General features: G+C 36.4%; 197 protein-coding genes, 4 tRNA genes and 1 riboswitch (2 of these 202 only partly in view). Of the genes, 104 read left to right on the top strand and 97 right to left on the bottom strand.

Annotated features, from left to right (window positions below):
* The 6 genes from proB to DHU68_RS05020 form a co-directional block, all read left to right on the top strand.
* Positions 1-765, top strand: partial view of a glutamate 5-kinase gene (gene proB / locus DHU68_RS05050; RefSeq protein WP_108821893.1) — the 3' portion only. 327 nt of this gene lie to the left of the window's left edge; the window shows 765 of its 1,092 coding nt (coding positions 328-1,092); its start codon lies beyond the left edge, outside the window; the stop codon is at positions 763-765.
* A complete protein-coding gene (locus DHU68_RS05045; RefSeq protein ID WP_108821892.1) occupies positions 755-2,008 on the top strand; it encodes a glutamate-5-semialdehyde dehydrogenase in 1,254 nt (417 codons plus the stop codon). Before proB ends, DHU68_RS05045 begins: the two co-directional genes overlap by 11 nt.
* Before the next feature lie 14 nt (positions 2,009-2,022).
* Positions 2,023-2,208 (top strand): hypothetical protein, encoded by a 186-nt coding sequence (locus DHU68_RS05040; protein ID WP_108821891.1) that lies wholly within the window; start codon positions 2,023-2,025, stop codon positions 2,206-2,208.
* On the top strand, positions 2,208-3,110 hold the full coding sequence (locus DHU68_RS05035; protein ID WP_108821890.1) for an acyltransferase family protein: 903 nt from the start codon (positions 2,208-2,210) through the stop codon (positions 3,108-3,110). Before DHU68_RS05040 ends, DHU68_RS05035 begins: the two co-directional genes overlap by 1 nt.
* Before the next feature lie 6 nt (positions 3,111-3,116).
* Positions 3,117-3,506: an acyltransferase family protein gene (locus DHU68_RS05030; RefSeq protein WP_108821889.1), complete on the top strand. Its 390-nt coding sequence runs from the start codon at positions 3,117-3,119 to the stop codon at positions 3,504-3,506.
* Positions 3,507-4,056: 550 nt separating this feature from the next.
* On the top strand, positions 4,057-5,010 hold the full coding sequence (locus tag DHU68_RS05020; protein ID WP_108821887.1) for an N-acetylornithine carbamoyltransferase: 954 nt from the start codon (positions 4,057-4,059) through the stop codon (positions 5,008-5,010).
* 70 nt (positions 5,011-5,080) lie between these two features.
* On the opposite strand, the gene DHU68_RS05015 is transcribed toward DHU68_RS05020, so the two are convergent.
* Positions 5,081-6,625, bottom strand: a complete 1,545-nt coding sequence (locus DHU68_RS05015; protein ID WP_108821886.1) for an OmpP1/FadL family transporter — start codon at positions 6,623-6,625, stop codon at positions 5,081-5,083.
* A 101-nt stretch (positions 6,626-6,726) separates the two neighbouring features.
* On the bottom strand, positions 6,727-8,151 hold the full coding sequence (locus tag DHU68_RS05010; protein WP_108821885.1) for a hypothetical protein: 1,425 nt from the start codon (positions 8,149-8,151) through the stop codon (positions 6,727-6,729).
* Positions 8,152-8,504: 353 nt separating this feature from the next.
* On the opposite strand from DHU68_RS05010, the gene DHU68_RS05005 reads away from it, so the two are divergent.
* From DHU68_RS05005 to rimI, 4 genes are all read left to right on the top strand, one after another.
* Entirely contained in the window at positions 8,505-10,364 is a 1,860-nt protein-coding gene (locus tag DHU68_RS05005) for an endonuclease/exonuclease/phosphatase family protein (protein WP_108821884.1), read from the top strand.
* 82 nt (positions 10,365-10,446) lie between these two features.
* Positions 10,447-13,668: a carbamoyl-phosphate synthase (glutamine-hydrolyzing) large subunit gene (gene carB, locus DHU68_RS05000; protein WP_108821883.1), complete on the top strand. Its 3,222-nt coding sequence runs from the start codon at positions 10,447-10,449 to the stop codon at positions 13,666-13,668.
* Positions 13,669-13,852: 184 nt separating this feature from the next.
* A complete protein-coding gene (locus tag DHU68_RS04995; RefSeq protein ID WP_108821882.1) occupies positions 13,853-15,313 on the top strand; it encodes a RimK family protein in 1,461 nt (486 codons plus the stop codon).
* 5 nt (positions 15,314-15,318) lie between these two features.
* A complete protein-coding gene (gene rimI / locus DHU68_RS04990; protein ID WP_108821881.1) occupies positions 15,319-15,771 on the top strand; it encodes a ribosomal protein S18-alanine N-acetyltransferase in 453 nt (150 codons plus the stop codon).
* Between the two features lie 72 nt (positions 15,772-15,843).
* Here the strand turns inward: rimI and aspS are convergent, their stop codons facing one another.
* Together aspS and DHU68_RS04980 are read right to left on the bottom strand one after the other, a co-directional pair.
* Positions 15,844-17,601 carry an aspartate--tRNA ligase gene (gene aspS / locus DHU68_RS04985; protein WP_108821880.1) on the bottom strand — a complete coding sequence of 586 codons (1,758 nt, stop codon included), beginning with the start codon at positions 17,599-17,601 and terminating at the stop codon, positions 15,844-15,846.
* Positions 17,602-17,694: 93 nt separating this feature from the next.
* Entirely contained in the window at positions 17,695-17,985 is a 291-nt protein-coding gene (locus tag DHU68_RS04980; protein WP_108821879.1) for a putative quinol monooxygenase, read from the bottom strand.
* Positions 17,986-18,262: 277 nt separating this feature from the next.
* On the opposite strand from DHU68_RS04980, the gene DHU68_RS04975 reads away from it, so the two are divergent.
* Positions 18,263-18,964, top strand: coding sequence for an MIP family channel protein (locus tag DHU68_RS04975; protein ID WP_108821878.1), 702 nt, complete (start codon positions 18,263-18,265; stop codon positions 18,962-18,964).
* A 192-nt stretch (positions 18,965-19,156) separates the two neighbouring features.
* Entirely contained in the window at positions 19,157-19,747 is a 591-nt protein-coding gene (locus DHU68_RS04970) for a sigma-70 family RNA polymerase sigma factor (RefSeq protein WP_108821877.1), read from the top strand.
* A 46-nt stretch (positions 19,748-19,793) separates the two neighbouring features.
* Here DHU68_RS04970 and DHU68_RS04965 read toward each other — a convergent pair whose 3' ends face one another.
* On the bottom strand, positions 19,794-20,747 hold the full coding sequence (locus DHU68_RS04965) for an aldo/keto reductase (protein ID WP_108821876.1): 954 nt from the start codon (positions 20,745-20,747) through the stop codon (positions 19,794-19,796).
* Between the two features lie 174 nt (positions 20,748-20,921).
* Here DHU68_RS04965 and DHU68_RS04960 point away from each other — a divergent pair, with 174 nt between their 5' ends.
* Positions 20,922-23,240, top strand: coding sequence for an ATP-dependent helicase (locus DHU68_RS04960; protein ID WP_108821875.1), 2,319 nt, complete (start codon positions 20,922-20,924; stop codon positions 23,238-23,240).
* 73 nt (positions 23,241-23,313) lie between these two features.
* Here DHU68_RS04960 and DHU68_RS04955 read toward each other — a convergent pair whose 3' ends face one another.
* The 4 genes from DHU68_RS04955 to crcB all read right to left on the bottom strand — a co-directional run bounded on the left by DHU68_RS04955 (position 23,314) and on the right by crcB (position 30,905).
* Positions 23,314-23,712: a DUF1573 domain-containing protein gene (locus DHU68_RS04955; RefSeq protein WP_108821874.1), complete on the bottom strand. Its 399-nt coding sequence runs from the start codon at positions 23,710-23,712 to the stop codon at positions 23,314-23,316.
* A 156-nt stretch (positions 23,713-23,868) separates the two neighbouring features.
* The gene (locus DHU68_RS04950; protein WP_255412451.1) at positions 23,869-24,510 is read right to left on the bottom strand and encodes a murein L,D-transpeptidase catalytic domain-containing protein; all 642 of its coding nucleotides are present in this window, start codon (positions 24,508-24,510) and stop codon (positions 23,869-23,871) included.
* Positions 24,510-30,410 carry an alpha-2-macroglobulin gene (locus DHU68_RS04945; RefSeq protein ID WP_255412450.1) on the bottom strand — a complete coding sequence of 1,967 codons (5,901 nt, stop codon included), beginning with the start codon at positions 30,408-30,410 and terminating at the stop codon, positions 24,510-24,512. The genes DHU68_RS04950 and DHU68_RS04945 overlap by 1 nt, the downstream gene beginning before the upstream one ends.
* A 141-nt stretch (positions 30,411-30,551) precedes the next feature.
* Complete coding sequence (gene crcB / locus DHU68_RS04940) at positions 30,552-30,905, bottom strand: fluoride efflux transporter CrcB (protein WP_255412449.1); 354 nt, start codon at positions 30,903-30,905, stop codon at positions 30,552-30,554.
* Positions 30,906-31,065: 160 nt separating this feature from the next.
* Here crcB and DHU68_RS04935 point away from each other — a divergent pair, with 160 nt between their 5' ends.
* On the top strand, positions 31,066-32,544 hold the full coding sequence (locus tag DHU68_RS04935; RefSeq protein ID WP_108821871.1) for a DUF3943 domain-containing protein: 1,479 nt from the start codon (positions 31,066-31,068) through the stop codon (positions 32,542-32,544).
* Between the two features lie 6 nt (positions 32,545-32,550).
* Entirely contained in the window at positions 32,551-32,958 is a 408-nt protein-coding gene (locus DHU68_RS04930) for a GNAT family N-acetyltransferase (RefSeq protein ID WP_108821870.1), read from the top strand.
* A gap of 47 nt (positions 32,959-33,005) precedes the next feature.
* Here DHU68_RS04930 and DHU68_RS04925 read toward each other — a convergent pair whose 3' ends face one another.
* The 3 genes from DHU68_RS04925 to DHU68_RS04915 form a co-directional block, all read right to left on the bottom strand.
* Entirely contained in the window at positions 33,006-33,608 is a 603-nt protein-coding gene (locus DHU68_RS04925) for a peptidylprolyl isomerase (RefSeq protein ID WP_108821869.1), read from the bottom strand.
* Positions 33,609-33,710: 102 nt separating this feature from the next.
* Positions 33,711-34,886 carry a MalY/PatB family protein gene (locus DHU68_RS04920; protein ID WP_108821868.1) on the bottom strand — a complete coding sequence of 392 codons (1,176 nt, stop codon included), beginning with the start codon at positions 34,884-34,886 and terminating at the stop codon, positions 33,711-33,713.
* Positions 34,887-35,049: 163 nt separating this feature from the next.
* Entirely contained in the window at positions 35,050-36,489 is a 1,440-nt protein-coding gene (locus tag DHU68_RS04915) for a PDZ domain-containing protein (protein WP_108821867.1), read from the bottom strand.
* 283 nt (positions 36,490-36,772) lie between these two features.
* On the opposite strand from DHU68_RS04915, the gene DHU68_RS04910 reads away from it, so the two are divergent.
* From DHU68_RS04910 to DHU68_RS04870, 9 genes are all read left to right on the top strand, one after another.
* Positions 36,773-37,372, top strand: a complete 600-nt coding sequence (locus DHU68_RS04910; protein WP_108821866.1) for a riboflavin synthase — start codon at positions 36,773-36,775, stop codon at positions 37,370-37,372.
* Between the two features lies 1 nt (position 37,373).
* The gene (locus DHU68_RS04905) at positions 37,374-37,928 is read left to right on the top strand and encodes a nitroreductase family protein (protein WP_108821865.1); all 555 of its coding nucleotides are present in this window, start codon (positions 37,374-37,376) and stop codon (positions 37,926-37,928) included.
* Between the two features lie 19 nt (positions 37,929-37,947).
* A complete protein-coding gene (locus DHU68_RS04900) occupies positions 37,948-38,559 on the top strand; it encodes a DUF2238 domain-containing protein (protein WP_108821864.1) in 612 nt (203 codons plus the stop codon).
* Positions 38,560-38,588: 29 nt separating this feature from the next.
* Positions 38,589-39,527, top strand: a complete 939-nt coding sequence (locus DHU68_RS04895) for a DMT family transporter (RefSeq protein WP_108821863.1) — start codon at positions 38,589-38,591, stop codon at positions 39,525-39,527.
* Between the two features lie 30 nt (positions 39,528-39,557).
* Entirely contained in the window at positions 39,558-40,070 is a 513-nt protein-coding gene (locus tag DHU68_RS04890; protein ID WP_255412448.1) for a hypothetical protein, read from the top strand.
* A 66-nt stretch (positions 40,071-40,136) separates the two neighbouring features.
* Positions 40,137-41,210, top strand: coding sequence for a tRNA 2-thiouridine(34) synthase MnmA (gene mnmA / locus DHU68_RS04885; RefSeq protein WP_108821862.1), 1,074 nt, complete (start codon positions 40,137-40,139; stop codon positions 41,208-41,210).
* A 28-nt stretch (positions 41,211-41,238) separates the two neighbouring features.
* Entirely contained in the window at positions 41,239-41,874 is a 636-nt protein-coding gene (locus DHU68_RS04880) for a trimeric intracellular cation channel family protein (protein ID WP_108821861.1), read from the top strand.
* Between the two features lie 75 nt (positions 41,875-41,949).
* Positions 41,950-43,935: an OmpA family protein gene (locus DHU68_RS04875; RefSeq protein ID WP_108821860.1), complete on the top strand. Its 1,986-nt coding sequence runs from the start codon at positions 41,950-41,952 to the stop codon at positions 43,933-43,935.
* Between the two features lie 2 nt (positions 43,936-43,937).
* Positions 43,938-44,831 (top strand): DUF4835 family protein, encoded by an 894-nt coding sequence (locus DHU68_RS04870; protein WP_108821859.1) that lies wholly within the window; start codon positions 43,938-43,940, stop codon positions 44,829-44,831.
* Positions 44,832-44,839: 8 nt separating this feature from the next.
* On the opposite strand, the gene DHU68_RS04865 is transcribed toward DHU68_RS04870, so the two are convergent.
* Complete coding sequence (locus tag DHU68_RS04865) at positions 44,840-45,667, bottom strand: tetratricopeptide repeat protein (protein ID WP_108821858.1); 828 nt, start codon at positions 45,665-45,667, stop codon at positions 44,840-44,842.
* A gap of 101 nt (positions 45,668-45,768) precedes the next feature.
* Positions 45,769-48,135, bottom strand: a complete 2,367-nt coding sequence (locus DHU68_RS04860) for a BamA/TamA family outer membrane protein (RefSeq protein WP_255412447.1) — start codon at positions 48,133-48,135, stop codon at positions 45,769-45,771.
* A gap of 180 nt (positions 48,136-48,315) precedes the next feature.
* On the opposite strand from DHU68_RS04860, the gene DHU68_RS04855 reads away from it, so the two are divergent.
* Positions 48,316-48,708 carry a VOC family protein gene (locus DHU68_RS04855; protein ID WP_108821856.1) on the top strand — a complete coding sequence of 131 codons (393 nt, stop codon included), beginning with the start codon at positions 48,316-48,318 and terminating at the stop codon, positions 48,706-48,708.
* A gap of 6 nt (positions 48,709-48,714) precedes the next feature.
* Positions 48,715-49,467: an RNA methyltransferase gene (locus DHU68_RS04850; protein ID WP_108821855.1), complete on the top strand. Its 753-nt coding sequence runs from the start codon at positions 48,715-48,717 to the stop codon at positions 49,465-49,467.
* On the opposite strand, the gene DHU68_RS04845 is transcribed toward DHU68_RS04850, so the two are convergent.
* On the bottom strand, positions 49,464-50,648 hold the full coding sequence (locus tag DHU68_RS04845; protein ID WP_108821854.1) for a hypothetical protein: 1,185 nt from the start codon (positions 50,646-50,648) through the stop codon (positions 49,464-49,466). The two genes, DHU68_RS04850 and DHU68_RS04845, sit on opposite strands and share 4 nt — an antisense overlap.
* A 201-nt stretch (positions 50,649-50,849) precedes the next feature.
* Here DHU68_RS04845 and DHU68_RS04840 point away from each other — a divergent pair, with 201 nt between their 5' ends.
* Positions 50,850-51,482 carry a peroxiredoxin gene (locus tag DHU68_RS04840; protein WP_108821853.1) on the top strand — a complete coding sequence of 211 codons (633 nt, stop codon included), beginning with the start codon at positions 50,850-50,852 and terminating at the stop codon, positions 51,480-51,482.
* Positions 51,483-51,685: 203 nt separating this feature from the next.
* Positions 51,686-53,299, top strand: a complete 1,614-nt coding sequence (locus DHU68_RS04835) for an ABC-F family ATP-binding cassette domain-containing protein (RefSeq protein ID WP_108821852.1) — start codon at positions 51,686-51,688, stop codon at positions 53,297-53,299.
* A gap of 69 nt (positions 53,300-53,368) precedes the next feature.
* Here DHU68_RS04835 and DHU68_RS04830 read toward each other — a convergent pair whose 3' ends face one another.
* The 9 genes from DHU68_RS04830 to feoB all read right to left on the bottom strand — a co-directional run bounded on the left by DHU68_RS04830 (position 53,369) and on the right by feoB (position 66,892).
* The gene (locus tag DHU68_RS04830; protein WP_108821851.1) at positions 53,369-53,830 is read right to left on the bottom strand and encodes a Dps family protein; all 462 of its coding nucleotides are present in this window, start codon (positions 53,828-53,830) and stop codon (positions 53,369-53,371) included.
* A 220-nt stretch (positions 53,831-54,050) separates the two neighbouring features.
* The gene (gene serB / locus DHU68_RS04825) at positions 54,051-55,271 is read right to left on the bottom strand and encodes a phosphoserine phosphatase SerB (RefSeq protein WP_108821850.1); all 1,221 of its coding nucleotides are present in this window, start codon (positions 55,269-55,271) and stop codon (positions 54,051-54,053) included.
* A 34-nt stretch (positions 55,272-55,305) separates the two neighbouring features.
* On the bottom strand, positions 55,306-56,646 hold the full coding sequence (gene argH / locus DHU68_RS04820; protein ID WP_108821849.1) for an argininosuccinate lyase: 1,341 nt from the start codon (positions 56,644-56,646) through the stop codon (positions 55,306-55,308).
* A gap of 6 nt (positions 56,647-56,652) precedes the next feature.
* On the bottom strand, positions 56,653-57,090 hold the full coding sequence (locus DHU68_RS04815) for an SRPBCC domain-containing protein (protein ID WP_108821848.1): 438 nt from the start codon (positions 57,088-57,090) through the stop codon (positions 56,653-56,655).
* Between the two features lie 15 nt (positions 57,091-57,105).
* Entirely contained in the window at positions 57,106-57,735 is a 630-nt protein-coding gene (gene pyrE, locus DHU68_RS04810) for an orotate phosphoribosyltransferase (RefSeq protein ID WP_108821847.1), read from the bottom strand.
* A gap of 680 nt (positions 57,736-58,415) precedes the next feature.
* Positions 58,416-59,249, bottom strand: coding sequence for a hypothetical protein (locus DHU68_RS04805; protein WP_108821846.1), 834 nt, complete (start codon positions 59,247-59,249; stop codon positions 58,416-58,418).
* A gap of 21 nt (positions 59,250-59,270) precedes the next feature.
* Positions 59,271-60,833, bottom strand: a complete 1,563-nt coding sequence (locus DHU68_RS04800; protein ID WP_108821845.1) for a RagB/SusD family nutrient uptake outer membrane protein — start codon at positions 60,831-60,833, stop codon at positions 59,271-59,273.
* Between the two features lie 21 nt (positions 60,834-60,854).
* Positions 60,855-63,998: a TonB-dependent receptor gene (locus DHU68_RS04795; RefSeq protein WP_108821844.1), complete on the bottom strand. Its 3,144-nt coding sequence runs from the start codon at positions 63,996-63,998 to the stop codon at positions 60,855-60,857.
* A 410-nt stretch (positions 63,999-64,408) separates the two neighbouring features.
* Positions 64,409-66,892, bottom strand: coding sequence for a ferrous iron transport protein B (feoB, locus tag DHU68_RS04790; protein ID WP_108821843.1), 2,484 nt, complete (start codon positions 66,890-66,892; stop codon positions 64,409-64,411).
* 572 nt (positions 66,893-67,464) lie between these two features.
* Between feoB and DHU68_RS04785 the strand changes: the two genes are divergently transcribed.
* Both DHU68_RS04785 and DHU68_RS04780 read left to right on the top strand, forming a co-directional pair.
* Positions 67,465-69,924 (top strand): endonuclease MutS2, encoded by a 2,460-nt coding sequence (locus tag DHU68_RS04785; protein WP_108821842.1) that lies wholly within the window; start codon positions 67,465-67,467, stop codon positions 69,922-69,924.
* A gap of 66 nt (positions 69,925-69,990) precedes the next feature.
* A complete protein-coding gene (locus tag DHU68_RS04780; RefSeq protein WP_108821841.1) occupies positions 69,991-70,653 on the top strand; it encodes an oxidoreductase in 663 nt (220 codons plus the stop codon).
* A gap of 76 nt (positions 70,654-70,729) precedes the next feature.
* On the opposite strand, the gene DHU68_RS04775 is transcribed toward DHU68_RS04780, so the two are convergent.
* Together DHU68_RS04775 and DHU68_RS04770 are read right to left on the bottom strand one after the other, a co-directional pair.
* Complete coding sequence (locus DHU68_RS04775; protein WP_108821840.1) at positions 70,730-72,232, bottom strand: catalase; 1,503 nt, start codon at positions 72,230-72,232, stop codon at positions 70,730-70,732.
* 161 nt (positions 72,233-72,393) lie between these two features.
* A complete protein-coding gene (locus DHU68_RS04770) occupies positions 72,394-72,933 on the bottom strand; it encodes a hypothetical protein (protein WP_108821839.1) in 540 nt (179 codons plus the stop codon).
* A gap of 294 nt (positions 72,934-73,227) precedes the next feature.
* On the opposite strand from DHU68_RS04770, the gene DHU68_RS04765 reads away from it, so the two are divergent.
* The 3 genes from DHU68_RS04765 (at position 73,228) to DHU68_RS04755 (ending at position 75,781) form a co-directional block, all read left to right on the top strand.
* Complete coding sequence (locus DHU68_RS04765; protein WP_108821838.1) at positions 73,228-74,034, top strand: hypothetical protein; 807 nt, start codon at positions 73,228-73,230, stop codon at positions 74,032-74,034.
* A 147-nt stretch (positions 74,035-74,181) separates the two neighbouring features.
* Positions 74,182-74,604 (top strand): hypothetical protein, encoded by a 423-nt coding sequence (locus tag DHU68_RS04760; RefSeq protein WP_108821837.1) that lies wholly within the window; start codon positions 74,182-74,184, stop codon positions 74,602-74,604.
* 163 nt (positions 74,605-74,767) lie between these two features.
* Entirely contained in the window at positions 74,768-75,781 is a 1,014-nt protein-coding gene (locus tag DHU68_RS04755) for a hypothetical protein (RefSeq protein ID WP_160111076.1), read from the top strand.
* Positions 75,782-75,863: 82 nt separating this feature from the next.
* Here the strand turns inward: DHU68_RS04755 and DHU68_RS04750 are convergent.
* A tRNA-Ser gene (locus DHU68_RS04750) sits at positions 75,864-75,951 on the bottom strand.
* 138 nt (positions 75,952-76,089) lie between these two features.
* Here DHU68_RS04750 and DHU68_RS04745 point away from each other — a divergent pair.
* From DHU68_RS04745 to DHU68_RS04710, 8 genes are all read left to right on the top strand, one after another.
* A complete protein-coding gene (locus tag DHU68_RS04745) occupies positions 76,090-77,307 on the top strand; it encodes a site-specific integrase (RefSeq protein WP_108821835.1) in 1,218 nt (405 codons plus the stop codon).
* Positions 77,308-77,428: 121 nt separating this feature from the next.
* Positions 77,429-79,129, top strand: a complete 1,701-nt coding sequence (locus DHU68_RS04740; protein ID WP_108821834.1) for a hypothetical protein — start codon at positions 77,429-77,431, stop codon at positions 79,127-79,129.
* 824 nt (positions 79,130-79,953) lie between these two features.
* A complete protein-coding gene (locus DHU68_RS04735; RefSeq protein ID WP_160111075.1) occupies positions 79,954-80,361 on the top strand; it encodes a hypothetical protein in 408 nt (135 codons plus the stop codon).
* Between the two features lie 140 nt (positions 80,362-80,501).
* The gene (locus tag DHU68_RS04730) at positions 80,502-81,602 is read left to right on the top strand and encodes a PsbP-related protein (protein WP_108821832.1); all 1,101 of its coding nucleotides are present in this window, start codon (positions 80,502-80,504) and stop codon (positions 81,600-81,602) included.
* Between the two features lie 400 nt (positions 81,603-82,002).
* A complete protein-coding gene (locus DHU68_RS04725) occupies positions 82,003-82,881 on the top strand; it encodes a hypothetical protein (protein WP_108821831.1) in 879 nt (292 codons plus the stop codon).
* A gap of 26 nt (positions 82,882-82,907) precedes the next feature.
* Entirely contained in the window at positions 82,908-83,834 is a 927-nt protein-coding gene (locus DHU68_RS04720; RefSeq protein WP_108821830.1) for a substrate import-associated zinc metallohydrolase lipoprotein, read from the top strand.
* Positions 83,835-83,840: 6 nt separating this feature from the next.
* On the top strand, positions 83,841-84,605 hold the full coding sequence (locus DHU68_RS04715) for a DUF4302 domain-containing protein (RefSeq protein ID WP_108821829.1): 765 nt from the start codon (positions 83,841-83,843) through the stop codon (positions 84,603-84,605).
* 577 nt (positions 84,606-85,182) lie between these two features.
* Positions 85,183-86,328, top strand: coding sequence for a BACON domain-containing protein (locus DHU68_RS04710; RefSeq protein WP_108821828.1), 1,146 nt, complete (start codon positions 85,183-85,185; stop codon positions 86,326-86,328).
* Positions 86,329-86,504: 176 nt separating this feature from the next.
* Here the strand turns inward: DHU68_RS04710 and DHU68_RS04705 are convergent, their stop codons facing one another.
* From DHU68_RS04705 to DHU68_RS04655, 12 genes are all read right to left on the bottom strand, one after another.
* Positions 86,505-87,233, bottom strand: a complete 729-nt coding sequence (locus tag DHU68_RS04705) for a DUF1080 domain-containing protein (protein ID WP_108821827.1) — start codon at positions 87,231-87,233, stop codon at positions 86,505-86,507.
* 156 nt (positions 87,234-87,389) lie between these two features.
* Positions 87,390-88,583 (bottom strand): esterase, encoded by a 1,194-nt coding sequence (locus DHU68_RS04700; protein ID WP_108821826.1) that lies wholly within the window; start codon positions 88,581-88,583, stop codon positions 87,390-87,392.
* Between the two features lie 167 nt (positions 88,584-88,750).
* Entirely contained in the window at positions 88,751-89,227 is a 477-nt protein-coding gene (locus DHU68_RS04695; RefSeq protein ID WP_108821825.1) for a DUF4252 domain-containing protein, read from the bottom strand.
* 11 nt (positions 89,228-89,238) lie between these two features.
* Positions 89,239-89,754 (bottom strand): hypothetical protein, encoded by a 516-nt coding sequence (locus tag DHU68_RS04690; protein WP_108821824.1) that lies wholly within the window; start codon positions 89,752-89,754, stop codon positions 89,239-89,241.
* Positions 89,736-90,248, bottom strand: a complete 513-nt coding sequence (locus DHU68_RS04685) for an RNA polymerase sigma factor (protein WP_108822137.1) — start codon at positions 90,246-90,248, stop codon at positions 89,736-89,738. The genes DHU68_RS04690 and DHU68_RS04685 overlap by 19 nt, the downstream gene beginning before the upstream one ends.
* A gap of 1 nt (position 90,249) precedes the next feature.
* Positions 90,250-90,753: a DUF4252 domain-containing protein gene (locus DHU68_RS04680; protein WP_108821823.1), complete on the bottom strand. Its 504-nt coding sequence runs from the start codon at positions 90,751-90,753 to the stop codon at positions 90,250-90,252.
* Positions 90,754-90,768: 15 nt separating this feature from the next.
* Positions 90,769-91,242, bottom strand: coding sequence for a DUF4252 domain-containing protein (locus DHU68_RS04675; protein ID WP_108821822.1), 474 nt, complete (start codon positions 91,240-91,242; stop codon positions 90,769-90,771).
* 181 nt (positions 91,243-91,423) lie between these two features.
* Positions 91,424-91,741 (bottom strand): META domain-containing protein, encoded by a 318-nt coding sequence (locus tag DHU68_RS14355; RefSeq protein WP_255412446.1) that lies wholly within the window; start codon positions 91,739-91,741, stop codon positions 91,424-91,426.
* Positions 91,742-92,218 carry an META domain-containing protein gene (locus DHU68_RS14350; protein WP_255412445.1) on the bottom strand — a complete coding sequence of 159 codons (477 nt, stop codon included), beginning with the start codon at positions 92,216-92,218 and terminating at the stop codon, positions 91,742-91,744. It abuts the gene before it with no gap.
* A gap of 19 nt (positions 92,219-92,237) precedes the next feature.
* Complete coding sequence (locus DHU68_RS04665) at positions 92,238-93,026, bottom strand: nitrilase family protein (RefSeq protein WP_108821821.1); 789 nt, start codon at positions 93,024-93,026, stop codon at positions 92,238-92,240.
* Between the two features lie 19 nt (positions 93,027-93,045).
* The gene (locus DHU68_RS04660) at positions 93,046-93,585 is read right to left on the bottom strand and encodes a 1-acyl-sn-glycerol-3-phosphate acyltransferase (protein ID WP_108821820.1); all 540 of its coding nucleotides are present in this window, start codon (positions 93,583-93,585) and stop codon (positions 93,046-93,048) included.
* Positions 93,582-93,866, bottom strand: coding sequence for a hypothetical protein (locus tag DHU68_RS04655; protein WP_108821819.1), 285 nt, complete (start codon positions 93,864-93,866; stop codon positions 93,582-93,584). Before DHU68_RS04655 ends, DHU68_RS04660 begins: the two co-directional genes overlap by 4 nt.
* A gap of 163 nt (positions 93,867-94,029) precedes the next feature.
* Between DHU68_RS04655 and DHU68_RS04650 the strand changes: the two genes are divergently transcribed.
* Both DHU68_RS04650 and glgP read left to right on the top strand, forming a co-directional pair.
* On the top strand, positions 94,030-95,679 hold the full coding sequence (locus tag DHU68_RS04650; protein ID WP_108821818.1) for a glycogen/starch synthase: 1,650 nt from the start codon (positions 94,030-94,032) through the stop codon (positions 95,677-95,679).
* 157 nt (positions 95,680-95,836) lie between these two features.
* Positions 95,837-98,422 carry an alpha-glucan family phosphorylase gene (glgP, locus tag DHU68_RS04645; RefSeq protein WP_108821817.1) on the top strand — a complete coding sequence of 862 codons (2,586 nt, stop codon included), beginning with the start codon at positions 95,837-95,839 and terminating at the stop codon, positions 98,420-98,422.
* Positions 98,423-98,455: 33 nt separating this feature from the next.
* Here glgP and DHU68_RS04640 read toward each other — a convergent pair whose 3' ends face one another.
* On the bottom strand, positions 98,456-98,845 hold the full coding sequence (locus tag DHU68_RS04640; RefSeq protein WP_108821816.1) for a hypothetical protein: 390 nt from the start codon (positions 98,843-98,845) through the stop codon (positions 98,456-98,458).
* Positions 98,846-98,997: 152 nt separating this feature from the next.
* Here DHU68_RS04640 and DHU68_RS04635 point away from each other — a divergent pair, with 152 nt between their 5' ends.
* Positions 98,998-99,366, top strand: coding sequence for a YccF domain-containing protein (locus DHU68_RS04635; protein WP_108821815.1), 369 nt, complete (start codon positions 98,998-99,000; stop codon positions 99,364-99,366).
* Positions 99,367-99,378: 12 nt separating this feature from the next.
* Here the strand turns inward: DHU68_RS04635 and DHU68_RS14345 are convergent, their stop codons facing one another.
* Both DHU68_RS14345 and DHU68_RS04625 read right to left on the bottom strand, forming a co-directional pair.
* Positions 99,379-101,139: a hypothetical protein gene (locus DHU68_RS14345; RefSeq protein WP_255412444.1), complete on the bottom strand. Its 1,761-nt coding sequence runs from the start codon at positions 101,137-101,139 to the stop codon at positions 99,379-99,381.
* A 52-nt stretch (positions 101,140-101,191) separates the two neighbouring features.
* Entirely contained in the window at positions 101,192-101,674 is a 483-nt protein-coding gene (locus DHU68_RS04625) for a surface-adhesin E family protein (RefSeq protein ID WP_108821814.1), read from the bottom strand.
* Between the two features lie 129 nt (positions 101,675-101,803).
* Between DHU68_RS04625 and DHU68_RS04620 the strand changes: the two genes are divergently transcribed.
* The 4 genes from DHU68_RS04620 (at position 101,804) to DHU68_RS04605 (ending at position 104,614) form a co-directional block, all read left to right on the top strand.
* Positions 101,804-102,385, top strand: coding sequence for a TIGR00730 family Rossman fold protein (locus DHU68_RS04620; protein WP_108821813.1), 582 nt, complete (start codon positions 101,804-101,806; stop codon positions 102,383-102,385).
* A gap of 85 nt (positions 102,386-102,470) precedes the next feature.
* Complete coding sequence (gene bcp / locus DHU68_RS04615) at positions 102,471-102,929, top strand: thioredoxin-dependent thiol peroxidase (RefSeq protein WP_108821812.1); 459 nt, start codon at positions 102,471-102,473, stop codon at positions 102,927-102,929.
* Positions 102,930-102,960: 31 nt separating this feature from the next.
* The gene (recA, locus tag DHU68_RS04610; protein WP_108821811.1) at positions 102,961-103,986 is read left to right on the top strand and encodes a recombinase RecA; all 1,026 of its coding nucleotides are present in this window, start codon (positions 102,961-102,963) and stop codon (positions 103,984-103,986) included.
* Between the two features lie 160 nt (positions 103,987-104,146).
* Positions 104,147-104,614: a hypothetical protein gene (locus DHU68_RS04605; RefSeq protein ID WP_108821810.1), complete on the top strand. Its 468-nt coding sequence runs from the start codon at positions 104,147-104,149 to the stop codon at positions 104,612-104,614.
* 50 nt (positions 104,615-104,664) lie between these two features.
* On the opposite strand, the gene DHU68_RS04600 is transcribed toward DHU68_RS04605, so the two are convergent.
* From DHU68_RS04600 to DHU68_RS04590, 3 genes are read right to left on the bottom strand one after another with little or no spacing between them, the layout of a single operon-like run.
* Entirely contained in the window at positions 104,665-105,192 is a 528-nt protein-coding gene (locus DHU68_RS04600; protein WP_108821809.1) for a TonB family protein, read from the bottom strand.
* Between the two features lie 13 nt (positions 105,193-105,205).
* Positions 105,206-106,156: an NAD(P)-dependent oxidoreductase gene (locus DHU68_RS04595; protein WP_108821808.1), complete on the bottom strand. Its 951-nt coding sequence runs from the start codon at positions 106,154-106,156 to the stop codon at positions 105,206-105,208.
* A 56-nt stretch (positions 106,157-106,212) separates the two neighbouring features.
* Positions 106,213-107,484, bottom strand: a complete 1,272-nt coding sequence (locus DHU68_RS04590) for a uracil-xanthine permease family protein (RefSeq protein WP_108821807.1) — start codon at positions 107,482-107,484, stop codon at positions 106,213-106,215.
* Positions 107,485-107,635: 151 nt separating this feature from the next.
* On the opposite strand from DHU68_RS04590, the gene DHU68_RS04585 reads away from it, so the two are divergent.
* The 4 genes from DHU68_RS04585 (at position 107,636) to DHU68_RS04570 (ending at position 111,283) form a co-directional block, all read left to right on the top strand.
* The gene (locus DHU68_RS04585; RefSeq protein WP_108821806.1) at positions 107,636-108,550 is read left to right on the top strand and encodes a dimethylarginine dimethylaminohydrolase family protein; all 915 of its coding nucleotides are present in this window, start codon (positions 107,636-107,638) and stop codon (positions 108,548-108,550) included.
* Positions 108,551-108,668: 118 nt separating this feature from the next.
* Positions 108,669-109,217, top strand: coding sequence for an RNA polymerase sigma factor (locus DHU68_RS04580; protein ID WP_108821805.1), 549 nt, complete (start codon positions 108,669-108,671; stop codon positions 109,215-109,217).
* Entirely contained in the window at positions 109,207-110,550 is a 1,344-nt protein-coding gene (locus DHU68_RS04575; RefSeq protein WP_108821804.1) for a porin family protein, read from the top strand. Before DHU68_RS04580 ends, DHU68_RS04575 begins: the two co-directional genes overlap by 11 nt.
* 154 nt (positions 110,551-110,704) lie before the next feature.
* A complete protein-coding gene (locus tag DHU68_RS04570; protein WP_108821803.1) occupies positions 110,705-111,283 on the top strand; it encodes an ACP phosphodiesterase in 579 nt (192 codons plus the stop codon).
* 10 nt (positions 111,284-111,293) lie between these two features.
* Here DHU68_RS04570 and DHU68_RS04565 read toward each other — a convergent pair whose 3' ends face one another.
* Complete coding sequence (locus tag DHU68_RS04565) at positions 111,294-112,034, bottom strand: helix-turn-helix domain-containing protein (protein ID WP_221405551.1); 741 nt, start codon at positions 112,032-112,034, stop codon at positions 111,294-111,296.
* Between the two features lie 175 nt (positions 112,035-112,209).
* Here DHU68_RS04565 and DHU68_RS04560 point away from each other — a divergent pair, with 175 nt between their 5' ends.
* The gene (locus DHU68_RS04560) at positions 112,210-112,389 is read left to right on the top strand and encodes a hypothetical protein (RefSeq protein ID WP_108821802.1); all 180 of its coding nucleotides are present in this window, start codon (positions 112,210-112,212) and stop codon (positions 112,387-112,389) included.
* A gap of 152 nt (positions 112,390-112,541) precedes the next feature.
* Positions 112,542-112,844 carry a hypothetical protein gene (locus DHU68_RS04555; RefSeq protein WP_108821801.1) on the top strand — a complete coding sequence of 101 codons (303 nt, stop codon included), beginning with the start codon at positions 112,542-112,544 and terminating at the stop codon, positions 112,842-112,844.
* Positions 112,845-113,115: 271 nt separating this feature from the next.
* Here the strand turns inward: DHU68_RS04555 and DHU68_RS04550 are convergent, their stop codons facing one another.
* Positions 113,116-114,129, bottom strand: coding sequence for a glycerophosphodiester phosphodiesterase family protein (locus tag DHU68_RS04550; RefSeq protein WP_108821800.1), 1,014 nt, complete (start codon positions 114,127-114,129; stop codon positions 113,116-113,118).
* Positions 114,130-114,307: 178 nt separating this feature from the next.
* Here DHU68_RS04550 and kbl point away from each other — a divergent pair, with 178 nt between their 5' ends.
* Both kbl and DHU68_RS04540 read left to right on the top strand, forming a co-directional pair.
* Positions 114,308-115,504 (top strand): glycine C-acetyltransferase, encoded by a 1,197-nt coding sequence (kbl, locus tag DHU68_RS04545; protein ID WP_108821799.1) that lies wholly within the window; start codon positions 114,308-114,310, stop codon positions 115,502-115,504.
* A gap of 16 nt (positions 115,505-115,520) precedes the next feature.
* Positions 115,521-116,471 carry an NAD-dependent epimerase/dehydratase family protein gene (locus DHU68_RS04540; RefSeq protein ID WP_108821798.1) on the top strand — a complete coding sequence of 317 codons (951 nt, stop codon included), beginning with the start codon at positions 115,521-115,523 and terminating at the stop codon, positions 116,469-116,471.
* Between the two features lie 81 nt (positions 116,472-116,552).
* Here the strand turns inward: DHU68_RS04540 and DHU68_RS04535 are convergent, their stop codons facing one another.
* Positions 116,553-117,077, bottom strand: coding sequence for a Hint domain-containing protein (locus DHU68_RS04535; protein WP_108821797.1), 525 nt, complete (start codon positions 117,075-117,077; stop codon positions 116,553-116,555).
* 286 nt (positions 117,078-117,363) lie between these two features.
* Between DHU68_RS04535 and DHU68_RS04530 the strand changes: the two genes are divergently transcribed.
* The 3 genes from DHU68_RS04530 (at position 117,364) to DHU68_RS04520 (ending at position 119,870) form a co-directional block, all read left to right on the top strand.
* Positions 117,364-118,230, top strand: coding sequence for an energy transducer TonB (locus DHU68_RS04530; protein ID WP_108821796.1), 867 nt, complete (start codon positions 117,364-117,366; stop codon positions 118,228-118,230).
* Between the two features lie 79 nt (positions 118,231-118,309).
* Positions 118,310-118,720, top strand: coding sequence for a DoxX family protein (locus DHU68_RS04525; RefSeq protein ID WP_108821795.1), 411 nt, complete (start codon positions 118,310-118,312; stop codon positions 118,718-118,720).
* Between the two features lie 142 nt (positions 118,721-118,862).
* A complete protein-coding gene (locus DHU68_RS04520) occupies positions 118,863-119,870 on the top strand; it encodes an AI-2E family transporter (protein ID WP_108821794.1) in 1,008 nt (335 codons plus the stop codon).
* A gap of 68 nt (positions 119,871-119,938) precedes the next feature.
* Here the strand turns inward: DHU68_RS04520 and DHU68_RS04515 are convergent, their stop codons facing one another.
* Positions 119,939-122,482 carry a prolyl oligopeptidase family serine peptidase gene (locus DHU68_RS04515; protein WP_108821793.1) on the bottom strand — a complete coding sequence of 848 codons (2,544 nt, stop codon included), beginning with the start codon at positions 122,480-122,482 and terminating at the stop codon, positions 119,939-119,941.
* A gap of 163 nt (positions 122,483-122,645) precedes the next feature.
* Here DHU68_RS04515 and DHU68_RS04510 point away from each other — a divergent pair, with 163 nt between their 5' ends.
* Positions 122,646-123,560: a hypothetical protein gene (locus tag DHU68_RS04510; RefSeq protein WP_108821792.1), complete on the top strand. Its 915-nt coding sequence runs from the start codon at positions 122,646-122,648 to the stop codon at positions 123,558-123,560.
* A gap of 97 nt (positions 123,561-123,657) precedes the next feature.
* Here DHU68_RS04510 and DHU68_RS04505 read toward each other — a convergent pair whose 3' ends face one another.
* From DHU68_RS04505 to DHU68_RS04480, 6 genes are all read right to left on the bottom strand, one after another.
* Entirely contained in the window at positions 123,658-125,259 is a 1,602-nt protein-coding gene (locus DHU68_RS04505; protein WP_108821791.1) for a RagB/SusD family nutrient uptake outer membrane protein, read from the bottom strand.
* Between the two features lie 18 nt (positions 125,260-125,277).
* On the bottom strand, positions 125,278-128,604 hold the full coding sequence (locus tag DHU68_RS04500) for a SusC/RagA family TonB-linked outer membrane protein (RefSeq protein WP_108821790.1): 3,327 nt from the start codon (positions 128,602-128,604) through the stop codon (positions 125,278-125,280).
* A gap of 464 nt (positions 128,605-129,068) precedes the next feature.
* Positions 129,069-129,926, bottom strand: a complete 858-nt coding sequence (locus DHU68_RS04495) for an endonuclease/exonuclease/phosphatase family protein (protein WP_108821789.1) — start codon at positions 129,924-129,926, stop codon at positions 129,069-129,071.
* Positions 129,927-129,939: 13 nt separating this feature from the next.
* Positions 129,940-131,700: a RagB/SusD family nutrient uptake outer membrane protein gene (locus tag DHU68_RS04490; protein ID WP_108822134.1), complete on the bottom strand. Its 1,761-nt coding sequence runs from the start codon at positions 131,698-131,700 to the stop codon at positions 129,940-129,942.
* A 10-nt stretch (positions 131,701-131,710) separates the two neighbouring features.
* Positions 131,711-134,929, bottom strand: coding sequence for a TonB-dependent receptor (locus DHU68_RS04485; protein ID WP_108821788.1), 3,219 nt, complete (start codon positions 134,927-134,929; stop codon positions 131,711-131,713).
* A gap of 584 nt (positions 134,930-135,513) precedes the next feature.
* Positions 135,514-135,855, bottom strand: a complete 342-nt coding sequence (locus tag DHU68_RS04480; RefSeq protein WP_108821787.1) for a hypothetical protein — start codon at positions 135,853-135,855, stop codon at positions 135,514-135,516.
* 148 nt (positions 135,856-136,003) lie between these two features.
* On the opposite strand from DHU68_RS04480, the gene DHU68_RS04475 reads away from it, so the two are divergent.
* Both DHU68_RS04475 and DHU68_RS04470 read left to right on the top strand, forming a co-directional pair.
* Positions 136,004-136,672, top strand: coding sequence for a hypothetical protein (locus DHU68_RS04475; RefSeq protein WP_108821786.1), 669 nt, complete (start codon positions 136,004-136,006; stop codon positions 136,670-136,672).
* Between the two features lie 22 nt (positions 136,673-136,694).
* Entirely contained in the window at positions 136,695-137,561 is an 867-nt protein-coding gene (locus tag DHU68_RS04470) for a TolB family protein (protein ID WP_108821785.1), read from the top strand.
* A gap of 148 nt (positions 137,562-137,709) precedes the next feature.
* Here the strand turns inward: DHU68_RS04470 and DHU68_RS04465 are convergent, their stop codons facing one another.
* The 3 genes from DHU68_RS04465 to DHU68_RS04455 are packed head-to-tail and all read right to left on the bottom strand — an operon-like array spanning position 137,710 to position 139,705.
* Positions 137,710-138,069, bottom strand: a complete 360-nt coding sequence (locus DHU68_RS04465; protein WP_108821784.1) for a GntR family transcriptional regulator — start codon at positions 138,067-138,069, stop codon at positions 137,710-137,712.
* Between the two features lie 6 nt (positions 138,070-138,075).
* The gene (locus DHU68_RS04460) at positions 138,076-138,864 is read right to left on the bottom strand and encodes a hypothetical protein (protein ID WP_108821783.1); all 789 of its coding nucleotides are present in this window, start codon (positions 138,862-138,864) and stop codon (positions 138,076-138,078) included.
* Between the two features lie 13 nt (positions 138,865-138,877).
* A complete protein-coding gene (locus tag DHU68_RS04455) occupies positions 138,878-139,705 on the bottom strand; it encodes an ATP-binding cassette domain-containing protein (protein ID WP_108821782.1) in 828 nt (275 codons plus the stop codon).
* Positions 139,706-140,333: 628 nt separating this feature from the next.
* Here DHU68_RS04455 and DHU68_RS04450 point away from each other — a divergent pair.
* A complete protein-coding gene (locus DHU68_RS04450; protein ID WP_108821781.1) occupies positions 140,334-141,209 on the top strand; it encodes an AraC family transcriptional regulator in 876 nt (291 codons plus the stop codon).
* 209 nt (positions 141,210-141,418) lie between these two features.
* Here DHU68_RS04450 and DHU68_RS04445 read toward each other — a convergent pair whose 3' ends face one another.
* On the bottom strand, positions 141,419-142,009 hold the full coding sequence (locus DHU68_RS04445) for a nitroreductase family protein (RefSeq protein ID WP_108822133.1): 591 nt from the start codon (positions 142,007-142,009) through the stop codon (positions 141,419-141,421).
* Between the two features lie 152 nt (positions 142,010-142,161).
* Here DHU68_RS04445 and DHU68_RS04440 point away from each other — a divergent pair, with 152 nt between their 5' ends.
* From DHU68_RS04440 to DHU68_RS04380, 13 genes are all read left to right on the top strand, one after another.
* Positions 142,162-142,821 (top strand): HAD family phosphatase, encoded by a 660-nt coding sequence (locus tag DHU68_RS04440; RefSeq protein ID WP_108821780.1) that lies wholly within the window; start codon positions 142,162-142,164, stop codon positions 142,819-142,821.
* Positions 142,822-142,826: 5 nt separating this feature from the next.
* Positions 142,827-143,735 carry a class I SAM-dependent methyltransferase gene (locus tag DHU68_RS04435; RefSeq protein ID WP_108821779.1) on the top strand — a complete coding sequence of 303 codons (909 nt, stop codon included), beginning with the start codon at positions 142,827-142,829 and terminating at the stop codon, positions 143,733-143,735.
* Positions 143,736-143,748: 13 nt separating this feature from the next.
* Positions 143,749-146,349: a hypothetical protein gene (locus tag DHU68_RS04430; protein WP_108821778.1), complete on the top strand. Its 2,601-nt coding sequence runs from the start codon at positions 143,749-143,751 to the stop codon at positions 146,347-146,349.
* 11 nt (positions 146,350-146,360) lie between these two features.
* Positions 146,361-147,269 (top strand): glycosyltransferase family 2 protein, encoded by a 909-nt coding sequence (locus DHU68_RS04425; RefSeq protein ID WP_108821777.1) that lies wholly within the window; start codon positions 146,361-146,363, stop codon positions 147,267-147,269.
* A 45-nt stretch (positions 147,270-147,314) separates the two neighbouring features.
* Positions 147,315-147,911 (top strand): hypothetical protein, encoded by a 597-nt coding sequence (locus DHU68_RS04420; RefSeq protein ID WP_108821776.1) that lies wholly within the window; start codon positions 147,315-147,317, stop codon positions 147,909-147,911.
* 9 nt (positions 147,912-147,920) lie between these two features.
* A complete protein-coding gene (queG, locus tag DHU68_RS04415; RefSeq protein ID WP_108821775.1) occupies positions 147,921-148,844 on the top strand; it encodes a tRNA epoxyqueuosine(34) reductase QueG in 924 nt (307 codons plus the stop codon).
* Positions 148,845-148,875: 31 nt separating this feature from the next.
* On the top strand, positions 148,876-149,361 hold the full coding sequence (locus tag DHU68_RS04410) for a hypothetical protein (RefSeq protein ID WP_108821774.1): 486 nt from the start codon (positions 148,876-148,878) through the stop codon (positions 149,359-149,361).
* A gap of 103 nt (positions 149,362-149,464) precedes the next feature.
* Positions 149,465-149,537, top strand: a tRNA-Gly gene (locus DHU68_RS04405).
* 8 nt (positions 149,538-149,545) lie between these two features.
* Positions 149,546-149,630: transfer RNA gene (locus tag DHU68_RS04400), tRNA-Leu, on the top strand.
* 152 nt (positions 149,631-149,782) lie between these two features.
* A complete protein-coding gene (locus tag DHU68_RS04395; protein WP_108821773.1) occupies positions 149,783-150,355 on the top strand; it encodes an RNA polymerase sigma-70 factor in 573 nt (190 codons plus the stop codon).
* A 64-nt stretch (positions 150,356-150,419) separates the two neighbouring features.
* Positions 150,420-151,379 (top strand): FecR family protein, encoded by a 960-nt coding sequence (locus DHU68_RS04390; RefSeq protein WP_108821772.1) that lies wholly within the window; start codon positions 150,420-150,422, stop codon positions 151,377-151,379.
* Between the two features lie 7 nt (positions 151,380-151,386).
* Positions 151,387-154,050, top strand: a complete 2,664-nt coding sequence (locus tag DHU68_RS04385) for a TonB-dependent receptor (RefSeq protein ID WP_108821771.1) — start codon at positions 151,387-151,389, stop codon at positions 154,048-154,050.
* Positions 154,051-154,054: 4 nt separating this feature from the next.
* Positions 154,055-155,056 (top strand): DUF4249 domain-containing protein, encoded by a 1,002-nt coding sequence (locus DHU68_RS04380; RefSeq protein WP_108821770.1) that lies wholly within the window; start codon positions 154,055-154,057, stop codon positions 155,054-155,056.
* Positions 155,057-155,239: 183 nt separating this feature from the next.
* Here the strand turns inward: DHU68_RS04380 and DHU68_RS04375 are convergent, their stop codons facing one another.
* Genes DHU68_RS04375 through DHU68_RS04365 form a run of 3 tightly spaced genes read right to left on the bottom strand, consistent with a single transcriptional unit; the run spans position 155,240 to position 161,194 of the window.
* Positions 155,240-156,226, bottom strand: a complete 987-nt coding sequence (locus DHU68_RS04375) for an Ig-like domain-containing protein (RefSeq protein WP_108821769.1) — start codon at positions 156,224-156,226, stop codon at positions 155,240-155,242.
* A 34-nt stretch (positions 156,227-156,260) separates the two neighbouring features.
* Positions 156,261-157,925 (bottom strand): RagB/SusD family nutrient uptake outer membrane protein, encoded by a 1,665-nt coding sequence (locus DHU68_RS04370; protein ID WP_255412443.1) that lies wholly within the window; start codon positions 157,923-157,925, stop codon positions 156,261-156,263.
* 20 nt (positions 157,926-157,945) lie between these two features.
* Positions 157,946-161,194 carry a TonB-dependent receptor gene (locus DHU68_RS04365; protein ID WP_108821768.1) on the bottom strand — a complete coding sequence of 1,083 codons (3,249 nt, stop codon included), beginning with the start codon at positions 161,192-161,194 and terminating at the stop codon, positions 157,946-157,948.
* 530 nt (positions 161,195-161,724) lie between these two features.
* On the opposite strand from DHU68_RS04365, the gene DHU68_RS04360 reads away from it, so the two are divergent.
* Together DHU68_RS04360 and DHU68_RS04355 are read left to right on the top strand one after the other, a co-directional pair.
* Positions 161,725-164,952 (top strand): GH92 family glycosyl hydrolase, encoded by a 3,228-nt coding sequence (locus tag DHU68_RS04360; protein WP_108821767.1) that lies wholly within the window; start codon positions 161,725-161,727, stop codon positions 164,950-164,952.
* Between the two features lie 311 nt (positions 164,953-165,263).
* Positions 165,264-165,581 carry a DUF493 family protein gene (locus DHU68_RS04355; RefSeq protein WP_108821766.1) on the top strand — a complete coding sequence of 106 codons (318 nt, stop codon included), beginning with the start codon at positions 165,264-165,266 and terminating at the stop codon, positions 165,579-165,581.
* An 83-nt stretch (positions 165,582-165,664) separates the two neighbouring features.
* On the opposite strand, the gene DHU68_RS04350 is transcribed toward DHU68_RS04355, so the two are convergent.
* Positions 165,665-167,053, bottom strand: coding sequence for a DUF1080 domain-containing protein (locus tag DHU68_RS04350; RefSeq protein ID WP_108821765.1), 1,389 nt, complete (start codon positions 167,051-167,053; stop codon positions 165,665-165,667).
* Between the two features lie 124 nt (positions 167,054-167,177).
* Positions 167,178-168,320 (bottom strand): acyltransferase, encoded by a 1,143-nt coding sequence (locus DHU68_RS04345; protein ID WP_108821764.1) that lies wholly within the window; start codon positions 168,318-168,320, stop codon positions 167,178-167,180.
* Between the two features lie 124 nt (positions 168,321-168,444).
* Here DHU68_RS04345 and DHU68_RS04340 point away from each other — a divergent pair, with 124 nt between their 5' ends.
* On the top strand, positions 168,445-169,317 hold the full coding sequence (locus DHU68_RS04340) for an AraC family transcriptional regulator (protein WP_108821763.1): 873 nt from the start codon (positions 168,445-168,447) through the stop codon (positions 169,315-169,317).
* A gap of 109 nt (positions 169,318-169,426) precedes the next feature.
* On the opposite strand, the gene DHU68_RS04335 is transcribed toward DHU68_RS04340, so the two are convergent.
* The 10 genes from DHU68_RS04335 to DHU68_RS04290 all read right to left on the bottom strand — a co-directional run bounded on the left by DHU68_RS04335 (position 169,427) and on the right by DHU68_RS04290 (position 183,495).
* The gene (locus tag DHU68_RS04335) at positions 169,427-170,251 is read right to left on the bottom strand and encodes an ROK family protein (RefSeq protein WP_108821762.1); all 825 of its coding nucleotides are present in this window, start codon (positions 170,249-170,251) and stop codon (positions 169,427-169,429) included.
* A gap of 72 nt (positions 170,252-170,323) precedes the next feature.
* Complete coding sequence (locus DHU68_RS04330; protein ID WP_185117493.1) at positions 170,324-171,898, bottom strand: trehalase family glycosidase; 1,575 nt, start codon at positions 171,896-171,898, stop codon at positions 170,324-170,326.
* A gap of 58 nt (positions 171,899-171,956) precedes the next feature.
* Positions 171,957-173,453: a metallophosphoesterase gene (locus DHU68_RS04325; protein ID WP_108821760.1), complete on the bottom strand. Its 1,497-nt coding sequence runs from the start codon at positions 173,451-173,453 to the stop codon at positions 171,957-171,959.
* A gap of 3 nt (positions 173,454-173,456) precedes the next feature.
* A complete protein-coding gene (locus DHU68_RS04320; RefSeq protein WP_108821759.1) occupies positions 173,457-175,433 on the bottom strand; it encodes an alkaline phosphatase in 1,977 nt (658 codons plus the stop codon).
* A gap of 9 nt (positions 175,434-175,442) precedes the next feature.
* Entirely contained in the window at positions 175,443-176,306 is an 864-nt protein-coding gene (locus DHU68_RS04315; RefSeq protein ID WP_108821758.1) for an endonuclease/exonuclease/phosphatase family protein, read from the bottom strand.
* A 15-nt stretch (positions 176,307-176,321) separates the two neighbouring features.
* The gene (locus tag DHU68_RS04310) at positions 176,322-179,255 is read right to left on the bottom strand and encodes a GH92 family glycosyl hydrolase (protein ID WP_108821757.1); all 2,934 of its coding nucleotides are present in this window, start codon (positions 179,253-179,255) and stop codon (positions 176,322-176,324) included.
* A gap of 332 nt (positions 179,256-179,587) precedes the next feature.
* A complete protein-coding gene (locus DHU68_RS04305) occupies positions 179,588-180,757 on the bottom strand; it encodes a DNA-binding transcriptional regulator (RefSeq protein WP_108821756.1) in 1,170 nt (389 codons plus the stop codon).
* A gap of 126 nt (positions 180,758-180,883) precedes the next feature.
* Entirely contained in the window at positions 180,884-181,702 is an 819-nt protein-coding gene (locus tag DHU68_RS04300; RefSeq protein ID WP_108821755.1) for an MBL fold metallo-hydrolase, read from the bottom strand.
* Between the two features lie 89 nt (positions 181,703-181,791).
* On the bottom strand, positions 181,792-183,018 hold the full coding sequence (locus DHU68_RS04295) for a M56 family metallopeptidase (protein ID WP_160111074.1): 1,227 nt from the start codon (positions 183,016-183,018) through the stop codon (positions 181,792-181,794).
* Between the two features lie 114 nt (positions 183,019-183,132).
* Entirely contained in the window at positions 183,133-183,495 is a 363-nt protein-coding gene (locus DHU68_RS04290) for a BlaI/MecI/CopY family transcriptional regulator (RefSeq protein ID WP_108821753.1), read from the bottom strand.
* Between the two features lie 443 nt (positions 183,496-183,938).
* Here DHU68_RS04290 and DHU68_RS04285 point away from each other — a divergent pair, with 443 nt between their 5' ends.
* Complete coding sequence (locus tag DHU68_RS04285; RefSeq protein ID WP_108821752.1) at positions 183,939-184,481, top strand: DUF4924 family protein; 543 nt, start codon at positions 183,939-183,941, stop codon at positions 184,479-184,481.
* Between the two features lie 5 nt (positions 184,482-184,486).
* Here DHU68_RS04285 and DHU68_RS04280 read toward each other — a convergent pair whose 3' ends face one another.
* Entirely contained in the window at positions 184,487-184,858 is a 372-nt protein-coding gene (locus DHU68_RS04280; protein WP_108821751.1) for a hypothetical protein, read from the bottom strand.
* Positions 184,855-185,409 (bottom strand): RNA polymerase sigma factor, encoded by a 555-nt coding sequence (locus tag DHU68_RS04275; protein ID WP_108821750.1) that lies wholly within the window; start codon positions 185,407-185,409, stop codon positions 184,855-184,857. Before DHU68_RS04275 ends, DHU68_RS04280 begins: the two co-directional genes overlap by 4 nt.
* A gap of 156 nt (positions 185,410-185,565) precedes the next feature.
* Here DHU68_RS04275 and DHU68_RS04270 point away from each other — a divergent pair, with 156 nt between their 5' ends.
* Positions 185,566-185,994, top strand: coding sequence for a DUF6249 domain-containing protein (locus DHU68_RS04270; RefSeq protein ID WP_108821749.1), 429 nt, complete (start codon positions 185,566-185,568; stop codon positions 185,992-185,994).
* A gap of 59 nt (positions 185,995-186,053) precedes the next feature.
* On the opposite strand, the gene dprA is transcribed toward DHU68_RS04270, so the two are convergent.
* Together dprA and DHU68_RS04260 are read right to left on the bottom strand one after the other, a co-directional pair.
* The gene (gene dprA, locus DHU68_RS04265) at positions 186,054-187,172 is read right to left on the bottom strand and encodes a DNA-processing protein DprA (protein WP_108821748.1); all 1,119 of its coding nucleotides are present in this window, start codon (positions 187,170-187,172) and stop codon (positions 186,054-186,056) included.
* Positions 187,173-187,175: 3 nt separating this feature from the next.
* On the bottom strand, positions 187,176-187,847 hold the full coding sequence (locus DHU68_RS04260) for an ABC transporter ATP-binding protein (protein ID WP_108821747.1): 672 nt from the start codon (positions 187,845-187,847) through the stop codon (positions 187,176-187,178).
* A 232-nt stretch (positions 187,848-188,079) separates the two neighbouring features.
* Between DHU68_RS04260 and DHU68_RS04255 the strand changes: the two genes are divergently transcribed.
* Positions 188,080-188,340, top strand: a complete 261-nt coding sequence (locus DHU68_RS04255; RefSeq protein WP_108821746.1) for a hypothetical protein — start codon at positions 188,080-188,082, stop codon at positions 188,338-188,340.
* Positions 188,341-188,388: 48 nt separating this feature from the next.
* Here DHU68_RS04255 and DHU68_RS04250 read toward each other — a convergent pair.
* The 3 genes from DHU68_RS04250 to DHU68_RS04240 form a co-directional block, all read right to left on the bottom strand.
* Positions 188,389-188,462, bottom strand: a tRNA-Ala gene (locus DHU68_RS04250).
* 39 nt (positions 188,463-188,501) lie between these two features.
* Complete coding sequence (locus DHU68_RS04245) at positions 188,502-189,821, bottom strand: UDP-glucose/GDP-mannose dehydrogenase family protein (RefSeq protein WP_108821745.1); 1,320 nt, start codon at positions 189,819-189,821, stop codon at positions 188,502-188,504.
* Positions 189,822-189,972: 151 nt separating this feature from the next.
* Positions 189,973-192,720, bottom strand: a complete 2,748-nt coding sequence (locus DHU68_RS04240; protein WP_108821744.1) for a family 78 glycoside hydrolase catalytic domain — start codon at positions 192,718-192,720, stop codon at positions 189,973-189,975.
* A gap of 331 nt (positions 192,721-193,051) precedes the next feature.
* Between DHU68_RS04240 and purL the strand changes: the two genes are divergently transcribed.
* From purL to DHU68_RS04210, 7 genes are all read left to right on the top strand, one after another.
* Complete coding sequence (gene purL, locus DHU68_RS04235) at positions 193,052-196,741, top strand: phosphoribosylformylglycinamidine synthase (RefSeq protein ID WP_108821743.1); 3,690 nt, start codon at positions 193,052-193,054, stop codon at positions 196,739-196,741.
* A 63-nt stretch (positions 196,742-196,804) separates the two neighbouring features.
* Positions 196,805-197,221, top strand: coding sequence for a thioesterase family protein (locus DHU68_RS04230; protein ID WP_108822131.1), 417 nt, complete (start codon positions 196,805-196,807; stop codon positions 197,219-197,221).
* A gap of 8 nt (positions 197,222-197,229) precedes the next feature.
* Positions 197,230-197,475 (top strand): hypothetical protein, encoded by a 246-nt coding sequence (locus DHU68_RS14150; protein ID WP_160111073.1) that lies wholly within the window; start codon positions 197,230-197,232, stop codon positions 197,473-197,475.
* Between the two features lie 23 nt (positions 197,476-197,498).
* Complete coding sequence (locus DHU68_RS04225; protein ID WP_108821742.1) at positions 197,499-197,906, top strand: thioesterase family protein; 408 nt, start codon at positions 197,499-197,501, stop codon at positions 197,904-197,906.
* A 31-nt stretch (positions 197,907-197,937) separates the two neighbouring features.
* Entirely contained in the window at positions 197,938-198,543 is a 606-nt protein-coding gene (locus tag DHU68_RS04220; RefSeq protein ID WP_108821741.1) for an outer membrane beta-barrel protein, read from the top strand.
* Positions 198,544-198,572: 29 nt separating this feature from the next.
* Positions 198,573-199,283: a histidine phosphatase family protein gene (locus tag DHU68_RS04215; RefSeq protein WP_108821740.1), complete on the top strand. Its 711-nt coding sequence runs from the start codon at positions 198,573-198,575 to the stop codon at positions 199,281-199,283.
* A gap of 5 nt (positions 199,284-199,288) precedes the next feature.
* Positions 199,289-199,762 (top strand): thermonuclease family protein, encoded by a 474-nt coding sequence (locus DHU68_RS04210; protein WP_108821739.1) that lies wholly within the window; start codon positions 199,289-199,291, stop codon positions 199,760-199,762.
* 9 nt (positions 199,763-199,771) lie between these two features.
* Here DHU68_RS04210 and DHU68_RS04205 read toward each other — a convergent pair whose 3' ends face one another.
* Positions 199,772-200,227 carry a hypothetical protein gene (locus DHU68_RS04205; protein WP_108821738.1) on the bottom strand — a complete coding sequence of 152 codons (456 nt, stop codon included), beginning with the start codon at positions 200,225-200,227 and terminating at the stop codon, positions 199,772-199,774.
* Between the two features lie 67 nt (positions 200,228-200,294).
* Positions 200,295-201,113, bottom strand: a complete 819-nt coding sequence (epsC, locus tag DHU68_RS04200; RefSeq protein ID WP_108821737.1) for a serine O-acetyltransferase EpsC — start codon at positions 201,111-201,113, stop codon at positions 200,295-200,297.
* A gap of 223 nt (positions 201,114-201,336) precedes the next feature.
* Here epsC and DHU68_RS04195 point away from each other — a divergent pair, with 223 nt between their 5' ends.
* Positions 201,337-201,870: a hypothetical protein gene (locus DHU68_RS04195; RefSeq protein WP_108821736.1), complete on the top strand. Its 534-nt coding sequence runs from the start codon at positions 201,337-201,339 to the stop codon at positions 201,868-201,870.
* 84 nt (positions 201,871-201,954) lie between these two features.
* On the opposite strand, the gene DHU68_RS04190 is transcribed toward DHU68_RS04195, so the two are convergent.
* Positions 201,955-203,097 carry an aldose epimerase family protein gene (locus DHU68_RS04190; protein ID WP_108821735.1) on the bottom strand — a complete coding sequence of 381 codons (1,143 nt, stop codon included), beginning with the start codon at positions 203,095-203,097 and terminating at the stop codon, positions 201,955-201,957.
* Positions 203,098-203,112: 15 nt separating this feature from the next.
* Positions 203,113-204,105: a glycoside hydrolase family 43 protein gene (locus DHU68_RS04185; protein ID WP_108821734.1), complete on the bottom strand. Its 993-nt coding sequence runs from the start codon at positions 204,103-204,105 to the stop codon at positions 203,113-203,115.
* A 186-nt stretch (positions 204,106-204,291) separates the two neighbouring features.
* Here DHU68_RS04185 and DHU68_RS04180 point away from each other — a divergent pair, with 186 nt between their 5' ends.
* The 3 genes from DHU68_RS04180 to DHU68_RS04170 are packed head-to-tail and all read left to right on the top strand — an operon-like array spanning position 204,292 to position 206,750.
* A complete protein-coding gene (locus tag DHU68_RS04180; protein WP_108821733.1) occupies positions 204,292-205,269 on the top strand; it encodes a polyprenyl synthetase family protein in 978 nt (325 codons plus the stop codon).
* 10 nt (positions 205,270-205,279) lie between these two features.
* On the top strand, positions 205,280-205,987 hold the full coding sequence (locus DHU68_RS04175; RefSeq protein WP_108821732.1) for a hypothetical protein: 708 nt from the start codon (positions 205,280-205,282) through the stop codon (positions 205,985-205,987).
* Positions 205,974-206,750 carry a TatD family hydrolase gene (locus tag DHU68_RS04170; RefSeq protein WP_108821731.1) on the top strand — a complete coding sequence of 259 codons (777 nt, stop codon included), beginning with the start codon at positions 205,974-205,976 and terminating at the stop codon, positions 206,748-206,750. The genes DHU68_RS04175 and DHU68_RS04170 overlap by 14 nt, the downstream gene beginning before the upstream one ends.
* Positions 206,751-206,831: 81 nt before the next feature.
* Here the strand turns inward: DHU68_RS04170 and DHU68_RS04165 are convergent, their stop codons facing one another.
* Positions 206,832-207,554 carry a pirin family protein gene (locus tag DHU68_RS04165; protein WP_108821730.1) on the bottom strand — a complete coding sequence of 241 codons (723 nt, stop codon included), beginning with the start codon at positions 207,552-207,554 and terminating at the stop codon, positions 206,832-206,834.
* A 219-nt stretch (positions 207,555-207,773) separates the two neighbouring features.
* On the opposite strand from DHU68_RS04165, the gene DHU68_RS04160 reads away from it, so the two are divergent.
* The gene (locus DHU68_RS04160; protein WP_108821729.1) at positions 207,774-208,568 is read left to right on the top strand and encodes a hypothetical protein; all 795 of its coding nucleotides are present in this window, start codon (positions 207,774-207,776) and stop codon (positions 208,566-208,568) included.
* Positions 208,569-208,616: 48 nt separating this feature from the next.
* Positions 208,617-209,207, top strand: a complete 591-nt coding sequence (locus DHU68_RS04155; protein ID WP_108821728.1) for a DUF1287 domain-containing protein — start codon at positions 208,617-208,619, stop codon at positions 209,205-209,207.
* Here DHU68_RS04155 and DHU68_RS04150 read toward each other — a convergent pair.
* From DHU68_RS04150 to DHU68_RS04125, 6 genes are all read right to left on the bottom strand, one after another.
* Positions 209,204-210,157, bottom strand: a complete 954-nt coding sequence (locus DHU68_RS04150) for a tetratricopeptide repeat protein (RefSeq protein ID WP_108821727.1) — start codon at positions 210,155-210,157, stop codon at positions 209,204-209,206. The two genes, DHU68_RS04155 and DHU68_RS04150, sit on opposite strands and share 4 nt — an antisense overlap.
* Positions 210,158-210,335: 178 nt before the next feature.
* On the bottom strand, positions 210,336-210,812 hold the full coding sequence (locus tag DHU68_RS04145; protein ID WP_108821726.1) for a hypothetical protein: 477 nt from the start codon (positions 210,810-210,812) through the stop codon (positions 210,336-210,338).
* A gap of 244 nt (positions 210,813-211,056) precedes the next feature.
* Entirely contained in the window at positions 211,057-211,512 is a 456-nt protein-coding gene (locus DHU68_RS04140) for a DUF4870 domain-containing protein (RefSeq protein ID WP_108821725.1), read from the bottom strand.
* Between the two features lie 47 nt (positions 211,513-211,559).
* Positions 211,560-212,975, bottom strand: a complete 1,416-nt coding sequence (locus tag DHU68_RS04135; RefSeq protein ID WP_108821724.1) for a PspC domain-containing protein — start codon at positions 212,973-212,975, stop codon at positions 211,560-211,562.
* A gap of 12 nt (positions 212,976-212,987) precedes the next feature.
* Positions 212,988-213,323: a PadR family transcriptional regulator gene (locus DHU68_RS04130; RefSeq protein WP_108821723.1), complete on the bottom strand. Its 336-nt coding sequence runs from the start codon at positions 213,321-213,323 to the stop codon at positions 212,988-212,990.
* Positions 213,324-213,326: 3 nt separating this feature from the next.
* Complete coding sequence (locus DHU68_RS04125) at positions 213,327-213,917, bottom strand: PspC domain-containing protein (RefSeq protein ID WP_108821722.1); 591 nt, start codon at positions 213,915-213,917, stop codon at positions 213,327-213,329.
* 271 nt (positions 213,918-214,188) lie between these two features.
* Here DHU68_RS04125 and DHU68_RS04120 point away from each other — a divergent pair, with 271 nt between their 5' ends.
* Positions 214,189-215,457, top strand: coding sequence for a glycoside hydrolase family 88 protein (locus DHU68_RS04120; RefSeq protein ID WP_108821721.1), 1,269 nt, complete (start codon positions 214,189-214,191; stop codon positions 215,455-215,457).
* A gap of 94 nt (positions 215,458-215,551) precedes the next feature.
* Entirely contained in the window at positions 215,552-216,862 is a 1,311-nt protein-coding gene (locus tag DHU68_RS04115) for a Na+/H+ antiporter NhaC family protein (protein ID WP_108821720.1), read from the top strand.
* A gap of 10 nt (positions 216,863-216,872) precedes the next feature.
* Here the strand turns inward: DHU68_RS04115 and DHU68_RS04110 are convergent, their stop codons facing one another.
* On the bottom strand, positions 216,873-217,172 hold the full coding sequence (locus tag DHU68_RS04110) for a transcriptional regulator (RefSeq protein WP_108821719.1): 300 nt from the start codon (positions 217,170-217,172) through the stop codon (positions 216,873-216,875).
* A 1-nt stretch (position 217,173) separates the two neighbouring features.
* Positions 217,174-217,779, bottom strand: a complete 606-nt coding sequence (locus DHU68_RS04105; protein ID WP_108821718.1) for a hypothetical protein — start codon at positions 217,777-217,779, stop codon at positions 217,174-217,176.
* Between the two features lie 276 nt (positions 217,780-218,055).
* Between DHU68_RS04105 and DHU68_RS04100 the strand changes: the two genes are divergently transcribed.
* Entirely contained in the window at positions 218,056-218,982 is a 927-nt protein-coding gene (locus tag DHU68_RS04100; protein ID WP_108821717.1) for a hypothetical protein, read from the top strand.
* A gap of 82 nt (positions 218,983-219,064) precedes the next feature.
* On the opposite strand, the gene DHU68_RS04095 is transcribed toward DHU68_RS04100, so the two are convergent.
* Complete coding sequence (locus DHU68_RS04095; RefSeq protein ID WP_108821716.1) at positions 219,065-219,724, bottom strand: YceI family protein; 660 nt, start codon at positions 219,722-219,724, stop codon at positions 219,065-219,067.
* Positions 219,725-219,873: 149 nt separating this feature from the next.
* On the opposite strand from DHU68_RS04095, the gene DHU68_RS04090 reads away from it, so the two are divergent.
* Together DHU68_RS04090 and DHU68_RS04085 are read left to right on the top strand one after the other, a co-directional pair.
* Positions 219,874-220,785 (top strand): LysR family transcriptional regulator, encoded by a 912-nt coding sequence (locus DHU68_RS04090; protein ID WP_108821715.1) that lies wholly within the window; start codon positions 219,874-219,876, stop codon positions 220,783-220,785.
* 42 nt (positions 220,786-220,827) lie between these two features.
* The gene (locus DHU68_RS04085) at positions 220,828-221,628 is read left to right on the top strand and encodes a tetratricopeptide repeat protein (protein WP_108821714.1); all 801 of its coding nucleotides are present in this window, start codon (positions 220,828-220,830) and stop codon (positions 221,626-221,628) included.
* A 20-nt stretch (positions 221,629-221,648) separates the two neighbouring features.
* Here the strand turns inward: DHU68_RS04085 and DHU68_RS04080 are convergent, their stop codons facing one another.
* Both DHU68_RS04080 and DHU68_RS04075 read right to left on the bottom strand, forming a co-directional pair.
* Complete coding sequence (locus DHU68_RS04080; RefSeq protein WP_108821713.1) at positions 221,649-225,017, bottom strand: ATP-binding protein; 3,369 nt, start codon at positions 225,015-225,017, stop codon at positions 221,649-221,651.
* A 2-nt stretch (positions 225,018-225,019) separates the two neighbouring features.
* Positions 225,020-225,583, bottom strand: a complete 564-nt coding sequence (locus DHU68_RS04075) for a hypothetical protein (protein WP_108821712.1) — start codon at positions 225,581-225,583, stop codon at positions 225,020-225,022.
* Positions 225,584-225,737: 154 nt separating this feature from the next.
* Positions 225,738-225,835, top strand: a riboswitch (TPP riboswitch).
* Between the two features lie 113 nt (positions 225,836-225,948).
* On the opposite strand from DHU68_RS04075, the gene DHU68_RS04070 reads away from it, so the two are divergent.
* From DHU68_RS04070 to DHU68_RS04055, 4 genes are all read left to right on the top strand, one after another.
* The gene (locus tag DHU68_RS04070; RefSeq protein WP_108821711.1) at positions 225,949-228,177 is read left to right on the top strand and encodes a TonB-dependent receptor; all 2,229 of its coding nucleotides are present in this window, start codon (positions 225,949-225,951) and stop codon (positions 228,175-228,177) included.
* A 72-nt stretch (positions 228,178-228,249) separates the two neighbouring features.
* Positions 228,250-228,858 carry a nicotinamide riboside transporter PnuC gene (gene pnuC, locus DHU68_RS04065; protein WP_108821710.1) on the top strand — a complete coding sequence of 203 codons (609 nt, stop codon included), beginning with the start codon at positions 228,250-228,252 and terminating at the stop codon, positions 228,856-228,858.
* A gap of 114 nt (positions 228,859-228,972) precedes the next feature.
* A complete protein-coding gene (locus tag DHU68_RS04060) occupies positions 228,973-230,040 on the top strand; it encodes a glycosyltransferase (RefSeq protein WP_108821709.1) in 1,068 nt (355 codons plus the stop codon).
* Positions 230,037-230,686 carry the 5' portion of a glycosyltransferase family 2 protein gene (locus tag DHU68_RS04055; protein ID WP_108821708.1) on the top strand. 415 nt of this gene lie beyond the right edge of the window, so 650 of the gene's 1,065 nt are visible here — the first part of the coding sequence; the start codon lies at positions 230,037-230,039; its stop codon lies beyond the right edge, outside the window. Before DHU68_RS04060 ends, DHU68_RS04055 begins: the two co-directional genes overlap by 4 nt.

The raw sequence follows: 230,686 nt of genomic DNA, 5'->3' as shown, positions 1-230,686 counted from the left end.
CGTCATTATCTAAATCAAAGAAATTGTATTTCTACAATGTTGGAAAACAATGTCATCCCCATTATCAACGAAAATGATGCAATTTCTGTCAATGAATTAATGTTTACTGATAACGATGAACTATCCGGATTAGTTGCAACCATGATGTCTTGCAAAAAACTAATTATATTAAGTAATATTGATGGTATATACAGTGGTAATCCGTCAGCGCCAGACTCTACTTTATTTACAAAAATTGATACACGAAAAGATAATATTGAGGATTGCATACAGACATCTAAGTCTTCAACTGGTAGAGGGGGCATGATAACAAAGTACAATATTGCCAGAAAAGTATCAGAAGAAGGGATAGAAGTTATCATTGCAAATGGAACCAGGAAAAATATCCTTATAGATTTAGTAAAAGGAAAAGATGTTCCTGCCACTCACTTTATACCATCTGATAAAGCTGTAAAAAGCATAAAAAAATGGATTGCTCATTCCGAAAGCTTTACTAAAGGAGAAGTTATCGTTAATGATGGCGCTAGAGAGGCTCTGCTTGGCAACAAAGCCGTTAGTCTACTGCCTGTGGGCGTAACTGAGATAGCAGGCAGTTTTGAAGCCGATGACATAGTCCTTATAAAGGATGAAAGCAGAGAACTTTTAGGAGTTGGAAGAATAGCTTATAACAGTGAGAAAGCAAAAGATATTATAGGGAAAAGCAACAAGAAAGCGTTGATTCATTACGACTATTTATATATTGAAAAAATAAAAAATGGACGATAATTATTTACATATATTTCAATTAGCCTCTGAAGCTAGCCGAAATCTAAACTTAATAGCACCTCAAGAGATAAATGCAATACTAAATCTTATTGCAGATGAAGCTGAGTCAAAAGCATATTATATTCTAGCAGAGAATCAGAAGGATCTTCACAGAATGGATCCCAACAATCCAAAATATGACAGGCTCTTATTAGATGAGCAACGCATCACTGCTATTGCAAACGATATTAGAAATGTAGCAAGACTCCCCTCTCCTCTAGGTAGAACCATAATGCAAAAGACTTTGGAGAACGGGCTTGAGTTATCTAAAATTCCGGTTCCTTTTGGCTTGATTGGTATTATTTATGAGGCTCGTCCTAATGTCAGTTTTGATGTGTTTTCTCTGTGTTTTAAATCCGGAAATGCTTGCATCCTGAAAGGGGGATCAGATGCACGGTATTCAAACGAAGCTATCATTAGCATTATAAGAAACATATTGGATGAGAACGGGATTAATCCTAATATTTGCACCCTTCTACCAAATGAAAGAGAAGCTACTGAGGCTCTATTGAATGCGCGTGACTATGTCGATCTAATTATTCCCAGAGGAGGCAAAGACCTTATTAATTTTGTACGAGATAATTCTAAAATACCTGTTATAGAAACAGGAGCCGGAGTATGCCATACATACTTTCATAAATCGGGAGATGTCAACATAGGAAAAGACATTATAACCAATGCTAAAACAAGAAAAGTTAGTGTATGCAACTCTCTGGATTGTCTTATTATCGACAAAGACAGACTCGACAATCTGACATTCCTTTGTTCTGACTTGGCTGCCAAAGATGTCATTATATATGCCGATAAACATTCATATGAAGCCCTCTCCTCTAACTATCCAACTCAGCTTCTAAAAAAAGCAACAGAAGATAGTTTCGGAACAGAGTTTCTTGACTATAAAATGGCTATTAAAACATCCAATAATCTTGATGAAGCCATAAAACATATTTCAACATATAGTTCAAAGCATAGCGAAGCAATAATCAGTGAAGACAGCGAAGCTATATCTACATTTGAGAAACTAATAGATGCAGCATGTATATATGTGAACACTTCAACAGCATTCACCGATGGAGCTCAATTTGGATTAGGTGCTGAGATAGGTATCAGCACTCAAAAAATGCATGCTCGTGGGCCAATGGCTTTAGATGAATTATGCACTTACAAATGGCTCATCAAGGGACATGGACAAATAAGAAAATAGCTACACTTAACCACATGAGAAAAAAGAAAAAGAAGAAAACAGGTAAAATTACCTTAGAGGACTATATAATAGCTGTAAAAAAAGCAAACAGAGAAGCTGAGCTTTCAGAATTTAGTGGTTGGAGACGAACAACCTCCATACATAAAAATAAAAAAGCTTACGATAGAAAAGAAGAAAAGAAGAATATTCCGGATGAATAATGGAGCGTAATTTAAAGCTTGACTATTTTAAAATGATACTGAGCCTATTGGTTATTACAGTACATAGTCAGCCTTTATTCGATGAAGGCTCTTTAACTGGATGGCTAATATCTAATGGAATAGCAAGGATTGCAGTTCCGTGCTTCTTTATAATAAGTGGCTATTATATACACCGCAAATTGGAGGGTATCAAGCATCTTAAGAGATATCTTTTACACCTTTTAGTAGTCTACATCACTTGGTCGTTAATATACTTCCCTGTATATTATTCATCTATTGAGCCACGATCTCTTATCACGTTTGCTTTAATGGGTTATTATCATTTATGGTTTTTGCCTGCATTAATTTTAGCAATAATACTTCTTGCATTAGGTCGAAAGTTCTTAAAAGAGGACAAGCTGATTCTATATAGCGGAATCATTTTATTTCTGATCGGATATTTAATGGAAAATAGTAATTTCCCATACAGAACCTTCTGTAACGGACTATTTTTTGGATATCCTCTTGTTTCTCTTGGTTACTTCATCTACAGAAAAAATATAACTTTTAAGATCAAAAATCAATTATTATACCCCATCTTAGTAATTAGCACTTTATTTTTACTATTAGAATCCTTCCTAGGATATAAGGAAGATGTGTATCACAATCTATTTATATCTTTTTATTTTATATCTCCGGCTTTGGTGATATGGGCTTTAAATTCAAATAAAAGAAGTAAAGCAAATACATACGTGAGTCAACTGGCTGCGGGAATCTATTATGTTCATATATTTGTATTAACTCTAATTATCCCTTTAACAGAAACGTTTAATATTAACAAATTCCCATTTATAGCCTTTGTTTCAATATTATTAGCTATTTTCATAACCTTTATAAACAAACGAATCAAAATATTTCTATAGAATCTGATGGAGAGAAATGTCACACTAGATTATTTTAAAATACTCTTTAGTATATTAATCATAACAATTCACTTGTATTACCCATATGAAGCTGGGCAATTAAACCTTAGATGGTATATCCCTGAAGGAATAGCCCGAATCGGAGTTCCTTTCTTCTTCTTGGTAAATGGTTATTATTTTGCTAGAAAAATAAATGATACAAAAGCTATAAAAAAATATCTGATACATATACTTATCATTTATACAACTTGGTATATCATTTACCTCAGGCCGCAGATACTCAGAGTAGAGCAAGTCGATATTATTAATGATCTTAGAATTGATATTCTCTTAGAAAAATATTTCTGGGGAATTTTTCATCTATGGTACTTACCTGCTCTATTTTTGGTATACTGATCTTAGTCTCCTTAAAGAAAATCATTAAAAGAAATTCTATCATCTTGACACTTTCTTTAATCCTATTTTTGGTAGGATATATCTTACAGTCGATGGATACTGATTATATCGTTTTCCGAAATGGTCTCTTCTTTGGATTTCCATTCATTGCCATAGGATTTTGTATAAAGAATTTTGACATAAAAAAAATAAAAAATCTGCATTTGATAATTTTATTCATCTTACTCTTGTCTATTTTAGTTATAGAATCAACATATGCCAAAGAAATGTTTTGCAGAAAAGATTTATACTTATCTTTAATCTTTCTTGCCCCTGTTCTCTTTATTTTGATACTAAAGCATTCAAGCTATAAGTCACCCAATAGGTATAACGAATACCTCGGTAGTCTATCTTCGGCAATCTATTTTTCTCATATGTATGTCATATTTAAGTCAGACACTATTTTCAGAGGAATATCCATTGTCGAAAAATTTTTAATTGTTACATTCATATCCATTTTAGTATCAATACTCATAATATTCATAAATAAACGAATCAAAATATTTCTATAATGAAAACATATACAAACGTAAAAGATCTTGGTAATATAGAAGAAGCTATTAAGGAAGCTCTTGAAGTAAAAAAAAATAAATTCGGCTATAAACATCTAGGTGAAAATAAAACCTTGTTGATGGTATTCTTCAACTCAAGTTTACGAACTCGTTTGAGTACGCAAAAAGCAGGCATAAATTTAGGAATGAACACAATGGTACTTGATATCAATCAAGGTGCGTGGAAACTTGAGACAGAGCGTGGTGTGGTTATGGATGGAGACAAATCCGAACATCTTTTAGAAGCAATACCTGTAATGGGTAATTATTGCGACATTATAGGTGTTCGTGCTTTCGCACAATTTGAAAATAAAGAAGACGATTATCAAGAAAAAATACTAAACCAATTCATTCAATATTCAGGAAAGCCTGTATTCAGTATGGAAGCTGCTACAGGGCATCCTCTACAGGCGTTTGCCGACTTGATAACAATAGAGGAGTATAAGAAAACAGATCATCCTAAAGTTGTAATGACATGGGCTCCTCACCCAAAAGCATTGCCCCAAGCTGTTCCTAATTCTTTTGCTGATTTCATGAATGAGGCCAATGTAGATTTCGTTATTACACACCCCGAAGGATATGAGCTTGATCCTAAATTTGTACGCGGAGCAAGAATAGAATATGATCAAGATAAAGCTTTGGAAGGTGCAGACTTTGTATATGCTAAAAACTGGGCAGCTTATCAGGATCCTAACTATGGAAAGATATTAAGCAAAGATATGTCTTGGACAGTTACTAAAGAGAAGATGGCACTTACCAACAATGCTTATTTCATGCACTGTCTGCCTGTACGTCGCAATATGATAGTTAGTGATGATGTGATAGAAAGTCCTCAATCGATAGTTATACAAGAAGCAGCTAATCGTGAAATTTCGGCACAAACCGTGATAAAAAGAATGCTTGAAAATCTGTAGTGTAAACAAGAATAAAAAAGGAGAAGCTAACTATTTAGCTCCTCCTTTTTACTTTTAATATATTCAGTTATTAGAATTTATAACCTAAAGTCAATAATCCTTGGAAAGTATTTACTTTCAAAGCTGATGCTTGCCCTTTATTTTCTATATCAAAAGGGAGTAAATCGCTCTTTTGGCTTCCCATCACAAAAGCTATATCGGTATAGAAATGACGAGAGAATCTATATCCAAGACCATAGGTAAAGTAATTTCTATCACCATCTAAGGTATATTGATTAATAGATCCAACAGTCATTGCTTCATGCTTTCCATCTCTAAATTCTTTTTTCAATGGACTCTGCATCCAAGCATATCCTACACGACCTGAAAACTGAGGTGTGAAACGCACTTCAGCACCAACTCTTAGTGTAGATGCTCCTTTATAATGATTTTTTATCGATTCGTTAGCTAAAGCAATATCTTTTCCATTATCTTCAAATAATCTCATATTATTCGAATAATTGGTATACTCATAGTCTGCACTAATTATAGCTATCTGCCCTAATACTCCGGCCATACTAACCGTCCATTTATCAGGAGTACGCATTCTATAATCATATCTCATTGCCGGCGTAGTTATTCTCCCTTCATACCCACTTAAACTAGATATATTATAATCAAATCCAGCATAATAATAATCTGTCATATTATACCATGTAGGAGAATGATAAGCAACTCCAATCCGGAATTCGTTAATTGGTTTAAGAATAACTCCTGCTGTCACCTGAAATCCGGCTCCTTCCGATTTAAGTTCATTAGACAATGTAAACCCAGTTTTATTATATCCAGCATAGTCCTCATTATAGTCAGAGAATAGATGATACTTTATATCAGTTACCGATAAGGTTAATCCTATACTTAAAAGATCAGAAAAAGTTGTTCCCATATTAAAATCATAGGAACTCACCGATCCTTTTTCTCTAGAATATAAGCTATTATAAATTGCTCCCTGAGGCATTCCTTTTATAACACCATATCCGCCTTCATCATTTATCCCGATCAACCCTGAATTATAGCCAAAAACAGCCATCCAGTCATGATCATAAAGAGGATCATCTCCATTTTCCAGATCCAAATCATTTGGATTTTTTATACTGGTACTGGTATTAGCCCTATGAGCCATATAATGAGCCATAGATAAATTTAAGTCTTTGCCTTCTGTCCTATATTGTCTGTCAAAGTTCTTCAATCTATTATAAGAAAACCCAAAGTTTAATAATGGGGCAACATCACTATTTAGAGGTATAGCTGTGACAAAAGCCAAATTGTCAAAGTTGAATTTAAATTTATCTTTACCTATTTTCCCTACATTTGACGAAGCCTCAGCTTTTGTGTTTTGAAAGTTAAGTGTCGTCACTATTTCTGAACTTCTATAAACTCCGATACCTGCTGGATTTATTGCTATTCCTCCTATATCTCCGCCAAGTGCACCAAAAGCACCTCCCATAGATACTGAACGAGCACTTCCAGTCAAGTCTTCTTGAGATAGTTTAAAAGCATCCATTTCTCCTTGAGCATAGACCGCTCCTAAAGAAAAAAAGAAACAAACAGATAGTAATAAAATTTTTCTCTTCATAATTTCTTAATTTTTATATCTTTAAAAAAGCTGCTTCAATAGCATTCTTTTTGAAACAGCTTTCTTTATATTTATTTACTTTTATAGTAATACTCTATATTTTATCGACCTCTTCCACCTCCAGACGAACGGCTTGAAGAACCTCCCGAACTACGGCTACTAGAACCACTAGAATAACTAGAACTACGACTACTAGAACTACTTGAGCCACTAGAATAGCTAGAGCTAGAACGTGTTGAACTTGATGAGCTACCACTATAACTAGGACGAGAAGAGCTGCTAGAAGATCCGCTGTAACTAGGACGGGAAGAAGAACTACTAGATGAGCCACTATAACTAGGTCTACTTGAAGAGCTACTGTTGTAACTAGGGCGAGAAGAACTACTAGAAGAACTTCCACTATTATAGCTTGGACGACTAGACGGGCGTGTAGTGCTTACATTTCCAGAAGGACGTGTAGTAGAACTATTATAACTAGGACGTGTAGATGGACGAGTAGTGCTTACATTGCCTGACGGACGTATTGAACTGCTTGAATTATTATAACTAGGTCGAGTAGACGGGCGCGTCGAGCTACTTGAATTATTATAGCTAGGACGTGTAGACGGACGTGTCGAACTACTTGAATTATTGTAGCTAGGGCGAGTAGACGGACGTGTCGAACTACTTGAGTTATTGTAGCTAGGACGAGTAGACGGACGTGTCGAGCTACTTGAACCACTATAGCTAGGTCGGTTTACACTAGTATTACTATAAGAAGGACGAGTATTACCGGATGTATATCTTCCGTTACCATATCGATAGTTATAATCTCCTCCTCTGGAGCGTCCGGCTCCACTATAATATACTGGTCTTGAATAATAGTGATTATGGTGATGGTGATATCCTCCATACCATCCTCCTCCAATACCCCATCCCCATGAGTAAGATGGATAGTACCAAGAACTATATCCCCAACCCCATGAATAAGATGGGTAATACCATGGGCTATGCCAGCCCCATCCCCACGAGTAAGATGGATAATACCATGGGTCATACCAACTTGAGTACCAAGGATAATAGCTATTCCATCCCCATCCGCGATAACTGTTATAGCTACCATACAAATCATCTACAACGTATACGTTTATCTCATCATCGCTAGAAATTTTGACACTATTTTGAGGGTCATGAAATTTCACGATCCGATCTGTATACTCGTAGTCTTCATATTCATCCTCATAAATTGAATCTTGAGGCATCTGCTCTTTATCATATATAGATACATTTCCTCTACGGTTATATGCATCAACATCGATATTTACATTACCTTCAGTTTCCATTGTTACTTCACCATTATCTCTAACAACAAGAACTTTTTGATTCGTCCCTTTATTTGTAGATTTATATTGGTTCTTCACTTCTTTTTTAGGCTCTACTTTCTTTGTGTTAGAAGTAGCATAGATGTCATCCCATTCTTCTTGCGCAAAAGCGAAAAATGGAAGAAGCGACACCAGAAACATTAACAGTAAATTTTTACTTTTCATAATCTGCTCTCCTATTATTTAGTTTAAAATCATTATTAATTTGTATTAAAAGATACTGGTATCCATAATCAGTATACCTCTTAGACTAAATTAAACCCAAAAGGTTTAATAATATTACACCCAATAAACAAATATACATTATTATTTTGATTCAATAGTCATATTTATAAATAGAAGATGCTAAAAAAAGCCTATATGTTGCGTTTCGTTATGTTAAAAATTCTAACCACTATCAAAGAATCCCTCCCAGGCTTTTTAATCTATTATTTCATTCAATATAGAATAAATTAAATTTGCCTAGTTTTCTTTTACATTCTATCTTTATAGAAATTTTATCTTTACTTTATAACAATATGAAAACACTTCTAGTTTATGCCCTTTTATTTTTTTCTAGTTCATTTCTTCTAGCCCAGAAACAGCACTACAAGCAAGAAGAAAACACACACAGGATTATTACATATAACATCCGCAATGCCAAAGGATTAGATAACAAAACTGACTACAAGCGAATAGCCGATATCATAGAAAGCACGGATCCGGACATTGTTTCCCTTCAAGAATTAGATAGTGTTACTACAAGAAGTAATGCTGTAGATGTTTTAAAAGAAATAGCAGACATTACCCGCATGCATTATACTTATGCCCCATCTATTTCTTTTCAGGGAGGAAAATACGGGATTGGATTATTATCCAAAAAACGTCCTATATCTTCACGTCACATTCCGTTACCAGGCAAGGAGGAAGCCAGAATTCTTTCAATTGTAGAATTTGAAAACTATTTTATATTCAATACTCATCTATCATTAAAAGAAGATGACAGATTAAAATCAATAGAAATAATCAGCAAACAAGCTGAATTATGCAACAAGCCAATTATATTAACAGGAGACCTAAATTGCGAACCGAACTCTGAGGAGATTAAAATTCTATCTCAAAAGTGGAAAATCATTAATAACCAAAAAGTTCCGACTTTTCCGGCAGATAAGCCCAATATAACAATTGATTATATTGCCGGATATATGGCAAAAGGTGAAGTTTATTCTGTACACCAGAATCATGTACTAAATGAACCTGTAGCATCTGACCACAGACCTATTTTAGCCGACATCAGACTAAAAGCACCTGCTGAAAAAGTAATGAAAACAATGCCTTATCTTCAGAACCCATCAACAGATGAAATGACAGTTATGTGGTCAACAAATGTTCCATGTCGAAGTTGGGTTGAATACGGGACGGATACTTTAAATATGAAGCGAGCACGTTCTTTTGTTGAAGGTGAAATGATGGCAAATAATACAATAAACCGAATAAAATTAGAAAATCTTCAACCAGACACCCAATACTATTACCGTGTAGTTTCTCAGGAGATAACACTATTCCAACCATATCATAAAGAATTTGGGGATACTATAAAGTCTCCAACATATTCTTTCAAAACATGGGGTAATCAACAAAAAGATTTTACAGCAGTTATCTTCAACGACATTCATGACAACTACAAGTTATTCGACAAGCTATGTGATCAAATAAAAAATATCGATTATGACATCGTATTCTTCAACGGTGATTGTATCGCGGATGTACAAAGCGAAGAAAATGCAGTAAGAAGCATCTCTCATTACACTCAAAAGATGAATGGGAGTAACATTCCTACAATATTTATAAGAGGGAATCACGAAACCCGAGGAGCATATTCCATGTATCTGTGGAACTTGCTAGGAAAAGTTGGAGCAGAACATTCATATGGCGGGTTCAACATTGGTGATACCCGATTTACTTTACTTGACTGTGGAGAAGATAAGCCGGACAATCACAGAGAATATTCGGATATGAATGATTTTACCCAATATAGATTAGATCAAGTAGAATTCCTAAAAAAAGAGATTAACTCCAGAGAGTTCAAAAAAGCAAACAAAAGAGTTTTAATCCATCATATTCCAATTTATTGCAAAGATCTTGAAGATTATCATCCATGTAAAGATCTGTGGGAACCAATTTTGAGTAAGACAAAATTCAACATTTCTCTAAATGCTCACCATCACCGTTTCGAATATATCCCTGTCGGTAAATTAGGAAACAACTATCCAGTTGTGATAGGAGGAGGTAGTAATGAAAAAAGTGGAACAGTATCTATCATCGAAAAGAAAGGGGATAAAATGACTTTTAACATCTTAAATGTAAATGGAGAAAGTTTATTAAAACTTGATTTATAATTGCTTTTTGTTGACACTAATAAATGTTATCTTTACGCAATTTTAGAAAAGCTCTTTCAAAACCTAACAATAAATTTATAATATGTCGGCTAATCCAAAGATTAAAAAAGTAATTGTACTTGGTTCAGGTGCATTAAAAATTGGACAGGCTGGAGAATTTGACTACTCCGGCTCACAAGCTTTAAAAGCGCTTAAAGAAGAAGGTATCTATACGATTCTTATCAACCCTAACATCGCTACCATCCAAACTTCGGAAGGTATAGCAGACAGGGTCTATTTTCTACCTGTAACTCCTTATTTTGTTGAGGAAATTATAAAAAAAGAAAATGTTGATGGAATCTTACTAGCCTTTGGAGGACAAACAGCCCTTAACTGCGGAACAGAATTATACCTCAACGGGACACTACAAAAATACGGCGTTCAAGTATTAGGTACATCTGTTGATGCAATTATGGCTACAGAAGACAGACATTTGTTTGTTGAAAAGCTAAATGAAATAGATGTAAAAACACCGATAAGCCAAGCTGTAGAAACGATGGAAGATGCCATTGCAGCTGCCAATCGTATTGGCTTCCCTGTAATGGTTCGCTCAGCTTATTCTCTTGGAGGGCTAGGTAGCGGTATCAGTAAGAATTTAGAGGAGTTTAAAGTGTTATGCGAAAGTGCTTTTGCTTACTCAAAACAAATCTTAGTCGAAGAATCTCTAAAAGGATGGAAAGAAATTGAATTCGAAGTAATCAGAGATAAAAACGACCATTGCTTCACCGTTGCAGGTATGGAAAACTTCGACCCACTAGGTATTCATACTGGTGAGAGTATTGTTGTTGCTCCTACATGTACACTTGACGAAGGTGAGTTGACAATGCTTCAAGAGCTTTCTAAAAAAATCATACGCCACATTGGTATTGTTGGAGAATGTAACGTTCAATACGCATTCAATTCTGTAACAGACGACTATCGCGTTATTGAAGTTAATGCCCGCCTGAGCCGTTCCTCTGCACTTGCATCAAAAGCGACAGGCTATCCATTAGCTTTTGTTGCTGCAAAATTAGCATTAGGATACACTCTAGATCAAATAGGAGAAATGGGAACTCCTAATTCTGCATATGTAGCCCCTACCCTAGATTATTTCATATGCAAGATTCCTCGTTGGGACTTGACTAAATTCTCCGGAGTTTCTCGTCTTATCGGATCAAGCATGAAATCGGTAGGAGAAATTATGTCCATCGGAAAAACATTTGAAGAAATCATACAAAAAGGTCTTCGAATGATAGGTCAAGGAATGCACGGATTTGTAGGAAACAGAGAACTTGAATTCGACGACTTGGATAGTGAACTATCGAACCCTACTGACTTACGTATTTTTGCTATAGCAAAGGCTTTCGAAGAAGGTTATACTATAGAACAAATCAATAACCTGACAAAGATAGACCCTTGGTTTTTAGGCAAACTACAAAATATACATGAATATTCTCTTGTGTTGAAGAAATACAACAAAATAGAGGATATACCTGCTGATGTACTTCAAAAAGCCAAGCATCTAGGATTCTCTGACTTCCAAATTGCTCGTTTTGTAGAAGATCCTACGGGAAATGTAGAGAAAGAATCTTTAAAAGTACGTTCAATCCGTAAGAAACATAATATATTACCGTCTGTTAAACGTATTAGTACAATAGCTTCAGAGAACCCTGAGCTTACTAATTACTTATACATGACTTATGATAGTTCTGAGCATGATGTACCATACTTCAAGAACAACAAATCAGTCGTGGTTCTTGGTTCTGGCGCATACAGAATTGGTAGTTCTGTTGAGTTTGACTGGTGTTCTGTAAATGCAGTACAAACGGCTCGTAAGCTGGGATACAAGTCTATTATGATTAATTATAATCCGGAGACTGTTTCTACCGATTACGACATGTGCGACCGTCTATACTTTGATGAATTATCGTTCGAACGTGTTCTTGATGTACTAGACCTGGAAATGCCTAAGGGAGTGATTGTATCGGTTGGGGGACAGATTCCAAACAATCTTGCTATCAGGCTTCACAGACAAGATATTCCTATATTAGGTACATCTCCACTATCGATCGACAGAGCAGAGAATCGTCACAAGTTCTCGAGTATGCTTGATCAGCTAGACATAGACCAACCTGCATGGAAAGAATTATCCAGTATGGAAGACATACATACTTTTGTTGAACATGTAGGATATCCGGTATTGGTTCGTCCTTCATATGTTTTATCGGGTGCAGCAATGAATGTTTGCTACGGCGCTGAAGATTTGGATAATTTCTTAACTCTTGCAGCAAATGTATCGAAAGAATATCCGGTTGTTGTTTCACAATTCTTACAAAATGCAAAAGAGATTGAATTTGATGCTGTTGCTCGCAATGGAGAAGTTATAGAATATGCAATCTCTGAACATGTAGAATTTGCCGGCGTTCACTCCGGAGATGCAACACTCGTATTCCCTGCTCAAAAAATTTACTTTGAGACAGCTCGCCGCATTAAGAGAATCAGTCGAAAAATAGCAAAAGAATTAAATATTAGTGGACCATTCAACATACAATTCTTAGCCAAGAATAACGAAGTAAAAGTTATAGAATGTAATCTTCGTGCATCTAGAAGCTTCCCGTTTGTATCTAAAGTATTGAAACGTAATTTCATCGAAACAGCTACACGTATTATGCTCGATGCTGAATTTGAAAAACCAGACACATCAGCTTTCGATATTGATTGGATTGGAGTAAAAGCTTCTCAGTTCTCATTCTCGCGTCTACACAATGCAGATCCAGTCTTGAGTGTCGACATGGCTTCTACCGGAGAGGTTGGTTGTATAGGCGATGACTTCAACGAAGCCCTATTGGTTTCTATGATTTCGGTAGGATACAACATACCGAAGAAGAATGTTATGGTATCATCAGGAGACAGTAAATCAAAAGTTGATATGCTAGATGCTTGTAAAACACTTCAAGCAAATAATTATAACATCTATGCTACCGAAGGAACTACTAAATTTCTTGCAGACAATGGTGTAAAAGCAACTGCAGTTAGCTGGCCTGACGAAGAGAAAGATAATAATGTAATGGATCTGATTAGCCAGCATAAGTTTGAATTACTTGTAAACATTCCTAAGAATAATACACGTAGAGAACTTACAAATGGATACAGAATTCGTCGTGGTGCTATAGATCACAACATTCCATTAATAACAAATGCCCGTTTGGCAAGTGCCTTCATTCAAGCATTCTGCGAGATGAAAGAAAGTGATATTGCAATCAAGAGCTGGCAAGAATATAAATAACTTTTTTATACTTAAATAGGAAATAGGCTGTTCTTTTTAGAACAGCCTATTCATTTATATATCAAGACTATAATCTAATTTTAAATTTATAAAACTAAAATATATTTTCTGATAAAAAATATTCTTTTTCTGAGATTAAAGCTTAAATAAATAATTACATTTGCTGCATTTTATAAAATAAAACATGGCGAATACAATTATATTATTAGACTCTCTAGGTGACTGGAAACCGTACTATGAGACTAGCAGCACACATACAGTATCAGATTATCTAAAAGATAAATATTTAGCCAGCGAACCTAACTTAGTTATTAACCTAAGTAATGACTACAGTTACAATTCGGAAGGTTATTATTGTTCTTTACTTGCACAAGCAAGAGGTCATCGAGTAATCCCCGGAGTGGAGATTATAAACAAGTTGGAGACAGGAACAGGTATTCGCTTGGATATGAACTTACATAAACTTTGTTTTCAATGGATACAAAAAAATGCCATCTCTGAAAACTGGTATCTAACAATCTACTTTGGTAAATGTAAAGAAAAGGGTTTAGAGAAGATTGCACAATATATCTTCGACAACTACCCAGCACCTTTGCTACGTGTCTGCCTCAACAACCGACATAAGAATCAGATTGAAAACATACAAGCGCTCCCTATTAATCAATTAACTGAAGAAGAACAAGATTATTTTGCAGACGCTCTTGATAATTTCAATAGAAAAGTTTGGCGTTTGCGTTCACAAAAAAACTATCGTTTCAGTTTAGCTATACTCTACGACCCTGAAGAGAAATTTCCTCCCAGCAATAAAAAAGCATTACAAAAGATTTTGGAAATAGCTCGTAAGATGAACGTATATGCAGAACTTATTACCGAGGATGATCGAATTCGACTAATGGAATTCGACGCTCTTTTTATACGAACAACGACCTCTTTAAATCATTACACTTTCCATCTTTCTCAAAAGGCTACTCAAAATGAGATGGTTGTCATTGATGATCCTCAATCTATCATTCGTTGTACAAACAAAGTCTATTTAAACGAATTACTCAAAAAAGAGAAAATTCCGACACCTCTTGCTATGCTGATATTTAGGTCTAATAACAATTCGTTTGAAGAGATAAGTAGTAAATTAGGAATTCCCTTTATTCTTAAAATCCCGGATGGATCATTCTCTCATGGAATAAAAAAAATATCGAATGAAGAAGATTTAAAAGCAGCATTTTCCATCCTTTTCGAAAGATCTGCTATTTTGTTAGCACAAGAATTTATACCTACCGAATTTGATTGGCGCATAGGAGTACTTAACGGAGAACCTTTGTTTGCCTGCAAATACTATATGGCCAAAGGACACTGGCAAATCTATTTCCATGACAATAATGGTAAAAGCGAAGAGGGCTTAGTCGATACGATCCCTATTTACAAAGTTCCACCTCAAGTGCTTAAAACAGCAATTAAAGCTACATCGTTAATAGGAAAAGGTTTGTATGGTGTAGATCTTAAAGTAGTAAACAACAAAGTGGTTGTAATTGAAGTTAATGATAATCCTAGTATTGATCATGGATTAGAAGATGCTATTCTAGGGGATGAGCTTTACTACCGTATCATCAATCATTTCAGCCAATTGATTGATAAATCATATCAATAAGCAGCATGGATAAATTTATCAATACAAGGCAAGCAACTCTAGCTGATCTGAATCAAATTCTCAAAATTGAAACTCTGTCTTTTGAAAAAGAGAAGTTTTCCAGAGAACAATTTATCTATCTTATTTCTAGAGCTAAAGGTATTTTCTTTGTAGCTGAATTCGATAATTCTATTGTGGGCTATATCTCTTTATTACAACGATCCAATTCTAAAAACCTTAGAATATATTCTATAGCTGTCCATCCTAAAGCCAGAGGACAACGGATAGGCCAAAGGCTTATTGATATAAGCAAAGAGTTTATGAAAACAAAAGAACTAATGTCTATATATCTTGAAGTAAGAACTGATAATACTGAAGCAATAAAACTTTACAATAAGAATGATTTCATTGTCATAGATATTATCCATGGATATTACGGCAAGGGAAAAGATGCCTTTAAGATGAGATTTTTTATATAATCTTATTATAAAAAGCAGCAACTAACTCTTAGAAAAATTAGTCGCTGCTATATTTATAGAACCTTTTAATTATTAATCTTCTTTTATATCAACTATAAGGTGTAGCTCATCTAGTTGCTCTTTATCAATAACAGATGGTGCATCTACCATTACATCACGTCCTGAGTTGTTTTTAGGGAATGCAATACAGTCGCGAATACTATCCAACCCTGCAAATAGAGATACTAAACGATCTAATCCAAATGCCAAACCTGCATGTGGAGGCGCTCCATATTTAAATGCATTCATCAAGAAACCAAATTGCTCTTGTGCTCGTTCTTCTGTAAACCCAAGTGTCTTAAACATCTTGTTTTGCAACTGACTGTTGTAAATACGAAGAGATCCTCCTCCTACTTCCACACCATTGATAACCATATCATAAGCATTCGCTCTCACAGCTCCCGGATCTGTATCAAGTAAAGAAATATCCTCCTCTTTAGGGCTTGTAAATGGATGGTGCTTAGCAAAGTATCTTCCAAGCTCCTCATCTTTCTCCAAAAGAGGAAAATCGACAATCCATAAGCAGCTAAATACATTTTTATCTCTTAATCCTAATTGACCTCCTACTTCCAGACGCAATTCACACAATTGGATTTGAGTCTTTTCTGTTTCACCACAAAGGACTAGAATAAGGTCACCTGGTTCAGCTTGGCAACGATCAGCCCATTTCTTCAAATCTTCTTGATCATAAAATTTATCTACAGAAGATTTCAATGTTCCATCTTCTTCGTAACGAACATATACTAAACCTTTAGCTCCAATCTGCGGTCTCTTTACAAAGTTAGTCAGAGCATCCAGTTGTTTGCGAGTATAACTAGCTGCACCTTTAGCACAAATAGCTCCAACATATTCAGCTGAATCGAATACAACGAAGTCTTTCCCTGTTGTCAAGTCTTTTATTTCAACAAACTCCATTCCGAAACGAGTATCCGGTTTATCCGAACCATAATACTTCATGGCATGTGCATAAGTCATTCTCGGAAAATCGGGAATATCTATCCCTTTTACGACCTTAAAAAGATGTTTTGTCAATCCTTCGAACATATCCAAAACATCTTCCTGATTAACGAAAGACATCTCACAGTCTATTTGAGTAAACTCAGGTTGACGGTCGGCACGTAAGTCTTCATCTCTAAAACATTTTACGATTTGAAAATAACGATCAAAGCCTGACACCATCAATAATTGTTTGAATAGCTGCGGAGATTGAGGTAAAGCATAAAACTCACCCGGATTCATACGAGATGGCACCACAAAGTCACGAGCTCCTTCCGGAGTTGATGCTACTAAAACAGGAGTTTCAACTTCTAAAAACTGGCGATCATCCAAATAGCGACGAGTCTCGAATGCTATTTTATGACGCAATTCCAAGTTTCTACGCACAGGAGTACGACGTAAGTCCAGATAGCGATACTTCATTCTCAGATCGTCTCCTCCATCTGTCTCATCTTCAATTGTAAATGGTGGCACATCCGATGAATTCAAAATTACAAGTTTATCAACTATAATTTCAATTTCTCCAGTTGAGATATTCATGTTTTTACTCGAACGTTCCTGAACTTTACCTGTAACTTGCAATACATACTCGCGTCCAAGTTTATTCGATTGTTCGTATAAGTCAGCATTAATATCTTTGCTGAACGCAAGTTGAGTAATTCCATAGCGATCTCTTAAATCTACAAATGTCATTCCTCCACCTAACTTACGCACTTTTTGCACCCAACCCGAAAGGGTTACCACTTCATTTACATTCGCAAGAGTCAGTTCTCCGCACGTATGACTTCTATACATCTTTTTCTTTTTAATATTCGGTATCTACACACTCCACCTTTCCGTATTCCAAATATGGCTACAAGGCAGAGTAAGTTAGTATATAATAATTTTTCAGTAAATCTTTTTCATTACATCCACAGTCAGGCTATCTATTTTACCTTCAATAGCTGAAACGAATGCTTTAAAATGAGCACTTTCATTGTGCGAATCAATAGCTGCTTGAGATTTCCAAACCTCTATGAAAGTATATTTCAAAGGGTTCTTTATATCTTGATGCAATTCATAAGAAATATTACCTTCTTCGGTATGTGTTCCATCAACCACATTGTGAAAAACTTTTTCTAATTCTTCCTGATATTCAGCTTTTACTACTACAGCTGCTACAATTTTCAATTCCATCATAATACTCATCTTATTTAAAGGTTACAAAATTACTTATTTTATTCTAAGACGACTTAAGTAAACGTCTAAATTTTGAGAATAAAGAAAGCATAAACATACATAATAAAGCTTGTCTTATAAAAATTTGAGACTATTTTTCTTTTTAATTTATATTTGAGAAAGAAAAATTGATATATTTGCCTTTAACAAAACTTTTACAAAACAATATGGGTAAACAAATCGTTTACTTTTTAGATTATAAAACTTTTCAAAATTTCATCAAATAAAAACAAATTAAATGAAAAAGTATTTAGCAGAAATGATCGGAACAATGGTTCTGGTTCTTATGGGGTGCGGTAGCGCTATCTTCAATTTCGGAGTCGGTTCTACGGCTCAAGTCCTCACTGTTGCATTCGGATTCGGACTATCCGTTGTTGCTATGGCATATACAGTAGGTAAAATTTCAGGTTGTCATATCAATCCGGCTATCACACTAGGAGTTCTTCTTTCTAAGAGAATGTCAGGAAAGGATGCCGGTATGTACATCCTATTTCAAGTTATAGGTGCAATCATAGGATCAGCAATTCTATTTGGAATTGTTTCTTCTATCGATGCTGGATCAGCTTCTTATATAGCTCAGGGAGGAGCTTTTGCTACTACGACAGGAGCAAATGGACTTCAACCCGGAGTTAGCCTTGCAGGAGGCTTAATTGCTGAGATTGTATTTACATTTGTTTTTGTATTAGTTGTCCTTGGTACTACATCTAAAGGTGGAGCAGGAAACTTTGCAGGATTGGCAATCGGTCTTACACTAGTACTTGTGCACATTGTATGTATTCCTCTTACAGGAACATCTGTAAACCCTGCACGTAGTATAGGTCCTGCAATCTTCCAAGGAGGTGAGGCTCTTTCTCAACTTTGGATCTTTATAGTAGGTCCGTTTGTAGGAGCAATTCTAGCTTCTTTAGTATGGAATGTGGTAGATACAGATAAAGAATAATTCACATAATTCGTACAAAATAAAAGAGTTCTATCTTCTCTGATAGAACTCTTTTATTGTTAAATAACCTTTCTAACATTGTCTATTACATAAATTTATCCTTTATTTGCATAAGTATAAAATAATAACCACAAAACATTAAAGCCTATAGAATAGACATTACTCTTTGAACCTTTAAACATATAAGAGATAATGGAAGCATTAACATCCATGACCGACGAGCAGTTGGTCAAAGATTATTCTAATGGCAACAACCTTGCTTTTGACATCTTATTAACAAGACACAAACAAAGCTTGTTCAACTACATTTACTTCACTGTACGGGATAGAGAGTTGGCTGAAGACATATTTCAGGAAACTTTTATCAAGACCATTGTAACAATTAAACAGGGACGCTATACCGAAAACGGGAAATTTCATGCATGGGTAGCACGTATAGCACACAATCTCATTATCGATCATTTTCGTCAGGCTAAAAGCGAAAATACGGTATCGAATGATGAAACGACAATTGATTTACTCAACAATCCTTCTTTATGTGATGGAACGATAGAAGATGATATAATAAAGATGCAGATTACCTCTGACATCCGCAAACTAATATCTTATCTGCCCGATTCGCAAAAAGAAGTCCTAGAGATGCGTTATTACCAAAATTTAAGTTTTAAAGAGATAGCTGATCAAACAGGTGTCAGTATCAATACTGCTTTGGGACGTATGCGCTACGCCATACTCAATATACGTCGTATGGCTGAAGAAAATAATATCATCTTAACTGTTTGACACAGCAAAAACAAAAGGCTTCGGATCAACACCGAAGCCTTATTTATTATTTCAATATATTTTCAATCAGAGCTAATTCATCTGAAGCAAAATGAGTATTATCCGTAGCTTTTAAATTATCTTTCAATTGATTGAGAGAACTCGTTCCGACAATAACTGATGTAACATGCTTGTTTTGAAATTGCCAAGCTAGAGCCATTTCAGCGAGTGTTTGCCCACGTTGTGCTGCCAGGTCATTTAATGCTGAAACTTTTTTAATTACTTCTGTCGTCACTTCACTTTCTTGTAAAAATCCATGCGCTTTATGAGCTCGAGAATTTTCAGGAATACCATTCAGATATTTAGTCGTCAATAATCCCTGAGCCAGTGGAGAGAAAGAAATAAATCCTACACCATATTTTTCATTCAGAGACATATGTTCTTTCTCTGGAGTTCGTTCCAGCATGCTATATTTATCTTGATAAATAAGACAAGGTACATGCTGACTCTTCAAGATTTCATATGCCTCGGTTAATTTATCAATTGGATATTTTGATATTCCTACATACAATGCCTTACCTTGGCGAACAATATCAATCAAAGCCTGCATAGTTTCTTCTACAGGCGTTTCCGGATCATAACGATGAGAATAGAAAATATCAAAATACTCCAAGCCTGTTCTTTTCAGACTTTGATCGATACTGGCCATTATATATTTACGAGACCCTCCATCTCCATATGGTCCATCCCACATCAAATGTCCGGCCTTGGATGAAATTATCAATTCATCTCGATGTCCTTTCAACTCTTTAGCTAATATTTTTCCAAAGTTAATTTCAGCACTACCCGGAGGCGGCCCATAGTTGTTGGCCAGATCAAAATGAGTTACACCATTATCAAAAGCATATTGAATCATAGAAGTAGCAACATTAAAATCGTCTACATCTCCAAAATTATGCCATAAGCCTAGTGAAATTTCGGGAAGACGAAGTCCACTATTACCGCAAAGATTATATTTCATGATAGATTTAATTAATAAATAGATACAATAAAATTAGTCTTTATTTTTATTTTAAGGAGCATTTAAGCAAAAGAATTATCGATAGTGAATAGATATAATAAAACTAAATCCATTACTCATAAATTTAAATTACTCGCTACTAAAAGCTATCTTTGTTTTCCGATTTTTACTTTTATGAACGAATTACTAAATCTACTTAATAACCAACAACGTGCAGCCGTAGAATACAATGATGGTCCATCTTTAATCATTGCAGGAGCCGGCTCGGGTAAGACACGTGTACTAACATACAAGATAGCCTATCTGATGCAGCAAGGCTATCATCCTCAGAGCATTTTGGCGCTAACGTTTACCAATAAGGCTGCTCGAGAAATGAAAGAACGTATTGCCCAAATCATAGGATGGCAATATGCTCGCTATCTGTGGATGGGAACTTTCCACTCTATTTTCTCGAGGATATTAAGAACCGAAGCTGAAAGAATTGGTTTCACTTCCAATTTTACAATTTTTGATTCAGCAGATTCTCGTAACCTTATTAAAACAATTATCAAACAATATCAACTCGACGATAAGGTGTACAAACCTGCAAAAGTGCAATCAGTTATCTCAAACGCGAAGAATGCTCTTATATCGCCGCAAATGTATGCACAGAACAAAGAGTTGGTAGAGTATGATCAACGTGCTAAAACTCCGGTTATCAAAGATATATATAGGGAATACAACAATAGATTGAAAGCCTCGAACACGATGGATTTCGATGACCTTTTATTTTATACAAACTGTTTATTCAGAGATCATCCCGATGTTTTAAAATCTTATCAAGAGCGCTTCCAATTTATTCTAGTAGATGAGTATCAGGATACAAATTTTGCTCAATATCTGGTAGTAAAACAACTTGCCGATGCACATCACAAAGTTTGTGTTGTAGGAGACGATGCTCAAAGTATATATTCTTTCCGAGGAGCAAATATTGATAATATATTAAAATTCAAAGAGGTCTATCCTGAGGCTAAGCTATTTAAGCTAGAGCAAAATTATCGTTCAACACAAAACATAGTAAATGCAGCTAATAGTCTCATTAAACAAAACAGCGGACAGATAAAGAAAACAATTTATTCCGAAAACGATGAAGGGGAACGCATCGAGATAGCAAGCGCATTTTCAGACTTCGAAGAAGGAGTAATAGTTTCGAATAAAATATGGGATATCCGACGAGAAACTAAATCGTCGTACAGCGACTTTGTTATTCTTTACAGAACCAATGCTCAATCGCGTATATTTGAAGAGGCCTTGCGTAAAAAGAACATTCCATACAGAATATATGGAGGACTATCGTTTTATCAACGCAAAGAGATTAAAGATGTGATCGCTTATTTCCGTATGGTTGTCAATCCTTATGATGAAGAAGCTTTCAAACGTGTTATAAATTTCCCGACAAGGGGGTTAGGTGCCACGACATTAAATAAAATAGCTGATGCAGCTCGATTGCATAATGTCAGTCTGTGGGAAGTTGCAAGATCTCCTCTAGATTATAATCTCAATATTAATGCAGGGACAGCAAAGAAATTAAGAGACTTCTGCGAGCTTATAGAAAGTTTCATTCTTGACCTTAGAAACCTTTCTGCATACGAATTAGCCACCAAAATTGTAAAGCAAAGCGGGATAGCTAGTGATGCTTATCAAGATCAGACTCCTGAAGGTATGAGCCGCCAGGAAAACTTACAAGAGTTATTGGGTGGGATTCATGAGTTTTGTGAGAGTAGACAAGAAGAAGGTATAGAAGGAATCGGACTTATCGACTTTTTATCTGAAGTATCTCTTCTTAGCGATCAGGACACAGACAAAGAAGCTAGTGAAGAGAAAGTCACGATGATGACTATACATGCGGCAAAAGGACTAGAGTTTAAGAATGTCTTTATCGTTGGTTTAGAAGAGGACCTCTTCCCTTCTGCAATGGCTAAAGATGAATATAAGGGTCTGGAAGAAGAGAGACGTCTTTTTTATGTAGCTATAACAAGAGCCAAACAATTCTGTATGATCACTTATGCAAAAAGCCGTTTTAGAAATGGACAGATTAATGCATGTAATCCAAGTCGATTTCTAAGAGATATAGACACTTCTTATCTCAATGTTAATGCAGGTGTTATCTCAGGTTTGTTAGGAACATTCAGCAGGCAGGATATACAAACAAAAGACACAAGTAAATATTCAGGTAGTGCCACTCAGCGAGTTAATACTCCGCAAAGAGAAGAGCCTGTTATACAAAGAAGATCTAACTTTGTTAATGCAAAGAATGCTACACCAAAAGCTTCAGCAGGAACAAATAGTAATGAGGTTAAGATTGGTGCAATAATTAAGCATGAACGCTTTGGGGTTGGAAAAGTAACTGCTGTTACAGGAGATATTGATAGCAGAAAGGCAACTGTTGAATTTGAAAACTCTGGAATTAAACAGTTATTACTTAAGTTTGCAAGATTCGAAATTATAGGATAAAACAATAGTGCCCTAAAATTAAAAAGGATATATCAAAGTTGATATATCCTTTTTCTTTTATTTGTGCGGCTTATTACTTTCTGTCTCTCAAGACTTCACCTTTTATCGTCAAACGGTATACAGTATCTGCAACATTTGAGAAAACGTGAATATCTTTACTAAATGTACCCGGACGTCCTGTAGTAGAATAAGAAACTTTGATTTTTCCTTCTTTACCCGGCAATACTGGTTCGTTTGTATATTCAGGAGTTGTACATCCACAACTAGCTTGTACACGTTGGATCAAAAATGGAGCTGAGCCTATATTTTTAAATGTGAATTCGCAAGTCACAGTTTTAGAACTTTCTGCAACCTTACCAAAATCGTGAGAACTTTTCTTAAATTCTACTTTTGGTTCTTTTTTTGCACTTTGAGCAACTACTAAACTAGTTGATAGCACCAAAGCAAATAATATAAAAACAATCTTTTTCATCTTAGCAATTCTAAATATTTACACTAAAAAATGTAGTTCTGACTATAGTTTTGTTATTAATCTGTTCTACAAAAATAGTAATAAAAAATAATTTATTCGTCTTTTTATAACATTTTACATATTTTGATCATATGGTCTCCGCTATAGATACCCACTCTAAATATATATCCAAAGCAACATCGGCTTCGTTTCTCCCTTAAACAAGGCATCCAGTTTCCTCATCAAATCATCATTTATCACCGGGCATCCCTGACTCCAACCTAGAGGTAAATGATGTGGATAAATTTCTTTACTTGGCATAGGCGTATGAGAATGAAGGACAATCCACCTTTTGAAAGCATTGTTGTTTGTCTTTTCCAGACCATGCATCTTGTAGTGAACATTTATTCCCCATTTGCTGTAAGCCCTCGCTCCTACTCTATATTTGCCTAATGAAGAACAATAGCTTCCTTCGACATTACTAAAAACCGGCGTCTTTTGGGTGCTTTGTTGACCATATCCATGACAACACAAGCCTTCATATTTTACAGTATCTTTCTTAAAGTCCCATACAAAGAAACGATTCTTTCCGGAATGAATACTAAAATCGATTAAAATACAATAATTCGTATTCATACCTTTCTTTTCACTATATGTTTTAGCCGTATCAGCTTTCGCTCTGAGACGTGAGAGAAGAGCCTGCCTCTCGATCAACTCTTTATCGACCCGTTCTCCTTCTCTCTTATTTTCAGCAGCATTTCCACACATCGTGAGTAAAGGAATAATAAATAGAAATACTAAAAAAACAGACCTTCTCATTACTTATCTTTTACTATAATATTTATTCCTTTTGTATGCGAAATATACTCTGGTGCGTAAAGACATTGTATAGTCGTTATTCCATTAGAGTATTCTCCACTACGATTTACATAGACCGGATATTCCAAGACATAAGTTCCTTTTGGTAGATGGTCGAAATAATAATTAGTCGAAGCATCTCTCGGTGTTTGGTAATAAATCAAACTATTACTCCACTTAATGCCTGAGATTGTTTGCTCTGGTTCGAAACAAGAAGCACGCATATCTTTGATATGAACAAACTTCATATTCTGATCTACTCGTATTGTCAGTCTGATCATTACTTTATCCCCGACTTCCAAGGTACTACCATCTTTTAGGAGCACCAATTCTTTGCCTGTATTCGATTTTTCTTCTTTAAAGAGTTGCTTCTCAATATTCAGATCTCCTTTTTGCTGTTCTATTTTATCTAGATCTTCATAATATTGCCAGTATAAAGCTCCGTAAGAAGGTGTAGGTTTGGAAGTTTCAATCTCAACCTTGCCCATTTGGTTATTGATTTCTGATTTATTCCAAACTTGCTTGAAGTAACCTGTACCCGTTTCTTTATTTCCCGGATCAACTACAATATTTCCAATCTTAATAGAACTATTGTTCTCACCTGAGAACCAATCAGAACCTGTACTCAACAACATGCTTATAGCATCTATTGTAGCATGAGTTGATTCCCATATCTGAGTCTTTTTCTGAGCCAACAACCAACGTTTCATCGCATCCATTTCAGATTCAGATGCTCCATTTTCTTGTAAAGCCTCCATCAGAAATAAATGAGTTGACACTGCCGACATCGACATAAATACATTACCTCGATTGTTTGGCCAATACATACCCAATTTATCATTTTGAACAGCATGTTCTCTTATCGATTTAACAATCTTATTGGCTAACTCTTTTTCTCCGTTTCGGTTTAAAACAATTGACAAGATAGCTCTTTCGTACAAACCAAATTTTGTCCAATTCTTACTAGCTACTGTTGTATAAAAACGTTCGGCTTCTCTTGTCTCCTGAGAGATTGGAATATCTCTATAGTAAGATCTTACGTATGCAAATTCTAATTGGTTCGTTGAGACAGAAGTTATTTTCTCCCAATCTTTATTGTATTTCTTCAATTGATTGAAATCTTCCAAAATCTTACTGTCTATATATTTCAATCCATCCATTTGCATCCGTTTAATAGATTCGGGATATTCTACCTTCCCTACTAATTGCAACTTTGCGTATCCATAAAGAATATACTGTGTTATACTGCGGCTAGGATACATATCTTTATACCAGCTCCAACCACCAGTATTGTTTTGCAGTTCTTTTAATTTAGCAGTAGCTACATCAGTCAATTGTTTTGAGTTGTTCAAATCGAATAACAAAGAAAGTCGATGCATTTGATCTTCTTCTGTCTGAGCATCTAAAACCCAAGGAGTTTCTTCGAGTAAGACAGTCTTTAGCTCTTCATTTTTATTTAACTTTGAGAGCAATGTTTGTTCATTACCACCTCTGTTTGTCCAATTTTTAATCATTGCAGCCACTTTAGGATATTGCTTCACAATTGATGCACCTAAGGTATTTACATAATAGCTGGCAAACCAATTCACAGCATTCTCATTAGTAGGATTACTTATCACCGGTAGAGCCTGCACAGCATACCAAGCAGGATTAGCAGCATACTCTAAGGTTAGTTTATAGTTTTCTAACGAAGCTGATTTTTTGTTATATAATTTATCAAGAACAAAAGTCTTAGATCCTGCTTTTGGCATATCAATTGGCAGACTCTCTGTTACCAGCATTCTATTAGATAACACAGCCAGGACATGCTGTTCTCCATCGCTGAATTCATTATTTCCGGCAACAATACGACAACCAATCATCTCTACATTTTCAGGCACATCAAAAGCCCAATCTACCGAAGTTGATGCTTCTTTTTCAAGAGAGAATGTTTGTTTTTGATTACTAATATTTAAACTGATTAGCTCTTCTGTCATTGGGTCAAAGAACTCTATTGAGACTTCTCCAGATAGTTGTTTTTCGGACAGATTGGATATTTTCGTTGAAATGCTCGTTTTATCTCCCTGACGAACAAACCGAGGCATATTCGGAGTCACCATCAATTCCTTCTGACTCAGAACCAATTTTTCTAATGTACCCACTTTACCTTCTTTGTTATGAGCTAAAGCTCTGAATCGCCAAGTGGTATTACTTTCGGGAACGGTGAATGCGATTAAAGTCTCGCCTTTTTCATTCGTGCGTAAGGATGGATAGAAAAATGCTGTCTCTGCAAAATTCTGACGTATTTGAGGTGCTTGTCCGGCACTAGTCTCCGGCATAACAGGAGCTTCGTCAAAAGCTACACTTTCGTCTGCAACTAAAACTTCATCTAATGCGAAACGCCCTGCACTTTCAGCAGAATTTACTCCTCTAAGCATAATATTTGCACTTGATTTTGTCATAGCTCCATTTTCTTGAGCAACAACAGCAGTTGAGCCTACCATAGCTCTTGCTAAACGTCCACCAAAATATCTATTTCCTCCAACAGAACCTGAATTATCAGAAAATAATCCTCCTGACAGCTTTGCATCTCTATAATAATTCAGATATCCATACCAGAATATTGCATCTATAGATCTATCTATCGTTTGTAATCCATTCTTTTTTGTATCCAGTCTGAAGTATTTAAACACGTTTTTATCATACCTAGCAAACTGAAAGAATACAGGATAAACATATTCTTTATATATCTGAGGATAGTGTAGATTCCACGCTGTATATGGATAGAGTTTATCCAACGATGTATCGTACATAGAAGCTAATATTTCAGCAGATACCGCATTCGAAGTAGTATCTTTTACCGAAATAGTCCAAGTCTCTTCTTCTCCGGGACGCAACTTATCACGAAAGACTTCCAGTTTGACATTCAATTTACTATCCTTTTGTTGCTCTTCTTTACTTAGAGAAATACTTTGATTATATAACTCTCCTTCCCGTACAGAAGTCAAAGACATTTTTATACCATCACCATATTCTTCTTTGTACGGAATAGTAAATATATGGTTCGAATCATCCAACTTAATAAATCTACTCTCGAATGTTTTTTCATTATTCGTCAGTTGATATAGGACATATGCAGGTTTATCTGTCGTTCCGTAAATAATTTCTACAGGCTTGTTTCCAAATTTAGTATTCTTCTCTATTAGCCATTCGTGAGTCTTAATGGGTGGCTTCTTATCTTTATAAGAATAAAGAACAAAGTTTTTATCTTCTACAATCTCATTTTTCTTATCATCATAAGCCTTAACTTCCAATCTATATTTTCCGGAAGGTAATACCTTCATTCGCTCCGCAATATCTTTTTGAAATCCGGTTGTAAATGTACCATTCAATGCTTTACCTTGGATAGAATCCTCATCATTCAGCTTGTATAAGGTATAGGTTCCTGACGACTCTATCTCTTTAGATTGCAAGTTTTGTGCTGTAATCTCGAATTTATATTCGCTTGTTTTCTCAATCTGCTCTGGAATATCGATATTAATTACCATTGACACATCACCTACAGTAAGCGAAAAAGTATTGGACTGAGTTTCTCCATTAACATCCGTAACGTTTGCTGAAATACTAAACACATACAAATTTTTACTCTTACGTCTGAAAAGAGGACTATTCCCATCTCCCGACTCAGGAGTGAAACTTATCTCGAAAGATCCGTCCTCTTTCGTTTTCACTACATCATTCTTTATATGTGTTTTACTTCCCGAGCGCCAAGGCCAAAGACTGAATTGTTCTCTGTAGATTGAATATTCTACATTTGCATCTTGCAGACTTATTCCTGAAAAGTTCTTAGCAAAGCCCTTTATCGTTACTTCTTCTCCGAAAGTATATGTTTTTTCTACTTTATCAAAAGTAATTTCAAATGTAGGACGTTTATATTCTTCTACCTTTAAATATGCCACACCTTGTTCAACTTCCAAACTATAGCTTCCAAGCAAGCCTGTTTTAGGCAGGACAAAATTATCTGATACAGAACCAAACTCGTTCGTACGTAACATCTTTTCAGAGACAACTTCTCTGTTTGCATTGTATAACTTAGCTGTCACTTGTTTATTCGCCACCACAGATGAGTCTTTTCCTAGTACAATAGCTTTGAAATAGACTGTCTGCCCCGGACGATATATATTTCTGTCTATCAAAACAGTAGATGTCAATAGATTCTCTTGCGTTGTATTTTGCACATTCCATTTATATTTTTGAGCAAACAACCTTTCACTTTTAAGGTTTGAGTCATTGCCAAGAGCTACTTCATAGACTATATTATCTTTATTATCAGCGTCTTTTTTATAGATAACTTGCCCTATACTATTTGTTTTAAGCGTAGATAGTAGCTTAGCTTCTTCGTTGTAGTTATCTGTGTATATCTTTACAGTAGCACCTTCTACAGGCTTTCCGGTTAAGTAATCTACTACAAATATTTCAAATTCATCCTTACTGCTATTCCTTGAAAAGGAAGATAATCTGGAAACTATAAAATCCAATCTATTTTGTTTAGATTGGTTATATTCATTTTTTACATCTTTTAGTTCATCCTCTACCAACGAACTAAAGACATAACGACCTATAGGTAATTTATCTAAGTTAACCTTTAGAGTATCCGGATTATATGTTTTTTCAGATACAAGATCCAATGCATAATTCTTGATTAAACTAAATGTACTGTTATCTATCTTATATAAATTAAAATTAGGCTGAATCGCTGCATTTTGAATATTCTGATGAATAATGCTTAATTCCATTTTCTTATCGGGGTAATACAAATCAGCACCAACAATATTCAATTGAGGTCTCTCTAAAGAATTCAATCTTTCTTTAAGAATATTAATTGCATAATAGCCAGGATATTCGTTAATCCCTTTCGTCAACCAATTATATATGCGTTCATTTCTAACGCTTTCTCCTTCATCTGTATAATTAAAAGAATCTACTATTTTTGCGATTATTTCTACAGAAGTTTCATCCTTCTTATATTCTTCATATAATTTGATATACGAATTTGTCACCTCTTCGTCGGAGAAAGAATTTGATAGGTCGGCTAAAATGCTTACTCTATCAATATCTGTCAGAATAATAGTAGGAAGCAGGCTACGATCTCTTAAATCTTTCAAATAGTCACTATAAAACTGAAATATAATAAACCGATTATCATCTCCAGACTTGATATCCAACTTGAGATATTCATCGGCTGGCACAGCTATATTCTCTGCTTTAAGATTGACTTGCGGCAAATCAAATTCTTGATTTTGCATACGCACTAAGCCTTTACTAATCTCTATTGCACGCATCATCAAAAAGTCATACAATGTAGGATAATATTTATCAGATACTGTTCCTAATTTTATAATATCATAATAATCTTTTGATTTGTACCTTTTCAGTTCTTCCCCATTATCCACCGAAAGTTTTAGATGAGATATAACCTTTTCTTTAAAGATATTTGGAGTCCATTCTTTTATGTCTTCAGGAACAAAATCTGATAAATTTGTCCGTTGATTTATATTCCAACTATCAGCCTGATAGTAACTCATGTATAATTCGGCAAGCATTGAGTGCAAAAGAGCTTTCTCCTGCTCTTGATCTGTTGCATTCAATAATTTTTTAAAATCCTGGAATATTGTTCCCCGGTTTTCAATATCAATCGCAGCTGCATATTTATGAATATATAAATATGCCTTTATGGCTTGTGTTATATTTTTATCGGCTATTGCTCTGTCAAGTATTATATTTACTTTTTCGGTTGCAGACTGAGGCAGGCTTTCTTCTTCCAGTTTGGTCACCTCCTCCCATTCTTTATCGTATCTGTTATTTGAAGTTTGTGCTGACATAGTTAAAATGCTTAAAAGAAATACTAGACTAGTAAAGAAATATTTTTTCATATCTTGAAAATTTATTGTGCTATTATTATATAGATGCAATAGAGGAGAGAATTCTCTACGAACAAAAGTTAAATTATCGAAATTACGTTTTTATTTAGCCAGGTACATACCCAACCAAACAGCTCCGAGTCCGACTACACAACTCAGTACTACATAAACAATTGCCAAGGGTATTTGGTTGTTATTTATCAGAGTTAAGGTTTCATTTGCAAAGGTTGAGAAAGTGGTAAATCCGCCACAAAACCCTGCAATAAGCAAGAATCGAAGATTATTTTCGGGGAAGAGGGTTGTAAATATTCCAATACAAAAACAACCTAATATATTGACAATAAAAGTAGCTACGGGGAAAGTAAAGGTCTCAATCCTTACAACAAAGTAGGATGTAAGGAAACGGACAACGCTTCCAACAGCACCACCTGTAGCCACTAACAAAATCTGCTTCATCAACATATCGTCAAAATTAGAAAATTATACTTAAATACAACTTTTATTCTTCAGTTATTGTTTAGTGAGAATATGATTAACCGATCTTAATACAGTTCGTTTGTTCATTTATAAAATTATCTTTGTTTCTAATTTACATTTACTCTTTGGTTTATTATTCATGCAAAACAGAATACAATTAATCTTCATTATACTTTTCATATCATTATCAGTTCAAGCTCAGTTTGCTATTCGCAAACAAGTCGCAATGCCTAAACCTCCCGATTCTACTGATATAGCTCACTATTCGCAGAAAAAAGGATGGCTGGCTACATCTAAAATTGTTGGCATGAATATGGGATTATGGGCTTTTGACAGGTATGTTCTGGAAGCTGAATTTGCCTATATAAATATACATACAATAAAAAAGAACCTCAAAAAAGGCTTTGTCTGGGATAATGATCAGATGGGAACAAATATGTTCTTACACCCTTACCATGGTAGTTTGTACTTTAACTCGGCAAGGTCGAACGGATACAACTTCTGGGAATCAGGAGCTTTCGCCTTTGGAGGAAGTGCCATGTGGGAGCTGTTTCTTGAGAATGAGTATCCTTCTATTAATGATATCGTTGCTACTCCAATAGGAGGTCTTGCTTTGGGTGAAGTCCTGTACAGAGCTTCTGATTTAGTGTTGGATGACAGATTAACGGGAGCTGATCGATTTGGAAGAGAATTTTCAGGCTTTCTGATAGCCCCTACACGAGGATTAAGCCGCATAATTAGTGGTGACGCATGGAGAAAAAGACCTACAAGCGGAAAACAATTCGGCGTGCCTGACGTCAGTGTAGAAATAGCGGCCGGAGTTAGAGCACTTGAGTTTAAAGAGCCTATTTTAGACAAGGGTGTAGGAGCTGCTATTGATATTAATATTGAATACGGAGATCGCTTCTCGTCTGAGAACGAGAAGCCTTATGATTATTTTACTTTCAAAAGCAATCTGAACATTCACAGTTCTCAACCAATTCTCAGTCAACTCAATATAGTGGGTAGACTATTTGTCACGGATCTTGTAGAAACAGAAAAAGACTTCCTTAGTTTAGGATTCTATCAGCATTTCGACTATTACGACTCTGATACTATATCTAAAACATCGGGCAAAATCCCTTACAAATTTTGTACTCCGGCCTCTATGGGACTTGGCTTTATATACAAAAGCAATAGAACCAAACGATTTAGTTTTGATGCTTTTTTACATACAAATTTAGTTCTGCTGGGAGGATCGTTAAGCGACCATTATGTTGTAGATATGCGAAACTATAATCTTGCCAGTGGCTTTAGTTCTAAAATAGGATTCAACACTGCATACAAAGACAAATTTAGCATTTCGGGCAATTACGAAGTATATAGAATGTTTACATGGAAGGGATATCCTCAAGATATAGATTGGAGTACAATAGATGTGCATGAGTTCAATTATCAAGGAGACCGTTCGCAGGCTATACTTCATGCAATAAGCCTTAGAGCTGACCTCAAGTTAAGGAAGCAACTCTATTTGAGTAGTATATTTTACAACTATACCCGCGACACGAACTATCGTTATTTTGATAATGTGTTTTCCCAAACTTACGAAAGCAGGCTCATGCTCACTTACAAATTATAGTACAATATGATTATTGCAGAAGTTCCATACACCGAAGTTTTAGAATTAAGGCAGCAAGTAATGTATCCCGATAAGGATATAGAATTTGTAAAGCTTCCTGATGACACGGAAGGATTACATATCGGAGTATATGAGCAAGGGGTACTCATTTCTGTCATGTCTTTATTTATGAATAAAAGAGAAATACAATTCAGAAAACTAGCAACCCTAACAGATATGCAGAAAAAGGGCTATGCTTCAGCTTTGATGAGATGGCTGATTAATTATGCCAATGATATAAAAGCTGAAAGGATTTGGTGTAATGCTCGTGTTAATGCATCTGACTTTTATAAAAGATTTGGTTATCAAGATACAGATGTATGTTTCTCTAAAAACGGCTATGATTATATTATAATGGAAAGAAAAATATCATAAAAAAAGCGGAATCATAAAATGACCCCGCCTTCTAAATATTTTATCTATTAGCAACTACAGCCAGAACCGCAGCCACCTGCTTCTCCATTACTTCCACAGCCACAGCCTGAATCTTCTGAATCACCGCAACCACAGCCGCCTGATCCACAACCACAACCTCCCTGAGGAGCAAACAATGCAGCTATTTCTTCTGGAGTAGATTCTCTAACTACAAGTACTTTTCCTGTGAAGTTTAGAGTTTCACCAGCTAAAGGATGATTGAAATCCATTCTTACAACATCTTCTTTCACTTCTACTACCGAACCATTCAAACGGTTTCCGTTAGTATCCATCATAGGAACAGTATTGCCTTCGAAAATAACTTCTTCGTTCAACTTTCCATCTTGTTCAAATATGTTGCGAGGTAGATCAACCACTGCTTCATCATCATATTCGCCATACGCTTCCTCTGGAGTTAGTACGAAGTCGAAAGAGTCACCCTCAGCTTTTCCATCTAAGTTTCTTTCAAAAGCCTCTAGCATAGAGTTCGTTCCAAAGATAAATTCTAGTGGAGTTTCAGCTGTAGCTCTTTCCATCAATTCACGCTCTTCGCCTTCTCCGACATTAAGATCGTATGACAGAGCAACAAATTTATTTGTTGAAATTTTCATTTTGTATTTATTTTAATTTATTAATCAAGTCTATTAAGACTACTTTATTTTATTATTACTATACAACAATAACTATGCCTAATTTGGCCAACACTACCAATATCAAATTTTATCAATAGCTGCTTTTAGATTATGCATTGCTTTTTCTACGTTTGCACGAGGTGTTCCAATATTCAAACGCATATATCCTTCACCTCCTGCTCCAAATATAGAGCCATCATTCAATGCCAATTTAGCATCTTTAATAAATAACGATACCAAATTAGGCTGAGACAAGTTCAATTCTCGGCAGTCTAACCATACAAGGAAAGACGCTTCGGGAATCATTGCTTTTATTTGTGGAATATTTTCTTTCAAATAATTATCTACGTATTTTATATTTTCCCACAAATATTCCTTGACCTCGCTTAACCATTCTTTACCTTCGTTATAAGCTGTTTGAGCTGCCAAATAAGCAAAGATATGCCCTGATTCTAATTCGCTGCTTGACAGATATGCATGAAATTGTTCTCTCAATTTATCATTCGGAACAATCGAATAAGAACTTACAATACCTGCAATATTGAATGTCTTGCTCGGCGCCATAAATGTTATGCTATTTTGTTCTGCCTTATATGAAACACTTGCGAAAGGAATATGTTTACTTGGTGCGAATGCTAAATCAGAATGTATCTCATCCGATATAACCAAAACGTTCTGTTCATAACAGATATCAGCTATATCAATTAATTCCTGTTTAGTCCAAACTCTACCTCCCGGATTATGGGGATTACATAAAATCAAGAGTTTACTAGCAGATGTTATCAACTTTTTGAGTCCTTCAATATCCATCTTATATTGACCAGCCTCTAAAATCAAGGGATTGTCAACTACTGTTCTATGATGCAAGGTAGGAACAATACGAAATGGATGATATACTGGCGGTTGAATAATTACTTCGTCATCCTTTTCGGTAAAACAGTCCACAGCAAAAGCAATTCCTTTTACTATTCCCGGTATAAAAGATATCCATTCTTGTTTTATCTTCCAATCGTGATAGTTACCAACCCAGTTGATTATAGAATTATAATATTCTTGAGAAGTTTTAGTATAGCCAAAAACGCCATGCTTAGCCCTTTCTATAATAGCTTCTGCAATTGCCTGAGGAGATTTGAAATCCATATCTGCTACCCACATAGGTATAAGATCTGTACTCCCGTAGCGTTCTTCCAGAGCATCAACCTTTATAGCTCCGGTACCTCTACGCTCAATTATTTCATCAAAGTTATATTTAGACATAGCTCACAATTTGGGCATAAAGATACTCAAATCGGTTTATTTTGCAGTTTATTATTAGAGTTAAGTTTGTATAAGATAGAGATTATTTATAGTGGTCACACAATATCTATCTTAGATCTTAGCATAAAAAAAGGATACTATCCGTATCCTCTTTTTTGTATCATTATAATGTCTTTACAAGTATTGATCGTCGTATTTCAGGCTTCACTTGAAATACTCGTTTCTGCATTCCATCCCAAGCTTCTATTACTAAAGTATCCTCACCTTTATCATTGACATATTTCTCAAAATTATATAAGTATGCAAATTGAGCCATATATTTAGATTTATTCAATTCTTTAGCTATATCCTTATAATAGGCCACGTTCCAGAACATACAATCCGGATAACCTTCTGCATTTGTAAAACGCGTCTTTTGATCTCTGTAAACCATTGTCTCTGCTACAAAATTAAGGTACCCCTCAGACAATGCATCTCTGGTATGTTCAAATTTTCTATTATTAATTTTAGTTATTACATATCCCGGACGAATTCCAGCATTGTAGGCAGGAGAACCCATATCCACATCCGTTATCGTTTTTAAGTCATCAGCATCAAAGTACAAACCTGTATAATTGTATTTATTGAAGTCTACAGAATATGTAGCCTCTGAGCGAGGTGTTGTATACGGTAATTGTTTAAGCATCAAAGGAGTATGAACTCTTACATATTCTTCCAACGAATACTTTGAAGATAAGTGATCTTTCATATTACAATCCCAAATTTGCACCAAGTTCGGAGCATCGATGTATTTTCTATCATAAAAGCTAAAACCATATTCTACAATGTACTGACTTACATTGTCCTTATTAGGGTTAGTATAATCAACAATTGGTAATGCCACCATTTTTTCCAAATCTGCATCATAACGCAACGAAGCTGCTCTCGCATTAGGATTCTCAAGTCCTGTGAATTTAGGATTCGGACCATAGTTATAATATGCTTGAACTATAATATCCGGATCTTTAGTATCTCTCACTAGTCCTTTAGCTTGAAGTTCTTTATCTAGAAGAGCCGTTATCTGAGCATCTATTGCCGGAACGGGTTTTCCGTCTTTATAAAAATCATATGTATGATAATCTGCAAAATCAGCGTCCTTACGCGGAGTAATAGTCAGAGGAAGAGAAAAGACTTGCTCGTTTGTATTTTCCAGACTATAAAAAGAATATATTTTAGAAAGCTCTTTTTCATTCACTGAATTTGTAGCTACACATTCACGATAAAGCGTATATTCTTTAAAATATGTGTTCATATTTCTTATCGTAAAAGTAACTGTCGGAGCATACATATCTCCGAAAAGCCAGTCTGCTATAGTTTGATTATCGCGCAAATAAGTAGCTTTGCCATTTATTTCCATTATAATATCATTAACTTTTATTCCAGCCTTTTCTGCAGGTGAGTTTGGTTCAACGCCTGTAATTATAAGCTCACCATATCCCCAGTTCGCATTGTCACTCACTTCGAATGTAAATCCAAAGTAGCAATTCTTGTTATAACCTTGTGAATGAATATTATTAGCTATAGAAAAAAGTAATGTAAAGCAAATAAGCAATAGTTTCTTCATATTATGAGTAATTTGAAAAATGAGGGAGCAAAGATATAGTTTTTTTATTAATCTTATACTTTGTAATGAGCTGTTTAGAAATCTATTTTTATTGTATTATGTCATTTTAAGGTTTAGAACTAAATATTTTTTGAACAAGAGCCCTTACTACGAGTCTGCGCAAAAGGGCATAAGGAAGTCTTTTCGGATAACATCTAATCAGATTTTTTATTAATATTCTTTTCATATAAATGTGTATCTTTGTAGTAGTTTTTAAGAACAAATAAAATTAATATATAAGATTATGTTTTCAGGTATTGTAGAAGAAGCTGCAACAGTTGTATCATTAGTTAAAGATGCCGAAAATCTTCACTTGACAATGAGTTGCTCGTTTACGAACGAACTAAAAATAGACCAAAGCGTAGCTCACAACGGGGTTTGCCTTACAGTTGTAAACATCGAAGGAGACACGTACACCGTTACTGCTATAAAAGAAACTCTAGACCGTTCAAATCTTGGCTTGTTAAAAGTTGGAGATAAAGTCAATCTTGAACGCAGTATGCTAATGAATGGCCGACTAGACGGACACATCGTACAAGGTCATGTAGACCAAACTGCTAAATGTGTAGAAATAAGAGAGGCTGATGGTAGCTGGTACTTCAAGTTCGAGTATGAATTTGACAGAGAAATGGCTAAAAAAGGCTACTTGACTGTTGACAAGGGTTCTGTTACTGTAAACGGTGTTAGCCTGACAGTTGTATCTCCAACTAATAACACATTTGAAGTTGCCATTATTCCTTATACATACGAACATACCAATTTCCATCAACTAAAAGTTGGAAGTGTGGTCAATCTCGAATTTGATATAATTGGCAAATACATAAGTCGCATTACGCAACTATAAAATGACAAAAGACGAATTTTACAGTTTGGTCAAAAGACGTCAGAGTACACGTAAATTTGACACCGAACGGACTATAGACAGAGAGATAATCAATCGTATTCTAGAAGCGGGAAGATTATCTCCTTCTGCATGTAATGCACAACCTTGGCATTTTATTGTTGTAGACGAACCCGAACTAAAGAATAAGGTTGCCGATGCAGCATCTGCCCGACTATTGGGGATGAACCATTTTACAAAACAAGCTCCAGTACATATCATTGTTGTGGAAGAAAAAGTAAACTTATCGTCAGGTATAGGAGGAATAGTAAAAGACAAACATTTTGCTTTTCTTGACATAGGAATTGCTGCCGCTCATATTTGCCTTGCTGCCGAAGCGGAAGGATTAGGCAGCTGTATTTTAGGATGGTTTGCCGAGTCTAAAATAAAAAAGCTACTTAACATTCCTGATAATAAACGTGTTGTTTTAGATATTGTTATTGGTTATCCCGCACAAGACTTACGTGAGAAAAAAAGGAAGCCTTCTGACGAAGTTATTTCTTACAATTCTTACAAATAACTCTCAACATTCATCCGATATGAGGTATTGGATCTTTCTATCCATATTTTTGCTTGTCACCATTTGGTCCGGAATAGGAGCTTATGAAGTCGGTCTATGGTTTCTCGAAGCAGGTATGTGTCTTGTAGGAGTGGCTATATTAGTCTTTACCTTCAAAAAGTTTCAGTTCACCGACATGACCTATATTTTTATCCTTATCCACCTCATTATCCTTCTTGTTGGTGCTCACTATTCATATGCCAGAGTTCCGCTATTCGATTGGATACAGGAGGTATTTAATCAGAGCAGAAACAATTACGATAAAGTAGGACATTTTGCACAAGGGTTTATTCCCGCTATGATAGCAAGAGAACTATTAATAAGACTTGATGTTATAAAAAAGAAATCATGGATACCTTTTCTTGTAGTCTGCATATGTCTGGCCATTAGTGCTGTTTATGAACTTATAGAATGGTGGGTCGCACTCCTTTCCAAAGATGGAGCTGATGACTTTCTAGGAATGCAGGGATATGAATGGGATACGCAGTCTGATATGTTTTGTGCTATGATTGGAGCTATATGTATGCTCCTATTTTTCTCTAAACTCCAAGACAAGCAGATTCACAAACTAGAGAATACAAAAAAGGATTGAACAAGAAAACGTTGTTTCGTTTATAAAATATGACTCTCTCTCAAAAACAACAAGGGCATCTTATCATGCTCTTCGTTATGACGATATTCGGATTGAATATTCCAATCAATAAGTACCTTTACACCGAGGGCTTTCTTTCTCCTATGGCAATGACCCTGCTACGCATGGGCTTTGCAGCTACTGCTTTTTGGTTCGTTTCTCTGTTTACAAAGAAAGAGAAAGTTGAAAGAAAAGACTTACTGATACTTTGCATTGGAGGTCTTAGCGGCATGTTAATTAATCAGAGTCTGTTTGCTATTGGCTTAGGACAGACCTCATCGGTAGACGCTTCTATTATCACAACAAGTGGCCCTTTGTTTGCTATGATTTTAGCAGCCATTATATTGAAAGAACCAATAACCTTCAAAAAAGCAGGAGGAGTTGTCGTTGGAGGAGCAGGAGCTATATTTTTAGTCTATACGAGTAACAATGTAGCTAGTGCTGGCGAAGGGTCTGCTCTATTTGGAGACCTTTCTGTACTTGGGGCTCAACTTTTTTATTCCTTCTATTTGGTAATCACCCGCCCATTATCGACAAAATACTCTCCTATAACGATGATGAAATGGATGTTCTTATTTGCTGCAATAATCGATTTACCTATCGGGTACAAGTATGTAATGGAAGCCCCATTGTTTCAACAAACCGATATCACTCCATTCCTTTGTCTAGGATTTGCATTGATAGGGGCAACATTTATCACTTACCTGTGTATTCCTTTAGCCCAACGAAGAATAAGACCAACAACTATTTCTATGTACAACAATCTTCAGCCTTTAATAGCATCAGGTGTTGCAATATCAATGGGGATGGATCGGTTCACAATGGAAAAATTAATTGCGGCACTACTTATTTTTGGTGGCGTATATCTAGTGACTGTTAGTAAGTCTAAAGCAGACTTGGATATAGAAAAAGTAAAAATTGAAAAATAAAGTGTAATTTTGTAGCTTAATTATATTGACATGATGAAAGTTATAAAAATCATCTTCTTACTGCTAATTATACCAATGACTTCTTCGGCTCAGTTGATCGGAGTAGGTGCCCAATATGCGGATGCAAAAGGAGCTGGCAATGCAATCCAATTTGCAGCAAATGCATCTTTTCCAGTTTGGCACAAGAAGAACTCATTAAATATGTTTATAGCCAGCGGAATAGATTATACAGGGGGTAGTTCTCCGGTTGCAGGACTTAATATTAAACCCCTACAATTCACTTCTTATATAAGTGAATCGCTGTTCAATAATTTTCCGGTTACAATATTGGTTGGATGCGATGCCGGTTATCTGTTTAACTTCAAGCATGGTAAAGATGGAATCATTATATCGCCGAATGTTTATGTTGATTACAAAAGTTTCTTTGTAAAAACTGGATACGACTTTAATGTAACAGGTAATAGAGAACAATTTTTCGTCCGATTTGGTTTAAACTTCGGACTAGGTACATTTAAGATGTTTGCGAAAACACGAATAAGATAACAAACTCTCTTTTTATGAAGAAAAGAGGTCTTTTAAATTTATAACATACAAGTTCTATTATAATAAATGAAAATTGCTGCATTAGTTTCAGGAGGTGTTGACAGTTCTGTTGTTGTACACCAACTAAAAGAACAAGGCTATGACCCTACAATATTCTACATCCGCATAGGGATGGAAGACGAACAAGGATACATAGATTGTCCTGCTGAAGAAGATATCGAGATAACTACATATATAGCCAAGAAATATGGTTGTAAGATGGAAGTTGTTTCATTGCATGAAGAATATTGGGAAAATGTAGTTAGCTATACTATCGAAGCTGTGAAAAGAGGCTTAACTCCCAATCCTGATATGATGTGTAACAAGATGATCAAATTTGGCTGTTTCGAACAAAAATGGGGACACGAATTTGATAAAATTGCTACCGGTCATTATGCAACTACAACCGAATTGAACGGAAAGACATGGCTTTCTACAGCAAAAGATCATGTAAAAGACCAGACTTATTTTCTGGGACAAATAGACTATTTACAAGTATCTAAATTAATGTTTCCTATCGGCGACCTACTAAAAAGCGAAGTACGAGCAATTGCGGCTCTGCAAAACCTTCCTTCGGCTCAACGAAAAGATAGTCAGGGAATCTGCTTCTTAGGCAAGATCAACTACAACGATTTTATTCGTCGCTACTTAGGTGAGAAAAAAGGTAAAATTGTAGAATTGGAAACAGGCAAAGTTCTTGGTAGTCACGATGGCTATTGGTTCCATACCATAGGACAACGAAAAGGTCTAGGACTAAGTGGTGGACCTTGGTTTGTAATCCAAAAAGATACAGAAGAGAACATTATCTATGTTTCTAATGGTTATGATCCGGAAACACAATACGGCAAGGTAGTAAACTTAGCTGGCTTCTCTTTTATCACCGAAGATATATGGGGAAACTTTGAGGGTACAAAAGATATAACTTTCAAAATACGTCATACACCAGAGTTCACCCAAGGTCGTATTGAGAAAATAGGCGATCTTTTCAGAATCCATTCTGACGAAAAAATACAAGGCATTGCTGCCGGACAGTTTGGTGTGGTATACGATTCTGCATCTAAACTATGCATTGGTAGCGGAATGATAGCAAATGAAGGTTAATTAAAAAACAATAATCTATACCACTATTATGTTCCTTTTCAATGATCTTGCACAAATAGAATTTGTTGATATTATCGAATTTTTAGGGACTATCGCTTTTGCTATCAGCGGAATCCGCTTAGCATCGGCAAAACGATTCGACTGGTTTGGAGCTATCGTCGTAGGCTTTGTCACTGCTGTTGGAGGAGGAACATTACGCGACCTATTACTCGATGTACCCATATTCTGGATGCAGACAAGCCGCTATATATGGTGTACTTTATTTGCGTTTATCTTTGTTCTTCTTTTCCGAAAATATCTGGTCCATCTCAACAATACAATATTTTGGTTCGACTGTATAGGACTCGGACTCTTTGTTGTAGTAGGATACGAAAAAGCTCACGCTCTTTATTATCCGGTATGGGTATGTGTATCCATGGCTACAATTACAGGGATTGTAGGAGGAATTATTCGTGACATTCTTATCAACGAAATTCCTATTATCTTCACTCAAGAACTCTATGCTATTGCCTGTATATTAGGAGGTATTCTTTTTAGTATTTTACTTTATTTCGGAGTAGAAGACATCGTCATAGAAGTATCTACTGCAGTCTTTGTTGTTGTAGTCAGAGTAATCGCAACCAAATATAAGCTTAGTTTACCAACCCTGAAAGGAGAAGATTAAACAGATACTCGGGCTCAGTAAACAATATTATAAGTATAAATAAGTTATATTTGTATCTATATCAACAAACTTGATTTGAAGAACTGTTTATATTATATATTGACTTCCATTATCCTTCTGCCTCTATCCTACTCTTGTAAACAAGTAAAACTGGAAGATGCTGATGAGAAATTTGCGCAAGGTGAATACTTTGTTGCAGCCGACATGTATCGTACAATATATAGAAAAACATCCCCTAAAAAGAGGGAACTAAGAGGTGAGGTTGCACTTAGAATGGCCGAAAGTTACCGTTTAATCAATTATCCGGTTCGTGCAAATGCAGCCTATGCCAATGCCATAAGATATAAGGCAGAAGATAGCACCATGACTCTTCAATATGCCCGTTCGTTACACAAGGCCGGAGATTATAAATCGGCAGCAAAGTATTATGAAGAATTCTTAGAAATACAACCTGATAATCAGTTTGCACTAAATGGATTAGAAGGGACGAGGGTTGCTCCTGACTGGAGAATAAACCCTACCAAATATACGGTAAAAAAAATGGGATTATTCAACTCTAACAGAGCTGAATTTAGTCCTATGCTATTACCCCCAGATTACGATCAGGTTTATTTCGCATCCAACAGAAAAGAAGCAATAGGTGATACCATTAGCGGTATAACCGGAGCAAAACTGAATGATATATTCATGTCCAGAAAAGATGAAAATGGAGAATGGATGAAACCCGAACATGTAGACTCTCCCGTAAATACAGAATCGGATGAAGGTACTGTATTCTTTTCTTCCGAAGGAGGATCTATGTATTATACTCATACACCGTTAGCCGACTCGATTACCAGCACATATCCGCGCATCTATATATCCCGTCGATCAGGAGGGGCTTGGAATGCTGGAACTTTATTAACTATAAATAAACAGGACTCAACCAGCGTATATGCACATCCTACAATAAATTCTAGCGGACAGTATCTCTATTTTGTTTCTGATATGCCCGGAGGATACGGAGGTAAAGATATATGGCGGGCAAAAATGGTTGGAGACCTTGTAGAGTCAATAGAGAATCTTGGACCCGATATTAATACCGCTGGTGATGAGATGTTCCCTTATCTTAGAAATGATTCTACTCTCTATTTCTCTTCGGATGGTCATATTGGTATGGGAGGATTAGATATATACAAAGCACAATTCCATAGCAGTCTGAACAGATGGACTATCGACAATCTTAAATATCCGATAAATTCTCAGTCTGATGACTTTGGTATCACTTTCGAAGGAGCAAATGAGCGAGGTTTTTTCAGTTCTAACAGAGGTGATGTTAAAGGCTTTGACCATATTTATTCATTCGAATATCCAATCATAAAAACAAATATAGAAGGATATATTGTAGATACTGATGACGAATTTGTTATAAACCCGACTATCAGAGTAGTGGGCAAAGACGGTACAAATAAGAGATTTCCTGGAAAGATTGATGGCACTTATACATTAGATGTAAATCAAGGGGTAGATTATGTATTCTTGGCAAGTGCAAAAGATCATTTGAATACGAAGATGTCTTTGAGTACATTAGAAATGGATAAAGATTCCACTTACTTTGTTGATTTTGTATTGACGCCTATCAATAAACCCGTTGTACTGGAGAATATATTTTACGATTTCGACAAAGCAACATTGCGTCCAGAATCTAAAGAAGGTTTGGATGAACTGATTGACCTGTTAACCCTAAACCCAAATGTAACAATTGAACTTTCGGCACATACCGACCGAAAGGGAAGCGATGAATACAATCAGTCTTTGTCACAAAGAAGAGCAGAATCTGTCGTAAACTATCTGATAGAAGGTGGAATAGCCAAAGATAGACTAACAGCAGTAGGCAAAGGCAAAAAAGAGCCAAAGAGAGTAACAAAAGCTGTTGTAAAGAAATTTGATTTTCTTGAAGAGGGAGCAGTTCTTACCCCTGAGTTTGTAGAACAACTAACTCCGGAACAACAAGAAATGGCTGATCAGGTGAATCGTCGTACAGAATTTAAGGTTCTTAGTGTAACGTATAATTTAGAATAACTATGAGATTAATATTTACATTACTATTTGTAGTTATATTTTCGGCTCAGGCATTTAGCCAAGAGTTGAACGCCAGACTTACAATAAACACTCAAAAAATTCAATCTGCCGACAAAGAACTTTTTTCTTCATTAGAAAAAATACTGAGCCAGATACTTAACGAACAAAAATGGACTAATCTGACATACTCCAAAAATGAACGAATCGACTGTACTTTTGCTATTACAATAAACAAAGTATCGGAGGGCAATAATTTTGAGGCCGAGATGCTAATATCCTCGCGCCGCCCGGTCTATAATTCATCCTATGTTACAACCCTTTTCAACTTCAAAGATACTCAATTCGAATTCAATTATATGCTAGGACAACCCCTAGATTACAACAGTTCATCGATTGAAAATAATTTGATTGCCGTTATTGCCTATTATGCAAATATAATTATCGGACTTGATGCTGATTCTTTCTCTTCGAATGGGGGGAAACCTTACTATGCAAAAGCTATGGAGATAGCCAATATGGCTCAATCTTTAGGCTCTAAGGGATGGGAACCTTTTTCGGGAAGGAATTCGAACAGATACGATCTTGCTATGGCTCTGACTGAAGAAAGTTCGAGCAACTTCCATACTATGTTTTACAAATACCATCGTTTGGGACTAGACGAAATGGCAGCTAATTCATCGCGTGGTAGAATAAGAATTATTGAGTCTGTCGACGAAATACAGGAATTAAAAAAGAACAGACCTAATTCGCCTCTACTTACAATAATCTCTGAATCAAAAATAGATGAAATAGCCAGAGTAGCTTCACAAGCTACAGCGGAAGAAAAACAAGGACTAAAAAAATTACTTACTCAGCTATTTCCAGCAAAAGGAAATATTATCAACACTATTCAATAAGCAGAATTCTATTTGCAATAAGATAAAAGTTCCTCTATATATTCAGCATTTGCACCTAGCTCTTTCGCTTTCAAAAAATCTTCTTTCGCAAACTGCTTGTCGTATTGAGCCAAGCGAATTTTTCCTTTCAAGATATATACCTCTGCTGTATTGTAACCTAACTCAATAGTCTTTTTCACATCATCTAAGGCTTTCCCTAACTTATCAAGCTCCATATAACATTCAGCTCTGTTTAGATAAAGTTCTGCTACATTTGCATCTTTATAAATAAGATAGCTATACACTTCTTCAGCTTCTTTCCATTCGCTTCTGCGCTTCATTATAGCAGCAAGACCAGCCTTAGCTATTAAGTTGTCAGCATCTAGTTCTAACATCTTTTCAAAGTCTTCTTCTGCCGCCAGTAGATTCTTCTGGCTTAGATATATTAATCCTCTGCGATGCAATGCTTCTACATCTACAGAGTTGGCTAATAACATTGTATTATAGTCAGTCAGAGCATCTTCAAATCTGTTCATTTCACAATACAAAGCAGCTCTATTGTGACGGATAAATGCACTATTCGGATATTTCTCTATTGCTACATTATAAGAGATAAGAGCTTCTTCTAGTTTTCCTAAATTCCGCTGTATTGTACCCAAGTTTACCATCAAAAGTATATTATTGGGATTTCCCGGCTCTTTTCTCAGAGCGACTTTTATTGTTTGCTCTGCAGCTTCAAAGTCTTTATTTTCGGTAAGTTCGAGAGCTTTATCAACTATTTCTTCATATGTTTGGCCCGAAAGTGGAGACAATATCATTATAGACAACAAAAGAAGAAGTATATTTTTTTTAATCATAAGTATGTTTTTATTCAGGGAGCAAAGTTACACCTAATATAACCGGTTTAAATAAAACATATTATCTAAAAAGGATTAAAAGATGTGAGAATATATTTTATTTAGAACGGATAGCCTACAGCAATATGCCATGCTACATTCTTACTGAATTTATGTGGCTGAAGAATTGGCCACCTTTTCGTATTTGGATCATTTGATGGATCATATGCTTTCCATCCACAGTCGAGACGAAGAAGCACATAGTTGAAGTCGAGACGAAGACCTAAGCCCCAAGCAAAAGCAATCTCTTTGTAGAAACTATCTAGCTTAAAGACTCCACCTTCTTGCTTGTCATACTCTCTGATTGTCCATATATTACCGGCATCAATAAAAGCTGCCAATTCAATAATCCAGAATAGCTTACTACGATATTCGATACTAGCGTCAAGTCTAATATCCCCCGAATGATAATAAAAATTATCACTATCACCAGGAATATCACTTGGTTTAAAATAATAAGACCCTGGTCCTAATTCTCTCACAGGCCATCCTCTTACACCATTTGCCCCACCCGAAAAGAATCGTTTTTGAATTGGAATCTGCTTACTGTTTCCATAAGGAAAAGCGATACCTCCTCCTAACCTCCAGGCAATAGAGTTTTTCTCATCCACCTGATAAGTCCTGCTATAGTCGACTGTTCCTCTTAAGTATTGTGCATAATTTGTTCCGAACACTTGTTTCGACCCTAATGAGTCTGATTCAACCCCTCTCAAAGCTGTAGCTAAAGAAAGAAGATTCCCTGCAGTTTCTACCGATGCTCGTAAAGAATAGATTGGTCTATTGCCTCTAGTTGGGCTAGTCGCATTTGTTCTAGAAAAAGTATAACCCGAGCTTAAAATAAAGTGGTCGTTAAAACTGTACTGTCTTGCCGACTCAGATAGATTTGCATAAAACGTACTATCAAGGCTTCCTTTAGGTAAATGAACATAACTTACATTTATAAAATCGAATATATGTCTATTCAGAGACATTCTTCTATCCTGCCATATATATCTTAACCCTGCGGAAGAAACCGTACGGGTAAACATCCCCGGGCGTCTTTGGTATGTATAGTTAAGATTCAATTGAGTAGAAGCATGAATATTCCGTCTGAAGTCTTTCTTCAAGAAAGGGAACATAAAACGAGGAAAGGTAAGGGAGGCCTCTCCCCCCATCTCAAAGTAGTTATCTTCAAAATTTGCGAAATTAGAAGATTTCCCTGATTTATAAGCTCCAGCCTCATAAGCCCCTCTAAGTTTTATATTAAATTGTTCAGAGCCTCTGAATGCATTTCTATGTAAATAGCCAACTCCGGCACCAACGCCAAACGCTCCTCCGGAATTTGTTCCTTCTACATCCCAGGATGCCCCTTGTCTTTTGTCTGGCACACAAGTAATAACACAACGCAATTCGGCAGGAGATTCATATTCCCACGAAATATTCACATTTTTCAGAATACGTAATTGAGATAAGGCACTATACGTAAGAGAAGTCATGTTCTCGTCATACATAGTCCCGGGGACAATGTAACAGCTACTTAGTATTATATGGGGTTTTATATATTCACCTCGTTGTCCATAACGGATTACATAGCCATTTTTCTCATAAGTAGAAGACTCTTTATACAAGCTTAAATCTCCATCTTCAATAGGATTATAATCCACATAAAGTTCTACACTTTTTACTCTATATTGTTTATGAGGAGTATTGATAACTTTGCCATCAGGAGCACTAGCCATAAAAGGATATAGCGACAGGTCTAGTCCTACATTATGTTTTCCTAATGTTGTATCAGCCTCAAATCCTATATATTCTTTATTAAAACCATAGTACCCCAATCGTCTGAATTCAGATGTAATACGATCTCTCTCCTGATCCAACATATCTAAGTCAAACAATGTACCTTTTTTCACTAAGGAGTTACGATATAGCAATGTATCTAAAATACGGATAGATGCCAGACTATCGGTTTCTAATACATTGGGTTTCTTCAACAAAGACAGCATCCGAGTAGGCAACATCGGATCGCCCATAATACTATCGTCTACAGCTATTTTGTAATCATCTATACGATATGGTTCTCCTACTGCTATATTATATGTAACATCTGCTTTCTTATTATGCAACTTTACCTCAGGAGTTACTTCGGCATCCAAATAGCCCTTGTTTGTCATCAATCGTTTCAGGTCAACAACTGTCTGATGCAACATCGTGCTATCATATATTACGGGAGGATCTCCTGCATTACGCAGTGTTCTGTTCACCCACTTAGTAGTATCTTTCCCTGATAGACTATATATAAAAAGGGGCAGTTTAAATATGGCAAATGTTTTATAATTAGGCTTTTGTTTTATATGCGGTTCCATCTCATAAGATGGCAGTACTTTCTTATCACTCTTTATAGCGGTACTCGATAATAAGTACTCACCTTCGGGAACAAACTTAGTCATGCTACACGATTGCCATATTGCAGCACAAATAAGAACAATAATAAAGATTAATATTTTACACCTCATTGAAAACGAAATAAGCCCTTTTTACGAAATGAATGACAAATTTAGGGTTTTAATTGTTTCTTTTCGTAGTTTTGTTGTAAAAAGAGCTATTAATTTATTCAATTTTCACTTATAATGAAGATACATCACATTGCTATATGGGTGAACGATATAGAAAAAGTAAGAAATTACTACATAAAGCATTTTGACGCTTCATCAAATGAGCTCTATATTAATCAGGCTACAGGATTTAGTAGTTACTTTCTTCGCTTCGATTCAGGATGCCAGATTGAGATCATGCACCGAATTGATATTCCCAAAAACCTGAACGATACTCTCAAGCAACATCTGGGGTATATACATTTAGCAATAGAAGTAACCTCAGAAGAAAAGGTGGACGAAAAAGCTAAAGAATTATCACAGGCCGGCTACCCTATCTTAAGAGGACCTAGAGTTACAGGAGATGGATACTATGAGTTTGAGACACTAGACCCGGAAGGCAACAGATTAGAAATCATCTATAAATAGAAGTACATGAGTTTAAGTAAAAGTAAACTAAAATATATTCGTTCGTTAAAGGATAAGAAACACCGTACCGAGCATGGTACTTTTGTGGCAGAAGGGAATAAGTTAATAGCAGACTTACTTCCTCACATAAAGTGTCAACTACTTGTAGCTACGCCTAATTATCTACAAGGCATAGATACATCCCTAGCGGAAGAAGTTATTGAAGTTAAGCAAGATCAGTTGGATCAAGCAAGTTTTCTTCAAAATCCTCAACAAGCTATAGCTGTCTTTTATCAGCAAAAGTCAGAAACGGAGATAAACCTGAAAGAAGACCTTATTCTTGCCTTAGATGGAGTACAAGATCCCGGTAATTTAGGTACGATTGTACGTGTTGCCGATTGGTATGGAATCAAACATATAATTTGTTCGAATGATACTGCCGACATCTACAACCCCAAAGTAGTACAAGCTACAATGGGAGCCATTGCCCGTGTCAATCTACAATATACCGACTTAGAATATTTTCTAAAGGAGAGTAACGAATATCCTATCTATGGCACTCTTTTGGATGGAGAGAATATGTATGAGCAGCATATAACCTCCAATGGCATTATAGTGATGGGAAATGAAGGGAATGGCATTCGTCCCGAAATAGCCAAACTCATTACAAAGAAACTTTTTATCCCAAACTATCCCCTAGGGGAATTAACCTCCGAGTCGCTTAATGTATCCATAGCTACAGCTATAGTTTGTGCCGAGTTTAGAAGGAGAGTTTTTTAATTCTCAATAAGGATATATGCCCAATAATGGGAATCCTCTGTTACAGGGCATAAAGGGAGATAGCCCTTTTGTATTCTACCCCCTTCGAGAGAAAGAGGATGATTATTTATATTCTCTTGATGGCGAGTAAATATATCACCACTCTTTGCACTAAAGTCTATTTTAAACATGCCTTTAGATGTTGGATCAACATACCTCTCGTATAGCTTAGTAGCCAAGTACCCCATATTGTAACGCATGTTGATTTCAAGACAAGGATGGAGCTTATATTCCCCATTTTCTTTATACAGCATCATATCTACACCAATGCAACCCTTATAAACAGGGGCATATTTTTCTTTCAGAATCAGTGTTAATTTTTCTTGTACTTGCAAGAGTACACCTGAAGATATTTTACAGGTCAATTGAGCTATTATCTCTTTTTGGCTCATCAGATAATTACCTAAGTATGAACCTTTTGCGTTTGTAAAAAATAAAGAATACCCCTCAAAAGATATATCTCCCTGATTATCAACAATAAACTCCATTGCAAAATCCATATCCTTTTCCAGTACCTGTTCAACTGATACTGCCCCCTGCTTCTTGAGAATACCATGTAGAATCTGTTTTTCGGTGCGAGTTATCCCCGTCTGATGCAACCAAAGCAAGCCCCTGCCTGAAGATGAATAAGGAGCTTTAGCCAATAACTGAGAGGAAGATATATTTACAGTTTCTTCAATCGTCTCTAATTGAGTATGAAACTGAGGTATTATACTTTTAGATATTCCTTCAACAGTATCAATAAGCTTTATTAAGCACTCTTTAGCAGTTTCTCTACTATGCAATAACAAGCATTCTCTTTCCCAATCGGGTATAATACAACTTGTATCGCAAATGCTTCTCATATAATGAATAGCCTGAGGTGATATTCCCCACAACACAACTTCTTCATTCTTATAATCCCTTATACTTGTTGCATCTATAGGTTTCGGCAAGAGTGGAAATTGTTTAGATATGGCTGGATAAAAGTCTTCATATTCAGTCAATGATTCCACCAATACCACATCATTCGAACTTCCATACCAAGCCGGAAGAAACGACAATTCCCTCTGCATAGCAACCACATTAGCCGGTGCCGTGTAGTATTTAGACGCATTCAGTACAGCAGTCTCATGACCTGGATTAAAGTATAGAATTGACATATTTTTCAGACAGCAAAATTAACTATTTAGTTTGTATTTTCGCTAATAAAAGAAAGCATTTAGAGTGTCAACGAGATAGACCTACAAAATAGACCATATAGATATATCAATAACAAATATCTATTTGATTTATCACCAAAAGGAGATTATATTTGTATAAAAATAAGAATCATATAATATAACATTAAACAAAAAAAATCTATGTCAGTATTAGTAGGTAAACAAGCACCGGTTTTCAGCACAAGCGCTGTAATCAACGGAAATGAAATCGTAGAAGGTTTCTCATTAGAGCAATTCAAAGGTAAAAAATATGTAGTATTCTTTTTCTATCCTGCAGACTTTACTTTTGTATGTCCAACAGAAATTATCGCTTTCCAAGAAAAAATGGCTGAATTCGAATCTCGCAACGTAGCAGTTGTTGGAGCTTCAACAGACTCAGCTTTTTCGCACTGGAAATGGTTACAAACAGAACAAAATGATGGTGGTATCAAAGGAGTTAAATATCCACTTGTAGCAGACCAATCTCTTATGATCTCTTCTGCTTACGATGTACTAGCCGGATCATTTGACTATAACGACGAAGGTCAGGATATTTTTGTAGGAACACCTCAAGCTTATCGTGGTCTTTTCCTTATCGACAAAGAGGGTGTTGTACGTCACCAGGTAGTGAACGATATGCCTCTTGGTCGTAGCGTAGACGAAATCTTACGTCTGATCGACGCTCTGCAATTTACAGAAGAGTATGGCGAAGTATGCCCTGCTAACTGGAAAAAAGGAGATAAAGCACTTAAAGCTACTCAAGAAGGAATCTCTGATTACCTTTCAAACAAATAAGAGCAATTTCATAATAAGGGAAAATTTTTAAAGATTAATTAAACTTTAAAGCTCGCAAAAGCTGCAACTAATCATGTTGCAGCTTTTTTATTTTCGAAACTTTAAGTATACTTATCCCACAATCTTCTATCCCCCTTTGAGTTTCAGCTAATAAATTCGTACCTTTGCAGCCGATTTTAAAACCACTTCGTAAACAACAAAGAATGATAACAGTTTCTAATTTAGGTATTCAGTTCGGTAAACGTGTATTATTTCAAGATGTGAATCTTAAGTTTACCAGCGGCAACTGCTATGGTATAATAGGTGCTAATGGTGCAGGAAAATCTACTTTCCTAAAAATCCTTAGCGGCGAAAAAGACGCAACAACAGGAACATTCTCTCTCGGTTCGGGCGAAAGACTTTCTGTATTATCTCAGGACCACTTTGCATTCGATTCTCAAACAGTAATGGACACAGTTCTGCAAGGACATACTGTACTTTGGGACATCATGAAAGAGAAAGATGCTCTGTATGCAAAAGAAGATTTCAGTGACGAAGATGGTATAAAAGCATCGGAACTGGAAGAAAAATTTGCTGAACTTGAAGGTTGGAACGCCGAAAACGATGCGGCAATGCTTCTGAGTGGACTAGGTGTAAGCGAAGACCTGCATTATCAGATGATGGGTGACATGAGTGGTAAACAAAAAGTACGTATCCTCTTAGCTCGTGCCCTATTTGGAAACCCTGACAATCTGCTTCTGGATGAGCCTACCAACGACCTTGATATAGAAACAGTAATGTGGTTGGAAAACTATCTGGCTAACTCAGAAAATACGGTTTTGGTTGTTTCCCACGACCGTCACTTCCTCGATTCTGTTTGTACTCACACAGTAGATATCGATTTCGGTAAAGTATCCATGTTTGCCGGTAACTATAGTTTCTGGTACGAATCGAGCCAGTTGGCACTACGTCAACAACAACAACAAAATAAGAAAGCTGAAGAGAAGAAAAAAGAGCTTGAAGAGTTTATTCGTCGCTTTAGCGCCAATGTGGCAAAATCGAAACAAACGACTAGCCGTAAGAAGATGTTGGAAAAACTCAACATTGAAGAGATCAGACCTTCTTCGCGTCGTTATCCGGGAATTATCTTCTCTCCCGATCGCGAGCCGGGCAACAAGATTCTTGAAGTTAATGGTTTAAGTAAAAGCATCGAAGGAAAAGTTCTGTTCGACAATGTGAACTTCAATATCGAGAAAGACGACAAGGTAGTATTTCTATCGAAAGATCCTCGTGCAATGACTGCGTTCTTTGAAATTATCAATGATTATGCAAAACCTGATAAGGGAACATTTAGCTGGGGACAGACAATTACTTCTGCATATCTGCCTTTGGATAACAGCGATTATTTCAAAGATAATATAAATCTTGTAGATTGGTTGTCACAATTTTCGGACGATACAAGTGAAATCTATATTAAAGGGTATCTTGGACGTATGCTATTCTCTGGGGAAGAGGTATTAAAAATGGTACCTGTGCTTTCGGGAGGGGAAAAGATGCGTTGTATGATTTCTAAAATGATGCTTAAGAGTGCCAACTGCTTGATACTTGACTCTCCTACCAACCATCTTGACCTGGAGTCGATTCAAGCATTCAATAATACGCTAATCAATTTCAAAGGAAATATCCTGATGGCTTCTCATGACCACGAGTTTATAAATACTGTTTGTAACCGTATTATCGAGCTGACACCGAATGGTATTATCGACAAGATGATGGAATACGATGAATATATCACATCGGAAGATATAAAAGCACTTAAAAATAAAATGTATAGCTAAAAAATAGCTACTAAATAAAAAAGCCAGTCTCTTAAGAGACTGGCTTTTTTTATTACAAAATGGTTATTTTTATTTCATAAATGCCACAAGCATCCACACTTTTTTCTGATAGCCTCCAAGATAACCACCAACCATATCGGCAGTACCTTGATCTGCAACTTCAATTACTTTCTTGATTTGATCCATTATAGCTTTTATACCATCAAGTGTTCCGGTAAGAGTACCTTTAGTATCTTTAACCAGACCAGCCTCTTGAACTTTAGCAATTTTCAGATAGTTACTAAATTTGCTTTCAGGGTTTTCTCCTAGCATAAGGATTCTTTCAGCTACTTCGTCAATTTGTTCTTCTACGGCATCGTAAAGTTCTTCAAACTGCTCGTGTAACAAGAAAAACTGATTTCCTTCAATATTCCAGTGGAATCCACGCAAATTCATGTAAAACACATGCAAGTCTGCTAATAATTGTTGCAATTCCGATACTGTACCTTTTGCTTCAGCGGCATCTAAGCCTAAATAATCTAATGTTTTCATATTCTTAACTTTATTTGATTGTTATTCTGTATCAGTAAAGATAGTCAATATCTCTCAAATAAAATAGATTTAATCTATAATTCTAGATGAGTATTTTCTATCAACAGATAGAAGAACTTAATAAGAGAAAAGCTTATGCATAAAGGATTTTAAGAAATAAAAAAACGTTGAACCTCACTTAAATGAGACTCAACGCTTTCCTTCTTATAACAATTTTAAACTACTCTTCCCCTACCAACATAGAGTCCCGATAGCCCAAGAAATAAAGGATACCATCAAGACCAACTGTAGACAAAGATTGTTTTGCATTTTCTTTTACTTTTGGTTTAGCATGGAAGGCAATGCCTAGCCCTGCAATAGCCAGCATTGGCAGGTCATTAGCACCATCACCAACAGCCACCGTCTGGCGCATATCTACTTTCTCTACTTGTGCCAATAAGCGCAGCAATTCTGCTTTGCGTTTACCGTCTACAATATCGCCCACATAATTCCCCGTCAATTTACCATCCACGATTTCCAGTTCATTGGCATATACATAGTCGAACCCGTATTTATCTTTCAAATAGTTACCAAAATATGTAAACCCTCCAGACAAGATCGCCAATTTGTAACCTCCTTTTTTAAGGATACGGATCAAGCGTCCCATACCTTCGGTGATAGGTAAATTTTCGGCTATTTCTTTCATTACAGATTCATCCAGACCTTTAAGCAGGCTCACACGCTTTTTGAAACTTTCACTAAAGTCTATTTCTCCACGCATAGCCGATTCTGTAATTGCTTTTACTTCCTCTCCTACTCCGGCACGTTCAGCCAATTCATCAATAACCTCTGTCTGAATCAGCGTAGAATCCATGTCGAAGCACACAAGACGACGCATACGGCGGTACATACTCTCCACCTGAAAAGCAATATCTATACCCTGCTCGTCAGCCAACTTCATAAAGTCGTGCTTCAACAAGTCTGTATCTTCTACTGTCCCTCTGATAGCCAGTTCGAGACACGAACGATTTTGAGCTCCTAACTCCTCGAGAGGAACACGCCCTGTCAGACGGATAATCTTTTCTATATTAAGCTTATGTTTCTGGCTGATATTTGCTACAGCAGATATTTGTTCGGGCTTCAATGTACGTCCAAGCATGGTTACAATATAACGGTTCTTTGTCCCCTGCAAACATACCCAACTATTGTATTCATCTTTGCTGATAGGCGAGAAACGAATCATCACCCCTATTTCGGATGCCTTAAACAATAAATCTTTGATTACCTCTCCAGCATTTTGAGCTTCAAACATTATCGCCAACGAGAGTGAGTGGTGAACATTAGCTTGCCCTATATCCAATATATTTGCATTGTGATTTGCTAATACTGCTGTAAGCGAAGCTGTCACTCCAGGCTTGTCTTCTCCCGAAAGACTCGCCATTATTATCTCTGAACCTTCCATCTATTTAATAGGAAAATCTTTTTTATATTATGAATTAATCAATAGAGTCTAACATTTGCTTTTCGGCCAAAATAACTCTATCGAAATTGAATTGATCTATTATTTGTTCTTTCAGCGAAGCAATATGATCGTTATATAAATTGCCAATACTGCCTTCGTGTGTATGTTGCACTTCTTTGGAATGCGAGAAGTTGCCTTTTTCGATCTCTAGTCCTACTTGTTTATAGGCATCTCTGAATGGCACACCTTCCAACACTAAACGATTTACTTCTTCGACACTAAATATCAGCAAATACTTAGGATCGTCAAGAATATGCTCATTTACTTTAATCTCCTTCATCATGCGATTTACCATCTGCAAGCAATCTCCCATTTCTTCAAAAGATGGAATGAAAACTTCTTTTGTAATTTGTAAGTCTCTGAAATATCCTGAAGGAAGATTATTTATGAGAAGTGTAATATCGTTAGGCAAGGCTTGAAGCTTATTGCATTTTGCACGCGTAAGTTCAAACACATCAGGGTTTTTCTTATGAGGCATAATGCTAGAACCGGTAGTATACTCGTCCGGCAACTTTATAAAGCCAAAGTTCTGACTATTGTAAAGACATGCATCGTATGATAATTTAGAAATAGTGCCGGCAATAGAAGCAATAGCATAAGCTACAGTCCGTTCCATCTTACCCCTACCCATCTGGGCATACACAACGTTATAATTCATCGAGTCGAAACCCAACAAATCCGTTGTCATCTGCCTATTCAAAGGGAAGGACGATCCGTATCCTGCTGCTGATCCTAATGGGTTTCTATTACAAATGCGATATGCAGCTAACAGCATTTGCAAATCATCGACCAAACTTTCGGCATAGGCTCCAAACCAAAGACCGAAAGATGAAGGCATTGCTATTTGCAAATGGGTATAGCCCGGCATCAATACGCTTTTATATTTCTCGCTTTGGGCTATAAGTGTATCAACAAGACCGGATACAGACTCTACGAGCATATGAATATGATCGCGAGTAAATAGCTTCAAGTCTATCAGAACCTGATCGTTTCGAGAGCGTCCGCTGTGTATCTTTTTACCTACGTCGCCTAGTTTACGGGTAAGCATCAATTCTACCTGAGAATGCACATCTTCTATACCTTCTTCTATTACGAATTTTCCCGAAATGGCTATCTGATAGATTTCTTTCAGTTCTTTTAAAAGAATCTGTAATTCATCGGCTGTTAAAAGACCTATCGACTGCAACATCTTGATGTGTGCCATAGATCCCAACACATCGTATGGAGCGAGGTAAAGATCAAGCTCTCTGTCGCGACCTACTGTATAAGACTCAACGTCTTTATTTACCTGAACACTTTTTTCCCAAAGTTTCATTCTTGCTTATAATGTTCCTTTATTTAAAATTTCATTGTATGGCAGTTTAGCCAACAAATCGGCAACTTTATCGATCCCTGCTTGTAATGGTTTAGATACCATAGGGGCAACAAAAGCATTCAACTCTGCTTTTATTGTCATCTTAAGCTTTGTTTCTGTTTCGCCAGTCGAAACCAATTGTATCCACATATTCACGCCAAAGGGTAATTGCTCTGCCTGAAATTTAATTGTTTTGTTAGGCTCTCTTTCTATAATTACAAATTTAATCTTCCCTACCGGATCTACCGATACGGTACATGAGTCTGTATCGAAAGAGAAATCTTTTACTCTATCTTGTGGTATTTTATCTTTTGCTAATTCCAGATTATTCAAATCGGAAAGCACAGCATAAACATCCGCATCTGAATACGGAATTGTTTTAATTTCGCTTACAAATTCTGCCATTAGAGGTTTATTAGATTATTTCCAATCAGCCGGAGCTTTTCTCCATTCTTGAAGTGTCTCCAAATCCGACTCTGCTATATAGTCTATACGCAATGCTTCGTTTAATACTGCATCGTAATTAGTTAAAGTAATCAGTTCTACATTTGCTTCTTCGAATTTCTCTCTTGCAATAGGAAATCCGTAGGTGAAGTTTGCTACCATCCCTATCACCTCTGAACCGTCTTTACGTATTGCATCTACTGCCTTAAGACTACTTGAACCCGTAGATACTAAATCTTCTACTACTACAACTTTACTGCCCGGTTTTAATTCACCTTCGATAAGGTTCTCAAGACCGTGTCCTTTAGGTGTTGCACGGATATATACAAAAGGTAAACCTAAAGCATCTGCAACTAATGCACCAGGAGCGATAGCTCCTGTAGCTACACCGGCAATAGCATCTACTTCCGGGAAGTTTTCAATAATAAGACGCGAAAGCTCTATTTTAATAAATGTACGAATCTTAGGATATGATATTAATTTTCTATTGTCACAATAAATAGGAGACTTCCAACCCGAAGCCCAAGTAAAGGGGTTTGATGGTTGCAATTTGATTGCTCTGATACTAAGTAGCTTTTCTGCGGTTAATTTTTCTAACGTGTTCATTTCTATTAATAATAAGTAACAATATTCTTTTTATCGGATTACAAATATACAATTATAGATATTAATAAAAGAATTTATGACGTGAAGAAAAGTGAAGGTAGAGGTTAAAAACAAAAGAGGATTACTTCGTAAAAAGTAACCCTCTTTTTTATATAAAAGTCGTATTGGTGGATATAGCCGAAACTCCTTAAAACAGGATTTGAGTGCTCCGATCCCTTTGTAATCCACTGCGCTAAGCAACCCGAAGGTGTGGCCCGCCATTAGAATCAAAAGCTTGTCTCGGTATTTTTTTAATTGATGAGCTTCCCAATCGACCAACACGACTATTTATCAAGCTTTATCTCTAATTCAAAGGTATGTAGTATTATTTAAGAATCCAAACATTTACTCAATATTTAACATGCTTTTTAGCAGTATTACATCCGCAGCCTGAGCATCCACAGCTTGCATTTTGCTTGTTATTCGAAAAGAAAAACCTGTAAATCTTATAGATAACTAACAAAAGGACAACAACTCCAATTACTCCTACTATTATTTCTTGCCACATACTATTTATATTGATTCTACATAACAAAGATATGTAATGTTTAAGTATTTTTTCAATTACTACAAGTTAAAATAAACGAAAAAAGGAGAGCAATTGTTGCTCTCCTTTTCTATATTTATTAATGCACCAACGATTATCTCTTTCCAAAAAAAGCATCAGGTAACACTAATGAGGCTGATTCATTATATAAAGTAGCCATACCTCCTTGATATTCTACTAAGAATTTCGCATTCATAGATAACACGTTATCTTTCAATTCATAGCCTGATAGGTTAAAATAACACATTCCATATGTACTATGAACATGTCCCATTGGCTGTAAACTGAATTTCACAATTTCAGTCAAATCATTATTCATTTGAAATACGAGAGAATATCCTTCGTAGTAAAGATCTTCTAATTTAAACAACTGAACTCCTTCTACTTTAGCCTTATAAATAGGTTGCTTCCATGATTGGCCAAATAGAGCCGAAGTAAAAGTACCCTCTCCTACTAATTCATAATCTAACTTACGAGCAACTGTTATATTTGTAGCAGAATAAGCCTTATCACTTGCTGTTGCATAAATAGGTCCTTGCTCTTCGGGATTAGTCAAAGCCAAAGTCATATCATATGAATCGGTCAAGCCTAATTTATTAAAATCGTATTCGATCAATACTGCAGCTTGACTCTGTCCATCCTCAAACTTTATTACATTAGAAACAAGCTTAAATTTAGGAGAATCTTCAGGCTTTTCTGATTCATCCTCCCAAGTCAATGTAACATCTACTTCAGCTGCACCAACTGTGTTCCCTCTAAAAAGAGTTACAGCAAATACACCTTCCTCTTCTTCTACAACAGAATAAGAATATGTTTTAGAAAAGAATAAAGCTTGAACTTCTTCTCCTTGATAAATCGTACCCTCATGTTCTGAACAAGAACTAAAGAACACAATACTAGATAATAGTATGAATATATATTTTTTCATCTGATCAATATTATTTTATTATTACATAGGATTTTGATCTGTTGCAATATCCATGTTTATATTACCATCAAATTCAACACGAGGGATAGCATAAACGAAACTAACATCTGCTGGATCTAAGGATACTTTTGCAGAATGATTTGATCCATTATATGACCTATTATATCCTAGCTGGAGGCGTTTCAAATCAAATGCACGTGGAAACTCACCCCAAAGCTCAATTCTACGTTGAAGTAAAATCTCCTCCATCAATGTTTGCGGAGCCAGTAGTGTATTATCTCCGTATGTTGCTTCATTTTTCATTTTTGCTAATCTTTCAGCATAAGCTGCATCTCTCTTTTCTCCTAACTGAGTTAAGTATTGACGAGCAGCAGCGTATTGATTCAATCGACATTCTGCTTCTGCTGCCATAAGCAACATCTCCTCTCCTCTCATGATCAAATAATCACCAGTACGAGTACTTATACTAGAAAAACGGAATTTTAATTGTGCATAGCTTACATTTGAATTTCCAGATTCTTCCTTATCTAATTCACCTCTCCACCATTGTTTTTTACGATCATCTGTGTCTGGAATCAAGTTATATAACCCAGAAGCGATCTGACGTCTAGCTTTTGAAGCATACATACCCGGAGCATCAGCATCCATATGAGAGAAGAAACCATTGAAATGCTCACTTTGTGAAGCGATTACCTCTAAAGCCCACAATACATTCTTGCTACTTCTTTTATTCCATCCTAAGAAGTCAGAAACAGAAGAAACTGAAAAACCCGGTTTTTTAAGAGCCTCTAAAGCACCTTCTCTTACTCTCTTATAATCAATACCTTGAGCCAAAGCTATTCTTGCTTTAATACCATTTGCCACATAATAATCAACATATGATTCATGTTCTCTTGCCCATGGAGTTTCTTTATCATCAGTAGGGAATTGAGCACTTTTCAAATAATCTATAGCCGTATCAATATCGCTATTCATCAGATTATAAACATCTTCCACTTTTCCACGAGGTGCTCCCTCCGTATCCTTAGTTGTTGGTTTTGTGTAAATTGGCACACCCGGATTATCCGCTCCTTCAACATAAGCTTGTTGGAAGAATTGAACAAGATAGTAATAAGCAAAAGCACGCATAGCATATGCTTGCCCAATAACAGCTCTGGATAGAGGTGTACTAGCCCATACATCTTCTTTATTTATTACAACATTAGCATTACTTATAATTGTATAGAAAAAATTCCAAGTTTGAGCTTGTCTACCCGAAGCTGATGTCCAGTCACTACCTATACCAAAATTATAATCATAGTAAAACCATCCTTGACCGGCTTCACGCATTACATGATCTTCACCCATTAAATCTCCTGCCTGAACAAAAGCCATAATACCTGAGTTTTCTTGTTGCCAAGATGGGCCCCAGTTCCCCACATACATAGCACGATAGATACCATTTATCACGGCTTGCCCCCCATCTGCTGTTGCCAACATCATTTCTTCCGAAACCTCATTTGTTGGATTTGTATCTAACTCATCACTACATGAAGCAAACAATGTTGCACATATAAGAGTTGTTATATATAATATTTTTTTCATATCTACTTTTTAATATTAGGATTAGAATTTAATATCAACTCCAAAAGAAATTGTTCTAGATGGCACATATACTCCAATAGAGTTTGTTCCTGCTAAGCTAGATTGGTTATTCATACCTTTCATATGATTAAATAACACTACGTTATCTGCTGTAGCAGTGAAACGAATAGCACCTAAACCTGTTTTACTAATCAAAGTCTTAGGTATATTATAACCTAAAGAGATATTTTTAATTGCAAAATATGAAGCATCAATTAGATCATCTGTTGTTGTTACATATGTTTTATTTACAACCAAACGAGGAATATCTGTAATATCTCCAGGTTTTACCCATGCATCAGCTCTATTTACGTGAGCAGCTTGACCAACATAAGTAGGTCTCAACAAGCCCAAATAAGCTCCATCTAAAATTTCACCACCTAATGAATAAGTACATAGTACAGACAGGTCAAAATCCTTGTATCTAAACTCATTATTTATTGATCCTTCGAAATCAGGGAAACGGCTACCGTGAACATCTCTACTTGCAGAAGCTTTCGAAGTACTAGAACTCACATAACGCTCACCTTTCTTTCCGTCCACTGTATCATATACCCAAAACAGTTGATTTCCTGTTGCTGGATCAACCCCTGCAGACTCTGCAACATAAAATGAGTTAATAGCTTCACCCACTCTTACAATTGTATTAGTTCCTGTAATATCAGGTCTAGTAGATAGTGATGTTACTTCATTTTTCAGATATGTACCCATTAGGGTTAAGTTCCAGTTGAAGTCGTTTGTTCTTACGATATCAGCACCAACCATGATATCCCAACCATAGTTTTTCATTTCACCTACATTTCTGTAATAACCATCAAATCCTGTAGAAGGAGCCATTGGATAATGCAAAAGCAAATCTGTTGTTTTACGACTAAAATACTCAATACTAGCATTTAATCGGTTTAAAAATCTAGCTTCTACACCTACATTTAGGTTAGCATTCTTTTCCCATTTAAGTTCTTTATTTTCAAGAGAAGAAGCTAAAGCTCCACTCTGAGTTGCATTAGACCAAGTCAGATCATAGAATGCTTGCCATGCATAATAGCTACCGACAGCATCATTTCCCTGAAGTCCATAACTAGCTTTAATAGTCATATTATCTAACCACTCTTTATCTTTCAAGAAGTCTTCTTGGCTAATACGCCAACTTGCTCCAGCCGACCAGAAAGTACCCCAGCGATCGTCTTTATGGAAACGTGAAGATGCATCAGAACGTAAACTTGCTGATAAATAATATTTATCTTTATAATCATAGTTCACACTTGACAGTACAGACTCTATTGTATGCTTATCTTTGTATGAGCTTGCTGAAGATATATTTGTTGCCGCATCTAGTTCATGAATACCTCCAAAAGGGAATCCTGTTTTAGTTGCTCCCAAGTAAGAGTAATCTCTTCTATAGAATTCATGGCCAACCATTGCTGATATATGATGATCTTCATTTATATCTTTGTCATAATACAATAATTGATTGAATGTATAACTAAATAGGCGTGCGTTTGATTTAGCTAAAGTTCCTTTTACAGCTTCAGAGTTACCAAAATAAGGATTATAGTAAGTCATTGAAGCTCCACCTTGATAATCGACACTTAAATTGGTTGTCAATTTTAATCCATCAAGAGCTGTACCTTTGAAGTTGCCTAGTTCTACATAAGTTCTTCCACTAAAGTTATCACTTTCCGAACCATATTTATCATCATATAATGTAGCTACAGAATTAAAACCTTGAGATGCTCCTGATGCTCTATTATCACCATAATCAAAAACACGGTCACCAGTAAGATCATCTATAACGAAGCTTCCATCTGCATTTCTTTCCCATATAGGGTAAACAGGAGCGATCAACTGAGCAGAATAAAACACATTAGAACTTGCAGATCCTGATGTATTTGACATATTAGAAGTATTCTTCGCAAAGTTAACATTCAGGCCTGCTCTCACCCACTTATGAAGTTCTGAGTCAACACCTAAACGTCCAGAGAAACGTTCAAATTTAGTTGTTTCCAAAAGTCCATTCTCGCTTAGATATCCTAAAGAGAACATATATTTATTTTTCTCATTCCCCCCTGAGGCTGTCAAATTATATTCTTGACGCAAAGGGTTACTAGCAGTTACATGTCCTAACCAATCGTCACTATATCTTAATTGAGCAGAAGGATCAACTAGTCCTGTCAAAGGATCAATCATACCTTGCGCCGAACTTCCTTCAGGAACTTTAAAAGGGAAATATTGTCCATTTTCTCCAAACACTCGATTAGCAGCATCACTGAACATAGCATTAATAGCCTTTCTTCCTGCTGCCTCAGACACATCTCCTCCTCTTAACGAATAGAATATAGATTGAATATATTCGCGTTCATCCATAGTCTCATAACGAGGGATAAAACGAGAAGAAACACCCCAGTTAGCTTTTAAGTTAACCTGAAGTTTACCAGCTTCTCCTTTTCTTGTTGTAATCATAATCACACCATTAGCACCACGAGCACCGTACAGAGCTCCAGCTGCAGCATCTTTCAATACTGTAATAGTAGCAATATCATTTGGGTTAATTGCACTGATAGAACCATCATAAGGTGCACCATCAACTACATATAGAGGATCACTTGAAGCGTTGATAGATCCTACTCCACGAATACGGATAGTAGCTCCTTCTCCTGGTTGCCCTGTGCCAGATGTAGTTCTAATACCAGTAACCTGCCCTTCTATAGCTTTTGTTACATTCGCCACCGGACGTTTAGTAATCTTCGTATTACTAATCACCTCTGCCGAACCCGTAAAAGATTCTTTCTTTGCTACACCATAAGGGACTTCAAGTACAACTTCTGTTAATGCATGAGTATCTTCTTCCATTACGATCTTCATGTTTTCAGAAGCTCGTGCTTCCACGGATTTCATACCAATCAGTGTAAACACTAATGTATTTTTTCCATCAGGAACATTAACAGAGAAATTTCCATCAATGTCAGTAACTGTACCTACAGTTGTTCCTTTCACTACGACCGACGCACTAATAACAGGCTCTCCGTTACTGTCAACGACAGTACCAGTTGCTCTTGTTGTTTGCGCCATAATAAATCCTATGCTTAGGAATAAGCAGGATAAAATCAACAACACTTTTTTCTTCATACAACACTACTTTATTTAGAATTTTCAAAATTTCATTCTAACACATTATTACCAATCATGGCTTTTTCGCGTCAGTTTATTCATCGACCTGCAAATTTATACATTTTTCACGAAACAACAAATTTTAGCTTATTTAATATAAAAAATAGCAAATTGATATACAAAGTCTTACTTTTTGTATAAAAACACACACACCAAAAGTAAATTTTAGTTAACAGAAGCATTTAGATAAATAAAATAGCCCTAAAATAGATTACATTTATCAGCAATAGAGAACCAAGTGATAAAAAAAAAGGCTCTTTTTAACACTTTTTTATCACAATTCTCTAAAAACAGCTATGAGATAGCTATAAAACCATCCCATAGCACTATATTGATATGTATAAATATCTAAATTAACAGATTTTTTATTAGAACAAACTTCCAATTTGATAGACAAGAAATGCCACCACCCAAGCAAGCAATGTCGTGTAAACGACACTAAACAACCCCCATCTCCACGATCCGGACTCTTCTTTAATTGCGGCAATAGTAGCCACACAAGGGAAATATATCAAAACAAACAACAGCAAGCTAATAACAACCAAAGGTGTAAAGATTGAAGTTCCATCAGCATTCTTTTCACTCAACAATCGTTCTTCCAAGGATTCCTGATTCTCCGAATCACCTGTATACAAAACGCCCAATGTACTTACTACAACTTCCTTAGCTGCCATACCCGAAAGAAGACTTACACTTATTTTCCAATCAAAGCCTAAAGGTCGCATCACTGGCTCTATTGTTTTTCCTATCCGACCTATATAAGAGTCTTCCTGATGGATTATATTTCGCTGAACCTCAATTTCTCCTTTCAGTCCTTCACCATCTTCCACATTTATTTCACCCGACTCGACCTGAGTTTCAATCTGAGCTATCTGCTTTTCAAAAGCAGCATCCCTTTCTTTGTTAAGAGGGAAGTATCCCAAGAACCAAATAATGATTGAAGCAATAAGAATAACACCTCCCATTTTTTGCAGATACTGTCTCGACTTATCCCACATATGTATAATCACAGCCTTGAATGTAGGCATACGATAAGGGGGTAGTTCCATAACAAAAGGTGTATCTTCTTTAGGAAACAAGAAACGCTTAAATAGTCGTGCAGAAATAACCGCTATCAAAATACCCACAATATACAGTCCAAACAAGACCAGACTAGCATATTCCTTAAAGAATATTCCTACAAACAGCAAATATACTGGCAGTCGGGCACTACACGACATGAATGGATTTATCAGCATAGTAATCATTCTACTATTACGGCTTTCGATCGTCCGGGTTGCTAATATAGCAGGCACATTACATCCAAAACCCATAACCAAGGGTATGAAAGATTTTCCATGCACTCCCATCTTATGCATAACCTTATCCATTATAAAGGCGGCTCGAGCCATATAACCCGAATCTTCCATGAACGAGATGAATGCATACAATATTAATATATTAGGTAAAAAGACGATTACTCCTCCAACCCCACCAATAATACCATCCACAATAAGATCCTTGAGCATACCATCAGACATGATGTCGCGGACATAATTGCCAAGAATCTCTACTCCTTTCTCGATCCACTCCATCGGATAGCCCCCCAAGCGGAAGGTACACTCAAACATCAACCACATAAAGAAGAAGAAGAGTGGAAAGCCTAAGTATTTATTGGTTACAATAGAATCTATTATACGAGTAGAATCTGATTCATTTATTTTTTCTTTCAGCGTTTCTTTCAGTCCTCCTGCAATGAACCCATAACGGGCATTAGTAAGAGCAGACTCAGTATCCTCTCCTATTCTATCCTCTATAGCCTTTATTTCAGCATCTTTTAGTTCTAAGATTTCTTTACTATGAGGTAATGTTCTTACATAAGAATCAATATCTTTATCTTTTTCTAAAAGTTTTATTGAAATATAGCGACGAGGGAACAAAAGCTGTACATCTTTTTCCTTCTCCAGCTTTATATTCAATTTACTGATAGAGTTCTCTATTGTATTACCATACGAAATATGTACCCGGCGAACTGTCGGCTCCTGATTTTCGTATGTACGAATAACAGCATCAAACAAATCGTTTATTCCGGTTCCGGTCTTTGCTACTGTAGGAATCATTGGTATACCAATCATCTTCGACAACATCTCGTAATCGAATTTACCTCCACTAGCCAATAACTCGTCATACATATTAAGGGCGATAACGACAGGAACCTCCATATCTATCAACTCTGTTGTCAGATAAAGATTCCGCTCTAAGTTTGAAGCCGCAACAATATTTATAACAATATCAGGTTTTTCTTCTACAATATGCTTCCGGACAAAAAGTTCTTCGGGTGTATAGGCAGAAAGAGAATAAGTTCCGGGAAGATCTACAATTTGAAATAGGTAACCACCATGTTTAAAATGCCCCTCTTTAGAGTCTACAGTCACACCACCATAATTACCTACATGCTCGTGCGCACCCGAAGCTATATTAAACAAGGAAGTTTTACCTGCATTGGGATTCCCAACCAAAGCTACCTTTATTATCTTTTTATTTTCAGCATTATTTTTATGTACGAACAAGTCTTCCGACTTCACATATTCCTCTATAATACCATTGCTATCATTTACTACAGATGTAGAATCAGATACAATAGTAGGATCAGAATATACTACCTCTATAAGACTAGCTTCACTTCTGCGAAGCGAAACCTCATAGTCCATTATTTTATATTTGATTGGATCTTTTAAAGGGGCATTCAATACGACCTTGATCGATTTCCCTTTAATAAAGCCCATTTCTAAGATTCGCTTACGAAAGGCTCCGCTACCATTCACTTTCACAATGATACCCTTTTCGCCTGTTTTCAGATCTGATAGAAGCATAAAATATAATCATCTATTATTTTGGTTCACAAAGATCGTATTTTTTTATCACAAACAAACAGGAATTCATCCTATTATTTAGAATCAATATAAAATAAATAGCATCTATCAAAAGGCTTTTGAAACCTTGTGAAAAGTATCTTAAAAATAAGTAGGGAAGTACAGAACAATAGAAAAAAACAAACCAGTGCTATAGAATTTTATCTTTCAATGACTAAATTCCACAATCTACTTTCTCAAGCCGAAATATGAAACTCTTTATTTGAATAAAAAGCCATTGTCGGAGTAATAAATGCCCAATATATCCGAAATAAACTCTATCGCACTGGCATTGTCTTATATTTTAATCTTTTAAAGACTTATCAGCAATATCAAAAAACGACCATAAGAAAAAGACACAACTTCTTCTAACCAAGAATTTAATTAATAAATTTTAAATTTTCCTGTGTAATATAAGCCTTGTTTGTTATTATTTGCACATTAAATCTACTACAATATTTTTTAAATAACAAACTTTAGAAGCTCTATTATTGATAATAATTATCTTTGCATGCAAAATAAAGAAGAAAATAGTGATTTACCCTAATAATTTTGAAGTAAAAATCGGTTTTAACAAAATAAGGCAGCTTTTAAGTGCAAAATGCCTTAGTCCATTAGGAGAAGAGAAAGTTTCTAACTTAGCCTTTTCTTCCGATTTTTCTTTTATACAAAGTGAATTATCTCAAACGGAGGAATTTATACGCATCATACAGGAAGAGGACAATTTTCCTACCAACTATTTTATAGATGTTCGTCATTCGCTAAAGAGTATACGCATAGAAGGCACATGGATAGACGAAAGTGCGCTTTTCGACTTACGACGCTCGCTGCAAACAATACGAGACATTGTTAGCTTTCTAAAAAAAGAAGAGGAAGAAAACACTCCCTATCCTCACCTATATGCTTTAGCTGGAGAGATAGCGGTCTTTCCTCAACTTCTAAGCCAGATAGACCACATTTTAGATAAATTTGGTAAGATAAAAGACAATGCTTCTCCCGAACTCAGTCGGATCAGAAGAGAAATAACACATGTATCCAGTGGCATTTCGAAAAGCCTTAACAGTATTCTACGCTCTGCTCAAAGCGAAGGTCTTGTAGAAAAGGATGTAACGCCAACCATGCGCGATGGCAGATTGGTTATTCCTGTAGCTCCTGCGTTTAAGCGGAGGATAAAAGGGATAGTACACGACGAATCGGCATCGGGAAAAACCGTATTTATAGAACCTGCCGAAGTAGTAGAAGCAAACAACCGCATACGAGAGCTGGAAAGTGAAGAACGTCGCGAAATAATCAAGATATTGATCAGTTTCACAGACACCCTTCGCCCATTGGTTCCGGATATACTTCAGTCTTACGAATTTCTTGCAACTATAGATTTCATAAGAGCCAAGGCCTCTTTATCGATCGATTTAGGAGCTATAAGACCCATCATAGAAGACAAACAGATTATACGGTGGTACAGGGCAAAACACCCTTTACTTTTCATCTCGCACCGCAAACAAAACAAAGAAATCGTTCCTTTGGATATAGAACTCGAAGGCGAAAACCGACTTCTTATCATCTCCGGACCAAATGCGGGAGGAAAATCAGTTTGCCTTAAGACTGTAGGATTGCTTCAGTATATGGTGCAGTGCGGAATTCCTATTCCGATAGACGAACGATCGGTTGTTGGTATTTTTGACAATATCTTTATAGATATAGGTGATGAGCAGTCTATAGAAAACGACCTCAGCACCTATAGTTCTCACCTGACGAATATGAAATTCTTTGTTCGCAATTGTGACAAAAAGACAATTCTTTTGATTGACGAATTCGGAGGTGGTACAGAACCGCAGATAGGTGGAGCAATAGCTGAGTCTCTTCTCAAACGATTTAATGAGAAAGAAGCTTTTGGCGTTATCACAACTCACTACCAAAATCTAAAGCATTTTGCAAATGAGAACAAAGGGGTTATAAATGGAGCCATGCTCTACGATCGCCATCTGATGCAGCCATTATTCACCCTATCGATTGGCAATCCGGGAAGTTCCTTTGCTATTGAAATTGCCCGCAAGATAGGTTTGCCCGAAGATGTTATAGCTGATGCTTCTGACATTGTAGGAAGTGACTATATCAATATGGATAAATACCTTCAGGATATAGTAAGAGACAAACGCTACTGGGAAACTAAAAGACAAAATATCCGTCAGAAAGAAAAACGACTGGAAGAGATTACAGAAAACTACGAAACAGATCTGATCAGCATAGAAAAGCAACGTAAAGAAATACTCAGACAAGCTAAAAGCGAAGCTGAAAGAATTCTGTCCGAAGCAAATGCTAAGATAGAAAATACGATACGTACAATCAGAGAAGCTCAAGCGGAAAAGGAGAAAACGAAGCTGGCAAGACAGAATCTTTCCGAGTTTAAAGAAGGTCTTAACACTGAAACTGAAATAGATGATAAAATAGCTCGTAAGATTCAAAAGCTGAAGGATAAAGAGAAAAATAAAAAACAGAAAAACAAAGCAACCGAAAAACGTCAAGAAGTCAAAATCACCATCGGTGACAATGTTCGTATGAAAGGACAGAATTCGATAGGTGAAGTTTTGGATATACAAAAAGGGAATGCAATCGTTGCTTTCGGCATGATAAAATCGACCGTAAAATTGGAATCGCTGGAATATGTCAGTCGCAATCAGGTGAAAAAAGAAACAAAAGTGACAACCGTCAATGCTATTTCCAGCGACAATATACGCGATAAAAAACTAAACTTCAAGCAAGACATAGATGTGCGCGGAATGCGTGGCGATGAAGCCTTGCAAGCTGTTATGTATTTCATCGACGATGCTATATTAGTAGGAATGTCTCGTGTTCGTATTCTACATGGTACCGGAACGGGTGCACTCCGACAAATCATTCGAGACTACCTGCGAACAGTACCCGGAGTCAGCAATTATCAAGACGAACATGTACAGTTTGGAGGTGCAGGAATCACAGTTATAGATCTGGAATAAGCACATTTATTTCTTTATCAAGCAGTTTATACTTATATTTACATCTAATCAAAGGAAAGAGAACGAATGACTAAGACAGCGATAATCATAGGGGGAACGGGGCTAACAGGAACTCGATTGTTGAAAATTTTATTAACAAGCGACATATACGACAGAGTAATAAGCTTAGTCAGAAGCGATATAAAAATATCTCACCCAAAACTAGAACAGTATGTTGTCGATTTTGACAACCCTGAATCTTACGAAAGTCTGATAGAAGGGAATGATATGTTCTGCTGCTTGGGTACAACTATAAAAAAAGCGGGCAGTCAATCTGCATTTCAAAAAGTAGATTTAGAATACCCCGTACAGTTAGCTAAAGTAGCAGCAACAAATGGAGTGAAGCAGTTTTCAATGATATCATCTTTAGGAGCAAACCCTAATTCCGGCAATTTCTATTTAAGAACTAAGGGGAAATGCGAAGAAGAACTTAGAAAATTAGGGTTTCAGTCCACTTCTATTTTTCGTCCCTCATTGTTAGTCGGAAACAGAAAAGAATTCAGACTGAGAGAAAAAATAGGAGAAATCTTAATGAGGTTATTATCCATATTTATGATTGGGGGACTAAGAAAGTACAGGGCAATCAAAGTTCAGACAGTAGCTTATGTTATGTATCAGATTGCACAAAAAAACACCGTAGGTTACCATATCTACGAATCGGATGAAATAGAAAAGATTGCATCCGTTTAGACCTTATAAAAGAGAAATCCTTAAATAAAAAAAGAGACCTGCTTTGAGGTCTCTTTTTCTATCATTCCATACTATTTTATTTAGCAGTAGCTTTCACACGATCTTCGTGCGACATGGCTGCTAACTTTTTCACTTCTTCTATATCGAGCCCGATTCCTTTAGCAACCTGAGTTCCATAATCTTCATTTGCCTTGTAGAATATTGCTGTTTGACGTAGCTGAATACGTTTTTGAGCATTACCTAAGTGAGCCACAATATTCCCTACCAGATTTTTCCGATCGTAGTCTGAAAGCACTTGTCCGTACAAAACTCCTGCCTGAACATAATCTGCGTCAGACAATACATATTCGTGACGAGCTGCTATTCCTGCCGTATCAACTGGAGGCGCAGCATATTTTTTATCCGGAGTTGCTCCATCAAAACTATTCGGATAATAGTTAGGACCAGTATAACTATGCATATTCATAGCACCATCTCTCTGATATGTATTCACTTGCGCTTTCGGTGCGTTTATTGGCAGCATATCAAAGTTGGTTCCTAAACGGTGACGATGCGTATCAGGGTAACTGAACACACGTCCTTGAAGCATTTTATCTGGAGAAATAGCTACTCCGGGCACAAGGTTACCAGGAGAGAATGCTGCTTGCTCCACTTCTGAGAAATAGTTTGCAGGGTTCTTATCCAACACCATTTTACCTACTGGGATCAGAGGATAATCTTTTTGAGACCACGTTTTTGTCACATCGAAAGCATCGAAACCATATCTCTCAGCCTCTTCCGGCTTCATCACTTGCACATACACACTCCATGATGGATAATCTTTCTTTTCAATAGCTTCAAACAAGTCGCGTGTTGCATGATCCGGATCTGTACCTGCCAATGCAGTAGCTTCTTCTCTTGTCAGATTCTTAATTCCCTGATCTGTTTTAAAATGGAGCTTAATCCAAAAATGCTCTCCTTTTTCGTTGTACCACATATATGCATGACTCGTGAACCCGTGCATATTTCTATAGGATGCAGGAGTACCTCTGTCTGAGAATAATATTGTTGCCTGATGTACACTTTCGGGCGTTAGCGACATAAAGTCCCAGAATGCATCTGCATCATCCAAATTTGATTGAGGGTTTTTCTTTTGAGTATGGATAAAATCAGGGAATTTTATTGCATCGCGAATAAAAAATACCGGTGTATTGTTCCCTACCATATCGTAGTTCCCATCTTCAGTATAAAACTTAACAGCAAAACCGCGAGGGTCACGTGCGCTATCGGCAGAACCTCTCCCCCCTCCTACTGTAGAGAAACGGGCAAAGACTTCTGTTTTTTTTCCAACCTTTGACAAAAAAGCTGCACGAGTGTACTGAGTCACATCATTAGTTACCTCAAAGTAACCATGAGCCCCAGCTCCTTTGGCATGAACTACACGCTCAGGAATCCGTTCTCTATCAAAATGTGCAAGTTTTTCCACCAGATGTGTATCTGACAGAAGTGTCATATGTTGCTTATCCGTTGTGATAGAAGCTTGATCGTTGTCAACCGGAATACCTTGATTGGTAGTCATTCTTTTCTTGTTTTCTTCCATGGTTATTAACATTTTAGTTATTAAGGATTAATTTGTCTATTAATCATAACAACGATCTAAGCTAAAAAGTTCCCCGTTTGAGGTTATTAAAAAAGACGAAAGCTGAATGGTTATACCATCCAGCTTTCTATTTAGTTCTATGTAATTATCGTATCTGAGGCTTACTTAACCTCAACCTCGTATGTACATGTTCCGGCAAGTTTAATTTCTAATTTAACATTCTTACCAATAGTAGACTGAGTTGGGGTAAATGTTACAGTAGTCTCAATATGTTTTTTATGAGCAATATCAGCAAGAACTTCTTGAAAGTATTTGTACACTTCATTGCCTTGACTATCCAGACTTACATTTTTAGTTGTTATAGTCTCCTTGAAAAGCCATGGTTTATCATTTATTGTCAATTTAAAATTTTCTAATGAAGTACCTTCAGGTAAACCGACTATATTCATTTCACATTCGCGAAGGTTATAATTCCATCCTACAATTGGAGCTCCATAGTCTGCACTCCCTTTAAACAATTCATCCAATTTAATCTTATTCGCTGGAGGAGTTGTTGTGCTACCTGCCGCTGACTCTAACACAATAGTCTGAGTTCCTACTCCTTTAAATGTTTTTTGTATTTTTTCCGGATCGTCACTTCCACATGAAGATAAGACAAACATCGCGCTTATTGTAAATAAAGCTAAAATCATTTTTTTCATAATAGTTCTTTTTTGTGTTTAAAAATACATAATACAGTTTGTATTGAACAACTAATTTGAGTTGCAAATATAGTTTTTTTATTACAACGCCAATACAATCTTAAAAACAAATACTTTTTTATAAATCATTTTCACATTTCTTTAAAGGTAACGAGAGTTGGTAAAATTCAGATCTTTTCACCAGTATCGTTAATTAAGGTTAAAGATCTTAGGGTTGATTAATCTTTCTCTTTAAAAACAAATCAAAGAAACAAAGAGATAAAAATAGTATTCACCATTTTAATCTTTACGATTATGAAAAAGTTTATATTAGCACTTGTACTATTGACTGGAATAGCTTCTTTCTACAATTCAGCTGAAGCTCAAAATATAAATATCAGTATAAATATTGGTCGCCAACCAGCATGGGGCCCTGTAGGATACGATTATGCAGGATATTATTATTTTCCTGATATAGATTGTTACTACGATGTGAATATGCAACTGTTCTATTACATGAACAGAGGCAGATGGATATCGGCGCGTTACTTACCTTACGCATATCGTCACTACGATTTGTATAATCTATACAAAGTTGTATTGAATGGTCGCGATCCTTGGAGACAACATCACGTTCACTACAGAAATTATGCGAAATACAGAGGTCATAAAAATCAGTATGTAATCCGCGACAGTAGAGATATGCGCTACCGCGATAGCAGAAACAACCGCGTAACATGGTATTCTAACGACAATAAGCATTATAATAACAAAAAAGATAATGGGTATAACAATAACAGATATACCAACAATAGATATTCTTCAAGCAATAACAATAAAGAATATAAGAATAACAACAATAGAAATTCGAACAACAATAATCAAAAATATAATTCCAACAACTCGAATAAAAAGAAAGACTACAAACCTGCGGAATCCAGATCTGATAAAAATACTGTAAGAAATAATAATAGAACATATAATTCTTCAAGCTCTAACAGATCAAATTCAAGCAGCAGATCAACAAGCAATGTTAGAAAAGCTAACTCTAGCAGATCGACTAATCAATCGAAAGAATACAGATTGGTATCAGGAAGCGAAAGATCGAGCAGAGGAAGATAAAAAAGAAAGGTTTAGATAATACGATAATACATTTAAGTTTTAGGTAATTTAGGTTTGAATACAGGGTACACTATTTATTTAATATGTACCCTGTTATTTTTTTAGAATAGAAATTATACATTTACAACAAAAACACCAACTTACAAAATGAAAAGATTTATCCTTTACTCTCTATTACTCATACTCTCCACTCTGGCAATTAATTCTCAGAATATAATTTTCACCGAAAAAGATATTGTCGGACGGTGGATTGAAATTGAAAGAACCGAAGGCGATCAGACATCAGAAATAACGGCTAATAACGACACCTATATCTTTAGAGATAATCATATTTACCATAAAGGCGAAGCCTCAGAAGGTCTGATTCTTTTCAATATTGCGGGGAAGTATTCTGTTGAAGAAAATACAATCGTTATTACTTACAAAGATTATATGGACAAAACAGCAAAAGACCAAAAACCAAAAAGCATAAAATTTGAAGTATTGTCTATTGATAAAAACAAGAATGAAATGCTTGTCAGCATCCAAGATTATGACTATAAATATCAGATGAAACTAAAAAGACAATAAAGTATAACATAATATTCTAAGCAGTTATCCGTTTATTAAGCACTGACAGCTGTTTGGGTAACTATAACACCCAAACAATAAAGCTATAAGACTCTATTTATATTAAAATTATTGTATCTTTGCAGCAACGATACACAACGAATATAGCTTGTTTTACAAAACAATGAAAAAAAATCTTACTTTACTCTTTATATTAGGGCTAACACTCTTAACGGCCTGCTCAAACGATGAACCCGACGGGCCAATAAAACCAGAACCACCGGTAGTCGTTCCTACCGAAGATGCTCTTTTAGGAACTTGGGAGACATATTATTACGAGAAACAAATTACAGTCAATCCCGGAGGTGCAGGTGGACAAGAACGACCTTATCAAGGATTACGTTATATCGATTACGATGGTTTCAGAAGTTCTTTTGTCAAAGAAAATGGAAAGTATATAGCCAAAGACTATAACTTAGCAGGAAACTTAGCGTTTCAAGCAGATTTCCATATAAAAGATGATACTATAAAATATGCCAGAGCGGACAAAACCGAAGATGGCAGGGATACAATTATTCGTAGCTGGCAAAGAGTACGAGAGTTTAATCCGGAGAAAGGCATTCTTATGATTGACCAGTCTTATTACGGCACAACTAAAAACGACGACACATGGTATAAAATAACTGATGTTAAAACTGCCCGCAACATAAAAACAGCTCCTACTACTACAGAAGGAGTTACTCCCAAGAAGCATATGATTGACTTCGACGACCTATGCAAAGGCAAATGGCAGATTTACTTATTCAGAGAATATGAAAATGGTAAAATAAAAGAGGCATATTCTATAGAAATGACGACAAAACTCCAAAGTACATCTTTTAAGTTTTATGTAAACGACAAAGGGAATAAAAGGTGTATAATGACCGAATGGAATGACAACACAGAAAAACTTGTATCTATAGATTACCCTGTTTTATTGATCGACGATGTGGTACATTTATTATACAAAGAAGAAGTTAAAGATGAAGAAGGAAATGTTGAATTAGAAGATGCCAGTATCTTTCTATGGGTTACAAGCTGGGGGGAGGATAAGACTATAGGCAGTGATAATTTTATTGATTATAAAAAATCGCGATATGCTGAAAATATAAGTATCACTGTCGAAACTAAAATTTACATAAAGCGAATTTTAGAATGAAGACATAATGCCCTTTCATCTAAGGACAACTACATACAAAAAAAGGATCAGTAATAATTACTGATCCTTTTTTATTTATAAGCGGAGAGGAAGAGATTCGAACTCTCGATACCCTTTAGGGGTATACACGCTTTCCAGGCGTGCCTCTTCAACCACTCGAGCACCTCTCCTTAGTGTGGTTAAATTCTTTGTGGATGCAAAGATAAGGATTGTTTTTGAATAGACAAGGAAGGAGTAGTATAAGCTGATATTTCAACGTGTTTAGACACTTTCAAGCAAGCTATGTGTACAAAAGTGTGCACATAAAAATGAAAACAATTATTACTGTAACTTGCGATGCAAGAAGGCCTTTAGCAGATGGAACAATTCCTTTAGTAGTGAAATTAACGAAGAATAATAAAAGAAAATACCTTAGAACAGGAATTACACTAAAACCCAATCACTGGGATTTTGTTAAAAACAAACCAAAGCCGAATTGCCCTAACAGAGAATATATAGAAGCGATTATAACTGAAAAGTTAAAAGAGTACCAACAACAAGTTTTAGAATTTCAATCAATAGCGAGAGATTATTCTTTGACAACTTTAGTCGAAAAGGTTGAAAATCCAATAAAGAGAATAACAGTTGAAGACTATTTAAAAACGATAATATCAAATCTCATCAATGAAAAGAAAATAGGAAATGCTGAACACTACAAAGCCTTATTTAATTCTTTACTCCAGTTCTCAAAGTTAAATATAATATTCTCAGATATTGACGTAGCCTACTTGAACAGATACGAAACATATCTAAGGAGTCGAGGTAATAAAGATAATACAATAAGTATTAAGATGCGTACCTTACGAGCTACATACAACAAGGCTATTAAAGAAAAAGCAGTAAAGAAGGATTATTACCCATTTGATGATTATAATGTCTCTAAACTCAAAGAATCAACCCCTAAAAGGTCAATTACAAAAGAAGATATTCAGAAAATCATATCTCTGGATGTAAAGACTATTAGCAAAAGACCTCAATCTTTATTACAATTCAGCAAAGATTTATTCTTATTCAGCTATTTAGGATGTGGCATCAATATGATTGATATAGCATATTTGAAGAAGAGTAATATTGTATCAAATAGAGTAGTCTACAAAAGGCATAAGACAGGTAAACAAATTAGTTTCTTATTACAGCCCTATGCTCTAGAAATAATACAAAGATACCAAGATCCTGACAGAGACTATATTTTCCCTATTTTAGATGATTCTATACACCCTACACCAGAACAGCAATTTAGAAGAGTTAAAAAGATTACCTTTGTGGCAAATAAAAATCTAAAGAAGATTGGAGAAAGTATCAATCTCTCAATACCTCTGACTACATACGTTGCAAGACATTCATATGCAACAGTTTTAAAACGGTCTGGAGTTAATATAGCCATAATAAGTGAAACGCTTGGTCATTCAGATTTAAAGACAACACAAATATATCTAGATAGCTTTGAAAATAGCCAAATTGATGAAGCTATGAAGAATTTGTTGTAAATTTGAAGGGGAAGATGTATTTTCATCTTCTTTCGAATCACTAATTACTCACATATGATAATAACCTATCCTACATATTCAAGCTACAGTAAAAAAATAATTTCATATTTTTCCCAACATAATGGATATAATAAATAAGATAAGAGAGTGGTTCTCTAGAGGTGAGAAGAATAAATTAGATGATGTGATATTAGATGATGTTTCTGATATTGATCCAGATATTTTAGATTTTAAGGAAAATTCAGATTTAAATATTCCTAGTTATATATTAGTAATGCTTAGCCGCTCTGGCTATTACGCATTACTTCCAGAGAATTTAGATGTAGATGCTCATATAGGTGAATATCCTCCTTTAGAAAATGGGTTTGATGAAGCAAAATATGGTTTACGTTTTGATAAAGAAAAGATTATTTATATACTCGGCTTATTAAGCTCCATCCCTGCTAGGAACAAAGATTTAATAGGTGATGATGATTTTGTGCCAATAAACGCAGAATACTTAAATCGTTTTATGCGTGACTATAGGCTATATTTTGACTACTTAGAGAATACAGGAGTAATCGAATGCAATAAATCCTATAAATCATCAACTCCTAATGAAAGAGGATATTCTAGATCTTATAAATGGTCTGATAAATATATTGATGCCGAACTTGAGCCTTATTATTATGCTAGAGCTTTTGACAAGAAAGGGAATTTAAAAGCAATTGATTCTATCATAAAAAATAATAGAGATGGTAACAATGAAAATCAATTGCGACATTGCCCTTATCTATCATATTGGTATGAACAGAAAAAGCTAAAAATAGATATAAACAGGGCAAAACTATATGCTAAAAATCTAAAGGAGAAGAAAGTTAAGCAGAATATAGATCAATGGGATTTGAATAAAAATACAGGGAAAAGAAAAAATCCCTCACTGCAATATAATTCATTCAGATATAATCTTGAAGCATTGAAAATACATGACTACAAAGCTATGATTGACACAAATGTGCATCGGCTACATTCTGTATTAACGAATATGCAAAAAGACTATAGGAACTTCATTACATATGATGGAGAACCCCTTGTTGCCGTAGATATTAAAAATTCTCAACCTTATCTTGCCTGTTTATTATTCAACCCTGAATTTTGGAGAGAAAATTCTAACCTACCCATAAATCTATTCAACCTACCAGATAATATAAAACAATCCTTCCTACACAAATACCCTACAAGAGAATCCCTCCCCATTATGTTGGGAAATTTGTTAAATAATCTGCCTGATGGAACTTTTGACGAATATAAAAAAGTCGTTGCATCAGGAGAAATATATGAAACGATAAAAGAATGGGTTAAAAATGAAAAAGATATTGAAATATCTCGAGGAACTGCTAAAACAACAATGTTTCAGATATTATTTTCAAGCAATGCAAATAATCCTGAAGATGAGAACTATTGGCTAAAACAGTATTATGAAGAGAAGTTTCCATCTGTGATGAAAGTATTCAAGACTATAAAAAGGATATACTCTGACTTAAAAATAGAAAGACAATATGCACGTTTAGCTTGCTTATTACAAGCAATAGAAAGTGAAATTATACTCCATAGGTGCTGCAAAAGAATATGGGATGAAGCTCCTCAACAAGTACCAATTTTCACAATACATGATTCTATTGTCACAACTATAGGACAAGAAGGTTATGTCTATGCGATAATGAAGGAAGAATTAGAAGAATGTATCGGAGTATCCCCTGAAATGAAATTTGAGTATTGGAACATAAACAATGGAGATCTAGATGCAGAAATTATAGAAAAGACATTACTCTCTACAGAATAAGTAGCAGTCATATTACAAAAAGACTAATAGTCCAGTAGTAAACTTATAATCAGAACTACTGGATTTTTCTTTTGAGCAAGAGATAGTGTGTTTAATGCATTTTAAAGCTATTTAAAGAATTTGCATTCATTCATAAGATAACATAAGGTTTAACAAAATATACTGTATATATAAGAGCTGCATAGTCTTAAAAACACTCCCCCTTATGCTTGGTAATGGGGTTAAGCCCCCTGCAAATATTAATTTAAAATCAAAATCTTATGAAAGATGCTTTGAATACTTTGATTTGGCTATTTATTAGCTTCATTTTGTATATATACTGGATTTGGAAGAAAGATGGAAAGAAGTGAATTTGCACATTTTATCTTCTACAAAAGTTGATCCTGAAATTGTATTTTCCTATAATAAGTTACTTCTGATTTTAAAAATGTAGAATCTAAATAATTCATAACACACATAATAACATTCATTTAAGCCACACCTAGATATGAATTAGAAAAAATTTAATTCAAAAAAGCAGTTTCAAACTTGGTATATATCTGTTTAAATCTCGTATTTTTGCAATAAACCAAAAATCAAATAATTGCGAATGAATATATAAGTTTAACTAAGACATATTAATAAAAAGAAGTATTTGCTTTTTACTAGTGAAGTCCTAAAATTACCACTTTAAAGACAAACCACAACAGTAACAAAGTGAATGCTACATCTTTTATAGGTGTGGCTTCATTGTTATGTGGTTTAGGTGTGTGGTAATACCTTGGACTCTAATAGTGGATGCCACATCTTCTTTTTGTGAGTATGGCTATAAAAAAGAAAAAATTATGGAAGCTTTATTTATTGGTGCTTTAATTGGCATTGTAATGTATGTTGTTGTATCATTAGACTCAAAAGCTAGTGAGAAGAGAAGAAATAAAGAGATTAAGTATCTAATAGAAAATGTTCAGAATAAAGGAGGGCTACCTGTGCTACTTAACAGACTATTTGATTATTTACACAATACTTTAGGTAAACTTGAGGTTGCAGATGGAAGAAGCGTACTTTCTGCTATTAATGAGAAGTATGAAGTAACATTTATGTTATATGGAAAACATTATAATACCATGAGTATATCTATTAGAAATAAAAGGAAGGACAAGGTGAAGGAATGGGAGTTTGAATTATCATATCCTCAAGAGAAAATGATTGAAGATATTGATTTGGGTGTGAGAACAAAGAATCTACTAGATTGATGAGTGATGGGAAAATAGTAAAGTTCGTGTTACAAGGCATGAACTTTACCTTATTCTGGCAGTGAGTGTTTGGCGATACCTTGAATCACGTGAGGAAGCACCATGCCTTATTTTTTTAACAATATTAAATTGCACATCTAATGAACGAAAATGAGAAAAACATTGTAGCCATAGTTGCAGCTAGTATGATAGCGTTAATAGTAGTAGCAATACTTTGTAACTCTTCAAACAAAGATTTTAGCACACCGAGTAAAAGAGATCATTCTATAATTACAGGAGAAGTTGAATCTTCTGAAAGAAAGGATGAAGCTTATTATAGACAGAAAGGTTATCAAATTTTCTCTCAATATAATTTAGCCATAAAAACACCTATAACGCTCAAAGATATTTCATTTCAAAGCTCTAACGATTTTGATTTAGAATATGGTGCTATTGAGAATGAAAATAATCCTACCAAAATGGCTGTTTATCAATTAATGGTCATAGAATTACCAATATCTTATCGAGCATCAAGCCATCAAGAAAAAGAACAAGTTAGAAAATCTATTTTAGATAAATTAACTCAAGACGTTTCTTCCGAATATGTAAGGTTTAGTCATGAAGAACTAGATGCCTATGTGGCTTATACTACATTTAATGGTTATGGCTCAAAATGTATATATTTTTTCAGAGAAGATTATGTTTTTTGTCTAGTTGTCATTTCTAATAATAATCTAAATGAGAGATTTAACAAATTAACAAATAGTATTCATTTCTATGATGACAATACTATTCAATATTCCTCAAATGATACTGGCTATAAAATATTCGAGAATAATGCCTACAAAGAATTTTCGATAAAGTACCCTAAGAATTATGAAGTAGTATCTCAACCAAATCAAGGGGTTATTGCTGCTTTTATAAGTCCAGAGGATAATTATAATTTCAGAAGTAATTTTAATATTATAATGTCTAACACTTCTAAAAACATTGCAGATGCAGCATTACTATCAATACAACAAATGCAATCATATTTTGATGATTTTGAAATCATTTCACAAGGATATTTGGCAATGAATAATCTCAATTATTATCAAATTATAGCAGACTATACACTAAGCAACTATCCTGTGAGGGCTGTTCAATATGCAACAACTAAAGACGGTATTTTATACATAATAACATTTACTGTTGCACAAGATGAATATGCTAGTGAAGAACAAATAATAAAAACTGTTATTGAGTCATTTAAAATAAATTAAAATTATGGAAAATCAGAATGAACAAAAAGAAAAAGAATCTTGGTGGTCAAAGAATGCATGGTGGGTTGCTATAGGTGTAATCGTATTTATAATGAAAATGTGTTCAGACATACAAGGTTAAGCATTAAATCGTACATCTAGCTTTTATCTATTAGAGGTTAGATGTAACTAAATAAATAAAATTAGTATTAATCACGCATAGCGTGCACAAAAGTGTGTACAATATTACGATTGAGGAAAATCTAAGTGAAAATATTATCGGTAAGTTATTGATTTAATATTATTTACAGAGTAGTTTTTTTATATAGAAGCTTACTTTCCAGGCGTGCCTCTTCAACCACTCGAGCACCTCTCCTTAGTGTGGTTAAATTCTTTGTGGATGCAAAGATAAGGATTGTTTTTGAATAGACAAGAATATAGTATAAATAGGTTTTTTGATACAAAAAGGGCATTTGGTGAAAGTGTAAGTAAGTTAGATATAGCTTTCAATAGATATATTGAGCCAGAACAAACAGCAAACTTCTTATTGGTAGCTGCAGAGTCTATTTGGGGAAGAGTTTCAGGTCCCTACCCTAGTATCGGGAAGAAATTTGCAATGCAAAACATAACTTATAATGAAATAACACCTGATGCAAGCCTTCCTATCGGAGGATGGGTTAGATACAGATGTTTAGTTACCTCTCAGGGTGCGATTGCTGTAATGCCTAAAGTTGGAGAGTTTTTTGAGTACCTTGACAAGGTTGCAGGTATTGGTTGGACACACATTGTACAAGCCGTATTCACTGCTGACGAAACTTTACTCACAAGAGCTGAAGCATATGCTCTTTCCGGAGATTTGGTTTCTGCTACAAAGGATTTAGATACATTCCTACGAGCTTTCACATACTATAATGCATCTTACAGACATACAGAAAGTCCTGAGAAGCTTATAGCATTTATGAGACTAGAAGACACAGACGATCCTAGCAAAAAAACAAAACACGAGTATGATCCCAAAGGTGTAGATCCCGGAAAATTCAAGAAAGAAATTAATTTGGAAGGACTTACCGAAGATCAAAAAGACGTCCTACAAGGAATATTGTTGGCAAAGAGAGCCTTAACCCTACATGAAGGAACTAGATGGTTTGATATCAACAGATACAAAATAGAAATCTACAGACGTAAGATTTATGATGGAACACCTGTTCCTACCGACAAGCTTACAGTAGATGACCCTAGAAGAGTATTCCAAATACCTCAGCAGATGGTAGTAGCCGGAATGCAAGCAAATCCAAGATAAGAACAGATATAATACTTCAGACAATTATGAAAAAAAATATAATATATTGTTTAGTCATTCTATTTGCAGCATTCGTAGTAGGCTGCGACAATGACGATGTAGACAGAAACAATAGCGTCTTTGACAGTGAAAGCCTTCCTAAGAAGAACGAATTCGACTTATGGCTAGAAGACAACTTCAGAGTTCCGTACAACATTCAGATCGCTTATCAATTCGATTATATGGATACGGATTTCAGCTACAATCTGACTCCTGCAACCTTTGATATATCGACCAAGTTTACACAGATTATTAAATATTGTTGGTTCGAGTGTTACGACGAGGTTGCGGGTATGCATTTCACCAGAGAGACTGCACCTAAGCAAATATACCTTATAGGTAGTGAAGGCCTAGACCCTGCAACAAACACTAAGGTTTTAGCGACAGCAAGTGGTGGGTTACGTGTTGTTTTATATGAATTAAACCTAGTAAAAGAGATCAATTACGAATCGATTATCCAATATATGCACCGTATGCATCATGAGTTTTCTCATATTTTGGATCAAAAGAGAGAAAAAGATCTTTCTTTTGGAGCTATTAGCGAGAAAGATTACGTAGGCGACAACTGGCCTGATGCTTATAACAAAATAGAAGAATACTACAAATTGGGCTTTGTTTCTGAATATGCAAGCTCTGAAGCTGATGAAGATTTTGCCGAAGTGTACTCGATATACCTAACTACTACTGACGAAGAGTGGGAAAATATACTAACTAATGCTACAGAGTTTGACTCGAAAGGAAACGTAGTTAGTGCATATGGTAGAGAAAAAATAGAACAGAAGCTCAAGATGGTATCTGACTATATGGAAGAAGCTTGGAATACCAATCTTAGAAAGCTAAAGGAAAGTGCTCAGATAAGAGCTGTAAAAGCAGAAGATATAGAGTTTATATCATTTAAGGAATTTACTAATTAATGTATTATGAAGAATATAATTAGCAGCATAATAATACTACTAGTTGGCTTGTTGTCTTTACAATCTTGCTTAAAAGAAGAAGAAAATATATTTGACAAATCGTCAGCCGAGCGACTAATGGAAGCTCAGGCTGAGTACGATAAGCTTCTTAGTTCTGCCGAAAACGGTTGGGCTATGGATTACTATGCTGGATTTGGAGAAGACAGAATTGGAGGTTACCAAATAATATGCAAATTTGAGGAAGGTAAAGCAATCATGGCTGGCGCCTTCACCATGGGTGATTATAAAAATCTGGGCGAAAAAATAGAATCCTCATATTCTATAAACCGTATGCAAGGTCCATGTTTAAGCTTTGGAACATACAATAAAGTTTTGCACCCATTTGCCGATCCAGGAAGCATAAGCGACCCTTACGGATATGGAGGAGATTTTGAGTTTATGATACTGAAAGCCTCCAAGGAAGAATTCATTTTAAAAGGGATTAAGCAAAAACAGATCATTGTTATGCGCCCGATGAAAGCAGAAAAAGACTGGGATCAATATTGTGCCGAGGTTGTAGAATTAGAGGAGATCTTATCAAATTACACTCGTTTCTCTATCAATAAGTCGGGTCAACATGTTGGCTATACTACTATGTGGACTGGAGACTATGAGATTCACGATACAGATAGGCCTGATATCAAAATCAGTAAGTATACCGTAACCAATGAAAGTATTAATCTATACGATTCTTTAAACATAAGCAACAATGTACTTAAGCGACTGGTGTAGGATAAAGAAAACTCTAAGTTTGTAGACCTTGATAAAGGAACCGATGTAGAACTAATTCCAACATTTATTCAATTCCAACAGCTACTGGGTAAATACCTTGTAACTACAGATAACATAGAAGAACCCGTTGAGGTTGAATTCAGAGACAAAGGTGATGGTAAAACGATTCGAGTTTCGAGCGATTTCCTCCGTGCATTTGATGAAAATCTTGATTACGAATTTGACATCGAGGTAGGAGAAAACAATCAGTTAGGAATAAAAACTCAAACTTTAGAGGTAGACCCCAAAACAGGCTATGCTACAAAATTAACTGTTGCTACAAGATTAAATTTCATTATAGGTAATTCTAGCGGCTACCACGCTACTTATCCATACAGCGGTAGCTGGTACAGATATTCACCAGAGAAACCTGAATTACGTTTCTTGCCAACAACATACGTCACACTTATTTTCCCTACTCATGTAGTAGGTATACGTGTAGTTGAGTTCAAGAACCAGACAACAGTAAGCAGTGGTGATGTCATTAAAAACAAGACAGTAACTATCAGTAATCCAATTTTTGTAAAACAATAAGATTATGAAAACCTATAAATACGCTATATATTTATTATTCATCCCCCTATTGCTGCTCTTCATATCAGCCTGTGAGGATGAAAAAGATGCTCCTAACTTTAAGATAGTAAAGACTACTATAGATGGTGACCCTGCTAAACTGGAAGGTCAGATAGAGGTATCTACTTCCGACTTCGAATTTACAGTCAGTAACGATTGGTGCAACGTCACAAAAGAAGGAAACATCCTTAAGTTGGAAGCCGGAGCAAATTACGATTTCCACAACAGAACTGTTGAAGTTATTATAACATCAGGTGACACTCAATATCGTGTTCCTGTAACTCAGACCGGTATTCTTTTTGAGTTTGCAGGCGATAAGATTGTTCAGTACAATTTCGGGTTAAAGGGAGGAGATAGAACTACTCAACTATTGACCAATATTAATTATGAAGTTGTTATTCCGGAGGAGTGCAAAGACTGGATCGAAGTAGAGAAGTTAGAAAATAGTTCTCAAAAAATACTAGTAAAAGAGTCGAAAGAAAGACGTGAAGGAAAAGTCATCTTCAAGTATCTGGAGAAAACAATCGAGATCAAGATTAGCCAGTTTGACTATCTGGGGTATAAAGAATTGTTAGGACCTGCAAAGATGACTTATACCAACTCTAAAGAAGAACGAGTGACAACAGATATAGAGATTGTAGAAAGAGAGGAGAATAAAACATTCACAATAAAAGGTACTTTCGAGAGTGGAATACCTAGGGAAATACCACTACAGTTTCTTGATGATGACAATCACAAAGGAGAACTCCGCTTTATACCTGCGATTCTAGATCCAAACTTTGAAGATCCTGAAAATGATCCAAAAATTAAAAGCTTGGTGTGCTTAATTTATGCTTTTCAATATACATCAAGTGGTGTTCTATCTGATAATAGAGCGCATGGAGCTGTAAGTAAGACAACTTCATATTTCTATCCTGCAAGATATACAACAGTAGGAGATGGAAATTTATTCACTTTCTACCACTCTAGTGAAGGCTTTGCTGATTCCTATTTTTTAAAGCGAGTGACTCAGGGAATCAAGATTGCAGGAAACAGAAAAGACGGAGGTTTCGGTGGTGTTTATGGAAAAGAGTATGATGTCATATCACATATTGAAATTTTCAAAGAATAGATCAATCTTTTAGAAGTATTTCTTAAATACTTTATTATTCTTCATACCACTTTGGGGAACTACAGGTAGTGATTATCTGTAGTTCTCTATTTATATGAATAACTAAAAAATTTGATTTAATACAAGAAAGGCCGCTATCTTTTGTTAGCAGCCTTTTTTTATTTTAAAGATTTCTTTTACAGATTTCTGATCCAAATATTACGGAAAGCAACTCCCGTTCCATGATCTTGCAGTTTCAAAGGGAGTCTTCCATGAGGAGTATATTTGGGGAAGCCAATATAAGGCGTATCCCCTTTCAGTATAAAATTGTTTTGAACCAGAATACCATTCAATACAACGGTTATCATAGCCGGAGACTCTAACTCTCCATCTGTACCAAACACCGGTGCTTTCCAATAAATATCATAAACTTGCCACTCTCCGTTTTTGGTATAAGCATTTACACTCGGTGCTTTTTGCTTGTAGATACTACCTACCATACCGTTTACATAAGTTTCGTTGTTATCCGCATCCAACACTTGTACTTCATAGGTACTTTGTAAGAAGACCCCGCTATTTCCTCTATTTTGCCCTGAATGGTTTTCCGGAGCTGGTGATTTAAACTCTATATGCAATTGACAGTCGCCGAAGAATTCTCTTGTGCAAATATCACCTGTACCGGGAACAACTGTCATTTCTCCATTTACTACTTTCCATGGTGCATCTCCACCTTTAGCAGAAGCCCACTTTGATAAATCTTTCCCATCGAATAAAATGATAGCGTCCGACGGAGCATTCCCGTTTACTGTAGCCGGAGTCACTTTCTCAGGTTTTGGATAATGCCATTCTGTACTTTCAGGCTTCATTTGGGCATAAATACTACTCGTAAACAACAGAGTAGCAATAAAGAATGTGATTTTTTTCATTGTTTCTTGTTTTATGATTTTAGATTTCTGACTTTAAAAGTAATAATAATAAGGGAAAATACCTTTTCTCTTTTTAACAAATAAGATTATTGTTACAAAAAAACGGGTATTTATTCGATAAATACCCGTTTGTATATCTATTAAGAGAAATATATGTTATTCGGTGAACAGCATTGGCGCGAACATAGATAGATAAATTCGCCAGTTTTTCCAAATATGTCCTCCCTCCGATTCGTAGTAAGTGTATTTATAGCCATTATCATCCAGCAACTTTCTATAATCTACATTTGCCTGATACAAGAAATCTGTTTTTCCTATAGCAATCCAATAGAGCTTAGGATTCTTGCTAAATTGAATTTTTAGTTTTTCTTCCATATTCTGATAAATCGGAGACTGAGCTTCCTTATTTGGAAAAATAGCTGCTGAAAAAAGACCTACATAATCGAATGTATCCGGATACTCTTTCGAGATATGCAAAGAGTGAAACCCTCCCATCGAAAGCCCCGAAATAGCACGTCCTGACTTTTCTTTTATTGTTCTGTAATTACTGTCAATAAAACTGATTACATCAGGAAAGCTTGTTTCCATACTTCCTTCCATAGTCTTTGGCTGTTGCATCGATGGTTTTTGAAAACCTAGAGAAGATTCACCGGGAGCAGCTTCTTGAGCTGCATTGCCGTTTGTCATCACTACTATCATTGGCTTTGCTTTCCCTTCGGCTATCAGATTATCCATTATTTGTGCTGTTCTTCCCAAAGCAATCCAAGCCTCTTCATCTCCTCCCATCCCATGAAGCAAGTATAAGACCGGATAGTTTTCGGTTGAACTTTCATAGCCCGGAGGTGTATAAATAGTTATTCGTCTATCCATATTCAGTGTCGGACTGTGATACCATCGACGCGAAACTGTACCATGAGGCACTTTATTTACGTTGAATAAACTGGCATAATCTCCGTCAATAATAAATACATTTGTCAACGAAGCCACGTCTCTGATCAGATAAACATTGCTTGGATCTGTTGTCTTAAAGTCGTCGATAAGAAATGAGTAACTATACAATTCGGGAGAAAGGACTTCCGAGGTATATTCCCAGACTCCCTTATCGTTACGTATCAAATCAGCTTTTCCAGGACCATCAAACTCTCCGAATGGAGTATTAACTTTCTCTGTTGGTAAAAAGTCTCCTGTAACTTGCACTTTTTCGGCATTAGGTGCAAACAATCGGAATGTTACTGTTTTATTCTCATGAATTTCGGGAGAGATAATATCTCCTGCTTGCCACAAGGCTTGTTGTGCAAAAGCACAGTAACTAATAACGGAAAATAGTATAAACAATGCTACTTTTTTCATATCGCGTTTTTTAGTGATTAGAATTATGTTTGTATACTTACAAAACTAGCAAAAAATTGTTGATGGTCACACAATATTAGACAAATATAAAAAGCAATAACCCGATTTTTTTTAATCCGATTATTGCTTTAAGATTTATATATTAATTTTCTTTTCTGACTTACAGCCTATTTCTTTTTTCCTGAGCCATCAACGACTTTCTGAATATCTTCTGTCGTGAAGTTTCCTTGTATGCGAATGATTGTACAATTATCTGTATCGTCTACAAACATTACAAGGTCTTTGATGCGTTCATTTTCTTTATGCGAATAGAAAGTCACATTATTGCTTTTTTCCTTCACCTTCATTAATATCTCATATTGTTTTGTTTTCACAAGGGAAGCAACCTCCTGCTTCATCATTTTCATAGCGTCTTTATTTTTATCACAACTATAGATCTCCATCTGATCTAACTTTCCGGCCAAGCCTTTTATATCTGTACCTCCGGCATCGATATCGGGCATCAATTTTAGCAGAGATTTAGAGATATAAACAGTCGTGATATCATCATGATTAGACAATCTGTCAAACATATTTTCCTGAGCTTTAAGCCCCAGCATGCTACACAAAGACAAAATTGTCATTAGTAATATTCTTGTTTTCATATTGTTATATTTTACTGATCCAATGTTCTACTTAATACTTCATTCGTTTTATCAATACTTGTGGAGACCACTGATAATTGGCTTACTCCCTTATTAAAATTTGATGATAATAGCAACAATGCTTTCTGTGCTTCTTCTATTTTAAGTTGCTCTTCGGTTGAAACATTAGCCATCGTCGGCTGCACAGATGGTTGTTGATTATTAAAATGTATCCCGGCAAATATAAGTATAGCTATTCCGGCTGCAATACTTGTTGCCCATACAAATAAGTTACGTTTCTTACTTGTCTTTTTCTTTTCTTCTTTAGAGGCAAGATCATCTATAAGATTTGTTAGTTTCATTTCCAAATCCTTAGGCACCTCTACTTCTTCGGAGTTATACATTTCTAAAAAGATTTGTTGTTCGTCAAGCAATTCATTAGCAATGTTGTCTCCCTTAAAGTAGTCATACAATAAGCGTTCTTCTTCCAATGTTGTTTCTCCATTATAGAAGTCCTCAATTAGTTTTTTTACTTCGCTAGTGTCCATTGTCGTTCTATTTTTAAGAATTGCTCTCTGATTGTTTTTCTTGCCCTTGACAAAATAACCCGTATATTTCCAGAACTAAGTCCTGTCATCTCTTCTATTTCCTCATCCGAGTATCCATCCCAATGTTTCATCATCATCACTTGCCGCTGTTGATCGGGCAATTTGTTTATCAAACCTTTAATATTCTGTACTTGGTCCCGCTGCTCTATTTCTTTCGAAAGAGATACCTCTTCGGGTATTTCCTTATCGTACTCTATGTTATATTCGTCTTTTGTTTTTCTAAGATAATCCAGACATGTATTTCGTAAGATGATAATAGCAAACGCTTCTGTATTTTCTATCTTGCTCATTTCGTCTCGTTTATTCCATAGTTTAACAAATGCATCTTGAACCATATCTTCTGCACTGTCAGCGTCGTGTACAATCCGGAAGGCTATTCTATACAATTTTTGATGATAGGGGAGAAACTCTTTCTTGAAAGTTTCTGCATCCATCTTAGTTAAAGTTTTTTTGTTGTTCTTTGACAATATTGGTAATATCTTCCTCTGTAAAGTCTCCGTGCATTTTTACGGCAACAATATCATCTTCGTCTGTTACAAGTACATATATAGTCGATTTTTCCTCCTCTTTTTTCAGAAGAATTTGAACGACCGTATCCACCTCTTTTACTTTCAATAATGTTTCGAAGTCTTCACCAACTTTAAGATCTGATAATTTAGATGCAAATTCACTCTTAATATCGGCAGAAGAATCTTCTGAAACAACTACTTCTATTAAATCGATTTTCTCCAAGAAAGGGGGAAGTTGAGATTTTAGCTTCCCGCTCGGATCTGCTTCTGTAGCCGCCTTTAGCTGCCCATCAAGCATTTCTCGATCTACCCGTTGATGTTGAACTCCTTCTAACTTAGACAAATCTGAGATAAATTGGTCTATATCTTGAGCAAAAGTGGATGACACAACCGCCATAATTAGGACTAAGGATACTAGTAGCTTTTTCATAAGTTTATTTACGTGTTATTTATTATTGTATTGGTTTACTAACTTATCTATGTCTTGTTCTTTTATTTTTCCTGTAAATCTTATTATTACGGGTTCTTTTTCATCCTTGCATAATAAGACCAGATCTTTTATGATATCTTTTTCTTTTTTCATCAAGATACGGATTCCATCTTCTTTATCTTTGACAAAGATAAGAGTTTCGTAGCCTTTTTCGTTTTTTGTATTGTTGAATAAGTTAAAGAAATCACTTTTCAGTTTAGCATCACCATCCGACAATTCAAATACTTCCACCGATTTAATTCCTTTCATTACAGGCTTATCACTCATACCACCGAGCATTTTACCAAGGAACATCATAAAACCGTCTACTTTTACTTTCTCTACATTTCTGTCAGAGGATGCTTTTTTAAGCAGATTATCCACACCCTGACTATATCCCGACAAACTAACAAATGAGATTAAAACCAAGCAAATCAAAAACTTCTTCATAATAGAGACTTTATTTGTATTATTAATTTATTCTATAATTGATGCATCTTTCTGTTCTCATTTATTAAGACGAACTACCTCAAAATTTTGTTACACGAAAAAGTAAAAAAATTACACAAATAAAAGAAAGAGGCTGTATCCATTTAGAATACAGCCTCTTTCTCTTATTTTATTATTTCAATTATTCGATAGTTTCTTTACCAAATTCTAGAACCAGGACTTTATCTTTGAACAAGCTTAGCTTACCATCCTTAGCCTCTATCTGTAAAGGTGTAGAAAGGAGAGAAGTAAACATCCCTTCACCCTCAAGGCTAGGACAAGCCATCTTTGTAGACATAATAGCATTAAACTTGATTGTATTCCCTTCTAAGCTATAGCTCGTACGAATAGAATTACAACCTCCTTGTCCAACTACATTCCCATCCTCTGTAAGATTTAGCGTTGGCTTCTTCGTTTCAAAAAGCTTGTTTACATCCCCATTTGCTATATAGGTCAACACCTATTGACCTAGAATATCTTTTTGAGATATTAACTCTTCTGATTTCACAAATTCGAGAATAACATCACTTCCTTTGCTAAACAAAAGTGTATTGCCTTCATTCTCCAAAGACAACTTCATATTAGGAGTTGACAATGCTGCAAAAAATTGAGGTTCTTTATTTGCATCCATACAAGCTCTCATGGTTGCCACCGGATTTTTAGCAGAAAATTCATTCTTATCTGTTAACGAAAATACACCTGTATATCTATTACAACCTCCTGTACCATAGATATTATTTTCAGCAAAATTAAATTTCAAGTCCGGAACTGGTGTCTTAAATGCCTCATTAGCACTTTCACCCTTCAATGTCTTCAGTTGCCAGTAGCCTTCCAACTTACTTTGATCTATTGTTTTCACCGAACTACAACTCTGGAAGCCAAATGACAAAATCAGAGTTCCTATAAGTAACATCTTTGTTATTAGAGATTGTTTCATACTGTAATTTTTAATATTATTAAATTATTTCAAATTTGTCCCCATCTTTCCATACAGGAAATTTCATCCTGAATCTTTCCAATTCCGATTTAGATATATAGACTGTTTCAGTCTGCGAAAAGTTTAATTTCATAGTAGAAATTTCGTCTCCTTTTGCATTTATGAGCTTAGAACTTCCATTATAAATTAAGCCATTACCATCCTGACCTACCCTATTCACTCCACATACATAGCACATATTCTCTATTGCCCTTGCAGGAAGCAACGCATCCCAGGCTTTGATTCGAGAAACCGGCCAGCTAGCTACGTAGATCAACAAATCGTATTCGTTATCTACATTTCTGCTCCATACAGGAAATCTAAGATCGTAACAAACTTGTAAACAAATACTAAAGCCCTTGTGTTCAAAAACAGTACGACTTTTTCCGGCTGAGAAATAATTTAATTCACTTCCCATCCTAAACAGATGTTTCTTATCGTAATAAAATTCTTTGTCAGGGGTTATAAAAAAAGCTCTGTTATAAAAATGTCCGTCTCCGTTATCGGCAATAAAGCTTCCACATACAGCTATCTGGTATGCCTCTGTCCACTCTTTCAGCAAACTGATAGTTTCTCCATCATTGGTTTCCGCTAACGCTTTGCTATTCATCGAAAAACCTGTTGTACACATCTCCGGAAAAACAGCAATATCTGTATTTCCAGAAAGTTCTTTTAGTGTACTGTGGATAAATTCCAGATTTGTACGTTTGTCTTCCCAAGCAATATCGCATTGCACAAGAGACAACCTTAGTTTATCTTCTTGCTGCATAATAAATTTTAATAAGAAATTATAGAGAAAAAAGAGCTGGATGTTTTGCAGTAACCCCTTTATAGTAAGACTTGATCTGTTCTATATCAGCATCTACATCTCCAGTAGGAATAAATACTTTTTTGAACTGAGCCTCTTTTAGTCCATAATCCAAAGCAGCAACCACAATTGGCACATTCGCAGCCTGAGCAATGAAATAAAAGCCTTTTTTCCATTCTGTATTCAGCTTTCGTGTGGCCTCTGGTGTAATAGCCAGTTGAAATTCGTCTTTTTCTGCATATACCTCGGCCAGTTGCTCTGTCAACGATGTTTTCTTTGAACGGTCAACAGGTATTCCTCCTAAAGACTTAAACAAAAGATTCATAGGAAAGAAGAACCATTCCTTCTTGATTAAAAATGAGGCTGTTCTTCCCATCGACTTATAAACAAGCAAGCCCAGTATTAAGTCCCAGTTACTGGTATGAGGAGCAACACAGATCACACTTTTGTTGGGCAGATTAGTTTCTCCTGTTACTTTCCAACCAAAAAGGTTTAGTATAAATTTAGAAAAACTTCTCATTTACCCAATTCTGATATTTCTTTAGCAATCGCATTTGCTTGTTCAGCTATCTCTTTTCTCAGCTTTTGGTAATATGCTTTTACTCTTCCTTTTACTTCTTTACCCTCATTCACATTTGCACGCTTAATCAATTCTTCTTCTGCATCGATTATACGTACCAACACTTTATCTGCTGCTGCTTTATCAGCATCCACTACGAAAGTTTTGTAAAAGAAACAATCTACATATAATAACCCCATTGTTTCTCTTATACTCTTTTTAAGTTTTCTTCTACTACTCATAGACTATATCTTTTATAAGTTTTTGTATCTTTGCTCAGTTCATCAATATTATTGATAAGCACAAAGGTACGAAATTCGAAGTACTATTAATGGAAATTGAGAAGAATCTTTAAGACAAACAATAAAGATCGGGACAAAACTAAATAATAGAAACAAGTTAAACATGAGTAAAAAGATCAACACTCCAGACTATATATTTGAAACTAGTTGGGAAGTATGTAACAAGGTTGGAGGTATATATACAGTACTATCGACAAAAGCAAAGTCGATGCAGTGTATAGGAAAAGACAGAGTTATATTCATTGGTCCGGATGTATGGAAAGAAACTGAAAGTCCATGGTTTAAAGAAGACCATTCATTATATCAAGATTGGAAAAAGGTTGCTAAAGAGCAAGATGGACTTATCGTCAGAGTTGGTCATTGGGATGTTCCGGGAAATCCAGTCGTTATTCTTGTTGACTTCAATTCCTTTTTTTCGATAAAAGATTCTATTTACGCAGATATGTGGAACAAATTTAAAGTTGACTCACTCCATGCATATGGAGACTACGATGAGTCTTGCATGTTTGCATATGCTTCGGGTGTTGTTATCGAAAGCTTCTATAAGTTCCACAAACTAGAGAACAAAAAAGTTATTGCTCACTTTGATGAATGGATGCTTGGAATGGGTGCGCTATACGTGAAGGACAAACTACCTAAAGTAGGTACTGTCTTTACAACGCATGCCACTTCCATCGGGCGATCTATTGCCGGCAACGGAAAACCTCTGTACAACTATCTCTCGGCATACGACAGCGATCAGATGGCCAGAGAATTAAATATGGTTGCAAAACACTCTGTAGAAAAAGCTGCTGCTCAACAAGTAGATTGCTTCACTACCGTTAGTGATATAACTGCAAAAGAATGTCACCAATTATTACGCAGAGATCCTGTAGTAACTCCAAATGGTTTTGAAAAAGATTTCATTCCTGTAGGAGAAAAACACGAAGAAAAAAGAATTGCTGCGCGAAAAAAACTAATAAAGGTTGCTGAAGCACTGTTCGGATACGAAGTTCAGCAAGATGCTCTGTTAGTTGCCACTAGTGGAAGATATGAATATCGCAACAAAGGGATTGATGTTTTTATAGATGCAATGCACCGTCTAGAGCATATCAGACAGCTAGAAAAAGATGTGATTGCCTTCATCATGGTTCCTGCATGGATAGATGGTCCAAGAGCAGAATTGCAAGAACGCTTAAAAAACGGAAATAAATACACAGCACCTATTTCTTACCCTCATATTACACACTGGCTAAAAAACTTGAATCATGATTCTGTCATGGGGCAAATTAATTACCTCAACATGCGGAACCGAAAAGAAGACAAAGTAAAAATAATCTTTGTCCCATCTTATCTAAATGGTAATGATGGTATATTTGATATGCCATATTATGATCTCCTTATAGGCTTAGATGTCACTGTATTCCCTTCTTATTACGAACCTTGGGGATATACACCTCACGAAAGTATTGCCTTCTCTGTACCTACCATAACCACATCTCTTGCCGGATTCGGTTTATGGATGCGCAAGATGGGAGATAAAAAAGGTATGGATGACGGTGCTGAAGTCATAACACGTGATGACTATAATTTCATAGAAGTATCTGAAGATATATGCAATAGAGTATTCGAAATGTCAACAAAAAGTGAAGAAGAAGAAAGATTATTGCGCAAAGAAGCCTTAGATAGAGCAGCACTCGCAGACTGGTCGCATTTTTATAAACATTATGAAGAAGCATACCGCATAGCTTTGGATGCAGCAAGTAAACGATAATGAAACTTTATGCGCAAACGATTGCATTCATAAAGAACTTATATATCGCATTTTAATTATTTAATGAGGTGATTTTTATTATCTTTGCCCTTCGTGTAATTTTTAAACAAACAACAAGACTAAAGGAAACAATATCGATAGTTTTAAATATAAAAATATGAAAATTAAAGCAAGTTATTCTAACGCTCCGGTATGGAGAGGTGTACATACTCAAGTTAATCTACCAAAAGAGTTACTTCCTTTGGAAAAATTAGCTCATAATCTATGGTGGGTATGGAACAATGACGCAACTGATCTTTTTGCTGATTTTGACAAAAAGCTTTGGGAAGCTTGTGAACACAACCCTGTTGTATTATTACAAAAAATAGCAAGTGAAAGAATTGAAGAAATTCTGAATGACGCGGCTCTTATGAAAAGAGTAAAAAGCGTTATAAAGAATTTTGAACAATATATGTCTCAAGAATATGATAAATCAAAAACATCTGTAGCATATTTCAGTATGGAGTATGGTTTTACTCATGTTTTGAAAATATATTCTGGAGGATTAGGAGTTCTTGCAGGCGACTACCTGAAAGAAGCTAGTGACAGCCACGTAGACCTTACTGGTGTTGGCTTCTTGTACCGTTATGGATACTTTACTCAATCTATTTCTCCTGACGGACAACAAGTAGCAAACTACGAGCCGCAAAACTTTGGAGAACTACCTATTGAGCCCGTACTTAATGAGGATGGTAACCAAATGATTTTAGCAGTTCCTTTCCACGATAGAGACATCTATACTAATGTGTGGAAAGTAAATGTAGGCCGTATCAGCCTTTATCTTTTAGATACCGATATTGACCTAAATAGTGAATACGACCGTCCTATTACACACCAGTTATATGGTGGCGACTGGGAAAACCGTCTGAAACAAGAATATCTACTTGGTATTGGAGGTATTCTTTTATTGAACAAACTTGGAATCAAGAAAGAAATATATCACTGTAACGAAGGACATGCTGCCTTAATCAACGTTCAGCGTCTGGTTGATCTTATAGAAGGAGAAGGTTTAACTTTCAATCAAGCACTGGAAGTTGTTCGCGCTTCTGGTCTTTATACAGTACACACTCCTGTTCCTGCAGGGCATGACTACTTTGACGAAGGCTTACTTGGTAAATACCTTGGACATTATCCTGCACGTCTCGGTATCTCTTGGCAAGATTTTGTTGATATGGGACGTGAACACCCAGGAAGCGGAGAGAAATTCAGCATGAGTGTTTTCGCTCTGAATACATGTCTTGAAGCAAATGGAGTTAGCTACCTACACGGGATTGTTTCCCGCAAAATGTTCCAACCTATATGGCCCGGTTATTTCCCTGAAGAGATACACGTAGGACACGTTACAAATGGTGTACACATGCCAACTTGGGCTGCAAAGGAAACAAAAGAGCTTTACGAAAAAACTTTTGATAAGAAATTCTATGATGATCAGTCAAATCATGAAATTTGGGATAACATCTATAGCGTTCCGGATGAAAAGCTATGGGCTCTTCGCTCTCAGCTAAAAAAACGTCTTATCAGCTATGTACAAGAGCAAATGAAAGAAGGTTGGATGAAACGCCAAAAAGCGCCATCTGCTATTCTTTCGGTTGTTGATAAAATCAATCCAGATGCTCTATTAGTTGGTTTTGGTAGACGTTTTGCGACATACAAACGTGCACATCTACTATTTACAGATTTAGACAGACTTGCTAAATTGGTAAATAATGAAAAATATCCGATTCAATTCTTATATACAGGAAAAGCTCACCCGGCTGACGGAGCAGGACAAGGTCTTATCAAACAAATTGTTGAAATATCTCGTCGTCCTGAGTTTATGGGTAAAATCATTTTCCTAGAAAACTACGATATGCGTTTAGCTAAACGTTTAATCTCAGGAGTTGACATCTGGCTTAACACTCCTACTCGTCCACTTGAGGCTTCGGGTACTTCGGGAGAGAAGGCTGTGATGAATGGAGTATTAAACTTCTCTGTTCTTGACGGATGGTGGTACGAAGGTTATAAAGAAGAAGCAGGATGGGCATTGACAGACAAGCGTACATATACAAATCAAGCTTATCAAGATGAATTAGATGCTTCAGAAATCTATTCTACTTTCGAAAACGTGATTTTACCTCTTTATTATGCTCGCAACTCTAAAGGATATTCTCCAGAGTGGATGCAGTATGTAAAGAAGTCTATCGCTAGCATAGCTCCTGAATATACTACTAAGCGTATGATAGATGACTACATCAAAGAGTTCTACAAACCAAGCAAAGAGCGCTCACTGCTAGTTAACTCTAACAACTATGCTAAAGCAAAAGAACTTGCTGCATGGAAAGAAGATACTGCTGCTAAATGGGATTCTGTAGTTATAGAAAAGGTAACAGTAGATGGTCATGAAATAACTGAAAGATCGTTAGTAAATTCCAATAATATTTTTGAAGGTCAGGACGGTATATTCGAAATAATAGTCGACAAAAAGGATATGATCGGAGACCTAGGTATAGATCTGGTAGTTGTAGACTTTGATCCAGAAAACCAAACTCACAAATTCAGATTCTCTAAGGAACTGGAACTTGTTAAAAAGGAGGGATCTAAACTATACTTCAAACTACAAAGAAAAGCGAAAACTCCAGGCATAGCATATTTCTCTTTCCGCATGTTCCCTAAACATGCTGATATGGCTCACCGCCAAGACTTTGCTTATGTTCGTTGGATCTAATCTGAATTAGAATACTAGACATATAAAAAGAGGCTATTTTTCAATAGCCTCTTTTTTGTATATTCTTTTATCTTTCTCGAAAGACAGAATTAATGTTTTATTTGTCAGACTGTCAATACTAAATCGTCCTATAATCGTATCATTTCTCACAAATGCCAAATGATAGTCTCGTATAATAAAAGTGAGATCCAGAGTATCAGCCAAATCCACCATATATTCTCTACAACTATCCCCTTTGAAGATCAAGAATGTTTCTTCCTTTGCATAGTCAACATATACAGAATCATATACACTGTGCTCCACATTTACCAACTTCCAGGATCCTTGAATCAAAGTTCTATTTGCATCATCACTATTGTAGGGTGTACAAGATATAACAGAGAACAGAATGAATGAGAAGACTATAGCTATACAATATTTCATTTCAATACCTATTTATTTAGTGCAAAATAACATATATTTTTCATAAAAAAACATCTTCAGCCAAAAACTGTTCATTTATAGTATTCATTATCCAGGTAAATCATATTATATTTGTTTTGCAAACACAGTAGAAATCTGTAATTATTTAAAACATGAAAACTTTAGGAAATATTATCTGGGTTATTTTTGGTGGGTTTATGATTGCCCTCGAGTATTTTATTGCAGGTTTCTTACTTATAATTACAATTATAGGTATTCCTTTTGGTCTACAAGTATTTAAACTGGGAATACTTGCCCTATGGCCTTTCGGACATAAGGTGGTAGAAGACACATCTTCTTCCGGCTGCTTAAGCCTTGTTATGAATATTATCTGGATTATTATAGGAGGATTCTGGATTGCTCTTACTCACCTATTTTGGGGCATTGTGTTTTGCTTAACAATAGTAGGTATACCATTTGGCAAACAGCACTTCAAACTGATACATCTAGCCCTCGTTCCTTTTGGCAAGAAGATTGAATAAGCCCTTTCTATGCTAATTATTTATTGGTTTAAAACCATCTTGAAGTGAAGTCCCCCGAACCTCTATTTCACTTATATCCTGATATTTTGAGTATTCATCTTCCTTTAGAATAATACAAGGAAAATAAGTCTCGAAACAAACAAATCTGCCCTGAGGTACCTCCGGAGATTTGCTTACATAAATAGTAATTCCATTATCCAATGTCATAGGTAAAAATTCATCTTTATACCACCCTCTCGATCTTAGAAGTTCTTTGTAAGGATATTGTTTTACAAGAATGTCCGACAAAGGTCTGGTATTAGTTGTCGATTGCCTGATATTAAACATATTAATAAACCGATCAGTTCTTTTAACAGACCAAACAACCATAAATCCAGTAAATGCAATAATAGCTAAGACTCCTATTCGAGGCATCTTCTTTTCTTCTTTTGACGACAAAAGAACAAATAGTAGAAAATAGATTAAGGCAAATAAGACTCCTCCCACGAATCGAGGATCGGGTCCACCTTTGTACCATACGAGTAAGATAGCTACAAGAATCAGATAGACAAAGTAAACAGTATTAGGAAGATACTTCTTTCTGAGAAAACCGTAGAGTACGATTAGAGGAGATATAATGATAGAGCCGAGGAAAGCAACGTATGTAAACCAATCAATCATCGACTGTAAATCCGAACTCCAATTAGAGATTCTCCATACCATATCTCCCAACACTCGAATTCCACAAGACAGGATAAAATCTCGTTCTTCTATTGCTACATGCTTCGGTATTTTCCAGTCTACAGCAAACAAATCGAGTTCGTAGAAAGGAAAGACTAGATATCCGGATAGTATCACATTTCTGACACACCAGAAAGCAACTACCAGAAAGGAAATAGATAGCAAAAATACCATTGTACTATAATTCCTACTCTTTAGTTGAGAAATGAATATATAAAGAGTGATCAAACAAATTGGGGCAATAGACAATTTGAAAGTCACTAAACAAACCGGAACAAAGAATAGTAATAACAGTTTATCTTTCAAGTCAGAAGGATAAATTAATAATTTAGCAATCAAATAAAATGCTACTATATTGGGGATAAGATCTGTAGATGTCGCAGTAAAAGAATAGCCAAAGACTAGCATAAACCCAACGATAGGGATAACAAGTGCTATTCTGCGAAGTTCATACCCCGAAGTTATTATTTCTTTCACAATCCAACACAAGACAGCCAATAGAACAAGAGAGTGTAAACTATAAACCGTTTCTCCAAACAAGAATCGGAAGCCAAACACAGCCGCAAGAAGTAAGTAATTTGAATTAAATCCAAAACGGTGTTCTACATTCCCTAAACCAGGAACCACTGCATATTCTTCATTCCATCGAATATTTTGTTGATGGTATAGTAACGAATCAAATACACCTACTTGCCATATTATCACCACCATAAAGCTGATAGCAATAAGGAAGAGTAAAACTAACTGAAAAACAGAAAACCGCTGGATACTATTTTTCAATCTCTTACAGAATGCCTTAAAATGATCTTTCCTAACGAGCCAATAAATAAAACTTAGCAAAAGGCTCGCCAAAAGAATATAATGATTAGATGGCAACCATAACGAAGAAAGAGACAATGGAATCAGCATTGCTCCCATCCCAATTAAGAATGCATCAATCAGTTCGTAATTCTCATTTCTCTTGCAAAGTTTGTTATAAAGCGAAATCAGACAATCACCAAAAGAGAGGAATACTATCAGAATAGCAATCCAGGAAATTAGTATCGCGATCATTTATTTATCTTATTAGGCTACAAAAATACGAAGAATTTTCGGATAATTTTCTTTACTCATAGTCACACACAAAGAAGAAAGTATAGTCTCCTATTGTTTCCGTTTCTACGTTTATCCATTTCAGATTTTTCTTAGTTGTCACAGTCCTCACGATGCGCTTTCCCGTAGAATCATAGTCCTCTGCCGTCAACACCCGAAAACGTTTATTGGTGCAATCATATTCGCAAGAATAAACATAGTAGCTAAAATCGTTCCACTTGTCAGCCTTTTCGGGCTTACCCATTTTAGCATACCTATCTCTTATTTTTGCAATATACTCTTCCCTACCCTTTGGCGTAACAAACACTCTTTTTTCCTGAGCAAAGAAAATTCCGTTTTCTTGCCGGATACTTGCCGTATCGATATATGATTCGAAGTCTTCGGCAACTCCTACATTTACCCAAGCCTCTTCCTTCGGGAGATTATTTGTTTGCTGTGTAGCTTTACAACCGATCAAAAAGAGAGAAACTAAAATCGCACAATAAAAGTATTTCATAATAATTGTTTTATACTTGGTTCTTAAACAAAGATATACTTACAAATGTTTTCAACCAGCTTTTTCATTGACAAAAATATATGATTTTATTATTATCTTTGTTTGAATATATCTTTTAAGAAACAATCAATGAATTATATATCAGTATTTTGCGGATCTTCGTCAGGAAACGAAGACATCTTTATAAAACAAGCTACAATTTTAGGACAAACTATAGCCCAACAAGGATACGGAATTGTTTATGGTGGAGCCCGAGTGGGATTGATGGGTGCTGTAGCAGATGGAGCATTGAGTCAAGGGGGTGAAGTTATCGGAGTTATTCCCGGCTTTTTGCAAAAGAAAGAGCTAGAGCATAAAAACCTCACAAGGCTGCATATCGTAGAAACGATGCACCAACGTAAGGCTTTGATGAACGAGCTTAGCGATGGTGTAATAGCCTTACCCGGAGGATATGGAACGATGGAAGAGCTCTTCGAAATGTTGACTTGGGCACAATTGGCAATTCATAAAAAACCAATAGGATTACTTAATATTGATGGCTTTTACGACCCTCTGATCATGATGTCGCAACGCATGATGGAAAAAGGCTTTTTGAAAGAAGAATACAAGAGCCTTCTGATAGAGGCCAATACTTCCGAACTTCTTTTGGACAGAATGAATACTTTTATCCCCCTAAAAAACGAGAAGTGGTTTGAACCTGCAAATCATTGACAAAGTCATTTATTTAACAGAATCATCAAGAGGTTTATTTAGAAAAAACAGATATCTTAGATGCTTAAGATAAAAACAAAAAAATATGGCATTAAAAATAGGAGATAAAATTCCTGATATCTTAGGAATTAATCAAGACGGAGAAGAGGTTAAAGCAAGCGACTACGCTGGTCAAAAGCTAATTTTATATTTCTACCCTAAAGACAGTACACCCGGATGTACAGCCGAAGCATGCAGCTTTAGAGATAACTTTTCAGAACTCAGAAAAGCAGGTTATCAAATACTTGGCGTGAGCATTGACAATGAAAAATCGCATAAAAAGTTTATCGAAAAGCAACAATTACCATTTCCTTTAATAGCTGATGTAGATAAAAAACTAGTAGAAGCATTTGGTGTATGGGGAGAAAAAACACTTGCCGGAAGAAAATATATGGGTACTTTCCGCACTACGTTTTTAATAAATGAATCAGGAGTAATAGAAAGTATAATTGGTCCTAAAGAGATCAAGACAAAAGAGCACGCAGAACAAATACTAAATAAATAGATTATAAATAAAAAATTAAGAAACATACATAATGGCTGAAGAGAAAGAAAAGAAAGCGGCTCCAAATGCGGAGAAAATGAAAGCCCTGCAGGCTGCAATGGATAAAATTGAGAAAAGCTACGGGAAAGGATCTATCATGAAAATGGGGGACGACAAAATAGATGAAATATCTGTTATCCCTACAGGTTCTATAGCCTTAAATGCAGCTTTGGGTGTAGGAGGATATCCTCGTGGTAGAGTAATTGAGATATACGGACCAGAGTCATCAGGTAAAACCACCTTAGCTATCCACGCAATAGCGGAGGCTCAAAAAGCTGGAGGTATTGCAGCTTTCATCGATGCAGAGCATGCTTTCGACCGTTTCTATGCTGAAAAACTAGGTGTAGATATTGAAAATTTGTGGATATCTCAACCCGACAGTGGAGAACAAGCTCTGGAAATTGCAGAACAGCTTATCCGCTCTTCGGCTATCGACATTGTTGTGATTGACTCTGTTGCAGCATTGACACCAAAAGCTGAGTTAGAAGGCGAAATGGGTGAATCTAAAATGGGACTACAAGCCCGTTTGATGTCACAAGCTTTGCGTAAGTTAACCGCAGCTATCAACAAAACAAGTACAACTTGTATCTTTATCAACCAGTTGCGTGATAAGATCGGAGTTATGTTTGGATCGCCGGAAACAACAACCGGAGGTAATGCTTTGAAGTATTATGCATCTGTTCGTCTGGATATCCGCCGTATAGGTCAACTAAAAGATGGAGATGAAGTAAAAGGTAGCCAAACACGAGTAAAAGTTGCGAAGAACAAGGTGGCTCCTCCATTCCGTAAAGCTGAATTCGACATCATGTATGGAGAAGGAATATCTCGCTCAGGAGAAATTATCGACTTGGGTGTAGAACTAGGTATCGTAAAGAAAAGCGGTTCTTGGTTTAGCTACAATGAGACTAAACTAGGACAAGGTCGTGAGGCAGCCAAGGATACAGTTAAAGACAATCCTGAATTAGCTGAAGAACTGGAAACACTTATCTTTGCTGCATTACAGGATAAGAAGAAATAAATAAGTCTATTCTAAATATTAAAAGGTTGTGGATTCGAATGATCCACAACCTTTTTCTTTTAAAAGATCAATAATTAGACTACCTTAGCAATCAAACCTAAAATGAAATCTATATCTAATATTATAATATAATACAATCTAATCTGTAATAAATGACATCATGAAATATAGGATTATTATTTTATCCGTATTTATTATATCTGTAGGAAACCTTAAATGTTGTAATATCGACTCCTTGTTCAATCATCACATTTCTTCAATAGAGTCATATATTGATAGAGTAATTAAAGGCGAAATTCTTCCGACTGGTAGTGAAAGTATAGTTTATGCTAGCATTGATCAGAAACCAATAAAAACGCAATATAATACTGCTACTAAATTTGTGATATTAGGAGATAATGCAACCTTATTAAAGATGTACGAAATGCTAAACGAAGATATAGAGTTCGAAAGAGGTCAGTTTTTCCCAAATGTAAAAATCTCTTATGAAGAAATTAAAGAAATAAAAACGAGGAATGAAATAAATCGTAAAAAACTAAACGATAAGAAGATAATAGAAATATTCAGACGCTTAAAGAATGGTCACAATAAAATTAAAACAAACTCTGAAGCTGAAATATATTTTTAAGAATTAGATTCCTTAAGAAAGACAAATACTTATATCAAATAATAATTTCTTTATTTTAAGACAAACGGAACTTTTATTTCATAAAATATAGGGACTCTAAAACCTCCTTGATTACCTGGTATCCAACGTGGCATTAAACCAATTATTCTTAAAGCTTCTTCATCGCATTCGGGATTGACACTTTCTTTAACTATAGGTTTCTTTATTTCACCTTCTTTCCCAACAACAACACGTACCACAACAACACCTTCAATTTTTGCCTTTTTTGCTTTCTTCGGATATTTCAGATGCTTTCGAATAAATTTATTCATTTTTTGTTCCCCTCCAGGGAAGCTTGGCATCATCGAAGTTCGTGTAAAGACAGGTAATCCTTCATCCATCTGAATCTTTGGTTCATTTTTCTCTTCAACTAGCTGAATCATTGCCAAACTATCAATAAGCTTTTCTTCTATTCTAGTTGAATCACTTCCAAGTCCCGACAAAACATAAAAAGGTTTTATCGTTAAAGAATCAGTATTCTGACATAGAATATTAATTGATAATAACAATGTAAATAGAAAAGCTACAATATATTTCATTTCAATCTAACTATTAAAACAACTCCATCCCCTTTCTATAGGTCTGATATTTCAATGTAGGCAATAATTCCTCCCGCATTCTGCTCGTATCACCATAGTATGACACCATCCCTATTTTAATAAAATCTACGGTCAGTGGGCTGCGCGTATTAAACACTTTAGAGAAGAACTCGAAACATCTGGCTGCCGTCATTATCATCCATACCGGCATACGCCAAGGCTTACGATGCCCCTTGTAACGTGTAATATCATCCAAGAACTCTTGCAAGGTTTGCATACCGTCATCACCAATGTGATAAATTCCCCTAATATCAGGTTTCAGACACGCGGCAATAGTAGCTTCTACAAAATCATCTTTCGAAATAAGGTGAATATATGTAAACTCTCTCCACACACCTAACAACCAATATTTGGCAAACCACTGAGCAGCATCTATCATAAGAATTCCTTTACCATACACCATTCCTACCCGAAGCGATACAGCCTCGAATTGGTACTTGTCTCCGTAATGAAATAATAATTTTTCTTCTTCCAATCGGGTTTTAGCATGCATAGATTCCGGATTACCGGATAATACTCCCTTTGCCGGTCTTTCAGGGAAAGACTCCCCTTCAACATGCGGAAAGCTAATAAGTATAACCCTCTTTACATTCTGTCGTATGGCGGCATTCAACAAGTTTTTAAAATATCTGGTATTGGTAGTGGGCAGAAACTTCTCGGGATTAGCTTTAAATAAGACTCCTGCAAAGTGTACGATAGTATCTACTCCTTGCAATGATTCGTCTAAAGTATCTTCCTCTGCCAAGTCTATTTTATAAACAGAGACATTATCCCTTTTCTTTAACTCCTCATCTACATCCTTGTTGTGGATAAGAAGATTAAGAAAGACTCCTCTGTCTTTTAATCCATTAGCAAGAAGACCTCCAAGATTCCCTGCAGCTCCGGTTATTGCTATTTTTTTCATTCTGTAAAGTTATGTTTCAACTACAAATATAATAAAACTCTTTAGAGTTCAATATTTTATACTTTTTTCTTTCTAAAGATGACATGTTCCAGCAGCATAACCGTAATAACCCCCATCACAAAACTATTTCCCAATATTGGTCGTACAAGATCCGGAATCTGAGCAATTGCAGACTCTGGAGCAATAGACACAAGAATAGCAATCATAATAGATAAGCCAATCACAATACCATCATTATATCCCATTACTGCTTTTTCGTTCATCATCATCACAAAGCCTGAAGACAACTGACCAGCCATCAGATAGATAAACAGAGCTCCCATAACAATGGAAGGTATATGATTCAACATATTCACAGCCTGAGGGAGCAAAGCACAAAGCATTAATCCTATTCCTGCCGGAACAAGTGTATAACGAGAGGCACATCCTGTAGAAGATATCACTCCGGTACTCATCGAATAATCTACCGAACCAATAACTCCCATCGATCCGGATAACATACTTGACAATCCGGAGATTCCTACCCCATATTTTATACGTCGCTCCATTCCCTCCGCTTTCAGCATCTGTCCTACAGACTCAATAGAACCAAGTTCATTGACAATAAGTGCAAAAAAGCAGAAAATAAAAGCCAAGATAGTACCTGCATCGAAACTGAACGAACTCATAAAAATTGAGTTCAAGACACTTTCTTTACTATGATCTATACTGCCTATATCAGGGAATTGGAATATACAGAAATAGGCTAGCGAACCAATTATTATACCCCACAATACGGTCGTCGATTTCCATACCCCTTTTAGCCATTTATTGCAAAGCAGCAAGAGAATGATAAGAGCAAATGCATAAAAGAAATTGAACAATGTATGATTCTCATTATCGAAAACGAGTCCGACAATAGTAGGCATCACCGTAAAAGGGATCAGTATCAGAATAGTTGTCACTACTCTTTCGGTAAAGACAGAGCGCACCTTAGACAGTAAGCCACTGAAAGCCAACAGTGCTATGAACAGACCGCCTACTATAATGGAGGTATAGATAACGGAGACTCCTGCAGATAATGAAGCTGTAATACCAATCAATAAAATAGATGCGGGTCCAATTACCAGCGGAAGCCGATGCCCCCACAAAACCTGTATAATGGTAGTGAATCCGGTTACGGCAAATAGTTTCTGCATATAAAGAGTTTGATCTGCTACTTCCGTAAAGTGCATCTTTCCTATTACAGTTCCCATTATTATAATACAAGGAAGAGACACTATCCACCATTGCAAGCCATAGAGAAGAGATGCAAGCATTGGAGGTCTATCGTCCAGTTTGTATTTCATGTGCTTATTTTTTAGATTTTATCAAAGTTAGCAACTAAAAGATGACTGTATAAGAAATGGATAATAAATATTCTTAAACATACATCTGTTAATTTATTTACTACAAGTATAAAAGCTATATTTGCAAACGTTAAGAAATAAAACTTTACTTATGATTTTGAATGTACAAAATGAAACAGCTCCTCTAAAAACTGTCGTCCTTGGTCAGCCGTACTCGTTAGGAAAAGCACCCACACTGTCCGAAACGTATGATGCTAAATCTTACGAATCGGTAAAGAATGGAGTTTATCCTATAGAAGAAGACATCGCTAAGGAAATGAGTGCATTTGAAAGCGTCTTACTCAACTATAATATTGAAGTATTAAGACCTTTGATATTACCTAATTCGAATCAGATATTTGCCCGTGATGTTGCTTTCGTCATTGACGACAAAATAATAACATCAAATATTATTCCCGACAGAGCAGATGAACAGGAAGCTTATGCGCCTATCTATGACGACATCGCTTTCAACAAAATATACAATCTTCCCGAAAAAGCACATGTAGAAGGCGGAGATGTTGTTCTGTATAATGACATTGTTTTCGTTGGAACGTATATGCATCCTGACTATCCCCAATTTAAGACAGCTAGAACAAATGCTTATGCTATTGCTTTTTTGAAAGAATTATTCCCTGAGAAACAATTTATCGCCCTCGAATTGAAAAAGAATGATACTGATCCGCGCAAAGGAATTCTTCATTTAGACTGTACTTTCATGCCTGTAGGAAATGATAAGCTAATTATATACAAGGATGGATTCCGTAACGAAAAAGATTATAATTTTTTAGTCGATCTGTTTGGAAAGGAAAATGTATTTGAAATAACGCAAGAAGAAATGTATTATATGAATACAAATGTATTCTCCATATCACCTGATATAGTTGTAAGCGAAAAGGGTTTTACCCGCTTAAACAAACATATGCAAGAAGAATGGGGAATAACAGTAGAAGCAATACCGTACTACGAAACATCAAAAATGGGCGGACTTCTTCGTTGTTCTACTTTACCTCTTATCCGAGAGTGATTAGATAAAGTTTTCAAGAAGAAAAAAGATATTAGAAAAAAAAGAATATAATTTTGAAATTGTGATGCAACTTATTTTCACTAAAGTGCATCAAGCTAATAGAGAGTAAAATCTACTGATGGACGAAAAAGAGTTAGTGGCCGGATGTAAACGTGGCGAACAGTGGGCTTGTAAAAAGATTTACGAGCTTCATGCCCCTGTCATGATGGGGGTTTGTATGCGCTATGTATATGACAGGGAGACGGCAAAAGACATCCTTCAGGAAGGTTTTATAAAAGTATTTACGAAGATTGATTCCTACTCTGGGACCGGTCCCTTAGGCGGATGGATGAGACGTATATTTGCTACAACGGCATTAGAATATTTGAGACAAAAAGATGCACTTAAACTTAGCACAAGCATTGATGACCACTACGATTCGTTCGAATATGCAGATGCATCTGCTGTTGATCTACTTTCTGCCGAAGAATTGATGGCTTGTATAGGAAAACTTCCTCAAGGTTATCGTACGATCTTCAACCTTTTTGCAATTGAAGGTTATTCGCATAGCGAGATAGCCGAAATGTTGAATATAAAAGAAAGCACTTCTCGTTCTCAGTTTCTGAGAGGGAAGAAGCTTTTACAAGAGATTGTTCTTTCATTAACAACACAAGAGAATGACAAATAAAGAGAAGAACAAACATATAGAGCAACCCGATGATTTCAGCTTACGCGTTAAAGAAAAGCTGGATGATTTCAGCATGCCGGTAGATCTTGATATCTGGGCTAATATTGCTCCTCATATTACTCCTCAAGCCGCCCCTCCTCGCAATAAGAAGTGGATAACCTGGGTGAGTAGTGCTGCTGCCATTGCTGCAATCGTAACGGTTGTATTCCTTATTCTTCCTAGCAAAGAGCCTATATCAACTATAGCCGAATCGCATAGTAATGAGCAAAATATCGTTTCTCCTGAAAAAGAAACACGTGAAACATTCGCTGAAGATCAACAGTCTAAACCTGTGGAAAAGCCAACGACTACTGTCGTTCACTCTCAGCGTGCTATTGTTGCAGATAACATAGCATCGGCTACTAATGAGAAAAAAGATGAAGGAGAAAACAATAATACTCAAAGTGTGGCTCTTCTATCTGATAACGAGAGCAGATTGCCTTTGGTAGCAGAGAATGACGATTCTGAGAATGAAAATAAAGAGAGTAAAGAAAAAGAAAGTATAGAGGAACCAAAAGAAGATGTTACAACTCCTACAAAAGAGTTTAATACCAGCCAACAAGAAGAACCTAAATTATTGGTTCCTAAGAAAAGCCAAAGTAATGACAATTGGCTGTTAGCTGCATCAATGTCTTCCTCTAGCGGAATTTCGTCAGGAATGGATATGTCTAGTGCTCTGAAAGCGACAAACTACGACCCAGAATTCCTTAGTGATAAGAATAAAGAACCTATTACATTGACCGATCCGGGGAATGCTAATACAAACCGATTAGTCACAGAAGACTTCACAAATATAGATCATGAAACTCCCTTATCTTTTGGTGTTACCGTTCGTAAAGATCTGAATGATCGTATTGGTATAGAAACCGGACTTGTTTACACTTATCTATCTTCTAAAATGGAAAGAACAAATGTACCTCAATACAAAGCCAAACAGGAGCTACACTATTTAGGAGTACCCCTGAATGTTGTTGTTTACCTCTGGAATAACCCTAAATGGAATGTGTATGTTTCAGGAGGAGGTATGATAGAAAAGGGACTTAGTCAAAAATACACCCAAGAGATGTTTCAGGGTAACGACTTAGCCTCATCTAATACCGACAAAGGTAGTATCGATGGAGTACAATTGTCACTTAACGCCTCAGCTGGGGTCTCATATGCTTTTTATCAAAATCTTAGCTTATATGTAGAGCCTCGCTATTCATACTATTTAGACAATGATCAACCGTTCAGCATAAGAACAGATAAACGAAACGTGTTTGGTGTTGGAGGCGGTTTAAGAATTAAATTTTAAAATCAACTGGCACAAACCTCATAAAACGAACGAAACCTGTTATTCACTTTAGAATAACAGGTTTTTCTTTATATATGAAAGTACAAAATCATTATACTTTTGCTTGTGTCCCAAATAGAACTATCTTTGCTGGAGTTATAAACGAGTTTTGAAAATGAATTTCTTAGCACATGCATACCTGTCTTTTGGCAACCCCGAAATCCTTATAGGAAATATGATTGCCGATCAAATAAAAGGGAAACAAATAGAACAATATCCCGAAACGATCCAACAAGGGATACACATTCACAGGCAAATAGATTCATTTACCGACAAACATCCGTCAACACAAGATGCAGTCAAGCTTCTCCAGAGCACAGCAGGCAGGTATTCGGGAGCATTTTTAGATGTTGCATACGATCATTTCTTAGCTCAAGATCAGGAGAATGAACCCGTCGGAGGATGGGAACCATTTGCACAAAAGAGTTATAAACAAATAAGCGACTATAAGGATATACTTCCCGGTCAGTTTTGTTCAATGTTTATGTATATGGAAAGTGAAAACTGGTTCTATAATTACCGCTACAAGTGGATGATAGAAAAAAGTTTCGACAGATTAAAGCAAAGAGCTAATTATCTGGATAACGAAGCTAATATATTCGGAGAATTTGAGAAGAATTATAATGAACTAAGAGATTACTATCAAAGCTTTTTTCCTGAACTCAAATCATTTGTACAATCGCTACATTCCTAATGCTATACAACTAAAATACGCTCGACACTTTTTGTATAATATTCAATAGTTGGGAGACATTATCTAGTTTAAGTGTAAAATCAGCATATTCCGGAGACGGATTTAAGGAATGACAAGTAATATTCCCGTTGTCTATATCCTGATCTACAATCTGTTTGCAAAGGATTGTATTATCTAACACAATGATCCAGTTAGGAAAATCTTCTGTATGCAGCTTATTCCGCCAATGTTCTTTTGACAGTTCTCTAGCCAAAACAATGTCTCCATCACTTATACTTCGTTTGCTATCATCATCCATACTGTCGCCTTTTATCTCGAATGCAAAATAACGGCCATGCCCTATTTTATCTACAATAAAGTCGAATTCCTCAAAATCATCACTTAAGAATTCAGCATCTCTGTATTCATCAATATATTTGGCATATGCCTTAACAGGGATGAAAGGAACTCGCATACGAAACTTACCATTTGCCATTTCGTAATATTTCACTCCCGACTTGGTAACCAGATAAGGTTCGTCACTTTTGGAGCGAATAAAAGAATTCATTTTCCCTTCCCCATTCAGCAGCCAATTCTCATTCACATTAAAATAGGATGCCAGAATAGAAACATTTGACCTATTAGGAGAGGTTTTTCCCTCAATATAGTTCGCTATTGTACCTTTAGTTATAGCTGTATCTTTCCATATGCGATACGCTGTCACTCCTTCTTTTTCGAGCAAAAACTTTAATCTATCTTTAAATTCCAACATGGTCTAATCTATTTTAGCTATACTATTTTATCTATCAAGGGAATAACTACCCTCGACAAATATAGTAAAATATTTAACCATAATAATGTTTTTAGATTAAAAAACATGAAACGAGTCATATTTTTCATATTTCTATAGAATTATCCCTAAATTTGAATGCTTTTGTACCAAAAACATGGAAGATAATAACAAACCAAAATGGGGACTAACTGAATGGATACTGCTGGTAAGCATCGTTCTGATGATTGTATTTGCTATTGCCTATTTCATCTTCGACATCCCTGTCTTTTTTATTCCTATTATTTTTGCTTTCCCTTTTATGGGGAATTTATTCAAAAAGAAAAGCGATCAATAAACCTCTCGTCATCTCTTTACTACTGTAGATACAAGCTTTAATAACTATTAAATATCTGATACACAAATTAAGTCTTAAATTCGATGATATTTTATCAAATAGTTCTATATTTGTTAAAACAAGTAATGTCTAATTAATAAAAGGAGAAGCATATGAGAGGATTTTTTTTAGGTCTTGCTGTAGGTGCTCTAGGAGTATATGCGGCTTTAAAGCTTTCAGATGAAGAAACCAGAGAAGAACTAAGAAATAGAGTTAACAATGTAGCTGGTAGAGCAAAATCGGAATTAGACTACGGTCTTACAGTTGGGAGAAGCAAAGCTTTGAGAGCCGGAGTTGTAGCTCGCCAAGAAGTAAGAAAAGGACAACAAAAATTTAACGAAGTAGCCGGTGATGTTGCAGGAAAGTTAGCTGAAGAACTTTCTGACTTTGAAGCGAAAGCGAAGGCTAAAGTATAGTAAACTGTAAAACTATTGCAGATAAAATAAAGAACTCTCATCTCAGATGGGAGTTTTTTTAGTTTAAATAAACCCGCCTCAAACGATAACAACTTTGAGAATTGAGAGCATCGTCATCTGTACGAGGCGGGAAGGCCAAGGGGAAGCCCTTTTTAATTTACATATTAATAGATAGTAAAAAGTGTAAAATTCCATAAACAGACAGAAAAAAGAACGCTATCAAATCATTTGACCTGATAGCGTTCTATATAAATAATATATGTACTGTGTATTATTTACTATTTATCAGCTGAAATAACAGCTCCGGCTCATCGGTAGTGATAAGATCCAAACCTTGTTCTAGTAACGCTTTCATATCTTCTTCTTTGTTCACTGTCCAGACATTGGTAGATAATCCCATCGATTTTGCCTTATTTACGAGTTCTGGATCCTTTAAGAACTGATTATAATGTAAATCGATGCCGTTCATATTCGCAGCCTTCAATTCTTCCAATGTTTTATCTGATTCTAAATAAGCCACCTCTGCAGTAGGATCTAATTCCTTTACACGTTGCAAATATTTCAGTCCAAAGGAAATGTAATTTACCCATCCTTGAGCTCTCATTCGATGCACAAGACTTACTACTGAATCTGAAATAGCTTTCCCTTGCTTAGTTCCTTTAATTTCAATAACAAGTTTTGTCTTGTTCTGTTGTTTTATACATTCTATTGTCTCTTCAAGAGTAGGGATCAAGTCTCCTTTTTTAAGTTTCATTTTCTTTAATTCACTCAACGGAGTATCTTCAACAACCTTTCCTTTTATATTATCATCATGATTTAAAACAACGACATCATCTTTTGACAACCAAACATCGATTTCAGTACCTTCACACTCCAATTCAATAGCATATTTTAATGAACTCATTGAGTTATGGCTAACATCATGTTTCTTCCAAGCTCCTCTGTGAGCTATTACTTTATTGCGTACAAAGTTATCTTTTACTAACTCAATATCTTTCAACTGTTTTCCTTGTTTTAAGGTAATAACATAGCTGATAGGAGAATTTGAATCTACCTCTTTATCCTTTTTTAAACTGATATTCCCTTCTTTGTCGATAGTAAATAATTTAGAAGCATCCTTTTTTATTGATATCTTCTCTTTGTTTGAAGAAACAACCTTCCCGACAAAAGCTCCTTTCTTCCCGATAGGAACTGTATAATTATCCAAGGTTAACAAACTTTCCTGAGCTCCTAAAAATAAGACGGATGAACACAAGACTAAGATTAGGGCAATTACTTTTTTCATGAAACAATTACTTAAAATTAAACAATAGCTAAAATTAGTTTTTTTTTACTACATATCCTTACTGTCACAGCACATTCTTCTCTTTTTTTAAAACTTTAATTCTTCAAAAAATATTCTCTCAATAAGACCTCATATTCTAATTAACATTTACTACCTTTACTCACTAAAATTAATAGCCATGATTACATATTCTAAATTTCAAAAACATCTACAAGATGAGCTAGCTGATATTAAATCAGCAGGATTGTACAAAAACGAACGTATTATCGTTTCGCCACAAGGAGCTAAAATAAAGGTTAGCTCTGGGCAAGAAGTGTTAAATTTTTGTGCTAATAATTACTTAGGTCTTTCGGATAATAAAGAACTGATCGAAGCAGCTAAACAAGCAATGGATTCACGCGGTTTTGGTATGTCTTCGGTTCGCTTTATCTGTGGAACTCAAGATTTACACAAAGAGTTGGAAGCTGCCATTGCTAAATTTTTCGGCACAGAAGATACTATTCTTTATGCCGCATGTTTTGATGCCAACGGTGGAGTTTTTGAACCACTATTAACGGATCAGGATGCGATCATTTCCGACTCGTTAAACCATGCTTCTATTATAGATGGAGTTCGCTTATGTAAAGCTGTTCGCTACCGCTATGCAAATGCAGATATGGCTGATTTGGAAAAACAGCTTAAGCTAGCTCAAGCTCAACGATTTCGTATAATTGTAACAGATGGAGTTTTCTCCATGGATGGAAACGTAGCTCCGCTTGATAAAATATATGAACTGGCTCAGAAATACGATGCCATGATAATGGTAGATGAGTCTCACTCTGCCGGTGTTGTGGGAAAGACCGGACGTGGTACAACTGAATTATTCAACCTGAAAGGACAAGTAGAAATTATTACCGGAACTCTAGGTAAATCTTTTGGTGGCGCAATTGGAGGCTTCACAACCGGTAAAAAAGAGATCATTGATTTACTTCGTCAACGCTCACGTCCTTATCTATTTTCAAACTCTATCCCGCCTGCTATTGCCGGAGCCGGAATCAAAATGTTTGAAATGATGGAACAAAGCAATGATTTACAAGATAAATTACATGCAAATACTGATTATTTTGTTGAAAAAATGGAAGCTGCAGGGTTCGATATCAAACCTACACAGTCTTCTATTTGTGCAGTAATGCTGTATGATGCAAAACTGTCTCAAGATATGGCTACAAAATTATTAGATGAAGGTATCTATGTTACCGGATTCTATTACCCGGTAGTACCAAAAGATTTAGCTCGCATCCGTGTACAAATATCAGCTGGACACGAAAAAGAACATCTGGATAAATGTATTACAGCATTTACGAAGATTGGAAAAGAATTAGGTGTTATTAAATAGTTTTCTTTTTTAGTTTATGAAAAACATTTTAATCGTTGGCAGCACTGGACAAATAGGCTCAGAGCTTAGCATTAAGTTGCGTTCTATCTACGGAGTAGACAATGTTATTTGCGGTTATTTCAAGCCACCCTATCCAGAAGGCTTTTTCGATTGGGGACCGACTGTTGAGATAGATGCAACTAACATACAACAACTGGCAGATACTGTAAAGAAATATAAGATTGATACAATCTACAATCTTGCTGCAATCCTTTCTGCTACAGCAGAGAAAAACCCTAAACTAGGTTGGGATGTAGGTATCGGCAGTTTGATGAATTGCCTTGATGTTGCTAGAGAATATAATTGTGCTGTATTTACACCAAGTTCTATCGGAGCTTTTGGGTTAAGTACTCCGAAAGACAAAACACCTCAGGATACGATACAGCGTCCAAATACTGTGTATGGTATAACTAAAGTTACAGGAGAATTGCTTAGCGATTATTATTACACCAGATGGGGAGTAGATACTCGTTCGGTAAGATTTCCCGGAATTATTTCTAATCTGACTCAGCCTGGAGGCGGAACGACCGACTATGCTGTGGAGATCTATTACAAGGCCGTTGCAGGAGAAGACTTTGTTTGCCCTGTCAAGGCTGGGACATTTATGGATATGATGTATATGCCCGATGCCTTGAATGCTGCAATAAACATCATGGAAGCTAATCCTGACAAGCTGATTCATCGCAACTCTTTCAATATTGCATCTATGAGTTTCGACCCGGAAATGATTTACGCTGCTGTAAAAAAACATTACCCTGACTTCAAGATGAGATATGAGATAGACCCTCTTAAGCAAGCTATTGCTGATTCTTGGCCAAATTCGCTGGATGACACTTGTGCCCGTGAAGAGTGGGGATGGAAACCTGAGTACGATTTAGAGAAAATGTCTGAAGACATGATTAAAGTATTGAAAAGCAAGATTAAATAAAAGACATATTACCAACAAAAAAAGAGCGACTTAAATAAGTCGCTCTTTTTATATATTATATAACAATTATCGTTTTATCAATTAGTTTTGTCCTACAAGGAAACCATTAGCAACAATAGCACCATCGCCTTCGAGCTCTATAACATAAGCCTTTTTAGCTTCAAGGACACCTCGTATAGTATGTATCTCAATATAGTCACTACTTTCGACATTGTAGAATAAGACAAAATCGTCTTGAGTACATGTACCTACTTTTTTGTATTTATCATTTGCCATTGTTTGTTCAGGACTTAAAGATATCCAGCCTTTCTCTGCATAGATAGGACTATCTAGAGTCAACGTAATTTGTTTACCTGTTTCCAGTGTAATAGATGCAAACCTATTCAACATAGTAGATGTAATACTTTTTACCTTTTTCTCTTCGTAAACCTTATCCTTTTCATTAAAGGCAAGAACGACATCCCCTACAATAAGCTTTTCTACTTTTATTTCCGTATCGTTAGCCATAACGATTGGAGTACCTTCAGCAAACATAAATTGAGCTTTTGCACCTAATGTTGAAAGCAATAAAAGAATAGATATAATAAAGAAATGTTTGAAGTTCATAATGTTCTATTTTAGTAAGTTTTATGTAAAGTTTTTACAAATATAAGAATATTTTAAATATTAAACATCTGTTCCAATAATATATGATTAAAAAAGCCAATTAATTTTGTAATCCCCACTCTACAACATCTTCTAATCGCACCTACGACACTCTACTTCCACGCTGATAATCAAGCTATTTTACTTATTTCATTTTTGTTAATCTGATTTAAGACAATGCTGTTCTGAAATTTATATATATTTGCATGTAACAATTGGTTATTTACAGAATAAACATTCTATTTAAATGGTTCTTAAATTACTCCTTATTTTATCTCTATCCTTGAATCACAATTTTTCATCCATCTTGGGTAATGGCATAACAGTGAAATTGGTAGATTCTAACTCTTCTGCTGAAAATATTGAAGCACCTCAATTCGATGGCGGAGAAGAAGCCTTTAGTAAGTATATAACTGACAGACTTAGCTATCCCCTACTATTGGTTGATATTGAGATGGAAGGAGATGTCCGCACCAAGGTACATATAGGTAAAGATGGAGCTGTGAAAGGAATAGATATTCTTCAAGGCTTCGACCCGCTTGCCGATGACAGAGTTATAGATTTAATAAAGAAAATGCCTAATTGGACACCTGCTTCAAAAGGTGGAGAACCTATTGAGACAACAGTAGAGCTAGTAGTTTCTTTTACATTGAATGATTCATTGCGCAACTTTGTCAAAGAGCAGAAAGAAAACGGAGTTTCATTAGAGGAGTTAGAGAAATCGCTACAGACAAATATTGAAGAAAAAGAAGAAAAAGAAGAAATAAATAAAGAAGAGGAAAAAGTAGTTGTTGAGGAAAAAGACTCTTCTCTAAACCGATTACCCGAATTTCCGGGAGGTAAAAAAGCCTTAGAAGCTCACCTCAAGGAAAACCTTAAATATCCAAAAGCTGCCCTAGATATGAATATAGAGGGACGCGTTGTATTCAATCTGACCGTTGCGGCAGATGGAGAAATAACTAACGTGGTATTACACAAGGGTCTGTATTACGAGTGCAACGAAGAAGCTTATTATCTGATAAAGAGAATGCCCAAATGGACTCCGGGACTCAAAGACGGTAAACCAACCACAATGCAAGTTCTTCTTCCTATCCCTTTTGTTCTTCCTAAGTAATACATCTAGCAGACTGAACATTTATACACTTCTTTTGTTTATTACTCAACATAATTTATAAATAAAAGAATTAATCAATATGAAGTTATTGGAAAGAAATACAGACTTAGGAATACTCGTTTTAAGACTTAGTATAGGTATCTTAATGCTGATGCATGGAGTGGCTAAACTGATGCACGGAACTGAAGGAATTGCTGGTATGCTAGAAGCTTCCGGAATGCCATCTTTTATTGCATATGGTGTTTACGTAGGAGAAGTAATAGCTCCGCTACTCATTATTATCGGCTTGGCAACCAGAGCTGCTGCTGTGGTTTTCGTATTCAATATGATTGTAGCTGTATTGATGGCACATGCCGGTGATATTCTTACACTAAGTGCTACTGGAGGTTGGATGATAGAGCTACAGGCTCTCTATATATTTGGAGCTTTAGCCTTAGTATTTACCGGTGGAGGTAAATATGCAGTCAGCACAAAACATCTTTGGGACTAAAGACTATTTTACGAGATAGAACAAAAGACTAAATTTTCAGAAATTTAGTCTTTTGTTTTTTGTATCTTATGACAATAGCTGATGAATTTATTTTAGATTTGTAATTCACTAATCTTAAACAAAACGATAGAAACGGAATAAGATGGATACAAAAGAACAATACTGGAAATATTCACTGCTCATTTTAATCATTTTCATGGGGATTGTACTATTCAAAGAGATAGCCCCATTTCTCAGTGGATTGTTAGGAGCTTCTACAATATACATATTGGTACGGAAGCAAATGTTTTACCTGACAGAGAAAAAAAAGCTCAGCAAAAACATATCTGCTATAGCAATTCTTATCGAAGTTATCCTATGCTTCCTCATACCATTTTCGTTTGCTATATGGCTATTAATAGAAGAGCTGCATGGTATAAATCTGGATCCGTCTGCAACAATAGCAGCAGTCAAAGAATTCAACAGTTTGATTCAAGAAAGAATCAATTATGAACTTCTAAGTACAGAAAATATAATGAAGGCTGCCAGCTACCTTCCTACCATAGGACAAGTATTATTAAACAGTGTTAGTAGCTTTGTCATCAACTCAATCGTTATCGTATTTATACTTTATTTCATGCTCCTTGGAGGACGAAACATGGAGAAATATTTATATGCTCTACTCCCTTTTAGCGAAAAAAACAGGCAAGAGGTTAGTAATTCGGTTAACATGATCGTTAAATCAAATGCAATAGGAATACCCCTTCTGGCAGTTATACAAGGTATCATTGCCATGATTGGTTATCTGATCTTCGGAGCACCCAATCCTGTACTGTTTGCCTTCTTAACTTGCTTTGCGACTATTATCCCTATCCTGGGAACTTCGTTAGTTTGGTTTCCGTTGGCAGTTTATCTGGCTGTTACCGGCGATTGGGCTAGCGCTATCGGATTGGCAATCTATGCGCTTGTTATCATATCCAATGTTGATAATTTGATCCGTCTGTTACTTCAAAAGAAGATGGCCGATACTCATCCTTTGATTACAGTATTTGGAGTATTTATAGGGTTAACGCTATTCGGATTCTGGGGAGTAATTTTCGGACCGTTGCTTCTATCTATCTTCATATTATGCCTCGATATGTATAAAAGGGAATACTTGGATAAAGACTGAGCATCATAATACAAAACAAAAAACTCCGCTGATCTTAGCGGAGTTTTTTATTATTATAATTTTTGTTACTATTTATTATCAGGATAAAGTCCTTTCCACCAGCGATCGTCACCTTTCAGCCATTTATCGAACCATGCCATGATAGAATTATTCCATTCTACCCTGCGTTTGTAATTCGCTACACCGTGATTTTCGTCCTTAACCTGAATAAATGCCGAAGGAACGCCTAATATTTGGAGAGCTGTGTACATCTGAATACTTTCGCCTATAGGGACATTTGTATCAACTGTACCATGTGTAAAGAGTATTGGTGTTTTCACCTTATCAGCATTGAAGAGAGGACTCTGATTTACATACAAGTCTCTGTTATTCCATGGATAGCTATGAGCACTAGCCCCTGAGCTATATGAATATCCCCAATAGCCTTCGCCCCAATAGCTACTGATAGAACTAATACCTGCATGAGAAACAGCTGCTGCAAACATATCTGTCTTCGTCTGTAAATACATGGTCATAAACCCACCATACGAAGCACCTATACAGCCTATTTTAGTTTCATCAACGAATGTATGTTCTTTCATAAATTGCTTAGTACCTTCTATAATATCTTCTGCCGTACGGTGTCCCCATGCGTTAACATGCAAAGCTGCAAATTTCTGTCCAAAGCCGGTTGCTCCGCTCGGTTGGATAATATAAGTTACATATCCCTGAGCTGCAAAAACATGAGCCGGATAAGGAGCTTCGAACGTACGAGATGTAGGAGCTGTTCCTCCATAATAATATACAATCATCGGATATTTCTTTGATGGGTCGAAATTTGGTGGTAGATAATAAGTCCCTTTTATCTCTGTACCTACTGAATTAGTAAAGTTCCAATCCTCAACCTTTGCTAATGTCATCTGAGATAAGCGTTCTCCATAAGGATCTGCTATAAGTTTAGATTCCTGTTTTTTCAGGTCATATAAATAAGCCCTTGTCGAATTAGAATGGCTTAATCCGAAGTATGCTGCTACTTCTCCATCTTTAGCTACAGAGAACGAACGCGTAACCTCTTCTTTCAATGGCAATTTAGAGAAACGTTTACTAGATAGATCGTAGCTGTATATATTCACACAGTCCTTATCTGTTGTATTGAAATAAATTATATCTCCTTTTTTATTCCAAAAGCCATAATCGATACTAGGATCAAATTCTTTCGATATAGGATCTACCTTCTTTGTTTCCAAATCCATTATGAAAGCCAGCCCATTATAGCTATTCGCAATCTGCCCTTCATCTACATTAAGTCCGATACTATCAAATGCTTCGCCCGAACCCTGTATCAGAAGTTTTTTCATATCCGGAGAGAAAGCTGCTCTGCTGACAAATGTCTGATTAGCCCATATTGTATCTACCTTCATCGTTTCCACATTGAGCATATAAAGAGTAGATTTGCTAAACGGACGCTCAGTTATCATGTCTTCATATATTGAAAATAAAATATATTTAGAGTCAGAGCTAATATCATTTATTCTTGTTGTATTGGTTCCAAATGTTAATTGTTGGTTGAGTCCTGTAAGAAGATCATATCTGTAAATAAAGGAGCGATTAGAAAATCCGGGTTGTCTGTCTTCTACACTTTTAAGCAACTTCAGATCACTTTTCGGTTCATCTCCTTTTTCTTGCTTATAATAATATAGAGATTTCTCATCAGGGGAAATAGTCAGATATTGATTCGGGATATTTCGAGCAATAATGTTTTCCTCCAACGTTATCGGATCTATTGTTGTTAAATGAAACTCTTCATTATCTTTTTGAAGATAAAAAAGCTTTTCTGTCTTAGGCATCCATCCTAATTGTTTTTTAGTTCCATCTGTATCAACTACAAGGCTCTTTCCCGTCTTCACTTCATAAAGCTCTGTCGTTGATGCACTTTTTTCTCCATATGTATTCCTGAAAGAGATCAACACATATTGCCCCTTGGGTGACATACTTACACCTGTCACACGCTTACCTAGCATCATATCGGTGAAGTTCACAAATCGTTTATTTGTATCTGAAACAGCAAAGTTTGTAAGAGAATCTGTAGTTTCATTCTCTATCGTAACCTTTAGTGCTGTTGTTGCCTTATCTTTCACTGATGATAGCAACTTGATGACAACACGACTATTTAAGGGATATGAATTTAGTGTAGTACTTACATCTTTTGCCGAACTCAAATGATTTTCTTTAGTCGTCTTAGAGGCTGTCAGTTTACCATCTACATATACCTCCAACATATTAGGCGAAGTAACTTTTAATGTTCCTTTACCATATCTATCTGAGCTTACATAAAAAGAGAATAATTGAAAAGCTGAACCCTCTTCTGACTTAGGTGGCATAAAATAGCCCGCAGTATCTGATTTTATAGAAAAGATAAATGCTTTTTGATCAGGTATTGTTATTTCTGTTTTCAACAAATCTTTTTCACCATATTTCTCTCCTTTCATGTTAACTGAATCTAACAAGATGGGTGATTTAATTGCTATAGATGAAGGCAATGTATTTATCTGTGATAGATTTTGTTTTTTCTGAGCCAAAACACCTGACACAAAGATTATCGACAATACGAGTAAAAAGTAGCGTAAATTCATAAGTATTTTATTTTGTATATTGGTAGTCAAAGATAGTCAATATGGTCTATAAAGCCGCCTATTGATATTAAAAAACCAAAGACTAAAAAATCTTTTAAAATCAATCTTGTTCTGCTGACACAAAGTAGTATCTTTGGCAAACCAAACAAAAACTTAACTCACAATGAAACTTAAATTACACCTTTTCCTTACAGCTATATTTCTAGCTATTTGTTCTTCATGTTCCAAAGAAGACGTTATGCTATATCATCCCGAGCCTATTAGATACTGGCTGCTTGAGCATGTAGACTACCCTGATACAAAAGCAGGTCTTGTTAATCGGACAGATGTTACATTATCCTATTCTAATGATGATCAGATAGAGATCATCGACAACCTAAATGCTGATTATATCATGATTAACTATAAACCTGATATGATAGTATATGCAAAAAGCAGTGATTACGGAACATCTATTTATTATGACAGCCTTCTCATTAAGGTGAATTCGAATAAACAAGCAACTTCGGCCTTACACCTTACCTATAGAGAGGTTGAAAATGAGAAAGTAAGAACACAAAATGATTCCACTTCTTTCCTATACAATGCTGACGGATATTTAATAAGAATGGAGCGCTTTAACAGGTCTGGAGATGAAGTTCCTACCTATTGGGAAAATTATTCTTTCGTAAACGGGAATCTTTCAGAAATAATTTCTTCCGCTGGATATAAACATATATACAGTTATACAGATCAAGAATATGAGCCGGTTAGCAGTTATTGTTACGAAATGCCATTCAACACTATCAGTATTAGCAATTGGGGTGGATGCTGGCTCTTGACTAACTGCAGGTTCTTATCTGATTACTTAGGTAAAAAGAGTGCAAATAATGTTGCTTCTGTTACCATCTTTAAGGATGTAAAAGAAGGAAGTACACCTACTAAATATGCCTCTATCACTTATGACTTTCTTTATGACGAAAAAGACTTGGTTTCTTCTGTAGAAATAAAAGGAATGTTAGAAGAAATAGAAATTCCCGCAAACTTCGCCACAAACTTTTCTTATCTGGAAAGAAAAATTCATGTATCTGAAGAATAAATAAAATTATAAAGAGTTTATTTAAGGTATATTTTCATCATTAAAAAAGGTTGCACTCTGAGAGTACAACCTTTTTTAGTTAACTATTTATCATTTTTTATTTTCCACTATATGGATTTTGATCCGCTTCCGATATTGCACCATTACTCAATATTTCAAGCTGTGGTATTTGGCAGAAGAAACGATAATCATTTGATTCCAGATAAGCTGTTGGGTTTGCAGAAGTTGCATTATAACCATTTAGGTACTGTAGTCCCCAAACATAATGACCTCCAGGATTATCTTTAGATGCGCCTACACGCACCAATTTCTTTTGTAGACGAACTAAGTCATAGAATCCTGATTGACCTTCACAGATTAGCTCTTTACGACGCTCTGTATAGATTGCTTCTAATAAATCTTGTCCCGAAACACCTGTTGTAAGTGTAGCGTTGCGTGCTCCCTGTAGACGATTTAATAGAGTTAAAGCTTCTGAGGCCTTTCCAGGAATATTAGCCGCAGCTTCAGCCATAATCAATAACATCTCTGCACCACGCATCAAACATACCTCAGGACGTGTAGGGCTACCAATTTCAGCACCTCCACCAGTTCCATAGTGTTTGTATTTATCAAATGCCCATTTCGAATTAATTTCAGAGTCTACGTTTTTAGTTCTTTTCCAGAACTGATATCTGTCATCTTCTTTCTCAAATAATTTCTCAAATTGACTATCTGCGAAGAAAGCTATAAATGAGTATATTGGTCCGTCAGCATATCCTTCACCATAACTTTCATCTTGGTTGTACCACATATTGAATTGTGTACCTCCTCCAAGGTTATTATCGTCAGTATATTTCATAGCCCAAACAACCTCATTGTATCTTCCGGTAATCATATCATCAAAACCTGAACGATATTGCTCACGAGTCAATAATGTACTATGGTTTTCGTACACTGTTTTAGCTTCTTTGTATGCTCCATCCCAGTTTTGCATTACAAGATATACACGTGCCAACATACCTGAACAAATTTCAGAGTTGATAGTCCATAGATTAGGAGATTCAAAATCAGCTAATAATTCTTTTGCTGATGTCAAATCATCTAAGATTTGAGCATATACTTGTTCTACTGTAGAGAATCCCATTTCATCCGGATCATCTGCCGAAGTTCTCAAGATAACACCGCGTTTATCTTTAGCGATAGCATAAGTTTGTTGATAGTTTTGTATCAAATGGAAATACTGAATAGCTCGGATAGCTTTTGCTTGTCCTTTGATATGCTTTTTAGTAGTCTCATCTCCTGATGCTTCATCTATATGCGATAAAATGATGTTAGTACGATTGATTACATTGTAACAAAACTTCCATATTTTACTAGCATTTCCATCAGCCTGAGTCTTAGAGTTTGTATACTGATATGCAGTAAACTGACTACCTCCCATGTTGGTATGACAGATAATATCCGAACCTCCAAGGTCTACATACATTTGCAAGCCAGCTAATCCGGCATAAACTCTGTCCGACTCTACCTCCGAATCGAAATACAGTTGTCGGTAAGAAGAAGTCAAAATCTTCTCAAGCTGTGATGCATTATTTAAAACATCGCTATCTGATACATCCACATAAGAACCTGTATTCAGCGCATCATCGCAACTCACAAACAGTTGACTAATAGCTAATAGTGATAAGAAGAATATATTTTTAATTTTCTTAGTTTTCATATATATTATTTTTATCGTTTAAAATGAAATTTGTACACCAAACATATAAATTCTTCTTGACCCTTGAATTCCATTGTCTGTTTCAGCATTACCATTGTAACTATTTCCCATTACACCTGTTTCTGGATCTGTACCACGATCTTTAGCCGGTCCAAAAGTTAAAAGGTTATTTCCTGTAACATACAGACGAAGATTATCAACCATAAACTTATTCGTAAGTTTCTTAGGTAAAGTATAACCGAATGTTAAGTTTCTTAATCTCCAGTAATGGTTATCAAATAAGAAGTTTGTCGCATATTTTACTGTACCACTATATTGAGTGTATGACCAACGAGGGATAAGATCTGCACCTGAATCACCTGGTTGTCTCCAACGATTTTGTACTAAATCTTGGGCCACACCTACTCCTGGACGATTTGTTATACGCTCTTTGTAAGTATAATCTGACATTTTTGATCCATAAGAATAGTAGAACATGAACGAGAAATCAAACCCTCCGTATTGGAATGTATTTGTGATAGATCCAAATAGGTTAGGAAGTGCTGAACCTGCATTAACAAAATCATCTGTTGTTACTGCTGCTGGATCTTCAGTACGTACCCATCCTCCATTATCGTCACGAATCAACCAACCTGGCATACCATTGTCAGGATTAACTCCGTCATACTGAGGTGCAATAAATTCATAAATTGATTTTCCTTCTTCCATTTTGTATGTACAAGCAGTACCTGAATAAGTATAAGCCCCTGTAGGTAAGTAAGTAACTTCATTTTTCAGTGTACTTAAATTTGCATCAATATCCCATCTGAATTTAGATGTAGATAAAACATTGGCCTTCAAAGATACCTCTATACCACTATTTCTCAAGTCACCTACATTCATATTATATCCTGTAGCCTGACCAACCTGTGCAGAAATTGGAGCTTCTTTATAGAATAATAAATCTTGTGATGTACGAGAATAATATTCTACAGTACCACTAAGCCTATTGAATAAAGAGAAGTCCATACCGATATTCCATTGCTTATTGCTTTCCCATTTTAGACCTGGTGTTGCATAAGTTTTAGGTCTCAATCCCGGCTCTAAATACAGGTCATCTCTATCATAAGTTCCTTGGTAAGCATAATAAACTTCACTACCGGCTTTGCCATTACTTGCATTACGAGGAATTAGTTTATCATTACCAGTTGTTCCATAACTACCACGAAGTGATAGGTTATCTAACCATGATACATTTTTCATAAATTCTTCTTCCGAGATTCTCCAAGATGCACCCGCTGACCAGAATGCTCCCCAGCGATTGTCTGGATGGAATCGAGACGAACCATCTTCACGGAAAGAAGCTGAAACATAGTATTTGTTCATAAAGTTATAGTCAGCTTTTCCGAAGAATGACAATAAACTATATTTATCACGACCTCCATATACTCCAAATTCTTTTGTAGTATTAGATAGTTCGTACTTTCCTAATTCCATAATACCACTACCCCATCCTTGTTCGTAGTGAGAATCCCAAGTGTACCACTCGTGACCTGCCATAGCCGACACATTATGATTTTCACCTATTTTCCAGTTTCCTGATAATACATTATTCCAAGTTGTTGAACGTTTATTATAGTCGTAACGAGATGCGTATCCTCCATTAGCTAAAACAGATACTCCGTAAGGTGCTGTTTGTCCGCTACCATGTACAGCAGAACTATAGTTCATTGATCTAGACCAATAATCATCAATGTTTAGAGCTGCTCTATATTTCAGATTAAGAGGAAGATCTAATTCTGTAAATACTTGAGACGAGATGATATGCCCCATGTTATTACTGAAACTATCATCATTAGGGTTATCCCAATAGTCACCAGGATTGTTCAATACATGTATTCCAAAGAAGTTGTTTGTATACTTTCCGTAGCTATACATTCTTTCTCCTGTCTTTTGAGAATATTCCCAGTCTGTATTGTCAATATTACGTAACCATGGAGAAGACAAAGATGTTGTAAAGTTCAAGGCACGGCTATTTCCTCCCGATTCATTTTGACGATGACGAGAATAAGATAGGCTACCTCCAGCTCTCCACCAGTTTTGTAATTCTACTGTTGTATTTGCACGGAAAGAATAACGTTTATAATATTGTTGCATATTATAACCTAAGTCATCCAAATACCCCCCCGAAAGGAAATAAGTTACTTTTCCGTTATCACTCTGACCACTAATATCAACATTATATTCTTGTCTCAATTTGTTTGAATATACAGCGTCGTAAACATCCCAATCGCTTTCATTCCAAGCATATTCTAAGTTTGGATTCATATATGGGTTTCCACTACCATCGTGCAATACATAATCTTCGTTGATGTATTTAAATGGAGTCACATATATTTTATTACCATTCGAGTCTGTTGTTCCTTTTACCTGTCTTGTCAAAGCATTTGCCGAAGCATAATCTCCTGCTGCCTGAGGCGACATTCCGTCAAAGTAAACTGCATCGTAATACAATGCATACCAAGTATTTTCCAACTGCTCGTAAGGATTCGCTTTTCTTGGGTTTTTCACTGCATTATCCGATGTTCCCCAAGAACCACGGAAGTTGATACGAGGCTTACCTACTTTACCTCTTTTTGTGGTAACCATAATAACGCCATCAGCTGCACGCGAGCCATAAAGAGAAGTAGCAGCAGCATCTTTCAGAATATTCATTGATTCAATGTCTGAAGGGTTGATTTGATTCAAGTCTCCATCGAAAGGCATCCCGTCCACAATAATTAGAGGATTGGATTGTCCTGACATAGAAGAAATACCACGAATTTCTATACGAGATTTAGCTCCCGGATTACCCTGAACGTTAACTACGTTCACCCCTGGAGAAAGCCCTTGTAGAGTTTCAGCAAAACCTGATCCTGAAATTTTTGACATTGCTTCAGAGTTCACCACTGTTGCTGAACCTGTAAATGAAGATTTTTTTTGTGTACCATAAGCAACAACAAGAACCTCATCGAGATCTGCAGTTTTAGATACTAGTCTGACTTTTAGTGAAGCCTGTCCGTTATAGACAATTTCTTGTGTTACAAAACCGACGAAAGTAATAACTATCGTATTGCCGTTTTCGACTCCATTTAAAGTAAAGTTACCATCCTCATCGGTAATCGTACCATTAGTTGTGTCTTTGATAAAAACCGAGGCCCCAGCTACAGGTCCCAAGTCATCTTCAACAACTCCTGAAACTTTGCTTTTTTGCATAGTAACTTGTGTACCTGCAACACTAGTATTAGCTGACAAATAAGAAGTATTCATCAGACCTAATAAAGCCGCAAGCAAAAATGCTTTAGAAATTTTAGTGTGTTTAATCATAGATAAAATAATTAAAATGATTAATAGTTAATGAAGCCATTTTATTAGTGATAATTTATACATGTATTTTTATAAAGATTAAGAATGCACCCATTATCGAGGTGCTAAATTATTAATTAATCACAAAAAAACAAGTTTTTGTTTAATTATAATTTAAAACCAATGTGACTCTTAAAATTACAAAATGCTTCTTCAATATCATTTTAACACACATTGAGACACATAAATGTGACAAAAATCAAAGACTCAGAGTCATAACAACACATTAAATGCACTATTAAAAATCCTTTTGATATTTATATTTCCTTTAATATATTTATTAATTGGGCATATAGTGATGTACATATTCATCCATTTTTCAATGGATATCTCTTTCTAACAACAATTTATATAGATACAAAAAATAAGCCTGTCTACTAAAAATAGACAGGCTTATTTAATATATCAGATATACTTCCTTTTATTTAGAAAAGAGTAATATCAGCAACTACAGGGAAGTGATCTGAAGGGAATCTTCCATATTGCATTTCATTCAAAACAGCATATTTACTTACCTGAATACCAGATGTGACCAATATATAGTCAATCCTTTTATTCATAGGAGCACTTGCTTTGAAGGAAGAAGTTGTCCCGACAGTACCATAGGGCTTGGTGGATGACAGCTCTCTAGAATCAAATAAGAATCCATCTTTGAATATTATTTGCATTGGTTCAGATTCTGGAGTAGCATTAAAATCGCCAGTAACCATAACCGGATAATCCTTAGCTATTTCCTTCACCTTTTTAATCAATAGTAAGGATGAGTTCTTACGAGCTAAAACCCCTCTATGATCATAATGCAATGAGAAGAAATAAAATTCTTTTCCTGTTATCATATCCTTAAATTTAGCCCAAGAGCAAATTCTTCGAATTGTAGCATCCCATCCATATGAAGGCTTTTCAGGTGTTTCTGAAAACCAAAAATCACCTTTATCCAAAACTGAGAGACGAGACTTTTTGTATATAATAGCTGAATGCTCACCTGCTTCTGCTCCATCGTCACGTCCAACACCTACATATGCATAATCTCCCAGTTCGACCATATCCTTAATTTGGTGAATAAAACCTTCTTGTGTACCAATAATATCTAATTCATGGTAACGAATAAGGTCATTAACCTTATCTTTCCGGTGTATCCACGAATTAAGACTATCGGCAGGTGTATCCATTCTCAGATTAAAAGACGCTGCACGGATAGCAGTATTTTTACAATCCTGAGCATTTAGCAACAATGTAGAAATAAAGAGAGCTACAATAAGATAGAGACATCTATTTAGTTTCATATTCTTTTCTTTTTTAATCCCAACCTGGATTTTGTTTTAGATTAGGATTCTTCACAATTGATAATGCTGGAATCGGATAATAATATTGTCTGCCATCTTCATACCAAGTACGAACCTCACTTACAGACCACATTAGGCTTCCATGGGTTCTTTCAGACAATGTTTGTCTGTTTTTTCCTCCAACATTAATCGGAGCACATGTACTTGCAATACCTTCTGGTTTTTTATCACCTTCGTAAAAAATAACATCATCCGTACCATCTTTGTCAAGATCCATAGGCTTCATTAAAGCAGGAACATACATTCCGTCCCATTCCATAGTCATCAATTCTCCTTTTTTCCAACGTAGAAGATCTGTGAAACGGAATCCTTCAAGAACTAACTCTATCGCTCTTTCTCTTCTTATCTCCAGCAATACAGGATCTGAGATTTCAGGGAAATATTTTGCTTTCAAATAAGGATCAGCCTTTGTTGGTTTCGAATTGATTCCACCTGTAATGCCGGCACGACTACGAAGCGCTCCTATCGTTTTTGCCCAATCAGCATCAGTTAGCTCGCCAAGTTCAGCTTTAGCTTCTGCATAGTTAAGCAATACTTCAGCATAACGGAATAGAGGAATTGCATTTGTATTTAAGTCTCCTGAGTCATAATAAGTATCATCTAGAGAGAACTTAATAGGCTGATATCCGGTATAAGAATAACCATTAAAGTTAGGTGCTGCAGGTTTGCCATCTCTCATATAACCCGGTGTACGCATAACCTGAGACAAGCGCATATCTCTGTTTTGGCACTCATCATAGAATTCCATGGTTTCGTAACCAGCAACATCTGTAAATGGTGTTCCATCCAATGTTAAGAATGTATTAACAAATGTACGGATAAAGCTAAATCGAGGTCCGTAAGTACCTGATGTCCAATACCAGTTTGCATCATTCAAAACAGCTTGTTCTTTGTCCGATAGCACAGCTAACATTACTTCTGAGGTTACAGCATTATCGCTAATGAACAATGTTCTATATGAAAGATCGGTTCCGTTGCTTGTATTCAACTTGTGACCCGATTTAGTCATTACTTCTTCTGCAGCTGCAATAGCTTTACGATATAAATCATCTGCTGTATCTGTCAGATTTAATTCAGTATGGTATTTTCTGAAAGAAGCTTCGAATAAACATACTCTAGATTTAAATGCATATGCAACCCACTTTGTTATCATTGAACCATCATTGCTGCTTGTTGCTTTTATATTATTATACGCAAAATCTAAGTCTTCCAGCATTTTTTCAACAACTAACGTTCTTGAATCTCGCTCTCCATACAAAGCTTCATCATCTGTACTTAATGTTCTATCAACCCATGGCACATCTCCAAAACGAATTAGCTTATCGTAATAAAAATATGCTCTAAAGAAACGTGCTATACCAATATAGTTGTTACGTACATCCTCAGGGATTGATTCGTCAACACAATTCTCGATAAAATAATTTACCTTCCGTAGATTTCCCCACGACCATCCACTACTTGTTTCTGCACTATAGCCCCCATCCCTTAGGAAATCGCTAAAAGAACCAACAGCTCCATAATCAGACATAGCGTCTTTTCTATGAGCATCATCATTGGTAGGGAAAAGATCATAGCAACCATAAATATATGCCTTCAATCCAGCCTCTGTTTTAAATGCTTCATTTTTAGAAATAGACGACAGAGGTTCTTCATCTAAAGTACAAGATGAGACAAATACCGATAAAACAAACAATATATAATATATTTTTTTCATAATTCTCATTTTAGAACGTTACTGATAAACCTAAACTAAATGTCTTCATAAACGGATAGTTATATCCATCTCCGCTAGTACCACTAGTTAATTCTCGGTCTGAGCCATAAATATTTGCTACATCAATATCTCTAGTATTTTTATATAGAGGAGACCAACAGTACAAATTCTCTCCAGAGAAATACACTTTAAGAGTCTGTGCACCAATTTTCTGAGATATATTTTGAGGCAACGTATAACCAATTTGAAGGTTTTTCATTCTTAGATATGCTACATTTTGCAAATATCTTGTTTGTGTAGTATTTCTTATAGACTGATTGTATCCTGCATAGCGAGGAAGATAAGCATCCGGATTGTCTTCTGTCCAGTAATTATCTACATGCCATGTTGGTAACATATTGTAAGGTCTATTATATTGTCCCCAGAACAAACTTTCTGCCGTTGGATACCAATGTTGTCTGCCAACTCCTTCGAAGAATGCAGAAACAAATATATTATTCCAATCGGCACTTAGGCTAAAGCTATAGATATAACGAGGCTCTTTATTTCCAATGATAGTTTTATCACCATGATCGTCTACTGTGTTTTTACCATAATCGATAGCACCGCTTTCATCAAGGTCTTTTATTTTCACGTCTCCAGGATACCATGTACCATTTGTTGACGATTTAAATAATTTTTGTGTTGCATGCGCATCAATCTCAGCCTGAGACTGGAACAATCCCTCTGTTACATATCCCCATATTTCTCCATATGTTTGACCAGCATAATAGTCTCCTAAGTCCATTGTTTCATTATTATATCGGTCAATCTTTGTTACATAGTCAGATAGTGTGGCACGCACTGAATAATTCAATGGTTTTTCAGCTACATTAAATTTATCGTTCCAAGACAGGATGATTTCCCAACCCTTAGTAGTCATATCAGCATAGTTACCTTTTGGTGAAGATGCTCCGAATATTTCCGGTAATGTTTGTCCTACGGTATACATATCCACAGTCTTTCTGATATAATAGTCTCCTGTAAAACGTAATTTACCATTAATTGCACCAAAATCTACCCCTATATCTGTTGTGGTAGCAGTTTCCCAAGTTAGTCCAGTAGGTAAAACTCCCGGTGTATCCAACACCTTATTCTTTGTTCCATCCAGAATACGACCCGATGTAGAAATAGATAGTAATTCCATGAAGCTATAAGGATCAATATTACCATTTCCTAACGAACCGTAAGAAGCTCTTACTTTAACATCGGATAATATCATAGGATTTACATTCCAAAAGCTTTCTTCCGAAATTCTCCAACCTCCCGATACAGAAGGGAAAAATGCCCATTGCTGATTTGTTGGGAATTTAGAAGATCCATCGTAACGACCATTTACTTCTAATAGATAGCGGCTATTAAAGTCATAATTCAAGCGGAAGAATCCTCCGGCAATACGCCACTTATTATAACTTCCTGATGTTGTTATTGCATCACCTAATGCTAGATTTATATTTTCGGTATCTGGAGTAAATAGTCCATTGCGTCTAAGAGTCAAATTATTGTAGGATTGTTGTTCATAGTTCCATCCTCCCATAACTTTAAAATTATGAAGTTGATTGAATGAATGTTCATATGAAGCATACAAGTTAGTCGCTAAATAATTTGTTTCTCTTTTAGTTTCTTCTAAATCATTGTTCGAAGCACCTAGATAAACCGTAGTCCCTTCTGACTTACTATAAGGAAGAGGTACTCTTCTATTCGTTTTGTTAAAATGATAGTTAGAAAAAGTAACATCTCCATTTACCTGAAGTCTTTTATTCAAAAACGACATATTGAATGAAGAAGTATTTTTCAATGTTTTCTTTCCAATATTTCTTCCATTTTTACCATAAATAAAATCACCCAGAGTATAGGCTGCCGCCATTGTAAACGAGCCGTCAGGGTTATAGATTGGAGAACTTGGATGTCCTTCGTCTGCTATATTTCTCCATATTCCTCCACCTTCTCCAACATTCTGCGGATTATAATATTCATTATTAGAATAACTCATATTATTATCTACTCGCAACCAGTCAAATACCTGAATAGAACCTTTGGCTCTTAGATCAATAGTCTGATCTGTATCTGTATTATGTCTAAATAATCCATCATATGAATTAAATCTACCGGATAGATAATAATTCAATTTACCAGAACTACCCGTTATACTAAGGTTATGGTCTTGTGCAAATGTCTGTTTTTTATACAGCTCGCCATAATAATCGGTATTACCATAATAGATATATTCTCCATTTGGTGCAATTTCCACCTCTTCGGTGATACCTTGCTCCTTACGACGCTTAAATTCTTCTAACCAAGACAAAGAGAATGTCTGAGATTTATTGATATTTTTAGGATCTGAAGAGTAATTATTCCATGCTGAATATGCCTCATAGAATCTTTCAGCAAAGATATATCCATCTGATACAACATCCGGTACATCTGTAGGTTTCTTCATTGAAAAATTACCTGAATAATTTACAGTAAATCGACCTTCTTTTGCTGTTTTAGTTGTGATAAGAACCACACCGAAAGCACCACGTGCTCCATAGATAGCAGCCGATGCTGCATCTTTAAGCACCGATACACTTTCAATATCATTAGGATTTATCATAGCCGGATCGCCTTCAACACCATCAATAAGAACTAAAGCGCTACCTGACTGACCGATAGAGGATAAACCACGAACTTGAAAATCTGCTGTTGCTCCGGGTTTACCATCTGTTAAACGAATAGTTAAGTTCGGAATAGCACCTTGCAACATTTGAGTGGTATTAGTTACCGGTCTGTTTTCGAAGACTTCACTTGTAACCTGATCTACAGCACCAGTCAAGTTAGCTTTCTTCTGTACACCATAACCAACAACAACAACCTCATTAAGACTCTTGTTTAAGTCTTTAAGAACAACGTTTATTGTGCTTTGATTAGCAACACTAATTACTTGCTCTTCATAGCCAACATAAGTAACGCGAATACTCCCATTTTCGGCAACCACAAGACTAAACTTACCATCTAGATCTGTTACTGCACCATTCTTCGAATTGGAAGCATCCACAACAGCTGCGCCAATTAAAGGTTCGCCCGTATTGTCAACTACCGTCCCTAAGACTGTTTTTGTCGCATTCTGGGCTGTAATCATCAGACAGGAAAAGACTAGAGAGAGCATCAATAAGATGACTTTCCCTTTTTTCTTAAGCATAATTTCCATAGAGAATTGTTTTAGATATTAATAATACACATTTACATTTAGTTAACACTCTGTGTTTTTATAAATTAATTTATTTACCGTAAAGATTTTAATAATACTTTTTTCTTCTGCATAAAGCCTTTGTCAATCATATTTTCGACAAAAATACAATGAACATATTTAGATGATGTTAAGAAACAATTACCATGCAATTAACCTCAATTCCCTTTTTTAATAAGACTTTTTAGTATTAATTTTATTTGAATGTATATTAGTATTAGATATTGGCATTTATAGGTACATACAATTTATTTGGAGTCCAAAAGCACAATGTGTCCGCACCCACAAATACATTTATTTTATAAACATTTCTCCAAATTCATAAAACTTTAATTTTCATTTAAAAGCAGAATACATTTCCCTTTAGTATAGATTTAATTTCAATTATTTTTTTTCATTCCCTTCTGTGACAAAAATAGAAAATAAAACAAACAATAAGCAAATATTTGGAATAAATTTCACATTAAATCTTTTTCCTTTATAAAAGAAACGAAACAGAGATAATTCAAGGCATAAGATATCGAAACAAAAAGAGCTATAGAAGTTTACTTAGACACGCGTCTCAACCTCATAATAACCTCATGAGGATTAAATATTTCTCTTACAATCATCATATTACCTTCTATCTTAAATAAACATTCTTTCGTCTTTCCATACCTATCAGTCAACAGAATAACATTTTCTTTAAGGATATATTTAGCAAGAAATTCTTTCTTTACAACTTGACTATCCGTCTTTACTTCCATGTAAATTGTATCTCTTTTGAAGCATAACTCAGAAGTACAAACCGAATCATCAGCAAGCACAATACTATACGAATCGGGTTCCCCTTCAAACTCCATACTCCAGCAACCAAGTATGTCATGTGACTTTTCTCCGCATGCCATAAAAAAGAATATCGACAAACAACAATATATCAGGTATTTCATATCTACATCTTACTATTTTATGCAATATATAAAAAAACACATACCCTATCACTTTATTTTTATTAAATTTGTTTATCGATCTAGTCTCATTTAAATAAAACGCATCATGAAAAAGCTTATTCTTACAACTTTCATTAGCTTTCTATTTATTTCTAATCTTTTAGGACAAGAAGGACACAAGATAAATGCGGATATAGACCTATCATTCGGATTACATTACTTCAACAGTGAAATCAATAATCCTCTTGCCGGAGGTGCAAGCCTTGGATACGAATACGATGTAAATATGTTTTTCGGGGTAGAAGCGGGTTTCCGCTTTGGAGGATTCAATCAGAAAATAGGATACACAAGTGGACCTAACATCCAACCCGAAGGCGTATTAAAAGCAGGATTAGTCGATATTCCAACTCCTGAAGCCATATACAAAGGGACTTATTGGGCGCCATACATAGCGCCTAAATTTTATCTCCCGATAGGTTATGACGATAAAAAGGACAGAGCCCGTTTTATTTTCATCGAGAATCGCTTCTCCCTTACACATATAAGCTTAGACCTAGACAAAGTAAACAATCAATCCGGAAGTACGGGTAAAAATTGCTTCATGTATGAAATAAGAGCCGGATATATGTTCCCTATTAACGAAAGATGGGGAATGTCCTGCTGGCTCGGCTATAACACTTTCGATTTTTCGAAAGTGAAACCTTCCGAAATAAGATATAAGAACTCTACTCCGTTACAGATCGGTATCGGTTTCAATTATATAATAAGTCAATAATTACTCTTTCAACTAAAATTATATGCAGCCAACAGAAAATGTTACCAGCTTTTTAGAAATATTCGATTTAGATACGAACCAACGTAAAATAATAAGAGAATTTCCTTATTTAATAGAAGCTCCCAATTGGACACCTGATGGAAAATGGCTGTATTATAATAGTGAAGGATTGATATACAAACTTTCTCCGGAATCGCCTGAAGAATCTTTCTTAATAGATACTGGCTTTGCTACAAAATGCAACAACGACCACCTCATCTCTCCTGACAACAAATATTTAGCAGTAAGCCACCGCTCACTACCGGAAGGCAAGCCTACTATCTTTATTTTACCTGCCAATGGAGGGACGCCAAAGCAAGTAACACCATCTCTTCCCAGCTATTTGCATGGGTGGAGCCCAGATGGAAAGAGATTAACGTACTGCGCTAACCGAAACGGAGAAATGGATGTATATACCATAAATGTAGATGGAACGGATGAAGTAAGACTGACTACAGCAGAAGGGCTGAATGATGGACCGGAATACTCTCCTTGCGGGGAATATATTTGGTTCAACTCTGTACGCACCGGTCTCATGCAAATATGGTGTATGAAAACCGATGGTAGTGAGCAAAGTCAAATAACATTTCATGAAGATAAAAACTCATGGTTTCCTCACCTATCACCCGATGGGTCAAATGTAGTATATATTGCATACCGCAAGGGAGACCTCGAACCTCATGAGCATTTGCGATACAAAAATGTAGAAATCTATTTAACTAATTCGGAGGGAGAAACCCCTCGTTCGTTGTTTAAGCTATTCGGAGGACAAGGAAGTTTCAATGTAAATTCATGGAGTCCCGACAGCCGACAATTTGCATTTGTCAGCTATCGTCTCAATCATGATTAACAAATCAAGGATCTAACTGATATATTATTATCTATATTATAAAACAGATAAAATATCTATTAATTTATATAGCATTACTACAAAACAAGCTACTATTATTGCGACCATAGTTATAAGTATTTTATTGGCATATTTTTTCATAACATTCCTATTCTTTAGACTTATTATATCTATCCACTACTTCTTCGATAGTAATCCCCAAAAGTTCCATTATCTTAAAAGTTTCGGGTAAAACATCTTCAAAAAAATCTTTCTTTTGCAAGCCTGAAATCACTTTACGCGCATTCTCAGATACGAAGTACCCCATTCCTCTTTTAGAATATATCACGTCTTCCGACTGCATATACTCAAATGCTCTCATCGCCGTATTAGGGTTGACCTGCAAAGTTGCTCCCAACTCTCTAACCGAAGGGATTCGTTCTTCTTCCGGCCATTCTCCGATTAGTATTTTCTGAAAACAGAAATCTACTATTTGCAGGTATATTGGTTTATTTGATTTAAAATCCATACGCTATTAAATTTCAGTTTCTCTCAATTTGAAAAAGCACACAATCCACATTCCCAAAATGTAAATTACGCTTATAGTATTATCCATAAATGACAACAGCGGATCTTTCAAGATAGAGGCTAACGCATATCCCATTGTGTAACCGGCATCATAATTCCCTTGAATAGATTCTATCTCATTCCCTGCTCCAAAGGTAAAAGACATTGATTCTCCTGATAGGAAGTAGCCCCCAATAATAGTACCTATTACCATAAAAGATACTCCAATAAATAAAATTAGTATTGAAGTCTTTGCAAATGCATATCGTTTAAAATAAAAACACCCCGCAAGATATGTAGCCTGAATTGACAGCATAACTGCATATGCTTTTCCTACACTAGGGCTTAAGTCTATATCCATAACACTTACATGTTCTTGAACCGCATCTACAGGAATTAAACCTGTAATAAAATTCAAGAATAGAAGAAGAACATACAGTAATACTGGTATAAAAACAACATACCTTAACCATATACTCAAATATTTCTCGAAAGTTGATGCAGGTAGAATAAAGTCAAAAACTCCCGTGTATTTATTTCTTGACTTTTCGAAAAGACAAGGGCCACACATTACAACAATAAATACCCCTGCATAAATAAATCCGGTAAGACTGAAGTCTGCCCATATCTTCAACAACACCGACAGCAAGTATACACCAGTAAAACCCGCCAGAACATACAAGTATTGCATTTTAGAAAAAAACAAGTTTCTTTTTTCCAGTTTCAAAAAACGATTTATATCAAATACTGAATTCATTTTCTTTTAAAAATTAGAGATTAAACAACTCTTTCATCTTGGCCTTATTATTCACAACTGTATTAAATAAAGCTTCGATATTCAGGATACTTTCTTCGCCGTATTCGTTTACCATTACGGAACTATACCCTTGCAACGTTTGTTCGCAATACAACACATCTTCCGGCTTATACGAAGTATGAGAAAATAGTAGTTTTTTAGTTATTTCTTCTACTGTATTATTTAGTAAAATCTGATTTCTATCCAAAATAATAATGGGATCTATCAAACTTTCCAAATCTCTCACCTGATGGGTAGATATAATAATACAACGTTGCTCGTCATAAGCCGAAGCTATTATTTTCCTGAACTGAGACTTAGAAGGTATATCAAGTCCATTTGTTGGCTCATCCAATAAGGTTACCGGCGTATTAAGAGCTAAGGCAAAAGCAATCAAAACTTTCTTTTTTTGCCCAAACGACAACTCTGTCATTTTCCGTTCTTTCTCCACCTGAAATTCTTGTAGATAAGACTCAAATTGCTCCTGACTATAGTTAGGGTAAAAAACAGAACTACTTTTCACAAAGTCCATTATATCCATATTTGGAGCTTGAAATTCTTCCGGAAGAAAGAACAACTGTTTCAGCATCTCCGGATTCCGATAAGCAGACTCATAACCAAGCACATGGCACTCCCCTTCTTTGGAAAAACATAACCCGCTTATAATGTGCAACAAAGTAGTTTTACCAACGCCATTTTCGCCCAACAGACCATATATACCGCTCTTTATATTAAAAGACACATTATCAAAGACCGGTCTTTTTTTGTTATAATAGAAGCTAAGATTATCTATTTGTATCATACTTTAGTGTATTAGGTAATTAGTACACTGCAAATATATAACATATTTTTGAAATACAAACTTTTTAATAATATATTTTGACAAAAAAACAACTAAAGGTTCCACTGAGATTTCCCACTTGTTAAAATGCGATCAAAAACAATTTTATTCCTTAACAACAAAGGAATTTACATTTTATTGTTGTATATTCGCAGAACAAGACAAAATAAGAAGAGTTAAACAAGGATAAGAACAAAATATTCCTCAAGATCCTACCAAAAGGATTAAATCAAACCATGAATAGAATTCTATCTCTTGTTAAAATGGGCAACTATTAATCTGATATCTATTTTATAGATACAGATATACAATTTAAGGACAAACCGTGATATTTCAGAGGCTAATAAGACTAGTAGAAAACTATTTTACAGAAACAAAATAAACAGGCACTAGCAAAATGCTTAAACAAGTAACGGGATAATTCTCGTAAATTAATTTACAAAAGGAATCAACGAACAACAAGGGTTTATTATTTTATATATATTTGCAAGCATAAGGAGAGCAATATATAACATTAATACCCCACTATTTATTTTACAGATAGAACCTATTTGTTACCATAAATAAAACATAAACAATTATTACCTGTATGGAATTGCTATACGTACAAGAACATTTAACGTGTTATAACTACGAAAAAGGAGAAAGACCTACAATCGAGAAGATTTCTTTAGAAAAGGAACAAACCTGGGAGGCTCTTACGGTTCAGAACAAGATTATTTTTGTTCTTTCGGGCTCTATCTATCTTTCTTACGGTAAAATTGTAAACAAAAAAATTTCTGACAAGAAAATGGTTATCTTGCCAGCAGCTATCCATTCTTCAATTCGCGCTATCGAAGATTCTGTACTTATCGTCATGTCTTTACACAACACCAAGAGGCTATGCGATTGCTTCCCTCTCGACTCATTGTTACGCGAAGACAAAGGGAACTTTATACCTAGAGCCTTCCCGTTAGACTTTAACGAAAGGGTAGAGTCCTTCCTTTCTTTTCTAGATACATGTATGACAGACGGGTTGAAATGCACATACTTTTTTGAATTAAAAACAAAAGAATTTTATTTTCTACTAAGAGCATATTATACGAAACAAGAACTACTATACTTCTTACATCCTATACTAACACAGGATATTCCTTTCTCTGAGCTTGTACTAAAGAACAGACTGAAAGCTAAAACTGTACAGGAATTAGCATCCCTTACCAACTACAGTCTGTCCGGTTTCCAGAAGCGCTTCAAAAAAGCATTTGGCGTATCTGCTTACCAATGGATGAAAGACGAAAGAGAAAAAGTTATATTCCACCAAATAAACAGTACAAACAAATCATTTAAGGAAATAAGTGAAGAGTTTGGTTTCTCATCTCCCTCCCACTTCAACGATTTCTGCAAAGCCAGTTTTGGTGCTACTCCGGGCATAATCCGAAGTAAAAAAACAAAACCCAAAGCAGATGCCTCAAAAAAGGCATAAATTCTGAAAAAGCAGGCATATATATGTAATCAAAAGATGCAAAAATCCTCATACTTTTGTAGTGTAAATATATGAGGATATATTTACTTAAACTGAAAACCTAACTAGGTTGTAGTTTAACTCTATTATTGTGTAGTTTTGTAAAGTTTGTGTTAAGGTTGGAAAGTCTGCGAAGGGAATTTGCGGGCTTTTTGCATTTTATCCCCTTCCTATTCAAAAACGACTACACGACCTTCTAACGACTGACGCTCTTTTACATTAGGCTCTCCTATAGGTTTACCAAAAGACATTTGAGCGATAAGCTTCCACTTAGGATTTATGTTAAATGCTTTAGCTACCTCCTCGTCGATGATAGGATTATAATGCTGAAGTGACGCTCCTAAGCCAGCTTCTTCCAACAATGTCCAGATCGTAAACTGATGCATTGCCGAAGTATGATGCGACCACACAGGAAAGTTATCTTTATAAGAAGGGAAAGCCTGCTGAAGACCTTCTACTACAGCTTCATCTTCATAAAATAATACTGTACCATATCCCGAGGCAAAGGCTCCATCTATCTTTTTTTCTGTAGCAACAAAAGCTTCTTCCGAAATCCTTTTTTGCAACACATCTTTTACTATTTGCCACAACTTTTTATGGCTATCACCTAAAAGCAATACAACTCTAGTTGATTGCGAATTGAACGATGATGGCACATTTAATACTGCAAAATCAATTATTTCTCTTATTTCTCTATCCGAAATCGGACTCTCGTTACTTAATGCATAATAAGATCTACGTTTTTCTACTGCTAGTTTCATATTTGTATTTTTAATTTTAGTTCGGCTATTCAACGCATGTGAAAGCTAAAATGTTTTAATAATAACTATAAAGAAAATAATAGTTAACTCTTTAAATATCTATATATACAAGTATTTCGTACATTTGTGTTCAATTATAAATATAGCAATGTATGGCATTTTCTGGTGTTATCTTCGATTTTAATGGAACTTTATTCTGGGATACCAAATTACACAACAGAGCCTGGGATATTTTTCTCACAAATCACGGCTTGTTTTTATCAGACGACGATAAATTCAAAAAGATGCATGGAAAAAACAACAAAGATCTTTTCTTATCGTTATTCCAAACAGATTTGTCTGACGACAAAATTCAGGAATACACATTAGAGAAAGAACTTCTATATCAAAAACTATGTTTAGAAACCGACATGCAGCTTGCACCAGGCTTAATTGACTTTTTAGATTTCCTTAAAGGTCAAAAGATTCCTTTCACCATAGCTACAGCCTCAGGGAAAGAGAACCTAGACTTTTATTTCGAACATCTACCCTTATCAAATTGGTTCGAATACGATAAAGTAGTTTATAATAATGGTAAAATAGAAGGCAAACCAGCCCCCCAGATTTATCAGATTGCATTGTCTGTTATTAACAAAAAACATGAAGAAGTTATTATATTTGAAGATGCTATTGCAGGCTTACAGTCTGCCAAAAATGCTAATGCAGGCAAAATCATTATTGTAGACTCTAATGACGACGATTACTCTGACTGGTCAGAATATCAGAAAATTAAGAACTTTGATCAAGTCGACAGACTATTATTCAACAATTAAAATACATGGCTGAAATTTCCAATATCTATATAAATATATGCCCTGTATGTGGGAGCATGAATTCTACTCACTTTCTTGAATGCAAAGACTATTTAGCAAGTAAAGAAACCTTTGAAATCGAAAAATGCCAGTCATGCGGTTTTGCTTTCACACAGAACTTTCCTTCCGAAAAGGCTATAGGACGCTACTATGAAGCACCCGAGTATGTATCACATAGCGATACACAGAAAGGGATAATCAATAGGCTTTACCATATAGCTAGAAAAGTAGCACTAAAATCGAAAGCGAAAATTGTAAAAAAATACACAACAAAAAAATCAGGCTTACTCCTTGACATAGGCTCTGGAACTGGTTATTTTCTCAACAAAATGAGAGAAAAGAAATGGGTAGTTACAGGAATTGAAAAATCAGAAGATGCCCGATTGTTTGCAAAACAAAAGTTCAATATCGATTGCCAAGATTCAGAATATTTATACAATATATCACCAAAAACAAAAGACGTTATTTCGATGTGGCATGTACTCGAACATCTGGAACATCTAAACACCGTCATGGAGCATCTGCGCAAAATACTTAAAGATGATGGAACTTTGATTATTGCTCTCCCCAACAAGAGTTCGTTCGATGCCGAATTTTATAAAGAATACTGGGCTGCATATGATGTTCCTCGCCATCTATGGCATTTTTCCCCCGACGATTTCAAGTACCTGATAGAAAGGCATCAGTTTGAGCTGATAGATACCAAGCCTATGCATTTCGATACATTCTACATTTCGATGCTTAGCGAGAAAAACAAAGGAACCACCTTGGGTAGCCTTGTTGGACTCGTAAGAGGTGGAATATTTTTCCTCAAAAGTTTGAACAATAAAAAGCGTTCCAGCTCGCTTACATATATATTAAAGAAGAAACAGTAAAAATTGCTATAAGATGATTAAAAAAGACCAATCTTTATTAAAACAAATTATACCTCACATTATTGCTATCGTTGTTTTTTTGGCAATAACCATGATTTACTTCAGTCCTCTGATTGACGGAAAGGTACTACAACAAGGAGATACTCAGCAATTTCAAGGATCTGCAAAAGAGCTAATTGATTATTACTATCAAGAAGGTGGATCTTCAGCCTGGACTGGCTCTATGTTCTCCGGTATGCCGTCATATCAGATAGGTGTATGGGGCGGAACACCTAACTTCCTCGACTACCTTGAAGCACCATTCAAGGCATTAGGAAGCACCAGTGCCGGAGCTGTATTTACAGGCATGCTTATGGCATATATATTGTTCTGCATCATGGGATTTGGTCCTTTCATCTCAATATTGGGAGCAATCGCTTATTCGCTGTCATCTTATAACATCATCATCATCGAGGCCGGACACGTCACCAAAGCATGGGCTTTAGCCTATATGCCCCTTATCGTTGCCGGAATAATGGCATTGTTTAAGAATAAAATACTATTAGCCGGACTACTCATGGCATTAGGTCTGGCTCTTCAAATAAAAAACAATCACTTACAAATAACTTATTATACGGGTTTATTCTGTCTCATTTTATTCATAGCATACGCCATAGGCAAGATTAGAGAAAAGGATATAAAAGACTTACTAAAAGCCTGCGGAGTTATGACATTAGCTCTAGCTCTTGCCCTGCTTTGCAACATGGGGAATATATATGCAAATGCCGAAATGGCGAGAGAGAGCACTCGCGGAAAATCTGAATTAAGCAATCCAAGCACTACCGAAAAGCAGTCGTCAGGATTGGATAAAGATTATGCTTTTGCTTGGAGTTATGGCAAAGCCGAAACATTATCCCTGTTAGTACCAAATATATATGGCGGTGTTTCTCGTCCATTCGACGACAAATCTGAAAGCTACAAGGTGTTGATGAGTCAATTGCAAAACAATAGAATATCTGAGCAAGATGCGAATATTCTTTTCAGAGGAGGCTCTCAGTACTGGGGCGAACAACCCTTTACCAGCGGACCGGTATATTTCGGTGCTATTATTTGCTTCCTCTTCATACTAGGTATGATCATTATACGCAGTAATGTAAAGTGGGCACTATTGATTGGAACAATCTTCTTCATCTTCTTATCGTGGGGTAAAAACATGGAATGGTTCAATGATTTTTTCTTCTATCATTTCCCTCTCTACAGCAAATTCAGAGCTGTATCTATGGCACTAGTTATCCCAGCCTTATCGGTTATTATGATTGCTGTATGGGGGCTAAAGGAATTCCTATCCGGACAGATAGAAAAAGAAAAGCTAAAGAAAGCCTTATTTATATCCTTAGGAGTAACCGGAGGGTTTACATTTTTACTCTGGATTATGCCAGGAGCATTCTTCAATTTTGCTTCATCTATGGACGAACCAAGAAACTTAACCGTTATTCCTGAATATTATCAAGCTATTTTGGAGCAACGCAAAGCTTTGCTTTCGGCTGATGCCATGCGTTCGTGTATATTTATCCTGCTATCGGGAGCTATACTTTTCTTCACCCTGAAAACGAAAATAGAAAAACGAGAGGTAGGTCTATATGTTTCCATAGCTCTTGCTATTCTAATTTTGGCTGATCTTTGGCCGGTAGACAAGAGATATCTTAACGACAATAATTTTATAAACAAAAATACTTATACAACTCAAACGTTCTCTCAATCTGTAGCAGACAAGTCTATATTGAAAGATAAACATCCTTCGTACAGAGTTTTAAATATGAACGATCCTTTCAACGAGACAAACACTTCATACTATCACAAATCGATAGGTGGATACCATGCTGCAAAACTGAAACGTTATCAGGAGTTGATAGATAACAGACTTGCAGCTGAAATAAGTACATTGCAACAAGCCACAGGTTCACACTTCCAAAACGCATATTCTCAACTCCAGACAGCAACTTTCGTTGAAGGACAGAAACCTGAGGAAATCCTTGTAAAATGGGTACAAGACAGCCTCGCCCCTACCCTCAGAAACTCTGTTGCGTTGAACATGCTGAATGCTAAATACATGATTTTCCATCCCGAGTTGCCTGCAATTGAGAACAAGAACGCTATGGGCAATGCTTGGTTTGTTTCTGAGTATAAATTTGTAGAAAATGCTGATGCTGAAATAGCAGAAATTACATCTCTCTTCGATCCTCAACAAGTAGCAGTCGTAGATAAGCGATTCGAGGCCGAACTATCAGGTTTGAGCATTACGCCCGACTCTACAGCAACAATAGAGCTCACATCGTACAAACCAAACATATTGACATACAAATCGAAAGCGAATAGTGAACAGTTAGCCGTTTTCTCTGAGATTTATTTTTCAAATGGATGGAAAGCGTTTGTAGATGAAGAAGAGGTACCTCACCTCAGAGCCGACTGGACACTTAGAGCTATGCGAGTACCTGCAGGCGAACACGAAATTGTATTCAAGTTCGAACCTGAAGGATACAACAATAGCCGACTTGCAGCTACAGCATCGTCAGGATTATTGATCTTGCTGTTGATTGCTATGCTAGGTTTCAGCTTTAAGAAAAAAGAAGACTAAGAACTTTATATATGAAGCGTCTCTCTGTTATTTTCTGCACTTACAATAGGGAAAAATACATCTACAATGCGATGAAAAGCATTGCTGACCAAAATTTCTCGAAAGAGAGTTATGAAATAGTTTTGATTAACAACAACAGCACAGATAGTACAGAAGCTCTTTGTGAAAAGTTTCAGGTTGATTATCCAGAAATAAACTTTCGCTATTTTATAGAGACTAATCAAGGACTATCTTATGCCCGCAATAGAGGAGTGAAAGAAAGTGATGGTGATATACTGGTATTCGTTGATGATGACGCTACTGTTTTCGATAATTACCTCACTTCCATACAACACTTTTTTGATGTGCATCCTGATGTAAGTGCATGTGGTGGACCTATTGTCCCGGTATATGAAGTAGAAAAGCCTAAATGGCTATCACACTATACTGAGCAATTGATCGGTGGTGCTTTATACGAAGGTGATAAAACTAAACCTTTCAAAAATGGTAAATATCCGGGTGGAGGCAACTCTGCTTTCCGAAAAGAAGTTTTTGAGAAATATGGTTTGTTCAATGTAGAACTTGGTCGAAAGGGTACGGGACTTATAGGTGCCGAAGAAAAGGATCTATACGACAGGCTTACCAAAGCTAAAGAAGTATTCTACTACCTGCCTCAAATGGGGATCTATCATTATATTCCCGAAAAGAAGTTAACTGAATCGCATTTCAAAGAGTTAACTTACTCTATTGGTAAAAGTGAACGTATCCGTACCAGAGGTATTTCGAAGAAAGCATATAGAGACAGACTCATTTCCGAAAGCATAAAATGGGCAGCATCTTTTTTACTGTTTGCCCTTTACACATTGAAGCTTTCTCCGACAAAAGGTTGGAAACTCTTACAATTTAGATGGTATGTAACCAAGGGACTACTTGGTGAATAATTTTATATCTTTAGCACACAAACATTTTCTTAAGTAAATTGACAAATGAAAAAAGACAAAAACAAACAAAATAAAACAATAGCTATAGTTGCCGGAGTTGTCATTGCTCTATTGTTACTATTTGTATTTAAAGGATATGTATATCAATGGGCTGTTAAATATGAAGACGCCGGGAGCAGAAAAAACTACGACATAAAAGACGAAACTTTAGCTTCCTTTATAATTCAAAATTTGCCTAATGATGAAGCACTGGACGAGAACATTGACATTTCTCAAATTATAGACTTCTCTTTAAGCATGACCGACCAAGCACTAGACTTCTCTATCGAGTATAGTGATAATGAACCATCAAAAGCTTTTCAGAACAAGGGTGCAAACTGTGTGGGCTATGCAGCTTTTACGGCTGCTACGGGAAACTACCTGCTTAAACGTTTCGGACTAGATAAAGAGTGGGAAGCAAGACCTAAAAAGGGGAAATTATACCTTTTTGGCAACAATATGCATAAGAATGCAACAAGCGGTTGGTTCAAGGATCATGATTTTGTTATCTTCAAAAATAAAAAAACAAAAGAAGAAATATATGTAGATCCTACTGCATACGAATATTTTGGTGCAAGAAGAGTAGATAAATTTCAAAAATAGAATACTCCATTGTCTCTAACTGCTCAAATAAAAGAATTTGCATCCTCTATAGGCTTCGACGCTTGCGGTGTATGCAAAGCTGAAGAGGTGGATTTGGAGAACAGAGAGGGATTCAATAAATGGATCTCAAACTCTTTCCAAGCAGATATGGATTATATGTGTCGGAACCGAGAAAAGAGACTCGATCCTCGACAGCTTGTAGATGGAGCAAAATCGATCATTAGCTTAGCACTGAATTATTACCCTGAAGAAAAGCAACCATCCGATCATCCTCAGTTTGCCTATTATGCTTATGGAAAAGACTATCATGATATAGTAAAGGATAAGCTTTTCGAATTGTTCAATTATATAAAATCTCTTGTTCCTACAATGGAGGGGCGAGTATTTGTTGATACAGCTCCTGTGCTGGAACGCTATTGGGCGGCAAAAGCAGGAATTGGTTTTATCGGGAAAAATTCGTTATTAATTATTCCAAAGAAAGGGTCATTCTTTTTTCTGGGAGAATTGATCATTAATCTGGAATTGGAGTATGATCATCCTTTAAATCTATCTTGTGGTAATTGCACTCGCTGTATAGATTCTTGCCCAACAAAAACAATTGAAGCACCGAGGGCAATCAATTCGAATAAATGCATTTCTTATCAAACAATAGAGAACAAAAAGGATATATCTAAAGATATTATTCCTCTATTAAACAATCGTTTCTACGGATGCGATATCTGCCAACAAGTCTGTCCATGGAACAGGTACTCCAAGCCTCATCAGACAAATGAATTCAAGCCATCTCAATCCTTTCTCGACTTATCTTTTGATAATCTAGATAAACTAAGTGTGGAGGAATACCAAATCATATTCAAAGGATCTGCTGTAAAAAGAGCTAAATACAGTGGACTAAAAAGAAATTTAGAAGCTTTGAAAAGAACAAAAGAGTAATATTTATTCGTATTTTACGTTTTATAATCATATGAGAAACTTTTTGAAAGCACTTACAATATCATTATTCCTATTCCTTCCCTTTTCTTGCGGAAATGAAGAAGAGGTTAATGTATTACCGGAAGTTCCAGTAAATCTAAAAATCAATTTATTAGTTGATGACGAACTGCGAACACCAGGGAACTATAAAGAATATATTAAAGGGGTGCATAAACCTTTAGCTGGAGAATATCTTGGATATGGAGGTATTCTTGTACTAAGAAGTATTCACACAGGAGAAGAAATTCCATTTAGAGCCTTCGATTTAAGTTGCCCTTACGAAAAATCACCTACAATAAGGGTGAAAGCTTCTAGAGAAAAAGGTGTCACAGCTACTTGCCAAGAATGTGGTAGGATATATAACTTGCTGGAAGACGGAAGGATAACCTCAGAGTCTTCAAAACTACACCTACAGCGCTATAACGTAAAACCAAGTTCTGATCCTAACATTTTTCGTATTACTCGAGATTTTTATTGATTAAACCTTGCAAAAAGCAAAAACATTTTTTACATTTGCACTCGCTAAACGGGAATAGAGCCTGAAACGTCAGGATAAGACTTTTCCCTAAAAGCTTAAATTTGCGAAAGTAGCTCAGTTGGTAGAGCACGACCTTGCCAAGGTCGGGGTCGCGGGTTCGAGCCCCGTCTTTCGCTCTAAGGCTGCTCGGATGGTGGAATCGGTAGACACGCAAGACTTAAAATCTTGTGACCATTACGGTTGTGCGGGTTCAAGTCCCGCTCCGAGTACTTTTGAAGACGCTAATCATTGATTTATCAATTGGTTAGCGTTTTTTCTTTTAGAGATTTGCACAAACAGAGTTAGAAAATCCACTCTATGTAAAAGATGAAATTAAATATTATTTTCTAAAAACGCAGAGATTGTTCTACCTTTGCCATTTATGCATATAAATCAGGACATATTAAAAAGTATAAAGGAAGTTACATTGCATAATAATGCACAGGCTTTCCGAAAAGTGTATGACCATTATTATAGCCGCCTTTTTTCTCAAGCTTTATACTACCTCAACAATAATCCTAATTATGCGCAAGAAGTAGTATCAGATGTATTTGTTGCTTTATGGCAAAGCAGATCTGTATTGGATAAAATAAGTAATCCTGATGCATATCTTTTTATTGCTCTAAAACATGCTGCTTCTAAATATATTGAAAGGAACTATAGAAATCAGACAGAACTTCTGACTGAGAACTTACCTGAATCGCAAAGCTCTACACATTTTTCTGATTCCGAAATAGTAGATCAGGAACTACAAGAAAAATACAAAACTGCATTAACGAAACTACCTCCTCGATGCTTCGAAGTCTTTCGATTAGTCAGAGAAGAAAGAAAAAAATATTCCGAGGTAGCCGAGATGTTAGGAATATCCGTCAAAACAGTTGAGAATCAGATGAACAAAGCAATTAAAATCTTATATGAAGAATTAAAAGAAAATCTTTTTTCTGTTTTTTTCTAATTTCGAATAGGGGTATTTCCTTTTTGTTGGCTCTTTATTATTGTAATGATCAATAAAAGAATCAATGAAATATAAAAATAAGGTACAAACAGCCCGACAAAAATATTTAGAAGCAATACCTCTTTCTAAAAAAGAGCACTCTATCATTGAAGCTGACCTCAAAGGTAAAGATTTTCTGTATTATACATCAAATACAGAAAAACCGTTGATACTACCAAAACAATATTCTGCAGAATCAACATATCTCCATATTGAAGCTCGAATATCAAGGAGGTCATTCAAACCTCATAGAACTCTCGTAAGATATGCATCATCTATCGCAGCTATCTTTATTTTTGCAATTCTTTCATTTTATATCTATCAATCGGTCAGCACTCCTTCTTTAATAACAATATCAACATCTTGTGGAGAGCAAAAAGAGGTTACTCTTCCCGATGGTTCTATGGCTACCCTTAATAGTTTATCCTCTATTATTTACCCTAAAGAGATGAAAGGAGATATACGGTCTATATCTCTAATAGGTGAGGCATATTTTGATGTAGCTAAAAATCTAGAAAAACCTTTTATTGTAAAGGTTGAAGATCTTGACATAAAAGTATTAGGTACAAAATTTAATATAACAGCATATGAAAACGAAGAAAATATCATTACCAGTCTATTTGAAGGTTCTGTCTCTGTTAGTATACCTAACGGACCTGTACATACACTTACGCCAAATGATCAGTCAATATATAATAAAAAAGAGAAAACTGTACAATTAAGGAATTCCATGAACATTATAAATGAAATATTGTGGAAGAGTGGACAACTTTTCTTTGATAATGAACCTCTTGATAATATTTTCAAAACCTTAGAAAGAGAAAAGCAGGTAACATTCCAATTAGAGAATGCAGATATTGGCACACTTCGTATAACAGCTAATTTCGATAAGGACTCTTCAATAGAAAATATCATCAGTATATTGGCTGAATCTGGAGAATTCTCTTATTCAGTAGAAGGCAACGTATTTATTATTAAAAAATAAAGTATATATGCGAACAATATCAATTATTCTCCTATTCTTTATTTCTCTTCCTTCTTTTGCGCAAGAGAAAGCAAATATTAGTTTGAAAGCGAAGGATACTTCGATCCGAAATATAATTAAACAAATAGAAAATACGACAGAGTATTCATTTGTTTATAATGAAACTATTGATTTAGAAAGAAAGAGAAATGTCAATATAAAAAATAAAAATATTGACGATGTGTTGAAAATCTTATTCGGAGATACAGAAATAGGTTGGACAATTAATAAGAAGCACATTATATTAAAAAACGTTGAGAATAAAAAGAATAAACAAACTTTCAAGGTTCGTATTCTCGACAAAACAACCGAAGAACCCATCGAAGGAGTCAATGTTTCAAGCAATAATAAATATTTGGGAATAACGGATGAACAAGGATATTACACATCAGATCTTTCAGAAGACTTAGAAAGCATTTTTTTCTCAAGAATAGGATACGAAAGAATAATGATAGAATTAAAGTCAATTACAACTGATAGAATACTAACAGTTTATTTGTATCCTCAAACAAAACATCTTGAAGAAGTCGTTGTCATGTCAGATAAGATGAATCAACTCTATTCTCCACAAATGGGATCTCTTTCGATGACTCAAAAAGAAATAAAAACTATTCCATCCGCTTTTGGAGAAGCTGATATAATAAAGGCTTTGCAAATACAGCCAGGCGTTTCTTCTGGAGTAGAAGGGCTTGCCGGGATGTATGTAAGAGGAGGAAATAATGATGAAAATTTATTAATGATTGATGGCAACCCATTATATCAGGTGAATCATCTTGGAGGATTATTTTCTTCTCTTAATGTAGAAGCCATAGATAATGTTGACTTTTACAAGTCTGCTTTTCCTGCAAAATACGGAGGTCGTTTATCTAGCGTAATGGATGTGCAAACCAAAAGTGGAAGTAAGGAAAGATATCATGGAGCTTTTAGTTTGGGACTTACATCTGGAAATATAAATATTGGCGGCCCAATCGTAAAGGATAAAACTTCATTCAACTTCTCGGTTAGACGATCTTGGCTAGAATTATTAACAACTCCTGCACTAGCAATAATAAATTCAAAAGATAAAGAGAAAGGCAAAGAAACAACAGGTCGTTATGCTTTCACTGATCTGAATTTGAAGCTAGACCATACGTTTAATCCTAGAAGTCATCTATATTTTATACTCTATTATGGGAATGATTACCTGAAAATTGGTGAAAGAGAATTTTCCACCAATAAAGAGGACGATCCCTTTGAGAAGAAAGATGTCAACAGACTAAAATGGGGAAATCTCTTAACGGCTTTGGGGTGGAAATATAAACTGAGCAACAAACTAAAGCTAGAAACTGTTGCTTCCTACACTTATTACAACTCTAACTTACAAGAATCATCCTATATATATTGGGGAGAGGAGGGAAACTCTGAAAACGATAATATGGAGCGAATCAGAGAAAATAATATCAATGATATAAGTCTTCGGACATCCTTCTATTATTTGCCAACCGACAATCATTCTGTCAGCTTTGGGATAAATTATATGCACCATAAATATGTACCGGAGAAAATTTATGAGCAAATATCACAAGAAACAACATCCTCCCCCGTTCAAGTCAATAATCCGGTCAATGCCAATGAAGTATCTTTATTCTTAGAAGATGACTGGAGAATAACAAAGCAAGTAAGAGTTAATGCTGGTTTACGTATTAACACTTTTGCAATCCCAGACAAAACATATTTATCATTAGACCCTCGAATATCCACTCGCGTTATGTTATCCGATGTGCTAAGCCTCAAGGCTTCCTATGCACATATGACTCAATTTGCACAACAAGTGAGCGATAGTCATATCAGTCTGCCTACTGACTTCTGGATGCCTATCAATAAGAATTTTAAGCCTCTAGGAAGTGATCAAGTGTCATTAGGACTTTACTACAACTTCAAGGATAAATATTCCTTATCTGTAGAAGGCTACCATAAGTGGATGAAAAACTTACTCGAATACAAAGACGGATATAATCTACTTCCTGTAAATAGCAGTTGGGATAGCAAACTAACTGCTGGAAAGGGGACAGCCTATGGTGCTGATTTACTTATCGAAAAAAAAACGGGAAAATTTAAAGGTAGTATAGGCTATGGATTAATGTGGACTGACAGATATTTTGAAAACATAAATAAAGGTAGACACTTCCCTTCGAAGTATGACAACAGACATAAAGTAAATATTACGGGAAACTATGCTATCAAAGAAAATATGGATATAAATTTCAGTTGGACATTTATGACTGGCAATAGAATTACTCTTTCTTTAGAGAATTATCAGGATTTATCCTCTTCCGGTTTTCCACCCAATATAGCTCCCTCATATCCATATCCCGATGGATGGGGAATAGATTACTATGATACAAAAAATAATGTAAGATTACCTGCATATCACAGATTGGATCTAGGTCTGAATATATACCAACCCAAAAAGAATGGTCATTTAGGGATTTGGAATATAAGTATTTATAATGCTTATTCTTATATGAACCCGATCGTTATCAATAAAGATATACAATTCGAGGGTGCACCTACATATGCTCCTTATCCCCAATTTCGATCACTGTCAATATTCCCAATAATACCATCTGTATCATACACTTATAAGTTTTAATAAAATGAAAAAATATATCATCACAATAGTTTTTTTATCTCTTATTAATTGCCTTTCTTCTTGTTATAGAGATATTGATTTGGAAGAATATCGTTCCGAACCTAAGATTGTATTAAACAGCGTAATATCTCCCGAAATAGAAGTAATGGCGAGTGTAAGTAAAACCATTTTCTATACTGACACAAAAAATCCGGATGTAAATATAAAAGATGCTGATGTTGAATTATATATAAACAATGAGTTTGTCGAGAAAATGTTATGGGTAGAAGACAATAACTTAGTTAATAAGGGCATATACAAGTCAAATAATAAACCTACCGAAGGGGATATAGTTAAAATTGTAGTAAACTCATCCCTTGGTACAGCTTGGGCAGAGGATGTAATACCTCCTAAAATAGAGATTAAAGATATTAAGTTAACCTATCGAGTTATGGATAATCCTAATTCTATCCTTGTAAATATAGGAGGAGAAATGGTAAAAATGAAAGATTATGAAATAAAATATCATATTACATTTACCGACAATGCAGAAGAAAAAAATTACTACTGTATAAAAATTGAAAACACCGATGATAATCAGCCATTGGGACTTTTAGATTATTCTTTAGATCCTGTTTTCAAAGTTCAGCAACCGGTTATAGATGGAGCTTCTACAAATAAATTGATTGAGGGGCAAGGTGGGAGAACTTTCTCTGATGATATAATAAATGGCAATACTTACACTATGGTTATCCGTGAAACCAAAAATTCATATACTTACGAATATGGAGAGAATATGTACAGACGGATAAGCTTAATATCTATTTCCAAAGCGTATTACAACTATCTGACTGCATTGCTGAATATAAGTGACAATAAAGTATCTCAAAAATTAGATGAATGGGGCCTTGCCGAACCTACTCCTTTTTACTCTAACATAGATGGAGGTGTTGGCATTATGGGAAGTGCTCAAAATGACTTTAGATTAATGGATTTGCGGGAAATACTCCCTGAGTATGGAGAATAAAATAGAAGTCTACGTTTTCTTATAGTAAGCAATTTATTGCTTTTTCTAAACTTTATATTCTAATTGCATCAACTATAGAAAGTCCTTTCTCATCCTTCAGTCCTATTATAAATATTGAAATAAACGATAAAAGCGCTAGAATTCGATTCTAGCGCTTTTATTTACATTATATATTCGAGTAGATTAGTATCTGTCTTTACCTACTACACGATTTGCTTTCTTCATTTGATTATCATCAAGAGCTTTATCCCATATCATAACTTCTGACACATCCATCACAGCATCTTCACCATCATTGTCTCCAAATAGAACTAATGTAGACACCATTGCAAAGCGTTCGTCATCTGTCTTAGCTAGTATTTCTACTCCATCTAGATAATATTTGATCCAGCCGTCACCACCTAACTTATAAGAAAGAATCAGACGTTGCCATTGACCTGCTTTAACGACAGGAGATGAAGTATAACCTGTTGAGCCTACCCCTATTTGACCTTCTGTTTTCATGAATACTTCAGCATCATCATTATTTTCAGGATTAGTCTGTATAAAACTACGCCATCCATCAAGAGCAGGAACTTTAAAGTCGATAAGAATAGTATATTCTGTTACTACATCTTTTCCCTCTTTAGGTTTAATACCATGTTCCATTTTCAGAAAGAATCCTTTTTCTACTTGTATCGCTTTGTTACCTTCTTGTCCGGTTGGGCCACTTACTGAAGGGAAATCGCTCAATGAAGGTGTTCCTGAGTTTGCTCCTATTTGCAAATCTTTACCTAATGTTGCTTTCAGTATATTTGAAGGATCATCAAATCTCCAAGAACCTACTTCGTCTGGTAATACTATTGGGTCTTTAACGACAACATGAATTGTTTTCGATACAGATCCAAATTTAACAATAATATCAGTTTCGCCTTCTTCTACTCCCTGAACAACTCCCCATTCTGTAACTGTTGCAATGGATTCATCAGCAGAAGACCATTCAAAAGCAGAAGATTCAACATCATTGGAAGGTATACCATTTGCCGTAATCACACTTCTATCCCCAATGAGGATTTCCATAGTTTCTTTATCTACCGTAAAGTCATTAACTTCTTTATCATCATCACAGCTAATAAAAATAGCTGATGATAGAAGAAGAATGCATGTATATAATAATTTATCTATTTTCATAATTTCAACATTTTAGGATTATAAACAAAGTATATTAATAACCCTGATTTTGTTTCACATTTTTTGATGTATTTATTACCTTTTGAGGTATAGCGAATACATGGTGTACATTAGGATTGTAATTACGAGCAGGCCATATTTGTATTTTATCTGAAGGGTCAAATACATATTTATCATCACCAACAGTTTTCACTTTAGGCTTATATCCATGTAAAGGTTTTGCATAAACATCTTTCGCATCTCCCCAACGAACAAGATCGAAGTGACGGCTTGGAAGGAAATCGTAAGCAAATTCCAAACGACGTTGTTTTTTCAACTCAGCCAATGTTCCCGGATTATCGAAACTTAAACCGGCACGCTCACGCACCTGACCAATCAATCCTGCTGGAGTATTGCAATTAGGAACTGATGTGTTAGAACCTGTTCCTCCTTGTAACATAGCCTCAGCTTTCATCAGCAATACATCTGCATAGCGCATAACACATTGCCCTAGCTTATTCGTTTGGTTATCTCCATTCGAGTTCACAGTATTACCTAAACAGTCAGCAGGCTCAAACACAGACATAAATTTACGGAAAGTCATACCTGATGTACTAGAAATAGTTGATGCATCTGGTTCTCCATCTTTATTTATTCCAAAATGGATATCGGTTCCTATAAACTGAATATGTTGTCCTGGTACTAATATTGTAGCATCGCGACGAACATCCTCTGCAGTAAAAGCTTCATATAGTTCTGCTGTTGGTTGGAAATATCCCCATGTGTTATACAGTCCATAACCATCTTTCTGGAATCCCATTCCATGAAACTTAGGACCATCCATCTCGTTACCTAAGATAGAGAAAATAAACTCAGAACTAAAGTTGTTTTCCATTGTAAACAATTTTGTAAAGTCTGGATATAACGCACGTTTATCAGCTCCTGTTTGGTTGATAATCTTATCACACATCTCGATAACGATATCATAGTATTTCTTATCATACTGACCTGCATAAAGAGCAGCTCTTGCGGCAAAAGCCCAAGCCGCAGCTTTGTAAGGACGGCCATAATCATCTTTAGAAAGATTAGACCATGTAGGGAGCAAGTCTGCTGCTAAGCGCATATCTGATATAATCATATCATAGTTTGCAAGTACAGATGCTGGACGGCCTTCCAGATTAGCTTCTTCTATAGTCATATCTTCTGTAATAATAGGAATTCCTCCATTCGGCCCATTATCTCCAAACCAAGGAGCTAACCACAGATATGAATAACCTCTGAAGAAATATGCTTGACCTAAAGCAAAATCTCTAACGCTAGCTGACACTTGCTTTTCGGTCATATTTGGTACATTTCTCAATATATCATTACTCTTTCCTATTGTTTGGTACATTTCGCCCCACATATCCTGAATATATCCAACATCTGATCCCATCTGAAAATCTTTGATACGATCTGCCGTTGAGTTTGTTCGCCCTGTAACCATATCATCGCTACAGTTTTCAAACCACATATGACCACGTCCACCTACCTCTTCGTGTCCGGCATATCTATATATGGCATTTACAGCATACTTCACATTAGTCTCTGAAGTCCAGAATTCTTCAGCTGTCCAATCTCCATAATTAGGATTTTGGAGAAAATCACTACATCCAAACTGCATAAGAATCATTGCAGATGCAATGAGTTTGGTACTATATTTAAATATTTTTTTATTCATTTTCTTATCTTTTTTAGAGATTAAAAACTCAAGTTAAGACCAAAAGTAAACATACGTGCCACCGGATAAGTACCAGCATCTACACCATTATTGCTTACTTCAGGGTCAAATCCTGAATATTTTGTAAATGTTGCCAAGTTTTCTCCTCCAACATATAAACGCAATGATCCATCAAAACCCATTTTCTTCATCATATTTTTAGGTAAAGTATAACCTAACGTTATGTTTTTAAGACGAAGATAACTTCCATCTTCTAAAAAATAATCAGAAGCTGTTGAGTAGTTTTTATTCGGATCGCTACCCATTGATAGACGAGGAGTAGAAGAAGAGTGATTGTATGTCCAAGAGTCAAGTACTGATGTAAGGAAATAACCATTATCCTTACCTGTCTCACCCATCATCTTCAATCCATTATAAATATTTATTTTCGATATTCCTTGGAACATGAAGCTGAAATCAAAACCATTCCATTCAAAGCCTCCTCCAAAAGAGTAAGTAAGCTCTGGAAGGAAACTTCCCATATACACTCTATCGTTGTCATTGATAAGACCGTCATTGTTAGCATCTACAAATTTCAAGTCTCCAGGAACAGCATTTGGTTGCAATTTTTTTGTTTCTCCTGTAGTCGGATTTGTCCACACATGTTTATCAATCTCTTCTTGAGTTTGGAACAAACCATCTGTTTTAATTAGTTTATAAGAATACCATGGTTGTCCTACTGCTGAATACAATTTTGGATTTGTACCTCCATCAATTGTATAGTTGTGAGGAGCTAGTTCATTAACATCGCCCAAATCTAACACTTCGTTTTTAACAGTAGATACGTTTCCAAACACATTGAATGTTACATTCTCTACTTTTTTACTATAGTCTGCTTGGAATTCCCAACCTGTATTACGAACCTTTCCTACGTTTCCATATGGATTTTCTTCATATCCGGCCTGAGGTGAATTTGCTACCTCTTCGATCAAGTCTTTTGTTGTTTTATTAAAATAGTCAACAGAGATATTTAATGAATTATCCAGTAAGGTAAAATCAAGTCCTAGAGATGTTTGCTGTGTTGTCTCCCAAGTCAAAGCCAGATTTGGCAATGATCTAAGATAGTATCCTTGTTGGCTTATCATATTTTCCCCAAATACTCCATAGTATTCTTTAGTCTGACCTCTATACAAAGCACTATAAGAGTTATGTGGCACAAGTGCTACATTACCTACTTGTCCCCACCCTGCACGTAGTTTAAATAAATTGATGAAAGAAATATTATTCTTCCAGAACTCTTCTGAAGATATTTTCCATGATGCGGAGAAAGCTGGGAATATTCCTGAATTTTGATCTTTAAACAATTTAGATGTTGCATCGCGACGAATACTACCTGTAAAGAAATAACGATCATCGTAAGAATAACCACCTCTTAAGAAGAATGAATTCAATGTAGCTATAGTTCTAGCTTCTGTCGCCGGTTGGCTTGCTCTTACTCCTTCTGTTGCATTTTGCAATTGAGTTACATATGGGTTTTCGCTATCAAAGCCATAAGCTGTTACTGATAAGTTTCTGTTTGATTCACGCTGCATAGAGAAACCTCCCATCAAGCTAAAATTACTCTTGCCTACTTCTTCAGCATAAGTAGCATATGTCTCCCATAACCATTTGTGCCACCATTGTGTAGTTACATTCTTGTTATTCTCCTTGCTTGTTCTACCGATTTCTGGCACTTTAAATGAGAATCTATTATTACGATAAGAATTAAAGGCATATGTAAAATTAGACTGTATAGTTAATTTACTTATTGGCTTAATTTCTAATCCTGAAGTAGAATATATATTAATAGATGGATTATCATCTCTTACTCTAAGTAGAGATGCTACAGGATTGGCAAAGTCTCCCGAGCTGGAAATACCTTGCTCTGCAGCCCAGATAGGAACAGTCCCTCCATATTGGCGAGATCCATCCTCATTATAAAGAGGTTCTCCTAGCTCAAGAGGATTGTTCGGGTTAAGAGCATATTCATAAACAGTTTGTGAACGTGGATAAAAAATAGAACGCATCAATACACCAGTATGGCTATTACTACTTACACCACCTCTACCATTTGAATAAGAAGCAGTTACATTTTCTGTAAATTTAAGCCATTTTGCTATTTGGAACTCTGTATTCAATTTTGCATTAACTCCTTGCGAGAATGTATTTAATAAGATACCTTCATTACGATCGAAAGCAACAGAAGCTAAAGCTTTCATCGTTTCCGATCCTCCTGTCAATGTCAATGCATAATGTTGACTATGAGCTGTACGGAACACTTCATCAATCCAGTCTGTTCTGGTTACACCAGCATACGGGAAAGTAGTAACATCATATGATCCTGGGATATTTACATTACCTACAGATGAATTTTTCTTATCTTGCCATATTTGAGTAAATTGCTCTGCTGTTACAACATCAGGTCTTTTCCACTCATTTTTGATACTATGGCTGATGTTCGCATCTATTGATATTTTTCCGGCTTTAGCCTTCTTTGTTGTTACTACTACAACACCACCAGCTCCTACCTGTGCCCCATAAATGGCTGCAGATGCAGCATCTTTAAGAACTGTTATTGTTTCAACATCTTCAACATTAAATGGTGCTCCTGGTACTCCATCTACAACAAACAACACACCATCTCCTCCACGAGAACCTTTTCCACGAAGATTAAATGACGCACCACTTGTAGGGTCGCCCCCATTCATCTGAATAGTAAGACCTGATACCTGACCCTGCAGTACAGAGTTTAATCCACCAGCTCTACTTTTCATTTTCTCATCAACTTTTACTGTCGAAATAGACATTGATAAGTCTTGTTTACGAGATGCACCGTACCCGATTACAACCACTTCTTCCAGTAGCTGTTCATCTTCAGACATTACAACATTAAGCGTTTGAGCGCCTTTTATTTGAAATTCTTGAGCTTTGAATCCAACAATAGAAAATACAACTGTACTATTATTGGATACATTCAGCTGGAATTTCCCATCTAAGTCTGAAACTGTTCCATTAGTGGTACCTTTTTCGTAAACAGAAACACCAATCATAGGTTCTCCTAACTGAGCATCAGTTATAACACCCTGAATGGTAACTTTTTCATTCTGTTGCATCATGGCATTAGAGGAAGACTCTGTAACCAATGATTTATTTGCCAACACATTAGCTTGCATTATCATAAGACAAGCGAAAATGAGAGCAAATATCCTAGTCAACCTCTTGAATTTAGATTTGTCAACGTTAATAATCATTTTCTGTAGATTTAATTTATAATAGGTTAAAAACACTTTTATTCTGAATATTATTCTTTATGATTTATTATGTGTAAAGAATTCTATATAAGATAATTTTCATTTTCTCAAGCTTCTCCAAAACACCTCCTTTTCTTTTATTGAGAATAATACTTTATCTTTAGAATCTTATTATATAGGTAAGAATCTGTTTTCTTTAATGGTAAATAGATTGTTTATTGCTATATTATTATGCCCTAGCAAACTCTTTTTTTAACAATATTTGTATGCTGCCGCTAATTGGTGTTAAATATAGTCTTATAAAAATTCATGGTCAATCTTGATATGCGTATTAATATCCTCTTTCTGCGCAATTGTATCATCCATACAATTTTGATACGTAAACTAAAGAGACACTTCTATTTACAAAACAACAATATCTAATTCTCTTTTATAATAATTAGATAATTATTTATCCTTATCATTCTCTTTCTTCTAAAAAACGAATTATCTTTAGCATCCTTTTTATCAATTCTTTTTAACTTTTCAGGATGAAACTAAAACAACTCACCTTATCTTTTTTTCTACTTTCGGTATTTACAATCTTTATTTCAGTTAATCTTATTGCCCAAGATTATGCTTCCAGAGTAAACCCATTTATAGGTACAGATGCCAGCGATGCTAAATCTATATGGGGAAAATATGGAGGGACTTATCCCGGAGCTGTCGCTCCTTGGGGTTATATACAATTAAGTCCCGAAACAAGCAAGAGTGGCGAACGAGGTTACTTCTACTCGGATTCATCAATTTGTTACTTCACATGCGTCAACCACAATAGTGGTTATCCTCATGGATCGAGCGGACGATTGCAGGTCGTGATGACAAAAGGTACAGTTGATACGGATATAAATAGTATAAGCCTCCCCTTCAGCCATAAAAACGAAAAAGCCTTCCCTGGTTACTACAGTGTAACATTTGATGATGGATCGCAAATAGAGACTACAGTTAGCACACGAACAGGAATGTTTCGCTACAAACCTATCGATGGAACATTCATTGTTACAATAGCTGATGCCGGGGATATTAAAATATTGGATAAAAACACCATATACACAAGCCGATCAAATGGCGTTTTCATTTTTAATAAAGCTTGGAAAAAGTATAAATTAGAAAACAAAGTTTTGATCTTAGAATTTGAGAGTCTGCCTGCAAATACACCTCTTTTATGCAAAGTTGGTTTTTCTACAGTGGATGAAGAAGGGAGCCGCAAAAACCTACAGGCGGAATGCCCACTTTGGGATTTTGAAGAGATGAGAAATAAAACTTATAATGAATGGTGTAAAGAACTAAGTGTTTTGGATATTCCCACAGGCGATGCCGATGATGTTGAAAAAGTATATACAGCTCTTTATCATTCCTTTCTTATACCATGTATTTCATCTGATGTAGATGGACGTTACCGGGGAAAGGATAGAAAGATATACGGGACTGAAGGCAAGAATGAATACACTACATTTTCTACGTGGGATACTTTCCGTAGCCTCCACCCTCTCCTATGCCTGCTCAAACCCGAACGCCAAAGAGACATGCTACGGTCTATGCTGCATATCTATCAGCAAGAAGGACAACTACCATATACTCCTATGATCGGTTATTACTCATTGCCTGTTATTACAGACAGTTATAGGAAAGGAATAACAGATTTCGATACTTCTTTGGCTCTGGAGGCTATGAGTAAAACGCTTTCAGGAAACCAAATTCCACGTCAGGATACCTATAAATACATAGCTGAAGGGTATTTAAACGATTCTATAGAAGAATCTGTTTCCGTTACGCTTGATTATGCTTATAACGACTGGACATTAGGCGCATTTCTGGAAGCTATAGAAAGAAAAGAAGAAGCACAGCTATTTTACAATCGTTCTCTCAGTTACAGAAATCTATTTGATTACGAAACCGGTTTTATGTTGCCTCGAAATTCGAATGGTTTCGTTAAAGAACCAGGCGAAATGGGCTATAAAGAGTCAAATAAATGGACTACTACTTGGTTTGTTCCGCACAATATACAAGATCTCATCAACTTAATGGGAGGAGATGAATTATTCGTAAAACGTCTTAACGATGCTATAGAAGCTGGTCACATTATTCACGACAACGAGCCTGTAGTTCATTATCCGTATTTATTTAGTTATGCCGGACGACCTGACTTAACTTGTCAATGGGTAGATCATATTCGTAAGAATGCTTATACAACTACTCCCGGAGGCATAACAGGCAACGACGATTTAGGATCAATGTCAAGTTGGCTAGTATTTAGTTCACTAGGCTTTTTCCCTGCATGTCCGGGTAGTGGCGAGTACGTCTTAAATATGCCATTATTTCCTCAAGCTACGATTAATCTTTCGGATGGAAAAAAATTACACATAAATGCAGAGACAAACACTAACTACAAATCATTTTCGGAGTTAAAATTAAATGATAAACCTCTAAATCAAGTTTTCATTACGCACGAACAGATAAAGGATGGAGGCAAACTAAACTTCAGTGCCGGTAAATCGGACAACTACGATGATTGGGAGCGTCCCTACTCGCTTACTAAAGAATGTTTGGATGCTGAAGTAAGCAATGTTAAGCTATCGGCAGATAAAGCTGTTGCAAATGAAGAACTTTATGCTTATTGCGAAGTGACAAATAAAGGAGCCAGAGGGGTTTTTCAGCTCTCTATAACTGACGATAATAATCAGGTAGTAGCTCATAAAAACATCTTGGTAGACAAAGGTGAAAGTGTGAAAGACAGTATAGCCTTTCGTTTATATCGTAAAGGAACACACTCTCTCAACATAGGAGGACAAACTCTAAATGTAGAGGTAAAACCGTCGATACAGAAAAACCCTATTACTTGTATAAACTTAACATCATCAGCTATAGCCAAATTAGGCTCTACAATAAGGCTAAGGATTGAATTACAAAATATTTCAGACTCTAAGTACATCGGAGAAATACCATTAGAAATGAATGGGAAGTCAGGTCATAAGCTATCTGTAGAATTAGAACCCGGAGAAAAAAGAGAGATTCAAGATTATATTATTTTCGAAGGCACAGGAATGCACACCGTTTCGGTATTGAATACAGAACATAAAGTAAAGATTTACAATGAACCTCTAGAATCTGTTGTAGCTAATATTTCTTTTGAAGGTATAGATAAAAACATCGGAATAGATAATTCAGGTTTTGACAATCATGCTACAATCCACGGAACAGCAACATCATCTAAGCAGGGTATTTTTGATGCAGCGTTGAAGATAGATGAATCATCGTATATTTCACTACCTAATTCGGCGAGCTTAAACATAACAGGAAAGACTGTATCTATGGTAGCATGGGTTTTCCCTACTAAGGCAGACAGAGGCTATATTGACTTCTTTAGCAAAGGAGACAATATGATGCTCAAAACATCAGGAAATTCGCTCGAGTTTTTTGCCGGAGGATGGGGACGTGGAACTTGTTCTACCTCGCTACCAAGCAACTGGCTCAACAATTGGCACCATGTAGCCGGAGTATGTGACGGGAAAGAGTTGCGTATATATATAGACGGGAAATTACAGAAAATAGAGCCTATAGCAGGAGAGAATATTTATGAGACCGTAGTACCTTGGAATATAGGAAGAAATGCAGAGATGCCATATTCTCGCCGCTATGAGGGCATGATTGGAAATATCCAAATCTATAAAGAGGCTTTGACTGATGAAGATATAATAACATTGTTTGATAGGAAATAAAGTTTGGTACAATGGATATTTTTTATTTTATACTTATAGCTTTCATTATTTTGTTTATTGTAGGAGTCGTTTTACTCTCTATTTCGGTAAGAAGACTAATACAAAAGAAAACTAAATCGATGAGTTCTTTATGCATTATAGGCATTGTATTAACTATTATCTCATTATTGTGCTTATTCTTCTTTTTTGAAGCTTTAGGACGAGGTCCTTACATATAAAAATAGGAATTATCAAAAACTGCGATTAGCAATTAGTACCCTGTCAGTTTGACAGAAAGATAGTATTGGTATAATGATTGTTTATAGATTACTATGGATAAAAGATTTGAAGTTTTAGGAAATGATAAAAATCAACATACTGATGATTTTTATGTTAAGTTTAAAGAGAAATTAGAGCAAGCTCATTCGTTCCCTTCAGACTATATTTTTAAATATATAACACCTTCGGAACAGAGTGCGATAGCTCGTTTGCATTCGATCTTTGAGAGTGCTTACAGTAGTTTCACTACCAGAGACAGTAAAAACGGCAAGTACACCTGCGTAACTATTAAAGTTCCAGTAAATGATGCCGATGATATTATCATCTACTATCGACAAACAGCCTCTATAGAAGGATTGATGGCATTATAAACAAAGTTGAGAAAAAATAATAGCCCGATACAATTAGGTATCGGGCTATTTTATTTATATAGATTTTTCTAAATAGACTACGATCAATTTATCTTAATCTTAGGCTTGTACATATCCTGAGGTGTAAGACCACATTCTTCTTTCATACGAAGGCTATAAGCCAGATCGCTAACGTCCGGTGTTACATTATTTGAGCCGAAAGTAAATTTCACTCCTGCTTCTTTAGCTTTCATCAATAACGCCTTGTTAGGAATATCATAAAGCTCATTTATTTCCAAAGCTTTTCCGCTTTTAGCCAAAGCATCTATTACCTTATTCATACGCTCCTCTGTCCAGAATTCGTCATAACGGTCAACCATAGCTTCGGGTAAGAAAAACGGATTTACAAACACATCGGCGGGCTCTTGTAGGACTGCACATGTTTTTTCTACAATCAGATCCATATATTTTTGTTCATCGTCGATAATAACCTCATCGTTGATCCACAAACGAACACGGCGACCTTTTCGGTCATCGAAAGTAAGAGCATCTGTAAACACAAAGTCAAACTCTTCCCTTGCTTCTTTCGAGAAAGTAGTAACCCACTCACGTCCTTCTCCCTGCATAGCTAAGATGAAAGGTTCTGAACGCATTGTTTTAAGGAAGTCGTAAATACCCGCATCGTCAGTAATTGGGAAACCAATACCACAGTTAGGAGCAATCACATAATTGATACCAAGCCTGCGAGATTGTTCTGCTGCACCTTCTTTAGTTAATCCACCTTTTAAGTGTACATGATAATCGAGTACAGGAAAATCATCTTGGTGTAGACGGATAATAGGATCGGCTTGCTCATCTTGAGCTTTGCTCAACTGTGCTGCAATATCTATATCTTTTCTGTCCAAAACGTCTACTGCTATATTTTTGAATTCTAATGCACCCTCTCCGCTACTTACAAGAGAAAATGTACCTTCCGAAAGAACAGATCTTGCATTAATATCATTTCTGAATGGCTTAGATGGTTCGATATATTCAACAACCGGCTCTCCGTTTATCATTACTGTTATAGCCTGCCCTTCTACTTTAATATCCATCTTGAACCAGTCACCATCCTTCACAAAGCTTTTTGTAAGATTGCGTACCGACATCAAACTTCCTGTCATTCTCCACCATACCGGATCTGCCATATCATTATTAAGCGCTATAGCATATCCTTTACCATCGGCCCCTGTATGAAAGCCAATACTTCCTTTTCCTTTCTCAACAGTACGCAATTCCATACTCAAGATAAAATCTTTATATCCTCCACTTTTTAAAAGAGCCAATGACTCTTTTCCTTTCAAAACTAGGACTCCATCTTCTACCGCAACATCACCCGAAGTCTTCCAATTATCAAGACTGGCTCCGTTAAACAAGTCACCGCTTTGGGGAGCAGAACATGAATACATTGACAACAAACAAATCGTTATCAACACAGTTAAAACATTTTTCATAAGCTAAGCTTTATTATATTAGAATTATAATCGATTCGAAAAAAGATTTATGAGGTTAACGATATCACTCCTTATTTATTGATATAAAACATTAACTATCAAATATAACGCTTTATTAAATATTTTAACCTTCTTTTTTCTTCAAAAAACGTTTTTGCAACCATGTTCTTACTGGTATATCGTAAAACCTCATCGAAACATAAGCTACGACAATAGATATAACTAGTACCAACAAACCATATGGCCATGTTTCTGCCAACGTATAGTTGTTGTTTGTAACCCAAGCCATATAGACATACACTATAGGGAAATGAGTGATATAGATAGGATAAGATATGTCACCTAAAAACTTACATAACTTAGAAGCTTTAACACCCTTTACCTTTCCTCCTGCTCCCAGCCATACGATGAAAGGAAACATTATCATCAGGCAGAAACATTCATAAAGGCTATTCATCCATTGACTGTCTATTCCCCCTAATCGAGGTACCGAGAGTAATCCAACAAGAAGGAGACTTGCTACAAGAAAAGCCTTTGGGATATGACGTAGCTTACCCACTCGGGCAAGTAACATTCCTGCCAAAAAAGGGAATGCTAATCGAGTAAAACCGATACGCAACTGATACGGATCGCTGATAGACCACCCTCCTATTATATCTCCATTAGGATTAGTAAAAGCAAAATGGATTGTAACTCCTGCAGCTATAATTACACAAACTGCTAACAGAATTTTTGACAAATGGCGTAATATAAGGGCATAAACAATATTAGCAATATACTCGAAAAAAAGAGACCATGCCGGTCCATTTAGAGGATGCATTTCGCCCCACCCTCTAATATCCAATCCTCTGCCTACGGGAATAAGAGTAAAACCAATCACCATAACCAAAAGCATCTTCCATACCGGCACATCCTGTATACCTCCCCAGCCTTGACCGGGAGAAGTTTGAAAATAAAATAGCGCTGCACCGATAATAGACCCGATAATAATCATTGGTTGCAGACGAATCAAACGTCGTTTGGCAAAGTCCTTTAATGTCATCTTATCCCAACGGTCGTCGTAAGCATAACTTATTACAAATCCAGAAAGAAGAAAGAAAAAATCTACTGCCAGATAACCGTGATTTATCAGTTGCTTCGAATGATCGCCACCCGCATGCACCTCAAATATATGAAAGAGAACTACTAGTACAGCAGCCACACCTCTCAATCCGTCTAATATTTCGTAATGTGGCTTAGACTCCGCTAAACTTATTGTTTGTTTCATTATTATTTTATCAAATATATTATAATTAGTTGACCAGATTGCAAAAATAGGAGTTATCAAACAGGAAATATTGTCTTAAATTTTATTTTAATTGTCTTATATTTACACCTTAAATTAATATTAGATGAACAAGCTGGGAAGTATAAAATTTACACTGAGACCCGAAAAGGAAAATATCTCTTTCTTCTTTGACCATGTACACATTGTTGCCGAAAATCAGTTAACTCTTCACCAACAGGATTCATGGGAACTGTCTTATGTTATTACAGGAAAAGGCTCCAGGATGATAGGTGATACTGTCGAGGATTTTGATGCAGGAGAAATTGTCCTAATCCCTCCAAATATTCCACACTGCTGGACTTTTGATAAATCTGTTCATGACGAAGAGGGCAAAATTGAAAATATCACAATTATATTTTCCAATAAGCTATTAGAAGGTTTAAGAATTGTATTTCCAGAATATGCAGAAACGGTAAACGATATACTAAAAAACAAAAATGCAATTTCTTTTTCAGACAAAGTTCTTGAAAACTTTAAGAATCTGATGCTATCCATGACCCGACAAAATCAATTGGACCGGATATCTTCTCTCTTACAGATATTTCAAACAATAGCCTCTATAGATAAAGAGACGAATATCGTTGGGCATCCTATAGTTGAGGATAAGCAAACAAGGGCATTACAGAACATATATCTATATGTAATGAATAACTATCATCGCGATATCACTCTTAAAGAGATTTCTAGGTTCATAGGGATGGAGAGGTCTTCCTTTTGTGTATTCTTCAAGAAAGAGACTGGTACTTCTTTCTTTTCTTATCTAAGAAACTACAGAATTGATTCTTCGTGCGAAATGCTTCTGAATACATCTAAATCGATCGCAGAAATTTGTTTCGCCTCCGGATTCAGAGATATTCCTTATTATAATCGTTCTTTCAAAAAATACAAACAAATCACTCCGACACATTTTAGAGAGCAATTTTCAAAAGCTAAATAAGATAGAAGAATTTGTTTTCTTTGAATAAACAAAAAGCTACTAACTATCTGCTTTGTCAGACTTAGTTAGTAGCTTTCTTATTTATTTAGATAGTCTAAGCTATCGCAATTCAGATCAATTCAGCAGCACCCAAAATACCAATATCTTCTCTCTTGGATACAAATATTTTCAGGTTTTTAACTGTATTTTCGTATGGAAAAGTATTAATGACATTATACATCTCCTCCGAGAAGAATTGATAAGCCTTAGAAACACTTCCACCTAGAACTATAACCTCAGGGTCATATGCAAAAAGAACTGTTTTCATCAGATTTCCTATATGCTTACCAAAATCGTTAAACAGCTTTAAGGCTTCGGCATCACCCTCAGCAGCTTTTCGCGCAACTTCGTGTCCTTTTACATTATGTTCACATGAGAAAAACTGTCCACTACAGTAATATTCGGCATTCTTGTCAAGGTATGGGAAGTGGCCTATCTCCCCGGCTCCAGTATTAGTACCCGAATACAACTGACCGTTAAGTATAAGCCCTGCTCCTACTCCGGTTCCTATTGTTACACCTACCATATTGCAACTTCCTTTAGCTTCACCATGCTTTTGTTCACCAAGTGCAAAACAGTTTGCATCGTTATTAATTGCTACCGGAATTTTAAATTCTGTCTCTAGTATCTCTTTCAGATGAACTTCTTTCCATGAATCAATATTTGCAACATTGTAAACAATACCAGCCTTGATATCAACAACAGACGGAACGCCTACTCCGATGCTTTTCACCTCGGGTGTTATTGCCTCTTTTATTGCAGCTATAAGATCATCTAAAATCTCTTTCTCGCTCCTATGGGCAAGTGTAGCTTTCTCTACTTTTTTGACAATATCATCACCATCGACTAAACCGACTCTGATATTAGTCCCACCCATATCTATACCAATCTTCATATATTGTTCTTTTTGATTCGCTTTTATAATTTTTTAATTTCTGTACTGAAGTATCTTCTTCCAATACAGGAATTAGATTGTTTGTTTTCCTTTTTTTACTTTAATTGTTTTAGTATTCTTTTCTCCCCAGTTGATAACTAAATCAAAATCAACATTCGAGTCTATTGTTATACTAGGAGCTTGTTCCGCAGAGCTACGTTTGTTTACTCTGAAGTCAACAGTACCCTCTGGTCCGAAAGGATAGCGATCTATTCCGTGAGACTCCAATTTTGTAATATCCCAAACAACTGTATTTTTAGAAAAATCTGATTTAATACCCAAAATGTATTCGATAAACACAGCAATAGGAGGAAGACCAGCCCAACCAACAAACTCGTCACGAGCCATAAATCCGGCTTCTGCTCCTTCCGGTGCATAATATTCATAGAATGTTCCTGTAGCTTTGTAAACCTCAAATACATTCTTATAATGATTTTCAGCTATCTCGTGAGCTTTTTTAGTAAAGCCTTTTTCGTTCAATCCTGAGATAACCATATAGTTTGCTCCCGGCCATACACCACCTTGCCAGTAGCGTCCTTTTTCGTTGTATTTCGAATTATCGGCAGACAGAGAAGGCACACGGTGAGGACGATTGAATGTTTTTGGATTATCTAATTCTTTCACCAATCTATCCAATTGTGTCGGATTCAGAACATCTGTATACAAAGACCAGTAAGCGATGATTCCTTTTGTTTTAGACAAACTTCCATCCGCATACTGATCGTATAAGAAACCTGTTTCTTCGTCCCACATATTTTCTCTTACATATTTAGTAAGGTATTTGATTTCATCTTCGAAATCTTCAATTTCTTGCCATCTTTCAAGATAAAAACCCATCTCGAGCAATATACTTGCCGTAAATATTTGTTGAAGGTTAGCATCCAACCATGTCATATGTCCGTGGCTATAGATCATATTGTATTCTGGTTTTACACGAGGCATGTTATCCATACCTGTGCCCCATCCGCTCGACCAGTATGTTCCGTTTTGCCATGTATGATTTAGTTTCAACCACTTATAATAAGAACAAAGTACAGGGAAAATCTTATGCAGACGATCCATATCTCCATATTGCTTGAAGTACATCATTTCGCTCCAAGGTAAAAGGTTAGGACCGGTACTAGTTGGATCATATCTTTCGAAACAGTCTGCACCATTGCGCATAATCTCGCGGCAGATAAAACCGTCGGGATGCTGCTTTGCATAGAAGTTATCCAAGGTTTCTTGGAAAGGGAAGAAACGGAAACCATAACGCGCAAACATCATCATGAAAGCAGAGTCCCACATAAAGATATTTCCGTTGTAGGCTGTATCGAGGTATGGAGTTACAAAACCCGAACCTTCGAGCGGCTGTCTGATATTGCCAATAGCAATTTGCCATGCTCTCCAGTACATTTCTATCTCTTTGCTGTGTCCTTCCCATACCGGACTAGGAAGAATCTTTTTAGCTTCGTCGAAACTTTTTGGTTCCTGAAACTTCATCTTTGCTACACGATATTCATTCTCTGCTACGAGAGCTTCCCTTACATACGTGTTTTTATAAGGCAAATTGTAAACAGTAAGTTCTTCTTTTTCTTGTGCAAATAGCATACTTAAAGAACTCAGCATGAAAAATACGGCTAATGATAACCCTTTTTGAAATCTTGTCATATTTTTAAAATTTAAATTACTCAACAATGTAAAGCATATCGTCAGCTATGATGGTTCTCGGTATATCTCTTCCAGAGATTCCAACCTCGATTTGTTCCCCCATGTAGCTTTCAAAATATTTTAGTCTTATTTTATGATATCCAGCTTTTAATCCAACTTTTCCTTCCATCAACTTAGCACTATGAGAACCGTCATTATCGACAACCAACTGATCGCCTATATACAATACCGATCCATCATCCGTATAAGTATAAAAGTTATAGATACCATCTTTAGGCACTTTCAGATAAGCTTCGAATTCTAGACCAAAATAGTCTTTGCGTTTAGCAGGCTCTAGAGAAAAGTTTTTTAGTATGCCCTCCTCCTTTAGTGTAGCTATTTTGGGGTCAGTCAATGCCTCTACTGATATTATTTTCCCCTCGTATTCGAAATACTTATATCTTACTCCTTGTTTAGGATTGGTAAGATCTACTGGGTCGAGATACTTTGCCGATTCTTCTTCGGCTTTGGTTATACCCGATGGATAATAATACATTTCAAATTTTCCTGAATTGGTTCTGATCCATGTATCGAATTGACGTTTCCCTTCATAAAGTTTCACGATACGAGCACCTCTTTCAAGGTCTCCGTAAGCCCTTAACCCGGATACACGTCCGTACGAAAGACCGATTCCATTCATTTGTCCGATGAAACAATTATCATGATCGTGACCGACAAAAGTCGCCATCACATCGCCCATCTCTATCAAAGAAGCGAATAACCCCGAATTAATATCCGGAGAAGATGCACGCCCTTCTCTATTCATTCCATAGAAATCTCCTTTAGCAATTAGAGTATTGTATTCTGGGAGAGGGATATGAAAATACGCCAATGAAGGGAGAGGTACTTCTCCATTCTGCTTGGTCAAAGCCAGGCTATGCTCTCTGTACCATGCTATCTGATCGGAATGAATCCAGTCATATTTGCCATACAGCAAAGTATTGTCGGGATAAGTATTAGAGTTGAAACAATATATGGAAGCTGCATTCTTTTTGTTGTCTGATGATTTCACCAACAAATAAAAATCGCCACTTTCGTTTTTATGACAAACATCCTCTAATTTCAAATAATTAGGTTGAAGTTCTAATAAGGAGTCAATCTGCTGACGAGTCATCTCTTGCTCCTCATCATGATTTCCCATCAGAACAACCCATGGAATATTTTTCTCTCCAAACATTTTTGCAATACTCAACCATCCTTCTTCAGCTGGCTCGTAGCATACAATATCTCCACTTAATATAGCCAAATCGGGTTTCTCAGTTTCCAATACATTTTTTATTATCGTTCTTGTAGAGTCATTACTAGTTGCTGATTCGTCCCAATGAATGTCGGTAAATTGAGCTATTTTAAATTCTCCCTTATCGTCAAATTTCAGAATGGCAGAAGAAGATTGAGACTCCGTCTTTGAAACATCCGTGCAGGATACTCCAAACAGTAAAAGAACAAATAAGAATATATAGCAAAGCTTGTTCATTTTCTATTTTTTATTTTTAGATAGACCTTTTACTTTCATTATTTTATGAAAGATCTCTGTGTTTTTATAAACACCGATAAATTCACTAGCTCCCGGACCATAAGCAAATACTGGTAGCATTTGAGCTGTATGGTCATCTGTCATATAACGTGCTGTAATGTGTCCGGTTTTTACATCACCATCTACAAGTGTTAAACCTCCTGTTTCGTGATCACCTGTAACAATAACAAGCGTTTCTCCGTTTTGGTCTGCAAATTTAAGCGCTTCAGCTACAGCCAAGTCGAAACTTAAGGTTTCTACGATAGATCCAGGAAGAGAGTTAGCATGTCCGGCATAGTCTATTTTTGCTCCTTCTACCATCAAGAAGAATCCTTTATTGTTTGTTTTAGTCAACTTTTCAATACCTTCTTTGGTTGCTTCGGCCAATAGTTCCAATGATTCTTCTGTTGCGGCTAACTCCATAGATTCGTCTACACAGATGACCTTTTTATTATCATCGTTAATATCATCTATTTCTGTTGCTATACGGTATCCTTTATTTTCCAATTCTTTTAAAATGTCTCTACCATCTGCTCTTTTTGTAAACACATTCATTCCTGAACCATTAAGCAAAGTCAGTTTTCCTTCCAACAGATACTCTGTTATTTTATCAGAATCATCTCTCTCTGTAGCATGACCATAAAAAGCCGCAGGAGTGGCATCTGCCAAATTTCCTAATGTAATTACACCACATGCATATCCTGCATTGTACATATAGTCTGTCAAAGAAGGGTATGATTCGCCAGTATTACTCATACTGATATGACGATTGTCGTGAAGTTCTCCAGTAGCCAAAGCACTACCTCCTGCTGCGGAGTCTGTTGTATAGGAATCTTGAGCGCTGGTATTATGGAAACCTAGATATTTCATATTGAATATGCTAAGCCCTTGACCATTTTTATAACCCGGATTGTTAGCTGTAGCTGCTACTTGCAATTGATTGAGTCCGGTACCATCGCCTATAAGCAAGATTACATTCTTTACTTTCTTTTGACTTCCATCGTTCTTATAGGTAGGCTGATAGATATCTATAGTTTTACTCAACTGTAACTTTTTGTTCTTAAAACCTTCAAAGTTAGCAGTAACTTTATCTAGCTTTTTGTAACGTTGAGTTTCATCATCCGAATCGGAATCATGCCCAGCTATCGTATAATTTTTATTTGCAAAGTTTCTAAAAAAGTCAGCACATGCCTCAGGCATATCGGTATTGATGTAGTCCACACCCATTGTATGCAATTTGTTCCAAGCATTCACACCATCGGGTGCTGCCCAAAAACGGATTGGTTTACCTAGTCTATGCACTCCCTCTATCAAGGCTTCTACTTTTTCTTGATGTGGTTTTTTGAACATACCTTTTCCATTCCAATCAGCATTTTCTTTCAGAGAGAAGCTTATCATTGCAATTTTTTCTAATTCTTTTTCTGTATAATCCAATTTATCTCCATCGAAATAAATAAATGACGGATATTTATGGAAATCTTTAGGATCTGGTCTATTACCTGAAATAATAACCTTTACTCCGTAAGGATTCTTTTCCACATTAAATACTTCCTGATATTTTGCTAACTTTTCGGTCAATATATCCAATGTTGGGTTTGCAGGTGTTTTTAGATCCACAAGAATAGAGAAGGTATTCTCAGAATCGGCCCAAGGTTTCCCTCCGTTGTCTTTAAAGAATCCAACGATAGGCTCGATGTAAAGTTCGTCTATAGTTTTTGCTGTGGCTACTTCATGACGGTCGTGAGCAACAACTAATTCTCCGTTTCGCTCATAAATATCAATTTCGATAGAAGATAATTGTTGTGAATAAGCTTGATAAAGAGGAACTCTTCTTTGGTAATCATTATGAGAGTGAATCAATATTCTCTCTTGTGCCAATAATTGGAAAGAAAGGAATAAGAATCCTATCAAACTGATACCTTTTAATATATTTTTTTTCATCGGTATATATTATTTAATTTGGATTTTACTGAAAAGCGGGTTATGATCTGAAATGAAAACATCATTCAATTTATCGTCTATTACTTCATAACTCAAAATCTCTGCTCCTTTGCTTACAAAGATATAATCAATCAAAGGTCTTTTCTCTAAAGGAATTCTACCAAAGCTATGGAATGTCCCTTTATTTCCTTTTTTCTCTTTTGCCTGATCTCCTGCACTTACTAATACTTTTGTAGAAGTTTCGCTTAGTAGGTATTGAACAACATCTGAAGATGGCTCTGAGTTAAAATCGCCAGTCAGAATCATAGGAAGATCGCCAGCTATTGCAGTTGCTTTCTCAAGCATCAGTTTTGCACCATTGATTCGAGCTAGCTTCCCTACATGATCTAAGTGTGTATTAATAAAAAAGAATCTTTTACCACTTTCTATTTCTTCCAAGAATGCCCAGGTTGCAACACGTTCGCATGCTCCATCCCATCCTTTAGAGCCTGCGACTTCGGGAGTTTCGCTTAGCCAGAAAGTTCCAGATTCTACCTCTTTGAAGCGATCTTTTTTATATAACAATGCACTATACTCTCCGGCTTCTTTACCGTCTTCTCTTCCGACACCAACCGCTGTATAACCAGGAAGAGCTGCCTTCAGATCAGCCAGCTGATGCGATAATACTTCTTGAGTACCAACTATATCTGCATCGTAATTCAATATAGTTTGACTTGCAACATCTTTTCGGTAAGACCAGCTATTCAGGCTATCTTCCGGATTATCATATCGTACATTAAAACTCATTACATTTAGTTCCAACGGTTTATCCTTACATGAGAATAATCCTAAACATAAAACAGAGAGTAAAAAGATGTAAATACTTTTTTTCATGGTTGTATATTTTAATTATTTAGTAAACAAGTTTTCGACAGGAATCTGAACAAATTCCTGAGCCTTAGGCAGTCTCCACTTCCAAGCTAAGGCTTGTCCTTCATAGTCTTCGAAGTAAAGAAGCTTGAAGGGATGATATCCTGCCTTGAGTGCTATTTCGCCTGTAGATATAATGGCTGCATGCGAACCATCATTATCTACAACCTTCTCTCCCGCTACATACAATACGCTACCGTCATCAGACTGAGTAAGGAAGCCATATACTCCGTCTTCGGGTACGTGAATATAACCTGTGTAAACAAATCCATAATGATCTTCCTGTTTTGCATTTTTGATATCAGGTTCGGACATTGTACCTTGTTCCACAACTTTAGAAGCTGCAAGTTCTGCTACATTGCTAAACTTGCCATGATGATAGGTATAATTCACTCCATTTTGCTGTCCGGAAATAGTAGCCGAATTTTTATAAACTGCCTTAGTTGCTTTTATCTCGAAGATACGACTATCTACAAAACCTTCTTTAAAAGCAATTGCCTTAATGTCTGTTGTTTTTGAGATAGTAAATGGAGACTCATATTTTAATGTGTTCTTGCTTGGAGCAGTGCCATCGATCGTATAATATATTTCGGCTCCCTCTGTTGCTGTACCTAAATCAACCTTTATTTCCGTCTCGAACAGATTAAGGTAGATCGTTGTATATGGAATAGAAACAACTTCTCCTTCGGTCATAGAGTGAGGATATGCGGATTCGTCTGTCCCCCTCTCCTTGTTAGGGGTAGACGAAAGTTGGAATTCAAGCAATCCGCCTTCCATTATTTGATAGTAACTGATAAAGCTTTCTTTTATCTCATTTCCATTCAGAATAACTTTGTCTATGTAGATATTCTTTGCCGGATTGTTTGCTTTTATTTCTAACACTTTTCCATTAGTAAGATTGAACGTTGCTTTTTCGAAAAGAGGTGTAGTCAAAGCGAATTCATTCGAACCCGGAGCTACAGGATACATACCCAAACTGGTAAGAATATACCATGCCGACATTTGTCCACAGTCTTCGTTTCCAATTATACCTTCAGGCGTTGGGGAATACATTTCGTCAAGAATACGACGTGTCATTTCTTGCGTTTTCCAAGGTTGACCTACATAGTTGTAAAGATATGCCATATGGTGGCTAGGTTCATTTCCATGTGCATACTGACCGATAAGTCCGGTAATATCAACCATTTCACCGTCTACTCCTTGCTCTACCGTAAATAGTTTATCCAGTTCTTCTATAAATGCATCCTTGCCTCCAAAAAGCTGAATCATGCCATTCACGTCGTGAGGTACAAAGAAACGATATTGCCATGCTGTAGCTTCAGTATAAGCTCTTGCCGGTTCGAACGGGTTGAAATTAGGCTCCCAATTCCCGTCCATTTGCTTTCCTCTGAAAAACTTAGTTGCTCCATCAAATACATTGATGTAGTTGTGGGCTCTTTTCATGTATTCTTTATAGTCTTCTTCTTTGCCCAGGTCTTTAGCCACTTGTGCTATTACCCAGTCATCATAAGCATATTCGAGCAGGCAAGAGACTGATTCTCTTTTTATGTTTGATGGTATGAAACCATACTTTATATAGTAATCAGATGCTTTGGCATTGATATTAGAAGAGCGTTTCATTGCCTCAAATGCTAACTCTATGTCATAGTCTCTTATGCCTTTCATATAAGCATCGCCAATAACAGATACTGCGTGGTAACCAATCATAGTCCCGGTCTCTCCTGCCGATAGCGGCCATATTGGAAGTTCTTTTTTTGCACTGTATTGATACATTTCCAGCATAGAGTTAACCATATCATTAACTAAAGCTTTATTTGTTAGCGTTACTAACGGATTCCATGCTCGGAAGGTATCCCACAACGACAATGTAGAATATCGAGGTGCATCAGAATTACCGATAGACATATCGTGTCTTCTGTATTGACCATTTACATCGCTCGCTATGTTAGGAACTATTTTTGTGTGATATTGAGCAGTATAGAAGTTTTTCAACTGAGCTTCTGTTCCACCTTCGACCACGATGTCGGATAGAGCCTTTGTCCAAAGATCTCTTGCTTTCTGATGTACTGCATCAAAATCGAAGTCTTTTACATCATTATTTAAGTTTTCTCGTGCATTTTCTTCACTTACTATAGATATACCAACTTTTACTATAACAGGTGTACCATCCGAAGTTCCGAAATCTAATACCATTTGCAAGTTACCTCCTGCCTCAGGAGTTGCGTCAAGGCTTATTTCCTTCCCGTTATTTATCAATTGAGCTTTTTCAAACTCTTTTGAGAATTGGGCAACAAAATAAACATACTGATTCGTAACCCACCCCTGTGTGCGACGCATTCCGCTTACTTCTGTTTTACCATTTACGCTGAATGATGCCATATCGATCACTTCATTTTCTAACAAATGGGAGTGATCGATTATTATTTTTGAGTTTTTATCTTTTTCGAATGTATATCGATGTATTCCTGCATATTGAGTTGCTGTTAATTCTGCCTTTATGCCATCTTGTCTAAAGTTGACTGAATAGTAACCTGCAGAAGCTTTCTCGTCTTTATGAGAAAACGCTAAGGGTTCGAAAATATAGCCTTTAGGTTCTAATTTCAGTTCTTTGGTGGTAGGATGAAAAAGCACATCCGCCAAATCGGCACACCCTGTTCCACTTAGGTGAGTGTGAGAAAAGCCTATTATTGTACTATCGCTATAATGATAGCCCGAACACGCATCCCAGTTTCCAGTACGGGTATCAGGACTTAATTGAACTGCACCATATGGAACTGTTGCTCCCGGATATGTATGCCCATGAAACCCTGTACCGATAAATGGATCTACATAGTCGATCGGAGATTTAGCTGGTGAAGAACAACTCGTCAAGATAACGAATAACAAAATGAATGAAGAAAAGATAGCTTTCATAAGAATCTTTATAAATTGATTTTTTTGTTATTTATACCGATTCGGCTCCGCAGAAACAGATTTAGGTATAAAATAATTATAAAATAAAACGATTGAACCGACTTTACTACCATTAAAATTTACGCATACAATCAATATTCTGAGGCATATTTCGTTTGTTGCTCCAAATCTTTAATAGTCTAAAAGTTTTTGTATTTCTTAAAAGGATTATATTTCCCATGGTTATACATCTATTTACATCCTCTAACAAGAGTTGAAAACAGAACAAAATCACTCTACGAATATATATGAATAGATGCAAACAAAGCATCTTTATTTACGTGTTAACATCCTCAAATTGCGTAAACGTCAATTCGATTCTGTTCTCGGTATTCCGAAGGGGTACACCCCTTTAATGATTTAAATTGGCGAGAGATATTTTTATAATCGATATAACCCAGTTCCAAAGCTATATCTACAATGGGATTATCTGTTTCTATCAGCTCTGAAGCGAATCTCTCGATTCGCAACTTTAAAATATAAGAATAAATAGAGTCTCCTGTAACCTCTCTGAACAATTGCTCTAACGAACGCCTCGAAAGAGGCACAAGATTTACCAGACTTTGCACCGAAAGTTTAGATTTTATGTTCTCATGTATATATTGCAAAACAATAGATATATGAGGATTATTGGTTGAAAATATATTAGAAGATGCCCTCGTAGTAATGTAAGTAGGCTCAACAACAATATTAGCCCATCTATATTGAGGGTTATTGGTTAATTTATCAATCAGGTTTGCAACCTGATACCCTCCTTTTATTGTATTTTGATTTATTGAAGAAATAGGCGGATCGGATAACAAGCATATCATTTGGTCATTATCTACTCCCAATAAAGAGACTTCGCTCGGAATCTTAATATCATGTAACTTGCATATTTCGGATATATGATGCGCTTGGTTATCATCACATGCCATTATAGCTACAGGCTTTGGTAGCTCTATCAACCATTTTTCAAGGTCTTCTTCATAATACCAGAGTTCTTCTCTAACATCTTTCTGATATTCGTAAAAACTGTGAAGTAACCCTACTTTGTTTAAAGCTTTTTTGAACCCTTCGCAGCGTTCGGATGACCATATTGCATTTTTTATTCCCAAAAAAGCATAGTTCTTAAATCCTTTCTGAATAAAATGCTCTGCGCCTATTTCTCCTGCTCGAATATGATTTCCGGTTATATTAGGAATATTGGTAAAGCGATCTTTAAAATCCTGAGCTACCGCTATTACGTTTTCTTCCTTAAACAGACTTACATTGTCTGTATTATAGAATTGACCGATAATAGCATCAGCTTTCCATTCTTTAGCCCATCTCAACACCCCTTCGATACCATGTACATCTCTATACGAAAGAGGCATTTTACAGAGTACCCATGGACTTGTCTCCCTAGAGTATTGCACAATACCCTTCATAAGATTATTAGAATATTCTTCACCAAAATCTGTAAGTAGAATTACGCGCGCCAAAACAAATATTTTTTATAAAACTCAACTAAGATAGTAGTTTTATTTTAGTTGTATAATATAGGTACTTTTGAAAGAATGAAATAGAGCAGATTTTAAACGAAACCACAGACACATTCATCCTCCTTCCTATACCTTCAATGCTTTATAGTTATCTCCCAGAGTCTTTACTTTACTTGTTTCTATTTTAGAGTCGTGACAATAGACCAATGTATAACCTTCTTTTTGTGCTTCGGATAAGAACCTCTCTTTTTCCCTTAACGATATTATTGCAGAAATATCATAAGCCGATATCCACTCAAGAGACACATGAGCTGCTGTAGGGACAACGTCTCCCGGAAAAGTAAAAACTCCATTCTTCGTTTCAATATAAGGCACCAACTGTCCCTCGCTATGTCCATTAAAGAGACGCAAACTAAACCCGTCGTATATAGATGCATCATTCTCTACAAAAAATAACTGCCCAGCTTCGAAGACTGGAAGAATATTCTCTTCAAATATTGCATCTCTCTCCAAACGATTGGGTAATAAGTAATTTCTCCACTGCTTTTCGCTCAACCAATATTTTGCATTCGCGAAAGAAGGCACAAGTTTATTCTCGCTGTCGATATATGTAGCATAGCCACAATGGTCGAAATGCAGATGGGTTAGCACCACATCTGTTATATCGTCAGTTGTATATCCCAATTCAGCTAAAGCTTCGGGAATAGAGACTAATTTGTGAGGTTGGTAATACGCTATTTTATCTAAATACTTATCACCTAAACCGGTATCAATTAAAATTTTCTTTTTATCGGACACAGCCAAAACGCAACGCATAACTAAAGGACATAAATTATCAGCATTGGCTGAATATTTCCGTTGCCAGGCCTTTTTCGGTACGGCGCCAAACATAGCACCCCCATCGGCCATAAAATAACCCGTATTTAAAATATGAATATCAAACATATCGCTAATATAGTTATTTCAAAAAGAACATAAGGTGATTTTATGGCATAAAAAAAACAGGGTAGAAATTTCTACCCTGTTTTTTTTATTTACTTAACCCGTTCCCATTCTTCGACTATATTCACTTTTCCATCAAGTACCCCATTACAAATCATCCGATTATCTTTAAATTCAATTTTCACTACTGCTTTTTTCCCTTTCCAATATTTCATTGTAGGAAGAGTAAAATCAATTTGCTCTACATACTCTCCATTTTCGAAAGTATACTTTCCTCCGGCTCCAGTCAGCACATTTCCGTCCGCATCATAACGATACCAAACGAAACTATCCTCTGTAATCAGTTTTACACTTTGATCATTTGTACTTTGATCAAAATTCTTAGTTTCGACCAATCTCCATGTACCTTCAATTTTTTTTCTTTCTTGGTTTTTTTCATTAATTTCGGCACTTGGAATACCTTCAATACCTTTAGGAATTTCCACGTAAGCAAAAGTTGCAACTGAAATTGCTACTAGAGGAAGTATTAATAAATACTTCCACCTGTTCTGTGTTTTAGATTTTTCTTTTAACATCATAGTTATTCTTTTTTTTAGTTTACTGTGATTGAGACTGTTGGTCATTGAATTGAAGAGCGATGAACCAACGGTCTCTTTTATTAATAATAGTTGATATTGTTTAGCATCAATACCTGAATCAATGACAAAACTATCAGCCTCATATTCATGAATATCTTGCAGTTCTTTATCTATTAACCACATAGCGGGATTATACCATTGAAGTATTGTCAGCAGCTTAATTATTACTAAGTCGATGGCATGAAATTGTTTTACATGGGCTAATTCATGTTGTATTATCATCTTTCCATTCGCAACATAATCGGTTCTAGAAATAATTATATAATTCATCCACGAAAACGGAGTATAATTCTCATCATGAATTATTAATCTCACTTTTCCCAATTTCCTTTTTTTATATTTATATATTAATCTAATTATTAGAATATTGGGATAAATGATCTTAATTGAGAAAAATACGATTCCAACTAAATATAAAAGAAGGATAATATTCACTAAAGTAAGATTTGCAAACTGTTCTGTTTTCTCAGGTACTATTCTTTCGTCGGCAAAAGGAACTACGTTTTGGCCTTTCTCGTTTAAAGCTGGCGTTCCTATCTGGTATTGATTTATATATTCAGAAGATGTATTGGCTAAAAAAGTTTCATAGCGATTAATTGTATCGTGTATATGCCACCGACCTATATTAAGTTCTATAAATGGAATTAATAAAGCAAACAAACAGAAGCCTATCAATATCAATCTATTGGCTCTATAGAAAGTTTCTCTACTAAATATTATTTTATATACAAAATAAAACAATATAAAGCATAGGGATAACTTTAAATTATAAGTAAATAATACACCCATAATAATCTAGTTATTATTTTTCTCAACTTGTGCAATTAACTCTTTTAACTCTGCTATTGATATCTCTTCCTTTTTTATAAAAGAAGAAACAACTTCCAGATAGGAATCATCAAAGTATTTACTAATCAACCCACTCAAAGTTCTTTTCCTATACTCGTCTCTACTCATCAGAGGAAAATATTGATAGGTTTTACCCAAAGATTTATGACTAATAAAACCTTTATCTTCTAATATTCGGATAATTGTAGATATAGTATTAACATGGGGCTTCGGTTCTTCATAAATCTCTTGTATTTCTTTTACAAGCATTGGACCTTTTTCCCATAGGATGGTCATTATCTCTTCTTCTTTCTTAGTTAACTGTTTCATAGTTGCAAGCTTATTATACAAATAAACTAAAAGATTTAGTTATAAACTAATTTCTTTAGTTAAAAGAAATAAATTTCTAAAAATAAAGAAGAGACGGTTTCACAACCATCTCTTCTCGGACCTTAACACTAATATAAAACTAACATATACTATGATCAAAAACAGGTAATATTAAATCAACTAAACATCTATTTAACACACTATGAAAAAAGTAATTTACCTGCTTTGTCTATTAAACACAATAACCGATATCTTTGTTCGCTCAAAAAACGATATATTTTCGTTATTTTTAAATAGATAACATCTATAAATAATCCAAACAGCTAAATTCGAAACTATATTCCATTATCTTTTAATCTACTTTAAGTTAAGACAAAAAAGAAAGACCTTTTGTGACATAAATTTTATTGCTAATTTTACATTCCCAAATGAAATAAACAGCAATGATTATAGCAAAAAAACTAAAGGATGAAAATATAAGCGAATACCTGCTATATATGTGGCAGATAGAAGACCTTATACGTGCCAACAATCTTGACATAGAAAAAACAGAGCAACAAATTATCTCTCGTTTTGACCAACCTGAGGATGTAAAGCTAGAGATAAGAGAGTGGTACGAGAATCTTATTGATATGATGCATCGCGAGGAGGTTACCGAAAAAGGTCATCTCATCATCAACAAGAATGTTATTCTTGACCTTACCGACTTGCATTTGCGTTTATTGAAATCTGGAACACAAGGGGATTATAGCGAAATTTATTATAAAACATTACCCTTTATTGTAGAATTGAGGGCTAAATCTTCGGATAAAGATATTCCTGAGATTGAGACATGCTTTGGCGCCTTATATGGCTACCTGCTTATGAAATTGCAAGGAAAGGAAATTTCGGGAGAGACTCAGGCTGCTGTAGCACAGATAAGCTCGTTTCTACGACTATTGTCGCAAAAATATAAAATGGAGAAAGAGGGGAAATTAGATATTTAATCTAATTACTTATCTTTTTCTTCTTTCTCTCTTATTCGCTTTCTGATTAGTGTATCACCAATTAGTAGTAAAAGAACCACTCCTGCAATAGAAACAATGAATGGATCAATTGCCAATTGAGGCAAATTCACATCAAAATCAAAAACTCCAGGAAGAGACAGTTTAACATCGAGCATCCATAGCAATAGGGACGGGATTCCCAATATAGCCACAATTCCACATGCTACTGCTATATATGATTTTACTACTTCGCGCCTTTCCTTCTTCTTCTCTATAGCATATATACGTCCCATCAGCTTACTTTCGAAAGCTGTTGACGGTTCGTCCAATTTTACATTCTGAAATAAACTTCTCAATTTATCTTCTTCTTTTTTCATTCTTGCATAAGTTTATTCATTTCAAAGTTCATATATTTTCTTATTCTATGCAACTTAACTTTTACATTTGCGACAGACAGGTCTGCAATTTCACTTATTTCCTGTATGCTATGATTGTTTAAGTAAAACATAGTTATCAGTAAAGCATCGTCCGGAGACATTTTCTTCAATACTGTTTCCAGATTATGCAATTTCTCTTCAGTAGCCAGTTCGTCTATATCGTCAGCCAGCTCCTCATTCTGAAGTTCTACATAAGAGTCTTCTATAGAAATAAACTGATATTTCCGCTTTCGCAACTCCGATATAGTTGTATTATAGGCTATACGATAGAGCCATGTTCCAAATCCGGACTCTTGTCTGAATTTATCTAAAGACAGATAAACTTTAATAAAAACTTCCTGAATAATATCTTCTACTTCTACACGACTAGAGACAATTTTTCCGACAATGGAGAAAACCATTCTTTCGTAGCGACGTACAATGTACACAAATGCATCTGCATCGCCTCGTTGAATCTGACGTATATAATAGATGTCGTCCAAATCTGTCATATCGGTATGACGCTAGGATTGTAGATAGGTTACAAATCTAAGTATAAAATTTCCTCTATATTATTTTTTCCTTAAAACTTGTAACCTTTAAATAAGTACCGCGTCAAAATGTACAAACGAACTAAAATGAATATTAATTAAAAAACATAAAAAATCATGGGAGAAATAACAGCAATGGTAATAGTAGCTACAATAGCTCTTACTATTTACAAATTATTTGAATTGTTTGCTCGCAAGAAAGAGCGCATGGCTATGATAGAGAAAATGACTGAAGGAAGCTCTATTTCTCAAGATCAATTATCGCCTCTTAGATCATCTTTTAATGTAGAAATAAGCAATAGTTCATGGCCAATTCGTATTGGATTATTACTTGTGGGTATCGGGTTTGGTGTTGTTTTAGCTGCATTTATAGATTTAAATTACTCTCCTCTTATTGATGGCAGCAATCTTTATCATGAATATAAGAATACAATTAATGCATTATACCCTGCACTTGCTGCAGTGTTTGGTGGAATCGGTTTGATCATTGCGTATTTTATAGAAAAGAAAGATCGTAAAGAAGACAAGGATAAAGCAAAAGAGTAAAAAATCAGTTCTCGCACAACAAAAAGAGGTATTATAGCTTTAAGGTTATGATACCTTTTTTAATTCAGACTATATAGATTACCCGGCAGATTTTTCACCATTCCCTTCATTTCCAATTCGAGTAAAGTAGAAAACAATTGATAAGTTGGAGTACTTAATTCTCTTGCCAACTGATCGATATGAATAGCTTCTTGATTTTTAAGCTGATCTACGATAATAGATTCTTCACTTGTTAGTTCTACAAACAACTCTTGTTGACGAGGCTGTTTTGTCTTTTTGGAAGACACGCTATCCCATCCCATTTGCTCTAAGAAATATTCTGTCGATAATAACAAATCTGCTTTATGCGAAGCGATCAATTTATTGCATCCTTTAGAGTATTTATCTGTTGCTTTGCCGGGCAAGGCAAACACGTCTTTACAATAAGAGTTCGCTATTTCGGCAGTAATCAGCGAACCTCCCTTATCATCCGATTCGACGACAATAACAGCATCAGCCATCCCCGCTACAATCCGATTGCGTCGAACAAAGTTGAAACGATCGGGTTCCGTTTCGCTCGGAAACTCGGTTATAATTCCGCCATTCCCCACCATTTCTTTAGCTGTCTGCCTATGTGCTGACGGATAGATTCTATCCAAGCCATGAGCCATTACGCCTATAGTAGGAAGTCCATACTTTAGAGCAAAGCGATGTGCTTGTATATCGATACCATATGCCAAGCCGCTAACAATAAGCGTATCGGGCAAAGCGGAAGCTATCTCTTGAAGAAATGTATCACAAAAACTATTCCCATAGGCTGTTGATTTTCGTGTACCGACTATACTTATAATCTTTTCAGCATTAAGATTCGTATTCCCTTTAAAATATAAAAGGACAGGAGCATCGGAACAATCCCGCAGTCGCTTTGGATATCCTTCTTCCGAAATAAAATATGTAGTTATTTTGTTATTTATGACAAAAGATAATTCTTTTTCTGCCCGTCTCAATACTTCGGGATTTAGAATTTCATCTATTGTTTTGGATGCTATCCCTTGTATGCTTGATAATGATTTACGGCTCGATTTAAAGATTTCTTCTTCATCTCCTACTACCTGCAACAGATTGCGAGCAGTGATATCCCCGACCCCTCTTATCTGAGTTAGGGCTATTTGATAAAGAAACTTATCTTCGACATTCATATTCTATGGCATTGATGAATCGTTCTCTACAATCAGTCCGTCTCGCATATGCACAGTACGATCTGTTATAGATGCCAAATGCTCGTCGTGAGTAACGATTACAAATGTTTGCCCGAGTGTATCTCGCAGTTTGAAAAATAACTGATGTAATTCTTCTTTATTCTCGGTATCTAAACTACCGGATGGCTCATCGGCTAATATCACAGCAGGGTTATTGATCAAAGCACGGGCAACAGCAGCTCGTTGTTTTTCTCCTCCCGATAGCTCATTCGGCTTATGCTCTATTCTATCAGCTAGACCAAGCATATCCAGCAATTCTTTAGCTCTTGCCTTAGCTTCGGATTCTTTTACTTTCGCAATCAGAGCTGGAATCATTACATTTTCCAGTGCCGTAAATTCGGGCAACAATTGATGAAACTGAAATACGAAACCTATATTTTTATTCCTAAAGTCAGACAACTTAGAATCACTCAGTTTACTTACATTTTCGTTATTGATAGTAACAGTCCCTCTATCAGCTTTGTCCAGTGTTCCCATTATTTGCAGCAGAGTTGTCTTACCTGCACCACTGGCTCCTACAATCGAGATTATCTCTTTCTTTTCTACATGCAGGTTGATCCCTTTAAGAACTTGCAAACTGCCAAAGCTTTTAGTTATTCCTTCTACTGTTATCATATTTATGTCATTATATAAAAAAGGCTACACAAAGATAAAAACTTTTATGTAGCCCTCTTCTATATCTACCAAGAAGAAATTAAAAATGGAGAGTAACTTGTTGTATCTGGTTTTTATGCATTCTGATCAAGGATTCTAAATAAGGATGGTATATAATATCAAAGCCTCTAACTCACTTATTGAGGATTGGAATATAATTATTAGCTTTATGAGTAATTTTAATTTATAGAGGATGAAGAGATATACATTTATCGCAGAATTTCGAGGAGGAACATATATTTCACAACATGTAGAGAAAGATATATATGATGCACTAAAAATTTGGGTAGCTACTCTTGATACATCAATATTTCCTCAACGAATTATAGACAAACTTCAAAAGGAAATTATAGAGGAAGAGCCCACACCAATTACAGGAGTAAAAAATGTGTGGTGTAGCTCATTTTTACCATACAATTCTTTCTTATTATTAAATATTATTGAAACAGCCTAAAGAAAATCCCCAAAACATTTCTGCTTGAGGATTCTGTTTTAGAAATATGGAAGCATATAAGACTAGAGCTGATCTCCTTTAGACTGCCAGTCTAACGCTCTAGCCAGATGAGCTAATGCCCCTTATAGATTTTATGCAAATCTATAAAAATATTATTGATTTCATTTCGTCCCTATACCAAAATAGTCGAAACCTAATTCATTCATTTCTTGCTTACTGTATATATTACGACCATCGAACACTACAGGCTTGATCATTGTTTTCTTTATCACCTGCCAAGCCGGAAGGCGAAATTCATTCCACTCTGTCACCATCAGAATAGCATCGGCATCTAGTGTGGCATCATATATATCTTTGGCATAAGCTATGCTATCTCCCAAGTGACGTTTCGCTTCTTTCATAGCAACCGGATCGTAAGCTCTCACCTTACCACCAGCATTCAAAATCTTATCTATCAGCACCAATGATGGAGCCTCGCGCATATCATCAGTCTTAGGCTTAAATGCCAATCCCCACAATGCGATGGTCTTACCCTTTATATCATTGTTGTAATATTTCATTAGCTTTTCGAATAACACTTCTTTTTGTCTGTCATTCACTTTCTCTACAGCTTCAAGGATATGCATATCGTGACCTAAATCTCTTGCAGTTTTTATCAAAGCTTTCACGTCTTTAGGAAAACAGCTACCTCCATAACCGCACCCTGCATAAAGGAATTTTGCACCAATACGAGCATCTGCTCCTATTCCCTTGCGAACCATAGTAACGTCCGCCCCTACAATTTCGCACAAATTGGCAATATCGTTCATAAAGCTGATACGTGTAGCCAACATTGCATTAGCTGCATATTTAATCATTTCCGCCGAAGGAATATCGGTATATATAATACGGTAATTATTTAGAGTAAACGGCTTGTAGAGTTTTTCCATCAATTTGCGAGCCTCTTCCGATTCCAAACCAACAACCACACGATCAGGCTGCATAAAGTCTGTTATAGCTGCTCCCTCTTTCAAGAATTCTGGATTAGAAGCCACGTCGAATTTCAAGTCAGACAAACCTCTTTTGTCTAATTCGTCTTGTATGGTTTTCTTCACCAGGTTGGCAGTACCAACAGGCACTGTACTCTTAGTTACTACAACCATATATTTTGTCAAATTCTGTCCTATCGTACGAGCTACTTCCAATACATATTTCAGGTCTGCACTACCATCTTCATCAGGAGGCGTTCCTACTGCAGAGAATACGATATCCACATCGTTTAAGATAGAAGCAAGATCGGTAGTAAAATGCAGACGTCCTGCATTATGGTTACGCTCTACCATTTCGTCCAACCCTGGTTCGAAAATTGGAATAATCCCGTTCTTAAGATTTTCGATCTTTTCTTGGTTAACGTCCACACAATAGACTTCTGTCCCCATTTCGGCAAAGCAGGTTCCTGTAACTAAACCGACATAACCTGTACCAACGATAGCTATTTTCATTAATTGTATTTGTATTAATTTTGACTGATAGTTGCAAATGTTTGTAAGCCTGCAAAGATACGATTATTTTTTCAATTTATATAAAAAACAAAACCCGTAACAGCTGTACGATACGGGTTTTTATTATTTTTATTAAACCAAGATACTTATATTATTTATTTGACAAAGAGTAACTACCGGCGGGCAACTCAAACTGAGTGTAACCATTTTCTTTCTTTATCTCTTTAGCAAACCCAGAAGCCTCCATAATCTCACCTTCAGAAGGGAAGTATAGTATTGCTTTGGAATTCGCAGGAATAGTGACATTCATCATAAACTTATCGCCTTCTTTTTTCCACTCAGACTTAATCAGCCCGACAGGTGAATCGAAAGAAGATTTCACCCAATCGATTGTTAAAGCCTTCAATCGCGGCGGACGGATAACGAACTCTTTAAATCCCGGCACATCAGGACTTCTCTTAATACCAGCCAGTCCATCAATATACCATGCTCCCGGATACAAATATGAGCTATGAAGCAGAGAATGTCCCGGCAGATCTTTTTCCCACATTTCCCAGATTGTAGTTGCATCATTTTCTTTCATATAACCCCAACTAGGATAAGTGGTTTGTGAAGTCATCGAATAAATCAAATCATCACGTCCTTCATCTCTCAGCAATTTAAACAATAAAGCTCCGGCTGTAATACCTACATGAATATGTCCGTTGCGAACTTCCAATATTTCTTTTTCCAGACGCTTCATCACTCCAGCTCGCAAGTCTACAGGAGGTACATCGGCCACCAGTGCGGCTGCCAGATTACCCATCGATTTGTCGGAGTAACTATAATCTTCTTTATCGTAAAACTTATCATTAATTGCTTTTGACGACAATTCGGCTTGTCTTTCCCACTCTTCGGCCTCCTTCGTCTTTCCTATAATATGGGCTATTTTAGCTGCTGTACGAAGATTGAACACATAATAGCAACTATTCAGGCATTCTGTTTGCGGAGAATTATTATTCATCCCTTCTGCCGTTGCGTTAGGCCAAAGCCAGTCGCCTAAGAAGTCCCATGGTCCGCCAAATCTTTTCAATATTCCGTTCTCGGTATGCGAAGTCAAAAATTCAAGCCATTTCGTCATCATTTCGAAGTTAGATTCAAGAATACGCACATCGCCTTCGTGTTGGTAAACAAACCAAGGCAGAGATATACATATACCTCCCCAAGCAGGGCCACCACCACCATTTCGGGTTGGAGCTGTATGTGGTAAAATTCCGCCACCTACATAACCGCCACCCATCGATTCCCAACCTTGAACATCGCGCCAGTCCTGCATCCATTTTGTATAGAATGCACCCATCTTATAGTTGAAAAGCCCAGTCTCTGAAGTAGCATGAGCATCACCTCCATAACCTAATCTTTCTCGTTGCGGGCAATCAACAATATACCCTCCTATCGACAGATTTTCGAAAGTCCATAGCACACGGTCATAAATCCAGTTCTGTAACGGGTCGGAACATTCGAAAGTGCTCGCCGTTTCATAATTCGTTCTCACCAACCATCCTTTAATATCCGATAATTGCGGTTTCTCTTTCAATCCTCTGATTGTAATCCAACGTCCTGAACTATAATTAAACCTGTTTTTGAAAGTTGACATACCCGACTCACCTATTACGCAAGCACTTCTAAGACGGAAGGTCATTTCCTCCTGCTCTCTCTCCGAGTATCTGAACAGAATTGTATCTCCGGGATTCCCTTTCACTTTCACCTCTGTCCATCCGGCAAAGTTTACTCCCATATCAACTCTGTAAGAGCCATCTTCGTTTTCTTCAATAGAGATTGGTCTAATTTCATCCAAGATCCGGTTTCCCTGAGCACGTTCTGCAGACAATTTCAATTCCGGCTGATATTCGGTTGCATTCGCCCATATATTATCGTCTAGCGAAATTGTATTCCAGTCGGAAATATATCTTGATTCGTCCCAAAGTTCACCTCCAAAGTTCCATGTTTTCCATGTTCCTAGAAGTTTACTGGAGCTCGCTTTTGTCTTCCAGCTAGAATCGGTTATTATACGCATATCCGCTTTTACTGCTTCTATACTAGAATCTGAATAATAGACATCTGCTTGAGCTAACACAATAGGCGTTAACGGTTTGTTATTCCCTTCATATTCTTTAAAAATAGACCATGATGTACCCAACCAAAAGGCGATCACATTCTTTCCCGGTTCAAGATATGGAGCAATATCATAACCTACATAGCTCGCTCTATGCGAGTGACTAACCACCAAAGGAGAAAGAACATCTTCCGAAACTTTTTCTCCATTTACATATAATTCGTGATAACCTACCGAAGCTACGAACATAATTGCTTTAGCAGGCTTCCTATCCAATTCTACGACCTTTCTGATCCAAGGATCCCATATATTGCAATCCTCTCCCTGATTATCAAACACCTCGTTACTACCAATCCATTTTGCAGTCCAATCCGATACTTCAAAATTGCCGGTATTCCAAAACAAGACTTCGCTCCAATCCGAGATTTCACCTTTCTCGTCTTTTACCTGAATTTTCCAGTAATATGTTCTGTCCGAAAGTAATTGCTTCCCTTCGTAAGTAATATTCTGACTATTATCGGAATCCACCCAACCGGAGTCCCACATATCTCCGGTATCATTTCCTATCGCAGCTTTAGATTGAGAGACAATAATACGATATCCAAGTTGTTTTTGACCAAAATCGGAAGTATTTGTGGCGTTCAGCTTCCAGCTAAAGCGAGGCTTCTCCTCATCCAGATTAAGAGGGTTATCTAAATATTCACACCTCAGCTCGTAAGGGACAATCGTTGTCTTATGATTGTTACAAGAAATAAGGACTAAAGAACAAAAGAGAATTGTACAAAAAAACAGTTTCTTTCTCATAGTATAGATCTGGTTAGTGTCAGTTTATGACGTTAAAAATGAAGATGGGCATTATTTGCTGACTATTTCAATAACATAGTCCAACATGCAGTAAAGATATTTATTAATTAGTGTGTAACAAAACATTGAATAATGTTTTACAACAAATATTATCACTTAAAACAGATTGATATTCATATCATTCGGCTGTGTTCACAATTTCAATCCGCCCCTTAACACTTTTACATGAGAAGTAAGCCTTTTTTATCCTTTCCTTATTAGATTAAACTATCATTTTTTACTACCTTTGTATGCCTATTAAAAACATCAAATATAAACAATAAGCAAAAGTATGGTTTTCTTCTTTCAAACCCCCTCTAAAAGCATTATTGCTGTTCAATCAAACACTACACTTAGCGACGAATCTATCCAACGACTAACTTGGGCGTTTAGCGAAGCTGTATTATTAGAAGCAGACAAGCTGACCGGTTTTTTCGTAGGACCGCGCAGAGAGATGATTACTCCTTGGAGTACGAATGCTGTAGAAATTACTCAAAACATGGGTATCGAAGGTATCATTCGTATCGAAGAGTTTTTCCCTGTTGACAACAGCAATGCTGAGCATGATCCGATGCTTCAACGCATTTATGACGGATTGAATCAGGATGTATTTACTATCTCGAGACAGCCTGAGCCTATCATCGAAATAGATGATATCAACGCATACAATCAGCAAGAAGGATTGGCGCTTAGCGAAGATGAAATAGAGTACCTGAACAGTGTGAGCGAACGTTTGGGCAGAAAACTAACAGACAGCGAAGTTTTCGGCTTCTCGCAAGTAAACTCAGAACACTGCCGTCACAAAATATTCAACGGTGTATTTATCATCGATGGTGAAGAGAAAGAAAGTTCTCTTTTCAAATTGATCAAGAAAACATCGCAAACTAACCCGAACAAACTAGTTTCGGCTTACAAAGACAACGTAGCCTTTAACCAAGGACCCGAAATAGAACAATTTGCCCCTACAGATGGCGATAAGCCTAGCTTCTTTGAAGTAAAACCAATCAAATCGGTTATTTCGCTGAAAGCAGAGACTCACAACTTCCCTACAACTGTAGAACCTTTCAATGGTGCTGCTACAGGTTCGGGAGGTGAAATTCGCGACCGTCTGGGTGGAGGTAAAGCATCACTCCCAATAGCAGGAACGGCTGTTTATATGACATCTTACCCTCGCACCAAAGCGGGTAAAGCATGGGAAGAAACAATGCAGGAAAGACCTTGGCTGTATCAGACACCTGAGGAAATACTAATTAAAGCTTCTAATGGAGCATCGGACTTCGGAAACAAATTTGGGCAACCGCTTATCTGTGGCTCCTTATTGACATTCGAACACGAAGAGAACAGGAAGAAATTTGCCTACGACAAAGTAATCATGCTTGCCGGCGGTGTAGGATATGCTAACAGACGCGATGCGCTGAAAGGTGATCCTAAACCGGGAGAAAAAGTAGTGATACTTGGAGGAGACAACTACCGCATCGGAATGGGTGGTGGAGCTGTATCGTCTGTTGACACCGGTGAATTTTCGAGCGGAATTGAATTGAATGCCGTACAACGTGCAAATCCTGAAATGCAAAAACGTACAGCAAACGTTATCCGTGCGCTGGCAGAAGCAGATAATAACCCAATCGTATCGATACACGACCACGGTGCAGGCGGACACCTAAACTGTCTGTCGGAGCTTGTAGAAGCTACCGGAGGAAAAATCGACGTATCGAAATTGCCTGTGGGCGACCCTACCCTATCTTCGAAAGAAATAGTGGGAAATGAGAGTCAGGAGCGTATGGGGCTTTTGATTCCGGAAGAAGCAACAGATATGATCAAGCGTATAGCCGACCGCGAACGCTCGCCGATGTACGTTGTGGGTGAAACTACCGACGATATGAAATTCGTATTTGAACAAGCTGACGGAAAACGTCCGATTGATCTTAAACTAGAAGATTTCTTCGGTAAAGCGCCTAAAACAATCATGCGCGACGAAACGCTTGACGAAACATATACAAACCCAGAATATGATATTACACAGCTTGACGAATATGTAAAAAATGTTCTTCAACTAGAGGCTGTAGCTTGTAAAGACTGGTTGACAAACAAAGTTGACCGTTCGGTAACGGGTAAGGTAGCACGTCAACAAACGCAAGGAGAAATTCAATTACCATTGAGCGACCTTGGTGCTGTTGCCCTAGACTATAAAGGGAAAGTGGGTATTGCGACATCTATCGGTCATGCTCCTCAGGCAGCGATGGTAGATCCGGCTGCTGGTTCTGTACTTGCTATTGCCGAATCGTTGACAAATATCGTGTTTGCTCCTATCGAAGACGGACTGAAAGGCATATCATTGAGTGCTAACTGGATGTGGCCTTGTAAGAATCCGGGAGAAGATGCAAGATTGTACAAAGCCGTAGAAGCTTGTTCCGACTTTGCATGCGAATTGGGCATTAATATACCGACAGGAAAAGACTCCTTGTCGATGACTCAAAAATATGGTGACGAGAAAGTATATTCTCCGGGAACAGTGATTATTTCTGCTGCCGGTGAAGTGAAGAACATTCGCAAGATTGTTTCTCCGGTATTAGCTTACATAAAAGGGACATACCTATACTATATCGACTTTTCTTTCGACACGTTCAAGTTAGGAGGCTCTGCTTTTGCCCAAACGTTGAGTAAAGTAGGTGAAGAAGCTCCGACAGTACAAGACCCCGAATATTTCAAAAATGCATTCTCTGCTGTTCAGGAACTGATCGACAGAGGATTGGTATTGGCAGGTCACGACATCTCGGCAGGAGGTATGATAACCACAATGCTTGAAATGTGCTTTGCTAATCCGCAAGGAGGTTTGGAGGCTCGTTTAGACAAGCTTCATCATGCAGACCTAATCAAAATATTATTCTCCGAAAATCCAGGAGTATTGATCCAAGTAAAACATCATCATTTGGTAGAAAAAATATTGGATGATTATGGTATCGGATTTGCTATCGTTGCACGCCCTATCGAAGATCGCAAGTTGGTTATCCAAAAAGATGCATTTGTACAAGAATTCGACATCGATGCGTTACGCGATACTTGGTTCGAACCTTCATACTTATTGGATCGTAAACAAACGGGAGAGAAATTGGCTGCCGAACGTTTCGAAAACTACAAAAAACAACCATTGCAATTCAACTATAGTCCTTCTTTTACCGGACGATTTGCTCAATTCAACATTGATCCTAACAGAAGAGAAGCTACAGGCTTAAAAGCAGCTATCATCCGCGAAAAAGGAACGAATGGAGAACGCGAAATGGCTTATTCGCTATACCTTGCTGGCTTTGACGTAAAAGACGTTCACATGACAGACCTTGCATCGGGGAGAGAAACACTGGAAGACATCAATCTGATTGTTTTCTGTGGAGGATTCTCAAACTCTGACGTACTTGGATCTGCTAAAGGATGGGCAGGAAGCTTTATGTACAACGAGAAAGCGAAAGAAACGCTTCGTAAATACTACGAACGCAAAGACACGCTAAGCCTTGGTGTATGTAACGGTTGCCAGTTGATGATGGAACTGGGATTGGTTTATCCAGAGCATGATGTAAAACCTAAGATGGAACATAACGCCTCTCACAAGTTTGAGTCTACCTATATTAGTGTAGAGATTCCTCAGAACTCATCTGTGATGTTTGGCTCTCTATCGGGTAGCAAGCTTGGTATCTGGGTGGCACACGGTGAAGGACGTTTCGCAATGCCTAAACCAGAATCGGAGTACAACATTGTTGCTAAATATTGCTACAGTGAATATCCGGGCAATCCGAATGGTTCGGACTTTGATACAGCCGGAGTAGTATCTAAAGATGGTCGCCACTTGGCTATCATGCCTCACTTAGAGCGTTCGTTGTTCCCTTGGCAATGTGCGCACTATCCATTCGAGAATCGCAAAGATGATTTCACACCTTGGATGGAAGCCTTTGTGAATGCCAGAGAATGGATAAAGAATATTAAGAAATAACAGACATTTATATAAGAATGGCACGGAGACTTCTGTGCCATTTTTATGAATACACAAACCGACATGAAAGAAAACAAACCACTATACGAATTCAAAATGAAGGTGCGCGACTACGAATGCGACGCACAAGGTATTGTGAACAATGCCAACTATCAACACTACTACGAGGTAGTTCGCCACGAATTTCTGGAAGAGAACGGATTAAACTTTTACGAACTGCATCAAGAGGGAATAGATGCTGTTGTGGTGAGTGTGTACATCCGTTACAAGCATTCTCTGAGAGGGGCAAACGACTTTATCTGTACAGTAGACAAAATAGAAAAAGAAGGTATCCGTTACATATTTCATCAAAAGATTATCCGATTGAAGGACAATAAAGTTTGCTCTACAGCCAAAGTAGAAACGGCATGTATGGTAAATGGAAAAGTTGGCAAGCCCGATTTGTTTGACGAGAAGCTAGGTAAATTTCTAATCGATTGAGTTGAATTATGAAAACAGTAAGAAAAATTATCCTTTCCTTTTTATTGCTGGTATCGGTGGGTCTTAGCGTCTTATTTACAACTGCGTTTATAAATCGTATGAATCTTCCTTACAATTCGGAAGGACGATATTTTAATGGTATAGTTGTATATCATGAGCAAGCCATAGAAGTCTTCGGTATCATTTCATCTGTTTTCATCATCATCACAATAGGTCTGACTTATTTGCTTTACAGAAGTTTTAGAAAAAAATAGTTAACACATTAAGAATACAAACTATGGCAAAAATATACGAAAACAAAATGAAGGTGCGCGACTACGAGTGCGATTCGCAAGGAGTGGTCAACAATGCCATCTACCTACATTATTTTGAGGCTACTCGCCACGAATTGATGGAGCAGTGCGGACTTCGCCTACGCGACCTCACCGAAGCAAACATTATCCCCGTGGTACGGAATGTAAATATCAATTATCGTAATTCGTTAAGAGGCTCAGAGGAATTTGTTTGTACAGCGACTGCAGTGCGCGAAGGTGTGCGCTATTATTTTCATCAGGAGATAACCCGAATACCTGACAATACGTTGTGTGCAAAGGCCGATATAGAAGTAGTCTGCCTTGTCGACGGGAAGGTTGTGATGCCCGAAATGTTTGACAAAGTATTTGTTGACTATTTAACTTGGAAATAAATTTAACCTATCTTCTGAAAAGATAATTATTATGAAATTTTATTTAAGCTACATATTATTATTCTGTTTTTCGGTGAGTATCAATGCTCAAAATATTGAAAAGACTTCCAAACATAAAGTGGGTATTCATACAACTTTTATAGGAGGGAACGATTCTTTTGCGTGTGAAGAAGATGGAGATGCCAGTATAGATGGAAAAGGTTTTTACACATTAGGTGCCAGCTACACTTTCATCCTAAGCAAACGTATAGAGCTACAAAGTGGTTTAGAATTTTCCAGATCTAAAATAAGAATCACTCCTCCATACATGGGAGAAAAGTATAATCACTCGTCATGGAACGAAAATATAAAACTACTAACGATACCTCTTACAACAAATATAAATTTAGGAAAATACATCTTCTTAAATGCAGGTTTCCTATTAGACTTCGAAGTATCGAAAAATAATTCTGTTAATAAACAATCCGGCCTAGGAACTGTTTTAGGTATTGGAGGTAAATATGACTTCGATTCAGGACTTTCTATTTTTGTAAATCCTTATCATAAAATGCATGTGTGGATACCGTTTCCTTTATCATCATATCATCAACGTTTTTCGGAGTATGGTTTGAAGATAGGAGCTAATTATAGGTTTTAGGCTATTAGTGTTATAATTTAAAATATATAATGTCAAATAAACTTAGAATATATGTGGTTCGTCATGGGAAAACATTGATGAACACACTCGACAAAGTACAAGGGTGGTGCGATTCACCCCTTACAAATGAGGGCATAGAAGCTGCTCGTCACTTAGGATACGGACTTAGTGATATTAATTTCAGAACAGCTTATTGCAGCGATTTACGCAGAACAAGACAAACTTCGCAAATCATACTTGGAGCGAAAGAACAAGATGACCTACCTATCGTAGAGATGCCCGGGTTACGCGAAGCTTGTTTTGGAAGCTTCGAGGCTGACTACAATCATGTGATGTGGAACAGTGCCGCTCTTTATCTTCATTATGTATCGATGGACGAAATGGTGAAAGATATTCTGGCTAAGAAGATTAGCTACAAAGAAGTCCTTAATGCAGTTAAAGCAATCGACAGACTAAATATGGCTGAGAGTTTTTCTCAGGTAGAAGCTCGTACTCAGGAAAGCTTGAGAGAGATAGCGATACGAGAAATAGAGCAAGGAGACGGAAATATTTTAGTCGTTTCTCACGGCATGAGTATCCTTGCCATGTTGCTTGGGCTTGGTGGTGATAAATACTTCGAAAAACCGCTAGAGAATGCTGCTGTATGCGAAGTTACTTATCAAGATGGGGAGTTCACCGTACACTCTATGGCAGATATGAGCTATGTAAACAAAGGGAAAGAAATAGCATCTAAACTATAACTATTATGTACAAATTGATATTTCTTTTTATCATCGCATTATTAACATCCTGCGATCCCAATTCGAACACGATAACAGGTGAAGTTGTGAGTGTTGCCGACGGTGATACTTTCACGATGAAGACAATCACCAACGAGAAGATAAAAGTTCGTTTGTACGGAATAGATGCTCCCGAAAGAGGACAAGATTTCGGCACTAAGTCGCGACAACTACTGAACGATCTATGCTATGGAAAGTTAGTCGAAGTAACCGTTGAAGATATAGACCAATACGACCGCACCTTAGGCACAGTATATGTTGATGGAATAAACGTGAACGAAGAAATGGTCAGAAACGGATTGGCTTGGTATTACAGCCACTTTGTAGACAATCCCAGACTTGACTCATTGGAGCAAATAGCCAGAAGCGAGAAATTGAATATATGGAGTAAAAAGAACCCTATGTCTCCATTCGAGTTCAGAAAGAAAAAGAAAGAGTAAATTTTATATTTACTCTTTCAATAATTTATCTAGAAAATCGTCGAATTCTTTATCTAATTTATCGAGCAGGTCATTACTCAACTCTACAACCGAGTCTTCGTTTATCAGCAACAGCTCTTCTATAACAGCCATATTCTCATCGGCATAATTCACCGAAAACGGTTTATATATATCGAGGGAAGAGAATTTATCCTCATCGTCTAGTTGCTCTGTAGCATTCCTCAATACAGAAATAACCTCCCGATCATCGAGTGAATCTACTTTATCAACCCAATTGAAAATCACTATTTCGGCTACCTTATTCTCCTCATCGTCGAAAAAAGCAACCTCTCCACTCTCTTTATCTACTGTAATAAAAATATCTGTCAAGGAACTACCTTGATACTCTTTTGCTAAAATATCTATAGCTTCCTGAAACGTATCCTTAACCAGCGTTACTGCATCTCTATTTGCGCTTGCTTCCATACTATGACGATGTTTGAAGTAATCTACGAAAGTAGTAAAAAAATTGAATTATAGACCTATTTAAATTTTATATATTAAAATCTAATATATCGCCTTTCGAATTGAGTGTATTATGTATTCTGATCTCTGCATTTTGTTGTACAAGAGAATAAGGAACCACACTTTTCGTCAGCCAGGCATTACCCCCTATCACCGAGTCGTGACCAACTACTGTTGTTCCTCCTAGAATAGTTGCTCCGGCATAGATAACCACATTATCTTCTATGGTAGGATGACGCTTTTCGTTCGATAAACTCTTGGTTACAAACAATGCTCCTAGTGTTACCCCTTGATAAATCTTCACATTCTTCCCTATAATGGTTGTTTCACCTATTACGATACCTGTACCATGGTCGATATAAAGATTATCTCCAATCTCTGCTCCCGGATTAATATCCACTCCTACCTTAGAATGTGCATATTCAGAAAATAGTCTTGGTATTATCGGGGTTTTCATCTTATAAAATTCGTGTGAAATACGATAAACCACCTGAGCGAAAAAACCGGGATAAGTCAAAATCACTTCTTCTACCGATTTGGCGGCAGGATCATTTTCGTAGTACACAGCAGCTTCTTTAAACAAGCGATCTTGAATTTCGGGCAGCTTGGCTATAAAAGTATCAACCGTTTCCTCAGCTTGCTTTCTATCCAGCAGAGCTGTTATATTTTCTACCAATACCGAATAGAAATAATAGAGTTTCTTCTCGCGCGACTTCTCCTGATCGCATATTGGGAACAATACTCTATTTATAAGCGTATTGAGAGCATCTTCAAGTTCTAAGCGATTAATCGGGATCAGTTTCGATTCGGCTCTCAATTTATTAGTTATATCGTAAATTTTCGTCATAATATTCTGGGTTCTACAAACAAAATTAAAAAATTAAAGATCAATAACACAGAATTAGTTACACTAAATTTACAACTCCTCCTGTATCATCCGAAATCAAACTCATAGTTTAGCCAACATCTTCAAGTTAAGAGATCTCTTTCATAATATTTTCTTATAAAAAGAAGCGCAAATCAAAAACTTTTATTTACTTTGTAACACAAAGTTCTTTTAATAAATAATTATGGAAAGTAATAGTTTAGAAAAAAAGGTATTGTTCAAGATCAGATCTTTGACAATTTTCTACATGCTGGCTCTTGTTGCCTCAGGGGTGACGGCATTTCCTATCGAGAGTGAGATTCAAATAGCTTGCCAGGTGCTTGATATTTCGCTAGACGTGCCACCCGATACATACGATGGTCTGAGAGGGTGGATAGCAACTGTAGCTGCAGGAGTTATTAACACCAATCAGACATACCCTTTTCTAAGCTATGGTACAGATTGGTTGGCATTCTCACATTTAGTTATTGCCGCTGCTTTCATTGGGCTTTACAAAAAGCCTATCAGGAATATATGGATTGTGCATTTTGGGATGATAGCTTGTATCGGAGTAATACCTCTTGCACTTATCTGCGGGGCAATCAGAGATATTCCTTTTTGGTGGAGACTGATCGATTGCTCTTTTGGTTTCTTCGGCATAATCCCTCTTATCCTCTTGCATATATACATAAAGCTGCTGGAAAAGCTAGTGCGTTATGTCCCTGCAAAATATGAGTAAACTCTCATTACAAAAACATCTAAAAAGACAAAGGCTAACTCCTGTTACGAAGCTAGCCTTTGTTTATTAATTCTGTATAGAATTTTATTTTTTTACATAAAACTTATAGATAGTTTCTGTAGTATATTTCTCTCCGGGACGAAGTTCTGTAGATGGCCAATCTTTCTTGTTAGGAGTATCAGGATATTTTTGAGTTTCAAGACATACAGCTCCACGATGTCCGTTAGGAACACCTTTCTTACCTGTATCTTTTCCGTCCATAAAGTTACCTGCATAGAATTGAACACCCGGTTCGGTAGTAAATACATCCATAGCAATACCCGAAGCCGGAGACTCTAGTGTAGCTGCAACTTTAGTAATATCACCTTTAGTATTCAACACCCAGTTGTGATCATATCCTTTTCCATTCTTCAATTGGTCGAATTCGAAGTTGTCGATTCTCTTACCTATAACTGTCGGTGTGCGGAAGTCCATATCTGTACCTTCTACTGTCAGAATCTCGCCAGTAGTCATAAATGTAGAATCTACCGGAGTATATTGATCAGCATTCAGGTATAGTACCCAATCAGAGTTCTTCACAGCTACATCACCATCCATGTTGAAATAACAGTGGTTAGTCAAGTTCACAACTGTAGGCTTGTCTGTTTCCGCTTCATATTTGATATGAAGATCGTTATCTGCTCCTAAGTGATACACAACTTTACAAGTCAGGTTTCCTGGAAATCCTTCTTCACCGTCTTTAGACAGGTAAGTAAGTTCAAGTGTACTATTGTCTACTTGTTTTGCATCCCACACTACAGTGTGGAAACCGTTATCACCTCCGTGAAGTGTATGACCATAGTTATTTTTAGGAAGATCGTATTTCACACCATCAATTTCAAAAGTACCATTGCCGATACGGTTTCCGTAACGTCCGATAAGTGCGCCATAGTTGTTTCCTGCAACACTGATATGATCCTTGATAGACTCGAACCCTACCGATACATCTCTCATTTTTCCGTCTTTATCCGGCACAAGGATAGATGCAATACGACCACCATAGTTAGTGATACACACTTCCATTCCGGAAGCATTTGTCAATACATACAGGTCAGTTTGTTTTCCTTGATGCTCTGTCTGGAAGTTTTTCTTCAGCAAGCCAGACTTTGTAGCTTCTTCTACTGGTGCATTACCTTTACATCCTACTAGTAGGAATGCAGCGAATGCAGCAATTAATGTTTTCTTCATAATCTATTTCTATGTTTATTTTAATGGATTAGCTTCTACTCCTTCAAAAGTTATTTTCACTTGGTTGATATGACCATTTTCATCAAAAGTCATTTCATCGATACAAGTTACACGATAATCTCTAGCTGTTTCACCTTTCGGACGACGGTGATATACGATATAATATTTATCTGATTTAGGTTCGTGAATCACTGAGTGATGCCCTGCACTTGTAGCCACTTCCGGGTCTTGTTCCAATATCTTTCCGATTCTTTCAAACGGACCAAACGGAGAATCAGCGATAGCATAGGCTACACTGTAGTTAGGACCACCCCATCCGCCTTCCGACCACATGAAATAATATTTGCCATCGCGGATAAACATAAACGGACCTTCTACATAGTTTTCAGGAGTAACTTCTTTAAAGATAGTTCCGTCTTCGAATGGAATAAATCCGGTGAAATCTTCGTTAAGTTTAGCAACGTTACAATGACGCCATCCGCCATAATAGATATAGTGACTTCCATCTTTATCTTTGAATACGAATTGATCGATTGGCTGAGCTCCATTATGGAATTTATCGATAAGAGGTTTTCCTAGATGATCTTTGTAAGGGCCTCCAGGTTTATCAGCAACTGCTACACCAATACCACCATATTCATCATCGCTTTGAATATCATTTCCGCCAAAGAACAAGTAATATTTGCTGTCTTTTTCTACTATTGCCGGAGCCCACATAGCTTTGTGAATCCATTTTACAGCTGCTGTATCTACAACACGCTCATGCTTTGTCCAGTTTACCAAATCAGGAGAAGAATAAGCATCTAGAAAGACTTGTTTTTCATACAGGTCTGAATGGGTTGGAAAAATCCAGTATTCATCACCAAAAATGATACCTTCAGGGTCGGCACACCAACCTTCAAAAATAGGATTCCCAGATTTTGCTTTTACTGTTGACTCTTCTTTCTTTGTCCCACACGCTTGAAATCCAATCAAACAGACAATAATAAATAGAAAACTTTTTTTCATTTCGTACGTTTAAATTAACATTAGAGGGCATAAAAATAGGAATAATTTTCTTAGAATCTTCTATTTTCTAATATTTTGATTTTTATTCATTAAAGACTACCTTTGTTGGGACTTCGATACATGTTTTCGAATATAAAAAAACGCTAAGTTTTACTGTTTCACCATTTTAAACCATACATCCTAATAATGAAATCATTACAAACTTTTGAAGAAGTATTAGATATCGTTAATGCCACTATAGAGACTATCAAGTTTGAGACAAAACCTGAGTCACTTTTCGAACCAATATCCTACATCCTTTCGTTAGGAGGGAAAAGAGTACGTCCGGCACTGTCGCTCATGTCATACAATCTGTACAAAGACGATCTCACCCGCATCATGCCAATAGCCTTGGCTATAGAAATTTTCCACAATTTCACACTCTTACACGACGACCTAATGGACAAGGCTGACATGAGAAGAGGAAAACCTACTGTGCATATTAAGTGGGACGATAACACCGCTGTATTGTCTGGTGATGCTATGCTTATAGAAGCATACAGAGAAATAGCGAAAACAGAGACTCAATTCTTACCGCAGGCTCTTGAACTGTTTACGACTACAGCTACTGAAATATGTTGCGGACAACAATACGATATGGAGTTTGAGCAGAGAATGGATGTAACAATTCCGGAATATATAGAAATGATCCGCCTGAAGACTGCTGTACTATTGGGATGCGCCCTGAAAGAAGGCGCTATAATAGCCGGAGCATCGAAAGAAGACGGAGATTATCTCTACGACTTTGGTATCAATGTCGGCTTAGGATTCCAGTTAAAAGACGATCTGCTGGATGTATATGGAAACAGTGAAACCTTTGGAAAAAAAATTGGTGGTGACATCCTCTGCAACAAGAAAACATTCCTCCTTATTAATGCCTTATCTGACCCTTCCACCAAAGATGAGCTTACGATGTGGATGAATAAAGAAAACGTTGTAGAAGAGGAAAAGATAAAAGCTGTGACTGATATATATAACAGACTAGATCTAAAAGAGAAATCAGAAAAACTGATAAATGACTATTGCAACAAGGCAATGGACTGCCTCGACAAAGTAAGTGTAGCAAAAGAGAGAAAAGAAGAGCTGCACAAACTGGCAATCACCCTTATATCTAGAACTTCATAAACGTATTATTATGCCATATCGCCGGCTGCCTAATACTGACAATGCAAGAATAAAAGCTCTACGAGCTGCTATTGAGAAACATAATTCGCTTTTTGGACAGAATGTAATTTCGATGGACGTCCGAAAACTGGAGATTATGCTTCGCAATTTCGAGAGTGCGCAGATTCGCTACAAGGACAGTCTGGAGATACAAGCATCGGCAAACAGAAGGTTTCAAAAATTAGTAAAGAATGCAAAGTTGTACATCTCGCATTTTATCCAAGTTTTGAACTTGTGTGTAATCAGAAATGAGATAAAAAAAGAACATAAACAGTTTTACAATCTTGAACCAGACAACTTCGCCGTTCCGGATCTAACTAGCAATGATGCGATCCTCTACTGGGGAGACAGCATTGTAAAAGGTGAACAAACCCGGTTGGCACAAGGAGGAATACCGATTTACAATCCCACTATAGCAAGGGTAAACGTTGCCTTTTCGCAGTTTAAAGACGCTTACTTCTCTCAGAAGACACATCAGAACACAACAGCCAGACAACTGGACACGTTGAGTCAACAGCGTGAAGATATAGATTTCATACTTGCTACATTATGGAACCAAGTAGAAGCGGCTTTTTCTTCGCTCCCAAGCAATGAAAAGATTGAACGATGTAAAGAATATGGAATAGTTTATTATTTAAGAAAAGAAGAAAGAGAAAAGGAAAACAGTGAAAATAATTGATACTCATTCCCATATATACTCCGAGGAATTTGACAACGACCTACCTGATGTCATCAACCGAGCTAAACAAGCAGGAGTAGAAAAAATTTTATTGCCAAACATTGATATAGAATCGCTTGACCGACTGCATGCTGTAGCAGACCGATACGACGGCTATTGTATCCCTATGATGGGGCTACACCCTACCAGCGTAAAAGAAGATTATATGCATCAGCTAGAAGTTACAAGAGAACAGCTGGACAAAAGGAAGTATATAGCAATAGGCGAAATAGGCATCGATCTGTATTGGGACAAAACATTCGAAAAAGAGCAGAGATATGCTTTCGAAGAGCAACTTCGCTGGAGCATCGAGTTTGACCTGCCTGTTGCCATCCACTCGCGCGATGCTATTGCAGAATGCGTAGAGTGTATAAAAAATGTAGGTGCGGAAAAATTGAGAGGTGTATTTCATAGTTTTGGAGGAACAGAAACAGAGTTGCGGGACATTCTCGACTTGAAAAACTTTTTACTGGGTATCAATGGAGTTGTAACTTTTAAGAATTCTACGCTCCCAACCGTTTTGCAAGAGACTGATTTATCGCATATCATAATAGAGACCGATTCACCTTACCTGGCTCCAGTTCCCTACAGAGGAAAGCGAAACGAGTCTTCTTACACCGTAAATGTAGTGGAAAGACTGGCTGGGAAATATAATATCAGCCCGGAAAAGGTAGGTGAAATAACTACAAAAAATGCAAAAGACTTATTTTCCTTAGATTATTAAAATTCAGAAAACGAATATAAAAGCAAAAGTCCGAGTAGATTAATTCTGCTCGGACTTTCTAATATACAAAACTTCACTATTTTAGAATACCATCGGTACGTCTATTAATAAGATACGTGCGTTATCTGTATCAGCTGTCAGTTTTACAACATCTGTATCCGATACACCTAAAGCATCTCTATGATTTAGTTTCTGACCAGCTACTGTAAATTCACCTTCTACCACCATTGCAAATACTCCATTACCTGCTTTCTTTGGTTTATACTCGAATTCAACGCCTTTGTCGTATGTTCCCATGCTAAACCAAGCATCTTGGTGCATCCACATACCGGTGTTTTCTTTATCGTCTTTAGGCCCTACTAGCTGAACCAATTGATTCTTCTTTTCCAAGAAATCGAACTTACGTTGATCGTAACGAGGAGTTACATTTCTTTCGTTAGGGAATACCCATATTTGGAAGAAGCTTACCGGTTTTTCTTTGTTCGCATTGTACTCGCTATGCGTGATACCTGTTCCGGCACTCATTACTTGCACTTCGCCCGAACGGATAACTTCTGTATGCCCCATACTATCTTTGTGTTCCAAGTCTCCGTACAACGGTATAGATACGATTTCCATATTGTCGTGAGGGTGCGTTCCAAAACCTTCGCCTCCGGCTACTATATCATCATTTACTACTCTCAATGCACCAAAGTTGATGCGATCGGGGTTATAATAATTTGCAAAACTAAATGTATGACGAGAGTCTAACCATCCATGGTTTGCATGACCTCTTGAAGATGCGCGAAATAAAGTTGTGTTCATACTATTTCCCTTTCTTATTTGATTATTTTCTTTTTTTACACTACAAAGATAACACCTCTATATCTATTATCAAAATAATAAAAATAATACATATTCATAAATATATTTATAGATAAATAAGATTATAAATCAAGAAAAACTAAACGAACTAACATCTAAATAAATTTATGATATGAAATAAATTTGTAACTTTACTGTTAAGTAATAAAGTGGACAATTATGAAAAATCTACTATTCACATTACTCCTTTCAGTCTCTGTTCTTTCTTCTTATGCGCAATCGGATGCCAAGAAAGACAGTATCCCTATTATCAAAGAAGAACTGAAACAGCCAAACGAAAAGTTGAATCATTATCTCAACATTGAAGACACCCCCCATACAGACAAATCTTCTGATATTTTCACAAACAGCCTGAATATAAAACCTACATTAGGAGAGACTGAAATGAAGACTTTCGATTTCACAACTCCAGCTTTACGCGAGCCTTCAAGTCCACCTTTGACTTTATCACCACTTATTCACAACCCTTTTGCTAACGATTACAAGTTTTCGTCAGGATTGGGTCTGGCTGATAATGTATGGATATCCACTTCATCGGGTCATACAACCTACCCTACATTGGGCGAAAACCGTGTGATAAATGCGAATCTTAACTACCGGCCTGCAAACTGGTTAATTATTTCGGGGGGAGTATATGGAGCCAAGTACAGCCATATATACGGAGGCTTGCAAAACAGATACTACAATGATGTAGGAGCAAATGCTCATGTAAAATTCATTGTACATGACAGAATCCGATTCAATGTATTTGGTCAGTACTCCGCACATGGAGACAAAAACCGCATTTCGGGTCCAATGATGCACATGTATCCTCAAACTTACTACGGAGGATCGATAGAAGTAAAAGTAACAGATAAGTTTGGTGTAGAAGGAGGATTGATAAGAGAACTAAATCCTTTTAACGGAAAATGGGTAAATAGACCGTTTATTGCTCCTGTCTTTTATGGAAACTAAGACTCAATTCACTCTATTTAATTAGATTAATATCTAATTAAATAGTTTATGAAGACAAAGCTACTCCTTACGATCATCCTTAGCGCTTGCTTTTCGGCACTATTTGCACAGCAGGATAGTTTCTCGAAGCGATTATCTGATGCCACCATCAGCCTTACCAAAAACAAAGTTATTTACGACCCTAGTTATTATACAATAGCTTATCCTAATGGGGATGTTCCTGCCGACCGGGGAGTCTGCACCGATGTCGTTATCAGAGCTTACCGAAAGCTAGGAATAGACCTCCAGCAAAAAATACATGAGGATATGAAGGCTAATTTTGCAGTATATCCTAAAAATTGGGGACTGAAGAAACCAAATAGAAATATAGATCACCGAAGGGTACCCAATCAGGCTAAATTCTTTTCACGCTTCGGCACCATCCTGAAAATATCCGACAACGGAAAAGATTATCTTCCCGGCGACATTGTCACATGGGATCTCCCTAAAGGGCTGAAACATGTAGGTATTGTTACAGATCGTATGTCACGCGATGGGAAACGACCTTTGATTGTTCACAATATAGGCAGAGGACAGGTTTTGGAAGATTGCTTATTCTCTTTTAAGATTACGGGGCATTACCGTTATAGCGGAGATTAACCTTTTGACTTCAGAGCCTTAAGGCGTGTAATTGATTTTCTTGAGTCTGCGTGAGTATTATATGCGTCCAACGAGTCTAATTTGATTACATTCTTATAATCTTTTATAGCTTCTGCGTATTGTTCCTTTTTCTCGTAAATAGATGCTCGTTTGGTTATAGCGTTTATATTCAACGAATCAAGACTCAAGGCCTTATTACAATCAGACAAGGCTTTGTCAAAGTCGTCACACATATAGTGAGCCCATGCCCTGTTGCAATATATTTTAGCATTAGTTGAATCGTATTCGAGCGCTTTATCATAATCAGCCAACGCTTTTTCGACCTCATTAGTTGCAAGATAAACATTTCCTCTGTTATTATACGCATCGCCTATATACAAAGGTTCTTTCTTTATAGCTCTGGTATAATCCTTTAATGCCAATTCGTACGAACCTGCATCCTGATAGATAATTCCTCTGTTGTAAAAAGCATCTGTATAGTCAGGGTTCAATTCTAGAGTTTTTGCATAATCCAGAAGAGCCAAACTATCATTATTCATCAGTTGATATATCGATCCTCTTTTGTAATACCCTTTAGCTAGCGTAGAGTCGATACGCAAAATCTCATTGGATACATCAATTGCTTTATCGTACCCTCCGGAGATAAGATATTCGTTACACAAATATACATTTCCTTCTATCAGGAGATTGTTTTTCTTACGCTCGGCAATCAGACCTTTGTCTTTTGCAATCTGACCAATTATTGTCTGATAAGCAACCACCCTTCCCGATATGTCGTCAATACTATCCTGCACTCTGCTCAACTGGAGTCTGAATGCTGCAATATGCTGATCTTGCTTTATTTCTTTATCAAAAGGCTTACATGCCGTTATAAATAGAAAAATAATGGCTGGCGATAAAAGAATGAACGGAATAATATATTTCTGTAAAATTGTGTGTTGTCTTGTCATTTTTTATACTTTTTCAAACGACTTACTAATTTTTGTCACTTTTCGGATCCAAAGTTACAAAAACTTTTAATCCTACGACCATTTTATTGTCTCCTTTTACTCTTTATATTTCAAATGGAATAATCCTATTAAGATTATTCCATCCTATATTTTTTTTACATCGTATCACCCGGCGATATTATTCAACATACAAACCTCTCGTAAATGTATCTACCGCCAACGCTTTAACAAGTCTGCGTTCATCAATCTCTAATTCTCTGACAATCTCTTCTTTCAAGTCCGACACTACATATATAAGGGAATCTTGAGCAGCCAGCGTTTTCTTACCTTTTGCATCATCCATAATAAAATACTCCTTATCTATCGGTTTTACAATACCTTTCATCGGCTCTTCCAAACTCTGATAGTAATAGTATGTCTTATCATTCTTAAACTCGTAGCTTAGCTTTAAGTCGCTGGTTCTATTCTGAATATAATTTTCAATTCTTGCCTGATCGACTGAATCGATTGCATAAACATCCGCCTTTGTCCCCGAATATACCCAATGTCCCTCAATGTTTTGAACACTTGATCCATCATCTCCGTCACACGACGTGAATAGAAGGCCTAAAGTCATCACTAATAAAAGAAGATATGTCAGGCACCTAATTTTCATAACCCAACAATTTAAGTTTATTTTACAAATATATACATATAGAACGAAATATACAAGAAGTTTATTGCATTTTTATCTAAAAAAAGTATCGGATAGCAAGACGATCACCACCCGATACAGAAATAACATAATTCACTATTTATAAATTAGATAACAATATAAATACAGTAGATATTGACACAATCATTTAAAGCAAGCATACAAGCTCAAAGCCTAAAATAACCACCTGTAAATTTAACTTTATTTAAGAAAAGAAAGTTATAGATAAAGGATATTTCCAATACTCACCATTAGCTGCTTTTACTGCGGCTATTATAATAAATATGATTTCGAGAATTCCTAAAACTATTAAAAGAGGAATGCCTACGATCAAGAAACATAGAGGAATCAGCAAAATGGTATAAATAAGCATACTTAGCATAAAGTTCATTATATTCTTTCCATGCATATCCACCTCGCTGCTCTCTTTGGATCGCGAAACCCACAAAATAACAGGAAGAAGAAAACCTAATCCGCAAATAATAAATCCCGCAAATTGCGACAGATGCATCAAGGCAATGTACCCCGAATTATCAGTTTGATACTGTACATCTGCATTTCCTCCCAATATCCGTTGTTTTTCATGCTGAAACTCTTCTTCAGATATGGCACCTTTATCTCTTAAGGCTTTTAGTTTTTCTAAGTCATCGTATATGCTCATGATTCTAATTGTTTGAGTTTTGATTTATGTTTTGGGAAACCTTTCATTTAGTAATACTCGCTAGGATAATCCAAAACGACAGCCTTTCCTGCAGGTGTATAAATATTCACCTCGTAAGACTCATAGCGCCAAGGATTGTCGTTGTCATATAAATCAGGCATGATAAGAAGAAGAGAATCTGTCTGCGAATAGTTCAATTTCATTTTCTCGGCATTAAGCCTTGCTGCATATTCACCTTTTCCTCCGCTAAGTTTTTCTATTTCCATTCTATAATCTACCAAGGTACTATCTTCATAAACATTGATCTCGGGAGCAATAAATACTTTTCGTTTGGCAATATCCTCACCTTTATAAAATATCATTGACATATTCGGCAATGGCTCTGCATCCTGATACTCATCACCCAGCCTGACATATAATGTATCGGATGACGATTTTATATCGACAATCTCTTCTACTGTCTCACCATATTGACGTTGATAAACCGTACTAAAACCTTTGGACCCAAGATAAACAAAAGACCCTGCCCACAATAGCGCACCCATCAGAAAATAGATCAGAGTACCTGTTGTAAAATCGGAACGGCGGAATAGTTTTATCAACAGACACAATAACCCTAAAACCGGAAGAAACAGTGACAAAGCAAGCGCAACTTTCGCATAAACAGTATTATATCCCGTAAGGATCAAATAATTTGTCAATCCTAAAACATTTTCATCAAGACACAACCACACAAATACAACAACAAGCGCCACAGCAGCAACAGCAACAGAGAAAATAACGACACCCAGTATTACATTTATCAACACCTTGAAGAAGTTAGCTGCTCCGCTACCTCTGTATGCTCTGTTTACAGGTTGCGATCTGTCCTCAATATTTTCTATCGAGAGGTCTTTTCCTCCCATTGCCAGCTTCTGATTGAAAGTTTTAGCCGCAGGCATTACAAGCCACAATACTCCATAAATAAACACCACGACCATACACGACGGTGTATCGAGCAAAGAGAAAAACAGAATGAAGAAAAGCCCTACGAACAACAGACGAACCAAAGTAACGTCGATTCGGAAATAGTGCCCTAAACCACTACAAACTCCACCAATCACCTTATCATTAAGGTCCCGAAACAATCTTCTCTTGCGAAAAGAGTCTTCTTCCTGATACGCAGTAGCTTCCTTTGGATGAGAAGTTTCGCCCGAACCGGCATCTCCAAAATCCTTGGGATTACCCATAATTTTCATAATCTCTTCTGCATCCTCCAACGAGACTACACTCTCTGCATTTTCCATTCTCATTTGCAACAGCTCGCTCATTCGGAACTCTATATCTGCTATAATTTCTTCCGACTCGGCACTTCCCCGAAAATGATTCTTCAACGATTCCAAATAACCATTCAGCAGACTATAAGCGTCTTCTTCCAGACTGAATGCAAAACCTCCTATACTAACTTTGACTGTAGGTTTCATATCTTTATTTTTTTATTTGTTTCTTATATTATCTATCACCCTTACCAAGTCTGCCCACGCTACATCAAGCTCTTCAAGCACAGCTCGTCCTCTGTCTGTTATCTCGTAATATTTACGAGGTGGCCCTTGTGTAGACTCTTCCCAACGATAGCTCAACAATCCTTGATTCTTCTGACGGGTCAGCAGTGGGTACAGTGTTCCCTCAACCACTATCATCTCCGATTCCTTCAGTTCGTTTATAATCACCGATGCATATGCATCTCCCTTCGACAAAATGCTGAGAATACAGTATTCAAGTATTCCTTTTCGCATTTGAGCTTTTATATTATCTACATTAATTGGTTCCATATCTTAACGTTGCTTGTGTTCGTTTTTAAATTTTCTAATATTATCGGCCGTAGGAGCATAACCATACATCCTCATCTTGTCCAGAATCGAACGAGTTTTAGGTATTACCAACCACAACACTACATACACGAAGAAGGTAACTCCATAAAAAATCAAAGAAAAGACTGCTAAAATCCGAATCAGGGTTACATCGATACCAAAATATGCGCTGATACCGCTACATACCCCTCCGATCATTTTATTGTCCGTATCCCTATACCACTTCTTCTTCCCTATTGTATAACCATCCTCGTCTTTATAACCACCCTCAGCAGTTGCTTCATGCAACGGCTCAGCCGAAGATTCTTCTACCTCACCCAGCAGATCAATTACAGTTTGCACGATAGTCGTATCAATCACCTGATTGGCATACTTCCTTTCCTTCTGGAATATTTCAGCCACACGTGCTTCTACATCTTCCATTATTTCTTTCGCTTCATTTTTATCTGTAATCGTATTCTCGAATCGTTGTAAATAACCTTGCAAACGATTGTAGGCATCCTCTTCCATTATGAAGTTTACCCCTCCTACGCTGACGTCTATCACTTTTTTCATAATCTATATTATTTTATACTATGTTGTTTGCATTACAAACATACAAAATAAAATCAGTACCATGCAATACAAAGTACCATGAAATATTTTATTCTATCTCATGCAAAGTATTCAAATAATTAAAATACAATATATTACACACAACAGACAAATTTAATATTTAACCATTATTAACATAAAGAACTGACTAATGACCTGCAAAATATCATCCGATAGTGGTACTTTTATATAGTTAGAGCCACCGAAACAGATTTAGTTATACCTTAAGAATATGAGAAATACAAGAACCTGCTACTTTATACTTATCATTAGCTTAGTGTCCCTGCCTATAGCATGCCCCAAAGCCCAGACAACTAATTCCGGAACACAAAAAAGCAACATTAACAAAGAACAATTCATAAAAGAAAACATTGAATTTGCTGCTGCTCAAACAGAGTTGATGCTCCAACGAGCAGGAAAGCCCACAACTAAGAACTACCCTCATTCGATGAAGAACGACAGCACCATACAGTTTACAAACATTACGGGATGGACTTCGGGCTTTTTCCCCGGTACATTATGGCATCTGTACGAACTTACAAAGGAAGACAAATGGAAAACTGCTGCAGAGGAATGGACTAATTCGCTAGAAAAGCTGAGGGACTTTACCGATCATCACGATCTGGGCTTCATGGTATATTGCAGCTACGGAAATGCAGATCGATTAGCACCCAAGCCTGAGTATAAGGATATATTGCTTAAGAGTGCGCATTCACTATCAACCAGATTTAATAAAGAAACGGGTGTCATTAAATCATGGAATGCCTTTAAGCCTTGGACAGATTCTATCGTCTATACCTATCCGGTGATCATAGATAATATGATGAATCTGGAAATGCTTTTCTACGCGTCAAAGACATCAGAGAATAAAGATTTTTACAATATCGCAGTCGAACATTCTGACAACACTTTGAAGAATCATTTCAGAGACGATTTCAGTACCTATCATGTAGTTTCTTACAACTCGGACGGAACTATCCTGAGCAAAAACACTGCGCAAGGATACAGCGACAATTCCACATGGGCACGAGGACAAGCGTGGGCGATATATGGTTATACAATGACATACCGCGAGACAAAAGACCTACGCTATCTAGAAGCTGCCACCAAAGCCGCCGACTACTACATAGAAAGGCTCCCCGAAGATCTCATCCCCTACTGGGACTTTAATGTGGGCATGGATGGTTATACTCCGGGTGAGCGTTCGTATGCCAGCAAGTTTAAAGAAAAGCTGCGGGATGCTTCTGCTGCCGCAATTACCTGCTCTGCCCTATTCGAACTGGGTGAATTGTCTGATAATCCTTCTTATACCGAAAAAGCAATAGATATGCTATACACCCTTGCATCACCCGAATACCGAGCCAAACTTGGCGAAAACGTCAACTTTATTATTAGACATTGCGTGGGAAGCATACCTCACAAGTCTGAGATAGACAAACCTTTGGTCTACGCCGATTATTATTTTCTGGAAGCATTGATAAGGTATAAAAACATGAAGTAAAGCTATACTTTGGAGTAGTGCTGCGCAAAGAATAATACTTACCCTAAAATTACTACCTTTGTAGCCGAAAAAAAAAATTGGCATACATTACACAATGAAGCAGCATAAGAAGAAATGGTATGACTCGAAAGGCTGGGCACTAATGCCTCTGGCAGTCTTTTTCATCCTTTATGTAATTACTTTTATTGCAACAGGAGACTTGTATCAGATGCCCGTCTCTGTCGCATTCATGACAGCGTCTATTGTCGCTATTCTCTATTCTAAAGGGGGAAAGCTAAGCAACCGTGTTTCTCAGTTCTGCAAGGGAGCAGCCAACGAAACCATCATGCTGATGGTCATTATTTTCATTTTAGCAGGAGCTTTTGCCGGAACAGCCAAGGCGATGGGTGCTGTGGATGCTACCGTAAATATGATTCTGTACCTTTTGCCTCAGAATACTATTTTGGCAAGTATCTTCGTGGCAGGGTGCTTTATATCCATGGCAATGGGAACTTCGACGGGCACAATTGCTGCACTTGCTCCTATTGCCGTAGGAGTTGCCTCACAGACCGGAATAGATATGCCGTTGCTTCTGGGTATTGTGGTAGGAGGCGCTATGTTTGGCGACAATCTTTCTTTTATATCCGACACCACCATTGTTGCTACCCGCACACAAGGGTGTGAAATGCAAGACAAGTTTAAGGTAAATATTCGGATTGTACTCCCGGTTATTTTTATCGTACTGGGTATTTATCTGTATCAAGGATTACAACTTCCTCCAAGTCTATATCAAGTAAAGGCTGAAGATGTGGAGTGGCTCAAAGTATTACCCTATTTGGTTGTACTGATAGCCGCACTATCGGGAATAAATGTTATCCTTGTTTTGGCAATAGGTGTTTTCCTTTCGGGAATTGTGGGTCTGTGTTTCGATGGCTTCGGCGTATGGGATTGGACAGCAGCGATGAGTTCAGGCATAGTCAACGATATGGGTGAACTGATCATCGTCTCACTCATGGCTGGCGGGATGTTCGAACTGATACGATTCAACGGTGGCATCGACTGGTTGATACAGAAAATGACAAAGAATATCCGCTCGAAGCGTTCTGCCGAATTTTCTATTGCCGGACTAATATCCTTTACCAACGTTTGTACTGCAAACAACACAATTGCCCTTATCATATGCGGACCAATAGCGAAAAATATAAGTGACAAGTTTGATCTGGACAACCGAAAAGTAGCCAGTTTGCTAGACACCTTCTCGTGTTTTGTTCAAGGAATAATTCCATACGGAGCACAACTATTGATTGCTGCCGGATTGGCACAGGTTAGTGCAATAGAGATTGTTCCACACCTCTACTACCCGTTTTTGATAGGAATCGCGGCAATACTATCAATTGTATTTCGCTACCCAAGAAAGTACGCTTAATTAGATTATACTACGATAGTGGATTGATTAACTTTTCGAGGGCATCGATATGCTCCTTAAATAGCTTTTCGCCTAATGGAGTTACTGTATATGATGTATTGGGTTTCCTGCCCAAAAACTGCTTCTTAACTTCTATCACAGCTTCTTTTTCGAGTGCTTTCAAGTGACTTGCCAGATTACCGTCTGTTACGTCCAGCAGCTGTTTTATCATATTAAAGTCGACACTCTCGTTCACCATCAATATAGACATTATCCCCAGGCGCACTCGGCTATCAAATACCTTATTAAGTCCTGATATAATATCTTTCATTTTAATTCTCTTTTGTTGATTTCACATCATACTTATAGTACATCACTATACCATACACAATATGCAAAACACCGAAACCGATTGCCCAGAACACTAGACTATATTCATCTACAACCAGAGCGACAAGACCTAATAAGATCTCACAGATGCCTAGTTTTTTCACATCCTTGTAGGTACGGGCTCCGGCATGTATAAGACTGATACCATAAAATATCAGCATAAACGGAGCAATCAGATAACTCAAGCCTTTGTATATAAAGATAAGGCAGATAATACCACCTATAGCCATAGGAATACTCAGATCGATAAAAATCTGTTTTGTCACTGGTTGCCACAATGTGGAGTTATTCTTACGAGCTTTTCTTGATGAAAAATAAATACCAAAAAGTCCTGCTCCTACAACAATAAGAACAGCAACGATTACCAAATCATACAACAAGGAATTTGTTAGCGTAAATTTCCCTTCCAAAATCAGATAAGCAACCCATGCACCAACCAATGCTATACATCCTGCCGAAATGCCAGAAAGCCCGCTCAACGACAAGAACTTGCTCGAACGCTCCATCATGAAACGTATGTGTTTTATATCTTCCAGATTCTTTTCCATATCATCATACTTTGAATAACAAAGTAAGCAGTAATATTTAGATTATACAACAGCTACAGATTCTTTTTACTTTAAAAATTCTTCTCCTTTTAGCTGCTACTTAATATATACCAACAATATTTTGGTATTGTTCACAATCAAACAAATCCCAGTATAACACACTAATATAAAGCCGAATAAACAAAACCACCCACTTACATTTTTAACATTACGAAGATCGACCTATAGCAAGTTTAAGCAATTTGTGTATTTTTACCAGCCAAAACAATATTTATTATGAAAAAGATTTTGACAATAGCAATCGCACTCCTGATGGGTGGTGTCGCATATACATACGCGCAAGGCGATACTGAGATAAAATACGACAGTCTGGCTAACTTCGTTGGTAAAAACGCCAAGGCATATAACGGGCAGGAACTTTACCTGAAAGGCTTAAGTAAGTCTTCGCACTCTTTTGGTTATAGCGGTTTTATCCTCAACTACAAGGAAGATAATGATATAATGAATGAGGAGAAAAACATTTACAAACCAAATAACAACTATAATTCACGATACGAAGACTTGGTAAGTAAATACTTCCATGTTTTGGATGTGATAGAGCACCCAAAAGTGAATGAGGCTGAAGAGTACCAAGATATTTTTTATCTAAAGTTGCAAGAATTATCTTCTAGCGACATTGTTTATTACAGATACGATACGAAAGCTGAATTTACTTTCCCATTTGTGGTCAGAGGTTATCTGGAGAAACAAAAAGAGTTGCTACATGGCAGGAAATACGTTGTTTCGGACAATGTACTTAAAGCATCGCGCAATATAGTCACGGGAACGGCTCTGGTTTTTCAGTCGGGCGAACAATGGGAATGCATAGATGTAACTATTGATAATAAAGAAAATGCAATCGCCGTTGTACTGAAAAACAAACAGGGGCTCAGAACTTCTATCCCTATCTCTCATTTGGAAGAAACAGAAGGAATGAGAAAAGTATTTACTGCAGAAGAAGCTACTGCATTGACAAAAAAGTATAACTCTAACAACTTCCGTCGGATATTGCAAAACAAGATTCGCACTGGCATGACTAAAGACATGACCATGCTGGCTTGGGGAAAGCCCACGGAAATAGAAAAAGAAGGTAAAAACGAAGTATGGGTATATCCTATGGGAAAACTTACCTTTAGCGGAGATAAGATTATCAAATCAAATTGATTGAGATTTAAAGGCAAAAGAAATACCGCCTTACAAACAGTTGTTCGTAAGGCGGTATTATTATTTAAAAACTCACTAAACCTTATTCTTTTCCAGTAGCTACTATTGTAATTTGAAGTTCGATAAAGTCGCTTACAATATTTTCTTTCAAGTCAGAGAAAATTGATTTCGAACCATATTGCACTCCCCATTGTGTACGATCTATTGTAAATGGTACTGTCACAGCTTTGTACACATTTCCTTCTTTCGTAATCTTCGCTCCGAATGTAATATTCTTTTCAGCATCTTTCATTTTGAAGTTTCCGCTTACCATATGTGTAACACTATCTGTCGCAACCTCGGCAGGAACAATTTTAGTTACAGCAAATGAACTTTCCGGATATTTAGCTACATCGAAGAAATCTTCACTCTTAAGGTGATTTACCAACATCTCGTTCATTTCTTTTTGAGTCAGATCGTTATTTACAATCGAGTTCATATCTACAACAAACGAGCCTGATACAACTTCTTCTCCATTTACAGCTAAGCTTCCACTCTTCAACGAGATTGTACCATCATGCTCTCCTCCTACTTTAGATCCTTTCCAGTAGATAGACGAAGCCTGAGTATCCACTACCAATTCTTGACCTTCTCCCGAAGCTGCTTTCTCAGCATCTGTTCCGTCAACTTTATTTTTAGGTGTATTTCCTCCGCAAGAAAACATTAACATAGCTGCGGATAACATCATTAAATACTTTTTCATAATTTTTTATCGTTTCTAGTTTTATATTGTTTATTTACGATTCTATAACAATGATTGCATTCATTTTGTTTAATTATTAATTCATTAATGTTTTTATATCTATTTATTTAAAAATTTATAGATTTGTGCACTATTACAAAATACGATCTATGGTAAATTTAGAATGGTATAGAACTTTTAAGGCTATATATCAATATGGGACCCTGACCAGAGCTGCACAAGAACTCATGATATCTCAGCCGAATGTGAGTATACAACTAGCTTCTCTTGAGAGTTATATCGGGCAACAATTATTTATAAGAATGCCCCGAAAGATGATGCCAACCGAGTACGGGAAGATGCTCTATACACAGATCGTAGAATCGATGGACAATCTGGAACGGGTAGAGTCCGAATTTAAAAGAACGGTAGTCAACAAGGCTCCCAGCATACAGTTGGGAACTCCATCCGAGGTATTCAACAACTACCTGGCCGAACATATGGGATCACATCCCGATCTGTTATTAAATGTAGAATACGGACTGGCCGACGTACTGATAGAAAAATTATTGAATCACGAGCTCGACGTGGCCATCATCACCAAGAAGAATAAGCAGGAAGATTCTATCACCTACGAGCCTTTGTTCACCGAATCGTTTATGGTTGTTTGCAATCCAAATCTCGATACAAGCGAATTTGACAAACTTGCAACAGAGGACAATATTACCAAAATAGAACAATGGCTCAAGAAACGACATTGGTTTGCATACAGTAGCGATCTGGCTTTGATCAGAAGGTTTTGGAGAGAAAATTTCAAGAAAAGACCTATCCTGAAACTACAGGCTACAATACCCGACAATGATGCTATCTTGAAAGCTGTAGCCAATAGCGACCGGCTGGCTATTACATCCGACCTTATTGCAGGAAGACAGTTACAAAAAGGTTTGATCAAAGTATTATGGAAGGGAAATAGCCCAGCAACCAACACCATCTATCTTGCATACGACAAGAACAGAACTCAGCCTCACTATATAGACAAAGTAAGGACTTTCATAAAGATGTATATCGACACTGTAAAATGATTTTCATACTTTTGTAGTAAGTAAAACTAGCATATCGTTATCATGAAATACTATTATATCCTCCCATTTCCACTTTTGTTATTCACATCTTGTACTTCTAGAATAATGGAGATCGGCTTTGCAGGCATCATCGCTCTTTTTGTTTTGATGTTTATCCTCTTTGGGCTAATGTTTTTCCTCATTGCCAGAAGGAAGAAAAAAGGTGAGAAAAGCCTCGTAAAATTCAACAATGATATAGCCATAGCTCTAAGTAAGTTTGACACAGCAGAACAAAAGATCAACATGCTAAATATGCTCATTGCCAGAATAGAGGATGACGAAAAATATAAAAAAGACGAGGACTGGCAGAAAAAGGTGTTGGCTAAAGCCCATATGCATCTGGCTACAATACATTACCGTAGCGGTGACGAGATACAAACCCTTAACTCGTGTACGAAAGTGATAGAACTGGACGATACGGATGGTATGGTATTTTACAATCGTGGTTCTATCTATAGCAACAGAGGGATGTATGAAAAAGCCCTGCAAGATCTGGATAAAACCATTGAACTAATTCCCGACTTTGCCAGCGCATATAACAATCGCGGACTGGTGCACGAAAAACTGGAGCATTACGAAGAGGCAATCGAAGATTTTGACAAAGCCATCGAACTGGAAGGCTCACCCATAGCTTACTTCAACAGAGGCAATACTTATTACGAAATGGAACGTTACCAAGAGGCATTGGAAAGCTACGAAAGTTCTTTTGAACTGATCGAAAATGCTTCCGACTCTGAATTAAAAGAAGAACTAGAAATAAGTGTCAAAGCTACAAAAGAGAAGTTGACTGATAGCGAGAAGTAAAAAACTCTTTTTTGCAACTTTCAAATACTCTTCTTTATCCTTTCTGTCTGCTCCAACAGGTTACGATAGATAGGATGTTGTCGCAAGATATAATCATTACCCACTATTATCAATTGTTCTCTGGCACGAGTCAGAGCAACATTCAGCTTACGATCGACAGTTTTTTCTCTGTTCAGATTACAAAAAGCATAGAGCTGATAGGGTTTATTGAAACAGAAAGAGAGGATAATCGTATCTCGTTGACTACCTTGAAAGCGTTCGACCGTATCGATCATTATTTTTTCAAATTCGGGAACTCCTGCTTCTTCTAGCTTGTGTTTTATTGTTGCTATCTGATTGCGATAAGGGGTTATTATTCCTAACGACTTTTGCGGATCAAACACTTTTCCGTTTTTATTATAAACTTCTATCTGCGCTTTGACCAGAGCAACCACAGTATCCGCTTCTTCATTATTTATTTTGTCCGACACATTCGTATAATCGGCATTCCTTACCGGAATAAATCGGACACGAGACGTCGCAACCATTTGTTGCAATCTGTCTGCCTCATCAAAAGCCACAAAATCCAACTGCTCTGACTGCCTTTCAGTTGCCACTTTCAGCTCGCCGTCATAAAATATATCATTCACCAAGCGGGCTATATCTTTGTGCATACGTCCGTGATAGGTCAATGTATCATATGCATGTGTCCACTTGTTTTGTTGGCAAATACGGAACAGACGCTCGAACAACGATTCTCTGCAATCATATAATTCTATCCCATTCAGATTAGACTCAGTTACCTTAGATTTTGTTTCGTCTTGCAACGTAATTGTTGACAGCTGCTTATGGTCGCCAATCATTATAAATTTGTCGAAGTGAGGAAGTAGTCCCACTATCTGAGGTTCTAATATCTGCGATGCCTCATCGATGATAGCTACATTAAACTTTTTCAGTTCAAACAATTCCGGCTTACCTACTATAGAAGCCAGTGTCCCTACAAAGATGCGGGTATCTTTTATAAATTGCAGCAAGTCTCTCCTACTCTCCACATTGCCCGAAAGGTTTTGTAACAAGCGATGACGAGAAGCTTCTCCACACGAGAGTTCGGAGCCGATGCGGATATACTTATCGCATCTAGTTTCCTCTTCTCCGAAGGCTGCACTTATAGCACTGCAAAGTTCATCAACAGCCCTGTTGGTATAAGCCATTACCAAAATATTGGCTTTTTCATCCGAGTAAAAACGCTCTATAAGTTGTTTTGCAAAAATTGAAGTTTTGCCCGTTCCCGGAGGACCAACTATGAGAAAATAATCATCAGCGGCAGTGGCTTTATCTATTACCTGCTTTTGTTTTTCTTCTTTGGTTTCTGCTTCCTCTTGTATTGAGGGCAACGAAGATAGTGGCTCTCGCAAGCCTAATATCAATTCTTTTTTATCTACCGAAGCGGAAAGAAAAGCAAACAAACTCTTGAACATGGCATTATATCCATGATCCAGTTTGTCGTGCTCTACAGCCCAATATTTATATCTATCAAAGAACTGTTTATTCCGCTGTTTATACCTGAATCGAAGGACAACCTGATTGGCAGAAACCTCTACAACCGTTCCTTTCAGTATCTGATTGGTCAACACCGAATCATCTTCCAATTGGCGAGGATAGAGAATACAAATTTCTCCCTCTCTGAAGTTTACACATTCCAGTGTGTCTTTTCGGTCGAAGTAAATAACCATTCCTCTCCCGCTATCGTCAATCTGGCGAATGCTTAGATTCTCTATCAACTCCAAGGCTTCTTTCCGTTCGGCAAAAGCAGTATTCCACAAGGCTGAAATACTCATCGACGAATCGTAACTTTCATCCCCCGTCTTCTGCAAATACAACTCCCTGCTGATAAAACTTACATAGCGGTAAAAGTAAGCTTTCTCTAGTGATGTAGCCGAATCAAGCACTTTTTTTATAGCGACTAGCTTATCTGTAAAGAACTGGGGCACTCGCCCATAGTTGTCAAAATTGAATAGTTGGTCAAAAATAGTTTCTACAGCCACTACATCCCCTGCATACAAATTGCGTTCGACAGCAACAATCAGATTGCGCGTGTTGATAATTTCTTTTTCCAGACGCTGAAAACCTGCTGAATAACGGAGGTTCTCGCCTTTATTTTCTGCCGATGAATAGAGTATATATGGATAAATATGCCTGATATTGGTATTGAATACTGTCTGAATCATCAGCCGATAAACGGCCGTTTGCGTCACATGGTTAGACGCTATCCTAGTAGCATCATCCTGAGGAAAAGGTGTCTTACCCGATTTTAACTCAATGATACGGCTGTCTTGTCTTTCGTCACTAGGCAACTGCAACAAGTCGAGTCGTCCCTGAAAACCATATTTTTCACAAAAGAACGATGGTTCTAAAAGACACAAGGACGCATCAAAATTATTGACTTGCAAGTCGTTCTGTACCACTCTCTTGATATTCCGAAACTGACTTTCAGTCTTCGTCATAAATTCTTTAAAGTCCGAATTTTCGGCGATATCTGCACACGAAGCGTATTCGAATGGCATAAACTGAAACGATTTCATAAAAACCTCCTTGAAAGTAAGGTTATCTATATCGTCTGCATAAATCAATTCATCGAGAAAAAAATTAGCCAGATTTCCCAGCAAAATATGCTTGCTGCTTGTATTTGGTTCCAGCTTGCGACGGAGATAATGATAATGCGAGCTTCCGTAGGACTGAAAACACTCGGCAATAGACGATGCATCGATCAGATAATCGGGTTCTAAAACGACTATTTTAGGAACAAAAACACCCTCTTTGCCGACCTTTACATCTATAAGGTTCAACTGTGCGCCTTGCCACAAGTGATGCACTGTATCGTTGAAGGCACTATTCACATCCTCAACATTATACTTTACTTTTATCTCCTCGTCGGGAAACAGCTCGCAACGACAAAGGATAAGTTCTTTCTCCTTATCGACCTCCTCTACCTCGACACGTATCTTTTCCCAAAAGAGCGAATCAGACTTAGGTAAAGCTTCTTCATTTGGTAGCTCTTTCGATTGGTCTCCTTTTAGGAAAAAGAAGAACCCCTCCAGCACATCTTTTGCACGCTGATACTGATCTGGAGAAACAAGATTCTGTTCGTTTCGCAACAAGAATGCTGCTTTTATTCGCACATTTTGCAGCTGCCATTCCATAGCTTTTGGCAAATCGTATTGCTGGGCTATGAAGACAATGCGCGAAAATAAAGAAGGAAACTGCAAAGAGTCACCTTCTGTGAGTTCTTTGCAGCTTCGCTCTAATATCCGTTTCAAACGGATGTATTTATTTCGTAATGATAAGTTTGACTGATCTATAGACTGTATCTCGAAAAGATAGTCAGAGATAATTTTATCATCAACAGACATATTTATCTGCGACCTCCTATCAATAAGTCTAAACTATTTTCGAGGGTTACATCGAATGGTAAGCTCTGATTGATTGGATATCCTCTATGGTCATACAATTCTCCATAGATATGAAGTTGTGCTCTACCATTAGCCAATAGCTTGTCAGTGAATCGATACATAAAATTACGTAAATTAGGATCATATCCACCATCAATATATGCTTCACCTCTATAATCTACTCTCAATGTTGCTTTATAACGACCGATACCATTTGACTCTAAATAAACATCAATTTGGTCACCTTCTCTAAAAGATTTTTTACTATAAATAGTTAACCAACTATTATATATATCAAAATCATTTAAGTAATCAATGCGAGCATCATAACCTCTTATATCTGTATCATAAAGATCAACCAAAAGGCTGAAAGTGCCTCTATTGTCTGTATATGGAGGGACTTCAAATTCAGATGTACTAAATCCATAATCTCCTCTAAACCAATCATCTGTTTCACAAGATGTAAACGAGAATAAAGTAAATACAGCTAAGAGAGTAGCTAAAAGTTTATTTTTATAATTTTTCATACTATTCATTTTTTATAAGTGCAAAGGTATAATTAATTTAGTTTATAATCTATATGACTAAAAATTTCTGCATTTGTAACATCAGACCCCGAAGATATAGAAAAAATTTATAAACAATATCCCTCTATTTATCAAAATGAACTATTACCTTTGTCCCAAGTCTTAGGGGTGCCTTAATATAACGGGCTGAGATCACACCCATTAAACCTGATCCGGGTAATGCCGGCGTAGGGAAAAGAAATTATGCAAATCGCGCGCAAGCATATATTTTCATTTCGGGAAATTTCTTATCAAAAACCCCTTTTTTGTTTAACAACTGTATAATGACCATTGTTTGTCATTGTACGAAATAGTTTATTACTTAAATGAAAAAGGTTTTATTCACAATCCTTATTACATTGTTCTACTGTACGGCAATGTATTCTCAACACAAGGCTGACAGCCTTAAATTGGTCAAACTCGAAGAAGTAACCGTTTCGGCTACACGTGCTACAAGCAAGGCTCCGATAGCCTACTCCAATCTGAGCGAAGCTGATCTTAAAAAAGAAAACGCAGCTAAAAACATTCCATCTATTTTACAAACATTACCTTCGGTCGTTGCTTATACCGAGGGCGGGACAGGCATAGGGAACACCAGCTTCAGAATAAGGGGCACAGATGCTAACCGTATCAATATTACGCTAAACGGAATGCCACTCAACAATCCGGAAACTCAGGAAGTATATTGGGTCAATCTGCCCGACTTATCTAACTCGCTGCAGAGCATCCAAATACAGCGGGGAGTAGGAACAACCACAAACGGTAGTGCCTCGTTTGGGGGAAGCATATCGATGCAAACCGTTCACAGCAAACCTAAAGCCTATGCAGACATATCAACAGCATACGGACAATACAATACGCTATCGCTATCTGCGGCGGCAGGTACGGGTATCTTAAAGAATGGCTTATCGGTTGATGCTCGCTATTCGTATATCAATAGCGACGGATATATTCGCAATGGCAAAGTAGATCATAAAAATCTGTATGCTGCACTGTCCCATTATACCGACCGACAGTTGATCCGTCTCATCTACATGAATGGTATTCAGCATACGGGCATTACATGGGAAGGAATCGATCCTGAAATGGTCTCTAAAAACAGACGGTACAATCCGGCAGGGGAATACATTGACGATAATGGTAACGTAGCTTATTACGACAACGAAACGGATAATTACTACTCGAATATAGGGCAACTTCTATATACATGTTATTTGAGCAATTCTCTGACTTTAAATGCAAACTTAAGTTACAATCATGGTTACGGCTATTATGAGAACTACAAGGCGGATGAAAAATTAAAGAAATATGGTTTAGAAAATCAAATCGTAGACGGCACATCGTACAAAAAGACTGACCTCATCCGTCGAAAGTTAATGATGAACCACCTTTATGCCGGCAACTTTAACTTAAAGTATGAGAAAGAGAAATTAGCTTTAACCCTTGGCGGTATGTACAGCTATTTTGACGGAAATCATTATGGACATATTCTTTGGGCTAAATACAATCAAAATATTCCAGAGGGCTTGGAGTGGTATCGGAACGAATCTGACAAAAAGGATATGAATGTATTTGTCAAAGCCGAATTCAGACCTATCACCAATCTGTCCTTTTTCGCCGAGGTTCAGAACAGATACATCGACTACCGTATGAAAGGAATGGATGACGACTTGATGGATCTCTCAAACAAAAATTACTACAACTTTGTAAACCCTACCATCGGTGCATCTTTGCGCTTTGCAAAAAACAATGAGCTATACGCTTCGTTCGGCATCTCTAATCGTGAGCCTTTGCGTGCCGACCTCAAAGAATCGCTAAAGGGCGGAGGTAGCAGAAATATAACATCCGAAAGACTGTATGACTACGAATTTGGCTACAAATATGCAAATTCGGTTGTAGCTTTCGGGGCTAACTTTTACTACATGAAGTACAAAGATCAGTTTATACAAACCGGCAAACTGAACGATACGGGATACAAACTACAAGAAAACGTACCCGATAGTTATCGCACTGGTATTGAGCTTACCCTTGCCTATACGCCAACTTACTGGCTTCGCTTTGATGGGAATCTGACGTTGAGCCAAAATAAGATTAAAAACTATACGGCATATTACACCATCTACGATCCCGAAACATGGGATCCTATCTTTCCGTATGAGCAAGCCACCAAGTTTTTCGAAAAGACAGATATTTCATTCTCTCCCAACACTGTTGGAAGCTTTACACTCACATTCTCTCCTTTCGAAAAAGAAGATATTAGCTTTGCTTTTGTAAACAAATACATCGGTAAAATGTATTACGACAATACATCCAATCCTGAGAATCGTTTATCAGATTACTTCATTTCTGATTTTGTAGCATCCTACACACTCGGTCTTAAAAAAGCGGGCAAGATGGATTTTCGGTTCTTCATCAACAACTTGGCAAGCATCAAGTACAATGCCAATGCATGGATAGACACCTACACTTTCCCCGATGGCAATCAGGATGTGTACAGAGGTTTATACCCTCAAGCTGGTGCAAACCTGATGGGACAGATAAGATATAGATTTTAAAAATCAAATGGATGGAGTGTCCCTTTAGCCATATAAACGGCACTCCGTTCAATTTATAAGAATATAGATAGCATGGACAGTTTTTTATTATTTATCGAAGACAATTGGGTTAGTATTGCAGGAGCAATAATTGGGTTGATATACCTGTTTCTTGAATACAAAGCCAATGTTTGGATGTGGGCAGCGAGCATTGTTATGGCTATGTTCTATGTTGCTATATTCTACAAGACCGAGCTATACGCCAGCATGTCTATCTATATCTATTTCTTCGGAGCCTCTATCTATGGCTGGATCAAGTGGATTACCAGTAACAGAAATACGGACACTGGCGACGAAATAATCTCTAATACTCCTCGTCGCTATGCCCCTTACATTCTATCAGCCCTAGTCGCTACAGGTTTCCTCATATATCTGTTATTGATTACATTGCAACTAACCGACAACCCTATATACATTTCGATAGGCGACAGTTTAACAACCTCTCTCAACATTGTAGCCCTATGGATGATTTCTCGCAAATGGGCGCAGCAATGGTTACTACTCATCCCCGCAAATGCTATTTCCAGTATTTTGCTATTCTTTCAAGGCGATCCTCTCTCTGCTATTTTATTTGTCATATTCTTCGTTGTATCTATACTAGGCTATAGAAAATGGCGAAAATTGACAAAGACCAATCAATAATCCTCACCAAAAGTGTAAAGTAATCACATTTAAAACAATAAGTTCTGTGTATTTATAAATAAATACTATTATCTTTACATTCTTAACAAGCGAAACAGAGAGACATATTAATAAATGAGGATTTTCCAAATCATAACGGTTTCCGAATATGGAGGAGCACAAACTATAGTCGCCAACTTGATTAAAAGCCTAAGCCCGGAACATGAACTCTTCGTTTTATATGGAGGTGATGGAAAAGCTTGGGAAAACCTTGACGTAAAATTTACAAAAATAAAGCTCAACGACCATCGCAAAGAGGTTACATGGAAAGACCTGGGTCTGTTGTTTAAGCTTATTTATTTTCGTTTTAAGTATAAGCCCGACGTAGTTCATTTACACTCATCAAAAATGGGGGTATTAGGACGTATTGCCTTTAGTCGGAAGAGTACAGTATATACTGTGCATGGTTTCGATTCTATACGAAAAGCATTCCGGAAATTCTTAATTGTAGAAAAATTTCTTAAGAAAAAAGTATTCCGTATAGTTGGTGTCAGCCAGTACGACGTTGACATGATGAAAGAGGAAGGCATCACCAACAAAGTAGTGCGGGTATACAATGGAGTTACCGACTATTACAAGAAAGATATAAAAAGGGTGGATGATACTCTCTCTTGGGAATTTGAACGTTTAAAAACTCAATTTCCGAAAACAATTGTATGCATTTCTCGCATATCGAAACAGAAAAAATTCGATTTATTTTTGGATATAGCTCGACAAATGCCCGAATATGCTTTTGTATGGATAGGAAATAAACAACCGATGGAAAATCTTCCGGCAAACGTATTTTGCTTAGGAGAGACACACTCGGCTTACTATTACTTCAAATATGCAGACTTATTTATCCTACCGTCCAACTACGAAGGGTTGCCGATGTCGCTACTCGAAGCCCTTTCGTATGGTATTCCGGTTGTAGCTTCCGCAGTTGGGGGAATCACAGAGGTATTGGATGGCAAAAACGGATATGCTGTAGAAAATAACATTGACGATTTCACGAACAAAATAGAAAGTATATTGTCAAACGAAACCGTCTATATGTCTATGTCGGAGCATGCACGACAATCATATCTTGCAAACTTCACGTTCGAGAAAATGATCGACGGGTACAAATCTATATTCAACACAATCGAATCAAATAAGAAATGACTAAGCCTTTAGTATCTGTACTGATCCCTTGTTACAATGTAGAGAAGTATGTAAAAGATGCGATCAATTCAATTCTTACGCAGACGTATAGCAATCTTGAGATTATTGCAATAAACGATTGCTCTACCGATTCTACGGGAGATATACTACGTGAATTGGAAAAGCTGGACAACCGCATTACCGTTGTAGACAATCCCCAGAATCTGAAACTTATCCAGACACTCAATAAAGGAATTCTGCTATGCAATGGCGAATATATAGCCCGCATGGATGCAGACGATATAGCCTTACCTACACGCATCGAAAAAGAAGTAAGCTTCCTGGAAACTCATCGCGATCATGATATAGTAAGCACACAGTTTTACGCATTCAGATCCGAAAACCCTTCCAAGAAAGATCGCCATCACAGTCCCGTCCTTGATAAAGAACTGAGGGCATATATTCTATTTCGTTCAGGTATATGTCACCCGGCTGTGCTTATCCGCAAAAGAGTTTTTACCGAATTAGGATTAAAATTTGAAAGCGAATACCTTCATGTAGAGGATTATGCACTATGGTCTCAGGCTATATATAAAACGAAGATCGCAAACCTCGACGAACCGTTGCTTTTATACAGAGTACACGAATCTCAGGTTTCATCTCTGAA

This window comes from Dysgonomonas sp. Marseille-P4361, from assembly GCF_900343125.1.
GTDB lineage: Bacteria > Bacteroidota > Bacteroidia > Bacteroidales > Dysgonomonadaceae > Dysgonomonas.
The sequence above is the reverse complement of the archived record's forward strand: the minus strand, read 5'-3'. Positions and strand labels throughout refer to the sequence as shown.

What these genes read in the sequence shown, in the direction of transcription:
- DHU68_RS04525 (WP_108821795.1), top strand. Translation starts at nt 118,310, where the DNA reads ATGAAGTTATTGGAAAGAAATACAGACTTAGGAATACTCGTTTTAAGA.
- DHU68_RS04190 (WP_108821735.1), bottom strand. Translation starts at nt 203,097, where the DNA reads ATGAAGAAAACATTAATTGCTGCATTCGCTGCATTCCTACTAGTAGGA.
- DHU68_RS04870 (WP_108821859.1), top strand. Translation starts at nt 43,938, where the DNA reads ATGAGATTAATATTTACATTACTATTTGTAGTTATATTTTCGGCTCAG.
- DHU68_RS14345 (WP_255412444.1), bottom strand. Translation starts at nt 101,139, where the DNA reads ATGATCGCGATACTAATTTCCTGGATTGCTATTCTGATAGTATTCCTC.
- DHU68_RS04330 (WP_185117493.1), bottom strand. Translation starts at nt 171,898, where the DNA reads ATGCTGAGTTCTTTAAGTATGCTATTTGCACAAGAAAAAGAAGAACTT.
- DHU68_RS04445 (WP_108822133.1), bottom strand. Translation starts at nt 142,009, where the DNA reads ATGAAACTAGCAGTAGAAAAACGTAGATCTTATTATGCATTAAGTAAC.
- DHU68_RS04845 (WP_108821854.1), bottom strand. Translation starts at nt 50,648, where the DNA reads ATGTCAATTCTATACTTTAATCCAGGTCATGAGACTGCTGTACTGAAT.
- DHU68_RS04950 (WP_255412451.1), bottom strand. Translation starts at nt 24,510, where the DNA reads ATGAGAAGGTCTGTTTTTTTAGTATTTCTATTTATTATTCCTTTACTC.
- DHU68_RS04375 (WP_108821769.1), bottom strand. Translation starts at nt 156,226, where the DNA reads ATGAAAATAGATAAATTATTATATACATGCATTCTTCTTCTATCATCA.
- DHU68_RS04255 (WP_108821746.1), top strand. Translation starts at nt 188,080, where the DNA reads ATGAAGAGATATACATTTATCGCAGAATTTCGAGGAGGAACATATATT.
- DHU68_RS04315 (WP_108821758.1), bottom strand. Translation starts at nt 176,306, where the DNA reads ATGAAAAAAAGTATTTACATCTTTTTACTCTCTGTTTTATGTTTAGGA.
- DHU68_RS04275 (WP_108821750.1), bottom strand. Translation starts at nt 185,409, where the DNA reads ATGACAGATTTGGACGACATCTATTATATACGTCAGATTCAACGAGGC.
- DHU68_RS04535 (WP_108821797.1), bottom strand. Translation starts at nt 117,077, where the DNA reads ATGAACTTCAAACATTTCTTTATTATATCTATTCTTTTATTGCTTTCA.
- DHU68_RS04710 (WP_108821828.1), top strand. Translation starts at nt 85,183, where the DNA reads ATGAAAACCTATAAATACGCTATATATTTATTATTCATCCCCCTATTG.
- DHU68_RS04230 (WP_108822131.1), top strand. Translation starts at nt 196,805, where the DNA reads ATGAAAGAAAACAAACCACTATACGAATTCAAAATGAAGGTGCGCGAC.
- DHU68_RS04675 (WP_108821822.1), bottom strand. Translation starts at nt 91,242, where the DNA reads ATGAAGAAGTTTTTGATTTGCTTGGTTTTAATCTCATTTGTTAGTTTG.
- DHU68_RS04935 (WP_108821871.1), top strand. Translation starts at nt 31,066, where the DNA reads ATGCAAAACAGAATACAATTAATCTTCATTATACTTTTCATATCATTA.
- feoB (WP_108821843.1), bottom strand. Translation starts at nt 66,892, where the DNA reads ATGCTTCTATCAGATCTGAAAACAGGCGAAAAGGGTATCATTGTGAAA.
- DHU68_RS04740 (WP_108821834.1), top strand. Translation starts at nt 77,429, where the DNA reads ATGGATATAATAAATAAGATAAGAGAGTGGTTCTCTAGAGGTGAGAAG.
- DHU68_RS04240 (WP_108821744.1), bottom strand. Translation starts at nt 192,720, where the DNA reads ATGAGAAAGAAACTGTTTTTTTGTACAATTCTCTTTTGTTCTTTAGTC.
- DHU68_RS04210 (WP_108821739.1), top strand. Translation starts at nt 199,289, where the DNA reads ATGTACAAATTGATATTTCTTTTTATCATCGCATTATTAACATCCTGC.
- DHU68_RS04475 (WP_108821786.1), top strand. Translation starts at nt 136,004, where the DNA reads ATGAAAAAGCTTATTCTTACAACTTTCATTAGCTTTCTATTTATTTCT.
- argH (WP_108821849.1), bottom strand. Translation starts at nt 56,646, where the DNA reads ATGAAACTTTGGGAAAAAAGTGTTCAGGTAAATAAAGACGTTGAGTCT.
- DHU68_RS05040 (WP_108821891.1), top strand. Translation starts at nt 2,023, where the DNA reads ATGAGAAAAAAGAAAAAGAAGAAAACAGGTAAAATTACCTTAGAGGAC.
- DHU68_RS04165 (WP_108821730.1), bottom strand. Translation starts at nt 207,554, where the DNA reads ATGAACACAACTTTATTTCGCGCATCTTCAAGAGGTCATGCAAACCAT.
- DHU68_RS04195 (WP_108821736.1), top strand. Translation starts at nt 201,337, where the DNA reads ATGGAAAGTAATAGTTTAGAAAAAAAGGTATTGTTCAAGATCAGATCT.
- DHU68_RS04500 (WP_108821790.1), bottom strand. Translation starts at nt 128,604, where the DNA reads ATGATTAAACACACTAAAATTTCTAAAGCATTTTTGCTTGCGGCTTTA.
- DHU68_RS04590 (WP_108821807.1), bottom strand. Translation starts at nt 107,484, where the DNA reads ATGAAATACAAACTGGACGATAGACCTCCAATGCTTGCATCTCTTCTC.
- DHU68_RS04420 (WP_108821776.1), top strand. Translation starts at nt 147,315, where the DNA reads ATGAAAAAAGACAAAAACAAACAAAATAAAACAATAGCTATAGTTGCC.
- serB (WP_108821850.1), bottom strand. Translation starts at nt 55,271, where the DNA reads ATGGAAGGTTCAGAGATAATAATGGCGAGTCTTTCGGGAGAAGACAAG.
- DHU68_RS04110 (WP_108821719.1), bottom strand. Translation starts at nt 217,172, where the DNA reads ATGAAAGATATTATATCAGGACTTAATAAGGTATTTGATAGCCGAGTG.
- DHU68_RS04965 (WP_108821876.1), bottom strand. Translation starts at nt 20,747, where the DNA reads ATGAAATATAATCTTTGCGGTAATAGTGGACTTCGTCTTCCCGAAATT.
- DHU68_RS04945 (WP_255412450.1), bottom strand. Translation starts at nt 30,410, where the DNA reads ATGTCAGCACAAACTTCAAATAACAGATACGATAAAGAATGGGAGGAG.
- DHU68_RS05045 (WP_108821892.1), top strand. Translation starts at nt 755, where the DNA reads ATGGACGATAATTATTTACATATATTTCAATTAGCCTCTGAAGCTAGC.
- DHU68_RS04350 (WP_108821765.1), bottom strand. Translation starts at nt 167,053, where the DNA reads ATGAAAAATGTTTTAACTGTGTTGATAACGATTTGTTTGTTGTCAATG.
- DHU68_RS04300 (WP_108821755.1), bottom strand. Translation starts at nt 181,702, where the DNA reads ATGTTTGATATTCATATTTTAAATACGGGTTATTTTATGGCCGATGGG.
- DHU68_RS05030 (WP_108821889.1), top strand. Translation starts at nt 3,117, where the DNA reads ATGGAGAGAAATGTCACACTAGATTATTTTAAAATACTCTTTAGTATA.
- DHU68_RS04695 (WP_108821825.1), bottom strand. Translation starts at nt 89,227, where the DNA reads ATGAAAACAAGAATATTACTAATGACAATTTTGTCTTTGTGTAGCATG.
- DHU68_RS04085 (WP_108821714.1), top strand. Translation starts at nt 220,828, where the DNA reads ATGAAATACTATTATATCCTCCCATTTCCACTTTTGTTATTCACATCT.
- DHU68_RS04310 (WP_108821757.1), bottom strand. Translation starts at nt 179,255, where the DNA reads ATGAAAGCTATCTTTTCTTCATTCATTTTGTTATTCGTTATCTTGACG.
- DHU68_RS04620 (WP_108821813.1), top strand. Translation starts at nt 101,804, where the DNA reads ATGAATTATATATCAGTATTTTGCGGATCTTCGTCAGGAAACGAAGAC.
- DHU68_RS04390 (WP_108821772.1), top strand. Translation starts at nt 150,420, where the DNA reads ATGAAATATAAAAATAAGGTACAAACAGCCCGACAAAAATATTTAGAA.
- DHU68_RS04185 (WP_108821734.1), bottom strand. Translation starts at nt 204,105, where the DNA reads ATGAAAAAAAGTTTTCTATTTATTATTGTCTGTTTGATTGGATTTCAA.
- DHU68_RS04410 (WP_108821774.1), top strand. Translation starts at nt 148,876, where the DNA reads ATGAGAAACTTTTTGAAAGCACTTACAATATCATTATTCCTATTCCTT.
- DHU68_RS04155 (WP_108821728.1), top strand. Translation starts at nt 208,617, where the DNA reads ATGAAGACAAAGCTACTCCTTACGATCATCCTTAGCGCTTGCTTTTCG.
- DHU68_RS04580 (WP_108821805.1), top strand. Translation starts at nt 108,669, where the DNA reads ATGGACGAAAAAGAGTTAGTGGCCGGATGTAAACGTGGCGAACAGTGG.
- DHU68_RS04125 (WP_108821722.1), bottom strand. Translation starts at nt 213,917, where the DNA reads ATGAAAAAAGTGATAGACGTCAGCGTAGGAGGGGTAAACTTCATAATG.
- DHU68_RS04895 (WP_108821863.1), top strand. Translation starts at nt 38,589, where the DNA reads ATGACTCTCTCTCAAAAACAACAAGGGCATCTTATCATGCTCTTCGTT.
- DHU68_RS04650 (WP_108821818.1), top strand. Translation starts at nt 94,030, where the DNA reads ATGAGTAAAAAGATCAACACTCCAGACTATATATTTGAAACTAGTTGG.
- DHU68_RS05020 (WP_108821887.1), top strand. Translation starts at nt 4,057, where the DNA reads ATGAAAACATATACAAACGTAAAAGATCTTGGTAATATAGAAGAAGCT.
- DHU68_RS04515 (WP_108821793.1), bottom strand. Translation starts at nt 122,482, where the DNA reads ATGAATTTACGCTACTTTTTACTCGTATTGTCGATAATCTTTGTGTCA.
- DHU68_RS04745 (WP_108821835.1), top strand. Translation starts at nt 76,090, where the DNA reads ATGAAAACAATTATTACTGTAACTTGCGATGCAAGAAGGCCTTTAGCA.
- DHU68_RS04150 (WP_108821727.1), bottom strand. Translation starts at nt 210,157, where the DNA reads ATGACAAGACAACACACAATTTTACAGAAATATATTATTCCGTTCATT.
- DHU68_RS04655 (WP_108821819.1), bottom strand. Translation starts at nt 93,866, where the DNA reads ATGAGTAGTAGAAGAAAACTTAAAAAGAGTATAAGAGAAACAATGGGG.
- DHU68_RS04130 (WP_108821723.1), bottom strand. Translation starts at nt 213,323, where the DNA reads ATGGAACCAATTAATGTAGATAATATAAAAGCTCAAATGCGAAAAGGA.
- epsC (WP_108821737.1), bottom strand. Translation starts at nt 201,113, where the DNA reads ATGACGAAAATTTACGATATAACTAATAAATTGAGAGCCGAATCGAAA.
- DHU68_RS04220 (WP_108821741.1), top strand. Translation starts at nt 197,938, where the DNA reads ATGAAATTTTATTTAAGCTACATATTATTATTCTGTTTTTCGGTGAGT.
- DHU68_RS04980 (WP_108821879.1), bottom strand. Translation starts at nt 17,985, where the DNA reads ATGATGGAATTGAAAATTGTAGCAGCTGTAGTAGTAAAAGCTGAATAT.
- DHU68_RS04440 (WP_108821780.1), top strand. Translation starts at nt 142,162, where the DNA reads ATGGCATTTTCTGGTGTTATCTTCGATTTTAATGGAACTTTATTCTGG.
- DHU68_RS04850 (WP_108821855.1), top strand. Translation starts at nt 48,715, where the DNA reads ATGAGTTTAAGTAAAAGTAAACTAAAATATATTCGTTCGTTAAAGGAT.
- DHU68_RS04175 (WP_108821732.1), top strand. Translation starts at nt 205,280, where the DNA reads ATGCCATATCGCCGGCTGCCTAATACTGACAATGCAAGAATAAAAGCT.
- DHU68_RS04900 (WP_108821864.1), top strand. Translation starts at nt 37,948, where the DNA reads ATGAGGTATTGGATCTTTCTATCCATATTTTTGCTTGTCACCATTTGG.
- DHU68_RS04435 (WP_108821779.1), top strand. Translation starts at nt 142,827, where the DNA reads ATGGCTGAAATTTCCAATATCTATATAAATATATGCCCTGTATGTGGG.
- DHU68_RS04115 (WP_108821720.1), top strand. Translation starts at nt 215,552, where the DNA reads ATGAAGCAGCATAAGAAGAAATGGTATGACTCGAAAGGCTGGGCACTA.
- DHU68_RS04755 (WP_160111076.1), top strand. Translation starts at nt 74,768, where the DNA reads ATGAAAAAAAATCTTACTTTACTCTTTATATTAGGGCTAACACTCTTA.
- DHU68_RS04060 (WP_108821709.1), top strand. Translation starts at nt 228,973, where the DNA reads ATGAGGATTTTCCAAATCATAACGGTTTCCGAATATGGAGGAGCACAA.
- DHU68_RS04960 (WP_108821875.1), top strand. Translation starts at nt 20,922, where the DNA reads ATGAACGAATTACTAAATCTACTTAATAACCAACAACGTGCAGCCGTA.
- mnmA (WP_108821862.1), top strand. Translation starts at nt 40,137, where the DNA reads ATGAAAATTGCTGCATTAGTTTCAGGAGGTGTTGACAGTTCTGTTGTT.
- DHU68_RS04920 (WP_108821868.1), bottom strand. Translation starts at nt 34,886, where the DNA reads ATGTCTAAATATAACTTTGATGAAATAATTGAGCGTAGAGGTACCGGA.
- DHU68_RS04510 (WP_108821792.1), top strand. Translation starts at nt 122,646, where the DNA reads ATGAAACTTAAATTACACCTTTTCCTTACAGCTATATTTCTAGCTATT.
- DHU68_RS04680 (WP_108821823.1), bottom strand. Translation starts at nt 90,753, where the DNA reads ATGAAAAAGCTACTAGTATCCTTAGTCCTAATTATGGCGGTTGTGTCA.
- DHU68_RS04735 (WP_160111075.1), top strand. Translation starts at nt 79,954, where the DNA reads ATGGAAGCTTTATTTATTGGTGCTTTAATTGGCATTGTAATGTATGTT.
- DHU68_RS04480 (WP_108821787.1), bottom strand. Translation starts at nt 135,855, where the DNA reads ATGGCATGCGGAGAAAAGTCACATGACATACTTGGTTGCTGGAGTATG.
- DHU68_RS04930 (WP_108821870.1), top strand. Translation starts at nt 32,551, where the DNA reads ATGATTATTGCAGAAGTTCCATACACCGAAGTTTTAGAATTAAGGCAG.
- dprA (WP_108821748.1), bottom strand. Translation starts at nt 187,172, where the DNA reads ATGAATGTCGAAGATAAGTTTCTTTATCAAATAGCCCTAACTCAGATA.
- DHU68_RS04555 (WP_108821801.1), top strand. Translation starts at nt 112,542, where the DNA reads ATGAGAGGATTTTTTTTAGGTCTTGCTGTAGGTGCTCTAGGAGTATAT.
- DHU68_RS04370 (WP_255412443.1), bottom strand. Translation starts at nt 157,925, where the DNA reads ATGAATAAAAAAATATTTAAATATAGTACCAAACTCATTGCATCTGCA.
- purL (WP_108821743.1), top strand. Translation starts at nt 193,052, where the DNA reads ATGGTTTTCTTCTTTCAAACCCCCTCTAAAAGCATTATTGCTGTTCAA.
- DHU68_RS04760 (WP_108821837.1), top strand. Translation starts at nt 74,182, where the DNA reads ATGAAAAGATTTATCCTTTACTCTCTATTACTCATACTCTCCACTCTG.
- DHU68_RS04215 (WP_108821740.1), top strand. Translation starts at nt 198,573, where the DNA reads ATGTCAAATAAACTTAGAATATATGTGGTTCGTCATGGGAAAACATTG.
- DHU68_RS04715 (WP_108821829.1), top strand. Translation starts at nt 83,841, where the DNA reads ATGAAGAATATAATTAGCAGCATAATAATACTACTAGTTGGCTTGTTG.
- DHU68_RS04855 (WP_108821856.1), top strand. Translation starts at nt 48,316, where the DNA reads ATGAAGATACATCACATTGCTATATGGGTGAACGATATAGAAAAAGTA.
- DHU68_RS04865 (WP_108821858.1), bottom strand. Translation starts at nt 45,667, where the DNA reads ATGATTAAAAAAAATATACTTCTTCTTTTGTTGTCTATAATGATATTG.
- DHU68_RS04455 (WP_108821782.1), bottom strand. Translation starts at nt 139,705, where the DNA reads ATGATACAAATAGATAATCTTAGCTTCTATTATAACAAAAAAAGACCG.
- DHU68_RS04690 (WP_108821824.1), bottom strand. Translation starts at nt 89,754, where the DNA reads ATGGACACTAGCGAAGTAAAAAAACTAATTGAGGACTTCTATAATGGA.
- DHU68_RS04600 (WP_108821809.1), bottom strand. Translation starts at nt 105,192, where the DNA reads ATGAAATATATTGTAGCTTTTCTATTTACATTGTTATTATCAATTAAT.
- DHU68_RS04460 (WP_108821783.1), bottom strand. Translation starts at nt 138,864, where the DNA reads ATGAATTCAGTATTTGATATAAATCGTTTTTTGAAACTGGAAAAAAGA.
- DHU68_RS04465 (WP_108821784.1), bottom strand. Translation starts at nt 138,069, where the DNA reads ATGGATTTTAAATCAAATAAACCAATATACCTGCAAATAGTAGATTTC.
- DHU68_RS04585 (WP_108821806.1), top strand. Translation starts at nt 107,636, where the DNA reads ATGATTTTGAATGTACAAAATGAAACAGCTCCTCTAAAAACTGTCGTC.
- DHU68_RS04205 (WP_108821738.1), bottom strand. Translation starts at nt 200,227, where the DNA reads ATGGAAGCAAGCGCAAATAGAGATGCAGTAACGCTGGTTAAGGATACG.
- DHU68_RS04720 (WP_108821830.1), top strand. Translation starts at nt 82,908, where the DNA reads ATGAAAAAAAATATAATATATTGTTTAGTCATTCTATTTGCAGCATTC.
- DHU68_RS04260 (WP_108821747.1), bottom strand. Translation starts at nt 187,847, where the DNA reads ATGATAACAGTAGAAGGAATAACTAAAAGCTTTGGCAGTTTGCAAGTT.
- DHU68_RS04550 (WP_108821800.1), bottom strand. Translation starts at nt 114,129, where the DNA reads ATGAAAAAAGTAATTGCCCTAATCTTAGTCTTGTGTTCATCCGTCTTA.
- DHU68_RS04995 (WP_108821882.1), top strand. Translation starts at nt 13,853, where the DNA reads ATGGCGAATACAATTATATTATTAGACTCTCTAGGTGACTGGAAACCG.
- DHU68_RS04830 (WP_108821851.1), bottom strand. Translation starts at nt 53,830, where the DNA reads ATGAAAACATTAGATTATTTAGGCTTAGATGCCGCTGAAGCAAAAGGT.
- DHU68_RS04320 (WP_108821759.1), bottom strand. Translation starts at nt 175,433, where the DNA reads ATGAAAAAAAATATATTAAAAGGTATCAGTTTGATAGGATTCTTATTC.
- DHU68_RS04685 (WP_108822137.1), bottom strand. Translation starts at nt 90,248, where the DNA reads ATGGATGCAGAAACTTTCAAGAAAGAGTTTCTCCCCTATCATCAAAAA.
- DHU68_RS04975 (WP_108821878.1), top strand. Translation starts at nt 18,263, where the DNA reads ATGAAAAAGTATTTAGCAGAAATGATCGGAACAATGGTTCTGGTTCTT.
- DHU68_RS14150 (WP_160111073.1), top strand. Translation starts at nt 197,230, where the DNA reads ATGAAAACAGTAAGAAAAATTATCCTTTCCTTTTTATTGCTGGTATCG.
- DHU68_RS04770 (WP_108821839.1), bottom strand. Translation starts at nt 72,933, where the DNA reads ATGAAAAAAATGATTTTAGCTTTATTTACAATAAGCGCGATGTTTGTC.
- kbl (WP_108821799.1), top strand. Translation starts at nt 114,308, where the DNA reads ATGATTACATATTCTAAATTTCAAAAACATCTACAAGATGAGCTAGCT.
- DHU68_RS04095 (WP_108821716.1), bottom strand. Translation starts at nt 219,724, where the DNA reads ATGAAAAAGTATTTAATGATGTTATCCGCAGCTATGTTAATGTTTTCT.
- DHU68_RS04160 (WP_108821729.1), top strand. Translation starts at nt 207,774, where the DNA reads ATGAAAAATCTACTATTCACATTACTCCTTTCAGTCTCTGTTCTTTCT.
- DHU68_RS04290 (WP_108821753.1), bottom strand. Translation starts at nt 183,495, where the DNA reads ATGAAACAGTTAACTAAGAAAGAAGAAGAGATAATGACCATCCTATGG.
- DHU68_RS04365 (WP_108821768.1), bottom strand. Translation starts at nt 161,194, where the DNA reads ATGATTATTAACGTTGACAAATCTAAATTCAAGAGGTTGACTAGGATA.
- DHU68_RS04775 (WP_108821840.1), bottom strand. Translation starts at nt 72,232, where the DNA reads ATGGAAGAAAACAAGAAAAGAATGACTACCAATCAAGGTATTCCGGTT.
- DHU68_RS04285 (WP_108821752.1), top strand. Translation starts at nt 183,939, where the DNA reads ATGATTATAGCAAAAAAACTAAAGGATGAAAATATAAGCGAATACCTG.
- DHU68_RS04795 (WP_108821844.1), bottom strand. Translation starts at nt 63,998, where the DNA reads ATGAAGAAAAAAGTGTTGTTGATTTTATCCTGCTTATTCCTAAGCATA.
- DHU68_RS04880 (WP_108821861.1), top strand. Translation starts at nt 41,239, where the DNA reads ATGTTCCTTTTCAATGATCTTGCACAAATAGAATTTGTTGATATTATC.
- DHU68_RS04355 (WP_108821766.1), top strand. Translation starts at nt 165,264, where the DNA reads ATGGATAAAAGATTTGAAGTTTTAGGAAATGATAAAAATCAACATACT.
- DHU68_RS04450 (WP_108821781.1), top strand. Translation starts at nt 140,334, where the DNA reads ATGGAATTGCTATACGTACAAGAACATTTAACGTGTTATAACTACGAA.
- DHU68_RS04660 (WP_108821820.1), bottom strand. Translation starts at nt 93,585, where the DNA reads ATGAGAAGTTTTTCTAAATTTATACTAAACCTTTTTGGTTGGAAAGTA.
- DHU68_RS04090 (WP_108821715.1), top strand. Translation starts at nt 219,874, where the DNA reads ATGGTAAATTTAGAATGGTATAGAACTTTTAAGGCTATATATCAATAT.
- DHU68_RS04495 (WP_108821789.1), bottom strand. Translation starts at nt 129,926, where the DNA reads ATGAAACTAAATAGATGTCTCTATCTTATTGTAGCTCTCTTTATTTCT.
- DHU68_RS04505 (WP_108821791.1), bottom strand. Translation starts at nt 125,259, where the DNA reads ATGAAAACTAAGAAAATTAAAAATATATTCTTCTTATCACTATTAGCT.
- pyrE (WP_108821847.1), bottom strand. Translation starts at nt 57,735, where the DNA reads ATGAACACGTTAGAAAAATTAACCGCAGAAAAGCTACTTAGTATCAGA.
- rimI (WP_108821881.1), top strand. Translation starts at nt 15,319, where the DNA reads ATGGATAAATTTATCAATACAAGGCAAGCAACTCTAGCTGATCTGAAT.
- pnuC (WP_108821710.1), top strand. Translation starts at nt 228,250, where the DNA reads ATGGACAGTTTTTTATTATTTATCGAAGACAATTGGGTTAGTATTGCA.
- DHU68_RS04910 (WP_108821866.1), top strand. Translation starts at nt 36,773, where the DNA reads ATGTTTTCAGGTATTGTAGAAGAAGCTGCAACAGTTGTATCATTAGTT.
- DHU68_RS04565 (WP_221405551.1), bottom strand. Translation starts at nt 112,034, where the DNA reads ATGTTGGAATTTAAAGATAGATTAAAGTTTTTGCTCGAAAAAGAAGGA.
- DHU68_RS04705 (WP_108821827.1), bottom strand. Translation starts at nt 87,233, where the DNA reads ATGAAAAAAATCACATTCTTTATTGCTACTCTGTTGTTTACGAGTAGT.
- recA (WP_108821811.1), top strand. Translation starts at nt 102,961, where the DNA reads ATGGCTGAAGAGAAAGAAAAGAAAGCGGCTCCAAATGCGGAGAAAATG.
- DHU68_RS04075 (WP_108821712.1), bottom strand. Translation starts at nt 225,583, where the DNA reads ATGAAAAATTATAAAAATAAACTTTTAGCTACTCTCTTAGCTGTATTT.
- DHU68_RS04470 (WP_108821785.1), top strand. Translation starts at nt 136,695, where the DNA reads ATGCAGCCAACAGAAAATGTTACCAGCTTTTTAGAAATATTCGATTTA.
- DHU68_RS04245 (WP_108821745.1), bottom strand. Translation starts at nt 189,821, where the DNA reads ATGAAAATAGCTATCGTTGGTACAGGTTATGTCGGTTTAGTTACAGGA.
- DHU68_RS04430 (WP_108821778.1), top strand. Translation starts at nt 143,749, where the DNA reads ATGATTAAAAAAGACCAATCTTTATTAAAACAAATTATACCTCACATT.
- DHU68_RS04180 (WP_108821733.1), top strand. Translation starts at nt 204,292, where the DNA reads ATGAAATCATTACAAACTTTTGAAGAAGTATTAGATATCGTTAATGCC.
- DHU68_RS04595 (WP_108821808.1), bottom strand. Translation starts at nt 106,156, where the DNA reads ATGAAAAAAATAGCAATAACCGGAGCTGCAGGGAATCTTGGAGGTCTT.
- DHU68_RS04815 (WP_108821848.1), bottom strand. Translation starts at nt 57,090, where the DNA reads ATGGCAGAATTTGTAAGCGAAATTAAAACAATTCCGTATTCAGATGCG.
- DHU68_RS04225 (WP_108821742.1), top strand. Translation starts at nt 197,499, where the DNA reads ATGGCAAAAATATACGAAAACAAAATGAAGGTGCGCGACTACGAGTGC.
- DHU68_RS04905 (WP_108821865.1), top strand. Translation starts at nt 37,374, where the DNA reads ATGACAAAAGACGAATTTTACAGTTTGGTCAAAAGACGTCAGAGTACA.
- DHU68_RS04120 (WP_108821721.1), top strand. Translation starts at nt 214,189, where the DNA reads ATGAGAAATACAAGAACCTGCTACTTTATACTTATCATTAGCTTAGTG.
- DHU68_RS04570 (WP_108821803.1), top strand. Translation starts at nt 110,705, where the DNA reads ATGAATTTCTTAGCACATGCATACCTGTCTTTTGGCAACCCCGAAATC.
- DHU68_RS04605 (WP_108821810.1), top strand. Translation starts at nt 104,147, where the DNA reads ATGAAATATAGGATTATTATTTTATCCGTATTTATTATATCTGTAGGA.
- DHU68_RS04915 (WP_108821867.1), bottom strand. Translation starts at nt 36,489, where the DNA reads ATGAAGAAACTATTGCTTATTTGCTTTACATTACTTTTTTCTATAGCT.
- DHU68_RS04280 (WP_108821751.1), bottom strand. Translation starts at nt 184,858, where the DNA reads ATGAAAAAAGAAGAAGATAAATTGAGAAGTTTATTTCAGAATGTAAAA.
- DHU68_RS04530 (WP_108821796.1), top strand. Translation starts at nt 117,364, where the DNA reads ATGGTTCTTAAATTACTCCTTATTTTATCTCTATCCTTGAATCACAAT.
- bcp (WP_108821812.1), top strand. Translation starts at nt 102,471, where the DNA reads ATGGCATTAAAAATAGGAGATAAAATTCCTGATATCTTAGGAATTAAT.
- DHU68_RS04800 (WP_108821845.1), bottom strand. Translation starts at nt 60,833, where the DNA reads ATGAAAAAAATATTATATATAACAACTCTTATATGTGCAACATTGTTT.
- DHU68_RS04385 (WP_108821771.1), top strand. Translation starts at nt 151,387, where the DNA reads ATGCGAACAATATCAATTATTCTCCTATTCTTTATTTCTCTTCCTTCT.
- DHU68_RS04140 (WP_108821725.1), bottom strand. Translation starts at nt 211,512, where the DNA reads ATGAGCATATACGATGACTTAGAAAAACTAAAAGCCTTAAGAGATAAA.
- DHU68_RS04700 (WP_108821826.1), bottom strand. Translation starts at nt 88,583, where the DNA reads ATGAAAAAAGTAGCATTGTTTATACTATTTTCCGTTATTAGTTACTGT.
- DHU68_RS04425 (WP_108821777.1), top strand. Translation starts at nt 146,361, where the DNA reads ATGAAGCGTCTCTCTGTTATTTTCTGCACTTACAATAGGGAAAAATAC.
- DHU68_RS05035 (WP_108821890.1), top strand. Translation starts at nt 2,208, where the DNA reads ATGGAGCGTAATTTAAAGCTTGACTATTTTAAAATGATACTGAGCCTA.
- DHU68_RS04080 (WP_108821713.1), bottom strand. Translation starts at nt 225,017, where the DNA reads ATGTCTGTTGATGATAAAATTATCTCTGACTATCTTTTCGAGATACAG.
- DHU68_RS14350 (WP_255412445.1), bottom strand. Translation starts at nt 92,218, where the DNA reads ATGAAACAATCTCTAATAACAAAGATGTTACTTATAGGAACTCTGATT.
- DHU68_RS04970 (WP_108821877.1), top strand. Translation starts at nt 19,157, where the DNA reads ATGGAAGCATTAACATCCATGACCGACGAGCAGTTGGTCAAAGATTAT.
- aspS (WP_108821880.1), bottom strand. Translation starts at nt 17,601, where the DNA reads ATGTATAGAAGTCATACGTGCGGAGAACTGACTCTTGCGAATGTAAAT.
- DHU68_RS04145 (WP_108821726.1), bottom strand. Translation starts at nt 210,812, where the DNA reads ATGAAAATTAGGTGCCTGACATATCTTCTTTTATTAGTGATGACTTTA.
- DHU68_RS05010 (WP_108821885.1), bottom strand. Translation starts at nt 8,151, where the DNA reads ATGAAAAGTAAAAATTTACTGTTAATGTTTCTGGTGTCGCTTCTTCCA.
- DHU68_RS04665 (WP_108821821.1), bottom strand. Translation starts at nt 93,026, where the DNA reads ATGCAGCAAGAAGATAAACTAAGGTTGTCTCTTGTGCAATGCGATATT.
- DHU68_RS04625 (WP_108821814.1), bottom strand. Translation starts at nt 101,674, where the DNA reads ATGAAATACTTTTATTGTGCGATTTTAGTTTCTCTCTTTTTGATCGGT.
- DHU68_RS04765 (WP_108821838.1), top strand. Translation starts at nt 73,228, where the DNA reads ATGAAAAAGTTTATATTAGCACTTGTACTATTGACTGGAATAGCTTCT.
- crcB (WP_255412449.1), bottom strand. Translation starts at nt 30,905, where the DNA reads ATGAAGCAGATTTTGTTAGTGGCTACAGGTGGTGCTGTTGGAAGCGTT.
- DHU68_RS04575 (WP_108821804.1), top strand. Translation starts at nt 109,207, where the DNA reads ATGACAAATAAAGAGAAGAACAAACATATAGAGCAACCCGATGATTTC.
- DHU68_RS04340 (WP_108821763.1), top strand. Translation starts at nt 168,445, where the DNA reads ATGAACAAGCTGGGAAGTATAAAATTTACACTGAGACCCGAAAAGGAA.
- DHU68_RS04360 (WP_108821767.1), top strand. Translation starts at nt 161,725, where the DNA reads ATGAAACTAAAACAACTCACCTTATCTTTTTTTCTACTTTCGGTATTT.
- DHU68_RS04925 (WP_108821869.1), bottom strand. Translation starts at nt 33,608, where the DNA reads ATGAAAATTTCAACAAATAAATTTGTTGCTCTGTCATACGATCTTAAT.
- DHU68_RS04635 (WP_108821815.1), top strand. Translation starts at nt 98,998, where the DNA reads ATGAAAACTTTAGGAAATATTATCTGGGTTATTTTTGGTGGGTTTATG.
- DHU68_RS04345 (WP_108821764.1), bottom strand. Translation starts at nt 168,320, where the DNA reads ATGAAACAAACAATAAGTTTAGCGGAGTCTAAGCCACATTACGAAATA.
- DHU68_RS04890 (WP_255412448.1), top strand. Translation starts at nt 39,558, where the DNA reads ATGATGAAAGTTATAAAAATCATCTTCTTACTGCTAATTATACCAATG.
- DHU68_RS04730 (WP_108821832.1), top strand. Translation starts at nt 80,502, where the DNA reads ATGAACGAAAATGAGAAAAACATTGTAGCCATAGTTGCAGCTAGTATG.
- DHU68_RS04335 (WP_108821762.1), bottom strand. Translation starts at nt 170,251, where the DNA reads ATGAAGATTGGTATAGATATGGGTGGGACTAATATCAGAGTCGGTTTA.
- DHU68_RS04840 (WP_108821853.1), top strand. Translation starts at nt 50,850, where the DNA reads ATGTCAGTATTAGTAGGTAAACAAGCACCGGTTTTCAGCACAAGCGCT.
- DHU68_RS04100 (WP_108821717.1), top strand. Translation starts at nt 218,056, where the DNA reads ATGAAAAAGATTTTGACAATAGCAATCGCACTCCTGATGGGTGGTGTC.
- glgP (WP_108821817.1), top strand. Translation starts at nt 95,837, where the DNA reads ATGAAAATTAAAGCAAGTTATTCTAACGCTCCGGTATGGAGAGGTGTA.
- DHU68_RS04540 (WP_108821798.1), top strand. Translation starts at nt 115,521, where the DNA reads ATGAAAAACATTTTAATCGTTGGCAGCACTGGACAAATAGGCTCAGAG.
- DHU68_RS04325 (WP_108821760.1), bottom strand. Translation starts at nt 173,453, where the DNA reads ATGAACAAGCTTTGCTATATATTCTTATTTGTTCTTTTACTGTTTGGA.
- DHU68_RS05015 (WP_108821886.1), bottom strand. Translation starts at nt 6,625, where the DNA reads ATGAAGAGAAAAATTTTATTACTATCTGTTTGTTTCTTTTTTTCTTTA.
- DHU68_RS04395 (WP_108821773.1), top strand. Translation starts at nt 149,783, where the DNA reads ATGCATATAAATCAGGACATATTAAAAAGTATAAAGGAAGTTACATTG.
- DHU68_RS04835 (WP_108821852.1), top strand. Translation starts at nt 51,686, where the DNA reads ATGATAACAGTTTCTAATTTAGGTATTCAGTTCGGTAAACGTGTATTA.
- DHU68_RS04070 (WP_108821711.1), top strand. Translation starts at nt 225,949, where the DNA reads ATGAAAAAGGTTTTATTCACAATCCTTATTACATTGTTCTACTGTACG.
- DHU68_RS04860 (WP_255412447.1), bottom strand. Translation starts at nt 48,135, where the DNA reads ATGACTAAGTTTGTTCCCGAAGGTGAGTACTTATTATCGAGTACCGCT.
- DHU68_RS04135 (WP_108821724.1), bottom strand. Translation starts at nt 212,975, where the DNA reads ATGAAACCTACAGTCAAAGTTAGTATAGGAGGTTTTGCATTCAGTCTG.
- DHU68_RS04520 (WP_108821794.1), top strand. Translation starts at nt 118,863, where the DNA reads ATGGATACAAAAGAACAATACTGGAAATATTCACTGCTCATTTTAATC.
- DHU68_RS04270 (WP_108821749.1), top strand. Translation starts at nt 185,566, where the DNA reads ATGGGAGAAATAACAGCAATGGTAATAGTAGCTACAATAGCTCTTACT.
- DHU68_RS04105 (WP_108821718.1), bottom strand. Translation starts at nt 217,779, where the DNA reads ATGGAAAAGAATCTGGAAGATATAAAACACATACGTTTCATGATGGAG.
- carB (WP_108821883.1), top strand. Translation starts at nt 10,447, where the DNA reads ATGTCGGCTAATCCAAAGATTAAAAAAGTAATTGTACTTGGTTCAGGT.
- DHU68_RS05005 (WP_108821884.1), top strand. Translation starts at nt 8,505, where the DNA reads ATGAAAACACTTCTAGTTTATGCCCTTTTATTTTTTTCTAGTTCATTT.
- DHU68_RS04490 (WP_108822134.1), bottom strand. Translation starts at nt 131,700, where the DNA reads ATGAAAAAAATATATTATATATTGTTTGTTTTATCGGTATTTGTCTCA.
- DHU68_RS04640 (WP_108821816.1), bottom strand. Translation starts at nt 98,845, where the DNA reads ATGAAATATTGTATAGCTATAGTCTTCTCATTCATTCTGTTCTCTGTT.
- DHU68_RS04805 (WP_108821846.1), bottom strand. Translation starts at nt 59,249, where the DNA reads ATGAAAAAATATATATTCATACTATTATCTAGTATTGTGTTCTTTAGT.
- DHU68_RS04780 (WP_108821841.1), top strand. Translation starts at nt 69,991, where the DNA reads ATGACTAAGACAGCGATAATCATAGGGGGAACGGGGCTAACAGGAACT.
- DHU68_RS04485 (WP_108821788.1), bottom strand. Translation starts at nt 134,929, where the DNA reads ATGGAAATTATGCTTAAGAAAAAAGGGAAAGTCATCTTATTGATGCTC.
- DHU68_RS04955 (WP_108821874.1), bottom strand. Translation starts at nt 23,712, where the DNA reads ATGAAAAAGATTGTTTTTATATTATTTGCTTTGGTGCTATCAACTAGT.
- DHU68_RS04560 (WP_108821802.1), top strand. Translation starts at nt 112,210, where the DNA reads ATGGAAGATAATAACAAACCAAAATGGGGACTAACTGAATGGATACTG.
- DHU68_RS04380 (WP_108821770.1), top strand. Translation starts at nt 154,055, where the DNA reads ATGAAAAAATATATCATCACAATAGTTTTTTTATCTCTTATTAATTGC.